200 protein-coding genes, 1 tRNA gene and 2 riboswitches (1 of these 203 cut by a window edge) are annotated in these 230128 nt (G+C 71.9%); of the genes, 128 read left to right on the top strand and 73 right to left on the bottom strand.

Features of this window, described 5'->3' with window-relative positions; translation table 11 throughout:
- The 3 genes from ACIOD1_RS01005 to ACIOD1_RS00995 form a co-directional block, all read right to left on the bottom strand.
- On the bottom strand, positions 1-352 hold the start of the coding sequence (locus ACIOD1_RS01005; RefSeq protein WP_401899437.1) for an ATP-binding protein. Its footprint begins 875 nt before the window's first position; 352 of the gene's 1227 nt are visible here — the first part of the coding sequence; it begins with the start codon at positions 350-352; its stop codon lies beyond the left edge, outside the window.
- Positions 349-1140 carry a hypothetical protein gene (locus ACIOD1_RS01000; protein WP_365618417.1) on the bottom strand — a complete coding sequence of 264 codons (792 nt, stop codon included), beginning with the start codon at positions 1138-1140 and terminating at the stop codon, positions 349-351. Before ACIOD1_RS01000 ends, ACIOD1_RS01005 begins: the two co-directional genes overlap by 4 nt.
- Positions 1141-1305: 165 nt before the next feature.
- Positions 1306-2025 (bottom strand): hypothetical protein, encoded by a 720-nt coding sequence (locus ACIOD1_RS00995; RefSeq protein WP_401899435.1) that lies wholly within the window; start codon positions 2023-2025, stop codon positions 1306-1308.
- A 195-nt stretch (positions 2026-2220) separates the two neighbouring features.
- Here ACIOD1_RS00995 and ACIOD1_RS00990 point away from each other — a divergent pair, with 195 nt between their 5' ends.
- A complete protein-coding gene (locus ACIOD1_RS00990; RefSeq protein WP_401899434.1) occupies positions 2221-3015 on the top strand; it encodes a nuclease-related domain-containing protein in 795 nt (264 codons plus the stop codon).
- 27 nt (positions 3016-3042) lie between these two features.
- Here ACIOD1_RS00990 and ACIOD1_RS00985 read toward each other — a convergent pair whose 3' ends face one another.
- Positions 3043-4239, bottom strand: a complete 1197-nt coding sequence (locus ACIOD1_RS00985) for a Ku protein (protein WP_401899433.1) — start codon at positions 4237-4239, stop codon at positions 3043-3045.
- Positions 4240-4270: 31 nt separating this feature from the next.
- Between ACIOD1_RS00985 and ligD the strand changes: the two genes are divergently transcribed.
- The 3 genes from ligD to ACIOD1_RS00970 are packed head-to-tail and all read left to right on the top strand — an operon-like array spanning position 4271 to position 6545.
- Entirely contained in the window at positions 4271-5155 is an 885-nt protein-coding gene (gene ligD, locus ACIOD1_RS00980) for a non-homologous end-joining DNA ligase (protein ID WP_365618409.1), read from the top strand.
- Positions 5155-6084 carry an ATP-dependent DNA ligase gene (locus ACIOD1_RS00975; RefSeq protein WP_401900410.1) on the top strand — a complete coding sequence of 310 codons (930 nt, stop codon included), beginning with the start codon at positions 5155-5157 and terminating at the stop codon, positions 6082-6084. The genes ligD and ACIOD1_RS00975 overlap by 1 nt, the downstream gene beginning before the upstream one ends.
- Positions 6085-6140: 56 nt before the next feature.
- Positions 6141-6545: a DUF6479 family protein gene (locus ACIOD1_RS00970; protein WP_365618407.1), complete on the top strand. Its 405-nt coding sequence runs from the start codon at positions 6141-6143 to the stop codon at positions 6543-6545.
- A 127-nt stretch (positions 6546-6672) separates the two neighbouring features.
- On the opposite strand, the gene ACIOD1_RS00965 is transcribed toward ACIOD1_RS00970, so the two are convergent.
- Positions 6673-7656: an XdhC family protein gene (locus tag ACIOD1_RS00965; RefSeq protein WP_365618405.1), complete on the bottom strand. Its 984-nt coding sequence runs from the start codon at positions 7654-7656 to the stop codon at positions 6673-6675.
- Positions 7657-7903: 247 nt separating this feature from the next.
- Between ACIOD1_RS00965 and ACIOD1_RS00960 the strand changes: the two genes are divergently transcribed.
- The 3 genes from ACIOD1_RS00960 to ACIOD1_RS00950 all read left to right on the top strand — a co-directional run bounded on the left by ACIOD1_RS00960 (position 7904) and on the right by ACIOD1_RS00950 (position 11676).
- A complete protein-coding gene (locus tag ACIOD1_RS00960) occupies positions 7904-9163 on the top strand; it encodes an MFS transporter (RefSeq protein ID WP_401899431.1) in 1260 nt (419 codons plus the stop codon).
- Between the two features lie 32 nt (positions 9164-9195).
- Positions 9196-10935 carry an HNH endonuclease gene (locus tag ACIOD1_RS00955; protein ID WP_401899429.1) on the top strand — a complete coding sequence of 580 codons (1740 nt, stop codon included), beginning with the start codon at positions 9196-9198 and terminating at the stop codon, positions 10933-10935.
- 162 nt (positions 10936-11097) lie between these two features.
- Complete coding sequence (locus tag ACIOD1_RS00950; RefSeq protein ID WP_365618401.1) at positions 11098-11676, top strand: hypothetical protein; 579 nt, start codon at positions 11098-11100, stop codon at positions 11674-11676.
- Between the two features lie 145 nt (positions 11677-11821).
- On the opposite strand, the gene ACIOD1_RS00945 is transcribed toward ACIOD1_RS00950, so the two are convergent.
- Positions 11822-11893 (bottom strand) — tRNA-Arg (locus tag ACIOD1_RS00945).
- A gap of 83 nt (positions 11894-11976) precedes the next feature.
- On the opposite strand from ACIOD1_RS00945, the gene ACIOD1_RS00940 reads away from it, so the two are divergent.
- From ACIOD1_RS00940 to ACIOD1_RS00820, 25 genes are all read left to right on the top strand, one after another.
- Positions 11977-12468, top strand: coding sequence for a response regulator (locus tag ACIOD1_RS00940; protein ID WP_365618400.1), 492 nt, complete (start codon positions 11977-11979; stop codon positions 12466-12468).
- A gap of 134 nt (positions 12469-12602) precedes the next feature.
- Positions 12603-13637 (top strand): ArgS-related anticodon-binding protein NrtL, encoded by a 1035-nt coding sequence (gene nrtL / locus ACIOD1_RS00935; protein ID WP_365618398.1) that lies wholly within the window; start codon positions 12603-12605, stop codon positions 13635-13637.
- Positions 13638-13655: 18 nt separating this feature from the next.
- Positions 13656-15047, top strand: a complete 1392-nt coding sequence (gene lysA / locus ACIOD1_RS00930; protein ID WP_365618396.1) for a diaminopimelate decarboxylase — start codon at positions 13656-13658, stop codon at positions 15045-15047.
- 157 nt (positions 15048-15204) lie between these two features.
- Positions 15205-16509 (top strand): homoserine dehydrogenase, encoded by a 1305-nt coding sequence (locus ACIOD1_RS00925; RefSeq protein ID WP_365618395.1) that lies wholly within the window; start codon positions 15205-15207, stop codon positions 16507-16509.
- Between the two features lie 6 nt (positions 16510-16515).
- Positions 16516-17586, top strand: coding sequence for a threonine synthase (thrC, locus tag ACIOD1_RS00920; protein ID WP_365618393.1), 1071 nt, complete (start codon positions 16516-16518; stop codon positions 17584-17586).
- 335 nt (positions 17587-17921) lie between these two features.
- On the top strand, positions 17922-18860 hold the full coding sequence (gene thrB / locus ACIOD1_RS00915; protein WP_365618391.1) for a homoserine kinase: 939 nt from the start codon (positions 17922-17924) through the stop codon (positions 18858-18860).
- A 419-nt stretch (positions 18861-19279) separates the two neighbouring features.
- On the top strand, positions 19280-21472 hold the full coding sequence (gene rho / locus ACIOD1_RS00910; RefSeq protein ID WP_401899428.1) for a transcription termination factor Rho: 2193 nt from the start codon (positions 19280-19282) through the stop codon (positions 21470-21472).
- Between the two features lie 415 nt (positions 21473-21887).
- Positions 21888-22988, top strand: coding sequence for an LCP family protein (locus tag ACIOD1_RS00905; protein ID WP_365618387.1), 1101 nt, complete (start codon positions 21888-21890; stop codon positions 22986-22988).
- Between the two features lie 184 nt (positions 22989-23172).
- A complete protein-coding gene (gene rpmE / locus ACIOD1_RS00900; protein WP_365618385.1) occupies positions 23173-23391 on the top strand; it encodes a 50S ribosomal protein L31 in 219 nt (72 codons plus the stop codon).
- Positions 23392-23507: 116 nt separating this feature from the next.
- On the top strand, positions 23508-24587 hold the full coding sequence (gene prfA / locus ACIOD1_RS00895) for a peptide chain release factor 1 (RefSeq protein WP_365618383.1): 1080 nt from the start codon (positions 23508-23510) through the stop codon (positions 24585-24587).
- A gap of 66 nt (positions 24588-24653) precedes the next feature.
- Positions 24654-25499, top strand: coding sequence for a peptide chain release factor N(5)-glutamine methyltransferase (gene prmC, locus ACIOD1_RS00890; protein ID WP_281209067.1), 846 nt, complete (start codon positions 24654-24656; stop codon positions 25497-25499).
- Positions 25500-25551: 52 nt separating this feature from the next.
- Positions 25552-26199 (top strand): L-threonylcarbamoyladenylate synthase, encoded by a 648-nt coding sequence (locus ACIOD1_RS00885; RefSeq protein WP_365618381.1) that lies wholly within the window; start codon positions 25552-25554, stop codon positions 26197-26199.
- Positions 26196-26852, top strand: a complete 657-nt coding sequence (locus tag ACIOD1_RS00880; RefSeq protein WP_401899426.1) for a protein-tyrosine-phosphatase — start codon at positions 26196-26198, stop codon at positions 26850-26852. The genes ACIOD1_RS00885 and ACIOD1_RS00880 overlap by 4 nt, the downstream gene beginning before the upstream one ends.
- 273 nt (positions 26853-27125) lie before the next feature.
- A complete protein-coding gene (glyA, locus tag ACIOD1_RS00875; protein ID WP_401899424.1) occupies positions 27126-28358 on the top strand; it encodes a serine hydroxymethyltransferase in 1233 nt (410 codons plus the stop codon).
- Between the two features lie 127 nt (positions 28359-28485).
- Positions 28486-29814: an MraY family glycosyltransferase gene (locus ACIOD1_RS00870; protein ID WP_401899423.1), complete on the top strand. Its 1329-nt coding sequence runs from the start codon at positions 28486-28488 to the stop codon at positions 29812-29814.
- 275 nt (positions 29815-30089) lie between these two features.
- Positions 30090-30527: a hypothetical protein gene (locus tag ACIOD1_RS00865; RefSeq protein ID WP_401899422.1), complete on the top strand. Its 438-nt coding sequence runs from the start codon at positions 30090-30092 to the stop codon at positions 30525-30527.
- 210 nt (positions 30528-30737) lie between these two features.
- A complete protein-coding gene (gene atpB / locus ACIOD1_RS00860; RefSeq protein WP_365618633.1) occupies positions 30738-31574 on the top strand; it encodes a F0F1 ATP synthase subunit A in 837 nt (278 codons plus the stop codon).
- A gap of 83 nt (positions 31575-31657) precedes the next feature.
- Positions 31658-31885 (top strand): ATP synthase F0 subunit C, encoded by a 228-nt coding sequence (gene atpE, locus ACIOD1_RS00855; protein WP_030386954.1) that lies wholly within the window; start codon positions 31658-31660, stop codon positions 31883-31885.
- 41 nt (positions 31886-31926) lie between these two features.
- Positions 31927-32469 (top strand): F0F1 ATP synthase subunit B, encoded by a 543-nt coding sequence (locus ACIOD1_RS00850; RefSeq protein ID WP_365618373.1) that lies wholly within the window; start codon positions 31927-31929, stop codon positions 32467-32469.
- Positions 32466-33281, top strand: coding sequence for a F0F1 ATP synthase subunit delta (locus ACIOD1_RS00845; RefSeq protein WP_365618371.1), 816 nt, complete (start codon positions 32466-32468; stop codon positions 33279-33281). The genes ACIOD1_RS00850 and ACIOD1_RS00845 overlap by 4 nt, the downstream gene beginning before the upstream one ends.
- A 128-nt stretch (positions 33282-33409) precedes the next feature.
- Positions 33410-35005: a F0F1 ATP synthase subunit alpha gene (gene atpA / locus ACIOD1_RS00840; RefSeq protein ID WP_365618369.1), complete on the top strand. Its 1596-nt coding sequence runs from the start codon at positions 33410-33412 to the stop codon at positions 35003-35005.
- Positions 35006-35025: 20 nt separating this feature from the next.
- Complete coding sequence (locus ACIOD1_RS00835; RefSeq protein ID WP_365618367.1) at positions 35026-35943, top strand: F0F1 ATP synthase subunit gamma; 918 nt, start codon at positions 35026-35028, stop codon at positions 35941-35943.
- On the top strand, positions 35943-37385 hold the full coding sequence (atpD, locus tag ACIOD1_RS00830) for a F0F1 ATP synthase subunit beta (protein WP_365618365.1): 1443 nt from the start codon (positions 35943-35945) through the stop codon (positions 37383-37385). Before ACIOD1_RS00835 ends, atpD begins: the two co-directional genes overlap by 1 nt.
- Before the next feature lie 138 nt (positions 37386-37523).
- Positions 37524-37898, top strand: coding sequence for a F0F1 ATP synthase subunit epsilon (locus ACIOD1_RS00825; protein WP_365618363.1), 375 nt, complete (start codon positions 37524-37526; stop codon positions 37896-37898).
- 165 nt (positions 37899-38063) lie between these two features.
- The gene (locus ACIOD1_RS00820; RefSeq protein ID WP_365618361.1) at positions 38064-38510 is read left to right on the top strand and encodes a DUF2550 domain-containing protein; all 447 of its coding nucleotides are present in this window, start codon (positions 38064-38066) and stop codon (positions 38508-38510) included.
- 201 nt (positions 38511-38711) lie between these two features.
- Here the strand turns inward: ACIOD1_RS00820 and ACIOD1_RS00815 are convergent, their stop codons facing one another.
- The 3 genes from ACIOD1_RS00815 to ACIOD1_RS00805 form a co-directional block, all read right to left on the bottom strand.
- Positions 38712-40628: a glycoside hydrolase family 18 chitinase gene (locus ACIOD1_RS00815; protein WP_365618359.1), complete on the bottom strand. Its 1917-nt coding sequence runs from the start codon at positions 40626-40628 to the stop codon at positions 38712-38714.
- Positions 40629-40765: 137 nt separating this feature from the next.
- A complete protein-coding gene (locus ACIOD1_RS00810; protein WP_365618357.1) occupies positions 40766-41428 on the bottom strand; it encodes a response regulator transcription factor in 663 nt (220 codons plus the stop codon).
- Complete coding sequence (locus ACIOD1_RS00805) at positions 41425-42609, bottom strand: sensor histidine kinase (RefSeq protein ID WP_401899419.1); 1185 nt, start codon at positions 42607-42609, stop codon at positions 41425-41427. The genes ACIOD1_RS00810 and ACIOD1_RS00805 overlap by 4 nt, the downstream gene beginning before the upstream one ends.
- A gap of 173 nt (positions 42610-42782) precedes the next feature.
- On the opposite strand from ACIOD1_RS00805, the gene ACIOD1_RS00800 reads away from it, so the two are divergent.
- Positions 42783-43328 (top strand): hypothetical protein, encoded by a 546-nt coding sequence (locus ACIOD1_RS00800; protein WP_365618353.1) that lies wholly within the window; start codon positions 42783-42785, stop codon positions 43326-43328.
- Here ACIOD1_RS00800 and ACIOD1_RS00795 read toward each other — a convergent pair.
- Positions 43325-43897 (bottom strand): cob(I)yrinic acid a,c-diamide adenosyltransferase, encoded by a 573-nt coding sequence (locus tag ACIOD1_RS00795; RefSeq protein WP_401899418.1) that lies wholly within the window; start codon positions 43895-43897, stop codon positions 43325-43327. The two genes, ACIOD1_RS00800 and ACIOD1_RS00795, sit on opposite strands and share 4 nt — an antisense overlap.
- Before the next feature lie 346 nt (positions 43898-44243).
- On the opposite strand from ACIOD1_RS00795, the gene ACIOD1_RS00790 reads away from it, so the two are divergent.
- The 4 genes from ACIOD1_RS00790 (at position 44244) to ACIOD1_RS00775 (ending at position 49010) form a co-directional block, all read left to right on the top strand.
- Complete coding sequence (locus ACIOD1_RS00790; RefSeq protein WP_365618349.1) at positions 44244-45092, top strand: 3-hydroxyacyl-CoA dehydrogenase family protein; 849 nt, start codon at positions 44244-44246, stop codon at positions 45090-45092.
- Positions 45093-45249: 157 nt separating this feature from the next.
- The gene (locus tag ACIOD1_RS00785) at positions 45250-45573 is read left to right on the top strand and encodes an STAS domain-containing protein (RefSeq protein ID WP_365618347.1); all 324 of its coding nucleotides are present in this window, start codon (positions 45250-45252) and stop codon (positions 45571-45573) included.
- Between the two features lie 78 nt (positions 45574-45651).
- Positions 45652-46296, top strand: a complete 645-nt coding sequence (locus ACIOD1_RS00780) for a LysE family translocator (RefSeq protein WP_401899417.1) — start codon at positions 45652-45654, stop codon at positions 46294-46296.
- A 263-nt stretch (positions 46297-46559) separates the two neighbouring features.
- Positions 46560-49010, top strand: coding sequence for an ATP-binding protein (locus tag ACIOD1_RS00775; protein WP_401899415.1), 2451 nt, complete (start codon positions 46560-46562; stop codon positions 49008-49010).
- Positions 49011-49087: 77 nt separating this feature from the next.
- On the opposite strand, the gene nucS is transcribed toward ACIOD1_RS00775, so the two are convergent.
- Positions 49088-49759, bottom strand: a complete 672-nt coding sequence (gene nucS, locus ACIOD1_RS00770; RefSeq protein WP_365618342.1) for an endonuclease NucS — start codon at positions 49757-49759, stop codon at positions 49088-49090.
- Between the two features lie 220 nt (positions 49760-49979).
- Between nucS and ACIOD1_RS00765 the strand changes: the two genes are divergently transcribed.
- Positions 49980-50372 (top strand): SCO5389 family protein, encoded by a 393-nt coding sequence (locus ACIOD1_RS00765; RefSeq protein WP_351822392.1) that lies wholly within the window; start codon positions 49980-49982, stop codon positions 50370-50372.
- Positions 50373-50445: 73 nt separating this feature from the next.
- Here the strand turns inward: ACIOD1_RS00765 and ACIOD1_RS00760 are convergent, their stop codons facing one another.
- On the bottom strand, positions 50446-51477 hold the full coding sequence (locus tag ACIOD1_RS00760) for an LLM class flavin-dependent oxidoreductase (RefSeq protein WP_401899414.1): 1032 nt from the start codon (positions 51475-51477) through the stop codon (positions 50446-50448).
- A gap of 246 nt (positions 51478-51723) precedes the next feature.
- On the opposite strand from ACIOD1_RS00760, the gene ACIOD1_RS00755 reads away from it, so the two are divergent.
- Positions 51724-52050 carry an ATP/GTP-binding protein gene (locus tag ACIOD1_RS00755; RefSeq protein WP_365618338.1) on the top strand — a complete coding sequence of 109 codons (327 nt, stop codon included), beginning with the start codon at positions 51724-51726 and terminating at the stop codon, positions 52048-52050.
- A gap of 27 nt (positions 52051-52077) precedes the next feature.
- On the opposite strand, the gene ACIOD1_RS00750 is transcribed toward ACIOD1_RS00755, so the two are convergent.
- From ACIOD1_RS00750 to mce, 7 genes are all read right to left on the bottom strand, one after another.
- Complete coding sequence (locus ACIOD1_RS00750) at positions 52078-52911, bottom strand: ABC transporter permease (RefSeq protein ID WP_365618337.1); 834 nt, start codon at positions 52909-52911, stop codon at positions 52078-52080.
- Entirely contained in the window at positions 52908-54059 is a 1152-nt protein-coding gene (locus ACIOD1_RS00745) for an ABC transporter ATP-binding protein (protein ID WP_365618335.1), read from the bottom strand. Before ACIOD1_RS00745 ends, ACIOD1_RS00750 begins: the two co-directional genes overlap by 4 nt.
- Before the next feature lie 179 nt (positions 54060-54238).
- Complete coding sequence (locus ACIOD1_RS00740; protein WP_365618630.1) at positions 54239-55018, bottom strand: ABC transporter permease subunit; 780 nt, start codon at positions 55016-55018, stop codon at positions 54239-54241.
- Between the two features lie 2 nt (positions 55019-55020).
- A complete protein-coding gene (locus tag ACIOD1_RS00735) occupies positions 55021-56034 on the bottom strand; it encodes an ATP-binding cassette domain-containing protein (protein WP_365618333.1) in 1014 nt (337 codons plus the stop codon).
- Positions 56035-56158: 124 nt separating this feature from the next.
- Complete coding sequence (locus ACIOD1_RS00730; RefSeq protein ID WP_365618331.1) at positions 56159-57097, bottom strand: cellulose-binding protein; 939 nt, start codon at positions 57095-57097, stop codon at positions 56159-56161.
- A 194-nt stretch (positions 57098-57291) separates the two neighbouring features.
- Complete coding sequence (gene scy, locus ACIOD1_RS00725; RefSeq protein ID WP_401899411.1) at positions 57292-61947, bottom strand: polarized growth protein Scy; 4656 nt, start codon at positions 61945-61947, stop codon at positions 57292-57294.
- A gap of 179 nt (positions 61948-62126) precedes the next feature.
- A complete protein-coding gene (mce, locus tag ACIOD1_RS00720) occupies positions 62127-62555 on the bottom strand; it encodes a methylmalonyl-CoA epimerase (RefSeq protein WP_365618327.1) in 429 nt (142 codons plus the stop codon).
- Between the two features lie 145 nt (positions 62556-62700).
- Here mce and ACIOD1_RS00715 point away from each other — a divergent pair, with 145 nt between their 5' ends.
- Positions 62701-63903: an acetyl-CoA C-acetyltransferase gene (locus ACIOD1_RS00715; protein ID WP_365618326.1), complete on the top strand. Its 1203-nt coding sequence runs from the start codon at positions 62701-62703 to the stop codon at positions 63901-63903.
- A gap of 8 nt (positions 63904-63911) precedes the next feature.
- The gene (meaB, locus tag ACIOD1_RS00710) at positions 63912-64874 is read left to right on the top strand and encodes a methylmalonyl Co-A mutase-associated GTPase MeaB (protein WP_365618324.1); all 963 of its coding nucleotides are present in this window, start codon (positions 63912-63914) and stop codon (positions 64872-64874) included.
- 65 nt (positions 64875-64939) lie between these two features.
- Here the strand turns inward: meaB and ACIOD1_RS00705 are convergent, their stop codons facing one another.
- The 5 genes from ACIOD1_RS00705 to ACIOD1_RS00685 form a co-directional block, all read right to left on the bottom strand.
- Positions 64940-65527 carry a PepSY domain-containing protein gene (locus tag ACIOD1_RS00705; protein WP_401899409.1) on the bottom strand — a complete coding sequence of 196 codons (588 nt, stop codon included), beginning with the start codon at positions 65525-65527 and terminating at the stop codon, positions 64940-64942.
- Between the two features lie 127 nt (positions 65528-65654).
- Positions 65655-66131 carry a MarR family transcriptional regulator gene (locus tag ACIOD1_RS00700; protein WP_365618627.1) on the bottom strand — a complete coding sequence of 159 codons (477 nt, stop codon included), beginning with the start codon at positions 66129-66131 and terminating at the stop codon, positions 65655-65657.
- Positions 66132-66206: 75 nt separating this feature from the next.
- A complete protein-coding gene (locus ACIOD1_RS00695; RefSeq protein WP_401900407.1) occupies positions 66207-67010 on the bottom strand; it encodes an AIM24 family protein in 804 nt (267 codons plus the stop codon).
- 26 nt (positions 67011-67036) lie between these two features.
- Entirely contained in the window at positions 67037-67687 is a 651-nt protein-coding gene (locus ACIOD1_RS00690) for an AIM24 family protein (RefSeq protein ID WP_365618321.1), read from the bottom strand.
- The gene (locus ACIOD1_RS00685; RefSeq protein WP_365618320.1) at positions 67687-68325 is read right to left on the bottom strand and encodes an AIM24 family protein; all 639 of its coding nucleotides are present in this window, start codon (positions 68323-68325) and stop codon (positions 67687-67689) included. Before ACIOD1_RS00685 ends, ACIOD1_RS00690 begins: the two co-directional genes overlap by 1 nt.
- 231 nt (positions 68326-68556) lie before the next feature.
- Here ACIOD1_RS00685 and ACIOD1_RS00680 point away from each other — a divergent pair, with 231 nt between their 5' ends.
- Together ACIOD1_RS00680 and ACIOD1_RS00675 are read left to right on the top strand one after the other, a co-directional pair.
- Complete coding sequence (locus ACIOD1_RS00680; protein ID WP_365618318.1) at positions 68557-68901, top strand: DUF3817 domain-containing protein; 345 nt, start codon at positions 68557-68559, stop codon at positions 68899-68901.
- Positions 68898-69194 (top strand): MTH1187 family thiamine-binding protein, encoded by a 297-nt coding sequence (locus tag ACIOD1_RS00675; RefSeq protein ID WP_365618316.1) that lies wholly within the window; start codon positions 68898-68900, stop codon positions 69192-69194. The genes ACIOD1_RS00680 and ACIOD1_RS00675 overlap by 4 nt, the downstream gene beginning before the upstream one ends.
- Positions 69195-69292: 98 nt before the next feature.
- On the opposite strand, the gene ACIOD1_RS00670 is transcribed toward ACIOD1_RS00675, so the two are convergent.
- Positions 69293-70306 carry a glycoside hydrolase family 6 protein gene (locus tag ACIOD1_RS00670; RefSeq protein ID WP_401899408.1) on the bottom strand — a complete coding sequence of 338 codons (1014 nt, stop codon included), beginning with the start codon at positions 70304-70306 and terminating at the stop codon, positions 69293-69295.
- Between the two features lie 123 nt (positions 70307-70429).
- Positions 70430-71431: a DUF5937 family protein gene (locus tag ACIOD1_RS00665; protein ID WP_365618312.1), complete on the bottom strand. Its 1002-nt coding sequence runs from the start codon at positions 71429-71431 to the stop codon at positions 70430-70432.
- Between the two features lie 72 nt (positions 71432-71503).
- Between ACIOD1_RS00665 and ACIOD1_RS00660 the strand changes: the two genes are divergently transcribed.
- The 4 genes from ACIOD1_RS00660 (at position 71504) to ACIOD1_RS00645 (ending at position 75619) form a co-directional block, all read left to right on the top strand.
- Complete coding sequence (locus tag ACIOD1_RS00660; protein WP_401899406.1) at positions 71504-72886, top strand: MFS transporter; 1383 nt, start codon at positions 71504-71506, stop codon at positions 72884-72886.
- Positions 72887-72907: 21 nt separating this feature from the next.
- The gene (locus ACIOD1_RS00655; RefSeq protein ID WP_365618308.1) at positions 72908-73417 is read left to right on the top strand and encodes a MarR family transcriptional regulator; all 510 of its coding nucleotides are present in this window, start codon (positions 72908-72910) and stop codon (positions 73415-73417) included.
- Between the two features lie 82 nt (positions 73418-73499).
- Positions 73500-73829 (top strand): DUF3817 domain-containing protein, encoded by a 330-nt coding sequence (locus ACIOD1_RS00650; protein ID WP_365618306.1) that lies wholly within the window; start codon positions 73500-73502, stop codon positions 73827-73829.
- Positions 73830-73918: 89 nt separating this feature from the next.
- Positions 73919-75619 (top strand): methylmalonyl-CoA mutase, encoded by a 1701-nt coding sequence (locus tag ACIOD1_RS00645; protein ID WP_401899405.1) that lies wholly within the window; start codon positions 73919-73921, stop codon positions 75617-75619.
- Between the two features lie 32 nt (positions 75620-75651).
- On the opposite strand, the gene ACIOD1_RS00640 is transcribed toward ACIOD1_RS00645, so the two are convergent.
- Positions 75652-76290, bottom strand: a complete 639-nt coding sequence (locus ACIOD1_RS00640) for a TetR/AcrR family transcriptional regulator (protein ID WP_365618302.1) — start codon at positions 76288-76290, stop codon at positions 75652-75654.
- Between the two features lie 286 nt (positions 76291-76576).
- Here ACIOD1_RS00640 and ACIOD1_RS00635 point away from each other — a divergent pair, with 286 nt between their 5' ends.
- The 4 genes from ACIOD1_RS00635 to ACIOD1_RS00620 all read left to right on the top strand — a co-directional run bounded on the left by ACIOD1_RS00635 (position 76577) and on the right by ACIOD1_RS00620 (position 80770).
- The gene (locus ACIOD1_RS00635) at positions 76577-77569 is read left to right on the top strand and encodes a tetratricopeptide repeat protein (protein ID WP_365618300.1); all 993 of its coding nucleotides are present in this window, start codon (positions 76577-76579) and stop codon (positions 77567-77569) included.
- Between the two features lie 572 nt (positions 77570-78141).
- Positions 78142-78786 carry a DUF6230 family protein gene (locus ACIOD1_RS00630; protein ID WP_365618298.1) on the top strand — a complete coding sequence of 215 codons (645 nt, stop codon included), beginning with the start codon at positions 78142-78144 and terminating at the stop codon, positions 78784-78786.
- 114 nt (positions 78787-78900) lie between these two features.
- Positions 78901-79482 carry a DUF6114 domain-containing protein gene (locus ACIOD1_RS00625; RefSeq protein ID WP_365618296.1) on the top strand — a complete coding sequence of 194 codons (582 nt, stop codon included), beginning with the start codon at positions 78901-78903 and terminating at the stop codon, positions 79480-79482.
- Positions 79472-80770, top strand: coding sequence for a hypothetical protein (locus tag ACIOD1_RS00620; RefSeq protein ID WP_365618621.1), 1299 nt, complete (start codon positions 79472-79474; stop codon positions 80768-80770). The genes ACIOD1_RS00625 and ACIOD1_RS00620 overlap by 11 nt, the downstream gene beginning before the upstream one ends.
- A gap of 373 nt (positions 80771-81143) precedes the next feature.
- On the opposite strand, the gene pyk is transcribed toward ACIOD1_RS00620, so the two are convergent.
- The 3 genes from pyk to pta all read right to left on the bottom strand — a co-directional run bounded on the left by pyk (position 81144) and on the right by pta (position 86064).
- The gene (gene pyk / locus ACIOD1_RS00615) at positions 81144-82574 is read right to left on the bottom strand and encodes a pyruvate kinase (RefSeq protein ID WP_365618293.1); all 1431 of its coding nucleotides are present in this window, start codon (positions 82572-82574) and stop codon (positions 81144-81146) included.
- A gap of 62 nt (positions 82575-82636) precedes the next feature.
- The gene (locus ACIOD1_RS00610) at positions 82637-83851 is read right to left on the bottom strand and encodes an acetate kinase (RefSeq protein ID WP_401899402.1); all 1215 of its coding nucleotides are present in this window, start codon (positions 83849-83851) and stop codon (positions 82637-82639) included.
- Between the two features lie 98 nt (positions 83852-83949).
- Positions 83950-86064 carry a phosphate acetyltransferase gene (gene pta, locus ACIOD1_RS00605; RefSeq protein ID WP_365618290.1) on the bottom strand — a complete coding sequence of 705 codons (2115 nt, stop codon included), beginning with the start codon at positions 86062-86064 and terminating at the stop codon, positions 83950-83952.
- A 326-nt stretch (positions 86065-86390) separates the two neighbouring features.
- On the opposite strand from pta, the gene ACIOD1_RS00600 reads away from it, so the two are divergent.
- Entirely contained in the window at positions 86391-87416 is a 1026-nt protein-coding gene (locus ACIOD1_RS00600) for an ATP-dependent 6-phosphofructokinase (RefSeq protein WP_365618288.1), read from the top strand.
- 115 nt (positions 87417-87531) lie between these two features.
- On the opposite strand, the gene ACIOD1_RS00595 is transcribed toward ACIOD1_RS00600, so the two are convergent.
- Complete coding sequence (locus tag ACIOD1_RS00595; protein WP_365618286.1) at positions 87532-88260, bottom strand: helix-turn-helix domain-containing protein; 729 nt, start codon at positions 88258-88260, stop codon at positions 87532-87534.
- Positions 88261-88504: 244 nt separating this feature from the next.
- Here ACIOD1_RS00595 and ACIOD1_RS00590 point away from each other — a divergent pair, with 244 nt between their 5' ends.
- Together ACIOD1_RS00590 and ACIOD1_RS00585 are read left to right on the top strand one after the other, a co-directional pair.
- Positions 88505-88921 (top strand): MerR family transcriptional regulator, encoded by a 417-nt coding sequence (locus ACIOD1_RS00590; protein WP_401899400.1) that lies wholly within the window; start codon positions 88505-88507, stop codon positions 88919-88921.
- A 115-nt stretch (positions 88922-89036) separates the two neighbouring features.
- The gene (locus ACIOD1_RS00585; RefSeq protein WP_365618282.1) at positions 89037-89402 is read left to right on the top strand and encodes a thioredoxin domain-containing protein; all 366 of its coding nucleotides are present in this window, start codon (positions 89037-89039) and stop codon (positions 89400-89402) included.
- Here the strand turns inward: ACIOD1_RS00585 and glgB are convergent.
- The 4 genes from glgB to ACIOD1_RS00565 form a co-directional block, all read right to left on the bottom strand.
- Positions 89392-91722, bottom strand: coding sequence for a 1,4-alpha-glucan branching enzyme (glgB, locus tag ACIOD1_RS00580; protein ID WP_401899399.1), 2331 nt, complete (start codon positions 91720-91722; stop codon positions 89392-89394). The two genes, ACIOD1_RS00585 and glgB, sit on opposite strands and share 11 nt — an antisense overlap.
- Complete coding sequence (locus tag ACIOD1_RS00575) at positions 91719-93152, bottom strand: maltokinase N-terminal cap-like domain-containing protein (RefSeq protein ID WP_365618278.1); 1434 nt, start codon at positions 93150-93152, stop codon at positions 91719-91721. The genes glgB and ACIOD1_RS00575 overlap by 4 nt, the downstream gene beginning before the upstream one ends.
- 202 nt (positions 93153-93354) lie before the next feature.
- Positions 93355-95049 (bottom strand): maltose alpha-D-glucosyltransferase, encoded by a 1695-nt coding sequence (gene treS, locus ACIOD1_RS00570; RefSeq protein WP_365618276.1) that lies wholly within the window; start codon positions 95047-95049, stop codon positions 93355-93357.
- A complete protein-coding gene (locus tag ACIOD1_RS00565; protein ID WP_365618274.1) occupies positions 95046-97040 on the bottom strand; it encodes an alpha-1,4-glucan--maltose-1-phosphate maltosyltransferase in 1995 nt (664 codons plus the stop codon). The genes treS and ACIOD1_RS00565 overlap by 4 nt, the downstream gene beginning before the upstream one ends.
- A 335-nt stretch (positions 97041-97375) precedes the next feature.
- Between ACIOD1_RS00565 and ACIOD1_RS00560 the strand changes: the two genes are divergently transcribed.
- The 4 genes from ACIOD1_RS00560 (at position 97376) to glgP (ending at position 102150) form a co-directional block, all read left to right on the top strand.
- A complete protein-coding gene (locus ACIOD1_RS00560) occupies positions 97376-97969 on the top strand; it encodes a GNAT family N-acetyltransferase (protein WP_401899397.1) in 594 nt (197 codons plus the stop codon).
- Positions 97966-98481 (top strand): hypothetical protein, encoded by a 516-nt coding sequence (locus ACIOD1_RS00555; RefSeq protein ID WP_401899396.1) that lies wholly within the window; start codon positions 97966-97968, stop codon positions 98479-98481. The genes ACIOD1_RS00560 and ACIOD1_RS00555 overlap by 4 nt, the downstream gene beginning before the upstream one ends.
- 69 nt (positions 98482-98550) lie before the next feature.
- The gene (locus ACIOD1_RS00550) at positions 98551-99384 is read left to right on the top strand and encodes a hypothetical protein (RefSeq protein WP_401899395.1); all 834 of its coding nucleotides are present in this window, start codon (positions 98551-98553) and stop codon (positions 99382-99384) included.
- Positions 99385-99513: 129 nt separating this feature from the next.
- Positions 99514-102150, top strand: coding sequence for an alpha-glucan family phosphorylase (glgP, locus tag ACIOD1_RS00545; RefSeq protein WP_365618268.1), 2637 nt, complete (start codon positions 99514-99516; stop codon positions 102148-102150).
- A 34-nt stretch (positions 102151-102184) separates the two neighbouring features.
- Here the strand turns inward: glgP and ACIOD1_RS00540 are convergent, their stop codons facing one another.
- The gene (locus tag ACIOD1_RS00540; protein ID WP_365618266.1) at positions 102185-103195 is read right to left on the bottom strand and encodes an Lrp/AsnC family transcriptional regulator; all 1011 of its coding nucleotides are present in this window, start codon (positions 103193-103195) and stop codon (positions 102185-102187) included.
- Between the two features lie 133 nt (positions 103196-103328).
- Between ACIOD1_RS00540 and ACIOD1_RS00535 the strand changes: the two genes are divergently transcribed.
- Both ACIOD1_RS00535 and ACIOD1_RS00530 read left to right on the top strand, forming a co-directional pair.
- Entirely contained in the window at positions 103329-104858 is a 1530-nt protein-coding gene (locus ACIOD1_RS00535) for a DHA2 family efflux MFS transporter permease subunit (RefSeq protein ID WP_365618264.1), read from the top strand.
- Between the two features lie 274 nt (positions 104859-105132).
- The gene (locus ACIOD1_RS00530; protein WP_365618263.1) at positions 105133-105666 is read left to right on the top strand and encodes a hypothetical protein; all 534 of its coding nucleotides are present in this window, start codon (positions 105133-105135) and stop codon (positions 105664-105666) included.
- Positions 105667-105746: 80 nt separating this feature from the next.
- On the opposite strand, the gene ACIOD1_RS00525 is transcribed toward ACIOD1_RS00530, so the two are convergent.
- Positions 105747-107207, bottom strand: coding sequence for a nitronate monooxygenase (locus ACIOD1_RS00525; RefSeq protein WP_365618261.1), 1461 nt, complete (start codon positions 107205-107207; stop codon positions 105747-105749).
- 236 nt (positions 107208-107443) lie between these two features.
- Entirely contained in the window at positions 107444-109717 is a 2274-nt protein-coding gene (locus ACIOD1_RS00520) for a M4 family metallopeptidase (RefSeq protein WP_365618259.1), read from the bottom strand.
- Between the two features lie 503 nt (positions 109718-110220).
- On the opposite strand from ACIOD1_RS00520, the gene ACIOD1_RS00515 reads away from it, so the two are divergent.
- Entirely contained in the window at positions 110221-111588 is a 1368-nt protein-coding gene (locus tag ACIOD1_RS00515) for a sugar transferase (RefSeq protein WP_401900404.1), read from the top strand.
- A gap of 14 nt (positions 111589-111602) precedes the next feature.
- Here ACIOD1_RS00515 and ACIOD1_RS00510 read toward each other — a convergent pair whose 3' ends face one another.
- Positions 111603-112565 carry a GDP-L-fucose synthase gene (locus ACIOD1_RS00510; protein WP_365618255.1) on the bottom strand — a complete coding sequence of 321 codons (963 nt, stop codon included), beginning with the start codon at positions 112563-112565 and terminating at the stop codon, positions 111603-111605.
- Positions 112566-112939: 374 nt separating this feature from the next.
- Here ACIOD1_RS00510 and gmd point away from each other — a divergent pair, with 374 nt between their 5' ends.
- The 4 genes from gmd to ACIOD1_RS00490 all read left to right on the top strand — a co-directional run bounded on the left by gmd (position 112940) and on the right by ACIOD1_RS00490 (position 118087).
- The gene (gmd, locus tag ACIOD1_RS00505; RefSeq protein ID WP_365618253.1) at positions 112940-113953 is read left to right on the top strand and encodes a GDP-mannose 4,6-dehydratase; all 1014 of its coding nucleotides are present in this window, start codon (positions 112940-112942) and stop codon (positions 113951-113953) included.
- Positions 113954-114277: 324 nt separating this feature from the next.
- Complete coding sequence (locus ACIOD1_RS00500; RefSeq protein ID WP_401899394.1) at positions 114278-116977, top strand: LamG-like jellyroll fold domain-containing protein; 2700 nt, start codon at positions 114278-114280, stop codon at positions 116975-116977.
- Between the two features lie 78 nt (positions 116978-117055).
- Complete coding sequence (locus ACIOD1_RS00495) at positions 117056-117748, top strand: hypothetical protein (RefSeq protein ID WP_401899393.1); 693 nt, start codon at positions 117056-117058, stop codon at positions 117746-117748.
- A 123-nt stretch (positions 117749-117871) separates the two neighbouring features.
- Positions 117872-118087 carry a hypothetical protein gene (locus ACIOD1_RS00490; protein WP_365618247.1) on the top strand — a complete coding sequence of 72 codons (216 nt, stop codon included), beginning with the start codon at positions 117872-117874 and terminating at the stop codon, positions 118085-118087.
- A gap of 60 nt (positions 118088-118147) precedes the next feature.
- Here the strand turns inward: ACIOD1_RS00490 and ACIOD1_RS00485 are convergent, their stop codons facing one another.
- A complete protein-coding gene (locus tag ACIOD1_RS00485) occupies positions 118148-119260 on the bottom strand; it encodes a glycosyltransferase (protein ID WP_401900401.1) in 1113 nt (370 codons plus the stop codon).
- An 8-nt stretch (positions 119261-119268) separates the two neighbouring features.
- Complete coding sequence (locus ACIOD1_RS00480) at positions 119269-119808, bottom strand: WcaF family extracellular polysaccharide biosynthesis acetyltransferase (RefSeq protein ID WP_365618245.1); 540 nt, start codon at positions 119806-119808, stop codon at positions 119269-119271.
- Positions 119809-119915: 107 nt separating this feature from the next.
- Between ACIOD1_RS00480 and ACIOD1_RS00475 the strand changes: the two genes are divergently transcribed.
- On the top strand, positions 119916-121415 hold the full coding sequence (locus ACIOD1_RS00475; protein WP_365618243.1) for a hypothetical protein: 1500 nt from the start codon (positions 119916-119918) through the stop codon (positions 121413-121415).
- A 33-nt stretch (positions 121416-121448) separates the two neighbouring features.
- On the opposite strand, the gene ACIOD1_RS00470 is transcribed toward ACIOD1_RS00475, so the two are convergent.
- From ACIOD1_RS00470 to ACIOD1_RS00460, 3 genes are read right to left on the bottom strand one after another with little or no spacing between them, the layout of a single operon-like run.
- Entirely contained in the window at positions 121449-122663 is a 1215-nt protein-coding gene (locus ACIOD1_RS00470) for a hypothetical protein (protein ID WP_365618241.1), read from the bottom strand.
- Positions 122660-124426 carry a lipopolysaccharide biosynthesis protein gene (locus ACIOD1_RS00465; protein ID WP_401899392.1) on the bottom strand — a complete coding sequence of 589 codons (1767 nt, stop codon included), beginning with the start codon at positions 124424-124426 and terminating at the stop codon, positions 122660-122662. Before ACIOD1_RS00465 ends, ACIOD1_RS00470 begins: the two co-directional genes overlap by 4 nt.
- Entirely contained in the window at positions 124423-125628 is a 1206-nt protein-coding gene (locus ACIOD1_RS00460; protein WP_401900399.1) for a glycosyltransferase family 4 protein, read from the bottom strand. Before ACIOD1_RS00460 ends, ACIOD1_RS00465 begins: the two co-directional genes overlap by 4 nt.
- A gap of 173 nt (positions 125629-125801) precedes the next feature.
- Here ACIOD1_RS00460 and ACIOD1_RS00455 point away from each other — a divergent pair, with 173 nt between their 5' ends.
- The gene (locus tag ACIOD1_RS00455; RefSeq protein WP_365618237.1) at positions 125802-126290 is read left to right on the top strand and encodes an adenylyltransferase/cytidyltransferase family protein; all 489 of its coding nucleotides are present in this window, start codon (positions 125802-125804) and stop codon (positions 126288-126290) included.
- Here ACIOD1_RS00455 and ACIOD1_RS00450 read toward each other — a convergent pair.
- Positions 126271-126993: a CDP-alcohol phosphatidyltransferase family protein gene (locus ACIOD1_RS00450; RefSeq protein WP_401899390.1), complete on the bottom strand. Its 723-nt coding sequence runs from the start codon at positions 126991-126993 to the stop codon at positions 126271-126273. The two genes, ACIOD1_RS00455 and ACIOD1_RS00450, sit on opposite strands and share 20 nt — an antisense overlap.
- Before the next feature lie 226 nt (positions 126994-127219).
- Positions 127220-129493, bottom strand: coding sequence for a glycogen debranching protein GlgX (glgX, locus tag ACIOD1_RS00445; protein ID WP_401899388.1), 2274 nt, complete (start codon positions 129491-129493; stop codon positions 127220-127222).
- A 163-nt stretch (positions 129494-129656) separates the two neighbouring features.
- Here glgX and ACIOD1_RS00440 point away from each other — a divergent pair, with 163 nt between their 5' ends.
- The 9 genes from ACIOD1_RS00440 to ACIOD1_RS00400 all read left to right on the top strand — a co-directional run bounded on the left by ACIOD1_RS00440 (position 129657) and on the right by ACIOD1_RS00400 (position 139830).
- A complete protein-coding gene (locus tag ACIOD1_RS00440) occupies positions 129657-130901 on the top strand; it encodes an Ig-like domain-containing protein (RefSeq protein ID WP_365618233.1) in 1245 nt (414 codons plus the stop codon).
- A 185-nt stretch (positions 130902-131086) separates the two neighbouring features.
- The gene (locus ACIOD1_RS00435) at positions 131087-133261 is read left to right on the top strand and encodes a choice-of-anchor A family protein (RefSeq protein WP_401899387.1); all 2175 of its coding nucleotides are present in this window, start codon (positions 131087-131089) and stop codon (positions 133259-133261) included.
- Positions 133262-133418: 157 nt separating this feature from the next.
- Positions 133419-134123 carry a L,D-transpeptidase family protein gene (locus ACIOD1_RS00430; RefSeq protein ID WP_401899385.1) on the top strand — a complete coding sequence of 235 codons (705 nt, stop codon included), beginning with the start codon at positions 133419-133421 and terminating at the stop codon, positions 134121-134123.
- An 82-nt stretch (positions 134124-134205) separates the two neighbouring features.
- Positions 134206-135480 (top strand): Ig-like domain-containing protein, encoded by a 1275-nt coding sequence (locus ACIOD1_RS00425; protein ID WP_401899384.1) that lies wholly within the window; start codon positions 134206-134208, stop codon positions 135478-135480.
- A gap of 116 nt (positions 135481-135596) precedes the next feature.
- Positions 135597-136364, top strand: coding sequence for an enoyl-CoA hydratase-related protein (locus tag ACIOD1_RS00420; RefSeq protein WP_365618227.1), 768 nt, complete (start codon positions 135597-135599; stop codon positions 136362-136364).
- A gap of 240 nt (positions 136365-136604) precedes the next feature.
- The gene (locus ACIOD1_RS00415; RefSeq protein ID WP_365618225.1) at positions 136605-137111 is read left to right on the top strand and encodes an ATP-binding protein; all 507 of its coding nucleotides are present in this window, start codon (positions 136605-136607) and stop codon (positions 137109-137111) included.
- A gap of 407 nt (positions 137112-137518) precedes the next feature.
- The gene (locus ACIOD1_RS00410) at positions 137519-138310 is read left to right on the top strand and encodes a polysaccharide deacetylase family protein (RefSeq protein ID WP_365618223.1); all 792 of its coding nucleotides are present in this window, start codon (positions 137519-137521) and stop codon (positions 138308-138310) included.
- Positions 138307-139494 (top strand): YncE family protein, encoded by a 1188-nt coding sequence (locus ACIOD1_RS00405; RefSeq protein ID WP_401899381.1) that lies wholly within the window; start codon positions 138307-138309, stop codon positions 139492-139494. The genes ACIOD1_RS00410 and ACIOD1_RS00405 overlap by 4 nt, the downstream gene beginning before the upstream one ends.
- 123 nt (positions 139495-139617) lie before the next feature.
- Positions 139618-139830: an EF-hand domain-containing protein gene (locus ACIOD1_RS00400; RefSeq protein ID WP_365618219.1), complete on the top strand. Its 213-nt coding sequence runs from the start codon at positions 139618-139620 to the stop codon at positions 139828-139830.
- Between the two features lie 46 nt (positions 139831-139876).
- Here the strand turns inward: ACIOD1_RS00400 and ACIOD1_RS00395 are convergent, their stop codons facing one another.
- From ACIOD1_RS00395 to ACIOD1_RS00375, 5 genes are read right to left on the bottom strand one after another with little or no spacing between them, the layout of a single operon-like run.
- On the bottom strand, positions 139877-140428 hold the full coding sequence (locus tag ACIOD1_RS00395) for a PadR family transcriptional regulator (RefSeq protein WP_401899379.1): 552 nt from the start codon (positions 140426-140428) through the stop codon (positions 139877-139879).
- A 9-nt stretch (positions 140429-140437) separates the two neighbouring features.
- Positions 140438-141286, bottom strand: coding sequence for an ATP-binding cassette domain-containing protein (locus tag ACIOD1_RS00390; RefSeq protein ID WP_365618215.1), 849 nt, complete (start codon positions 141284-141286; stop codon positions 140438-140440).
- Positions 141283-142032 carry a cobalt ECF transporter T component CbiQ gene (gene cbiQ, locus ACIOD1_RS00385; RefSeq protein WP_365618213.1) on the bottom strand — a complete coding sequence of 250 codons (750 nt, stop codon included), beginning with the start codon at positions 142030-142032 and terminating at the stop codon, positions 141283-141285. Before cbiQ ends, ACIOD1_RS00390 begins: the two co-directional genes overlap by 4 nt.
- Before the next feature lie 3 nt (positions 142033-142035).
- Positions 142036-142422 (bottom strand): energy-coupling factor ABC transporter substrate-binding protein, encoded by a 387-nt coding sequence (locus ACIOD1_RS00380; protein ID WP_401899377.1) that lies wholly within the window; start codon positions 142420-142422, stop codon positions 142036-142038.
- Complete coding sequence (locus ACIOD1_RS00375; protein WP_365618209.1) at positions 142422-143120, bottom strand: energy-coupling factor ABC transporter permease; 699 nt, start codon at positions 143118-143120, stop codon at positions 142422-142424. Before ACIOD1_RS00375 ends, ACIOD1_RS00380 begins: the two co-directional genes overlap by 1 nt.
- A gap of 28 nt (positions 143121-143148) precedes the next feature.
- Positions 143149-143344: riboswitch (cobalamin riboswitch) on the bottom strand.
- Positions 143345-143493: 149 nt separating this feature from the next.
- Here ACIOD1_RS00375 and ACIOD1_RS00370 point away from each other — a divergent pair.
- Entirely contained in the window at positions 143494-144243 is a 750-nt protein-coding gene (locus ACIOD1_RS00370) for a flavodoxin family protein (protein WP_365618206.1), read from the top strand.
- A 69-nt stretch (positions 144244-144312) separates the two neighbouring features.
- Here the strand turns inward: ACIOD1_RS00370 and ACIOD1_RS00365 are convergent, their stop codons facing one another.
- From ACIOD1_RS00365 to gcvT, 8 genes are all read right to left on the bottom strand, one after another.
- Complete coding sequence (locus ACIOD1_RS00365) at positions 144313-144870, bottom strand: hypothetical protein (protein ID WP_365618204.1); 558 nt, start codon at positions 144868-144870, stop codon at positions 144313-144315.
- A gap of 116 nt (positions 144871-144986) precedes the next feature.
- Complete coding sequence (locus ACIOD1_RS00360; RefSeq protein ID WP_365618202.1) at positions 144987-145394, bottom strand: SsgA family sporulation/cell division regulator; 408 nt, start codon at positions 145392-145394, stop codon at positions 144987-144989.
- Positions 145395-145607: 213 nt separating this feature from the next.
- The gene (locus ACIOD1_RS00355) at positions 145608-145922 is read right to left on the bottom strand and encodes a hypothetical protein (RefSeq protein ID WP_365618200.1); all 315 of its coding nucleotides are present in this window, start codon (positions 145920-145922) and stop codon (positions 145608-145610) included.
- A 268-nt stretch (positions 145923-146190) separates the two neighbouring features.
- Complete coding sequence (locus tag ACIOD1_RS00350; RefSeq protein WP_365618198.1) at positions 146191-147573, bottom strand: L-serine ammonia-lyase; 1383 nt, start codon at positions 147571-147573, stop codon at positions 146191-146193.
- Between the two features lie 132 nt (positions 147574-147705).
- Positions 147706-149364, bottom strand: coding sequence for an APC family permease (locus tag ACIOD1_RS00345; RefSeq protein ID WP_365618196.1), 1659 nt, complete (start codon positions 149362-149364; stop codon positions 147706-147708).
- 154 nt (positions 149365-149518) lie between these two features.
- Positions 149519-150775, bottom strand: coding sequence for a serine hydroxymethyltransferase (gene glyA / locus ACIOD1_RS00340; RefSeq protein ID WP_365618194.1), 1257 nt, complete (start codon positions 150773-150775; stop codon positions 149519-149521).
- Between the two features lie 17 nt (positions 150776-150792).
- Positions 150793-151176: a glycine cleavage system protein GcvH gene (gene gcvH, locus ACIOD1_RS00335; RefSeq protein ID WP_365618192.1), complete on the bottom strand. Its 384-nt coding sequence runs from the start codon at positions 151174-151176 to the stop codon at positions 150793-150795.
- A 112-nt stretch (positions 151177-151288) separates the two neighbouring features.
- The gene (gene gcvT / locus ACIOD1_RS00330) at positions 151289-152404 is read right to left on the bottom strand and encodes a glycine cleavage system aminomethyltransferase GcvT (protein WP_365618190.1); all 1116 of its coding nucleotides are present in this window, start codon (positions 152402-152404) and stop codon (positions 151289-151291) included.
- Between the two features lie 186 nt (positions 152405-152590).
- Positions 152591-152694, bottom strand: a riboswitch (glycine riboswitch).
- Between the two features lie 237 nt (positions 152695-152931).
- Here gcvT and ACIOD1_RS00325 point away from each other — a divergent pair.
- From ACIOD1_RS00325 to ACIOD1_RS00275, 11 genes are all read left to right on the top strand, one after another.
- Positions 152932-153654 carry an AAA family ATPase gene (locus ACIOD1_RS00325; protein ID WP_401899375.1) on the top strand — a complete coding sequence of 241 codons (723 nt, stop codon included), beginning with the start codon at positions 152932-152934 and terminating at the stop codon, positions 153652-153654.
- A gap of 136 nt (positions 153655-153790) precedes the next feature.
- Entirely contained in the window at positions 153791-154525 is a 735-nt protein-coding gene (locus ACIOD1_RS00320; RefSeq protein WP_365618188.1) for an enhanced serine sensitivity protein SseB, read from the top strand.
- 56 nt (positions 154526-154581) lie between these two features.
- Positions 154582-155322 carry an enhanced serine sensitivity protein SseB C-terminal domain-containing protein gene (locus ACIOD1_RS00315; RefSeq protein WP_401899373.1) on the top strand — a complete coding sequence of 247 codons (741 nt, stop codon included), beginning with the start codon at positions 154582-154584 and terminating at the stop codon, positions 155320-155322.
- A gap of 438 nt (positions 155323-155760) precedes the next feature.
- The gene (locus ACIOD1_RS00310; protein ID WP_365618184.1) at positions 155761-156756 is read left to right on the top strand and encodes an ABC transporter permease; all 996 of its coding nucleotides are present in this window, start codon (positions 155761-155763) and stop codon (positions 156754-156756) included.
- Positions 156757-156831: 75 nt separating this feature from the next.
- Positions 156832-158610 (top strand): ABC transporter substrate-binding protein, encoded by a 1779-nt coding sequence (locus ACIOD1_RS00305; protein WP_365618182.1) that lies wholly within the window; start codon positions 156832-156834, stop codon positions 158608-158610.
- Between the two features lie 145 nt (positions 158611-158755).
- Positions 158756-159754, top strand: a complete 999-nt coding sequence (locus ACIOD1_RS00300) for an ABC transporter permease (RefSeq protein ID WP_365618180.1) — start codon at positions 158756-158758, stop codon at positions 159752-159754.
- A complete protein-coding gene (locus ACIOD1_RS00295) occupies positions 159751-160845 on the top strand; it encodes an ABC transporter ATP-binding protein (protein ID WP_365618178.1) in 1095 nt (364 codons plus the stop codon). The genes ACIOD1_RS00300 and ACIOD1_RS00295 overlap by 4 nt, the downstream gene beginning before the upstream one ends.
- Positions 160842-161945 (top strand): dipeptide ABC transporter ATP-binding protein, encoded by a 1104-nt coding sequence (locus ACIOD1_RS00290; protein WP_365618177.1) that lies wholly within the window; start codon positions 160842-160844, stop codon positions 161943-161945. Before ACIOD1_RS00295 ends, ACIOD1_RS00290 begins: the two co-directional genes overlap by 4 nt.
- Before the next feature lie 175 nt (positions 161946-162120).
- Positions 162121-162777, top strand: a complete 657-nt coding sequence (locus ACIOD1_RS00285) for a trimeric intracellular cation channel family protein (RefSeq protein WP_365618175.1) — start codon at positions 162121-162123, stop codon at positions 162775-162777.
- 69 nt (positions 162778-162846) lie between these two features.
- The gene (locus ACIOD1_RS00280) at positions 162847-163698 is read left to right on the top strand and encodes a thioesterase family protein (protein WP_365618174.1); all 852 of its coding nucleotides are present in this window, start codon (positions 162847-162849) and stop codon (positions 163696-163698) included.
- 103 nt (positions 163699-163801) lie between these two features.
- A complete protein-coding gene (locus tag ACIOD1_RS00275; protein WP_365618172.1) occupies positions 163802-164965 on the top strand; it encodes a cysteine desulfurase family protein in 1164 nt (387 codons plus the stop codon).
- 217 nt (positions 164966-165182) lie between these two features.
- Here the strand turns inward: ACIOD1_RS00275 and ACIOD1_RS00270 are convergent, their stop codons facing one another.
- Positions 165183-165938, bottom strand: a complete 756-nt coding sequence (locus ACIOD1_RS00270) for an N-acetylmuramoyl-L-alanine amidase (RefSeq protein ID WP_401899371.1) — start codon at positions 165936-165938, stop codon at positions 165183-165185.
- Between the two features lie 68 nt (positions 165939-166006).
- Here ACIOD1_RS00270 and mnmA point away from each other — a divergent pair, with 68 nt between their 5' ends.
- Positions 166007-167137, top strand: a complete 1131-nt coding sequence (gene mnmA, locus ACIOD1_RS00265) for a tRNA 2-thiouridine(34) synthase MnmA (RefSeq protein ID WP_401899370.1) — start codon at positions 166007-166009, stop codon at positions 167135-167137.
- 39 nt (positions 167138-167176) lie between these two features.
- Here the strand turns inward: mnmA and ACIOD1_RS00260 are convergent, their stop codons facing one another.
- On the bottom strand, positions 167177-167971 hold the full coding sequence (locus ACIOD1_RS00260) for an MBL fold metallo-hydrolase (RefSeq protein ID WP_401899369.1): 795 nt from the start codon (positions 167969-167971) through the stop codon (positions 167177-167179).
- Between the two features lie 93 nt (positions 167972-168064).
- Here ACIOD1_RS00260 and ACIOD1_RS00255 point away from each other — a divergent pair, with 93 nt between their 5' ends.
- The gene (locus ACIOD1_RS00255) at positions 168065-168685 is read left to right on the top strand and encodes a CGNR zinc finger domain-containing protein (protein WP_401900396.1); all 621 of its coding nucleotides are present in this window, start codon (positions 168065-168067) and stop codon (positions 168683-168685) included.
- 66 nt (positions 168686-168751) lie between these two features.
- Here the strand turns inward: ACIOD1_RS00255 and ACIOD1_RS00250 are convergent, their stop codons facing one another.
- Positions 168752-169675, bottom strand: coding sequence for an NADP-dependent oxidoreductase (locus ACIOD1_RS00250; RefSeq protein WP_365618164.1), 924 nt, complete (start codon positions 169673-169675; stop codon positions 168752-168754).
- Between the two features lie 134 nt (positions 169676-169809).
- Between ACIOD1_RS00250 and ACIOD1_RS00245 the strand changes: the two genes are divergently transcribed.
- The 10 genes from ACIOD1_RS00245 to gatB all read left to right on the top strand — a co-directional run bounded on the left by ACIOD1_RS00245 (position 169810) and on the right by gatB (position 181680).
- Positions 169810-170841, top strand: a complete 1032-nt coding sequence (locus tag ACIOD1_RS00245; protein ID WP_365618162.1) for a helix-turn-helix domain-containing protein — start codon at positions 169810-169812, stop codon at positions 170839-170841.
- A 113-nt stretch (positions 170842-170954) separates the two neighbouring features.
- Positions 170955-171299: a DUF1330 domain-containing protein gene (locus ACIOD1_RS00240; RefSeq protein ID WP_365618160.1), complete on the top strand. Its 345-nt coding sequence runs from the start codon at positions 170955-170957 to the stop codon at positions 171297-171299.
- Positions 171300-171431: 132 nt separating this feature from the next.
- Positions 171432-172121, top strand: a complete 690-nt coding sequence (locus ACIOD1_RS00235; protein WP_365618159.1) for an SDR family oxidoreductase — start codon at positions 171432-171434, stop codon at positions 172119-172121.
- Positions 172118-173101, top strand: coding sequence for a methionine synthase (locus ACIOD1_RS00230; protein WP_401899367.1), 984 nt, complete (start codon positions 172118-172120; stop codon positions 173099-173101). The genes ACIOD1_RS00235 and ACIOD1_RS00230 overlap by 4 nt, the downstream gene beginning before the upstream one ends.
- A 30-nt stretch (positions 173102-173131) precedes the next feature.
- Positions 173132-175384, top strand: coding sequence for an NAD-dependent DNA ligase LigA (gene ligA / locus ACIOD1_RS00225; RefSeq protein WP_401899366.1), 2253 nt, complete (start codon positions 173132-173134; stop codon positions 175382-175384).
- Positions 175385-175769: 385 nt separating this feature from the next.
- Positions 175770-177974 carry a putative bifunctional diguanylate cyclase/phosphodiesterase gene (locus ACIOD1_RS00220; protein ID WP_401899365.1) on the top strand — a complete coding sequence of 735 codons (2205 nt, stop codon included), beginning with the start codon at positions 175770-175772 and terminating at the stop codon, positions 177972-177974.
- A 138-nt stretch (positions 177975-178112) separates the two neighbouring features.
- Positions 178113-178409 (top strand): Asp-tRNA(Asn)/Glu-tRNA(Gln) amidotransferase subunit GatC, encoded by a 297-nt coding sequence (gene gatC / locus ACIOD1_RS00215; protein WP_365618151.1) that lies wholly within the window; start codon positions 178113-178115, stop codon positions 178407-178409.
- Between the two features lie 5 nt (positions 178410-178414).
- Complete coding sequence (gene gatA, locus ACIOD1_RS00210) at positions 178415-179911, top strand: Asp-tRNA(Asn)/Glu-tRNA(Gln) amidotransferase subunit GatA (protein ID WP_401899364.1); 1497 nt, start codon at positions 178415-178417, stop codon at positions 179909-179911.
- Positions 179908-180153: a hypothetical protein gene (locus tag ACIOD1_RS00205; protein WP_365618148.1), complete on the top strand. Its 246-nt coding sequence runs from the start codon at positions 179908-179910 to the stop codon at positions 180151-180153. Before gatA ends, ACIOD1_RS00205 begins: the two co-directional genes overlap by 4 nt.
- A gap of 15 nt (positions 180154-180168) precedes the next feature.
- A complete protein-coding gene (gene gatB, locus ACIOD1_RS00200) occupies positions 180169-181680 on the top strand; it encodes an Asp-tRNA(Asn)/Glu-tRNA(Gln) amidotransferase subunit GatB (RefSeq protein WP_401899363.1) in 1512 nt (503 codons plus the stop codon).
- A gap of 99 nt (positions 181681-181779) precedes the next feature.
- Here gatB and ACIOD1_RS00195 read toward each other — a convergent pair whose 3' ends face one another.
- Positions 181780-182280 (bottom strand): DinB family protein, encoded by a 501-nt coding sequence (locus tag ACIOD1_RS00195; protein WP_365618144.1) that lies wholly within the window; start codon positions 182278-182280, stop codon positions 181780-181782.
- 102 nt (positions 182281-182382) lie between these two features.
- Complete coding sequence (locus tag ACIOD1_RS00190; RefSeq protein ID WP_401900394.1) at positions 182383-183201, bottom strand: GNAT family N-acetyltransferase; 819 nt, start codon at positions 183199-183201, stop codon at positions 182383-182385.
- 60 nt (positions 183202-183261) lie between these two features.
- Between ACIOD1_RS00190 and ACIOD1_RS00185 the strand changes: the two genes are divergently transcribed.
- The 6 genes from ACIOD1_RS00185 (at position 183262) to ACIOD1_RS00160 (ending at position 191020) form a co-directional block, all read left to right on the top strand.
- The gene (locus ACIOD1_RS00185) at positions 183262-183753 is read left to right on the top strand and encodes a signal peptidase I (protein WP_401899362.1); all 492 of its coding nucleotides are present in this window, start codon (positions 183262-183264) and stop codon (positions 183751-183753) included.
- 221 nt (positions 183754-183974) lie between these two features.
- Complete coding sequence (locus tag ACIOD1_RS00180; RefSeq protein ID WP_401899360.1) at positions 183975-186224, top strand: MMPL family transporter; 2250 nt, start codon at positions 183975-183977, stop codon at positions 186222-186224.
- A gap of 39 nt (positions 186225-186263) precedes the next feature.
- Positions 186264-186842: a GNAT family protein gene (locus tag ACIOD1_RS00175; protein WP_365618139.1), complete on the top strand. Its 579-nt coding sequence runs from the start codon at positions 186264-186266 to the stop codon at positions 186840-186842.
- Between the two features lie 91 nt (positions 186843-186933).
- Complete coding sequence (locus ACIOD1_RS00170; RefSeq protein WP_365618137.1) at positions 186934-187536, top strand: hypothetical protein; 603 nt, start codon at positions 186934-186936, stop codon at positions 187534-187536.
- 167 nt (positions 187537-187703) lie between these two features.
- Positions 187704-187880: a hypothetical protein gene (locus ACIOD1_RS00165; protein WP_365618135.1), complete on the top strand. Its 177-nt coding sequence runs from the start codon at positions 187704-187706 to the stop codon at positions 187878-187880.
- A gap of 80 nt (positions 187881-187960) precedes the next feature.
- Complete coding sequence (locus ACIOD1_RS00160) at positions 187961-191020, top strand: AAA family ATPase (RefSeq protein WP_365618591.1); 3060 nt, start codon at positions 187961-187963, stop codon at positions 191018-191020.
- A gap of 28 nt (positions 191021-191048) precedes the next feature.
- On the opposite strand, the gene ACIOD1_RS00155 is transcribed toward ACIOD1_RS00160, so the two are convergent.
- Positions 191049-192287 carry a PQQ-dependent sugar dehydrogenase gene (locus ACIOD1_RS00155; RefSeq protein ID WP_401899359.1) on the bottom strand — a complete coding sequence of 413 codons (1239 nt, stop codon included), beginning with the start codon at positions 192285-192287 and terminating at the stop codon, positions 191049-191051.
- Between the two features lie 266 nt (positions 192288-192553).
- Positions 192554-193561: an aldo/keto reductase gene (locus ACIOD1_RS00150; RefSeq protein WP_365618131.1), complete on the bottom strand. Its 1008-nt coding sequence runs from the start codon at positions 193559-193561 to the stop codon at positions 192554-192556.
- 73 nt (positions 193562-193634) lie between these two features.
- Between ACIOD1_RS00150 and ACIOD1_RS00145 the strand changes: the two genes are divergently transcribed.
- The 6 genes from ACIOD1_RS00145 (at position 193635) to serA (ending at position 203454) form a co-directional block, all read left to right on the top strand.
- A complete protein-coding gene (locus ACIOD1_RS00145) occupies positions 193635-194630 on the top strand; it encodes a 2-hydroxyacid dehydrogenase (RefSeq protein ID WP_401899358.1) in 996 nt (331 codons plus the stop codon).
- A 293-nt stretch (positions 194631-194923) separates the two neighbouring features.
- Complete coding sequence (locus ACIOD1_RS00140; RefSeq protein ID WP_401900391.1) at positions 194924-197791, top strand: putative bifunctional diguanylate cyclase/phosphodiesterase; 2868 nt, start codon at positions 194924-194926, stop codon at positions 197789-197791.
- Between the two features lie 227 nt (positions 197792-198018).
- Positions 198019-199902, top strand: coding sequence for an acetolactate synthase large subunit (locus ACIOD1_RS00135; protein WP_365618125.1), 1884 nt, complete (start codon positions 198019-198021; stop codon positions 199900-199902).
- 31 nt (positions 199903-199933) lie between these two features.
- The gene (gene ilvN / locus ACIOD1_RS00130; protein WP_365618123.1) at positions 199934-200458 is read left to right on the top strand and encodes an acetolactate synthase small subunit; all 525 of its coding nucleotides are present in this window, start codon (positions 199934-199936) and stop codon (positions 200456-200458) included.
- Positions 200459-200577: 119 nt separating this feature from the next.
- Entirely contained in the window at positions 200578-201579 is a 1002-nt protein-coding gene (gene ilvC / locus ACIOD1_RS00125; protein WP_365618121.1) for a ketol-acid reductoisomerase, read from the top strand.
- A gap of 285 nt (positions 201580-201864) precedes the next feature.
- Positions 201865-203454, top strand: a complete 1590-nt coding sequence (serA, locus tag ACIOD1_RS00120) for a phosphoglycerate dehydrogenase (RefSeq protein ID WP_365618119.1) — start codon at positions 201865-201867, stop codon at positions 203452-203454.
- Between the two features lie 102 nt (positions 203455-203556).
- On the opposite strand, the gene ACIOD1_RS00115 is transcribed toward serA, so the two are convergent.
- Positions 203557-205095: an MFS transporter gene (locus tag ACIOD1_RS00115; RefSeq protein WP_401899357.1), complete on the bottom strand. Its 1539-nt coding sequence runs from the start codon at positions 205093-205095 to the stop codon at positions 203557-203559.
- Positions 205096-205184: 89 nt separating this feature from the next.
- Between ACIOD1_RS00115 and ACIOD1_RS00110 the strand changes: the two genes are divergently transcribed.
- On the top strand, positions 205185-205784 hold the full coding sequence (locus ACIOD1_RS00110; RefSeq protein WP_365618115.1) for a TetR/AcrR family transcriptional regulator: 600 nt from the start codon (positions 205185-205187) through the stop codon (positions 205782-205784).
- Here ACIOD1_RS00110 and ACIOD1_RS00105 read toward each other — a convergent pair.
- Complete coding sequence (locus tag ACIOD1_RS00105; protein WP_401899356.1) at positions 205762-207042, bottom strand: PucR family transcriptional regulator; 1281 nt, start codon at positions 207040-207042, stop codon at positions 205762-205764. The two genes, ACIOD1_RS00110 and ACIOD1_RS00105, sit on opposite strands and share 23 nt — an antisense overlap.
- 197 nt (positions 207043-207239) lie before the next feature.
- Between ACIOD1_RS00105 and ACIOD1_RS00100 the strand changes: the two genes are divergently transcribed.
- Positions 207240-208166 (top strand): proline dehydrogenase family protein, encoded by a 927-nt coding sequence (locus tag ACIOD1_RS00100; protein WP_365618111.1) that lies wholly within the window; start codon positions 207240-207242, stop codon positions 208164-208166.
- 52 nt (positions 208167-208218) lie between these two features.
- Positions 208219-209859: an L-glutamate gamma-semialdehyde dehydrogenase gene (gene pruA / locus ACIOD1_RS00095; protein ID WP_401899354.1), complete on the top strand. Its 1641-nt coding sequence runs from the start codon at positions 208219-208221 to the stop codon at positions 209857-209859.
- Between the two features lie 119 nt (positions 209860-209978).
- On the opposite strand, the gene ACIOD1_RS00090 is transcribed toward pruA, so the two are convergent.
- A complete protein-coding gene (locus ACIOD1_RS00090; RefSeq protein WP_401899352.1) occupies positions 209979-210680 on the bottom strand; it encodes a nitroreductase family protein in 702 nt (233 codons plus the stop codon).
- Between the two features lie 485 nt (positions 210681-211165).
- Here ACIOD1_RS00090 and ACIOD1_RS00085 point away from each other — a divergent pair, with 485 nt between their 5' ends.
- Positions 211166-211732 (top strand): SMI1/KNR4 family protein, encoded by a 567-nt coding sequence (locus ACIOD1_RS00085; RefSeq protein ID WP_401899350.1) that lies wholly within the window; start codon positions 211166-211168, stop codon positions 211730-211732.
- The gene (locus ACIOD1_RS00080) at positions 211729-212265 is read left to right on the top strand and encodes a GNAT family N-acetyltransferase (RefSeq protein WP_365618103.1); all 537 of its coding nucleotides are present in this window, start codon (positions 211729-211731) and stop codon (positions 212263-212265) included. The genes ACIOD1_RS00085 and ACIOD1_RS00080 overlap by 4 nt, the downstream gene beginning before the upstream one ends.
- A gap of 33 nt (positions 212266-212298) precedes the next feature.
- On the opposite strand, the gene ACIOD1_RS00075 is transcribed toward ACIOD1_RS00080, so the two are convergent.
- Positions 212299-214329: a phosphocholine-specific phospholipase C gene (locus ACIOD1_RS00075; RefSeq protein ID WP_401899349.1), complete on the bottom strand. Its 2031-nt coding sequence runs from the start codon at positions 214327-214329 to the stop codon at positions 212299-212301.
- A 119-nt stretch (positions 214330-214448) separates the two neighbouring features.
- Positions 214449-215462 (bottom strand): NADP-dependent oxidoreductase, encoded by a 1014-nt coding sequence (locus tag ACIOD1_RS00070; RefSeq protein ID WP_365618099.1) that lies wholly within the window; start codon positions 215460-215462, stop codon positions 214449-214451.
- Between the two features lie 100 nt (positions 215463-215562).
- On the opposite strand from ACIOD1_RS00070, the gene ACIOD1_RS00065 reads away from it, so the two are divergent.
- The 4 genes from ACIOD1_RS00065 to ACIOD1_RS00050 all read left to right on the top strand — a co-directional run bounded on the left by ACIOD1_RS00065 (position 215563) and on the right by ACIOD1_RS00050 (position 219341).
- Positions 215563-216447, top strand: coding sequence for a LysR family transcriptional regulator (locus tag ACIOD1_RS00065; protein WP_365618097.1), 885 nt, complete (start codon positions 215563-215565; stop codon positions 216445-216447).
- A 262-nt stretch (positions 216448-216709) separates the two neighbouring features.
- Entirely contained in the window at positions 216710-216841 is a 132-nt protein-coding gene (locus ACIOD1_RS00060) for a hypothetical protein (protein WP_365618095.1), read from the top strand.
- A 129-nt stretch (positions 216842-216970) separates the two neighbouring features.
- Positions 216971-218011, top strand: a complete 1041-nt coding sequence (locus ACIOD1_RS00055; RefSeq protein WP_330298747.1) for a 3-isopropylmalate dehydrogenase — start codon at positions 216971-216973, stop codon at positions 218009-218011.
- 229 nt (positions 218012-218240) lie between these two features.
- Positions 218241-219341, top strand: coding sequence for a branched-chain amino acid aminotransferase (locus ACIOD1_RS00050; protein WP_365618092.1), 1101 nt, complete (start codon positions 218241-218243; stop codon positions 219339-219341).
- 83 nt (positions 219342-219424) lie between these two features.
- Here ACIOD1_RS00050 and ACIOD1_RS00045 read toward each other — a convergent pair whose 3' ends face one another.
- On the bottom strand, positions 219425-220852 hold the full coding sequence (locus ACIOD1_RS00045) for a cytosine permease (protein WP_401899346.1): 1428 nt from the start codon (positions 220850-220852) through the stop codon (positions 219425-219427).
- Positions 220853-221009: 157 nt separating this feature from the next.
- Here ACIOD1_RS00045 and ureA point away from each other — a divergent pair, with 157 nt between their 5' ends.
- From ureA to ACIOD1_RS00015, 6 genes are all read left to right on the top strand, one after another.
- Complete coding sequence (gene ureA / locus ACIOD1_RS00040; protein WP_401899344.1) at positions 221010-221735, top strand: urease subunit gamma; 726 nt, start codon at positions 221010-221012, stop codon at positions 221733-221735.
- The gene (locus ACIOD1_RS00035; RefSeq protein ID WP_401899342.1) at positions 221732-223465 is read left to right on the top strand and encodes an urease subunit alpha; all 1734 of its coding nucleotides are present in this window, start codon (positions 221732-221734) and stop codon (positions 223463-223465) included. The genes ureA and ACIOD1_RS00035 overlap by 4 nt, the downstream gene beginning before the upstream one ends.
- Before the next feature lie 27 nt (positions 223466-223492).
- Positions 223493-224527, top strand: coding sequence for an agmatine/peptidylarginine deiminase (locus ACIOD1_RS00030; protein ID WP_401899340.1), 1035 nt, complete (start codon positions 223493-223495; stop codon positions 224525-224527).
- Between the two features lie 33 nt (positions 224528-224560).
- On the top strand, positions 224561-225190 hold the full coding sequence (locus ACIOD1_RS00025; protein ID WP_401899338.1) for a TetR family transcriptional regulator C-terminal domain-containing protein: 630 nt from the start codon (positions 224561-224563) through the stop codon (positions 225188-225190).
- 317 nt (positions 225191-225507) lie between these two features.
- Positions 225508-227139 carry a citramalate synthase gene (gene cimA / locus ACIOD1_RS00020; protein ID WP_365618083.1) on the top strand — a complete coding sequence of 544 codons (1632 nt, stop codon included), beginning with the start codon at positions 225508-225510 and terminating at the stop codon, positions 227137-227139.
- A gap of 108 nt (positions 227140-227247) precedes the next feature.
- Positions 227248-228618: a hypothetical protein gene (locus ACIOD1_RS00015; protein ID WP_401899336.1), complete on the top strand. Its 1371-nt coding sequence runs from the start codon at positions 227248-227250 to the stop codon at positions 228616-228618.
- A 31-nt stretch (positions 228619-228649) separates the two neighbouring features.
- On the opposite strand, the gene ACIOD1_RS00010 is transcribed toward ACIOD1_RS00015, so the two are convergent.
- On the bottom strand, positions 228650-229282 hold the full coding sequence (locus ACIOD1_RS00010; RefSeq protein ID WP_401899334.1) for a YceI family protein: 633 nt from the start codon (positions 229280-229282) through the stop codon (positions 228650-228652).
- Between the two features lie 257 nt (positions 229283-229539).
- Between ACIOD1_RS00010 and ACIOD1_RS00005 the strand changes: the two genes are divergently transcribed.
- Positions 229540-230128: carboxyl transferase domain-containing protein (locus ACIOD1_RS00005; RefSeq protein WP_401899332.1), on the top strand; the 589-nt coding region annotated here is incomplete at its 3' end.

Genomic DNA, 230128 nt, shown 5'->3' with positions numbered 1-230128 from the left:
TGGCCAGCGCCCGCCCGTCGGCGGGGGCCGCCGCCCACATCACCGGGTTCCCGTCCCGGTCCGAGACGAGCGTCCCGCGGTGTCCGCTCAGCGCCAGGGCCCGCAGCGGGGCGGGCAGGCCCGCCGGGTCGAGCCCCGACCGCGGGGGCAGCGCCTCGCCCGCCTCGTAGGCGCGCGAGGCGTCGTGGAGTTTCGCCAGCGCCTTGTCGCGCGCCGTTCCGACGGTCTGCCGCATCACCTGTACGTGGACCAGCGCGCCCAGCACCGCCGCCAGCGCGCAGCACATCACCACGATGAAGCAGGTGGACTTCCAGGTCAGGGTGGCCGTCCAGGCCGGCAGCAACCGCTTCACGGCCCGCCCCCGGTGTCCGTCCCCGTCTCCGGGCCCGTCGCCGCCCCCGTGTCCGTCCCCGCCCCCGTCGAGTCCCGCGGCGTGTGGGTGTGCGTCCGTCCGTTCGCCGGGAGCCGGACGATCTGCTCGCGCGTCGGCAGCATCGTCTTCTGCTTCTCGTCCCAGGACCAGGCGGTGATCAGCTCGTAGCCCGGGTTGCCGCTCGGCACGCGCAGGATGACGTCCCGACCGGCCAGTTCGACGCCGATGACGGTCTGGGTGGTGGCCATGATCCGGTTGAGCCGGCCGTCGGCGTCCGCCGTGTAGACCCGTACGGACATCATTTTGTCGGGCATCTCGACGCCGACGACCAGCTCGTCCTTGTCGTTGCCCGTCAGATCCCGGTAGTACGGGGCCAGTACCGGACAAGCCCCGGCCGGCTGCCCCGGCGTCCCGCACGCCCGGATCGCCTCGGCGGTCTCCGGCGGCATCCCGTCCGGCCCGACGGAGATGTCGGGATGGCTCCGCAGCTCCGCCCGCACCAGCGCCACCGGGTCCACGCCGTGGACGTTCTGGTCCACCACCGGTGGCAGACCCTGTACGTACTGGGGCGGCGCGCCCCCCGGATCGGCGGGCGCGACCACGGCCCCCGGGCGCTGCGGCCACAGGTGGACGGGGCCGCTGGCCGTGGGGGTCGGCCCGGCGGAGGCCAGGGAGCCGTCGTTGCCGCACCCCGTCAGCGACGCGAGCAGCAGCGGGAGCAGCAGGGCGCCCGTGGGGACGGCCGCGCGGAAGGAAGGTTTTCGCACGGCGCTGGGCCTCCTCTCCGCGGGCGTGACCGGTGCTGTGCCGACCGGTCGGCTCCGGTGGCACGTTCCCTCACTTTATGCGGAGATAAGCCCCTTTTGCTCCTGCGTCCACCTCCCGGACGGCGGCGGGCCGGGCCTCGCCTCGACCGTTCGGGACGGCGCCGCTCAGGCGTCCGTGCGCCCGCGCCGCAGCATCGCGAACCCCAGCCCCGCCGCGCCGACGGCCGCGATCCCGCCGCCCGCCGCCAGCAGCAGCACCCCGCCGCCGGGCCGGTCGGCCAGCGTGTTCAGGCGCAGCGCCTGCACCGTGCCGGTACCGGCGGTTCCACGCGCACCCGTGCTCGAACCCGCACCCGTGCTCGAACCCGCACCCGCACCCGTGCTCGTGCCCGGGTTCGCGGCGGGGTCGGGCCGGCCCGTCGGGCTCTGCGCCGCCACCGGCACGATCTGCCCGGTGCCACCCGCCCGGACCCCGGTCTTGTGACCGCGACCCGCCACCGCGTGCGAATCCCCCTCGGGGACCGTCTCGTCGACCCAGGAGGACAGTTGCCCGTCGGGCCGCAGCGCCGCGTGCAGCACGCCGGCGCCGCCCACCCCGGTCCGCCCGTCACGGCTGGTCAGCGTCGCCACGGTGACACCGGCGCGCTGGATCTCGGCCTGGTAGGCGTCCTTCGCCAGCCGGTACACCTTGGCCGTCGAGTGCCCGTCGGCCAGGAAGAGGCTCTTGACCAGGGTCCGCTGCGTCCCGGAGGCGGCCGGCGCTCCGTCGGCGAGCGCCGGGGCGACGGACAGGGCCAGCAGCCCGGCGGCGCACGCGGTCACGGCGGCGGTGCCCACGGCGGTGCGGACGGCGGTGCCAACGGTGGCGCGGCGGGCGGTGTTCACGGGCGGTCCCTCGGTCTTGGTCGGTCCCGGCGGCTCCGGGTGTGCGTCCAGGTGTGATCAACGTAGGGGTCCGCCATTGCGGTACAGCGGTGGTCTTGTAACAGGCAGGCGGCAGCAACCCGACGGAGTCGTTACACAACCGAGGGATTGCCGCCGGCGGCCCGGGCTGCTCCCATGGACGGCGGGGGTGAGACCGTGCGCGCACTCAAGGTGCTTCCGAGCGGCCGGCCCGGCCGCGGCCGGCTCTACGTGAACCGGCCCGACGGCCTGGCGGTGGCCTGGTACGACCGGCAGTCCAACCGGGTCAGCGTCCTGTCGGACGCCCTGCGCGAGGAGGTGCTCACCGCCCTGCGCCCGTTCCTGACCGGCACCTGGACGGTCGGCCCGCCCCCCGTCCCCACGGCCGCCGAGCTGCGCGGACTGCTCCTGCCGCCCGACCTGGACCTGGCGCCGAACCGCCCCGGCGAGACCCTCCTGGGCGAGTCGGCGTACGGCGCCCAGGGCGGCCGGGCCCGCCACCGCGTGCGCCCGGAGCTACAGGCCCGGCTGCGGGCCGGAGCGGAGACGGAGCTGCTGGAGGCCGCCGGCTGGCGGGTCCTGCACGACGTCCCGCTCCCCGGCCTCGGTCTGCTCGACCACCTGCTGATCGGCCCGCCCGGAGTGCTCGCCGTGCGTACGGTCGCCGGGCGCCGCCAACGCGCCCACGTCGGGGACCTGTCGCTCACGGTCGGGCGCGCCGAACCCCGCCCGGACCCCGACTGGATCCGCCGGGCCGCCGACCGCGCCGCCCGGGTGCTGCGGACTCCGGTGCGGGCGGCCCTGGTGGTGGCGGACGCCTCCCGGGTGGAGGTGGACCCGAGCCTGCGCGACGTCCTCGTCCTGCAACCGCCGACGGCGGCGGCGGCCCTGAGGGGAGGGGTCGCGGCGCTCAAACCCCCGGACGTGGAGGCCCTGTTCACCCTGGCGCGGGCGCGGCCGACCTGGGACTGAGGGGCCGCCGGGTCCTGGCGCGGACCGTCAGGCCGAACTCCGCTTGCGCGGGGCCGCCTTCTTGGCCGTGGTCGCCGCCGTCTTCTTCGCGGCGGCCGAAGTGGACTTGGAGGTCGCCGACTTGGACGCGCCCGCCTTGGAGGAGGTCGACTTGGCGGCGGTCGCCTTGGACGTCGTCGCCTTGGGTGTCGAGGCCTTGGCCCTGCCGGTCGTCGACTTCGCGGCGCTCTTGCGCCCGGCCGTCGTCGCCGCCGCCGCCTTCTTGGCCGTGGCGGACGTGGACTTCTTCCCGCCCACCGCCTTCGGGGCCGTCGTCGCCGCCGCCGTCTTCCGGGCGGACCGCCGGATCGGCGTCACCTCCGCGTCCGGGCCGTCGTCGGCCTCCCGCCCGGTCTCGGCCCCGGTCCCCGCCCCGGCCCCCGTCCCGGTGTCGCCGTCGGTCCCGGCGCGCGAGGCCTTGGCCGCCCGTACGCTGCTCTCCAGGGCCGCCATCAGGTCGATCACCTGCGCCCCGGCCGGCTCCACCACGGCCTCCGTCGCCTCGAAGCCCTCGCCCGTCTTCGCCGCGAGCATGGACTCCACGGCCTCCCGGTAGTCGTCGTGCAGCGAGTCCATCTCCACGTCGCCGAGCGTGGCCATCAGGGCGTCGGCCAGGTCCAGTTCGGCCTCCCGCACCGATACCGAGCCCTCCGGGGCCACCCCCTCCGGCGCCCGGATCTCGTCCGGCCACAGCAGCCCGTGCATCGCGATGACGTCGTCGACCACCCGCAGCATCCCCAGGCGCTCCCGCCCCCGCAGGGCGTACTTGGCGATGGCGACCTTCCGGCTGCGCTTGAGGGCCTCGCGCAGCAGGGTGTACGGCTTGGCGGCCGTGGCCCCGTTCGCCGCGAGGTAATAGGCGGCGTCCATCTGGAGCGGATCGATCTCGTCGGCCGGTACGAACGACACGATCTCGATCGTCTTCGCGGTCGGGATCGGCAGCCGGGCCAGGTCCTCGTCCGTGATCGGGACGATCGACCCGTCCGCCTCCTCGTACCCCTTGCCGATCTCGGCGCTCTGCACCTCTTCGCCGTCCAGCTCACAGACCTTGCGGTAGCGGACGCGCCCCCCGTCGGTCACATGGATCTGACGGAAGGAGATCGAGTGGCTCTCGGTGGCGTTGACGAGCTTGATCGGGATGCTGACCAAGCCGAAGGAGATCGCCCCGTTCCAAATGGATCGCACGGTTCCTCCTGATTCGTGGCAATCTCATCGTATGACGCCGATCACGATGGTGGAGGGGCGTCGCATCGCGCTCAGCAATCTGGACAAGGTCCTCTATCCCCGGACCGGCTTCACCAAGGGCGAGGTGCTGCACTACTACGCCACCGTCGCGGGCCCCCTGCTCGCACACGTCCACGACCGCCCGGTCTCCTTCCTGCGCTATCCGGACGGACCCGAAGGGCAGCTCTTCTTCACCAAGAACCCGCCGCCCGGTACCCCCACATGGGTGAAGACCACCCGCGTCCCCCGCTCCGAGGACCAACGGGCCGAACAGGTGATGGTCTCCGACCTGGCCACCCTCATGTGGGCCGCCAACCTGGTCGTGGAGTTCCACACCCCCCAGTGGCGGGCCGACAGCCCCGCCGTCGCAGACCGGATCGTCTTCGACCTCGACCCCGGGCCGCCCGCCACGGTCGTCGAGTGCTGCGCCGCCGCCCTGTGGCTGCGCGAGCGCCTCACCGAGGACGGACTGCACGCCTACGCCAAGACCTCCGGCTCCAAGGGGCTCCACCTGGCCGTCCCCGTCGAGCCGACCCCGTCCGCGCGGGTCTCCGCGTACGCGAAGGCCCTCGCCCAGGAAGCCGAACGGGCCCTCCCGGACCTCGTGGTGCACCGGATGGCGAAGGCGCTGCGCCCCGGGAAGGTCTTCGTCGACCACAGCCAGAACGCCGCCGCCAAGACCACCGCCGCCCCCTACACCCTGCGCGCCCGGGAGCTGCCGACGGTGTCCGCGCCCGTCTCCTGGGACGAGGTCGACGGCTGCCGCAGCGCCGGCGACCTCGTGTTCCTCGCCGACGACGTCCCGCCCCGGCTGGCCCGCGCCGGCGACCTCCTGGCCCCCCTGCTCGACCCGGACCGGGCGGGGCGGATCCCGTGATCCGGGTGGCGCTCGCCGTGGCCGTACGGACCCTGCCGCGCGGGGCGGGACTGGCCTACGAGCCGAAGTTCGACGGCCACCGCCTGCTCGTACGGCGGACCTCGCGGGAGGTGGTGCTCCAGGCCCGTTCGGGGCGGATAGTGACCGGCGCCTTCCCCGATCTGGCGGCGGCGGCCCTGTGGTTGCCGGCCGGGACCGTACTGGACGGGGAAGTGGTGGTCTGGCACGCGGGCCGGACCGACTTCGCGCTGGTCCAGCGGCGGGCGGCGGCGGCCACCGCTGCCCGGGCGGCGGCCCTCGCGCGGACCCTGCCGGCCTCGTACGCGGCCTTCGACGTGCTGGAGCTGGCCGGGCTCGACGTGCGGGAGCGCGCGTACGAGCGCCGCCGGGCCCTCCTCGTGGAGCTGCTGACCCCGCTCGGGCCGCCGCTCCAGCCGGTGCCGATGACCACCGACCCCGAGGTGGCCGAGACCTGGTACGAGACCCTGCCGGCCAGCGGGATCGAGGGCCTGGTCGTGAAGCGGCTGGACCAGGCCTACCCCGCCGGGCGGCGGGCCTGGCGCAAGCTCCGGCACACCGACGTGCGGGACGCGGCGGTGGTCGGCTTCACCGGCACCCCGCGCCGCCCGACGGCCCTGGTGCTGGTGCTGCCGGGGGAGGAGGACGAGGCACCGGTGGTGTCGAGCCCGCTCGGCGCGGCCCTGCGCACGGAGCTGTCGGCGGCGCTGGCCCAGGCTCCCACCCAGGCCTCTGCCCGGGGCCCGGGCCCCGGGGCGGGCGCGGCCCCGGCCATGGCCACCGTCACGGCCATCGGGCTCGGCGAGGTGCCGTTCCATCCGCTGGACCCGCCGCTCGCCGCCGAGGTCCGCCGCAGCTCCACCCGCCACCCGCCGCCGGAGGTGCTCCGGCTGCGCACGGACCTCCTGTGAGGCCATCGGCCTACTCGTAGTGCGCATATCGGCACAAAGTGAGCGAAGCTTGGCTCATGAACACGACCCTGACCTACATCGCGGTGGACAGGACCCTGACCAACATCGCGTGGTTCTTCGTCGTCGGAATCGTCGTGGTCGGCGTCCTGCTCGGCGGATTCCTCCTGGGCAAGCGGGTCCGCAACCAAGAACCCGCCCCGCCCACCGCCGAGAGCCAACCGCACCTGCCCGACGGCGGCGCGGTGTACGAGGTCCGCGAGGAGCGGGACCCCGTGGAAATCCCCGAGGGCGGCCTGCGCCCGCACGACATGCAGGGCTACGGGAACTTCGGGTCCACCACGTCCACCCATCCCGACGAGGTCCGGGCCGAGCGGGAGTCCGGGCACAAACTGCCGGAGGGCCCCGGCCCCCACGCCCAGCCCGGTGCCCCGCCGAACGCGGGGCGCGGCAGCCACGACTGACCGCCGGCCCCGCACCCCCAACCCCCCGCGCCCGCCCCGAACCCCCCGCGCCCGACCCGCGCCCGACCCCCGCGGGCCGGGCGCGGGGCACCCGCCGGCCGGGACCTCGTGGCAGGCCGGAGACGGCCTACCGCAGCGGCCCGTCGGAGTCCCGCAGCCCGCTGCCCTCCTTGCCGCCCAGCACCCCGAGGATCTCGGCGCAGATGGCCAGCGCCGTCTCCGGCGGCGTCTTGGCGCCGAGGTCCAGGCCGATCGGCCCGTGCACCCGGGCCAGTTCGGCCTCCTGGACCCCGATCGCGGCCAACCCGTCCCGGCGCCGCGCGGTGGTCCGGCGCGAGCCCAGCGCCCCCACGTACGGGATTCCGAGCGCGAGCGCCGTCCGTAGCGTCGGCACGTCGAAGTCCGGCTCGTGACTGAGCAACACCAGGCAGGCGGCGTCGCGGTGGGCCGTCAGCACCTTCTCGGCCTCGACCGCCGTCCCCACCGTCACGGCCTCCCAGCCCAACAGCGAGGCCTGCGCGGCGATCACGTCCGCCAGCTCGCCGCTGCCGCCGATGACCACGTGCGGAGCGGACGGGTACGCCTCCACGAGCACCAGCCCGGACCCCGCGTACAGGGCGTCCCGCCCCGGCCGCCGCGTCGCCAGCAGCTCGCCGGCCCGCCGCGCGGCGTCGTCCTCGGCCGGCTCCCCGGCGCGTACGACCTCGCTCACGGCCTGGTCGGCCGCCTCGTTGAGCCGGGTCACCAGGGCCACCCCGGCACCCGAGACCAGCAGCTCCCACCACTCGGCCGGCACCCCGGCCAGCGGCTGCAGCAACACCTCGGCCTGCCCGCCGCAGGTCAGCCGGGCCTCCTCGGCCTCGGCGCGCCCCACGGACACCTCGCACACCCGGGCGTCACGCGGACCGCCCCCGATGGCCCCGACCTCGGCGACGAGTTCCGCGTCGAAGACCCCGCGGTACAGGGCCCCCACACACTCGCCCCGGGCATCCACGAGGACGGCCCCGGCGGGATCCCGCGGCCCGAACCCCTCCTCGGTCACCGGCCTCGCCAGGAACGCGACCCGCCCTTCGGCCACCCACTGCCGCGCCGTATCCGCCAGCTCACGCATCCTCGTCGCCCCATCCTGTACGCGCTTTCCCGCAAAGCGCCAGGTCAACGGCACAATGCGGCCTCATTCGCCACCCTACGCACGCTCCCCACCCCCACCCACCCCCCAAACGCACAGACCCCGCCCCACCCCCCTCGTACAGACCACCGGAAGTGTCCCGCGACCCGCCACCACCCAGAATCGAGTGAGCGGCACGACCGTGTTCCCAGGCACGTCGCCGAAGGCCGGAGAGGACGGGACCCGGACCATGGCCCTGCCCCGCACCCTCGCGTCCCTGTCGGTACGCAACTTCCGGCTCTTCGTCCTCGGTCAGCTCCTCTCCGTCACCTGCACCTGGATGATGGTCATCGCGCAGGACTGGCTGGTCCTGGACCTCTCGCGGAACTCGGGCACGGCCCTCGGCGTGGTCACGGCGATGCAGTTCACCCCCGTCCTGCTGTTCACTCTCTACGGGGGCCGGCTGGCCGACCGGCACAGCAAGCGGCGCATCCTGATCCTCGCCAACGCCGCCTCCGGCCTCCTCGCCCTGGCGTTGGGCACGTGGGTACTGGTCGGCGAGGTCCGGCTCTGGCACATCTGGCTCTTCGCACTCGCCCTCGGCACCGTCAACTCCGTCGAGGCGCCGACCCGGATCTCGTTCGTGAGCGAGATGGTGGGCTCCGAACTGCTGCCCAACGCCTCCGCGATGAGCGCCGCGTACTTCAACCTCGCGCGGGTGGTGGGCCCGGCGATCGCCGGATTCCTGATCGCCCGCCTCGACGTCGGCCCCGTCATGCTGCTCAACGCCCTCAGCTACGTGGCGACCGTGGTCGGCCTGTCCATGATCCGCCCGGCCGAGCTGCACCTCCCGGCCGCCCGCCCCACCAAGGCCCGGGTCGTGGACGGCCTGCGCTACGTACGCCGCTGCCCCGACCTGATCCTGCCGCTGGCGCTCGTCGGCGTGGCCGGGCTCATCGGCTTCAACTTCCAGCTGACGCTGCCCCTGCTGGCCAAGACCGAGTTCCACACCGACCCGGCCGCCTTCGGCCTGCTGAGCAGCGCCCTGGCGGCGGGCTCCCTGCTGGCCGCCTTCGCGACGATGGCCCGCCGCGGCCGGCCCACGGCCCTGGTCGTCACCTGCTCGGCCATCGCCTTCGGCGCCGCCGAGGCCGTCACGGGCCTGGCCCCGACCCTCCCCGTCGCCTGCCTCCTGCTCACCCTGACCGGCTTCGCGATGATGTACTTCGCCCAAGCCTCCAACCACCGCGTCCAGCTCGGCTCGGACCCCCTCTACCGGGGCCGGGTGATGTCCCTCTACACCCTGATCTTCCAGGGCACGACCCCCCTGGGCGCCCTCCTGACGGGCTGGCTCGCGGAACACCACGGCGTCCGCCCCACCCTCACCACGGCCGGCCTCCTCACCCTCACCACAGCTACCCTCACCCTCCGCCCAACCCTCCGCCGCCCTCCCCCGCCCCCGTCCCCGGACCACTCCCCGTACGCCCCCGGAGCCTGGCAAGATCGCTGACGGACAACGACGGGGAATCGGGGGGAGCGGCTGTGGGAAGCCAACTGCGCGCGGGTGAGGTGTACCGGTCCGGGAGGAACACGGATCCGGACACGGCGATCATCGACGGACACCCGAACATCCACCACGCCACGGCCTCACGAACGCTCCCCCAGATCCAACTGAGCAAGGGCATCAACCCGCTGGCCAAGGTCAAGGGCCCGGGGGAGCGGCGTCGTCCCGCCGTCCTGATCCGTTCCAGCCCCTGGAAGGCCGGCACGACGGACACCCCCTGGCACGACAGGTTCGACCTGGAGAACGGCCGCGTCGTCTACTTCGGAGACCATCGGGCCACTCACACCGTGCCGCCGGGCAGCACGCAGGGAAACGCGGTGCTGCTGGAAGTCCTGGAGGGCCACCGGGCCACGACAGCACACCTGCGAGCCCGGTCCGTACCGCTGCTGGTGTTCGCCGCGGTGCCCCGCAACAAGACCCCGAAGGGCTACGTCGAGTTCTGCGGGCTGGCCGTCATCGAACACGCCGAACAGATCGAGCAGGAGTCGGACGCCGGCCTGCCCTTCCCGAACTACCGCTACGACCTGTCCCTCCTGGACCTGGGCGCCGAGAGCGGCGAGGTCGACTGGTCGTGGATCGAAGCGCGGGGCAACACGACCCTCTCGACGGACGAGGCACTCGCACGGGCCCCTCGCGCCTGGCGCCGCTGGGTGGAACACGGATCCTCCCCGCGCCCCGCGTCCGGTGACGGGGCATCGGGCCGCATTCCGTCCGCGCGTGTGTCGGATGCGGCGGCGGCCGCGGCACTGGCGAAGCCGAGCAGCTCGGAGCCGAGCAGCTCGGAGACGCTCACGGAGACGCTCACGGAGACGGCGCTGCTCGCAGAGCTCACTCGGCTCAAGGTCCATGGCCGGAAGGCGCGCCCGACCCGGCACGAGCCGCTGGCCCTGCTGTGGGCCATGTCCCGGGCGGCCGCCGGACACCACCGACCGGCGCCCTGGCGGCAGTTCCGTGAGGAGGTCGGCGGCCTGATGAAGGCCTTCGGCCTCCCGGGCTCCGCCGTGACCCCCGAGTACCCCTTCTGGCGCCTGCGGACGAGCCCGCTGTGGAGCATCGACGGCGGTCCGCCCGAGGAGGCCGGCGACCCCACAGTCGCCACGCTGGACCGGCTCAACCCCCGCGCCGGCATCACCGAACAGGCTGCGCGGCTCCTGTCCGACCCCCTCGTCATGCTCCGTGCGGCTTCCACCCTGCACGAGGCCTACCTGCACGATGTCGACCTGCCGACCCTGCTGGAGCGGCTGGGCATGAGCGGCTACCTCACCGCGAGCGGCATCGAGGAACCCGCCGCGGCCCCGGATGGCCCCACGGTTCCCGCCCCACGCAGCGAGAACACCGTGTCCCGCATCATCCGCAACAGCGCGCTGAAGACCAGGCTGAAGAGGCTGCACGGCGACCGCTGCCAGGTGTGCGCCCTCCAACTGCCGACCGGAACCGGCACGTACAGCGAAGGGGCCCACATCCGCGGCCTCGGCCGCCCCCACAACGGCCCCGACGAAATCACCAACCTGCTCGTCCTCTGCCCCAACCACCACGTCCAGTTCGATACGTTGGCGATCTACGTCGACCCCGTCGGCACCGTCCGCACCACCGCGGACGACACCCCCCTGGGCCCACTCCGCCGGCACCTCGATCACCCCATCAGCGAAACGCACCTCCACTACCACCGCACCCTGTGCACCCAAGACACCGCTAACCCGAAGCCGTCACCCACCTGACCCGCCCCTCACCCCCGCCCCCCGACCCGCCTCCCCGGCACGCGGGTCTCGTGCGTGGGCCGCGCCCCTCGTGCGCCCTTGCGCAACCAGCAGGGGACGCGGACCGTTTTGAGGAAGTTGCTGCTCGGCGCCGTGGCGCCACCTGGGGAAGGGCGGTACGCGGTGACGGGGTCAACGCTGTGGGCACGCAAGACGTTCGGAGATCTCGCCGGACCCCTCACCGACGCCATCCCCGCATGCCTCGCCCGTGCCCACGACCGGGCACGGAACGGTCATCAGGGCGTGCACACCCAGACACTCGAAGCCTACGGACACGGACTCCACGCCGTGCAGTACGAGGAGCTGGCCACCGGCCTCGCGCCGCTGCCCGGGGCGACCGCCGTTCGGCTCCAGTCGCGCACCGTGATGATCGTCGGCGGCCACGTGATCTACCCCATCCGGTACGCCAAGCAGGACGTGCCCGTCACCGTCGCGCGCCTCAAGAAGGCCGTCGGCCTGCGCGCCGAACTCATTCGACGGCACGGGCCGGAACCCCGACAGCAAGAGTTCGACCTCGGGATCGAGGAGGAAGAGCCGGAACTCCACCGCGACCTCGGCCAGCTCCCCCCGGACGTCGGCTTGGTCCTCGTCGCCTACGCGTGCGCCATGGACCGCGGCGTCATGAGGCTCGAATGGGGATCCGCCGAGCTGCGCCGCGAGGATCGCCACCTCATCTGGCACCACCACGAACCCTTGCGCTGAGCCCGCGCCCCGACTCCGACAGTTCGCGCGCACGGGCCGCAGGGGCCGCCACACCCCTGTACGGCATGGCAGTTGGCCGGACATACGCGAAGACCCCGTCTCAGCTAACTCGCTGATGGCGGGGTCTTGGGCACTTCTTGCGAAGTGCCCCCGGCAGGATTCGAACCTGCGCACACGCCTCCGGAGGGCGTTGCTCTATCCCCTGAGCTACGGGGGCGCTGTCGCTGGTGTTGCTGCGACGGGTAGAACACTACCAGCTCTCGCCGGGTGATCAGGAACTCGTTTGAGGGGAAGAGAGGAGTGCGTCGCCCGGACGGGGTGGAAGTGGAGAAAAGCCGGACGCGGGGGGTTCGGCGGACCTACTCTCAAGTTGTGCCAGGCGCCTCGGGCCGGGTGCTTGTTGTCGACGACAACAAGGTCATCCGGCAGCTGATCAAGGTCAATCTCGAGCTGGAGGGCTTCGAGGTCGTGACCGCGAGCGATGGTGTCGAGTGTCTGGACATCGTGCATCGCTTCGCTCCCGACGCCATCACCCTCGACGTGGTCATGCCGCGGTTGGACGGGTTCGGGGCCGCCGCGCAGTTGCGGGCCGATCCGCGGACGCGGCACCTGCCCGTCGCCATCGTGAGCGCCTGTACCCAGTACGAGGTCGAGGCCGGCATCGCCGCCGGGGTGGACGCGTTCGTCGCCAAGCCCTTCGAGCCCGCCGAGCTGGTCCGCGTCGTACGGCGGCTCGTCGAGCGCAAGGACCGGCGCGAGCGGAAGGGCGCCTCCGCCGGACGCGGCGTCTGAGGAGAGCGGCCAGGGCCGTGGCGAGGATGGTCCCGGGCCGCGTGGACGGGGTCGGAGGCGGGGCCGCCGGGCGGTGCTGTTCACATGGCGAAACCCGTGGCATGCCCGGAGGGCTTCTCGCCTAGGCTGGGACCGTGATCCCCGCCGACCTCTCTCGTGCCGTCGTACGCGCCGTACGCCGTGCCGTCGAGGACGCGGAACTGACCGGTCCCGTTCCGGATCGCGTCGTCGTCGAGCGGACCCGCCCCGGGGGTGTGGGGGAGTACGCCACCCCCGTCGCCCTCCAGGTGGCCAAGGCCGCCGGACGGCTCCCCGCCGACGTCGCCCGCGTCATCGCCGAGCGGCTCGACGGCGAGCCCGGCATCGCCCGGGTGGAGATCACCGGCCCGGGGTTCCTGAACTTCACGCTCGCCCCCCGCCCCGCCGCCGACCTCGTCGACGAGGTGCTCCGGAAGGGCGCGCGGTACGGGTACGCCGACGACGCCGTCGAGGTCGAGCCGTTCTGCCGGCTCCGCCCGGCCGAGCCCCGGTTCCGGGCCGTCCACGAGGCCGTCGTACGCATCCTGCGGAGTCAGGGGAGAGGGGACGACGGCGCTCCCGCCGACGTCGCTCCCGTCGCCCGCCGGGACGGGGACGTGATCGGGGAGTACGGAGCGGACGCCGCCACCTGGGCCATGCTCGCCGTCCCCGCCCGCGAGACCCCCGCCTTCACCGCCGGCCTCCTCGTCCAGGACGAGTCCAACGAACTGTTCCGGGTGCGGTACGCCCACTCCCGCGCCCGCGCCCTGACCCGCAACGCGCACGGGCTCGGCTTCACCGCCGCCGTGAGCGAGCCCGCGACGAGCGACCCCGTCGTGAGCGACCCCGCCACAGCCGCCGGCGCCACCGCCCCCGCGAGCGACCCGTACGCCTCCGCCCTGCTGCGGCTCCTCGCCGAGTATCCCCTCGTGCTCGAAGCCGCCGCGCACCACGGCGCCCCCGAGCGCCTCCCGCGCCACCTCGTCCCCGTCGCCGACGCCCTCCTCGACTTCCAGCATCAGGTCCTGCCCCGGGGAGACGAGAAACCCTCGGCCGCCCACCGCGCCCGGCTGGCCCTTGCCGAAGCCGCCGGAACGGTGCTGGCCGGCGGCCTCGCCCTGCTCGGCATCGACGCACCCGACTTCCTCTGACCCCGAAGAGAGATTCCGATGAGCCGCTCCGCGCACCCCGCCGGACCCCGCCACGCCGACGTCATGCCCGAGGGTCACTACGCCCCGCCGGCCGCCGACCTCAACGTCCTCGACGAGAAGGTCTGGGCCCGCACCGTCACGCGTGACGAGGACGGCGTCGCGACCGTCGGCGGCATCCAAGTGACCAAGCTCGCCGAAGAGTTCGGGACCCCTGCCTACTTCCTCGACGAGGAGGACTTCCGCGAGCGCTGCCGTGCCTGGGCCGCCGCCTTCGGCAAGGACGCCGACGTCTTCTACGCCGGCAAGGCCTTCCTCTCCAAGGCCGTCGTGAAGTGGCTGCGGGAGGAAGGGCTCAACCTCGACGTCTGCTCCGGCGGTGAGCTGGCCACCGCGCTGGCAGCCGAGATGCCCGCCGAGCGGATCGCCTACCACGGCAACAACAAGTCCGAGGCCGAGATCCGTCGGGCCATCGGCGCCGGCGTCGGACGGATCGTCCTCGACTCCTTGCAGGAGATCGCCCGCGTCGCGCACATCGCCCGCGAGCTCGGCGTGCGCCAGCCCGTGCAGATCCGCGTCACCGTCGGCGTCGAGGCGCACACCCACGAGTTCATCGCGACCGCCCACGAGGACCAGAAGTTCGGCATCGCCGTCGCCGACGGCAGCGCCGCCGAAGCCGTGCGCCGGGCGCTCGGGCACGACAGCCTGGAACTGCTCGGCGTCCACTCCCACATCGGCTCCCAGATCTTCGACATGGCCGGCTTCGAGGTCTCCGCGAAGCGCGTGATCCGACTGCTGGCCGCCGTCCGCGACGAGCACGGCGTGGAACTCCCCGAGATCGACCTCGGCGGCGGCCTCGGCATCGCCTACACCTCCGCCGACGACCCGCGCGAGCCCCACGAGATCGCCAAGGCGCTCACCGAGATCGTCGCCCGCGAGTGCGAGGCCGCCGGCCTCCGGGCGCCCCGGATCTCCGTCGAGCCCGGCCGCGCCATCGTCGGCCCCACCGCCTTCACCCTCTACGAGGTCGGGACCATCAAGCCCCTCGAAGGCCTGCGGACGTACGTCTCCGTCGACGGCGGCATGTCCGACAACATCCGTACGGCCCTGTACGACGCCGAGTACTCCGTCACCCTCGTCTCCCGCGTCTCCGAGGCCGAGCCCATGCTGGTCCGCGTCGTCGGCAAGCACTGCGAGAGCGGCGACATCGTGGTGAAGGACGCCTTCCTCCCGGCCGACCTGGCACCCGGCGACCTCCTCGCCGTACCCGCCACCGGCGCGTACTGCCGCTCCATGGCGAGCAACTACAACCACGCGCTCCGCCCGCCCGTCGTCGCCGTGCGCGACGGAGCGGCCCGGGTCATCGTCCGCCGCGAGACGGAGGAAGATCTCCTGTCGCTCGACCTGGGATGACCCCCATATTTCTGACAGGGGCCATCCGGCCCTCAAAATAGGTGTCTCACTCAATGGACCGAGGATGGAAACTCCTGTCCATTGAGTGAGACTGGTTCATACCTGGCGCGCAAACCGTGCGTCGGGGAGCGAAGAAAGATCGAAAGGCGTAGGTCGAATGATGCGTACGCGTCCGCTGAAGGTGGCGCTGCTGGGCTGTGGAGTGGTCGGCTCAGAGGTGGCCCGCATCATGACGACGCACGCCGACGATCTGACGGCCAGGATCGGCGCGCCCGTCGAGCTCGCCGGCGTGGCCGTACGCCGTCCCTCCAAGGTGCGCGAGGGCATCGACCCGGCGCTGGTCACCACGGACGCCACCGCCCTCCTCAAACGCGGTGACATCGACGTCGCCATCGAGGTCATCGGCGGCATCGAGCCGGCCCGCTCCCTGATCACCACCGCGTTCGAGCACGGCATCTCCGTCGTCTCCGCGAACAAGGCGCTCCTCGCCCAGGACGGCGCCGCCCTGCACGAGGCCGCCCAGGCGGCCGGGTTGGACCTCTACTACGAGGCCGCCGTCGCCGGCGCCATCCCGCTGGTCCGCCCGATGCGCGAGTCCCTCGCGGGCGACAAGATCAACCGCGTGATGGGCATCGTCAACGGCACCACGAACTTCATCCTCGACAAGATGGACTCCACCGGCGCCGGCTACCAGGAGGCGCTCGACGAGGCCACCGCCCTCGGGTACGCCGAAGCCGACCCCACCGCCGACGTCGAGGCCTTCGACGCCGCCGCCAAGGCCGCGATCCTGGCCGGCATCGCCTTCCACACCCGCGTCCGCCTCGACGACGTGTACCGCGAGGGCATGACCGAGGTCAGCGCCGCGGACTTCGCCTCCGCCAAGCGCATGGGGTGCACCATCAAGCTCCTCGCGATCCTGGAGCGCGCCCCCGACGGCCGGTCCGTCACCGCTCGAGTGCACCCGGCCATGATTCCGCTGAGCCACCCGCTCGCCTCCGTCCGCGAGGCGTACAACGCGGTCTTCGTCGAGGCGGAGGCCGCGGGCCGGCTCATGTTCTACGGGCCCGGCGCGGGCGGTGCGCCGACCGCTTCGGCGGTCCTCGGCGACCTGGTCGCGGTGTGTCGCAACAAGCTCGCCCGGGCAACGGGGCCCGGCGAGTCCGCGTACACCCAGCTGCCGGTCAGCACCATGGGGGACGTCGTCACCCGCTACCACATCAGCCTCGACGTGGCGGACAAGCCGGGCGTCCTCGCCCAGGTGGCGACCACCTTCGCGGAGCACGGTGTTTCCATCGATACCGTTCGCCAGCAAGGACGACCGGACGGGGTCGGCAATGAGGCCTCCCTCGTCGTCGTCACCCACCGTGCGCCCGACGCCGCCCTCTCCGGGACCGTCGAGGCGCTGCGGAAGCTGGACACCGTTCGTGGTGTCGCCAGCATCATGCGTGTTGAAGGGGAGTAAGGGCCCATGAGCAGCAATCGCACCCACCAGTGGCGCGGCATCATCGAGGAGTACCGGGACCGCCTGCCGGTGACGGCCAAGACTCCCGTGGTCACGCTCCGTGAGGGCGGTACTCCCCTCGTTCCGGCGCAGGTGCTCTCCGAGCGCACCGGCTGCGAGGTGCACCTCAAGGTTGAGGGAGCGAACCCCACGGGGTCCTTCAAGGACCGCGGGATGACCATGGCCATCACCAAGGCCAAGGAGGACGGCGCCCAGGCCGTCATCTGCGCCTCGACCGGCAACACCTCCGCCTCCGCCGCCGCCTACGCGGTGCGCGCCGGCATGGTGTCCGCCGTCCTCGTGCCCCGCGGCAAGATCGCGCTCGGCAAGATGGGCCAGGCCCTCGTGCACGGCGCGAAGATCCTCCAGGTCGACGGCAACTTCGACGACTGCCTGGCCCTGGCCCGCGCGCTGTCCGACAACTACCCGGTGGCGCTGGTCAATTCCGTCAATCCGGTGCGCATCGAGGGTCAGAAGACGGCCGCGTTCGAGATCGTGGACGCGCTCGGCGACGCCCCCGACATCCACGTGCTGCCCGTCGGCAACGCGGGCAACATCACCGCGTACTGGAAGGGCTTCAAGGAGTACAAGGCCGACGGCCTGGCCTCCCTTACGCCCCGTGTGTGGGGTTTCCAGGCCTCGGGCTCAGCGCCGATCGTGCGCGGAGAGATCGTCAAGGAGCCGCACACCATCGCCACGGCGATCCGCATCGGCAACCCGGCCTCCTGGGACTACGCACTCCAGGCGCGGGACGAGTCGGGCGGCTTCATCGACGAGGTGACGGACCGCCAGATCCTGTCGGCCTACCGCCTGTTGGCCTCCCAGGAGGGTGTCTTCGTCGAGCCCGCCTCCGCCGCTTCCGTGGCCGGTCTGCTCAAGGCGGCCGAGGCCGGACTGGTGGACCCGGGCCAGCGGATCGTGTGCACCGTCACCGGCAACGGCCTCAAGGACCCCGACTGGGCGGTCGCCGGCGCTCCGCAGCCGGTCACCATTCCGGTGGACGCCGAGGCCGCCGCCATCCGGCTCGGCCTGGTCTGACCCGATCCCGCCGGGCCCCGGCCCGGCGGACGGGTCCCCCGCGTGGCCGGATTCCGCAAGTCCCGAGGGCTTCCGGAATCCGGCAACTCGCCCCGTACGGCACCAAAAGCCAACGAGAGAACAGCCGAAGACCGCGACACGCATCGTGCGCCTCCTGTGCGCCCTATGTCGCGGGGGAACCTTCCTTCGATACGCTGTACTTACATCCGCCACCGCGCACCCGTCCGCGGTGCTGCCCCGAGGGCCTTCGGATGTCGTACGTCCTCCAGTACATTCGCAGCGAAGATCCGCAGTTCCACCCGATCTCGCACAGTCACAAGGAGTGTCATCGCCCGATGGCAGGTCCAGCGTTCCGCGCCGCCGCCGTACGAGTGCGCGTCCCCGCCAGCAGTGCCAACCTCGGCCCCGGCTTCGACGCCCTCGGCCTGGCCCTGGGTCTCTACGACGACGTCGTCGTCCGGGTCGCCGACTCCGGTCTGAACATCGACATCGCGGGCGAGGGCGCCGACACCCTCCCGCGGGACGAGAGCCACCTCCTCGTACGCTCCATGCGCACCGCCTTCGACCTGCTGGGCGGCCAACCGCGCGGCCTTGAGGTCGTCTGCGCCAACCGCATCCCGCACGGCCGCGGCCTCGGCTCCTCGTCCGCCGCCATCTGCGCCGGCATCGTCGCCGCCCGCGCCGTGACCATAGGCGGCGAGACCAGGCTCGACGATGCGGCGCTGCTGGAGCTCGCCACCGAGATCGAGGGCCACCCCGACAACGTCGCCGCCTGTCTGCTCGGCGGTTTCACCCTGGCCTGGATGGACGGGGGCAGTGCCAAGGCGATCCGTATGGACCCCGCCGATTCCATCGTTCCGGTGGTCTTCGTGCCTTCCAAGGCGGTCCTGACCGAGACCGCGCGCGGTCTGTTGCCGCGCACCGTCCCGCACGTGGACGCCGCCGTGAACGCGGGCCGGGCGGGCCTGCTCGTGGAAGCCATGACCAGGCGTCCCGAGTTCCTGCTGCCCGCCACCGAGGACCGGCTGCACCAGGACTACCGCTCCCCGGCGATGCCCGAGAGCGTGGCACTGGTGGGCCGACTGCGGGCGGACGGCATCCCCGCGGTCATCTCCGGCGCGGGCCCCACGGTCCTCGCGCTGGTCGACAACGACGCGGCCGACAAGGTCGCGCGGCTCGCGGGCGAGGGGTGGGCGGCCAACCGGCTGGCACTCGACGCCGCGGGTGCGAGCGTACTTCCGCTGGGCACCCAGGGCGGGCAGTCCGTGTCCTAGCGACACGGCCCGCGGGGGGCGGGCGGCCGGGCAGGCCACCCACCCCCGGCGGGGCTACAGCCGGTGATTGAGAGGGGGAATGTCTGTTGGATCCGGTAGTGTTAATCTCAAGTGCGCATCCGAAGCCGCCATGGCTCGGTGCTCAGTGTCCCCATTTGGGACCACCTTTCTTCCGGGAGCCTCCCCGACTGCTTTGATCGCTGCCAGCAGTTTCGGGCACGCTTCGGAATCGGCGTGACATTCCCACGCTTCCAGCTCGGGGGCTTCGCGCCGGAAACACCCACGCACGTTTCTCTCCGCCGTACATCTATCGGCGGGCCACCGCTCCGGCACGGTCCACACACTTGGGACCGTCGTCGGACAGCACAACCGGTCGCCGAGCCAGACAGGCCGACGTCCGCTCCAGGGAAGGACCCTTCGTGAGCGACACCACCGATCTGATGGGCGCTGCCGACACCAACGTCGACACCAGTGCTCCCGCCGCGGGCGCCGCGCCCAAGCGTCGCCGCTCCGGCACCGGCCTTGACGGCATGGTCCTCGCCGAGCTGCAGCAGGTCGCGTCGGGCCTCGGAATCAGGGGCACCGCGCGGATGCGCAAGAGCCAGCTGATCGAGGTCATCAAGGAGGCGCAGGGCGGCAGCGCCCCCAAGGCCGCCGCCGCGGCCCCGACCGCCGACGCCGCCGAGGCCAAGCCGAAGCGCCGCGCCACCAGCAAGGCCCGCACGGGCGAGACCGCCGAGGCGGCCCCCGCCGAGAAGGCCGTCGAGAAGCCCGCCGCGCAGGCCCAGATCGAGATCCCGGGCCAGCCGGCAGGAGGCCCGTCCCGCGCGAGCGACGCCGAGCGCGGGGCAGAGGACGCCCCGGTCGGCGAGCGCCGCCGGCGCCGCGCCACCGCCCCCTCCGGCAGCCCGGAGTCCTCGGCCCCCGCCGCTGTGCAGGTCGAGCAGAAGACCGAGACCGCCCCCGCCGCGCAGACCGAGGCCAAGGCCGAGGCCGCGACCGCCGTCTCCGGCCAGGGCCAGGAGGCCGGCGAGGGCCGGACCCGCCGCGACCGCCGTGACCGCGGCAACGACCGCGGCGACCGTGCCGAGCGGGGCGAGCGTCAGGGCCGCCGCGAGCGCGGTGCCAAGACCGACGAGCAGGGCCAGGCCGGCCAGGCTCCGGCCGCCCAGGGCGGTCAGAGCCAGGGTCAGGGCCAGGGTCAGGGTGGTCAGGGTGGCGGCCGTCAGGACCGCGCCGACCGCCAGGACCGCGGCGACCGTCAGGACCGTCAGCAGCAGGGCGGCCGCGGCCAGGGCCAGGGCCAGCAGAGCCAGCAGGGTCGTCCGGAGCGTCAGGACCGTCAGGACAACGGCCCGCAGGACGAGTTCGACGAGGACGGCCGTCGCGGCCGGCGCGGCCGCTACCGCGACCGTCGTGGCCGTCGCGGTCGCGACGAGTTCGCGCCGAGCGAGCCGCAGGTCGCCGACGACGACGTGCTGATCCCCGTCGCGGGCATCCTCGACATCCTCGACAACTACGCGTTCATCCGGACCTCCGGCTACCTGCCGGGCCCGAACGACGTGTACGTCTCCCTCGCCCAGGTCCGCAAGGCGGGCCTGCGCAAGGGCGACCACACCACCGGTGCGGTCCGTCAGCCCAAGGACGGCGAGCGCCGCGAGAAGTTCAACGCGCTCGTGCGTCTGGACACGGTCAACGGCATGGCGCCCGAATCCGGCCGCGGCCGACCGGAGTTCCAGAAGCTGACCCCGTTGTACCCGCAGGACCGGCTCCGTCTGGAGACCGACCCGGGCGTGCTGACCACCCGCATCATCGACCTCGTGTCGCCGATCGGCAAGGGTCAGCGAGGCCTGATCGTGGCCCCGCCGAAGACCGGCAAGACCATGATCATGCAGGCGATCGCCAACGCGATCACCATCAACAACCCCGAGTGCCACCTGATGGTCGTCCTGGTCGACGAGCGTCCGGAAGAGGTCACCGACATGCAGCGGTCGGTGAAGGGCGAGGTCATCTCCTCGACCTTCGACCGCCCGGCCGAGGACCACACCACCGTCGCCGAGCTGGCCATCGAGCGCGCCAAGCGTCTCGTCGAGCTGGGTCACGACGTGGTCGTCCTGCTGGACTCCATCACCCGTCTGGGCCGCGCGTACAACCTCGCCGCCCCCGCCTCCGGCCGCATCCTGTCCGGTGGTGTCGACTCGACCGCGCTCTACCCGCCGAAGCGCTTCTTCGGTGCCGCGCGCAACATCGAGGACGGCGGCTCGCTGACCATCCTGGCCACCGCGCTGGTCGACACCGGCTCGCGCATGGACGAGGTGATCTTCGAGGAGTTCAAGGGCACCGGCAACATGGAGCTCAAGCTCGACCGCAAGCTCGCCGACAAGCGCATCTTCCCGGCCGTCGACGTCGACCCGTCGGGCACCCGCAAGGAGGAGATCCTCCTCAACGCGGAGGAGCTCGCCATCGTCTGGAAGCTGCGCCGGGTGCTGCACGCGCTCGACTCGCAGCAGGCCATCGAGCTGCTCCTCGACAAGATGAAGCAGACGAAGTCGAACGCCGAGTTCCTGATGCAGATCGCCAAGACGACCCCCGGCGGCAAGAACGACGACTGACCGTCGCCGTGGCGCCCCCGGGCGCCGCATCGAGGAGCGCCCCCACCGCGACAGCGGTGGGGGCGCTCCTCGTTTCCCGGAGGCAGGATCCCGGCTGCAGGACCCCGCCGCCGGCGTCCCGTAGTGCTCCCCGGCCGTTCCGCCTCGGTCCTTCGGCCGACTTTCGTGCGACCTTCACCACAGATCAGGGCCCGAAAGCGGTGCGGAGAGCCCTGCGGCGAGGGCCGGAAACGCCTGGTGGGGGCGGGGTCGCGGGGTGTGCGCCCCGCTCCGGGCGGTCTGCGTGAACCGCGCGGGACGCATCCGGGGGGCCCGGACCTCGGGAACCGTGGAATATGTTCGTCCGTCTGAGTGAGAGGGAAACGGGAAACCGCACGTCTGACACGCGAACCGCCACCAGGGGGCTGAGGAGAGCATGAGCGACGACAGCAGGGGCCGCGGCCGTCGGGCCGCCACCCGGCGCCGACGTAGAGCCCGACCGCGCCGCAAGGGCCTCACCGTCGCCGCGTGGACCGCCGCGGGCGTGGTCCTCCTAGGAGGCGGCGGTCTCGGCGCCTTCTACTTCAAGCTCAACGGCAACCTCAAGACCGTCGACATCGACCAGGCCCTCGGCAAGGACCGCCCGGCCAACGTCGACAACGGCTCCATGGACATCCTCGTCCTCGGCTCCGACTCCCGGGACGGCGCCAACGGCGCCTACGGCCAGGACGACGGCGGCTCGGCCCGCTCGGACACCGCGATGATCGTCCACCTCTACGAGGGCCACAAGCGGGCGAGCGTCGTATCGATACCCCGCGACACCATGCTCCCGCGCCCGGCCTGCGCCACGGACAACGGCAAGACCGATGCCGGCAGCACGAAGGCCCAGTTCAACGAGGCCTTCACCACCGGCGGAGCCGTCTGCGCGGTCAAGACCGTCGAGAAGATGTCCGGGATCCGCATGGACCACTACCTCGAAGTCGACTTCACCGGCTTCAAGAAGATCATCGACAACCTCGGTGGGGTCCAGCTCACGACGACCAAGGCCATCAAGGACGACTACAGCCACCTCGACCTCGCCCCCGGCGACCACAAGCTCAACGGGGAACAGGCCCTGGGCCTCGTCCGCACCCGCAAGAGCGTCGGGGACGGCAGCGACCTGGGCCGAATACAGCTCCAGCAGGCCTTCATCAAGGCACTGATCAAGCAGGTCAAGGGCGTCGGGCTGTTCGACAACCCGAAGAAGCTGTACAACCTCGCCGACTCCGCCACCAAGGCCCTCACCACCGACAAGGCCCTCGGTGACGTGAAGTCCCTCATGGGCTTCGCCCAGGGGCTGGAGGGCATCACCGCCGAGAACATGCAGATGATCACGCTGCCCGTCGCCGGCGACCCCCGGGACGCCAACCGCGTCGTACCGCTCACCAAGGAGTCCGCGATGGTCTGGGAGGCGCTCCGCGCCGACCAGTCGATTCCGGCGCAGGCCACCGAGAATTCCGCAGGGGACAAGGGCAACGCGGGCGGGATCGTCCGCTAAGGGCTGTCCCGAAATCCCTGGTGGGCGCGCGGCGGAATAGATGTCGACGGGTCCCTGTTGAGGGAGGCGTCCTGAGAATTTTGACAGGCGGCCCGGTCCTGGCAGACTGGTCTGTCGGCCCCGGTTCACGCAGTGCGCAATTCGGCTCCTGCGACCCGGCGCCCTCCCGAATCTAGGAGACACCTTGAAGCGCGACACTCACCCCCAGTACGTCGAGACCCAGGTCAGCTGCACCTGTGGCGCGTCGTTCACCACCCGTAGCACCCTGACCGACGGCACCATCCGTGCCGAGGTCTGCTCCGAGTGCCACCCGTTCTACACGGGCAAGCAGAAGATCCTCGACACCGGTGGCCGCGTGGCCCGCTTCGAGGCCCGCTTCGGCAAGGGTGCGGCCACGAAGTAGCGCGACCCAGGCGCCGGTCAGCGGTCGCCCCCTGATGACACGGGGGCGGCCCGACCGGCGCCTTTGTCGTCGTGTCGCCACCCAGCCCTTTTTGACTTTCACCACAGGAGCACCCGATGTTCGAGGCGGTCGAGGAACTGATCGGCGAGCACGCCGATCTTGAGAAGAAGCTCGCCGACCCTTCGGTCCACTCCGATCAGGCCAACGCGCGCAAGCTGAACAAGCGCTACGCGGAGCTGACCCCGATCGTCGCGACCTTCCGTGCCTGGAAGCAGTCGGCCGAGGACATCGAGACGGCCAAGGAGCTGGCGGCCGACGACCCGGACTTCTTCGCCGAGGTCAAGGAAATGAGCGCCCAGCGCGACGAGCTCACCGAGAAGCTCCGCCTGCTGCTCGTTCCGCGCGACCCCAGCGACGACAAGGACGTGCTCCTTGAGGTCAAGGCCGGCGCCGGCGGCGACGAGTCCGCCCTCTTCGCCGGCGACCTGCTGCGCATGTACCTGCGCTACGCCGAGCGCGTGGGCTGGAAGACCGAGATCATCGACGCCACCGAGTCCGAGCTCGGCGGCTACAAGGACGTCCAGGTCTCCGTCCGCACCAAGGGCGGCAACGGCGCCACCGAGCCCGGTCAGGGCGTGTGGGCCCGCCTGAAGTACGAGGGCGGCGTGCACCGCGTCCAGCGCGTTCCGGCCACCGAGTCCCAGGGCCGCATCCACACCTCCGCCGCCGGCGTGCTCGTCACCCCGGAAGCCGAGGAGGTGGAGGTCGAGGTCAACATGAACGACCTCCGCATCGACGTGTACCGCTCCTCGGGCCCCGGCGGCCAGTCTGTCAACACCACCGACTCGGCCGTGCGCATCACGCACCTCCCGACCGGTGTGGTCGCCTCCTGCCAGAACGAGAAGAGCCAGCTCCAGAACAAGGAGCAGGCCATGCGCATCCTGCGTTCGCGCCTGCTGGCCGCCGCGCAGGAAGCCGCCGAGCAGGAGGCCTCCGACGTGCGCCGCAGCCAGGTGCGCAGCGTGGACCGGTCGGAGAAGATCCGTACGTACAACTACCCGGAAAACCGGATCTCGGACCACCGGACCGGTTTCAAGGCGTACAACTTGGACCAGGTGCTCGACGGCGACCTCGACCCGGTCATCCAGGCCTGCGTCGACACGGACTCCGCCGCGAAGCTCGCGGCCGCGCACTGATCCGCGTCTGAAGCCCTGCCCGATCCCCGCACCACCCCCCGTACGACAGCAGCCCGGAGGACCAGCGTGAACTTGCTGCTTGCCGAGGTGGCCCAGGCCACCCAGCGGCTGGCCGCCGCCGGCGTGCCCTCTCCGCGTTTCGACGCGGAAGAGCTCGCGGCCTTCGTGCACGGCGTCAAGCGGGGGGAACTGCACCACGTCAAGGACGCGGACTTCGACGCCCGCTACTGGGAGGCCGTCGCACGCCGCGAGGCGCGCGAGCCGCTCCAGCACATCACCGGCCGCGCCTTCTTCCGCTACCTGGAACTCCAGGTCGGGCCCGGAGTGTTCGTGCCCCGGCCCGAGACCGAGTCGGTCGTGGACTGGGCCATACAGGCGGTCCGGGCGATGGACGTGGTCGAGCCGCTGATCGTGGACCTGTGCACCGGCTCGGGCGCCATCGCGCTCGCCATGGCGCAGGAGGTGCCGCGCTCGCGCGTGCACGCCGTGGAGCTGTCCGAGGACGCCCTGCGGTGGACCCGCAAGAACGCCGAGGGCTCCCGGGTCACCGTCCACCAGGGCGACGCGCTCAGCGCGCTGCCGGAGCTGGACGGACAGGTCGACCTGGTCATCTCCAACCCGCCGTACATCCCGCTCACGGAGTGGGAGTACGTGGCGCCCGAGGCCCGCGACCACGACCCCGAGATGGCGCTGTTCTCCGGCGAGGACGGCCTCGACACCATCCGCGGGATCGAGCGCACCGCGCACCGGCTGCTGCGGCCCGGCGGCATCGTCGTCATCGAGCACGCCGACACCCAGGGCGGCCAGGTCCCGTGGATCTTCGCCGACGAGCGCGGCTGGGCCGACTCCGCAGACCATCCCGACCTCAACAACCGTCCGCGCTTCGCGACCGCCCGCAAGGCCCTGCCGTGACCCGGGCGACCCAGAACACTGCCAGCACCCCGCTGCACGAGGAGGCCCGCTGATGGCCCGGCGATACGACTGCAACGACGCGACGGACCGCAAGACCGGTCTGCGCGAAGCCGCATCCGCCGTGCGCCGCGGCGAGCTCGTCGTGCTGCCCACCGACACCCTGTACGGGATCGGCGCGGACGCCTTCAGCTCCGAGGCCGTCGGTGACCTGCTCGCCGCCAAGGGGCGGGGCCGCAACATGCCCACCCCCGTGCTCATCGGCTCCCCGAACACCCTCCACGGCCTGGTCACGGACTTCTCGGAGCAGGCGTGGGAGCTCGTCGACGCCTTCTGGCCGGGCGGTCTGACCCTCGTCGCCAAGCACCAGCCCTCGCTGGCCTGGGACCTGGGCGAGACCCGCGGGACCGTGGCCGTGCGCATGCCCCTGCACCCCGTCGCGATCGAGCTGCTGACCGAGGTCGGCCCGATGGCCGTCTCCTCGGCGAACCTGACCGGGCACCCGGCGCCCGAGGACTGCGAAGCGGCGCGCGCCATGCTGGGCGACTCCGTGTCCGTGTACCTGGACGGCGGCCCGACGCCGAGCACGCTGCCGTCCTCGATCGTCGACGTCACCGGGAAGGTCCCCGTCCTGCTGCGCGCGGGGGCGCTGACCGCCGAGCAGCTGCGTGAGGTCGTACCCGACCTCGAGGTGGCTCCGTGAGCCCTGAGGGGCGTGGCATAGCAAGCGGGTACCTCTCGGCGGAGGCCGGCGGCGAGGCCTTCCGCATACTCCACGTCAGCACCGGCAACGTCTGCCGCTCGCCCATCACCGAGCGGCTGACCCGGCACGCCCTGGCCCACCGGCTGGGCGGCCTCGTCAGCGGGGACCTCATCGTCGAGAGCGCCGGCACCTGGGGTCACGAAGGCGCCCCGATGGAGGCCAACGCGGCGGCCGTGCTGGCCGACTTCGGCGCGGACGCCTCCGGCTTCACGGGCCGGGAGCTGCTCGACGAGCACGTCATCCGGGCCGACCTGGTGCTGACCGCCACGCGGGACCACCGGGCGCAGGTCATCTCCATGGGCCACTCGGCGGGGCTGCGGACCTTCACGCTCAAGGAGTTCACCCGCCTGGTGCGGGCCATAGACCCGGCCACGCTGCCGCCGCTGGACGACGGCATGGCCGAGCGCGCGCGGGCCCTCGTACGGGCCGCCGCGGCCCTGCGCGGCTGGCTGTTGGCGCCCACCGCCGACGCGGACGAGGTGTACGACCCGTACGGGGCGCCGATCACCTTCTTCCGCTCCATCGGCGACGAGATCAACCAGGCACTTGACCCCGTGGTCACGGCCCTGACGGGCGTCACGGCCCGACGCTGACCCTCCGGCGGCCGGAGGCCGGCGCTGTGCGCCGAAGCCCGGGAGGCCCCGGGGGCCGAGCGGTGCGAGGGGCGCTGTGGAGGAGGGGCTCAACCAGGCACTTGACCCCGTGGTCACGGCTCTGACGGGCGTCACGGCCCGACGCTGACCCTCCGGCGGCCGGACGCCGAGCGCGCAGGGGCGCGTCCCCGGGGGTGGGCGCCGGGCGCGGGGGGAGGAGCGGGCCTACAGTGGGCTTACCCCGGTAGACCGGTCGCTCCCTGGAGTCGAGCCATGAGCGTCATCACCCCGCCCACGGACCTGCTGCGACAGCAGGATCCGCAGATGGCAGACGTACTCGCGGGGGAGGCCCAGCGACAGGCGCAGTCCCTCCAGCTGAGCGCCGCCGAGAACTTCACCTCGCCCGCCGTCCTCGCGGCCCTCGGATCCGCCCTCGCCAACAAGTACGCCGAGGGCTACCCCGGAGCCCGCCACCACGGCGGCTGCGAGTACGCCGACCTGGCCGAGCGGACGGCCGTGGAGCGGGCCACGGCCCTGTTCGGCGTCGAGCACGCCAACGTGCAGCCGCACTCCGGATCCTCCGCCGTCCTCTCCGCGTACGCGGCCCTGCTGCGCCCCGGCGACACCGTCCTGGCGATGGGGCTCCCGTACGGCGGGCACCTCACCCACGGGTCGCCCGCGAACTTCTCGGGCCGCTGGTTCGACTTCGTCGGCTACGGGGTCGACGCGGAGACCGGGCTGATCGACTACGGGCAGGTCCAGGAGCTGGCCCGCGCGCACCGGCCCAGGGCCATCGTGTGCGGTTCGATCTCCTACCCCCGCCACCCCGAGTACTCGGTGTTCCGCGAGATCGCCGACGAGGTCGGCGCCTACCTCATCGCCGACGCCGCGCACCCGATCGGCCTGGTCGCCGGCGGGGCCGCGCCCAGTCCCGTCCCGTACGCCGACCTGGTCTGCGCGACCACGCACAAGGTGCTGCGCGGCCCGCGCGGCGGGATGGTCCTGTGCGGTGCGGAGTTCGCCGAGCGCGTGGACCGCGCGGTGTTCCCCTTCACCCAGGGCGGCGCCCAGATGCACACCATCGCCGCGAAGGCGGTGGCCTTCGGGGAGGCGGCCGGACCGGCCTTCACCCGGTACGCGCACCAGGTCGTGGCCAACGCACGCGCCCTGGCCGCGGCCCTCGCCGACCGGGGCTTCACCCTGACCACCGGCGGCACCGACACCCACCTCATCACCGCCGACCCGGCCCCCCTCGGCGTCGACGGGCCGACCGCGCGCGGCCGGCTGGCCGCCTCGGGGATCGTCCTGGACACCTGCGCCCTGCCGTACGGGGACCAGCGGGGGATCCGCCTGGGCACGGCGGCGGTGACCACCCAGGGGATGGGAGTGGCGGAGATGGAACGGATCGCGGACATGTTCACCGTCGCGCTGCGTGGAGGAGCGGCCACGGGAACGCGTGCGAAGGTCGCCGAACTGACCGGCGAATATCCCCCGTACGGGCTCTAAACGGGCAACTGTTCCCGTGCGTGGCCCGTGCCGCAACCGGAGGGGGTCCTCCCGGCGTCCTCGTCTGCGGTGACATCGGGGCTAATGTGTGGGGCTGAGATGGCCGGCGATACATCTGGGGCAGCCCGTGCGTGAATATCTGCTGACGCTTTGTGTCACGGTCGCGGTGACCTACCTGCTGACCGGACCCGTGCGGAAGTTCGCGATCGCGGCCGGGGCGATGCCGGAGATCCGCGCCCGCGACGTGCACCGCGAGCCCACTCCGCGGCTCGGCGGCATCGCCATGTTCGGCGGTCTGTGCGCGGGGCTGCTGGTCGCCGACCACCTGCGCAACCTCAACGGCGTCTTCGAGCAGTCGAACGAACCCCGTGCCCTGTTGTCGGGGGCGGCGCTGATCTGGCTGGTCGGGGTGCTGGACGACAAGTTCGAGATCGACGCGCTGATCAAGCTGGGCGCGCAGATGATCGCCGCGGGCGTGATGGTCATGCAGGGCCTCACCATCCTGTGGATCCCGGTCCCCGGCGTCGGCACGGTCCCGCTCACCCAGTGGCAGGGCAACCTGCTGACGGTGGCGCTGGTCGTGATCACCATCAACGCGGTGAACTTCGTCGACGGCCTCGACGGCCTGGCGGCCGGCACGGTCTGCATCGCCACCTGCGCGCTCTTCCTCTACGGCTACCGCATCTGGTTCGGCTACGGCATCGAGGCCGCGGCGCCCGCGACCCTCTTCGCCGCGATCCTGATGGGCATGTGCCTGGGCTTCCTGCCGCACAACATGCACCCGGCCAGGATCTTCATGGGCGATTCCGGCTCCATGCTCATCGGCCTGGTCCTGGCCGCGTCGGCGATCTCCATCACCGGGCAGGTGGATCCGGACGCGCTGGCCCTCTTCGCGGGCGGTGAGCGCAACGCGACGCACGCGATGCTTCCGGTCTTCATTCCGCTGCTGCTCCCGCTGACCATCATCGCCATTCCGGTCGCGGACCTGGTCCTGGCCATCGTGCGGCGCACCTGGAATGGCCAGTCCCCGTTCGCGGCGGACCGCGGCCACCTCCACCACCGTCTTCTCGAACTCGGACATTCACACAGCCGCGCGGTTCTCATCATGTATTTCTGGTCGGGACTGATCGCATTCGGCACCGTGGCCTATTCGGTGAATTCCGCCTCCATGTGGATCGTTCTCGCCATCGCGGCACTGAGCGCGCTGGGCCTCGCGCTGCTCCTGCTGCCGCGGTTCACCCCGCGGGCACCGCGTTGGGCGCAGGGGCTGGTTCCGCCCCGCTACCGTCACGCGGAGCGAGCGGCGGAGGCCGCGGCCGAGGCCGCGGTGCGCGAGGACGAGGGCGCGGAGCCGGCCCGGCCGATCGCGGCCGGGGTGTCCGGCGTCAACGGGGCGACCGCCATTGGCCCCCGTTCTCGGCTCCCCGACCGGCGTAAGGCCGGCTCGGCCCGCTGACGTTCCGGTCGCATGTCGGACATGAACCGCCTTTACCAGACAAGCCACTTGCTCGTCGCGCACACACGCGCAGGGTCACTCTCATGTGTGACAGTGAGCACACCGGACAGGTAAAGCTCTCATCAAATAGTTTGTGATACCGTTCACTAAACCCGGCGACAGAGCCGAAGGACCGTAGTGCGACGGTCCATTGGCCCGAGGCTCTCACTCGGACCGGGCTTACGCTCGTCCCGTACGAGTCCCTTGCCCCCCACCACCACGCGGAGCAAACCGCCATGCGGTCAGATGACGTCCGATCCCTCCTGCAAACCGTCGTACCCACCGCTGCCGTCGGCGTAATCGCCGCCGTGATCAGTGCGTTGGTCGTCGGCGGCAAGGGCGCGATCGGGGCTGTTGTCGCGACGCTGGTCGTGATTCTCTTCATGGGCATCGGATTCGTCGTTCTGCAGCGCACGGCGAAATCATTGCCGCACCTGTTCCAGGCCATGGGTCTCCTGCTGTACACGACCCAGATCCTGCTGCTCTTCGTCTTTGTCGCCGTGTTCAAGAACACGACGTTGTTCAACCCCCGGGCATTCGCCATCACGCTCGTCGTCACCACCCTGGTGTGGATCGGCGCGCAGGCGCGTGCTCATATGAAGGCCAAGATCCTCTACGTCGAGCCCGACTCGACAAAGACCGAAAAGCCCGAAAATCCGGGGTCGAAGTCGTGAGGGGTAGGGCCGGGATAAATGCGCGTTCGAGATGCTGCTATCGTCCGGTTCCAACTGTGGCGCTGCGGGCGCGGGCATCTGAGCTGACGCCTGTTCCATCGCGAGGCTCGATGCCTGACCGCCACCCCCACACCCGTTACACCAGTCCAGTGCCGAACAGCGGCTGTCCGCCGCGCCGACACAACGAGGTTGCCGTACCTATGCGCCACGCTGAAGGAGCCCGCGGTGAGTGCTGACCCGACGACGGTGCTCGCCTTCGAGACCGATTGCCACATTTTCGACGGTTGTGGCTTCCCGGCTCCCGGCCTGCACTCGTTCCTGTTCGAGCCGATCTTCGGAGACGGGGACAGCAGCGCCTACTTCAACAAGACGATGCTGCTGGCCCTGCTCGGCACGGTCGTCATCGTCGGCTTCTTCTGGGCCGCCTTCCGCAAGCCGAAGGTCGTCCCGGGCAAGCTCCAGATGGTCGCCGAGGCCGGCTACGACTTCGTGCGCCGCGGCATCGTGTACGAGACGCTGGGCAAGAAGGAGGGCGAGAAGTACGTCCCCCTGATGGTCTCGCTGTTCTTCTTCGTCTGGATGTTGAACCTCTGGTCGATCATCCCGCTGGCCCAGTTCCCGGTGACGTCGATCATCTCGTACCCCGCGGCCCTGGCCGCGATCGTGTACGTGACCTGGATGAGCGTGACCTTCAAGCGTCACGGCTTCGTGGGCGGCTTCAAGAACCTGACGGGCTACGACAAGTCGCTCGGTCCGGTCCTGCCGCTGGTCATGGTCATCGAGTTCTTCTCGAACGTCCTGGTCCGCCCCTTCACCCACGCGGTCCGACTGTTCGCGAACATGTTCGCCGGTCACACCCTGCTGCTGCTCTTCACGATCGCCAGCTGGTACCTGCTGAACGGCATCGGGATCGCCTACGCCGGTGTCTCGTTCGTGATGGTCATCGTGATGACCGCCTTCGAGCTCTTCATCCAGGCTGTCCAGGCGTACGTCTTCGTCCTCCTGGCCTGCAGCTTCCTCCAGGGCGCGCTCGCCGAGCACCACTGAGCCAGGCCCGCCCCGCCCAGCACCACCCGTATTCGTCCGGTGGCCAACCCCCACCGGTCCGTGAAAGAGAAGGAAGAACTGGCATGTCCCAGACCCTTGCCGCCGTCACCGGCTCCCTCAGCTCCGTTGGTTACGGTCTCGCGGCCATCGGCCCCGGCGTCGGCGTCGGCATCATCTTCGGTAACGGCACCCAGGCTCTCGCCCGTCAGCCCGAGGCTGCCGGTCTGATCCGCGCCAACCAGATCCTCGGCTTCGCCTTCTGTGAGGCACTCGCCCTCATCGGTCTGGTCATGCCGTTCGTCTACAGCTGACGAACCGCTACCACTAGTCCGATTCGACGAAAGGCACTGATGTGAACCTCCTGGTTCTCGCGGCTGAGGAAGCAGAAAACCCCCTCGTCCCGCCGATCCCCGAGCTCGTCATCGGTCTGATCGCCTTCGTCATCGTCTTCGGTTTCCTCGCGAAGAAGCTCCTCCCGAACATCAACAAGGTTCTGGACGAGCGCCGCGAGGCCATCGAGGGCGGTATCGAGAAGGCGGAAGCTGCTCAGACCGAGGCCCAGAGCGTGCTGGAGCAGTACAAGGCCCAGCTCGCCGAAGCCCGGCACGAGGCCGCGCGCCTGCGCCAAGACGCGCTGGAGCAGGGCACTGCGCTCAAGGAAGAACTGCGCGCAGAGGGCCAGCGGCAGCGTGAGGAGATCATCGCTGCCGGCCACACCCAGATCGAGGCCGACCGCAAGGCCGCCTCTCAGGCGCTGCGCCAGGACGTGGGCAAGCTCGCCACCGACCTGGCCGGAAAGCTCGTCGGCGAGTCCCTTGAGGACCACGCCCGACAGAGCCGCACCATCGACCGTTTCCTCAGCGAGCTTGAGGAGAAGGCCGAGGCCGCCCGATGAACGGAGCGAGCCGCGAGGCACTGGCCTCCGCGCGCGAGCGTCTCGACGCGCTGACGGACAACACGTCCGTCGACGCGGCGAAGCTTGCCGGTGAGCTGGCTGCCGTCACCGCGCTGCTCGACCGTGAGGTCTCGCTGCGTCGGGTCATCACGGACCCGGCGCAGTCCGGCGAGGCCAAGGCCGAGCTGGTCGGCCGTCTGCTGTCCGGCCAGGTGGGCGGGGAAACCCTCGACCTGGTGTCCGGCATGGCGCGGTCGCGCTGGTCGCAGTCCCGCGACCTGGTGGACGCGCTTGAGGTCTTGGCGGCCACCGCCGACCTCACCGCGGCCCAGCAGAGCGGTGCACTCGACAACGTCGAGGACGAGATCTTCCGCTTCGGCCGGATCGTCGCCTCGAACACCGAGCTGCGCGCTGCGCTGACCGACCGTGCGGCCACCGTCTCGGCCAAGAGCGGGCTGCTGCGCGGCCTTCTCGGAGGCAAGGCGAACGCCGTCACCGAGCGGCTGGTCGTCCGTCTCGTCACGCACCCGCGTGGACGTAGCCTGGAAGCGGGACTCGAATCCCTTTCCAAGCTCGCCGCCGAGCGCCGTGACCGCATGGTCGCCACCGTGACCACCGCGGTTCCGCTCAGCGACGTGCAGAAGCAGCGTCTCGGCGCTGTGCTGGCGAAGCTGTACGGGCGCGAGATGCACCTGAACCTCGACGTGGACCCCGAGGTCCTCGGCGGGATCTCGGTGCGAGTCGGCGACGAGGTCATCGACGGCACCATCGCGGACCGCCTCTCCGAGGCGACCCGCCGCATGGCCGGCTGACCAGCACCAAAAGAACAAAGCATTCCTAGCGGCCCGGTTGGGCCGTGCAGAACTTGCAGAAGATTCCTGGGGGTCGCCCCCAGACCCCTAAGAAGCTTCAGGCCCAACAAGGAGAGCAGGGAACCCAGATGGCGGAGCTCACGATCCGGCCGGAGGAGATCCGGGACGCACTGGAGAACTTTGTCCAGTCGTACCAGCCGGACGCGGCCTCGCGCGAGGAGGTCGGAACGGTCAGCGTTGCCGGCGACGGCATCGCGAAGGTGGAGGGTCTCCCCTCCGCCATGGCGAACGAGCTGCTGAAGTTCGAGGACGGGACCCTCGGTCTCGCCCTCAACCTCGACGAGCGCGAGATCGGCGCGGTCGTCCTCGGCGAGTTCAGCGGTATCGAAGAGGGCCAGCCGGTGCAGCGCACCGGTGAGGTGCTCTCCGTCGGCGTCGGCGAGGGCTACCTCGGCCGCGTCGTCGACCCGCTCGGCAACCCGATCGACGGTCTTGGCGACATCGCGACCGAGGGCCGCCGCGCCCTTGAGCTGCAGGCGCCCGGCGTCATGATCCGCAAGTCGGTCCACGAGCCGATGCAGACCGGCTACAAGGCCATCGACGCCATGGTGCCGGTCGGCCGCGGTCAGCGTCAGCTGATCATCGGTGACCGTCAGACCGGCAAGACCGCGCTGGCCGTCGACACGATCATCAACCAGCGCGACAACTGGCGCTCTGGCGACGTGAACAAGCAGGTTCGCTGCATCTACGTCGCCATCGGCCAGAAGGGCTCGACCATCGCGTCCGTTCGCGGCGCCCTGGAAGACGCCGGCGCGCTGGAGTACACGACGATCGTCGCCGCCCCGGCGTCCGACCCGGCCGGCTTCAAGTACCTGGCGCCGTACACCGGTTCTGCCATCGGGCAGCACTGGATGTACGCCGGCAAGCACGTCCTGATCATCTTCGACGACCTGTCGAAGCAGGCCGACGCCTACCGCGCCGTCTCGCTGCTGCTGCGCCGTCCGCCGGGCCGCGAGGCCTACCCGGGCGACGTCTTCTACTTGCACTCCCGTCTGCTGGAGCGCTGCGCGAAGCTCTCCGACGACATGGGTGCCGGTTCGATGACCGGTCTGCCGATCGTCGAGACCAAGGCGAACGACGTGTCGGCGTTCATCCCGACCAACGTCATCTCCATCACCGACGGCCAGTGCTTCCTGGAGTCCGACCTGTTCAACGCGGGCCAGCGCCCGGCGCTGAACGTCGGCATCTCGGTCTCCCGCGTCGGTGGCTCGGCCCAGCACAAGGCCATGAAGCAGGTTTCCGGCCGTCTGCGCCTGGACCTCGCCCAGTACCGTGAGCTGGAGGCGTTCGCCGCCTTCGGTTCCGACCTGGACGCCGCTTCGAAGGCTTCGCTGGAGCGCGGCAAGCGCCTCGTCGAGCTGCTGAAGCAGGGTCAGTACCAGCCCATGCCCGTCGAGGAGCAGGTCGTCTCCGTCTGGGCCGGCACCACCGGCAAGATGGACGACGTCCCGGTCAACGACATCCGTCGCTTCGAGTCGGAGCTGCTGGAGCACCTGCGCCGTGAGCGCAAGGAGCTCCTCACCTCCATCGCCGACGGCGGCAAGATGTCGGACGACACCCTGACGTCGATCGCCGACGCCATCGCCGCCTTCAAGCAGCAGTTCGAGACCTCGGACGGCAAGCTTCTGGGCGAGGACGCGCCGGCCGTCAACGTCTCCAAGTGACGACGGAAGGGACCTGACTCATGGGAGCGCAGCTCCGGGTCTACAAGCGTCGCATCCGTGCCGTCACGGCGACCAAGAAGATCACCAAGGCGATGGAAATGATCGCCGCCTCGCGCATCGTCAAGGCGCAGCGCAAGGTGGCGGCATCGATGCCGTACGCGACCGAGCTCACCCGTGCGGTGACCGCGGTGGCGACCGGTTCGAACACCAAGCACGCCCTGACCACCGAGGTCGAGGCGCCGGTGCGTGCCGCGGTCCTGCTCGTCACGAGCGACCGCGGTCTGGCCGGCGGCTACTCCTCCAACGCCATCAAGCAGGCGGAGCGGCTCACCGAGCGGCTGCGCGGCGAGGGCAAGGAGGTCGACACGTACATCGTCGGCCGTAAGGGTCTGGCCTACTTCGGCTTCCGTGAGCGCAAGGTCGCGGGGTCGTGGACCGGCTTCACCGACAGCCCGGCCTACGCCGACGCCAAGCGCGTCGCGGAGCCGCTGATCGAGGCCATCCAGACGGAGACGGCCGAGGGCGGCGTCGACGAGCTGCACATCGTCTACACGGAATTCGTGTCGATGATGACGCAGAGCGCGGTCGACGGCCGGATGCTGCCGCTCAGCCTCGACCAGGCTGTGGAGGAGACCGGCGCGAAGGGCGAGATCCTTCCGCTGTTCGACTTCGAGCCGTCGGCGGAGGACGTCCTCGACGCCCTTCTGCCGCGCTACGTCGAGAGCCGCATCTACAACGCACTGCTGCAGTCGGCCGCTTCCGAGCACGCCGCCCGCCGCCGCGCGATGAAGTCGGCTACCGACAACGCCGGGGATCTCATCAAGAGCCTCTCCCGGCTTGCCAACGCGGCCCGCCAGGCCGAAATCACCCAGGAAATCAGCGAGATCGTCGGTGGCGCGAGCGCCATGGCTGACGCGACCGCGGGGAGTGACAAGTAATGACGACCACTGTTGAGACGGCCGCCGCCACGGGCCGCGTCGCCCGGGTCATCGGCCCGGTCGTCGACGTGGAGTTCCCCGTCGACGCCATGCCCGAGATCTACAACGCGCTGAAGGTCCAGGTCGCCGACCCGGCCGAGGACGGCAAGCTCAAGACGCTGACCCTGGAAGTCGCCCAGCACCTGGGTGACGGCGTGGTCCGCACCATCTCGATGCAGCCGACCGACGGTCTGGTCCGCCAGGCCGCGGTGACCAACACGGGCGAGGGCATCACCGTCCCCGTCGGTGACTTCACCAAGGGCAAGGTGTTCAACACCCTGGGCGAGGTGCTGAACTACCCGGAGACCAACTCCGAGGTCACCGAGCGCTGGCCCATCCACCGCAAGGCACCCCGCTTCGACGAGCTTGAGTCGAAGACGGAGATGTTCGAGACCGGCGTCAAGGTCATCGACCTTCTCACCCCGTACGTCAAGGGTGGAAAGATCGGTCTGTTCGGTGGTGCCGGTGTCGGCAAGACCGTTCTGATCCAGGAAATGATCTACCGCGTCGCCAACAACCACGACGGTGTGTCGGTCTTCGCGGGCGTCGGTGAGCGTACCCGTGAGGGCAACGACCTCATCGAGGAAATGGCCGAGTCCGGCGTCATCGACAAGACGGCGCTCGTTTTCGGCCAGATGGACGAGCCCCCGGGCACCCGTCTGCGCGTCGCCCTTGCCGGTCTGACCATGGCGGAGTACTTCCGCGATGTGCAGAAGCAGGACGTGCTGTTCTTCATCGACAACATCTTCCGGTACACCCAGGCGGGTTCCGAGGTGTCGACCCTGCTCGGCCGCATGCCCTCCGCGGTGGGTTACCAGCCGAACCTGGCCGACGAGATGGGTCTCCTCCAGGAGCGCATCACCTCGACCCGTGGTCACTCGATCACCTCGATGCAGGCGATCTACGTCCCCGCGGACGACCTGACCGACCCGGCACCGGCGACCACCTTCGCCCACCTCGACGCGACGACGGTTCTTTCCCGTCCGATCTCCGAGAAGGGCATCTACCCGGCCGTGGACCCGCTGGACTCGACGTCCCGCATCCTCGACCCGCGGTACATCGCGGCGGACCACTACGCCACGGCGATGCGCGTCAAGGGGATCCTCCAGAAGTACAAGGACCTCCAGGACATCATCGCGATCCTCGGTATCGACGAGCTGGGCGAGGAGGACAAGCTCGTTGTCCACCGTGCCCGTCGCGTCGAGCGCTTCCTGTCGCAGAACACCCACGTGGCGAAGCAGTTCACCGGCGTGGACGGTTCGGACGTTCCGCTGGAAGAGTCGATCATCGCGTTCAACGCGATCTGCGACGGCGACTACGACCACTTCCCCGAGCAGGCGTTCTTCCTGTGCGGTGGCATCGAGGACCTGAAGGCGAACGCCAAGGAGCTGGGCGTCTCCTGATCCGACGCGCTCTTCGGAGCGCGCCCGGTTCACAGGTTTCCCAGGGAGAGGGGCGGGTGTCCCGTCCCTCTCCCCACGCCCATTAGAATTTGACCCAACACCCGGCCGAACCGCCGGGTGGTGACCCGAGGAGCCACCTTGGCTGCTGAGCTGCACGTCGAGCTGGTCGCGGCGGACCGCAATGTCTGGTCCGGCGAGGCCACCCTTGTTGTCGCCCGCACCACGTCCGGCGACATCGGCGTCATGCCCGGTCACCAGCCGCTTCTCGGTGTGCTGGAATCGGGCCCGGTGACCATCCGCACCAGCGAGGGCAACACTGTCGTCGCAGCGGTGCACGGCGGATTCATCTCGTTCGCGGACAACAAGCTGTCCCTGCTGGCCGAGATCGCCGAGCTCGCGGACGAGATCGATGTCCAGCGGGCGGAGCGGGCACTGGAAAGCGCGAAGTCGGAGGCCGACCGGGCCGCCGAGCGTCGCGCCGATGTCCGGCTGCGCGCCGTAAAGGGACAGTAGTCCCTACGGAGATTTACCGTCGAGCGGGCCGGGAGGGAGACCTCCTGGCCCGCTCGGCAACCTCAGCCGCGGTCCGTTCCGGAATTATCCGGAGCGGGTCGCGGCTGAGGCGATGCGGGTCCTTTTTCGTGTGCGGTACTCGAATGAGCGAGGAGGTCGGTGAAGATGCTCCTCGCTCTGCTTGTGAGCGGCCTGGTCGTAGCCCTGGTGGTGATCGGGCTGTTTGTGTTCGGGCTGCGCCGCAGACTGATCCAGCGGTCCGGCGGAACCTTCGACTGCAGTCTGCGCTGGGACGTCGCCGAGGAGCCGGACGCCTCGGGCAAGGGGTGGGTGTACGGGGTCGCCCGCTACACCGGTGACCGGATCGAGTGGTTCCGGGTGTTCTCGTACTCCCCGCGCCCGCGCCGGCTGCTGGAGCGCTCCTCCATCGAGGTGCTCGCCCGCCGCGCCCCCGAGGGCGAGGAGGAGCTGGCCCTGCTCTCGGACGCCATCGTGCTCGGCTGTTCCCACCGGGGGACCCGCCTGGAGCTGGCGATGAGCGAGGACGCGCTGACCGGCTTCCTGGCCTGGCTGGAAGCCGCCCCTCCGGGACAACGGGTGAATGTGGCCTGATTCCTTGCCCGTTGGTAGGGGGTCTCCCCGGACGGAGTCTGGGGGAGGGTGAATGTGGCCTGATTCCTTGCCCGTTGGTAGGGGGTCTCCCCGGACGCAGTCTGGGGGAGGGTGAACGTCGCGTGAGAAGTGACGAAGCCGGGGAGACGGGGGCGGACCCGTCTTCCCGGCTTCGTCGTTCAGCGGGGTGGTGCGTGGGGGTTACTGGAGCCCGGTGTGGACGGCGTTCGCCAGTTCACCGTTGGTGGTGTCGCCGCTGAACTCCCAGTAGAAGGCTCCCCTGAGGCCCTGGCTCTTGACCCAGTTCATCTTGCCCGTGATGGTGGCCGGGGTGTCGTAACTCCACCAGTTGGTGCCGCACTTGGCGTAGGCGGTGCCGGCGATGGTGCCGGTGGCCGGGCAGGTGTTCTTGAGGACCTTGTAGTCCTCGTTGCCCGCCTCGTAGGTGCCGGGGGCCGGGCCGGTGGCGGTGCCGCCGGGGGCGTCCTGGGTGACGCCGGTCCAGCCGCGGCCGTAGAAGCCGATGCCGAGGTTGAGCTTGGACCCGGCGATGCCCTTGCCCTTGAGCTTGGTGATGGCGGCCTCCGTGTTGAAGCCGGCGATCGGGATGCCGGCGTAGGAGGTCAGCGGGGAGTGCGGGGCGGTCGGGCCCTTGGCGTCCCACGCGCCGAAGAAGTCGTACGTCATGACGTTGTAGAAGTCGACGGAGGCGGCGGCCCCCGCGTAGTCGGCGAGGTCGAGCTTGCCGCCGTTGGAGCCGTCGGCGGAGATCGCGGCGGTGACCAGGTTCGAGGCGCCGAACTTGGTGCGCAGGGCCGACATCAGGGTCTTGAAGGAGGCGGCGCCGCTGGTGTCGCAGGACAGGCCGCAGGCGTTCGGGTACTCCCAGTCGATGTCGATGCCGTCGAAGACGTCCGCCCAGCGGGGGTCCTCGACCAGGTCGTAGCAGGACTGGGCGAAGGCTGCCGGGTTGGCGGCGGCTTGGCCGAAGCCGCCGGACCAGGTCCAGCCGCCGAAGGAGTAGAGGACCTTGATGTTCGGGTACTTCTTCTTCAGCTGACGGAGCTGGTTGAAGTTGCCCGCGACCGGCTGGTCCCAGGTGTCGGCGACACCGGAGACGCTGGAGGCGGCGTCGTAGGTCTTCTGGTAGTCGGCGTAGGCGTCGCCGATGGTGCACTTGCCGCCCTGGACGTTGCCGAAGGCGTAGTTGATGTGGGTGATCTTCGCGGCGGAGCCCGAGGTCACCAGGTTCTTCACGTGGTAGTTGCGCTGGTAGACGCCCCAGTCGGTGAAGTAGCCCAGCTTGACCTTGGAGCCCGGGGTGCCGGGGTCACCGGGGTCGCCCGGGTCCGTACCGCCGCCGCCGGGGGTGGTGACGGAGAGCGTGCCGGAGGAGGGGCCGGTCTGGTCGGCGGTGTCACGGGCGGTGACCGCGTAGCTGTACGCGGTGCCCTTGGTCAGGCCGGTGTCGTTGTAGGTGGCCCCGGTGACGGTGGCGATCTTGGCGCCGCCCCGGTAAACGTCGTAGTTCTTGACGCCCTTGTCGTCGGTGGCGGCCGGCCAGGACAGGGTCAGCGAGGTCTCGGTGAGGGCGCTGGCGGTGGGGGCGCCGGGGGCCGAGGGCGGGCTGTCCACGGGGGTCGTGCCGCCCTCGCAGGAGCCGCCGTTGATCTTGCAGCCCGAGGGGGCGCCGGAGCCGACGCCGTTGAAGCCGAAGCTGATGGTGGCGCCCGGGGCGAGGGTGCCGTTCCAGCCGACGTTCTTGCCCGTCCAGTGGGTGCCCGAGTTGGTGACGGTGGCGTCCCAGGCGGAGGTGACCGAGGTGCCGGCGGGGTAGTCCCACTCCACGGTCCAACTGCTGAGGGTGGTGGTGCCGGTGTTCTTGACCGTCCACTTGCCCTCGAAGCCGGAGCCCCAGTCGGAGGCCTTGGTGAAGGTCGCGGTCGCCGAGGCGGCGGCCTGCGCGGGGCCGGCGAGGCCGACGAGGCCGGCCACGGGCAGGGCGAGGGCGGCCACCGTGGCGGCCAACCTTCTGAACAGACGGATGCGTCGTGGGGGTGCTGTGCTCAAGGGTGCTCCTCCGTAGGTCCGCACCGGTCGTGGGGCCGACCGGTGCATGGGGGTGGGACCTGCGCCGCCCGTGAACACGCCATGACCTGACTCTTTGTCATGGCACGCTCACCACAGTGTTGCGGTGAGCGTAGAAAGGTCTGGACCAACCGTCAAGAGGTCCAGACCTCAATGCCGGCCTCCCTCTAGATCCCCAACTCCCTTGCGAGTACGGCCGCTTGAGCCCGGCTGCGCAGGTCCAACTTCCCGAGCACCCGGCTGACGTGCGTCTTCACCGTGGCCTCCGCCATGTCCAGCCGTACGGCCGCCTCCGCGTTCGACAGCCCGTCGCGCAGCGCGCCCCACACCTCCCGCTCGCGCGGGGTCAGCGAGGCCGCCGCCCGCGCCGCCGCGACCGTCTCCGGGCGCGCGGGGTCGCGCACCGTCCTGGGCGCCGCGAACTCGGCGATCAGCCGCCGGGTCACCGCAGGGGCGATCATGCCCTCACCGCGCGCGACCGTCCGGACGGCCTCGATCAGCTCGGAGGCCTCCGCGTCCTTGAGCAGGAAGCCCGAGGCGCCCGCCCGCAGCGCCCCGAAGACGTACTCGTCCAGGTCGAACGTGGTCAGCACGAGCACGTCGGCCAGCCCCTCCGCGACCACCTGCCGGGTCGCCGCCACCCCGTCCAGCCGGGGCATCTGCACGTCCATGAGGACGAGATCCGGCCGAAGTTCCCGGGCCAGCCGCACCGCCTCCTCCCCGTCGGCGGCCTCGCCCACCACCTCGATGCCGCCCGCGCTGCGCAGGATCAGCACCAGGCCGGCCCGTACCGCGCTCTGGTCATCCGCCACCACGACCCGGATGGTCATGCCTCCACCGCCTTCTCCCGGGCGGGCAGTGACGCCCGCACCCGCCAGAGCGGGCCGTCGCGGCCCGCCGTGAACTCCCCGCCGAGCAGCTCCGCCCGCTCGCGCATGCCGATCAGGCCCGCCCCGGAACCGGGCGCGCGCGGGCCCGACCGCTCCCCGTACGGCGAGCCGACCTCCACCCCGATCAGGTCGTCCGACCCCCGCACCCGCACGGTGACCGTGCCGGGGGCGGCGTGCTTGAGGGCGTTGGTCAGCGACTCCTGCACGATCCGGTACGCCGCCAGTTCCACCGGGGCCGGCGGGGGCGGTCCCGGTGGGCGCTCGTCGCGCAGTACGAAGTCCAGCCCGCTCGCCGCCCCGTTCGTCCGGGCCTGCTTCAGCAGGGCCTCCAGTCCGTCCAGGGTGGGAACGGCCCCCGGCTCCCGCTCGGCCCCGGCGTCGCGCAGCAGCCCGATCAACCGACGCATTTCGGCCAGCCCCTGGACGCTGTTCTCCCGGATCACCCCGAGGGCGTCGCGGCTGGTGGCGGGGGAGTCGATGGACAGGGCGGCGGTGGAGTGGATGGCGATGACGGAGAGGTGGTTGGCCACCATGTCGTGCAACTCGCGCGCCATCCGGGCCCGCTCGGCCGTCACCGCCTGGGTCCGGTCCATCTCGGCCAGCAGCGCCGTCTGCTCGGCGCGCAGCCGGGCGGCCTCGGCGGCCTCCCGGTGGTTGCGCAGGGTGGCGCCGGTCAGGGCCGGGGCGAAGCTGACCAGTCCGGTGAGCACGCCGATCAACAGGGCCTGCGGGGTGCGCAGCCAGACCAGGGTGGCGATGGTGACGGCCACGGTGATCAGGCCGGTGGTGACCGGCAGCCGCCGGGCGGTGGCGGGCTTCCCGTAGACGACGGCCGCGTACATCAGGTCGGTGAAGATCAGGACCGTGGCGATGCTGCCCACGGTGAACTGGTCGGCGACCACGCCGATCGTGCCCACGGCCAGCGTGACGCGGGGCGCGCTGCGGCGCAGCAGCTCCATGGCCCCGAGCACCACGAGGGGGACCAGTACCGCCCAGTCGGGCAGGAGGTCCCGCGAGGGGGAGCTGGAGGCTCCGACCGCCCACAGCCCGATGCCGAGGAACACGCTGACGACGGCGAGCAGGACGTCGTGGCGGTGGGGTCGGGGCAGGTGGGTGAGCACGTTCCCATCCAACACGCCGCCGTGCGCGGGGGCCTCGGCGCGGGGGTGGAGAGCGGGCTACATCGAAGGGTGCAGTCGGCTTTCGTCACTGGTGAGGACGTGTCGGACGGCCGCGACGACGAACCTGGGAGGAGTCGTCAGGAGAACGCCACCACCGATTGGAGTGAGCCGTCGTGCTCGTCGCCCTGGTCATCGCCTGCGAGGTCGGCTTCTGGGTCCTGCTGGTCGGCGGACTGGCCCTGCGCTACCTCGCCCGGATGCCGCGGCTCGGCGCCGCCGTGCTGTGGTGCGAGCCGCTGCTGGAGCTGGTGCTGCTGGTGGCCACGTTCCTGGACCTGAGGAACGGCGGCGAACCGACCTGGACCCACGGCCTGGCCGCCCTCTACATCGGCTACACCGTCGGCTACGGGCACTACACCGTGAAGTGGCTGGACCGGCACGCCGCGCACCGCTTCGGCGGCGGCCCCAAGCCGCCCGGCGCCGGGTACGGGAAGGCCCGCGCGATCCACGAGTGGAAGCTGTGGGCGCGGAGCCTGGTCGGCGGCGCCGTCGCCCTCGCCCTGCTGGAGATCGGCATCCGGTACGTGGGCGCGGCGGCGGACACCGGAGGCCTGCGCTCCTGGCAGTTCGTGACGCTGAGGATCGTCGGGATCCAGGCCCTGATCGCGGCGAGCTACTCGATCTGGCCCCGCCGGGAGCCGAGGGCCGCGTCCGTCTAGCGTTCGCCGCCCGGTACCCACAGCACGTCCCCGACCTCCTTGTTGGCCACGCGGGCCAGGATGAACAGGAGGTCGGAGAGCCGGTTGAGGTAGGTGGCGGTCAGCGGGTTCATCGCCTCGCCGTGCTCCTCCAGCGCCGCCCAGGTGGAGCGTTCCGCACGCCGGACCACGGTGCACGCCTGGTGCAGCAGGGCCGCGCCCGGGGTGCCGCCGGGGAGGATGAAGCTGCGCAGCTTCTCCACCTCCTCCAGGAAGCGGTCGCAGTCGGCCTCCAGCTTGTCGATGTAGAACTGCTCGACCCGCAGCGGCGGGTACTCCGGGTCCGCCACCACCGGGGTGCACAGGTCGGCGCCGACGTCGAACAGGTCGTTCTGCACCCTGACCAGGACCTTCACCAGTTCCTCGGACAGCGAACCCAGGGCGATCGCCGTGCCCAGCGCGGCGTTGGCCTCGTTGGCGTCCGCGTACGCCGAGATGCGCAGGTCGGTCTTCCGCGTACGGCTCATGTCGCCCAGGGCGGTCGTGCCCTTGTCGCCGGTACGGGTGTAGATGCGCGTCAGGTTCACCATGCGCCCAGCCTAAGGGCTGTCCCGTCATCCCTGGTGGGCGCGCGGCGCCGGCTTACGGCACCTCGCCGCGTTGTCGGAACGCCCGAATGCGTCCAGTATTCGGGCGTCCCTCCGCCTTGCCACGCACCGCATCCGACGCCGCGCGCCGATCCACCAGGGATGACGGGACAGCCCTTGGTCCGGGCCAACTGGGGGTGGCCCGCGCACTGCTGGGCCGTACCGGTGTGATGTCCGTCATCTGAGACGTGACGCGTGTTACTTCGCGGTCACACGGTCCCTCGCGGACGCTAGTCTCCGCCGGAGAGGGCCACGAGGCTGGGCCTGATGTGACAACGAGGGGTGTGCAGTGGCTGGGAAGCTCGCCGTCATCGGTGCCGGACTGATGGGTTCCGGTATTGCTCAGGTTTCCGCCCAGGCGGGTTGGGACGTCGTTCTGCGGGATGTCACCGATGCCGCGCTGACCCGTGGCACGGACGGCATCAAGGCCTCGTACGACAGATTCGTCGCCAAGGGGAAGCTGACGGCCGAGGACGCCGAGGCGGCGCTGGCCCGGATCACGACGACCACCGAACTCGAAGCGGTCGCCGACGTCGACATCGTCGTCGAGGCCGTGTTCGAGAAGATCGAGATCAAGCACGAGATCTTCCGTGCCCTCGACAAGATCGTCCGCGAGGACGCCGTCCTGGCGTCCAACACCTCCGCGATCCCGATCACCAAGATCGCGGCCGCCACCGAGCGTCCGGAGCGGGTCGTCGGCGCGCACTTCTTCTCGCCCGTCCCGATGATGCAGCTCTGCGAGCTGGTGCGCGGCTACAAGACGAGCGACGAAACCCTCGCCACCACGCGGGCGTTCGCCGAGTCCGTCGGCAAGACCTGCATCGTCGTCAACCGCGACGTGGCCGGCTTCGTGACGACCCGTCTGATCTCCGCGCTGGTCGTCGAGGCCGCGAAGCTCTACGAATCGGGCGTGGCCTCCGCCGAGGACATCGACATCGCCTGCAAGCTGGGCTTCGGTCACGCGATGGGCCCGCTGGCCACCGCCGACCTCACGGGCGTCGACATCCTGCTGCACGCCACGAGCAACATCTACACCGAGTCGCAGGACGAGAAGTTCGCGCCGCCGGAGCTGATGCGCCGGATGGTCGACGCGGGGGACATCGGCCGCAAGAGCGGTCGGGGCTTCTACCAGCACTGAGCACGGCCGTTCGAATCTCCGCACCCCTACCGGGTGAATTAGGTATCGGTTCGCTCACGGTCGGCAACTTCCCCGCCCGCGCGGCAGTCAGATGCAGTGAGAGTTGCCGACCACGGATCAGTCGGACCACACGCACGCAGTAAAGCCGGGAGTAGACATGCTTATCAGGGGCGACCACGCCGAACTCGCTGTCGGGGGCCGCCTCGACGTGCGCAGCGCGGCGGACGCCCGTACGGCCCTGCACTCCGCCCTCGACGACGGCCACGGCGACCTCGTGCTCGACCTGACCGGACTCGACTCCTGGGACGCCACCGGACTCGGCGTGATCATGGGAGCCCACCGGCGGGCGGGCCGGACCGGGCGACGCCTGGTGCTGCGCGGGGTCCCCGCGCAGATGCAGCGGCTCCTCGTCGCGACCCGGCTGCACCGCATCCTCGCGATCGAGGGCGGGCTGGAAGCGGAATCCCTGCCCAGGGCCTGAGGGAGCGGGGCGGCCCCGGCGGGGCCGCCGCCGGAAAAGGGGAGGCGGGCGGCGGGGCGGTTCCGCTTTCATGGCCGCATGGTGTCCTCCGACAGACTCTCGGCCTTCGCGGTCGTGTCGCTCCTGCTGATCGTGATCCCCGGCCCCAGCGTGCTGTTCGTCGTCGGCCGGGCCCTCGCCCACGGCCGGCGCGCCGCGCTGACCACGGTGGCCGGCAACACCCTCGGCGCGTACGTCCTCGTCGTGGCCGTGGCCCTCGGGGTCGGGGCCGTCGTGGAGCGCTCGGTCCTCGTCTTCACGGCCCTGAAGCTGATCGGCGCCGCGTACCTCGTATACCTGGGGGTCAAGGCGTTCCGGCAGCGAGGAGCGCTGCACGGCGGCCTCACCACCACCGGCGCCCCCGCCGAACGCGGCCGGCTGCGGACCCTGGGGGAGGGCTTCGTGGTCGGCGTCGCCAACCCCAAGACCACCGTGTTCTTCGCGGCCGTGCTGCCGCAGTTCGTCGAGCCCGAGCGGGGGAGCGTGACGGGCCAGATGCTCGTGCTCGGCCTGGTCTTCACCCTGATCGCCCTGCTCTCCGACAGCCTCTGGGGGCTGGTCGCGGCCACCACCCGCGACTGGTTCGCCGGCTCCCCGCGCCGGCTCTCCCTGGTGGGCGGGGTCGGCGGGCTCACCATGATCGGCCTCGGCGTGAGCGTCGCCGTGACCGGCCGCAAGGACTGAACCGCCCGCCGGCCTATCCGCGCCTCCAGGCGCCGCGGACGCGCCCGGAGCGTCCGGGGCGTCCGTTTCCGGACCACCTGGGAGCGGGCGTACCCGGAGGAATCGGAATGCCGCGGCGGAGAAGGCACCCCCTGTGGTTCCCGCCGGCCCGGCCACGGTCTAGGGTTCGGGCGGAACCGGACCAGTAGCGAGAGCGGCGTGTGCGAAGGCCGGGCGTAACGACGACGGCGGCGGCGCGCGCGACGCGATCGGGAGACTTGGTCATGGACCGTACACAAGGACAGCCGGGCCCGGGCGAAGAACCCGGCGCGCAGCCCTCCGGAGAGCCGTCCGCGGCGCCCACCGGACTGCCCCTCCCGCCCGCGCGGATCGTCGTGCTGACCGCGGGTCGGCACACCCTCACCGTCAATCCCGTCGACGGCAGCGAGATCGAGCCCCTGCGCCCCGGCGCGGAACCCGCCGACGGCCCCGCCCGACGCGACGCCGCCTCCCGCGCCGCCCGTGCCGGGGCCGCGCGGCCCCCCGCGCTGCCCGGCCCGCCCCCGCCCGCCCGGCCGCTCCTGGAGCGCGCCGAGGAGCGGGAACGGCTCGTACGCCTCCTCGGGCGCGGGCGCTCCGTACGGCTGACCGGGCCGGCGGGATCCGGCCGATCCGCCCTGCTGGACGCGGTGGCCGAGGACTGCGCCGCCCTCGCCCCCGACGGGGTCGTCCGGATCAGCGGCCACGGGCAGCACCAGGCCCCCGAACTGCTCCACGCGCTGTACGCCGCCGTGTACGAGGCGCCCGACCACCGCCCCGACCGTACGGAACTCCTCGCGCGGGTCGGCGAGATCGGCGCGATCGTGCTCCTCGACGACCTGGAGCTGGGCGGCGCCGCCCTCGACGAGCTGCTGCGCGCCACCCCCGAATGCGCCTACGTGCTCTCGGCGACCCCCGACACCAAGGCCCCCTCCGACGACTCGCACCTGGAGGAGGTCTTCCTCGGCGGGCTCGGCAAGGCCGACTGCGTGCTGCTGCTGGAGGCGGCCACGGGCAGGGCCCTCACCCCGGAGGAGACCGCCTGGGCGGGCGACCTCAGGTTCGCCTCCGAGGGGCTCCCGCTGCGCTTCGTCCAGGCCGCCGGGCTGCTGCGCCAGCGCGACGAGCTGAACCGGCTCGTCGCCCCGGACGAGGACGACGAACCGGGGGTCTTCGAAGGACGCCCCCGCGACCCCGCCCACGTCCCCCTGCCCACCCTGGCCGAGGCCGCCGCCCCCGCCGAACTGCTGGCCTCCCGGGTCAGCGAGTCGGCCCGGGCCGCCCTCAGGATCGCCTGCGCGCTGGGCGGGGAACTCCCGCACCACGCCCACCTGCCCGCGCTGGTCGGGGACACGCACGCCGACTCCGCCGTCGCCGAGCTCCTGGGATGCGGGCTCGTCACCCGTGTCGGACCGCGCTACCGGCTCGCCGACGGGGTCGCGCGGCAGTTGGAGGAGGCCGGCTACGGGGACACCGCCGCCGAGGAGGCCCGGACCGCCGCCCGGCACTACGCCTGGTGGACCGGCCACTCTTCGGTGACCCCGGAGCGGATAGCCGCCGAGGCCGACGCGGTGCTCGCCGCGCTGGCCGGGGCCGATGTGGTGGCCGCCGTACTCCTGGCCCGTACGGCCGCTCCCGCCTTCGCGGCCTCCCTGCACTGGGAGGCGTGGGAGCGCGTGCTGCGGGCGGGGGCGGAGGCCGCCCGCAAGGCGGGGGAGGTCGCCGAACAGGCCTACTTCCACCACGAACTGGGCGTGCTCGCCCTGTGCGAGGGACGCCTGGAGCGGGCCCGGGCCGAGCTGGAGGCCTCGATCGGCCTGCGCGGAGCGCTCGCCGACAAGCGCGGGACCGTCGCCGGCCGGCGGGCGCTCGCGCTCGTCACCGACCGGGAGGCCCAGGGGGTGGAGATCTCGCCGCCGCTGCGGCTGGAGCCACCCGTCGCCCCGCCCGTCGCGGTGGCGGCCCTCGCCGCCGTCTCCATGGTCAAGCCCGTCGAGGCGCCGCCCGCCCCCCGGGGCGCGGAGGCCGCCACCCAGGTCACCCCGGTGATCACGGCCCCGCACCACACCGGTGCCCCGACCGCCCTGACCCAGGTGTTCGAGGAGGCCTTCCCGAAGGTCGCCCGGCCCGTCCCGGCCCCCGGCGCGTCGCTCCCGGCCCCCGGCCCCGGCCCCGGGTCCGACGCGCGCCGACGCCGTACGGTGCTGCTCTCCGCCGCCGGAGCCCTCACGGTGGTGGCGCTCGGCACGGTCGTGGGCCTGGCGCTGGCCTCGGAGGACTCCGGGACCCCCCGGACGCCCGCCGTGTCGTCGACCCCGTCCCCGCCGGCGGAGCCCGAGGCACCCGGGGCGAGCGGGAACGATCCTGCGCCCTCGGACCCCGCCGCCTCCCCCTCCCCGTCGCCGTCGCCCTCGCCGTCCACCGCCCCCGAGCCGGGCGCCGGCGAGGCCCCGCAGCCGACCCCGCCGGCCCGTACGTCCGGCCCCCAGCGGCCCACGCCGCCGAAGCCGACCCCGCCCAAGCCGACGCCGCCGAAGCCCACCCCGTCGACCCCGACCCCCACGGTGTCGACGGAGCCCCCGCCGGTGACCACCGGCCCGACGCCGCCGGACCCCCCGAACCCGCCGACGACCTCCCAGGCCGCCCCGCAGGTCCCGACGGCCCCCGCGCCCCAGCCGTCCACGCCGACGGCCTGACGGCCCGGCCGGTACGCGTACGGCCCCCCGAGCCGAGCTCGGGGGGCCGTACGCGTCGAAGGGGGTCGGGGGCGGGATCAGAACAGGCGGAGCTTGTCGTCCTCGATGCCGCGCATGGCGTTGTAGTCGAGGACCACGCACGTCATGCCCCGGTCGTTCGCGAGGACGCGCGCCTGCGGCTTGATCTCCTGAGCCGCGAACACGCCCCGGACCGGCGCCAGATGGGGGTCGCGATTGAGCAGCTCCAGGTAGCGGGTCAGCTGCTCGACGCCGTCGATCTCCCCGCGCCGCTTGATCTCCACCGCCACCGTCGCACCGGAGGCGTCCCGGCACAGGATGTCGACCGGGCCGATCGCGGTCATGTATTCGCGCCGGATCAGGGTGTAGCCCTCGCCGAGGGTGTCGATCCGATCGGCCAACAGCTCTTGGAGGTGCGCCTCGACGCCGTCCTTGATGAGGCCGGGGTCGGTGCCCAGCTCGTGCGCGGAGTCGTGGAGGACTTCCTCCATGGTGATGATGAGCTTCTCGCCCGCCTTGTTGACGACGGTCCAGACACCCGCGTCGTCCCCCGTCCCCTCCTTGAGGGTGCAGGGCGGGGACATCCAGTTGAGCGGTTTGTACGCCCGGTCGTCCGCGTGGATCGAGACACTGCCGTCGGCCTTCACGAGGATCAGACGGGGTGCCGAGGGCAGATGGGCGGTGAGCCGGCCCGCGTAGTCGACGGAGCAGCGGGCAATGACGAGACGCATGGTCGGCAACGCTACTCGACCGACGGCCCCGGGCGCGATTCGCCCCTGAAAGCCCCCTTCGCCGATGGCGCGTTGTATGCGCATTCTCCTGGTGCGGTACCCGGTGGGCGCCTACCGTGGTGAGCGGGAGGTTGCCGAGCGTGCACGCTGCGTCGCGGCCTCCTTCCCTGCCCGTAAGACTCCGGCAACCCAATCGGCCGGGGTCACGAGAGGAGAACCCATGTCGCTCGACGTCTCACCGGCCCTACTCGAACAGGCCGAGCGAGGCGAGGTCGACGAAGCCGCATTCGTCGACTGCGTCCGGACCTCCCTGCCCTACGCATGGGAGATGATCAGCTCGTTGGTGGCCCAGCTGGAGGTTGAGGGCGGACAGTTCGCCGACAACCAGACGCCGCCGCCGGACGAGCAGGCCCGTGGGCAGCTGTTGCGCGCGCTCGCGAGTGACGCGATACGCGGTGCCCTGCAGCGTCATTTCGGGGTGCGCCTGGCATTCCAGAACTGTCACCGGCTGGCGGTCTTCCCGCTCGATTCCTCGGTGGACGACCGGTTGGCCAAGTTCACCTCGATCCGTGGCCAGCTGCTCAACCAGTCGCCGGAGCTGCGCGACTGCTAGCGGGACCCGAACTTCGCTGCCGCTCCGTGTCGCGGGAGGTGCGACTGACACCGGAGCGGCAGCCCAGGTCCCCTCACGGAAGGAGCGGCAGCACCTCCGCGCCCAGGCGCCGTACGTTCTCCTCCGTGGCCGCGAGGTCACCGGAGCCCTCCGTCAACAGGGCGAAGCGGGTGATGCCCGTACGCTCCGAGGTCGCCGCGAGCCGGTCCGCCGCCAGCGCGGGACTCCCCACGGGGTGCAGATCGCAGAGCAGCTCCGTGTAGGCCGCCGGATCCCGCATCGAGCGCTGCCGGCCGTCCACCGTCACGTGTGCCCCGAGGCCCTGGCGGAACCAGCCCGGCATGGCCTTCATCAGCGTCTCCCGCGCGTCCGCCGTGCGGTCCGCGAGCTGGCAGACCCCGGCCGACACGTGCCCGGCCGCCCGTACGACCTCGGGGGAGTGGCCCGCCGCGAGCGCGGTCTCCCGCCAGAGCGCGACCTGCGCCGCCTTGTCCTCGTCCCCGCAGTGCATGCCCAGCAGCATCGGCAATCCGCGCCGCGCCGCCATCCGGACGGACTCCGGGGAGGTGCAGGCGACGATCACTTCCGGCCCTGTCCCGTCCCCGTCCAGAGCCTCCGCCGGGCGCGGTACGACGGGCACCTCGCGGAAGTCGTGGCGGCCGCCCGCCGACCCCACGCGGGGCTCGGCCAGCCAGCGCCGCAGCAGGTCGAGATCCTCGGGGAAGCCGCTCTCGTACGCCTCCAGGCCACCACCGAAGACCTCCAGGTCCACCCAGGGCCCACCGCGCCCCACCCCGAGGGTGAACCGCCCGCCGGAGGTGACGTGCAGCAGGGCGGTCTGCTCCCCGAGCGCCACCGGGTGGGTGCTGGGCAACACGCTCACCGCCGTCCCCACCCGCAGCCGCCGGGTCCGGCCCAGCAGCAGGGCCGCCAGGGTGACCGCCGAGGGGCAGACCCCGTACGGCACGAAGTGGTGCTCGGCGAGCCAGACGGAGTCCAGCCCCGCCTCCTCGGCCACCTCGGCCGTCCGCACCGCCCGGTGTAGCGCCTCCCCCTGCCCCTGGCCCGGGAACTGGGCCGCCAGTACAAAAGCTCCTACGCGCATCGCCCTTCGCCTTCCTCGCGGCTGACGCGGCCTCCCCCAGGTGGACCGACTCGCTGATGGCATCAACGTCTGATGGCAACAACGTCTGACACGTGCCAAAGGCACGGCCTGACAGGAAAGTTATTGAGATTGTCGGGCCGGTTCGCCTGCCACCGTCAGCTTCCTCAGGACACCCTGCGGGTACCCGGGCTCGCTGCGCGTAGTCTGGTTGAAAGTCACTGCCCGCCGCCCTTTCGTGAGGTATACGTGTCACCGCGCCACAACCGCCCCAGGGGCGGCGAGACTCCGGACGAACGCCCTTCCACCGGCCTCGACCGCTACGGGCTGGAGCGGACGGAGGAGTACCAGGGCGAGGAGTGGAAGATCCGGCACGTCGCCGGCGCGAGCGCGCAGGGCAAGCGCTACCGCTGCCCCGGCTGCGACCAGGAGATCCCCTCGGGCACCCCGCACCTGGTGGCCTGGCCCGAGTACGGCGGCGTGGACGACCGCCGGCACTGGCACAAGGCCTGCTGGAACGCGAAGGACCGCCGCACCTCCAAGGTGCAGCGGTCCCGCAACGCTCCCAAGTACTAGGGCGTGCCCGCGGGGGACGGCCCCGGCTCACACGTCCCGGCGGCGCACCACCACGTACGAGGCCACGACCGCGGCCGTCGTCACGCCGACCACCAGGGCCAGCTGGGACCAGTTGGGGGGCAGGGACCGGCCGTCGAACTGCGCGCTGTCGCCCTGCGCCCCGAAGAGCTGGATCAGCCCCATCGGCGCGTTGTAGCGCAGCACGGTGAGCCCGATGCCCGTGGTGGCGGGCCAGGCGGTCAGTATCCCGCCGAGCACCGGGGGCATGGTGACCAGGCCGAGCATCACCGCGATCCCGCCCGCCGAGTGCCGTACGAGCGCGCCGACCGCGAGCGCCAGCACGCCCAGCAGGGTCACGTAGAGGCAGCCCGCGAGGGCGCCCGCCCACTCGGAGCGGCTGTGCGTCCCGGACGCGGGCCCGTTGCGCAGCAGCGCGGCCGTGACGCCGACGAAGGCCACCGAGGCCGCCGTGACGGCGAAGGCGACCCCGCCGAAGACCAGGTACTTCGCGGTCAGCACCCGTACCCGGTCGGGGGCTGCGGTGAAGGTGGTGCGGATGAGGCCCGTGCCGTACTCGGAGGAGATCGTCAGCACCCCGAGCACGATCACCGCGAGCTGGCCGATCATCAGGCCGAAGAGGGCCGGTCCGGTGAAGGGCATCGAGGCGTAGTTCTCGGAGCGGGTCTGGAGCACGACGAGCAGGCCGATGCCGGTGACCAGGGCCACGAGGGAGCCGAGCGTCCACAGTGTCGAGCGCACGGAGGTCAGCTTCGTCCACTCCGAGGCCAGGGCGTGCCCCAGGTGCGGCCGGGGCGCGGGCAGCGTCGCGCCGCCGTTCCCGGGAGGCGTGGGGGCGGTCATCGGGTGTCCTCGGCGGTTCTCTCGGCGGGCTCGCGCGGGGTCTTCTCGGAGGTCGTGGCCAGTCCGGCGGGGCTGTCGGGCATCAGGAAGGGGCGCGCGGCGGAGTCGGTTCCCGGCGGCGGGGGCGCGAAGAAGCTCGCGGCGGCCTCGGCGGACACCCCGGGCGCCGGCTCCTCCTCCCACGGGGGGAAGACCTCCGGCTCGGGCTCCCACAGCTCCTCGCGGGGGTCGTCGGTGGAGGTGTACTCCACCGAGGACTGGGTCATCCGCATGTACGCCTCCTCCAACGAGGCCCGGTGCGGGGACAGCTCCCACAGCCGTACGCCGGCCTCGTGCGCGAGGTCGCTGATGGCGGGCAGCTCCAGCCCGGTCACCCGCAGGGCCCCGTCGGGCTCTTGGAGGACCCGGCCGCCGGCCTTCGACAGCGCGCTGCCGAGCACGACCCGCCCGTCGGGGCCGTTGCCGGCGGCGCGCACCCGTGCGAATCCGGCCGAGTTGTGCGTGATGAAGTCCTGGGTGCTCATGTCGGACAACAGCCGGCCCCGACCGATCACGATCAGGTGGTCGGCGGTCAGCGCCATCTCGCTCATCAGGTGCGAGGAGACGAAGACGGTGCGCCCCTCGGCGGCCAGCCGGCGCATGAGGTTGCGGACCCAGAGGATGCCCTCGGGGTCGAGGCCGTTGATCGGCTCGTCGAACAGCAGCACCTTCGGATCGCCCAGGAGGGCGGCCGCGATGCCGAGCCGCTGGCCCATGCCCAGGGAGAAGCCCCGGCTGCGCTGGCGGGCGGCGTCCTGCAGCCCCACCACGCCCAGCACCTCGTCCACCCGCGCCTCGGGGATCCCGGAGAGCTGGGCCAGCGCCAGGAGGTGTTTGCGGGCCCTGCGGCCGCCGTGGACGGCCTTGGCGTCGAGCAGGGCGCCGACGTGCCGCTGGGCGTTCGGCAGCTCCCGGAAGGGGTGGCCGTTGATCGTGACGTGACCGGCCGTGGGCCGGTCCAGGCCGAGGATCATGCGCATGGTGGTGGATTTCCCGGAGCCGTTGGGCCCCAGGAATCCGGTGACATGACCCGGCTTGACCTGGAAGGAAAGCCCGTCGACAGCGGTCTTGGCGCCGAAGCGCTTGGTCAGGCCGACTGCCTCGATCATTGCTGCTGCCCCTTGCCAGGCCCGGACGGATCTCGTCCGCGTACGCCTTAAGAGCTTAGCGAGTCCCCTGTGGTTCCCTTCCGGGCCGGATCCCTGAGCTGTCCCTGAGATCCGACCCGGGGATCACCCGTAGTACGGCAGGCGTCCGTCACAGGGGGGACGCCCGCCGTCGAGGCCCGTCAGGCGTCGCGGTTGCGCAGCACCAGGTAGCCCCCGGCGAGGACCGCCACGGTCCACAGCGCCATGATCCCGAAGCCGCCCCACGGCCCGTAGGGCGGAGCTTCGCTCCCCATCGCCCCGGGGACGACCTGCATGATCGCGGACCCGGCCTGGTCGGGGAGGAACCGGCCCACCTTCCGGGTCGCCGGCACGGCCCCGAGGATGTTGGAGATGATCAGGAAGAACGGGATCAGGATGCACAGCGAGAGCACGGAGCTGCGCAGCATCGCCGCGACGCCCATGGAGAACAGGGCGATCATCGCCATGTAGAGCCCGGCCCCGGTCACCGCGCGCAGCACGTTCGGCGCGTCGAGGCCGATGCTGCGGTCGCCCAGGATGGCCTGTCCCAGGAAGAAGGACAGGAAGCTGGTGATCAGTCCCACCACCAGGGCGAGCCCGGTGGCGACGAGCAGCTTGCCGAGGAGGAAGGCGCCCCGGTTCGGCACGGCGGCCAGCGAGGTGCGGATCATGCCCGAGCTGTACTCGTTGCCCACCACCAGCACACCGAAGACGATCATCGCGAGCTGGCCGAGCGTCATCCCGGCGAAGCTGGTCAGGGTGGGGTCGAAGGTTCCCTGTTCCTGCGGGGACATGTTCTTGAACGTGGCGTTGACCGCCGCGCACAGACCGGCGCTGACGCCGACCGTGACCACGACGGCGACGACCAGGGTCCAGCTGGTGGAGGCGACCGTGCGGATCTTGGTCCACTCGGACCGCAGGACGGCGGGGAAGTCGGCCACGGTCACTCACCGCCCTTGCGCGTGGCGTCGAAGCCGGCGCCCCAGGCGGGGACGTCGGCGGGCCGGGCCGGATTGTCGACGGCCCGGCCCGGGGGCACGGGCGCGCCCGGCGCGTGGGCGTGGTACTCGACGGAGTCCGCCGTCATGCGCATGAACGCTTCTTCCAGTGAAGCCCGTTGCGGGCTGAGTTCGTGCAGCACGATCTGGTGCTGGGCGGCGAGTTCGCCGAGCTGCTCGGAGGTGACGCCGTCGATCTCCAGGACTCCCGTGGCGGGCACGCTGATCGCGTCGATCCCCGCCTCGTGCAGGACGTCCTTGAGCCGCTCCTGCTGCGGCGAGCGCAGCCGTACGTAACTGCGGGAGTTCTGCGCGATGAAATCCGACATCGACAGGTCGGCGAGCAGCCTTCCCTGTCCGATCACCACCAAATGGTCTGCGGTCAGCGCCATTTCACTCATCAGGTGAGAGGAAACGAAGATCGTCCGACCCTCGGACGCCAGCCCCTTCATCAGATTGCGGATCCAGAGAATTCCCTCGGGGTCCAGACCATTGACGGGTTCGTCGAACATCAGGATCTTCGGATCGCCGAGCAGCGCGGAGGCGATTCCGAGCCGCTGTCCCATCCCGAGTGAAAATCCTTTCGACTTCTTCTTCGCGACGGCCGTCAGGCCGACCAGGTCGAGCACCTCGGCCACGCGTGTCCGCGGGATGCGGTTCGACTGGGCCAGACAGAGAAGGTTGTTGTAGGCGCTGCGGCCGCCGTTCATGGACTTCGCGTCCAACAGCGCACCGATGTACTTCAGCGGTTCCGGCAGCTCCCGGTAGCGCTTGCCGTCGATCCGGACCGAGCCACTGGTCGGGTTGTCGAGGTCGAGCATCATGCGCATGGTCGTGGACTTCCCCGCCCCGTTGGGGCCGAGGAAGCCGGTCACCACCCCCGGTCTGACCTGGAAGCTGAGGTTGTCCACGGCGGTCTTGGCGCCGAATCGTTTGGTTAGTCCCTCAAGCTCGATCATGCGGCCACGCTAGAACGCCGAAGGGCCGTACGCCACCTCTAAAGGGTGACGTACGGCCCATGTCGGGACGCTTTGGCTACCGACGGGTGGACGGCGCCGGTCGACGGCGCGTCGGCGGCGGAGCCTAGCGGCTCTGCTGCGCCGGAACCCCGCGGGTGACGGGCTCGTCGTCGATCGGCGAACCGGCGGCGGCGACGGCCGCACCGGTCAGCGTCGCCAGCATCTCGCGGACGTTGGTGAGCTGCGCGTTGATCGAGTCGCGGCGGTTGGTGAGCGCCGCCAGCTCGCGCTCGGACTCGCTGCGGATCCGGTCGGCCTTGGCGTTGGCGTCGGCGACGATGTCCTCGGACTGACGCTGCGCGGTCTCCACGGTCTGACGGGCGCGGCGCTCGGCGTCCGTACGGAGCTTCTCGGCCTCCAGGCGCAGCTGCTCGGCGCGGTGCTCGATCTCCGCCAGGCGCTTCTCGGCCTTCTGCTGACGCGCGGCCAGGTCACGCTCGGACTGCTCGCGGCGCTTGGCCAGGTTGGTCTCGAAGTCCGCGGCGGCCTGGGCGGCCTTGGCGCGGGTCTCCTCGAAGAGCGCGTCGGCTTCCTCGCGCTTGGAGGAGGCGTCCTTCTGGGCCTCGGTCCGCAGCGTGGAGGCGTCGCCCTTCGCCTTCTCGACGATGCGGACGCCCTCGTCCTCCGCCTTCGTCTTGCGGTCGGACGCGAACGACTCCGCGTCGTTGCGCACCTGCTGAGCGGCCGACTCGGCCAGCTCGCGGTGCTGCTCGGCCGCGCGACGGGCCTCCTCGCGCAGGTCCTTCGCCTCCTCCTCGGCCAGCCGCAGGATCTTCTCGACCCGGGCGCCGAGTCCGGCGTACGACGGCTCGGCGTCGCTCACCTGGGCCTGGGCGTTCTGCGTCTCGAGGTGCAACTCCTCGATCCGCTTTTCCAGAGAGTTGATACGTCCCAGTGCGCTGTCGCGGTCGGAGACCAGCTTGGTAATGCGGTCGTCCACCTGACCGCGGTCGTAACCACGCCGCACGAGCTCGAAGCCGAAGGGGGAGGAAGTGTCGCTCATGGGGTTCCTGTCGAATGAGACCGATGAGGTGCTACGTGAGGTGTTAAGGGGAATCCTAGGCGCCCGGACGGCGTGTCATCGAGTCAATCCGGGTTTGCCCTGGACAATGACACCCCTTTTGAGTGGCACGGCGACAGAATGCTTGTCACTCCTTCGCCTGACCTCCCTCGGAAGCACACATCCTTCTGACCTGACTAGCCCTCTGACGTCTTGCCACCCGAACGAGTGGAACCCGCGGTGACTCCGGCCTTCACGCCCCCCGCGCCCTGGCCGCCCGTCGCGGGCTTCGCGCCACCCGAAGGTGCCTCGAAAGACTCCAACGCCTCAAGAACGTCCTGGACACGGGAGATCTCCGCCTGAATGTCCTCGCGCCTGCGCACCAGGACCTCCAACTCGCGTCGACCCTCGTCGACCAGTCGCTCCGCCTCCGCCTTCGCGTCCGAGAGCGCCGCCTCGGCCTGACGCGACAGATCGGCCTTCTTCTGCTCGGCCTCCTTGAGCAGCGCCTCCGCCTTGCGCACCGCGGCGATGCGGACCTTGCTCGCCTCGCTGCTCGCGTCCGACACCAACTCCTTGGCCTTCGCCTCGGCTTCGACGCTCTGCTCGGTCGCCGCCCGGACGAGCTTGTCCACGCGCTCCCCGGCCGACTTCATCTGCTCGGCCGACTCCCGGCGGGCCCGCTCGTGCAGCTCCTCCACCTCGGACTCGACCCGGCCGCGCAGCTCTTCCGCCCGTTCCCTTATGGCGGCGGCGTCCGTGCGCGCCCCGACCAGCAGCTCGTCGGCGTCCGTACGGGCCTTCTCCACCATGGAGTTGCCCTCGACCGTGGACTCCGAGGTGATCCGCGCCGCCTCCTTGCGGGCCGCGTCGACCATCGCGTCGGCCTGCTCCTCGGCCGCCGTGGTGGAGGCCAGGGCCTGCCGGCCGGCGTCGGCGGTGAGCTTGTCGGCTTCCGCCGAGGCCTCCGTGATGAGCCGGTCGACCTGCTCCGCGGCCTCGCTGCGCCGCTTGTTGGCCGCCTCGCGGGCCTCGTCGAGCAGCCGCTCGGTCTCCTCGCGGGCCCGCGTCCGCATGAGTTCGGCCTCGGTCGCGGCCTCCGCCTTGACCCGCTCGGCCTCCGAGCGGGTGCGGGTGGCGTGCTCCTGGGCCGATGCCAGGGCCTCCGCCGCCTCCGCGCGCAGCCGCTCGGCCTCGCCCCGGGCGTCGCCGACCGTACGCTCGTTGTCCTTGCGGGTCTGCTCGGTGAGCTTGTCCGCCTCGGACGCCGCCTTCGCGATGAGCCGGTCCGCCTGCTCGGCGGCCTCCGTACGGAGCCGGCCCGCCTCGGTGCGCGCCTCGTCGAGGGTCTGCTCGGCGTCCCGCTCGGCGCCCGCCAGGGTCTCGTTCGCCGCGGTCGTGACGCGCTCGGCCTCCGCCGTGGCCTCGCCGACGACCCGGCCGCCCTCGGCGCGGGCCTCGTCCAGGGTCCGGGCGGCCTCGGCGGTGAGCTGCTCGGCCAGGGCCGCCGCCTCCCCGACGGTGGCCTCGTTGGCGGCGCGCGTCTCGGAGACCAGCCGGTCGCCCTCGGCGCGGGCGTCGACCAGGACCTTCGCCGAGTCGCGCTCGGCGCCGGCCAGGGTCGCGGCCGCCAGCTCGGTGAGCCGCTCGGCCTCGGCCAACGCCTCGGTGGTGAGCCGGTCCGCCTGCTCGGCGGCCTCGGTACGCAGCCGGCCGGCCTCGGCGCGGGCCTCGTCGAGAGTCTGCTCCGCCTCGTCGGCCAGTCGCTCGGCCTGGGCCGCGGCCTGGCCGAGGGTGGCCTCGTTGGCCGTACGGGTCTCCTCGGTGAGCCGGTCCGCCTCGGACGCGGCCTCGGTGATGAGCCGGTCCGCCTGTTCGGCGGCCTCGGTACGCAGCCGGTTGCCTTCGGCGCGGGCCTCGTCCAGCACCCGGGCGGCCTCGGCGCGGGAGGCGTCCGCGGCGGCCAAGGCCTCGGCGGACAGCCGCTCGGCCTCCGCCGTGGCCTCGCCCACGGTGAGGGCGTTGGCCGCCAGGGTCTCCTGGGTGAGGCGCTCGGCCTGCGCCGTCGCCTCCGCCACGAGCCGGGCGCCCTCGGCGCGCGAGGCCTCCAGGGACTCCGCCGCCTCGCCGCGGATCCGGTTCGCGTCGTCCCGGGCGTCTGCCCGGGTGCGCGTCGCGTCCCGCTCGGACGCCGCGAGGGACTCCGTCGCCTCCGTGCGCACCCGCTGGGCGTACTCGGCGGTGTCCGTGCGCACCTGCTCGGCCTCGGCGATCGCGTCGCCGACCGTGCGTTCCGCCAGCGCCTTCGCCGCGTCCGTCTCGACACGGGCCTCGCTGCGGATCCGCGAGGCGTCCTCCGCGGCGCGCTCGCGCTCCGCGTGGGCGTCGGAGCGGACCCGGTCCGCCTCCTCGACCGCTTCGGTGCGGGTGCGTTCCGCGGCGTGCTCGGCCGCGCTGCGCAGCCCCGCGACCTCCTCGTCGGCCTGCTCGTGCAGACCGGCGACGGCCTCGCGCACCTGCTGGGCGGTGGCCTCGGCCGCCGCGACCACCTCGGACGCGCGCCGCTCGGCCTCCTCGGTGAGCCAGACCGCCTCGGCGGTGGCCTCCTCGGAGCGCTTGCGTGCCTGCGCGAGGAGTTCCTCGCTCTGTTCGCGGGCCTGCGCCCGCTCGTTGCCGGCGTCCGTACGGGCCGCCGACAGGGTCTCCTCGGCTTCCCGGCGTCGCCGGGCGGCCTCCTCCTGGGCGGCGGCCAGGGCTTCGGCGGCCTCCTCGGCGACCCGCTCGGCGGCGGCCTTGGCCTCCGCGCGCAGCCGGTCCGCGGTGTCCTGGGCCTCCGAGCGCAGCCGCTCCGACTCGGCCTCGGCCTCCGCGCGCAGCCGTACGGAGACCTGCTCGGCCTCCGCGCGGACCCGGCCCGCGTCCTCGGCGGCCTCGACGCGCAGCGCGTCGGCCTCCGCCTGGGACTGGGACTGGAGCGTACGGACGCGCTCCGCGGACTCGGCGCGCAGCCGGTCGTTCTCCTCGGTGGTCTCCTTGCGGATGCCCTCCGCCGCCTCGCGGGCGTCGCGCAGGGTCTGCTCCGCCGCCGAGAGACGGGTCTCGGCGTCGGTGTGCAGCCGCGTCAGTTCGGTGTCGGCCTCGGCGCGCTTGGCCGCGAGGGCCTGCTCGGTCTCCTCGCGCCGGGCGCGGGCCGCCGCGTCCGCCTCGGCGGCCAAGGCCTCCGCCTGCTCCTCGGCCTCGGCGCGCAGCCGGTCGGCCTCGGCGCGGGTGCGCTCCAGGGTCTCCTCGGCCTGCCGGCGCAGGGTGGTCGCCCGCTCCACGGCCTCGGCGCGGACCCGCTCGCTCTCGGCGGTGGCCCCGCCGCGCAGGCCGTCGGCGTCCGACTTGGCCTTGCCGAGCAGTTCCTCGGCGGTGCTGGCCGCCTCCTCGATCTGCTGGACCGCCTCGCGGCGGGCCTCCCCGCGGATCCGCTCGCCCTCGGCGACGGCCTCCGCGCGCAGCTGCTCGGCCTCTCCGCGCAGCCGCCGGGCCTCCTCCTGGAGTTCGACGGTGCGGGCGCGGTACTCCTCGGTGTCGTCCTTCGCGGCGCCCTTGAGCTCGTCGGCGGTGGTGGCCGCCTGCAGGCGCAACCGGTCGGCCTCGGACTCCGCCTCGCGACGGATCCGCTCGGCCTCCTCGGAGGCGGCGCGGGTGGTGGCCCGGGCGTCCTCGGAGGCCTTGTTCAGCACGTCCTCCGCGGAGCGGGCCGCCTTCGCCAGCTGGGCGGCGGAGTCCTCGGCGGCGGCGGTACGGGCCTGGTCGCCGGCCTCGGTGCGCAGCCGCTCGGCCTCGGCGCGGGCGTCGGCCAGGGACTGCTCGGCCTCGGCCTTGAGGACCTCGGCCTCCTTGGTGGCCTCGCCGACGAGGCGGGCGACCTGTTCCTTCGCGGTACGGGTGCGCTGCTCGTTGACGGACTCCGCCGAGGCGAGTTGGCGGGCCGCGCTCTCCTTGGCGTCCGCGAGCAGGGTCTCGGCCTCGGTGCGGGCGGAGCGCAGGGCGGTGTCGGCCTCCTGCACGCGGGACTCGGCGACGCGGCCGAGGTCCATGGTCTGCCGGCGCGTCTGCTCCGCCTCGGCGGTGCTGCTGGAGCGCAGCCGCTCGGCGTGCTCGGTGGCCTCCTGGGCCTGCGTGGAGGCGGCGGCCAGCAGCCGCTCGGCCTCCTTGCGGGCGCGCAGCAGCGTGGTCTCGGCCTCGCCGCGGGCGGTCTCCGCGTCGGCGGCGAGCCGGCGGCGGGCCTCCTCGACGGCGCGGGCGGCCTCGGCGCGGGCGGCGTTCAGTGCCTGGTCGGCCTCGGCGCGGGACTCGTCCATGAGCCGGCGGGCCTGGGACTCCGTACGGGAGCGCAGCTGCTCGGCCCAGGCGACGTTCTCGTTGACGTGCGCCTCGACGGTCTGGCGGCGCTCGTTCAGCTCCTGGTCCAGGCGCTGGCGGCGGTTGACGGCCTCGGCGTGCAGCTCGGCCTGCAGGCGCGCCTGGTGCTCGGCGTGCTCCTGGAGGATGCGCTGGGTCTGCGCCCGGGCGTCGCGCAGTTCGCGCTCGGCGTCGGAGCGCATCTGGTCGGCCTGGACCTGGGCGTTGCGGAGCAGCTGCTCGGCCTGGTAGCCCATGTCCGCGCCGTCGTAGGCGGGCCGGGACGCGAGATTGCGGCGCACCTCGTGGAGCTTGGCCCGCAACACCTCGACCTGGTAACCCAGGTCCTCGGCGTGCTGGACGGCCTTCCCGCGCTCCTTCGTGAGCCGCTCCATCTCGGCTTCGAAGCGCGAGAGATGGTCGGCTTCAGCCTGATGGCTCTCTTGGCTTTCGTAGCCCCGCACAGCGCGGTCCCATCCGTCCCCTGGTCGCAAGCTCATCACCAAATGAGCATCGCTCGCCCGCTGAACGACGCCCCCGGGGGATGGTGTCAGAAACCGGGTCGGGGGATACAGGCCCCGACCCCGTCCGCACCTAACCCCGGCCGAGCCAGTGCCACTCTACCGGCCGGGGAATGGGGGCATCAGTGCTCGGGGTTGCTCGTGACCAGTTCGGTGAGGACGCCGTGGCAGTCCTTGGGGTGCAGGAAGGTGATCCTGGAGCCCATCGAGCCGATCCGCGGCTGGTCGTAGAGGACCCGAACGCCCTTGTCGCGGATGGCCTCGGCGTCCCCGTCGACGTCGGCGGTGCCGAAGGCGATGTGGTGGACGCCCTCGCCGTTCTTGGCCAGCCACTTGCCGACCGCGGAGTCCTCGCGGGTGGGCTCCAGGAGCTGCAGGTAGGAGGCACCCCCGTCCGAGGTCTCGTTGATCTTGAGCATGGCCTCGCGGACACCCTGTTCCTCGTTGACCTCGGTGTGGAACACCTCGAATCCGTACGTGGCACGGTAGAACTCGACGGTCTTGTCCAGGTCGAGGCAGGCGATCCCGATGTGGTCGATTCTTGTCAGCATGGGACCAGTGCACCGCTTGGCGGGTGGTCACGCAACGTGCCAGCGATCACACCGACTGGCCGATGACGCCGGGGGTACTGCTCAGTACATTCGGGTAAACCCTCGTTCACTCCTCAGCATCCCTTGTTGAAAGGGGATCCGCCTCATGTCCGGATCGAACAACACCACTTCAGTGATCGTCGCCGGGGCCCGCACGCCCATGGGACGACTGCTCGGCTCGCTGAAGTCCTTCTCGGGCGCCGATCTGGGTGGCTTCGCCATCAAGTCGGCGCTGGACCGGGCCGGCATCTCCGGCGACCAGGTCCAGTACGTGATCATGGGCCAGGTGCTCCAGGCCGGCGCGGGCCAGATCCCCGCCCGCCAGGCCGCCGTCAAGGCCGGCATCCCCATGAACGTGCCCGCGCTCACCATCAACAAGGTGTGCCTGTCGGGCCTGGACGCCATCGCGCTGGCCGACCAGCTCATCCGCGCCGGGGAGTTCGACATCGTGGTCGCGGGCGGCCAGGAGTCGATGACCAACGCCCCGCACCTGCTGCCGAAGTCCCGCGAGGGCTTCAAGTACGGCGCCATCGAGATGCTCGACGCCATGGCCCACGACGGCCTCACCGACGCCTTCGAGAACATCGCGATGGGCGAGTCCACCGAGAAGCACAACACCCGCCTCGGCATCGAGCGCGCCCCGCAGGACGCGTTCGCCGCCACCTCCCACCAGCGGGCGGCCGCGGCGCAGAAGAACGGCGTCTTCGAGGCCGAGATCACCCCGGTGGAGATCCCGCAGCGCAAGGGCGAGCCGGTGCTGTTCTCCGAGGACGAGGGCATCCGCCCCGAGACCACGGTCGAGTCCCTGGGCAGGCTGCGCCCGGCCTTCGCCAAGGACGGGACGATCACGGCGGGCACCTCCTCGCAGATCTCCGACGGCGCCGCCGCGGTGGTCGTGATGAGCAAGGCCAAGGCGCAGGAGCTGGGCCTGGAGTGGCTGGCGGAGATCGGCGCCCACGGCAATGTGGCGGGACCCGACAACTCGCTCCAGTCGCAGCCGTCGAACGCGATCCTGCACGCGCTGGCCAAGGACGGCCTGGAGGTTTCCGACCTGGACCTCATCGAGATCAACGAGGCCTTCGCGGCGGTCGCGGTCCAGTCGATGAAGGACCTGGGGGTGACCCCGGAAAAGGTGAACGTCAACGGCGGCGCCATCGCGCTCGGACACCCCATCGGCATGTCCGGCGCCCGGGTGGTGCTGCACCTGGCGATGGAGCTCAAGCGCCGCGGCGGTGGGACCGGCGCGGCCGCGCTGTGCGGTGGCGGCGGCCAGGGCGACGCCCTCGTGATCCGCGTCCCGAAGGCGTAGGCGGCGGCATGACGACGGTGGACGTCCCCACGCTGGTGGCACAGGCCCGTGAGGGCCGGCCGCGGGCGGTGGCCCGGCTGATCTCACTGGTCGAGGGGGCGTCCCCGCACCTGCGTGAGGTGATGGCCGCCCTGGCACCGCTGACGGGCGGCGCGTACGTGGTCGGCCTGACCGGATCTCCGGGGGTCGGCAAGTCGACCTCGACCTCGGCTCTGGTGTCGGCCTACCGCGCCGCCGGCAAACGGGTCGGGGTGCTCGCGGTGGACCCCTCCTCGCCCTTCTCGGGCGGGGCGCTGCTCGGCGACCGGGTCCGGATGTCGGACCACGCCTCGGACCCGGGGGTCTACATCCGCTCCATGGCCACCCGGGGGCACCTGGGCGGGCTGGCCTGGGCCGCCCCGCAGGCGATCCGGGTGCTGGACGCGGCCGGCTGCGAGGTGATCCTCGTAGAGACGGTCGGCGTCGGGCAGTCGGAGGTGGAGATCGCCTCGCAGGCCGACACCTCGGTGGTGCTGCTGGCGCCCGGGATGGGCGACGGGATCCAGGCGGCGAAGGCCGGGATCCTGGAGATCGGCGACGTGTACGTGGTGAACAAGGCCGATCGGGACGGGGCCGACGCCACCGCCCGGGAGCTGAACCACATGCTGGGCCTGGGCGAGGCCCGGGGCCGGGACGACTGGCGGCCGCCGATCGTGAAGACGGTCGCGGCCCGCGGCCGGGGCATCGACGAACTGGTCGAGGCGCTGGAGAAGCACCGGGCGTGGATGGACGAGCGCGGGGTGCTGGCCGAGCGGCGTGCGGTCCGGGCGGCGCGCGAGGTCGAGACCATCGCGATCACCGCCCTGCGGGGGCGGCTGGCAGACCTGCGCGGCGACGCGCGCCTGGAGGCCCTCGCCGGACGGGTCGCGCGCGGCGAGCTGGACCCGTACGCGGCGGCGGACGCGCTGCTGGAGAGCCTCACCGAAGGCTGAGCGGGGCCGGGGCCGGGGAGGTGCGATCCCCGGCCCCGGCCCGACGGCCGCGGTGCCGCGCCGCTTCAGTTGTTGTCGTTGTCGTTGTCGTTGTCACCGTCGTTGTCGGAGTCCGCCGGGACGATCTTGCCGGTCTTGGCGTCGACGCCGACGTTCTTGGTGCTGCCGTCGGACGACTTGATCTCGACCGACCAGTAGTCGGCGACCCCGTTGTCGTTGTCGTTGTCCCAGTCGAGGGACCACACCTTGCCGGGGGTGGCGGCCAGCGCGGCCTTCATGGCCTTCGCGGCGTCGACCTTCGCGGCGAGCAGGGTCTTGTACTCGTTGCCGTCCTGCTCGGTGTCCGAGTCGCTCCGGGTGACGGCGCCGGCGGCGCTCACCTCCACCTCGGAGTGGGCCTTGCCGTTCTTGCCGATCACGTCCACGTGCCAGACGGACCCGTCCTTGTCGAGGGACTCGACGAAGCCCGGGTACTTCTTCAGGGCCGCGGCCGCGGCCCCCGCGGCGTCGACGTCGGCGCGGGCCGCCGCGGCGGACGCCGGGCGGGTCCCGACGGCGGTCGCGGACGCCGCTGTCGCGGACGCCACGGGGCCCGCAGTCAGCAGGACGGCGGCCGCGGCCGCCGGGACGTAGAGGGAGCGGGTGCGCTTCATCACTGGACCTCCTCGGGCCGGCCGGTGGGCGGCCGACGGTGAGCGGTATCGCCCATTGTCGGCCCGCCCGCCCGAAGTGGCGCGCGGTGAGGGGTCCGTCGCAGGTCAGAGGCGCTTGTGGGGCCTCTTAGACGCGGCCGCGGTTCTCCCGAAGGTGCTCCGCGACGGGCCGCAGCGACTCGCGCAGGGCCGTCAGCGCGGCCGGCGGGAGCAGGTCGATGAAGTGCTCCCGTACGGACGCCACGTGATGCGGGGCGACCTTGCGCATGGTCTCCATGCCCTCGTCCGTGAGGACCGCGTACAGGCCGCGGCGGTCGGACTCGCAGTTGACCCGGCGCACCAGGCCCGAGGCTTCCATGCGGGTGATCTGGTGCGAGAGCCGGCTCTTGGACTGGAGGGTGGCGGTGGCCAGATCGCTCATGCGCAGCCGGTGGCCGTCCGACTCCGAGAGGTTCACGAGGATCTCGTAGTCGTTGTTGGTGAGTCCGAAGGGCTGGAGATCCTTTTCCAGCTGGTGCATCAGCAGTCTGCTGACGTCCAGGTGGGTGCGCCAGGCGCACTGCTCGGCGTCGCTCAGCCAGCGAGTGGCGGTCTCGGTCTCGATGGTCTCCATGAATGAACTCTACCTAAGAAGTTGAATTACGTACAAAAATAGGAACATCCGCTTCTGCGGAACACGTCACAGGCCGAAGCGCCGTTGCAGATCACCCAGCTGCCCGGGCATCCGCGGGACGCCCAACTGTCCGAGCGGACCCTGCCCGGCCCCCGGGACGCCCTGGGCGTTGCCCGCGGCCGCGCCGGCGCCCACCTGGCCGACCGCCTGCTCGGCCATCAGCATCTCCGAGGACTGCAGCAGCACGGTCCCCGCGCCGACGAACTCGAACTGGTGCTCCTCGCCGGAGGCTCCGCCGATGCCCGTGAGCGCGCGCAGCCCGCCCATCACGCCCGACATGTAGCCGTGGTCGTAGTGGTGGCACGGCGAGGGGCAGTCCGCCCAGCCCACCAGCGCCTGGGGGTCCACACGCATCGGGGGCTCCATGAACACCACCGGACCGTTGGACGCCGCCACGAACTTGCCGGTTCCGATCAAGGTCAGGAACCCCGGGACGATCGACTGCTTCAGGGCCAGCGTGGGCTGGTAGGCCAGCAGGTTCCCCGACCGGATCGTCAGGTTGCCGTTCTCCAGGTCGTACGAGTTCACGTCGAAGGCCCGGTCGGCCAGCAGCATCTTGCCCTGGCCCTCGGCCACCACCCAGTCGCTCGCGTGCAGGGGCGAGTGGAAGCTGGTGCGCAGCAGGCGGTCGAAGCGGCCGTTGCCGATGCCGTTGAACTCGATGCGCCCGTAGTACGAGATCATCTTGCCCTTCTGCAGGAACCACTGGCTCCCCTTGAGCTCCACGCAGAAGGTGTACGCGTTCACGTTGTCGTCGGAGGGCAGGGTGTACGGGTCGAAGACCGTCGGGCCGCCGGGGGCGCCCGTCACGGGGCCGACCGGACCTGAGGGGTACGTCACAGCTTCTCCTCCGAGGCCTGCACGAAGACCGCGCCCTGTCCCGACAGCTCCAACTGGAACGCCTCGCCGGAACCGCGACCGACCATGTCCCGCCAACCCAGCGCGGCGGAGAGCTTGTTCCGGACCTCCCCGTGGTGGGCCACGTACGCCTGCGGGTCGACGTGGACCGGCCGGTTCGGGGTGATGGGCAGCTCGATGACCCCGCCGTGGGCCATCACGGCCACCGAGCCGTGGCCCTTGAGGGTGGTGGTGAAGAGGCCCTGCCCGGTCACCTGGCCGCGCACCATGCCCATGACCCCGCCCTGCGAGCCCATGAACATCGTGCCCTGCTGGAGGGTGCCGTCGAAGGCGAGCAGTCGGTCCGCCTCGACGTAGAGGGTCTCGCCCGTGAGGCTGATGACCTGGATGTGGTGGCCGCCGTGGCCGAACATCACCGTCCCGCTGCCCTCGACCGTCATCAGCGGGGTCTGCTCGTTCGCCACCCGGCGCCCGATCATGCCCATGACGCCGCCCTGGCCGCCCGTCAGGCTCGGGGTGAAGGAGACCTCGCCGCGGTAGGCCAGCATCGCGCCGCGCTGGCTGTACATCTTCTGGCCCGGGACCACCTGGGCCTCGACCATCTTCGAGTTGATCTCGCGGAACGGCATCAGACGTCGCCCCCGACGGTGTTGCGCTCGCTGGGCTGCACGTAGACCAGGCCCTCGCCCTCGAAGCGGATCTGGAAGGCCTCGCCGGACCCCTCGCCGATCAGGGTGCGGAAGTTCACCCCGGACTGGAAGGACTGCTGGAGGTTGCCCGTGTGCGCGACGTACGCGCCCGGGTCCACCGACAGCGGGTACTGGGCGCTGACGCGCAGCACCACCGCCGGGCCGTCCGACATGATCGCCGCCTGCCCGGAGCCCTCGACGGTCGTCGTGAAGAGCCCGTTGCCCGTGGTCGCGCCGCGCAGCCCCGTGAAGGTGGTGCCCGTGCGCAGCCCGGCGTCGGTGCACAGCAGGTTGCTGGACTCCACGTAGAGCTTCTCGCCGCGCAGATTGACCAGATTGATCTCACTCGCGCGGTCGGCGAAGTAGCAGGTGCCGTGACCCTGTACCTCCATCACGGTCATCTGTTCGCCGGTCAGTCGGCGCGTCACCATCCCGCGGAGGCCTTCGCCGCCGCCCGTCATCTTCTTGAAGGCCATCTGGCCGTCGTACGCGACCATGGCGCCGTTCTTCGCTTTCACGGCGTCCCCGGTCAGGTCGACGGCGAGCACCTTGCTGCCTTGGAGTCGGAACTGAGCCACGGGACGAAGGTATCGGCAGCGGGCGGGGCCGAACAGGGCCCAGCGGCCGATATGCGCCACACTCTCGCCACAGTTCCGTCACACGACCGTCCCACGCGGGGGCGCGTCCGCTCCCCGCGCGGGCGCGCGCCCGCGCTCCGCGCCCCCGGGCTCGCGGGGGACCCGGGGCAAGATCGGCGGGAACGGCTGAGACACTGGAACGCCCCCCGGCCTCGATCCCGAAGGTTCCACGTGGACATCAAGACCGCCTCCGCCCTGCACCGGCTGCGCCTCATCTCCGTACCGGAGGCGCTGTCGTTCCCGGCCCTGCTGATCTTCGGTTCGCTGCTCAAGCGGACGACGGACATCGACTACCTGATGATGCCGCTCGGCATCCTGCACGGGATCCTGTTCGTCATCTACGCGATCTTCCTGCTCGACGTGTGGAACCGGGCGAAGTGGCCGTTCAAGAAGGCGCTGCTGTTCTTCGTGCTCGCCCTCGTCCCCTTCGGCGGCCTCTACGGGGACAAGCTGCTCAAGCGCGAAGAGGCCGACAGCGTCCTGGGCGCCCGGGTCCGCGCGGAGGCCGGCGCATGATCATCGCGTTCTCCGTGACCCCGCTCGGGGTCGGCGAAGAGGTCGGGGAGTACGTCGCGGACGCGGTCCGCGTGGTCCGCGAGTCCGGGCTGCCCAACCGCACCGACGCCATGTTCACCACGGTCGAGGGCGAGTGGGACGAGGTGATGGACGTGGTGAAGCGCGCGGTGGCCGCCGTGGAGGCGCGGGCGCCGCGGGTCTCCTTCATCCTCAAGGCCGACATCCGTCCCGGGGTCTCGGACGGCATGACCTCCAAGATCGAGACGGTGGAGCGGCACCTCGCCGAGGGCTGAGCCCCGCCGCTCCTCCTGTTCTTCCCGCTCCCTCCGTACGTCTCGCGGCGCCCCCGACCGACCGGCCGGGGGCGCCGTCGCGTTCCGGCGCCCCCGGCTCAGTCGCGGGCGCGGCGGGCCAGGCCCAGGGCGTGGTCCGGCCACCAGCCGCCGGCTTCCGGGCCGCCGCGACAGGGGCCGTCGGACTCGCCCGGCCGCTTGATCCACAGGTACGCGTCCACGAGCGGGTCCCCCGTAACGTCGGTGGGCGGGACGCCGAGCGAGCGGCCGGGCGGGTTGCACCAGGCCCGGGTCGGGTCGCCGGTCGGGGGGCCGGCGCCGTTGCGGCCGGTGTCGAGGACGAAGTGCGCGCCTCCCGTGCCCCGGGAGATCTCGGCGCCGTAGGAGCGGCTCGCCGCGTCGGGCTGGAACTGGGAGACGTTGAGGGAGAAGCCGTCCGCGCGGGCGAGACCGGCCTTGCGGAGGGGCCCGACCAGGTCCGCCGGGTCCCGGATCCAGGCCGGGTGACCGGCGTCCAGGTAGACCCTGGTGTTCCTGTTCCGCTTGAGCCGGTCCACGGCCTGCGACAGCAGTCCGTAGCGCTCCTCGCGCAGTGCGGCCGGGGTGCAGCCGTCCACGACGTGCGGGACGGCGCCCGGTTCCAGGACGACCACCGCGCGGGTGTCGGCGAGGGTGTCGGCGAGCGCTCCGACCCAGGCGCGGTAGGCGGCGGCGTCCTTCGCCCCGCCCGCCGAGTGCGGGCCGCAGTCGCGGTGGGGGATGTTGTGCGCGACGAGGAGCAGGACCTGCCCCGAGGCCTTGGCGGCCGCGCGGGCCCGGCGCAGCGCCGGGGCGGGATCGCCGCCCGACATCCACAGGGCCATCGGCCGCTCCGAGATCCGGCGCAGCAACTGGGCGTCGCTGTTGCGGCCCTGCGCCTCCCAGGCGAGCACCTGTCGGGCGGCGTCGCTCCGCGGATCGACCCAGTACGGGGACCCGGCGGCTTCGGCCTGGGCGCCGGCGGCGGCCGGTCCCGGAGCGGGCTCCTCGGAGCAGCCGGCGGCGAGGAGGATCAGCAGGCCGAGGGCGGCGGCGGCCGTACGGCGCATGAGTCGGGGGGCGACGGAGGGCATCCGGCTACCTCGCGGCGTAGGGGCGGACGGCGGACCGGGACATCGTGACATAAGGGGCATTTGGTGCTTGGCGCGACACCGTCGTCCCTCGTCCGTTGTCCGTCGTCCGTCGTCCGTCGTCCGTCAGGGAGCGGCGCCGGTCGCGAGGGCGATGCCGAGCGGGGTGCGTTCGTAGAGGACCTGGTGGCCGTGGCGGGCCGGGGTCAACAGCCCCGCCGCCCGCAGCGCCTTGAGGTGCGCCGACACGGTGGAGGGTGCCAGGCCCAGCCGGAGCGCGAGGGCCGTGGTGGACGCCGGCTCGTGCAGGGCGCAGAGCACCTCGGCCCGGCCCCGGCCCAGCAGTCCGGACAGGGCCTCGGGGGCCGGTCCGGGCGCCGCCGTCCACAGGGCGCCGATGCCCCGGGCCGGATAGACCAGGGTCGGCTGCCAGGGCGGGTCGTAGCCCCCGACCACCTCCGGCCAGACGAACGCGCTCGGCATCAGGAGCAGGCCCTGTCCGCCCAGTTCGCGGTGGTGCCGGCTGCCCCGGCGGTCGTTGCTCAGGGTGTGCGCCTCCTCGTCCCACCGCAGGTCGGGGTGGAGCCCGTCGAACAGGGCCCCGAGTCCGCCCGCCGCCAGCCGCCGGGAGTGGAACAGCACGTCGGCCTCCAACAGCGCCCGCAGCCGGGGCCAGTGCGGGGCGATCAGCGCCCGCCACACCGCCTCCGTCAGATCGGCCAGCTCCAGGACGGCCCGCGCGGGATCCGCCAGCATCCGCCGCCCCGCCTCGCTCTCCACCGCGCCCGGCGTGCACACCAGGGAGCGGCGCAGGTCCTCGTGGGCGGCGGCCGGATCGGCGGCGGCCTCGCGGACCCGGGCCAACTCCTCCTCGAAGGTGACGGCGGGACCGAGCGGGGGCGGGCTCAGCAGGTCGGGGTGGTGCCCCTTGCGCGGCATCAGGAGCCACAGCGGTCGCAGGTCCAGCCCGGCCGCGTCGGCCCGGACCCGGCTCAGCCAGGGCAGGTGGTAGGTCTGGCGGTCCGGACGCAGCAGGACCCGTACGGCCTCCTGGGTCTCCCAGCGGGGGGAGATCGCGAAGCGGCAGCGCAGCAGGTCGGCCGGGCCGAAGCGGTAGTGGTCCCCCACGGCGGCCCTCCTTCGATTCGCCCCGGGCCGAATGTCTACGGTCCAGGTTAGACGCCGCCGAGGCTGTCGGACATGCCCTCCCCGACCGATTCCGCCCCGCCCGACACCCCGCCGCACGCCCCGCCTGTCACCGTTCCCGTTCCCGTTCCCGTTCCCGTTCCCGTTCCCGACCCCGTGCCCGCGCCGGAAGCGGCCACCGCCGACGCGGCGGACCCGGCGCGGCACCAGGGGTACCGGGACGTCTTCCGGGTGCGGGAGTTCAGGACCGTCTTCGCCGCGCACCTGATGTCCCTGCTCGGCGTCGTCGTCGCCGAGATCGCCCTCACCGTCCTGGTCTACCGCGCCACCGGCTCCCCCCTGATGAGCGCGCTCACCTTCGCCCTCGGCTTCCTCCCCTACGCCCTCGGCGGCACCCTCCTCGCCCCGCTCGCCGACCGCTTCCCCGCCCGGCGGGTGCTCGTCGCGTGCGACCTGCTCTGCGCGGGCTGCGCGGCGGCCATGGTGTGGCCCGCGACGCCCATCGGGGCGATCCTCGTGCTGCGTTGCGCGATGGCCTTCGTCGCGCCCCTGTTCAGCGGGGTCCGCAGCGCCTCCCTCGCCGACATCCTCGGCTCCGGGGAGCGCTTCGTCCTCGGCCGCTCCCTGCTCCGGATGGTCTCCCAGAGCGCCCAGCTCGCCGGCTTCGGCCTCGGCGGTCTGCTGCTGACCGTCCTGGCCCCGCGCGGGGCCATCGCGCTCACCGCCACCGGGTTCGTCGCCTCCGCCCTGCTCCTGCGCCTCGGCACCCGGGCCCGCCCGGCCCGCGCCCGGGCGGCCGGCGCGGGCTCCCGCACCTCCCCCCTCGGCGGGCTGCGCGCCCTCCTCGGCGAGCCCCGGCTGCGCGCCCTCACCCTCCTGTGCTGGCTGCCGCCCACCTTCGTCGTCGTACCGGAGGCCCTCCTCACCCCCTACGCGACCGACCTCGGCGCCGGGACCGCGACGCTCGGGCTCCTCATGTGCGCCCTGCCCGTCGGCGCCATCTCGGGGGAGCTGTGGGCCGGCTCGGCGCTCACCGCCCGCACGCGGGCGCGCGTCACGGCCCCGCTCGCCGTGCTCGCCCCGCTCCCGCTCCTCTTGTACGCCTTCCACCCCGGAGCCCCCGTGGTCATGGCCGCGCTGCTCCTGACCGGACTGGCCCACGCCTACACGCTGGGCCTGGACCGGATGTTCGTGGACGCCGTCCCCGAGGGGCTGCGCGGCTCGGCGATGACCCTGCTCACCACCGGGATGATGACCCTTCAGGGCGTCGGCATGGCGGCGGCCGGCCTCGCCGCCGAATTCCTCCCGGCGCACGTCGTGGTCACCGGGGCCGCCGTGCTGGGATCGGCGACCGTCGCGTTCCTCCTCGTACGCCTGCGCGCCGCGGAGCGCTCCGCCCGGAGGTCGAGGGATGAGACGGGGCTGACCGCCAAATGACCGCCCGGTAGGGTCTGGCGGGTGCCCAAGCCGCTCAGTCTCGCCTTCGACCCCATCGCCCGCGCCGACGAACTGTGGCGCCGACGCTGGGGTCCGGTGCCCTCGATGGCCGCCATCACCTCGATCATGCGCGCCCACCAGATCCTCCTCGGCGAGGTGGACGCGGTCGTCAAGCCCTACGGCCTCACCTTCGCGCGCTACGAGGCACTGGTGCTCCTCACCTTCTCCCAGGCCGGCGAACTGCCGATGTCGAAGATCGGCGAGCGCCTGATGGTCCACCCCACCTCGGTGACCAACACCGTGGACCGGCTGGTCATCTCCGGCCTGGTGGCCAAGCGCCCCAACCCGCAGGACGGCCGCGGCACGCTCGCCTCCATCACCGACAAGGGCCGCGAGGTCGTCGAGGCGGCGACCAAGGACCTGATGGAGATCGACTTCGGGCTCGGGGCCTACGACGCCGAGGAGTGCGGGGAGATCTTCGCGCTGCTGCGCCCGCTGCGCGTGGCCGCCGCGGACTTCGAGGAGAAGTAGCCGAGCGGTGGCCGAGCGCGCGCGGGCTCCGTGGAAGGGGCCGCGTCAAGATCGAACAAAACGGACGGTTAGGCTCGACGGCATGAAACGAAGCGTGCTGACCCGCTACCGCGTCATGGCCTACGTGACCGCGGTCATGCTCCTGATCCTCTGTGCCTGCATGGTGGCGAAGTACGGCTTCGACACCGGCGCCGACCTGACCTTCGCGGTCTCGCAGGCCCACGGTGTGCTGTTCATGATCTACCTGGTCTTCGCCTTCGACCTGGGCTCCAAGGCCAAGTGGCCCTTCGGCAAGCTGCTGTGGGTGCTGGCCTCCGGGACCATTCCGCTGGCCGCCTTCTTCGTCGAGCGCAAGGTCCGCGCCGAGGTCGAGCCGCTGGTCGCGGACCGTCTCGCCCCCGCCAAGGCCTAGACAGCGAAAACGCCCCCGGGGAGGTCGGTGACGACTCTCCGGGGGTTTGCCATCGACATTTACTAGGACGTCCTAGTAAATTCATGGGTATGGACGCTGACGCCATCGAGGAGGGCCGCCGTCGCTGGCAGGCCCGGTACGACAAGGCCCGCAAGCGCGAGGCCGATTTCACGACGCTCTCCGGAGATGACGTCGATCCCGTCTACGGGCCCCGGCCCGGTGACTCGTACGAGGGATTCGAGCGCATCGGATGGCCGGGGGAGTACCCCTACACCCGAGGACTCCACGCCACCGGCTACCGGGGGCGCACCTGGACCATCCGCCAGTTCGCGGGCTTCGGCAACGCCGAGCAGACCAACGAGCGCTACAAGATGATCCTCGCCGCCGGCGGCGGCGGGCTCTCCGTCGCCTTCGACATGCCCACCCTCATGGGCCGGGACTCCGACGACCCCCGGGCGCTGGGCGAGGTGGGCCACTGCGGGGTCGCCATCGACTCCGCCGCCGACATGGAGGTCCTCTTCAAGGACATCCCCCTCGGCGACGTCACCACCTCCATGACCATCTCCGGACCCGCCGTCCCCGCCTTCTGCATGTACCTGGTCGCCGCCGAGCGGCAGGGAGTGGACCCCGCCGTCCTCAACGGCACGCTCCAGACCGACATCTTCAAGGAGTACATCGCCCAGAAGGAGTGGCTCTTCGAACCCGAGCCGCACCTGCGCCTCATCGGCGACCTCATGGAGTACTGCGCGAACGGCATCCCCGCCTACAAGCCGCTCTCCGTCTCCGGCTACCACATCCGCGAGGCCGGGGCCACGGCCGCGCAGGAGCTCGCCTACACCCTCGCCGACGGCTTCGGCTACGTGGAACTCGGCCTCTCCCGGGGCCTGGACGTCGACCACTTCGCCTCCGGGCTCTCCTTCTTCTTCGACGCCCACCTCGACTTCTTCGAGGAGATCGCCAAGTTCCGCGCGGCCCGCCGCATCTGGGCCCGCTGGATGAAGGAGGTCTACGGGGCGCAGTCCGACAAGACCATGTGGCTGCGCTTCCACACCCAGACCGCCGGGGTCTCGCTCACCGCACAGCAGCCGTACAACAACGTCGTGCGGACCGCCGTGGAAGCCCTCGCGGCCGTCCTCGGCGGCACCAACTCCCTGCACACCAACGCCCTCGACGAGACGCTCGCGCTGCCCAGCGAGCAGGCCGCCGAGATCGCCCTGCGCACCCAGCAGGTGTTGATGGAGGAGACCGGCGTCGCCAACGTGGCCGACCCGCTGGGCGGTTCCTGGTACGTGGAGCAGCTCACCGACCGCATCGAGGCCGAGGCCGAGAAGATCTTCGACCAGATCCGGGAGCGCGGGCTGCGCGCCCACCCCGACGGCCGGCACCCGATCGGGCCGATCACCTCGGGCATCCTGCGCGGCATCGAGGACGGCTGGTTCACCGGCGAGATCGCCGAATCGGCCTTCCAGTACCAGCGTTCCCTGGAGAAGGGCGACAAGCGCGTCGTCGGCGTCAACGTCCACCACGGCTCCGTCACCGGCGACCTGGAGATCCTCCGCGTCAGCCACGAGGTGGAGAGCGACCAGGTCCGCGTCCTGGCCGACCGCAAGGAGCGCCGCGACGACGCCAGGGTGAAGGCCGAACTGGACCGGATGCTCGCCGCCGCGCGCGACGGCTCCAACATGATCCCGGCCATGCTCGACGCCGTCCGCGCCGAGGCCACGCTCGGCGAGATCTGCAACGTCCTGCGCGACGAGTGGGGCACCTACACGGAGCCGCCCGGCTTCTGACCGCCCGTCGGGCCCGACCCACGCCCGCCCGCTCAGGCGCGGGTCGGGCCCGACAGGCCGTTCATCAACAGGGTGGTGAAGGCCGCCACCCAGAGTTCGTCCACCGGCTCCGAACTCACCAGGGCCCGGTGCACCACCGTGCCGGCGATCACGTCGAAGATCAGGTCCGTGGCGAGACCGGCGAGGGTGTCGTCCTCCTCGTACGGAAGTTCGCCGCGGGCCTGCGCGCGTTCGCGACCCAGTACGACGAGACGTTTCTGCCGGTCCACGATCGCCGACCGGATCCGGTCGCGCAGCGCCTCGTCCCGGGTGGATTCCGAGACCACCGCCATCAGCGCCGTACGGGCCTCCGGGCGCCGCAGCAGCTCCGCGAACCGGAGCACCACGTACTCGATGTCCGCCTCCAGCGAGCCCCGGTCCGGCAGCTCCAACGCGTCGAACAGCTCCGCGACGGCGTCCACGACCAGCTCGCTCTTGCCCGCCCAACGGCGGTACAGGGTGGTCTTCGCGACCCCGGCGCGGGCCGAGACGTCCCCCATCGTCAGCTTCGACCAGCCGAGCTCCACGAGCGCGTCCCGGGTCGCCGCGAGGATCGCGGCGTCCGCCGCGGCGCTGCGGGGGCGACCGGTGCGGCCGTGCGAGGGGCTGGTGCCGGTGCTGGGGTTGCGCATGGCCGAGACCATACCCGCCGGTAGGGGAACCGTCGGGGGGCCTCGTGCTGTGGTTCAGATCACGGGGCGCGGGGGCGTCCGGGGAGTTACGCTACGGCTCGTAGCGTAAGAGCGACAACCACGCGAAGGCTACTGGCGCCAGGTGGGGACCCGGCGCCGTCCAGCAGTGACACAGGCAGTGGCACGAGCAGTGGCACGAGCACTGAGACAGGATCCGATCGGGGTTTCGCACACGATCTTCCGGGATCCTTTTCGCCGGCGCGCGCACACGGGGGAGGATGTACGCATGCAGCCCAGAAACATGTCCATGAGCGGCGTCGTCGACCTCGCCGCGGTGAAGGCGGCCGGCGAAGCCAAGAGCAAGGCCGAGCAGGCGCGCGCCGACGCGGCCCGACAGGGCGGCGACGCGGGGAGCGCCCCCGGTGGCGCCGTACCGCCGTCCGCGCTCGTCTTCGACGTCAACGAGGCCGAGTTCGAAAGCGTCGTCCTCCAGCTCTCCAACGAGGTCCCGGTCGTCCTCGACTTCTGGGCCGAGTGGTGTGAGCCGTGCAAGCAGCTCAGCCCGCTCCTGGAGCGGCTGACCCTCCAGGCCAACGGCCGTCTCGTGCTGGCGAAGATCGACGTCGACGCCAACCAGATGCTGATGCAGCAGTTCGGCATCCAGGGCATCCCGGCCGTCTTCGCCGTGGTCGCCGGCCAGGTGCTGCCGCTGTTCCAGGGCGTGGAGCCCGAGCAGCAGATCCGCGAGACCCTCGGCCAGCTGGTCCAGGTCGCCGAGGAGCGCTTCGGTCTCCTCGGTCTCCAGGTCGACCCCGACGCCGAGGGCGCCCCGGACCAGGGCCCCGCCCCCGTCCCGGTCGGCCCGTACGACGCGCTGCTGGAAGCGGCCGTCGTGGCGCTGGACGCGGGCGACCTCGCCGGCGCGGTGCAGGCGTACCGCAACGTCCTGGCGGACGACCCGGCGAACACCGAGGCGAAGCTGGGCCTGGCCCAGGCCGAACTGCTCTCCCGGGTGCAGCACATGGACCCCCAGGCGGTTCGGGCCGAGGCGGCCGCGAACCCGAAGGACCCGGCGGCGCAGATGGCGGCGGCCGACCTGGAGCTGGCCGGCGGTCATGTGGCGGACGCCTTCGGGCGCCTGGTGGACACCGTACGGGTGGTCTTCGGCGACGAGCGGGACTCCGTGCGCGTGCGTCTGCTGGAGCTGTTCGAGGTCATCGGAGCCGACGATCCCCGGGTCTCGGCGGCCCGTACTGCGCTGGCCCGGGTCCTGTTCTAGGAACCGCTCCGGACCCCGGCGATTTATTGACACGTAGATAAACAGCGGCCGCACTTTACCAAATCTTGGTAATGGCGGCCGCTGTTACTCGCAGTAAGCCGAACCCTGTGTTCTGTCCGGTTGGTTCACTCTTCTCCCCTTCTGTCGTGGCCCTGGGTTACACCCTGTGTGGCCGCCCGACAGCGCTGGGCCTCACCCCGGTTATCCACCCGTTACCCGCCAGTAACGAACCCCCTTGTGCCTCGGCCGGGAATGGACCACGATCGGCGACGCTCGGTCCTTCCCGCAGAGCCGCTCATCCGGAGCCGCGGTGGAGGGTCCCCACCGAGCCGGTCGGTGGCAGTGGCACCGTCCGTGGACAGGGGGGTCCCTGCCGTACGACAGGGCCTGTCCTCCAGGTTGCGCGAACGCGTGGCCCAGTGGTTGTCGCTCGGGGGTGATCGCCGGTGTACGGGACGTGGCACAGCCATACCCGCCCGCCTGCGCTCCTTCCCGAGGACGTAGCACTTCTCCCATCCCAGGACGGGTACGGCCCGGACCGGAGATGTACGTCCGAGAAGGAGGAACGAAGTATGAGTTCTCAGGTTCGTGGTGGGACCAGATGGAAGCGCTTCGCGCTCGTCATGGTGCCGAGCATCGCGGCCACGGCCGCGGTCGGTGTCGGTCTGGCGCAGGGAGCCCTCGCGGCGTCCTTCAGCGTCTCCGGCCAGGACTTCAAGGTGTCGGCCGACGAGCTCGTCGGTCAGGACCTGATCCAGTACGGCAGCGTCGCAGAAGGCGCCACGCTGGGTTCGAAGGAGAAGTCCAAGCACCCGGTAACGATCTCCGGGTTCAGCTCGGCCAAGATCACCAACATGTGTCAGTCGCTGGTCACCCCGATCCCGGGCATCGGCAACATCACCCTGCAGCTGCGCACGGGTAACAAGGGCCGTCCGGCCGTCGCGGAGAACATCTACCTCGACGTCGCCGAGCTGGACGCGGACGCCAAGTTCGAGCAGCTCGACATCGGTGTCGCGGTCGGCGACGGCAGTCACACCACCAAGCCGGCCCCCGGCACGGTGGCTGACGGCGGACTGTTCTCCCAGCGGGCCAAGACGGCCACGCTGACGAAGGTGCGTCAGAAGGCGTGGGCGACGACGGCGGGTACCTTCACCCTGCCCGACCTCAAGCTGCGCCTGCTCAGCGGTGACCAGCCGTGCTACGTGGACGAGAAGTAGCCGATCCGTCCAGGTCGTGACTGACCGGACGGGCGGGCGGCGGCAGCCGTCGTCGTGCGCCCGTCCGGGCTCCACCGAGTTCTCCGTACCACCGTTTCCAGGGAGCTGTTGTCCATGAACCCCGAGGCCCCGGTTCGCCCGGTAGACGACCATTGGCTCACCGTAGGACGCCAAGTCTTCCGCGGATGGAGAGGTCGACGCCCCTTCTGGGCCGGTCTGTTCACCCTGTTCGGCGGCATCCCGATCATGTACTTCCCTTACGCGGACCTCCGGCTGGGCAACATCAGCCTCGCCATGGCCACGACCACGGGTTCCACCTCGCTGATCATCGGCGTCCTGCTGATCACCCTGGGGCTGGCCCTCTGGTTCCAGCAGAACATCCGCGTCTTCGCCGGTGTGGCCGCGATCCTGTTGGCCCTGCTCTCCCTGCCGGTGGCCAACCTCGGCGGCTTCTTCATCGGCTTCCTCTTCGCCCTGATCGGCGGCGCCATGGCGCTGTCCTGGGCTCCGGGCGAACCGGTGGACGAAGAGGCGAGGGCCTCGGCCGAGGCCGAGGAGATCGCGGCGGAGGAACAGCGGCGGCAGCAGGCGATGGCGGGCGGCCACGAGGGCGTTCCGGCACCCCGCGACACGGAGACGGCGTACCTGACCGACAAGACTTTCCACGCCGATGGCGGGAGGAACAGTGCGGGGTGACGAGACGCACCGGGGCGTGGCCCCCGGCGCAGAGTCCCGTGAGAGAAAGGGCCCGCGGCACGCGGCGCCCAGGAAATCGCTGCTGAACAAGATCCAGATACCCGTCGGCAAGACGATGGCCCTGGCCGCGATGCCGACGGCGGTGTTCGTCGGGATGGGCATGGCCCCCAAGATGGCCCTGGCCGACGACAAGGACATCCCCTTCGCTCCCGGCCCGTGCGTGACGCGGTCCGACGAGCCCTCCGAATCGGCCTCGCCGAGTCCCTCCAAGACGCCCTCCCCGAGCACGTCGCCCACCGCGACCCCCTCGCCGGGCGCGAGCCTTACCCCGAAGCCGGTCACCAGCCCGTCGGCCTCGCCGTCGACCTCGACCAAGACGGACAAGAAGACGTCCCCGGCGGCCACGCCGTCCGCGAGCGCCTCGCCCTCCCCGTCCGCTTCCAAGACCCCCAACCCGCTCGACCCGCTCGGTGTCGGTGACGCCCTCAAGGGACTCGTCGACGCACTCGGCAGGCCGATCAAGGACGCGCAGAAGCCGGCGACCCCGACGCCCGCGCCCACCCCGAGCGGTGCGAAAAGCTCCGACCCGGCCGCGGACGCCATCCGCGAGGCGGCGAAGAAGGCGGGCGTCGACGTCGCGGAACTGCCCCAGGACGTCAAGGACACCGCCAAGACGCCCAAGGACGAGACGGGCAAGGCCAAGGACGCCAAGAAGGCCGACGACGAAGCCGACCCCAAGGCCTCGACCTCGCCCTCCCCGTCGACCTCGGCGAGCACGGACCCCGACGGCAAGCAGCCGTTCCCGTGCCCGACCCTCGACGCCAAGGCCCTGGCCGACGCGAAGCTGGAGCCGGGCATCCCGCTCCTGCCGGACGAGCCCTGGTACCTCGACAGTTCGATGCTGACCCTCTACGGGCTGGACTACGCGGGCATCGTCGAGGTGAAGACGGCGGGCGGCAAGGTCAAGAAGGTCCTGAAGTTCACGGCGGACTCCCTGGACATCAAGGACCTGTACCAAACGGTCGGGACGGGCAACAACATCGCCCACCTGAAGTCCCGTCCGGGCTCCACGTCGACCATCCGTGACGGTCAGGTCACGATGTACACGGAGAGCCTCAAGGGAAACCTCTTCGGGCTCATCCCGATCGAGTTCACCCCGAACAGCCCGCCGCCCCTGAACGTCCCCTTCGCGTTCTTCACGAAGGTCAAGGTCGTCCAGGCCGGCCAGTTCGGCGGCAACCTCACGGTCCCGGGCCTCAAGAACTACATCGGCCCGGCCGAGAAGTAGTCCCGCACGCGCACGAGCCGGTGGCCCGCACCCCGTTGAGGGGCGCGGGCCACTCGTGTGCGCGCCGGGTTCAGGAAGCTGTCCCGGACCCCGGCGGGTCCAGGAGGTCGGCCTTCGCCTGGAGATCCTCGGCGATGTGGTCCTAGTCGGGGCCGAAGGCGAGGAGGTCGTACGCGGCCTCCCGCAGCAGCGCCGCGTCGTCGGGGCCTTGAAGGGCGGTGAGCGGACGTCCTTGCCGAGCCGGTGGCCCGGGTCTCGCCGGGCGGCGCGGCAAAACACCGAGGGCGGCACCCCGGTTGGTCGGGGTGTCGCCCTCGGTCTCTGTGCGGCAGAGTCCTCGGCCTCGGTGGCGAGGAGTGTGGGGAGTGTGGGGTCAGGCGGAGGTGGCCGTGCCCACGTGGTGGACGCGGACCATGTTGGTCGTGCCCGGGACGCCGGGGGGAGAGCCGGCCGTGATGATCACGGTGTCGCCCTCGTTGTGGCGGCCCAGCTTGGTCAGCTCGCCGTCCACGAGGTCGACCATCGCGTCCGTGTTGTCCACGTGCGGGACGAGGGAGGACTCGACGCCCCAGCTCAGGGTGAGCTGGTTGCGGGTGCCGGCGTCCGTGGTGAAGGCCAGGATCGGCTGGCAGGCGCGGTAGCGCGACAGGCGGCGGGCCGTGTCACCGGACTGGGTGAAGGCGACCAGCGACTTGGCGTCCAGGAAGTCCGCGATCTCGCAGGCCGCACGGGCGACGGCGCCGCCCTGGGTACGGGGCTTCTTGCCCGGGACCAGCGGCTGGAGGCCCTTGGAGAGGAGCTCCTCCTCGGCCGCCGTGACGATCTTCGACATCGTCTTGACGGTCTCGATCGGATAGGCGCCCACCGAGGACTCGGCGGACAGCATGACCGCGTCGGCCCCGTCCAGGATCGCGTTGGCCACGTCGGAGGCCTCGGCGCGGGTCGGACGGGAGTTGGTGATCATCGACTCCATCATCTGGGTCGCGACGATCACCGGCTTGGCGTTGCGGCGGCACATCTCGATGAGCCGCTTCTGGACCATCGGGACCTTTTCGAGCGGGTACTCGACGGCCAGGTCGCCACGGGCCACCATGACCGCGTCGAAGGCGTCGACGACGGCCTCCATGTTGGCGACGGCCTGCGGCTTCTCCACCTTGGCGATGACGGGGACCCGGCGGCCCTCCTCGTCCATGACCTTGTGGACGTCCTTGACGTCGTTGGCGTCGCGGACGAAGGACAGGGCGACCATGTCGCAGCCCATCCGCAGGGCGAAGCGGAGGTCGTCGATGTCCTTCTCGGACAGGGCGGGGACGTTCACGGCGGCACCCGGCAGGTTGATGCCCTTGTGGTCCGAGATGACACCGCCCTCGATGACGATGGTCTTGACCCGGGGGCCCTCGACCCCCGTCACGCGGAGCTCGACGTTGCCGTCGTTGATCAGGACCTGGTCGCCCTTGGAGACGTCACCCGGCAGGCCCTTGTAGGTGGTGCCGCAGATGGACTTGTCACCGGGGACGTCCTCGGTGGTGATGGTGAACTCGTCACCACGCACCAGTTCGACGGGACCCTCGGCAAAGGTTTCCAGACGGATCTTCGGACCCTGGAGGTCGGCGAGAACGCCGATGGCACGCCCGGTGTCCTCGGAGACCTGCCGGACGCGGTCGTACCGCTCCTGGTGTTCTGCCTGGGATCCGTGGCTGAAGTTGAATCGGGCCACGTTCATACCTGCCTCGATGAGCGCTTTCAGCTGCTCATACGAGTCGACGGCGGGGCCCAGCGTGCAGACGATTTTGGAACGGCGCATGGAGCGGATCCTATCGGTTTGTTTCGTAGCGGAATATTCCGTCTGGTGGAAAGTCCAAGTGACTAACCGGTAACCAGCGCGTACGCCTGGGTGGCGATCTCCAGTTCCTCATCGGTGGGGACCACTGCCACGGCTACCCTCGCGTACTCGGCCGACACGATCCGGGGCCGCGAGGACCGCTCGGCATTGGCCTTGAGGTCCAGTGCGAGACCCAGTTCGGCCAGCCCGGACACCGCAGCCTCCCGGATCGCGGAGGCGTTCTCGCCGACGCCCGCCGTGAAGGCCACCGCGTCCACCCGCCCGAGTACCGCCGTATAGGCGCCGATGTACTTCTTCAGCCGGTGGACGTACGAGGCCAGCGCGAGCCGGGCCGTCGCGTCGCCCTCGTCCGCCCGCCGCTGCACCTCGCGCATGTCGTTGTCGCCGCACAGACCCAGCAGACCGCTCTTCTTGTTGAGCAGCGAGTCGATCTCGTCGATCGTCAGGCCCCCCACCCGCGCCAGGTGGAAGACGACCGCCGGGTCCAGGTCGCCCGAGCGGGTGCCCATGACCAGGCCCTCCAGCGGGGTCAGTCCCATGGAGGTCTCCACGCACACCCCGCCCTGGACGGCCGAGGCGGAGGCGCCGTTGCCCAGGTGGAGCACGATCACGTTCACGTCCTCCACCGGCTTGCCCAGCAGCGCCGCCGTCGCCCGGGAGACGTACGCGTGGGAGGTGCCGTGGAAGCCGTACCGCCGGATGGCGTACTTGTCGGCCGTCGCCGCGTCGATCGCGTACCGGGCCACGTGCTCCGGCATCGTCGAGTGGAAGGCCGTGTCGAAGACGGCGATCTGAGGGACGTCAGGGCGCAGCGAACGGGCGACCTCGATGCCCGTCACGTTCGCCGGGTTGTGCAGCGGGGCCAGCGGGATGAGGCTGCGGATCTCCGCCAGCACCGCGTCGTCGATCACCGTCGGCAGAGTGAACTTCGTGCCGCCGTGCACCACCCGGTGGCCCACGGCCGCCAGCTCGGGGGAGTCCAGGCCCATCCCGTCGGCGGCCAGTTCCTCGGCCACCGCCCGCAGGGCGGCGCGGTGGTCGGCGATCGGGCCGGTCCGCTCGCGCTTGCCGCCCGTGGCGCCCGGCCCCGTCAGGGGCTCGTGCGAGAGCCGGGAGGTCTCCTCGCCGATCCGCTCCACCAGGCCCGCGGCCAGGCGGGAGTGGTCCGCCATGTCGAGGAGCTGGTACTTGACGGACGAGGAGCCGGAGTTGAGGACGAGTACGCGCGATGCGGTCACGGGTGCGGAGCCTTCTCGGGAGGGGACGGTTCTACGGGCGGGTGGTGCGCGCCACGGTGGTGCGCGGTGCGCGGTGCGCGGGCGGGCCGGGAAGCGGCTCAGGCGCCGGGGGTCGCCCCCCGGGCCTGCTCGGGCCGCGGCGCCTGCTGGGTCTGCGCCTGGATCGCGGTGATGGCCACGGTGGTGACGATGTCCTGCACCAGGGCGCCCCGCGAGAGGTCGTTCACCGGCTTGCGCAGGCCCTGGAGCACCGGGCCGACCGCGACGGCGCCCGCCGAACGCTGCACGGCCTTGTACGTGTTGTTGCCGGTGTTCAGGTCCGGGAAGATCAGCACGCTCGCCCGCCCGGCCACCTCCGACCCGGGCAGCTTGGTCGCCGCGACGGAGGGCTCCACGGCCGCGTCGTACTGGATCGGACCCTCGATCAGCAGTTCGGGGTGCTGCTCGCGGACGATCTCGGTGGCCTTGCGGACCTTGTCCACGTCCGCGCCGGAACCGGAGGTGCCGGTGGAGTACGAGAGCATCGCGATCCGGGGCTCCACGCCGAAGGCGGCGGCGGTGGCGGCCGACTGGACGGCGATGTCCGCGAGCTGCTCGGCGTTGGGGTCCGGGTTGACCGCGCAGTCCCCGTAGACGAGGACCTTGTCGGCCAGGCACATGAAGAAGACCGAGGAGACGATGGAGGCGTCGGGCTTCGTCTTGATGATCTCGAAGGCGGGCCGGATGGTCGCGGCGGTGGAGTGCACCGCGCCGGAGACCATGCCGTCGGCCAGACCCTCCTGGACCATCAGGGTGCCGAAGTAGTTGACGTCGGTGACCACGTCGCCGGCCAGCTCGACGGTCATGCCCTTGTGTGCGCGGGCCTTGGCGTAGTAGGCGGCGAACCGTTCCCGCAGCGGGGAGGTGGCCGGGTCGATCAGCTGGGCGCCGGAGATGTCGATGCCCAGGTCGGCGGCCTTCTTCAGGATCGCCTGCTCCTCGCCCAGCAGGGTCAGGTCGCAGACCCCCCGGCGCAGCACCACGTCGGCGGCGCGCAGCACGCGCTCCTCGGTGCCCTCGGGCAGCACCACCCGGCGCCGCTCGGAGCGGGCCCGTTCCAGCAGCTCGTGCTCGAACATCATCGGGGTGACCCGCTCCGAGCGGGCCACCGACAGCAGGCCGCGCAGCTCGGCGGTGTCCACGTGCCGCTCGAAGAGGCCGAGCGCGGTCTCCAGCTTGCGCGGGGTGGCGGAGTTCAATCTGCTCTGGAGCGTGAAGAGTTCGCCGGCCGTCGGGAAGCTGTTGCCGGCCACCGAGATCACCGGGGTGCCCGGCGCCAGCTTCGAGGCCAGCGCGAGCACGTCCTTGCCCGGGCGCTCGTTGAGGGTCAGCAGCACGCCCGCGATGGGCGGGGTGCCGGAGCTGTGCGCGGCCAGCGCGCCGACGACCAGGTCGGAGCGGTCCCCGGGGGTGACGACCAGGCAGCCGGGGGTCAGGGCGTTCAGGAAGTTCGGCAGCATCGCCCCGCCGAAGACGAAGTCCACGGCGTCACGGGCGAGCCCGGCCTCGTCGCCGAGCAGCACCTCGCCGCCGAGCGCCCGGGTGATCTCGGCGACCGTCGGGGCGGACAGGGACTTGTCGTCGGGCAGCACGTAGCAGGGCACGGGGAGACGGGCGGCCAGCCGTTCGGCGATGAGGTCGCGGTCCTCGGCGGCCACCCGGTTGACCACCATCGCCACCACGTGACAGCCCAGGCTCTCGTAGGCGCGGTAGGCGTTGCGGGTCTCGGCGCGGACGGCCTCGGCGGGGTGCTTGGTACCGCCCACGACGGGGACCACGACCGCGCCCAGCTCGTTGGCGAGCCGGGCGTTCAGGGCCAGCTCGTCGGGGAGGTTGGTCTCGGCGTAGTCGGTGCCGAGGACCAGCATGACCTCGTAGTCGCGCGCCACCCGGTGATAGGCGTCGACCAGCCGGGACACCAGCTCGTCGGTGCCCTTCTCGGCCAGGACCGCCGAGGCCTCCCCGTACTCCATGCCGTAGGCCGTCGCGGCGTCCTGTTCGATCCGGTACCGGGCCTTCAGGAGGTCGAAGAGCCGGTCCGGTCCGTCGTGCAGGAGGGGGCGGTACACGCCCACGCGTCCTGTCTGCCGGGTCAGGAGCTCCATGATCCCCAGCTCGACGACCTGTCGGCCGTCCCCCCGCTCGATGCCGGTCACGTACACGCTGCGCGTCACGCGTGCTCTCCGTCCCACGATGTGTGTGTCGATCCGTGTGTCGATCCGGCCGTCCCACTGCGTGGCCTGCAGGTATTCGACCCGGTTGCCCCGATTGGTACGGGCTTGGCCTCTTGACGATACCCCTGCGCACGGAGGGGATGCCCGCCGGCAAAAGGGCCTGGCGGGGAGGGCCGAAAGGCCCTGTGCCGGGAGTGGCGCGAAGAGCGCGGCACCCCCGGCGCGTGGAACAATCGGACAGGCTTCATCAATACGCCCTTCATATGTACGGCTGTCCGCCCGCACGCGTACGGCCAGGTACGACCAGGAGCAGGAGACACAGCACGATGCGTATCGGAGTTCTCACCGCAGGCGGCGACTGCCCGGGCCTCAACGCTGTCATCCGGTCGGTCGTACACCGGGCCGTGGTCGGCCACGGGGACGAGGTCATCGGTTTCGAGGACGGTTTCAAGGGCCTCCTCGACGGCCACTACCGCCCCCTCGACATCAACGCCGTCAGCGGCATTCTCGCCCGGGGCGGCACCATCCTCGGCTCGGCGCGCATGGAGCGGGCCCGCCTGCACGAAGCCGCCGAGAACGCGGCGGAGTTGGCGCGGCGCTATGAGATCGACGCGCTGATCCCGATCGGCGGCGAGGGCACCCTGACGGCCGCCCGGATGCTGTCGGACGCAGGGATGCCGGTGGTCGGCGTGCCCAAGACCATCGACAACGACATCTCCTCCACCGACCGCACCTTCGGCTTCGACACCGCCGTCATGGTCGCCACCGAAGCCATCGACCGCCTCAAGACCACCGCCGAATCGCACCAGCGCGTCATGGTCGTCGAGGTCATGGGCCGCCACGCGGGCTGGATCGCCCTGGAGTCCGGCATGGCCGGCGGCGCCCACGGGATCTGCCTGCCCGAGCGCCCCTTCGAGGTGGACGCCCTGGTCAAGATGGTGGAGGAACGCTTCGCCCGCGGCAAGAAGTTCGCCGTGGTCTGCGTCGCCGAGGGCGCGCACCCGGCCGAGGGCTCCATGCCGTACGAGAAGGGCGCCATCGACCAGTACGGTCACGAGCGCTTCGCCGGCATCGGCAACCGCCTGGCCGTCGAGCTGGAGCGGCGCCTGGGCAAGGAGGCCCGTCCGGTCATCCTGGGCCACGTTCAGCGCGGCGGCGTCCCCACCGCCTACGACCGCGTCCTCGCCACCCGCTTCGGCTGGCACGCGGTGGAGGCCGTGCACCGCGGGGAATTCGGCAACATGACCGCCCTGCGCGGCACCGACATCGTGATGGCCCCGCTGGCCCACGCCATCACCGAGCTGAAGACGGTCCCCGAGGACCGGATGTACGAGGCCGAGTCCGTCTTCTGACCGGCCCCCGGCCCGGGACACGCGGGACCAACGACCCCGATCCCGTCGCCGAAAGGCCCCGGTCCCTCCCCCTCGCGGGGAGCCCGGGGCCTTTTCGTTTCCGTCGGGGTGTGTCCTACGCCGCACCGCCGGCCAGCGCCCAGAAGCGGTCCACGATCTCCCCGAGGAACTCCCGGCCCGCGTCACCGGTGCCGGCCGCGCCCCCGCCGCCGCCCCAGCTCAGGGTGGCGACCATCCGGGACTGGTACTCCCCGTGGAGTCGTTCCAGCACCCGTTCCAGGTGGGCCTTGGGTATCGGCAGCAGTTTGCCGACCGGCTTCACGTAGGCCTGCCAGCGGGTGGTGACCGCGCTGCGCAGCATCCCCGCCAGCTCTTCCTGCTTGCCGGTCGCCGTCACGAACTGCGCCAGGGTCAGCCCGAGCGTCGAGGCGAGGGCGGCCGACTGCCGCTCGTTGCCCCGCCAGCGCCCGCTCTCCTCCATCTTCTGGTACGAGGAGGCGTCCAGTCCGACCCGGCGGGCCAGGTCCTCGGGGTCCAGGCCCCGGGCCAGGCGGTGCTCCCGCAGGGTGACCGGCTCGGCGAGCAGCTCCCCGGGCGAACACCACAGCACGCCGGCGAGGGCCGTGAGCTCGGCGGAGGTGGGGGACTGTTCTCCCCGCTCCCAGGCCATCACGGTTTCGGGTGCGACGAGCAGTCCGTACTGGGCCCGCAGGCCGTAGGCGACATGACCGGGAGCCATGCCCAGGGCAGCGCGGAGACGACGCGCTGCGGGGGCATTGAAAGGTGGGCTGGAGTGCACAGGGCACACGGTAGAAGTCGACGAGGGGTGGCGACTACGGACCATTCAAACAAGCCCATAACTCGTAGGAAAGTCCTATGGAGTTCGGCACTTTGGCCGGGTTTCCCTGAGACTGTCCGGTAATCGGATCGGGTGAAGATCCATTTACAGCGTACGGATCCAGCCACTCCATTTCAGGCGTCCGGGCAAACCGGCGAAGTGACCTGCGTCACATGATCGGAAGGGTCCGCTCCGGCCCCGCGCGCGCCTCCCTTGCCTTGACGCCGACGTCAAGGAATACGGTCGGACCATGCGAATCGGCGAACTGGCCCGCAAGGCCGGGACCAGCACACGGACGCTGCGCTACTACGAGAGCCGCGGCCTCCTGACCGCGCGGCGGGCCGACAACGGCTACCGCGAGTACGGAGAGGAGGACCTCCTCCTGCTCCGCCAGATCCGGACCCTCCAGGACTTCGGGTTCGACCTGGAGGAGACCCGACCCTTCGTGGAGTGCCTGCGCGCCGGCCACCCGGCCGGCGACTCCTGCCCGGCTTCGCTCGCCGTCTACCGCCGCAAGCTCGACGAGCTGGACGGCCTGATCGAACGGCTGGCCGGGGTCCGCGCCCAGGTGGCCCGCCAGCTGGCGGTCGCCGAGGAGGTCAGGGCCCCGTACGCGGCCGGCGTCGACGAGGCTCCGGACCCGCCGCGCTGCGAGATGACGGGCTGACCGCGCGGGTCCACGGACCGCGCGGCGATCCACGGACCGCGCGCCGATCCACGGACCGCGCGGCGATCCACCGACCGCGCACACGTACCACCACGCCACACGAGAGGGGAACGACATGATCCACGCCCACGGCGTGCCCGAGGTGACCGACCGGGACTTCGAGACGGAGGTGCTCGCCGAACGGGGCCGGGCGGTCCTGGTCGAGTTCGCCGCCGACTGGTGCGGCCCCTGCCGCCAGCTCGCCCCGGTGCTCGCCGCCGTGGCCGCCGAGGAGGGCGCCCGGCTCAAGGTCCTCCGGCTCGACATCGACCACAATCCGGTCACCGCCGCCGCTCACGCCGTCCTCGCCGCGCCCACCCTGATCGTCTTCCGCGACGGCGAACCGGTCCACCGCCTGGTCGGCGCCCTCCCCAAGCGGCGGCTGCTCCAGGAGCTCGAAGCGCACCTGGAGCAGCCGTCGCGCGAGGGTGCTACGGCCTGAGCCAGACCGTCGCCATCGGCGGGAGCGTCATCCGCAGGCTCGCCGCCCGCCCCTGCGCGGGCACCGGCTCGGGCTTGAGCGGCCGGCCGTGGTGGACGCCGCTCCCGCCGTACACCTCCAGGTCGGTGTTCATGACCTCCCGCCACAACGGGACGTCCTGCGGCACCCCGATCCGGTACCCGTGCCGGACCACCGGCGAGAAGTTCGACACGCACAGCAGCTGCGAGCCGTCCTGGGCGTAGCGCAGGAAGGCGAACACGTTGTCCTCGGCGGCGTCCGCCTCCACCCACGCGAAGCCCTCCGGGACGCTGTCGCGCTCCCACAGCGCCGGCGCCGCCGTGTACGTCCGGTTCAGGTCGCGCACCAGGTCGCGCACGCCCCGGTGCTCGCCGGCCGCCGGGTAGGAGGAGTCCAGCAGCCACCAGTCCGGACCGTAGCTCTCCGACCACTCCGAGCCCTGCGCGAACTCCTGCCCCATGAAGAGCAGTTGCTTGCCCGGGTGGGCCCACATGTAGCCCAGGTACGCCCGGTGCGTGGCCCGCTGCTGCCACCAGTCACCGGGCATCTTCGACACCAGCGAGCGCTTTCCGTGCACCACCTCGTCGTGCGAGATCGGCAGCACGTAGTTCTCGCTGAACGCGTACACCATCCCGAAGGTCATGTCGTTGTGGTGGTACTTGCGGTGCACCGGCTCCTTCGAGGCGTACCGCAGGGTGTCGTGCATCCAGCCCATGTTCCACTTCAGGCCGAAGCCGAGCCCGCCCGAGTCGGTGGGCCGCGTCACCCCGTCCCAGGCGGTGGACTCCTCGGCGATCGTCACCACTCCGGGGCAGCGCCGGTAGACCGTCGCGTTCATCTCCTGGAGCAGCGCCATCGCGTCCAGGTTCTCCCGGCCGCCGTGCTCGTTCGGCGCCCACTCGCCCTCGCCGCGCGAGTAGTCCAGGTACAGCATCGAGGCCACCGCGTCGACGCGCAGGCCGTCGACGTGGAACTCCTGGCACCAGTAGACGGCGTTGGCCACCAGGAAGTTGCGGACCTCCTTGCGGCCGTAGTCGAACTCCAGCGTCCCCCAGTCCGGGTGCGCGGCCCGGCGCGGGTCGTGGTGCTCGTACAGGGGCCGCCCGTCGAACTCGGCCAGGGCCCAGTCGTCGCGCGGGAAGTGCGCCGGCACCCAGTCGACGATCACGCCGATGCCGGCCCGGTGCAGGGAGTCCACCAGGAGGCGGAAGTCGTCCGGCGTGCCCATCCGGGAGGTCGGCGCGTAGAAGCCGGTGACCTGGTAGCCCCAGGAACCGCCGAAGGGGTGCTCGGCGACCGGCATCAGCTCGACGTGGGTGAAGCCCAGTTCCTTCACGTACGCGGGCAACTGCTCGGCGAGCTGTCGGTAGCTCAGCCCCGGCCGCCAGGAGGCCAGGTGCAGCTCGTACACCGACAGGGGGGCCTGGTGCGCCGGGCGGCTCCCGCGCGTGGCCATCCAATCGGAGTCCTGCCACTCGTACCGGGAGGTGGTGACCACCGAGGCGTTGGCCGGCGGGACCTCCGCGTATCGGGCCATGGGGTCGGCGCGCACGGTGTGGCTGCCGTCGGGGCGGGTGATGTCGTACTTGTACAGGGAGCCCTCGCCCACTCCCGGCAGGAACAGCTCCCACACCCCGGTGGAGCCCAGCGAGCGCATCGGGTACGCGACGGAGTCCCAGTACGAGAAGTCGCCGGTGACCCGCACGCCCAGGGCGTTGGGCGCCCACACCGTGAACCGGGTGCCGCCGACCCCCTGGTGCTCCATCGGCTCCGAACCGAGCGCCGTCCACAGCTCCTCGTGCCGGCCCTCGCCGATCAGGTGCAGGTCCAGATCGCCGAGGGTCGGCAGGAAGCGGTAGGGGTCGTGGACCTCGATCTCGTCGCTCTCGTAGGTCACCAGCAGACGGTAGTCGGGCACCGCCGTCAGCGGCAGCAGCCCGGAGAACAGCCCGTCCCCCTCGTCGAACAGCTCGGCGCGCAGGCCCTTCGCCAGGATCGTGACGGCCTTCGCGTACGGGCGCAGTGCCCGGAAGGACACCCCGCCGCGCTGGGCACGGGCCCCCAGCACGCCGTGCGGATCGTGGTGACGGCCCTCCAGCAGCCGGGTCCGCTCCTCAAGGCCCAGCGGTGGCGCCGGACGGACCCCGTGCGGCGGGGCGGCCTTGCGGGCCCGGGGCGCACGGGGCTTGCGCGCGGCTCCGTCGGCCGGGGCGGTCGGGACGGTCGGGGTCGCGGCCGGGGCGGCGGCGCGGGCGGCGGCTTCCTCGCGGACGGTCGGTGACGGCTGTCGTGCGGCGCTCACGCGAGCGGCCTCCTCGGGGGCTTCGGATGGGGGGTCGTGCCGGGGTGGGGCGGGGGCATGCGGTGGGCCGGGCGCTGGGGTTCCGACAGCCGGCGGATCGCGGCCATCGGGACGTGCAGCCAGTCGGGGCGGTGACGGGACTCGTAGCGGGCCTCGTACACCGCCTTGTCGGTCTCGTAGGCGCGCAGCAGCACCGGGTCCTCGCGGGGGTCGCGGCCGGTGGTGCGGGCGTAGCCCTCGCAGAAGGCGGCCCGGCACGCGTCCGCCCAGGCGGGGGCGAAGGGGCGGTGCGAGCGGGCGGCGTAGTCGAAGGAGCGCAGTATCCCGGCGATGTCGCGGACGGCGGGTTCGGGGCGGCGCCGGTCGGCCAGCGGGCGGGCCGGCTCCCCCTCGAAGTCGATCAGGGCCCAACTGCCGTCGACGGTGCGCAGGGTCTGCCCCAGGTGCAGGTCCCCGTGGATGCGCTGGGCGTGCACCCCGCTGCCCCGGGAGGCGGCCAGCGCGTCGAAGGCGCCGCGCAGCCCGGCCTCGTACGGCTGGAGGGCGGGCACCTCGCGGGCGGTGGCGGCCAGCCGGGCGGTCATCCCGGCGGCGAGCCGGGCCGTCTGCTCGGGGCCGAGCGCGAGGGTGGGCAGGGCGGAGGCCAGGGCGCTGTGCACCTCGGCGGTGGCCCGGCCGAGCGCGTGCGCCTCGGCGGTGAAGTCGGCCCCGGCGCCGAGCCGGCGCAGGGCCAGCTGCCAGCCGTCGTCGGAGCCGCGCAGGTAGGGCTGGAGCACGCCCAGGGTCAACGGTTCTCCACCGGGCAGCGCCGCCTCGTACCAGGCGACGGGCGCCGGCACCCGGGCGCAGCCGGCGGCGGCCAGTGCCCTGGGCAGTTCCAGGTCCGGGTTGATCCCGGGGCCGACACGGCGGAAGACCTTCAGGATGTACGCGTCCCCGTAGATCAGGGAGGAGTTGGTCTGCTCCCCGGACAGCGGTCGGGGCGCGAGCCCCGCCGGCACGGGCGCGTCCGGGTCCCGGTCGAAGCGCAGCGGGCCGAGCGTGCCGGGGGAGCGCAGCCGCTCCAGCAGCATCGCGGCGAGCCGCGGATCGCCGAGGGCCTCGTACACGGCCCGGCCCGCGTGGGGCCCGTCCTGGGCGTGCCCGATCAGCGCGGGCGCGAGCGCGGGGGGCAGTGGGGCGGGGCGGATGCCGAGCAGCAGCTGGTAGCAGTCCCCGTCCACGTCGAGGAGCAGGTGCAGCAGTCCCGGGGTGGATCCGGGTGGCAGCAGCTCCGCGGCCGAGACGGTCCGGAGCCGGTCGATGACGCGGCCCTTTCCGGCGAACCAGCGTTGTGCGGGCAGCCAGGCCCGCAGCATCGCCTCCAGCGGGCCGATACCGGTGGCCCGGTCGGCCGTGAGCCGGCTCCGGGCGGATGCAGCCTCCGACATGGCGTCGAGTCCTTTCCCCGGGCCGTCACAGAATGCGCAGAGTGTCCCGGATGTGCGGCAGTTGCTTCTCCGGCATGTGCGAGTGTCGGGTCAGGATGATCCGTACAGGGGTGGACGACTGACCCGTTCGAGTGAGCGCCCCTGTGGGTGCCGGCCTTGGCCGGGCGAAGACCGAGGACTCCGCCCGGACAGAGCGGTGCGGCTATTCGCTCCGCAGGCGGAACCAGTAGAAGCCGTGGCCCGCCAGGGTCAGCAGGTACGGCCACTCGCCGATCGGCGGGAAGCGCACGTCACCCGTGAGCTCCACCGGGACCCGCCCGTTGAACGACCTCAGGTCCAGCTCGGTGGGCTGCGCGAAGCGCGAGAAGTTGTGCACGCACAGCACCAGGTCGTCCCCGAACTCGCGGAGGAACGCGAGGACGGCCGGGTTGGACGAGGGCAGTTCGGTGTACGAACCGAGGCCGAAGGCCGGGTTGGCCTTGCGGATCTCGATCAGCCGCCGGGTCCAGTGCAAGAGCGAGGAGGGCGACGCCATGGCCGCCTCGACGTTGGTGACCTGGTACCCGTGGACGGGGTCCATGATGACCGGCAGGTTCAGCCTGCCCGGATCGCACGAGGAGAAACCGGCGTTGCGGTCGGGGGTCCACTGCATCGGGGTCCGCACCCCGTCGCGGTCGCCGAGCCAGATGTTGTCGCCCATGCCGATCTCGTCGCCGTAGTAGAGCACCGGCGAGCCGGGCAGCGACAGCAGCAGGGCGGTGAACAGCTCCATCTGGTTGCGGTCGTTGTCCAGGAGCGGGGCGAGCCGGCGCCGGATGCCGATGTTGGCCCGCATGCGCGGATCCTTGGCGTACTCGGCGTACATGTAGTCGCGCTCTTCGTCCGTGACCATTTCGAGGGTGAGCTCGTCGTGGTTGCGCAGGAAGATGCCCCACTGGCAGCGGTCCGGGATCGCCGGGGTCTTGGCCAGGATCTCGGAGACCGGGTAGCGGGACTCTCTTCGCACGGCCATGAAGATGCGTGGCATGACGGGGAAGTGGAACGCCATGTGGCACTCGTCCCCGCCCTTGGTGAAGTCGCCGAAGTAGTCGACGACGTCCTCGGGCCACTGGTTGGCCTCGGCGAGCAGCACGGTGTCCGGGTAGTGCGCGTCGATCTCGGCCCTGACCCGCTTGAGGAGCGTGTGGGTGCGGGGGAGGTTCTCGCAGTTGGTGCCCTCCTCCGCGTACAGGTAGGGCACGGCGTCGAGGCGGAACCCGTCGATGCCGAGGTCCAGCCAGAACCGCAGGGCGGAGACGATCTCCTCCACCACGGCCGGGTTCTCGTAGTTGAGGTCCGGCTGGTGGGAGAAGAAGCGGTGCCAGTAGTACTGCTTGCGTACCGGGTCGTACGTCCAGTTGGAGGACTCGGTGTCGACGAAGATGATGCGGGCGTCCTGGTACTGCTTGTCGTTGTCGGCCCACATGTAGTAGTCGCCGTACGGTCCGTCCGGGTCCTTGCGCGACTGCTGGAACCACTCGTGCTGGTCGCTCGTGTGGTTCATGACGAAGTCGATGATGACCCGCATGCCGCGGGTGTGTGCCGCGTCGACGAACTCCACGAAGTCGGCGAGGTCGCCGAACTCGGGGAGCACGGACGTGTAGTCGGAGACGTCGTAGCCCCCGTCGCGCAGGGGCGAGGCGAAGAACGGCGGCAGCCAGAGGCAGTCGACGCCGAGCCACTGGAGGTAGTCCAGCTTGGCGGTGAGCCCCTTGAGGTCACCCACGCCGTCGCCGTTGCTGTCGTGGAAGGAGCGGACGAGGACCTCGTAGAAGACCGCCCGCTTGAACCAGTCGGGATCGCGGTCCTTGGCGGGGGTGTCCTCGAAGGTGTCGTGGACGGGATCGTTGATCATCATGTGGTGGGTGACCCTCCGGTGGGCGGGGACGGTCGCAGAGCGGCCAGCACGTGCGCGGGCGTACGGCCCGGCTCTAGGCGCACGTAGTTCGCCCTGCCCCAGTGATAGGTCTCGCCGGTGAGCTCGTCGCGCACCGCGAGGGACCCGTGCCAGTCGAGGCCGAGTACCGGCATGTCCAACGAGACCGTCGCCTCCTGGGTGTGGTGCGGATCGAGGTTGACGACCACCAGTACGGAATTGGCCCCCGAGTGCTTCGAATAGGCGATCACCTGTTCGTTGTCGGTCGAGTGGAAGTGGAGGTCCCGCAACTGCTGGAGGGCCGGGTTGCGGCGGCGCATCCGGTTCAGCGCCGTGATCAGCGGGGCGATGGTGCGGCCCTCGCGTTCGGCGGCCTCCCAGTCGCGTGGCCGGAACTCGTACTTCTCGGAATTCAGGTACTCCTCGCTGCCCGCCCGGACCGACTCGTTCTCGCACAGCTCGTAGCCGGCGTAGACGCCCCAGGTGGGGGAGAGGGTGGCGGCGAGGACCGCGCGGATCTCGAAGGCGGGTCGACCGCCGTGCTGAAGGTACTCGTGGAGGATGTCGGGGGTGTTCACGAAGAAATTCGGCCGCATGACGGAGGCCGAACGGGTGGCGGTCAGCTCGGTCAGGTACTCGGTCAGCTCCGCCTTGGTGTTGCGCCAGGTGAAGTACGTGTACGACTGCTGGAAGCCGTTCGCGGCGAGCGCCCGCATCATCGCCGGGCGGGTGAAGGCCTCCGCCAGGAAGATCACATCGGGGTCGGACTTGTTGATGTCCGCGATCACCTTCTGCCAGAAGACGACAGGCTTGGTGTGCGGATTGTCCACGCGGAAGATCCGGACCCCGTGGTCCATCCAGTGCCGCAGGATCCGGCACGTCTCCTCGACGATGCCGGCCATGTCGGTGTCGAAGTGGATCGGGTAGATGTCCTGGTACTTCTTCGGCGGGTTCTCGGCGTACGCGATCGTCCCGTCCGCGCGGTGGCGGAACCACTGCGGGTTCTTCTCCACCCACGGGTGGTCCGGGGAGCACTGGAGGGCGAAGTCCAGGGCGATCTCCATCCCGAGCTCGCGGGCGCGGTCCACGAAGGCGTCGAAGTCCTCGATGGTGCCCAGCTCCGGGTGGACGGCGTCGTGGCCGCCCTCCGTGGAACCGATGGCCCAGGGCACGCCCGGGTCCCAACTCCCTGCGGACAGAGTGTTGTTGGGCCCCTTGCGGTAAGTGGAGCCGATGGGGTGGATCGGCGGCAGGTACACGACGTCGAAGCCCATGGCCGCGATGGCGGGCAGGCGTTCGGCCGCCGTGGCGAAGGTGCCGCCGACCGGTTGCCCGTCGGGGTCCAGGACGGCCCCCTCGGAGCGGGGGAACATCTCGTACCAGGAGCCGAAGAGGGCCCTCTTGCGTTCGACGATCAGGGGCAGGGCCTTGGCGGCGGTGACCAGCTCCCGGTACGGGCGCCGGGCGAGGGCCGCCGACACGGTCGGGGCCAGGGCGGCCGCGTACCGCTCGGCGGCGGGCCGGTCCTCGTCCCGCATGGTCTCGGCCGCCGACAGCACGGCCGCGCGACCGTCCTTCTTGGGAATCCTGGCGGCGGCGCGCTCGTAGAGCTCGGCGCCTTCGAGGAGCACGAGGCCGGTGTCGAGGTTCGCCGGGATCTTGATCGCGGCGTGGGAGCGCCAGGTCGCGAGCGGATCGCTCCACGCCTCGACGGTGTAGGTCCACCTCCCCTCGACCTCGGCGGACACCCGGGCCCCCCACCGGTCGGTGCCGGGGGCCAGCTCGCGCAGGGGGACGGGCGGCCGTAGCCGTCCGTTCGGATCTCGCAGGACTACGTGCGCGGCCACGGCGTCGTGGCCCTCACGGAACACGGTGGCCGAGATCTCGAAGACCTCGTCCACGACCGCCTTGGCGGGTCTGGCGCCGCAGTCGACGGCGGGGCGGACGTCCAGCACGGGAATGCGACCGATCATGATGGGATCACCTGGGGGCAGTTCGCAGGGCTCGGTGACAACAGGCCAGCCTGAATCACGGCTGGTAGTGCACGCTCTGTTCGCTCTGTTTCTAGCCGCTCGGAAGACGGCTGGGCTGCGGGCATGGCCGCTCCTGTCCGCGTTCACTCGGGTGGCGGGGAAAGGTTGGTGGCGGGTGCGCCGTGCGTGTACCGCGCGTACCCGCAGAGCCCTGCCCCACTCTCCCCCCGCCCAATCCGCGCTGTTGGTTAACTACTCGTACGTAGTGACACGCACTTCGGCCGGGGTCGGATCGACATCCGCCGAGGCTCCGTCAAGTCGGCGAGGAACAACCGATGTCCAGCGAAATACCCTCCGTCCCACCCGTCACCCGAGCCCCACTGCCGGTGTTGCCCCTGAGCGGGGGAGCACGCCTGAGGCCCTGGCGGGAGGAGGACGCGGCGGTGCTCGTGGAGGTCGGTGAGGACCCCGGGATCCGGCACTGGAACCGGATCGGCCCCGAGTCCCCGCGGTCCGCCGTCGACCGGATCCGGCGGTGGGACGCGCGGTGGCGGGAGGGCGGGGCGGCGATCTGGGCCGTGGCCGACGCGGCGGACGGAGCCGTGGGCCTCGTCGGCCTCGGCGACATCGATCTGTCCGGCGCCGACGCGGAGTTCCTCTACTGGCTGCTGCCCCGGGGACGCGGGCGGGGCCTCATGGGACAGGCCGTGACGGCCGTGACCCGCTGGGGTTTCGACTCCCTCGGCCTGCACCGGCTGCGGATCTGCCACTCGGTCGCCAACCCCGCCTCCTGCGCCGTCGCCACCCGCGCCGGTTTCACCCTGGAGGGGACGATGCGTGGAGCCCTCCTTCACGCCGACGGGTGGCACGACGAACACCTCCACGCCCGCCTGGCCACCGACCCGCCCCCGGGCGAGGACCCCGCGTGAGCGCGCGCGACGAGCCGCCGCCCCTGTTCTCCTACGTGGGCCCGCCCGGCCCCGCCGCCCTGGTGCGGGCCGGGGTGCGCGGGCACCCCGTCCGGGGCCGCCGGGACCTGGACCCCCTCCCCGTGGACCCGGCGGAGCCGGCCACGTACGTGGTGGACCGGGCCGGCGTGCTGCGGCTCGCCCCCCGGCGCAGCGAGCACGTGGTCTGCGCGGGCGGCGAACCGGTCCGGGCGGCGGGGGAGATGACCTTCGAGCGCGACGGCGCCGGGCGATGGGAGGTCCGCGAGGTCGCCAACCTCTCCACCGGTTACTGCCCGGACCTGACGTCCTGGGCCGCCGTGGCCGAGGCACTGGAGGGCGCCGGCATCGGCCACCCCGGGGGGTTCACCCACGCCGTCGTGTTCCGGCGGTGTGAGGAGTGTCGGGAGTGCAACGTGGTGCGGGAGGGGTGGTTCGTGTGTGTGTTTTGTGAGGCCGAGCTGCCGGGTCGGTGGAACGTGGGCCCGGGGTAGGGCGTCGAGCCGGGCGGCGCCGGGTTCGGGCGGGGCCAGCGGTCGGGGGCATGCGCGAGAATGCCCCGCATGGGCCTGACGGAGCAGCTCGGACACCCCGACCCCCGGGAGCGGGAGGCCGCCGCCCGCGCGGTGGCGACCGCGGTGTGGGACCCCGAGGCGGAGGGGGCGCTGGCCGCCGCGCTCACCGCCGTCGCCTGTGGGGAGGAGGACCCCGCCGCGCTGGAGGCCCAACTGCACGCCCTGCCGACCGTCGAGGCGGGGCTGTCCGACGCCGACCTCGTCCGGCTCGGCCTGATCCGCTCCGCCGCCCCCGTCCTGGGCCGACTCCTCTCCCGCGCCGGCCGGCTCCAGATCGCCGGGCCCGTCGAGCCGAGCGGCCCCGCCGCCCGCGCCGTGGTCCGCTGCCTGCGCGGAGCCCCGGCCGTCGGGGCGCAGCTGCGCACCCCGGAAGGGGCCTGGGCGGTGCTGGAGCGCATCGAGCTGTACGGCCGCGCCGTCGACCGCCTCGACACCGGCCTGACGGCGCGGGTCCTGCTGACCGGGAGCGGGGCGCGGGGCCTCGGGGAGTGGGAGCGCCTCGACGTCGACCCCCGCGCACGGGAAGACGTACGGCTGCTGCGCGCGCCGGACCCCGAGTCACGGCGCCTCGGCGCCCAAGGGGCCTCGGACTGGCCCCGCTCCTGGGGCCCGGAGGACGGCCGCCTCCTCTGCGGGGCCCTGGTCCGGGCCGCCCTCGCCGAGACCGACGAGGTGACCCTGGAGGCCGAACTGCACGCCCTCATCGCGCTGGGGGCCTTCATGGACCCGGACGGCCCGGCCCTGACCCTGCTGCGCACGATGGACCGCGCCGCCCTGCCCGAAGTGATCCGGGGCTACCTGGACGACCTCCTCGAACCGTAGCCCGCGGCCCCTGGCCAAGGGGTGGGATGGTCCGGTTCCGGCTTCGACGCTAGCCTTCCGGGGGCGTTGCGCGGGTGCACAGCGTGGTGCGGCCGCTCCGATCCGTCATCCCCTGCGAAGGTGGAACACGTGAAGGCTATCCGTCGATTCACCGTGCGCCCCGTCCTCCCGGAACCCCTGATGCCGCTCGCCGACCTCGCGCGCAACCTGCGCTGGTCGTGGCATACGGAGACCCGCGAACTCTTCCAATCCGTCGACCCCGAAGGCTGGCAGGCCGCCGGCGGCGACCCCGTCCGGCTGCTCGGCGCCGTGCCGGCCGCCCGGCTCGCGGAACTCGCCGCCGACCGGCGCTTCATGCGACGCCTCGCCGTCGCCGTCGCCGACCTCGACGACTACGTCCACGGCGGGAGGTGGTACCAGAGCCACGACCGGGCCGCGGACCTCCCCGCCGCCATCGCCTACTTCTCCCCCGAGTTCGGGATCACCGCCGCCCTGCCCCAGTACTCCGGCGGCCTCGGCATCCTCGCCGGGGACCACCTCAAGGCCGCCAGCGACCTCGGCGTCCCGATCATCGGCGTCGGACTCCTCTACCGTCACGGCTACTTCCGCCAGTCGCTCTCCCGCGACGGCTGGCAGCAGGAGCACTACCCCGTCCTCGATCCGCACGAACTGCCCCTGTCCCTGCTCCGCCAGGAGGACGGGGCCCCGGCCCGGGTCTCCCTGACCCTCCCCGGCGGACGCACCCTGCACGCCCAGATCTGGCAGGCCCACGTCGGCCGGGTCCCGCTGCTGCTCCTCGACTCCGACGTCGAGGACAACGACGCCGGCGCCCGCGAGGTGACCGACCGGCTCTACGGCGGCGGCAGCGACCACCGCCTCCTCCAGGAGATGCTGCTCGGCATCGGCGGGGTGCGCGCGGTACGGGCGTACTGCCGCATCACCGGACACCCGAGCCCCGAGGTCTTCCACACCAACGAGGGCCACGCCGGCTTCCTCGGCCTCGAACGCATAAGGGAACTGGAGGGAGAGCAGGGCCTCGGCTTCGACGCCGCCGTCGAAGCCGTCCGCGCCGGGACCGTGTTCACCACGCACACCCCCGTCCCGGCGGGCATCGACCGCTTCGAGCGCAGCCTGGTCGCCCGGCACTTCGGCGAGGGCGCCGAGCTGGCCGGCGTCCCCCTCGACCGGATCCTGGAACTGGGCGCCGAGAGCTACCCGGGCGGCGACCCCGGGGTGTTCAACATGGCCGTCATGGGGCTGCGCCTGGCCCAGCGCGCCAACGGGGTCTCCACCCTCCACGGGGCCGTCAGCCGGGGCATGTTCGCCGGCCTCTGGCCGGGCTTCGACCCCGCCGACGTCCCCATCGCCTCCGTCACCAACGGGGTCCACGCCCCGACGTGGGTGGCCCCCGAGGTCATCCGGCTCGGCGCCCGCCAGATCGGCGCGGGCCGGGCCGAGGACGCCCTCGCCGTCGGCGGGTCCGGCCGTTGGGACGCCCTCGCGCAGGTCCCGGACCAGGACGTGTGGGACGTACGCCGGGTCCTGCGCGAGCAGCTCGTCCAAGAGGTGCGCGACCGGCTGCGCGCCTCCTGGAAGGAGCGCGGCGCCGCCGACGCCGAACTGGGCTGGGTGGACTCCGTGCTCGACCCGGACGTGCTGACCATCGGCTTCGCCCGCCGCGTGCCCTCCTACAAGCGGCTCACGCTGATGCTCCGCGACCCCGAGCGGCTGCGGCGCCTGCTCCTGGACCCGGACCGGCCCGTCCAGATCGTCGTCGCCGGCAAGGCCCACCCGGCCGACGACGGCGGCAAGCGGCTCGTCCAGGAACTGGTGCGCTTCTCCGACGACCCGCGCGTGCGCCACCGGATCGTCTTCCTCCCGGACTACGGCATGGCCATGGCGAAGAAGCTCTATCCGGGCTGCGACGTCTGGCTGAACAACCCGCTGCGCCCGCTGGAGGCCTGCGGGACCAGCGGGATGAAGGCCGCGCTCAACGGCTGCCTCAACCTGTCGGTGCTGGACGGCTGGTGGGACGAGTGGTTCGAGCCGGACTTCGGCTGGGCCATCCCCACCGCCGACGGCCTCGGCGGCGACGAGGAACGCCGTGACGACCTGGAGGCGGGCGCCCTCTACGAGCTGATCGAGAACAGGGTCGCGCCCCGCTTCTACGACCGGGCCGGGCGGAGCGGACTGCCCGCGCGGTGGATCGAGATGGTCCGCCGGACCCTGGTGTCCCTGGGTCCCAAGGTCCTCGCGGGGCGGATGGTCCGGGAGTACGTGGAGCGGCTCTACAGCCCCGCCGCGCTCGCCCACCGGGCCCTGGACCCCGACGCCGCACGGGACCTGGCCTGGTGGAAGGGCCGGGTCCGGGCCGCCTGGCCACAGGTCGCCGTCGAGCACGTGGAGGCGGTCGCCGCCGCGCCCGTGGGCGGCACCGCGGAGCTGGGCGCCACCTTGACCCTGCGGGTGCGGGTGGCGCTGGACTCGCTCGCACCCGAGGACGTGGAGGTGCAGGCCGTCGCGGGCCGGGTCGACGCGCAGGACGTGATCCGGGACGGACGGAGCTTCCCGCTCAAGCCGGCCGCCGGACCCGACCTGGAGGGCCGCTGGGTCTACGAGGGCCCCCTCGCCCTCGACCGTACGGGGCCCTTCGGCTACACGGTGCGGATCTTGCCGGCGCACCCGCTGCTGGCGAGCCCGGCCGAGCTGGGCCTGGTCGCGGGGCCGCTGGACACCGACGCGCGGGGCGGCGTACTGCTGCGCTGAACCCGAGCCCGTCCCCCTGACCGGACCGGTCCGGTCAGGGGAGCGGCGGCGGATCCACCAGCCGCCCGTCCTCGACCAGCATCCCGGCCCGCTTGACCGTGCGCAGGGTCGGGATCAGCTCCACCTGCTGGATGCCGGGCACCGCGCCGATCCGTTCCGTCAGGTACGTGTACAGCGCGTCGGTGTCCCGGCACACCACCACCGCCAACAGGCTCGCCGCCCCCGTCAGGGCGGCGGCGAAGGGCACCTCGGGATGCGCCCCGATCGCCGCCCCGGCCTCCGCGAGACGGGCCGGCGGCACCGACAGCAGCAGGGTCGCCTCCGCCTCGAAGCCGAGCCGCTCGGGGACGATCTCCACGTCGAAGAAGACGGCCCCCAGCTCCCGCAGCCGCTCCAGGCGCCGGCGCGCGGTGGACTCCGACAGGCCCGAGGCGCGCGCCAGGTCCGGGTACCCGGCGCGGCCGTCCTGCCCCAGCACCGACAGCATCGCCAGCTCGGCCTCGTCCAGCGCGTACCGCTCGCCCATCGGCCCGTGGTCCACCGGCGGCCGGGTCAGCGCCGCCACCTGGTCCGGGCGCAACACGTCCAGCCCCGCCCAGGCCTCCGGCCCGCCGAAGAACTTCCGCAGGACCGTGTGGGCGCTGATCCCCGTCACCCGGCGGGTCCGGGGCAGCTTCTCCAGCAACAGGGAGTCGCGGTCCTTGCGGGTCCGGGCCCGCGTCATGCAGTGGATCTCCGTACCCCCCGAGTTCAGGGTCACCCAGGCGATGTCGGGCCGCCGGGCCAGGGCCGAGGCCACCGGCAGCGCCGCGTCCGGCGCGCACTGCACGCGCAGCCAGGACTCGAAGAGGCCGACCCGGCGGCCGATCGGCAGCCCCACCACCCGGATCAGCCCCGTGCCCCGCAGCCGCCGGTAGCGCCGTACGACGGTCTGGTCGGAGACCTCCAACACCTCGGCGAGCCGGCTGAAGGAGGCCCGGCCGTCGAGGGTCAGGGCTTGGGCGATGGCCTGGTCGAGCAGGTCCAGCTCCTCGTTCTGCTGCATGGTTTCCATCATCCCCGACCGATGAGTGGGTGAAATCCGGCAGCAGGGTCGTGCTGGGTGCCCGATCAAAGGCGTCCACTGCCAATTTGGACACACCGCGACCCACCGTTCGTCCTCCGAGGAGATCCTCCCCATGCGCAAATGGCTGCCCCTGACGGCAGTGTCCCTCGGGGCCTTCATGCTCTTGGTCGACGTCACGATCGTGACCGTCGCCCTGCCGGACATGGCCTCCGACATGCACACCGGCTTCGCCGACCTCCAGTGGGTCATGGACGTCTACGCCCTCGCCCTGGCCGCCCTGCTGCTCGGCGCGGGCTCCCTCGCCGACCGGATAGGGCGGCGCCGCGTCTACCTCGGCGGGCTCGGCGTCTTCGCCGCCGCCTCCCTCGCCTGCGGCCTCGCCACCGGCCCCACCGCGCTGATCGCCTTCCGCGCCGTCCAGGGCATCGGCGGCGCCGCCATGTTCGCCACCACCATGGCCCTGCTCAGCGGCGCCTACCAGGGACGCGACCGCGGCATCGCCTTCGGCGTCTGGGGCGCGGTCAACGGAGCCGCCGCCGCGGCCGGACCGATCATCGGCGGGCTGCTGACCGAGAGCTTCGGCTGGCGCTGGATCTTCTTCATCAACCTGCCCGTCTGCGCCCTGGCCGTCTACGTCACCCTCAAGGCGGTCGCCGAGTCCCGCAATCCGCACGCCACCGGCCTGGACCTGCCCGGCATGGCCGCCTTCACCGCCGGCGCCGCCTCCCTCACCTACGCGCTGATCCGCGTCGGCGAGAACGGCTGGACCTCCGCCGCCACCCTCGGCCTGCTCGGCGTCAGCGCCGCCGCCTTCGTCGCGTTCGTCGTCATCGAGCTGCGCAGCTCCCGCCCGATGCTGGACCTCTCGCTCTTCCGCAGCCGGGACTTCGTCGCCGTGATGGTGGGCGGACTGCTGCTCTCCGGGGCGGCCTTCTCCTACCTGATGTACGTCTCCCTGTGGCTCCAGTCCGCCGAGGGGATGGGGCCGGTCGCGGCCGGCCTGGTGCTGGTCCCGCTCAGCCTGGCCGCCTTCGCCGTCTCGGCGGTGGCCGGGCGCTTCCTGCACGGCGCCCCGGCCCGGCTCACCATCGGCGGCGGGCTGCTGCTGATCGGCGTGGGCGCCCTGCTCCAGGCCTGGATGCTGGACGACGGCGACGGCTGGACCGCCCTGGTGCCGGGGCTGGTGCTGACCGGCGTCGGCGTCGGCATGGCCACCCCGCAGCTGGCCTCCGTCGCGATGGCCGCCGTGGCCCCGGCCCGCGCCGGGATGGCGGGCGGCGCCCTGAACACCGCCCGGCAGCTCGGCAACGCCCTCGGCATCGCGGTCCTGGGCGCGCTGTTCCACACCGGACTCACCGACGCGCTGTCCGGGCAGCCGCACGGCACCGCCGACGTCCTGGCCTCCGGCGGGGCGGGCCGACTGCTGGCCGCGGCCCCGGCCGCGCGGGACTGGGTGGAGGCGGCCTTCGCGAGCGGGCTGCGGGACACCTTCGTCGCCTCGGGGGCGATGGGCCTGGCGGGCGCGCTCGCGGTGGCCCTCCTGATCCGCCGTCCGGCCGCGAAGGACCCGGCCGCCGGCGGGGCTCCGGGCGGGGCCTCCGTCCCGGCGCAGGGAACGGCCGGCGAACGCACCTCGGCCTGACCGGGCCCGAGGGGCTCCGACCGGGGCCCGACCGCACCCGACCGCCCCGGCGGCGCCCCCGGGCGTCCGTCGGGGCGGTCTGCCGTGCGGGCCGGTCACGGGAGGGCCGCCCCGCGGGCTCGGGCGGCGGCGGATGGCCCCGGCGGGCTCCCGTGAGGGTGAACCCTCGAACACATTGCGCATGCCGAACCGTTCCTGCCGGTGGGTCCGCTCCTACGCTGCCCGCGGGCATCCGGTCCCGGATGTCCGCGGATCCCGAGAAACGGACTGCCACATGCGTCATCGCACCACCGCCGCAGCGCTCCTCGCCTCCCTCGCGCTGGTCCTGCCCACCGCGGGCCTGTCTTCGGCCTCCGACCACGACCGTGACCACGACAGCCTGGGCGAGCTGCACTACCGGTACACCGACGGGGACGGAGAATCGCGCCACGGGACCATCGAGCCCGGTGACAACGACACCTGCTACCAACTGACCGGGACCCGGCGGCACCCGGCGTACGCCGTGGAGAACGAGACGGACTCCCTCGCCCTGCTCTTCGAGGGCGGCAGCTGCGGCGGCCAGCCCGAGGAGGTCCTGAACCCGGGCGAGCGGGCCCGGAACCTCAACGTGCGCTCGGTCTACTTCAAGCCGTCCGACGGGCACCACGGCCACCACGACGGCCGCGGCGACGAGGACGGCCGCCACGACGGCCGTGGTGACGACGAGGGCCGCCACGACCGCGGCGACGACGACCGCCGAGCCGCCCCGCGCACCGCGCAGGGTCCGGCCCGGGGCCTCTTCGACGGGATCTTCCACCCCGCCGGCTGACCCGTACCCCTGACCGACCCGCTACGACGACGGGCCCGGCACCCCCCACGGGGGTGCCGGGCCCGTCCCGTTCGGGACGCCTACGCGGACCGGACCCCCGCCGCCAGCCACCGGACCACGTCGCCCGCCGTGTAGGGGGACGCGTCGGGGGAGAGCCGCGGCAGGAAGGAGAGGTCCTTGCCGATGGTCACGATGGGGGGCTCGACCCGGCCGCCCGGCCGCCGCTGCGCCAGTCCGATGGTGGCGAGCAGGCCGTTGCACAGGCACTGCTTGCCCTCGGCGTCCGCCGCCTTCCCGCCCTTGCGGACGTACGCGGCCACCGGCTCCGACGCGCACCGGTAGGTCAGCCCGCGCGGCCCCCGTACCGGAGTGCGCAGGAAGCCCAGGTCACAGACCCGGCGCCGGGCCGCGGCCACTTCCGGTTCGGAGACGGTGCCGGGCAGCTCCGCCACCTTGAAGGGGAAGGAGGTCGGGGAGGCCCCCGGGTCGTTGCGGACCGTCAGGGTGCCCCGGTGCGCCCGGTCGCGGAGTTCCTCGCGCAGGTGCCGGGCCATGCCCGACTCCTCGCACAGTGCGAAGGCACTGCCGACCTGCACCCCGGCGGCCCCCTCGGCGCGGGCCGCGGCCACGGCCTCCGGAGCGGCCTGTCCGCCGGCGAGCCAGAACGGCAGCCCGAGCGCGGCCATCTTGGCCAGATCGGGGTGGTCGCGGGGGCCGTAGACGGGCTCGCCGTTCTCGTCGAGCCGCATCGGGCCGCGCGGCGGCGCGCTGTGGCCGCCGGCCCCGCTGGTCTCGATGACGAACCCGTCGGGGCGGGTGGCCTCGTCCCGGGCGAGGTAGGTGGCGAGCACCGGCAGGGAGACGATGGCCAGCACCTCGGGGCGGCGCAGCGGGCCGGGCAGCTGCCCGGCGAGCAGCTCCAGCGGATCGAAGAGGTGGTCCAGCGGCTCGGCCCCGGGGGCCTCGTCCTCTACCGCGATCCGGGTGACGCAGCGTTCGTAGCGCGCCAGTCGGGTGGCGAGGGCCGGGATCTGACCGGGGACTCCCGCGCCCACGAGCACGTGGTCGACGCCTGCCAGGATCGCGCCGAACATCGCGGGGGCCGTTGCCAGCTGGATCTTCTCCAGGTAGTTGATGCCGACGACACCGTCGTGTCCCTCCTTGGCCAGCCAGACCTCGACGAAGTTGCCGAGGACGGTGAGGATCTCCGCCTGCGCGCCGCCCGTCGCGCGCAGCCGGGGCGTGGTCCGCATCGGGGCGGCCCCGTCGAGGCCGCCCTCGCGGAAGTAGCAGTCCAGTGCGGCCTGGGCCGGCTCCGGCAGCGGGAAGGCGGCCAGGGCCCGGCGGGCGTGACCGCCCGGGTCGCCGCTCTGGAGCACGCGGGCCAGTACGACGTCCAGCGCCGTCCCGGACACCACGCCGAGCTGCCCGGTCACCGACACGGCCCGGGCCAGGCGCCAGCCGGAGACTCCGACGCCCATGCCGCCCTGGATGAGCCAGGGGCGCCGGGGGGCGGAAGGGTTCTCGGGGAGCTGGGGCATGGCGCACGTCCGTCGTTCGGTGGGGTGGGCTACCCGAACCTACGGTTGCGTAGGTTCGCTGGGTTCCACTATCTCCCCGTGCCCGCCCGCCGCAGGGCGCCGAAGGTCCCGTGCTCGCGGGGAGCAGGTCCCGTGCGGGCGGGCCCATGGAACAGGGCCGCCCGGGGAGGTCTTCTCCCGGGCGGCCCCGTGATCTAGCGGTTCTGCCGTGGCGTCACCTCGTCACCCCGAAGGGGTCAGAAGGTGAGCTTCCAGCTGTCGATCTTGCCGGTGTCGGCGGAGGCGAGGTCCGCGACACGGAGCTTCCAGACACCGCTGGCGACCTCGGAGGAGGCGTTCACGGTGAACTGCTGGACGATGTTGTCCGCGCTGCCGCCGGTGCGGTTGCGCAGGTTGTAGACGGTGCCGTCGGGGGCGACGAGGTCGACCTTCAGGTCACCGACGTACGTGTGGAGGATGTTGACGTCCACCTTGAGGGCGCTCGGCGCGTTGCCGGAGCGGGACACGGTGATCGGCGACTCGACCGTGGCGTTGTCGTTGATCGCGAAGTCCGTGGTGTTCTCGAAGACGTTCTGCTGGGCGGTGCCGACCGTCCAGGTGAACGACGTCGTTCCGGTCTTGCTCGCCGAGTCGGTCACCGTGACGGTCACGTTGGACGTGGCCGCGGTGGTGGCCGTGCCCGAGATCAGGCCGGTGGAGGAGTTGATCGACAGACCGGCCGGCAGGCCGGTCGCCGCGTAGCTCAGCGCACCCGGGTTGGTGCTGGTCGCCTGGACCTGAAGGCTCACAGCGGTGTTGATCTGGGTGGTCTGGTTGGCGATCGGGGTCACCGAGACGCCGGCGGCCGGGGGCCGGGTGCCGACGGCGATGCCGGCCCAGGCGTTGGCCACGTTGTTGTACGTCACCGAGTTGGCGCCGTACAGGTCGGCGGCGGCCTGGAGGGTCGCCGTACGGGCGGCCGCGTAGTTGGTGTTGGACTTGAAGTAGCCCACCGTCAGCGCGCGGAACCAGATCTTCGCGGCGGCGTCCCGACCGATCGCGGTGACCGGGAGGTTGTCGGAGGTCGGCGAGTTGTAGCTGACCCCGTTGATGACCTTGGCGCCGGAGCCCTCGGACATCAGGTAGAAGACGTGGTTGGCCGGGCCCGAGGAGTAGTGGACGTCGATGGAGCCGATGCCCGAGTACCACGAGTCCTTGGACGAGCCGTCCTTGCTCGGCTTGTCCTGGTAACGCAGCGGGGTGCCGTCGCCGTTGATGTCGATCTTCTCGCCGACGAGGTAGTCACCGACGTCGGTCGGGTTGTTGGCGTTGAACTCGACGGCCGCCGCCATGATGTCGGAGGTCGCCTCGTTCAGACCGCCGGGCTCGCCCGAGTAGGTCATGTTGCCGGTGACCGAGGTGAGGCCGTGGGTCATCTCGTGCGCGGCCACGTCGATGGAGGTCAACGGGTGGTTGTTGCCCGTGCCGTCGCCGTAGGTCATGCAGAAGCAGGAGTCGTCCCAGAACGCGTTGACGTACGCGTTGCCGTAGTGGACCCGGCTGTACGGGGCCACGCCGTCGTTGCGCAGGCCGTTGCGGCCGTGCACGTTCTTGTAGTAGTCCCACGTCAGCTGCGCGCCGTAGGCGGCGTCGGCGCCGGCGGTCTCCCGGTTGGAGGGGAGGCCGTTGCCCCAGGTGTCGTCCGGACCGCTGAAGAGCGTGCCGGTCCCGGAGGAGCCGCCGTTGAGGTCGTAGGTCTTGTGGTTGCCCCGGCCGGCGTCGGTCAGCGTGTAGTTGCTGCCCGACTGCGAGGTGCCCAGGGTGACCTGGCCGCTGTACTCGGTGTTGCCGACGCCCTTCTCGATCGCCTGCCACTCGGTGATCTTCGCGCCGGTCTTGGCGTTGGTGACCACGTGCAGCTTGCTGGGCGTGGCGCCGTCGCTCTGGAGGCCGCCGACGACGGTCTCGTAGGCGAGGACGGGGGCGCCTTCGGCGGCCCAGATCACCTTGCGGGCGCCCTGGTCGGCCTTGGCGTCCTTGCCGCCGCTCGCGGACAGCGCGGCGAACGCGGTTCCCTCGGCGGCCGACGGGGTCACGGTGGCGGAGGTGTCCGCGACCTTGATCTCGTGGTTGGTCGCCTTGGTCACGCTCTTGGTGACACCGCCCTTGGCGTGGACCGTGAGGTCACCGCCGAGCACGGGCAGACCGTCGTAGGTCCGCTCGTAGGTGGTGTGCGTGGTGCCGTCCGCGTCCTTGACCACATCGCGGACGACGAGCTTCTCACCGCTGCCGAGGCCGAGGGCCTTGGCGGCCTGCACGGTGGTCGAGTTGGCATCGGCCAGGAGCGTCGCACGCTCCGAAGCGCTGAGTGCGCGGGCGGCCGAGCCGGGGTTGGACTGGACGGCCTTGGTGCCTTGCGACGCGGTGGCGTCGGCTGAGGCGGATCCGGCCTGTATGCCTACGGCGAGCAGGGCTGCCGCGGCCACGAGAGCTCCGGCCGCTGTGGCACGCCTCTGGGGGGTGGGACTCAACGCAGACTCCTCCTGCAAGGGGGGTTCCGGATGGCTGGGTGGGCCTCCGGGCAGATCAGGGCTGGTGCGATGAACGGAACGAAGAGTGCCACCCACGGCGTGCAATGTCAGGGCCGCGTCAAAAGGTTGGCCGGAAACGGTTCGTTGTCCGAAGATACGTATCCGGTATTCGAACCATTCACCTTCGCGTGCGAAGGAAGGGTCCGAGATTCGGAACGGCTGATACCGGTTGCTAACGCTTGGGCAACGAGATGCCCCGTTAACCCAAACGGCATTTACCGTACGGGTGTTTGTCGTACTGTTTCCCGGTGCGACAGATGTCCGGCGCTTGGGGAAGCCAAGGACACGCGTCACCGTCATAGACCACGTGCCAGGGGGGCCCCGTGAGGCATGTCCATTTTCCTGCGCAAAGAGTGGCCACAGCAGTCGTCGGTGGGGAAGGGGCGGTAACCGTCCCGGCTCGACGGCTGGGTGACAAGGCCCGCTGGTACCTGCCCGCGGCCATGGCCGTCGATGTCCTCGGCGCCGGCCTGCCCGTCGGCCTCGTCTTTCACGCCGCTCAGCAGAATCGTCCCTTCTACTGCGCCCTCGCGGCGGCCGTGGCGTGGACCGGAGTGCAGGGGCTGCGGCGCCGTTACACCGCCCGGGCGCTGGGAGAATCGCGCGGAGTCCTGCCCGTCCTCCACGACTGGCTGATTCTCATCGGAGTCCTGGCCGTCGCGCGGATCCTCACCGGGGAGAGCACCCCCCGGCTGGCCGCCATCGGAGCGCTCCTGCCGGCCCTCCTCGTCACCGTGGCCCGCCACAAACTGACCTTCCGCCACCTGTCCGCGGCCCGCCGCGAGGCGCACGCCGTCAGCCGGGTGCTGGTGATAGGGGAGCCGGACGCCGCCGAGCACGTCATCGCGCACCTCGCCGCGCGCACCGACCACCCCTACGTGGTCGTCGGCGTGGTCCCGGTCGGCGCGGGCTCCCTCTCCAGCGGGGTCCCGGTCGCCGCCCGGTTGGCGGGCGGGATGGCCGGGGCCCCCAACGGGGACGCCGCCGCCGTGCTGGGCGCGGTGCACAGCCACAACGCCGACCTGGTGCTCGTCGCGCCCGGAGCGCGGATCGCGGGGGAGCGGCTGCGCCGCGTCGCCTGGGCCCTGCACGACGAGGGGCTCGAACTGGCGGTCTTCCCCGGCCTGGTGGAGATCTCCGTCAAGCGCCTGGAGACCCTGTCGGCCGGCGGGCTCGCCGTGCTGCGGATCGCCCCGCCCGTGGGGCGCGGGGTGCAGACCCTGCTGAAGTCGGTCCTCGACCGGGCCGGCGCCGCCGTCGGACTGCTCCTGCTGTCCCCGCTGTTCCTCGGAGTCGTGCTGGCGATACGTTTCGGCTCGCGCGGCCCCGCCTTCTACAGCCAGCGCCGCATCGGGCGCGACGGGGAACCGTTCGTCATGTGGAAGTTCCGCACGATGGTGCTCGACGCCGACCGGCTCAAGGCCGATCTGGCGGGGGCCAACGAGAACGACGGCCTCATGTTCAAGATGCGCCGCGACCCCCGCGTCACCCGGGTGGGCCGACTGCTGCGCCGCGCCTCGCTGGACGAACTGCCCCAGCTGCTCAACGTGCTCACCGGCAGCATGTCCCTGGTCGGCCCGCGCCCGCCGCTGCCCGAGGAGGTGGCGCGCTACGACGAGGTCGAGCTGCGCCGGCTCTCCGTACGGCCCGGCATGACCGGCCTGTGGCAGATCAGCGGGCGGTCGGACCTGTCATGGGACGAAACGATTCAGCTTGATCTGCAGTACGTGGACAACTGGTCCTTCACGAGCGATGTCGACGTGATGGGCCGTACCCTCCGCGCCGTGGTCGACGGACGCGGAGCGTACTGAGTCCCGTGCCCGAGTCAGTCGAGCCCGCCCGGTCGGCTCTGGTCGAGCCACCAGCGGTAGGTGGCGGAGATCCCGTCGCGCAGCGCGATCCCCGGCTTCCAGCCCAGCGAGGTCAGTCGGGACACGTCGAGCAGCTTGCGCGGGGTCCCGTCCGGCTTGGAGGTGTCCCAGGCCAGCCGGCCCCGGAAGCCGGTCACGTCGGCGACCGTCTCGGCCAGCGCCTTGATCGTGAGGTCCTCGCCGCAGCCGATGTTGACGGGCTCGTCGCCGTCGTAGGTCTCCAGCAGCACCGCGCAGGCGGCCGCGAGGTCGTCCACGTGCAGGAACTCCCGGCGCGGGGTGCCCGATCCCCACAGCGTGACCTCGTCGCGGCCCTCCGCGGCGGCCTCGTGGAAACGGCGGATCAGCGCGGGCAGGACGTGCGAGGACTCCAGGTCGAAGTTGTCGCCCGGCCCGTAGAGATTGGTGGGCATGGCCGAGATGTAGGAGGCGCCGTACTGCTTGCGGTACGACTGGACCTGCACGATGCCGGCGATCTTCGCGAGGGCGTAGGCCTCGTTGGTGGGCTCCAGCGGGCCGGTCAGCAGGGCGTCCTCGCTGATGGGCTGCGGGGCCAGCTTGGGGTAGATGCAGGAGGACCCGAGGAACAGCAGCCGGCCGACGCCGGCGGCGTGGGACCCGGCGATCACGCTGAGCTGGATCTTGAGGTTGTCCTCCAGGAACTGCACCGGGTACGTGCTGTTGGCCATGATGCCGCCGACCTTGGCGGCGGCCAGCACGACCGCGTCGGGGCGGACCTCGCGCAGGTACGCCTCGGTCGCCGGGGCGTCGCGCAGGTCGAGGTCGGCGCGTCCCCGGGTGAGCACCTCGTGCCCGTCGGCGGTCAGGCGGCGGGCGACCGCGGACCCCACGAGGCCGCGGTGTCCGGCGACGAAGACGCGGGCGTGCGGGGGCAGGAGCGGCAGCGAACTTGTCATACCGCCGATGATGCCAGTTTGGCGGCGGGCCTTTCCCGGCAGTCCGGATCCCGGTCCCGCCGGCACCCGGTGACGACCGGTCCGTCCGACCGGTGCCCCGGCGTCGCACCGGCGCCCCGGCCCGCCCCGGGGGCGGCGTCCAGGGGGCGGATCCGACGCAAAGGCGCCCGGACCGGACGTGTACGGTACGCATCCAGCCCCCGGGCGGCCCCCTGCCGGGTCCCGCCGGAACCTCCGGCGGGGCGCGTGCGCGCCCGACCCGCCGGGACACCGGGCCACCGGGCCGTGAGGCCCTCGGCAGCCACTCCGGGGACCGATCCCGGCCGGTGGAGGCCTTCACCAGACCGAACCACGAATCCCCAGGGGGACCCCACATGGGCAAGACCGCACTGATCACCGGCGTCACCGGGCAGGACGGCTCGTACCTCGCCGAGCTCCTGCTCTCCAAGGGCTACACGGTGCACGGGCTCGTGCGGCGCTCCTCCAGCTTCAACACGGAGCGGATCGACCACATCTACCAGGACCCGCAGACCGCCAACCGGTCCTTCGTCCTGCACCACGCGGACCTCTCCGACGGCGTGGCCCTGGTGAACCTGCTGCGCGACATACGCCCCGACGAGGTCTACAACCTGGGCGCCCAGTCCCATGTCCGGGTCTCCTTCGACGCCCCGCTCTACACCGGCGACGTGACCGGCCTCGGCGCGCTGCGCCTGCTGGAGGCCATCCGCGCCAGCGGCGTCGACACCCGGATCTACCAGGCCTCGTCCTCCGAGATGTACGGGGCGACCCCGCCGCCGCAGAACGAGGGCACCCCGTTCCACCCGCGCAGCCCGTACGGCGCCGCGAAGGTGTTCGCGTACTGGACCACCGTGAACTACCGCGAGGCGTACGACATGTTCGCCGTCAACGGGATCCTCTTCAACCACGAGTCCCCGCGCCGCGGCGAGACCTTCGTGACCCGCAAGATCACCCGCGCCGTGGCCCGGATCAAGGCCGGCCTCCAGGACCACCTGTACCTGGGCAACCTCGACGCCGTCCGCGACTGGGGCTACGCCCCCGAGTACGTGGACGCCATGTGGCGGATGCTCCAGCAGGACGAGCCGACCGACTACGTGGTCGCCACCGGTGTCGCCGCGACCGTCCGCGAGTTCGTCGAGTCCTCCTTCACGCACGCCGGTCTCGACTGGAACGAGCACGTGCGCTACGACTCCAAGTACGAGCGCCCCAGCGAGGTCGACGCGCTCATCGGCGACGCGTCCAAGGCGCAGGAGCTGCTTGGCTGGAAGCCGACGGTCCTGGTGCCCGAACTGGCCCGCATCATGGTCGACTCCGACGTCCGTCAGGTGGAGGACCAGCTGGCGGGCGTGAGCGTCCGCATCGACCGCTGAGGCCTTCGCACTCCCCTACGCTGTGCCCTGTCCCGGCCGTCTCCGCAGCATTTCGCGACCCTGGCCGGGGCAAACCTGCCGTATGTCCGAAGTGCGCACCTCGTGTTGAACCTGGTTGATTCCAATTTGGTATGCAAGGGGTCAAGTGAGGTGACCGGGCCCTCAGATGAGCCCTAGTCTGCGCCAGTACATAGGGCTGTTCGGATAGTTCCAGCCATCAAACCGGGCAATTGCCCTGGGGGGCTCATGCGTAGATCCAGAGGGCTGACTGCTGCCCTCGTTCTGTCACTGGCCGGTGCCGGCACCGGTATAGGCCTGGTGCTGATGCCCGAGGCGTCCGCCATCACGCCGCCAGTGGCCTTCACCGCCGACGAGCTGCCGACCTGGCAGCCGAACGGCATCGTCTTCGCCATGGAGCAGGCGAACGGCACCGTCTTCGCCGGTGGCACCTTCTCGGCGGTCCGCCCGCCCGACGGCGCCGGCAGCGGCACCGAGCAGGAAGCCGTGAACTTCGTGGCGCTCGACGCCGCCACGGGCAACCCCACCTCCTGCAAGCTGGCCTTCACCGTCGGCGACGGCACCGCGACCGTCCGGACGCTGGCCGTCTCCAAGGACAAGAAGACCCTGTACGCGGGCGGCTACTTCGGCGCCGTCAACGGCACCCCGGTGTCCAGCCTCGCGGCGATCGACATCGAGACCTGCGCCCCGAAGGCCTCGTTCCACCCGAGCTTCCCCGCCACCGTGCGCGCGCTCGCCGTCACCGACGACACCCTCTACGTGGCAGGCGACTTCGGCACCGTCGAGGGCTCGACCCGCGAGCGGTTCGCCGCGGTCGACGCCGCCTCCGGTGCGCTCAAGCCCTTCACCGCCAACGCGGACGAGCCCGGCCGGGCCATCGCGGTGAGCAACGACGGCAACAACGTCCTGCTCGGCGGCGACTTCTTCAGCGTCAACGGCTCCAACACGCACGCGCTGGCCGTCGTGAACGCCACCACGGGCGCGGTCGCCAAGACGTACAGCAACATCCCCTCCAACTCGGTGGTCAAGCACATCGCGGCCGACGCGACGGGCTACTACACCGGCAACGAGGGCTCGGGCGGCGGTGTCTTCGACGGCCGCATCGGCCTCGACACCTCCTTCAACGAGAAGTGGCGCGACCGCTGCCTGGGCGCCACCCAGTACGTGCTGCCGTACGACGGGGTGCTCTACAGCTCCTCGCACGCGCACGACTGCTCGCTGGAGAACCAGTTCCCCGACGGCAAGCGCAACTTCCTGCTGGCCCAGCAGACCGACTACAAGGGCGCCGCCCCCGCGCCCGTGGACGGTTTCGTGCCGAGCCCGCCGAAGCTCGGCTGGCACCCCACCGCGAACGACGGCATCGGCGAGGGCATCGGCCCGCGCGTCATGTCGATCGCGGAGAAGAACGACGTCAAGTACATGTGGGTCGGCGGTGAGTTCACCCTCATCAACGGCGAGCCGCAGCAGGCGCTGACCCGCTTCGCCTCCACCGGCGACGTCGGCGCGCCGACCACCCCGGTCGCCAGTGCCGGGAGCGTCAAGCCCGGTGAGGCCCAGGTCCGCTGGCGCACCAGCTACGACCAGGACGACAGCAAGCTGACGTACCGGATCTACCGCAACGGCTCGGCCACCGCGATCGCCACGGTCGCGGCCGACTCCCTGGAGTGGGAGCGCCCCCAGGCCTCCTGGACCGACACCACGGTCAAGGCCGGTCAGGCCTACACCTACCGGGTCACCGCCACCGACGGCGCCGGCAACACCAGCGCCCTGTCGGCCAACGTCTCCGTGACGGTCCCGAGCTCGGTCCAGGCCTACCCGGACAAGGTCCGCGCGGACGGCGCCAACCTGTACTGGCGCTACGACGACACCGTCAGCCCGTACGTGGCCGACTCCTCCGTCTCCGGCAACACCAGCGGCGTCCAGGTCAACGCCCCGACGCTGCGCCAGAGCCCCGGAGCCGTCACCGGCACCAGCACGTCGATGGGCTTCAACGGCACCAGCCAGCAGGTCTACAGCGACCACCGCCAGAACGTCGGCACCTCGTACTCCGTGGAGACCTGGTTCAAGACGAACACCACCCGCGGCGGCAAGCTGATCGGCTTCGGCAACAACACGGTCAACAGCAGCGGCTCGTACGACAAGCAGCTGTACATGACCAACACCGGACGCCTGATCTTCGGCGTCTACAACGGCTCCACCCGCACCATCTCCACCGGCCTGTTCGAGACGTACAACGACAACAAGTGGCACCACGTCGTCGGTACGCAGGGCCCCGGCGGCATGACCCTGTACGTGGACGGCCAGAACAAGGGCACGAACAGTGCCACGAACTTCCAGCCGTACGCCGGTTACTGGCACGTCGGCGGTGACAACCTCAACAGCTGGCCGACCCGTCCGACGAGCAACTTCTTCGCCGGATCGATCGACGAGACCGCCGTCTACCCGACGGCGCTGACCCAGGCCCAGGTCAAGTCCCACTTCGACCTGGCCAAGGCGCCCACCGACACGGTCTCCAAGGTCGTCGCGTCCGAGGACACCTACATCAACCAGGGCGCCCCGAGCACCGCGTACGGCACCTCCACGCAGCTCGCGGTCCGCGGTACCTCGGCGTACGAGTCCTACCTGCGCTTCACCCTCCCGGCCGCCCCCAACGGGCAGGTCCTGAAGGCCGCCTCGCTCCAGGTCAAGACCTCGACCCAGGCCAACGCCGGCTCCGCCGACACGGTCTCGGTGGTCCCGGTCACCGGCACCTGGAGCGGCACGGGCACGACGTTCAACACCAAGCCCACCCTCGGGACCACCCCGCTCGGCTCCGTCGCGGGCATCCCGGACGGCTCGGCGATCCAGAACGTCGAGCTGGACACCACCGCCGTCTCCGCCGTGCTGGGCACCAGCTACAGCCTCGGCCTGACGAGCTCGGGCACCGACCCGCTGTGGCTGTGGTCCTCGGAGTCGACGGCCGCGGACGCCGCTCCGCAGCTGATCCTCACCTTCGGCCCGAAGTAACCGCCTGACGACGTACGGGGCCCGGCCGACTCGCGCCGGGCCCCGTACGCCTATCCGACCCCGTACGGGAGCCACCTGATGTACCGACGCTCCGCCGCGGCCGCCGTCTTCCTGGCCGCCGCCCTGACCCTGACCGCCTGTTCCTCGGGCGACGGCAAGGCCTCCGCCGGCGCGGAGGTCACGCCGAAGCCGCCGGCCTCCTCCTCGGTCCCCGACCCGGCGGACGCCTCGCCGGCGCCCTCCGGCTCCGGCGCCGTGTCGCCCGACGCCAAGCCGACCGGACCGGTGCTGCCGGACGCGAAGCTCACCCCGAAGACGGGCAGCTTCAAGGAGAACGAGAAGAAGTACCTCAGCGGTCGGGTCCCCGCCAAGACGGACCCGGCGGCCGTCCTCCAGACGGGCCAGGAGGCCTGCCAGCGGGTGGAGCGGACCGCGAAGCGGGACAAGGACGCCGCGGTCGGGGCCGTCATCTCCGGCGAGATCACCGGGGCGAGGGACGCGATCAACCTGCTCTGCCCCGAGCAGAAGCCGGTGCTCGCCGCGGCCGAGAAGGGCTTCGGGGACGCCCCCCGCACCGCCCCGGCTCCCGGCACCTACCGGGCGCTGACCCAGGGCGCCTCCTGCACCTGGGAGGCGAAGGGCAAGGACGGCTCCGTCCTGGCCTCCGGCCCGCAGGCCCCCGCCAAGGCCGGGGAGAAGATCACCGCCACCGTCCCGGCGGGAACAGCCGAGTTCCGCTCGACGGGCTGCTACGCCTGGGTCCCCGCGTAACCCTCCGCACCGCGCGAACCTCGCCGCCGCCTCACCGAACTCCGGTGCGGCGGCGGCGTTTTCAGCTCCCGGCACCGGGTAGCCGCGTGCTCACGAGAGACACGAGCCTGGAGGCGAATCGGTATGCGCGGCATCGGCGGTTGTATCGGCCTGATCGTGGTGGGCGCCATCCTCACCTTCGCGAGCGACTGGCAGATGGAGAGCGTCAACCTCGACCTGGTGGGCGTGATCATGATGGTGGTGGGCGCGGTGGGCCTCGGGGTCTACGCGAGCGTCCTCAAGCGCCGGCGCGCCCTGGGCGCCGTCCCGGTCGTCCAGGAACGGCGCGACATCCTCTGATCGTCACGGGCCGGACGGAGTCACCGCGCCCGGCCCGTGCGGTCGGCGGGACGCGCACGGTCAGCGCGTGATGCCGCCGTAGACGGCCAACAGGGTGTCGAGGACCGCGTCCATCGAGAAGGCGGACGCCGCCAGTTCGCGGGCCGCCTTCGAGGCCGTCGCGTTCACGGCCGGGTCCAGCAGGTCGAGGACCGCCCCGGCGACGCCCGCCGGCCCGGGCTCCACCGCGCGCCCCGCGCCCGCCGCCGCGATGTCGCGGGCCAGGCCGTTGGAGTGGGTCACCACCGGGGGCACCCCCACCGCGAGGGCCTCCAGGACCGACATCGGGAACGGCTCCTCCACCGAGGGCAGTACGTACACGTGCGCCCGCCGCAGCTCCGCCAGGACCTCCGCGCCGGAGAGGGCGCCCGGCACCGTGAACCGGTCCGACAGCCCCAGCGCGCCGATCCGCTCCCGGACCGCCGCCAGCTCCCCCTCGTCGGGACCCGCCACCACGAAGTGCGCCTCCGGGTGGACGGCGAGCACCGCCGGGGCCGCGTCCACGAAGTCCACCGGCCGCTTGCGGGCCTGCAACCGCGCCGAGTACAGGATCCGCGGCGCCCCGCTCGGGGCGGGCCGCTCCTCCTGCGCCGGGGTGCCGTTGACCAGCCGGACGGCCCGCTCCAGCGGGGAGCCCACCACCGCGTCCAGCCCCTGCCGTTCGTGCGGGGTCAGGTAGAGCACCGCGTCGGCCCCGCGCAGCAGCCGGCGTACCGCCACCGCGTCCAGCACCTTGGCCAGCGCCTTGCCGCTGGGGTCGACCATGCCGTGGGTCTGGAGCACCAGGGGCTTGCGGGCCCGCAGCGCGGCCAGCGCCACGGGCAGGGTCACCAGGTCCCGCGCCAGGTGGACGTGGACCAGATCGGCGTCCCGCACCAGACGGGAGGCCGAGGCCAACAGGGCGGGCGAGGTCATCCCGCTGAAGCCGAGCGGAAGGATCCGCCGCGCGGGGAACAGCTTCGCGGGCACGCCCTCCACGGAGGTCGGCCACGGGTCGAAGCCCTCGCCCAGCGCCAACAGTCGGGCCTCGTGCCCGCGCGCCCGCAGCCCCTTGGCCAGGTTCAGCGCGACCCGGACGGGACCGCCGAAAGCGTGCGAGGGGGAGTGCAGGGTGACGGCGTGCAGCACGCGCATCGGATCGCTCACTTCGGTTCCTCCACCGGGCGGCGCCGCCCGTCCTGGGTCTGCAGGGTCAGCTCCGGCAGGTCCTTGTGCACCACGGACCCGGCGCCCGCCACCGCGCACCGACCGACCGTCACGCCGGCCAGCACGGTGGCCCGTACGGCCACCCACGCGCCGTCCTCGACCACGATCGGGGCGTTGCGGTAGCGGAAGTCGGCGGCCCGGTGGTCGTGGGAGCCGGTGCACAGCATCGACTCCTGCGACAGGCACACGTTCGCGCCTATGGTCACGGGCTCCAGATTGAGCAGCCAGGCGCCCTCGCCGATCCAGGTGTGGTCCCCGACCGTCAACTTCCACGGCCACAGCACGCGCACCCGGTGCCGGATCAGCACCCCCTCGCCGATCTTCGCGCCGAAGGCCCGCAGCAGGGCCACGCGCAGCCGCGCCGGACAGAACCAGGTCGCGAAGACGGTGTTCATCACGGCGAACCACAGGGCCTGCGTCAGCAGCCCGCGCCCCTTGTCGTACCCGGCCAGCGTGAAGGCAGGAAGATCACGCAACAGTCGCCCCTCATCGTCCACCCCTGGGCGCCTCCCCGGGCGCGGCCCGCTCAGACTAGACTGCGCCCGGATCACGCACAGGGGTGGGGGCAACAGTGGCTACGGACATGCGCAAGCCCGCGGTCACACCGGTCGGACCACCCGGCGAGGACGAGTCCAAGTGGGGCCGTGTCACCACCCCGCGCACCCTGCTCTCCCGCGCCCTCTCGGTGCCCCTGGCCCTCGGGTTCACCGTCTTCCTCCCCTTCTTCGTCGCCGTGCAGGACGGCGACGGACAGCGCGACGCCGCCTTCTGGCTCCAGCTCACCCTCACCATGTACTCGGGCGCCCGCCTCTCGGCGATGGTGTTGACCAGCCGCCGCAAACTGCTCCAGGGCTCCTTCTGGTTGTTCGTCTACATGGCCATGGGCGTGGCCCCCCTCGCCCAGGCCGTCCTCGGCCGGGTCCCGACGCCGGTGGTCGGTCCCCGCTCCGACCTCACGGTGGCGATCGGTCTGGTGCTCTTCGGTTGCATCATCTTCGACGTGGGCGTCCTGTTGGCCCGCCACCGGCCCGCCGGCCGGGCGGGCGGCTCCCAGAAGGAGGTCAAGCCGGTCATGGCGCACCGGCGGCGCCTCCAACTGCTCACCGTCCTCGCGTTCCTGGGCAGCGCCGCCTTCATCGTCAAGCTGGGCGGCCCGGCGGTCTTCTTCTCCAGCCGCCAGGAGATCATCGCGGGCATCGAGGAGGCGGGCGTCTCCAACGGCGACGGCCAGGCCGGCCAGGCCCTGCTGCGCGGCTTCGGCACCGTCCCGGCGCTGCTCGCGCTGCTCCTCTACACCCGCTGGCTGATCACCTCGAAGTTCGCCCGCCGCAAGGTGTCGATCATCGTGACCTGGTCGGCCCTGGCCGTGCTCAACCTGATCGTCAACAACCCGATCTCCAACCCGCGCTACTGGTTCCTCACCGTCATGTTCGCGCTGCTCTTCACCGTCTTCCCGGTGAGCGCCGCGATGTACCGGGTGGCGCTGTCCATGGCCGTGGTGATCGCCCTGCTCGTCTTCCCGTTCGCGGACCGCTTCCGCTACGACGAGAAGAACTACAAGCCCGTCGAGACGACCTCGTTCCTGGAGCCGATGGCGCTCAAGGACTACGACCAGATCGGCATGTTCGCCAACACCATCACCTACGTGAACTCGGGCGCGGGCCACACCTACGGACGCCAGCTCGCCGGATCCGTGTTCTTCGCGGTACCCCGCTCGGTGTGGCCGGCCAAGGCCCGCGACACGGGCGTGATGGTCGGCCAGTGGATGGGCACGATCAACACCAACCTCTCCTCCCCGATCTGGGCGGAGCTGTGGATCGACTTCGGCCCGCTCGGCATGGGCGCCGGGCTGCTCGCCATGGGGTACGCGTCCGCCCGCGTGGACCGCCGCTACGCCAAGCGCGCCACGCGCCGCTCGCCCCCGGGCAGCCTGATCTCGGTGGTGGTCCCGCTGGTCGCCGGGTACTCCTTCATCCTGCTGCGCGGCCCGCTGCTCCAGGCCTCGGGCCGGGTCGCCATCGCCGGGCTGTGCCTCGCGCTGGTGGCCACGTACCGCACGGACAAGGCGACCACCCTGCGCTGAACGCCCCGCCGGGCAGTGCTACGTAGAAGAGGGCTACGCGGCGGTGGTGACGGCGGGAGTCGGCGTTTCGAGGCGGCTCACCCGCAGCCAGCCGGCCGCGGCCTTGGCCGCCGAGCCCAGGGCCAGGCCCCAGGCGGCGCCGGGCACGCCCCACAGGAGGTAGCCGCCCAGCAGCAGGGCCACCGACAGCAGGGAGAAGACCACCTGGAGCGAGAGGGTGGCCTTCGGGTTCAGCACGCGCAGGGTCAACAGGGCGCAGGTGCCCAGGCCCATCACGGCGTACTGGGCGCCCGTCGCGGGCAGCAGCGCGGAGGCCGCCGCCCAGGTGTCGCCGAGCAGCTGACGGCCCAACCGGTCGGGCAGGGCGTACAGCACCGCCGCCCAGCCCGCCCCGAGGACGGCGAGGGCGGATCCCATCAGCAGGGTCAGCCGGACCACGCCCCGCTTGCCGGAGGCCCGGCCGACCACGGGCGGACCGAAGGCGTTGGCGGAGTTGAACAGCACGTTCAGCGGGCCGAAGAGGGTGGTGGCGCCGCGCAGCGCGCCCACGGCCAGCGGGGTCGCGAACAGCCCGAGTCCGAGCACCGCGAGCTGGCTGGAGCCGTTGCCGACGGCGAACTCCACCACGAAGCGCTGCCCGAGGTGTCCGCGCCGAAGGTAGGGCCGCAGCTCGGCGCGCGCGCCCGCGACGTACGGCCGCAGCAGCCACAGCCCGAGCCCCAGGGCGGGCAGCGCGGAGAGCCCCCACACCGCCACGAGCCGTCCCGCCGAGGCGCCCTCGGGCTGCGCGGCGAGCGCCGCGACCACGCACACCAGGCGCAGTGTGTCGGCGGCCAGGGCCCGTTCGGGCACCCGCAGGGCGGAGAAGCAGTAGCGCAGTCCGTCCTGCACCAGGACCAGGGGCAGGACGAGGCCCAGCGCGAGGAAGGCGTTGCCGCGGGCCCCCGGCAGGGCGAGGCCCACCGCGGCCGGCACCAGTCCGGCCGCCGTCGAGGCGAGGGCCGTGAACAGGACGGAGGAGCGGCAGACGGCGCCGAGCCGCTCGCCCTTCTCCAGCACGACGCTCTGGCCGACGTAGGCCATGTTCAGCCCGAGGAGCACGGTGAAGGCCACGTACACCATCGAGAAGTCGGCGAAGCCGGACGCCGAGGAGAGTCGGGCGGCCAGCACCAGCACCAGGATGTTGGTGGCGCTGGAGGCGGCCTGGTCCAGGACCGAGGAGACGGCGGCGAGGCCCCGCCGACTCACCGCCGGCCCTGGCGGACCGTGCGCAGGGCCACGGTGTCGGTCCCGTCGCCGGGGATGTGCTGCTCGGGCTCCTCGGCGCTCTCCCGGGTCAGCGGCTGGGGCTCGGTCCGCGCGGCGGCCTCCGCCGCGGGGGCCGGGGCGGGGCCACCGGTCGGGGCCCCCTTGGCGGGGGCGCCGCCCTTGCCGCGACCGCGCTTGGCGTCCGGGAGCGGGGTGTGCAGCACGGCGCCCAGTACGGTCCCGCCCGCGCCGCTGATCAGCTCGCGGATCCGGGACAGGTCGCTGCGGTGCACCGCGCGCGGGTCGCAGACCACGAGCACCCCGTCCACACGGTCGACCAGCGCCAGCGCGTCCGCGTACGAGAGCACGGGCGGGGCGAGCACGACGACCGTGGAGTTCGGGGAGTCGGCCTCGGAGATCAGCCGGGTGGCGCGCGGGGAGGTCAGGGCGCGGGCGACGTTGCGCACCCGCTCGCCCGGGATCAGGTCGAAGGCGCCCGACTCCCCGGCGTCCACGACGAGCTGGCGCCCGTCGGGCCAGTCGGACTCGCCGTTCTGGGCGGCGCTCGGGCCGCCCGACATCTGGCTCCAGCGCGGCCGGCCGCCGGCGTCGGTGGGCAGTTGGCTGGCCAGCACCGGGGTGCGCAGGTCGGCCTCGATGAGCAGGACGTCCTTGCCGGTCTCGGCGAAGGAGGCGGCGAGGTTCACCGAGACGGCGGCGGCGGTCTCGCTGCTGCCGCGCGGGGCGACCACGAGGAGGCGGCGCCGGTCGGCGAAGCGGGAGTCGTAGGCCAACCGGAAGGCCACCGAGCGGTACTCCTCGGCGAGGCGCGGATCGGCCTCGCCGGCCGCGAGCAGCGGCCCGCCGCCGGTCTTGTCCCGGGGCAGGAAGCCCAGTACGGGCGCCCGCAGGGCGCGGGCCACGTCGCCCTCGGAGCGCGGAGCCGGGTCGAAGACGAGCCGGACCCAGGCGGCGAGCAGACCGAGGGCCAGGCCCACGGCCGCGCCCAGCGCGAGCGACATCGGCAGTCCGGGCCCGTCGGGGGCGGTGGGCACGGTGGCCGCGCTGGTGACCCGGCCGGGCGTCATGTCCAGCGCCGCCAGCTTGGCCATGTTGGCGTTGAGGGTGTTGACCTTGCTCTGGAGGTCGGTCTTCGAGGCGTACGCCCCGTCCCGGGCCGAGCCGGCGGGCAGCTGGTTGACCTGCCGGGCCACCTCGTCGAGCTGCTTGGCGACCGGGTCGCGCTGGTCCTGGTAGCCCTTGACCATCTTGTCGCGGGTGACGTCGAGCGCCTCCTGCCGCTTGAGCAGGTACGCCGCGGTCATCGCGTTGGCGCGCTTGGCGGCCTCCCTGGGGGAGGCGGCGGTGTAGGTGAAGCGCAGCACCATCGTCTGGGGCGGGTTGGTCACCTGCAGGCCGCTGCGCAGCGACGCGAGGTCCTTGTCGGCGACGCCCAGCTTCTTGGCGGCCTGCTCGGCTATGGAGCTGGACAGCGCGACCTGTCGCTCCGAGCCGATGTTGATCGCCTTGTCGGGCGCCAGGCTCGGGTTGAAGGGGTCGTCGGTGGGGGCGCGAAGGACGACGTCGGCGGTGGCCACGTAGGTGTCCGCCGTGGAGACGCCGAGGTAGACGCCGCCCAGCAGGCCGATGCCCACGCCGGCGATGAGGAGCCGGCGATAGCGCAGGAGCTGCTTGAACTGGTCCCTGAGGAGATCGGGTTCGTCCTCGGCCGGGGCCGCTGCCGGGCGGTTCGTCTCGATCACGGCTGAGTGCCCCCAAGTGCTTCGTCGATCAGTGCGTCGATACGGGCCAGTCCCGCCTCGCGGCTCAGGTGGGCCGCCACGTGGGCGGGCCCGGCTGCGCCGAGCGCGTCGGCGCCCGCAGGGTCCTCGGCCAGGGCCCGTACGGCCTTCAGCAGGGCTTCGGGGTCCTCCGGTGCCACGAGCACCCCCGCGCCCGAACGTTCCACCTCTTGGGCGGTGCCGCCCTCGGCCGCGACGGACGCCACGACCGGCCGGCCCGCCCGGAAGTAGGAGGTCAGCTTCGACGGGACGCTCATGTCCAGCACGGCGGCGTGCTGGGTGACCGCGAGGACGTCCGCCGCCGCGAGGATATCGGTGAACTCTCCGTCGGCGGCAGGGGGGATGATGTCAAGGTTCGGTACGTCGGAGGCGAGGGCGGCGAGGGCCGCACGCTGGCTGCCGTCGCCCATCAGGACGAAACGGACGTCCGGATCGAGGCGGGCGGCGCCGACGAGCACTTCGAGCCCCTGCTTGAGGCCCATGTTCCCGGAGTGCAGGACCACGGTCTGGCCGGGGGCCCAGCCCAGGTGTCGGCGGGTCTCCCCGCGCGGCCTGGTCGGCTGCTGCACGTGCGACCAGTTGGGGACCAGACGGATCCGCTTCGGGTCCACGCCCATCCCGACGACCCGGTCCACGAAGGTCTCGTGGATCACGCCGACCAGGGTGGCGCGCTTGAGGGCGTACGCCTCCGCCCGCCCGGCGATCGCGGCGGCCTTGTCCCCGCCGCTGATGCCGCTCTGCGCGGCGGCGGCGCCCATCAGGTCCTGGACGACCGGGACATAGGGGACCTTCCACTTCGCCGCGAGCCGGGCCGCGAGCACCCCGCCCGCCAGGCTCGGCATCTGGGCCATGATCGCGTCCGGCCTCGGCATCCGGGGCGGGGCCACGGCGCCGTGCAGCAGAATCGATCCTTCGAACAGGGCCCGCTTGACGGCGGTCTGGCGGGCCGGCACGGTGTGCGCGCGCCGGTGCACGGTGACCCCCGCGCGCTGTTCCGTGCGCCTGAGCGCCCCCTTGTACTCCGGTTCGAGCGACCAGGCCGGATAGTGCGGCATGCCCGCCAGCACGTGTGCCTCGTGGCCGGAATCCGCCCAGTGCTCGGCGATCTGCGTGGCGTACGGGCCTATGCCCGCGTGCTCGGGGGCGTAGTTGGTGGAGACCAGCAGCAGGCGCCGGTGACCGGTTGTGGACACTGAAGGTCCCCTTCTCCCCTGGATGATGCGCACGTCACCCTATTCGTTCACCGACAGGGTGGGGAACGTGCACGCTATTGTCTGCTGATCCGCCACACCGGGGGGTGTGGCCGCTGGGGGGTAACCGAATGACGGAGCACGACATGTCCGAGCCTGTGTCGGCCGCGCGCAGACCGTACCGGGTCGGGTACGCGCCCGGGGCCTACGACCTCTTCCACATAGGCCACCTCAACATCCTTCGGCACGCCCGCAGCCAGTGCGACTACCTGGTGGCCGGTGTGGTCTCCGACGAGATGGCCGAGCTGGCCAAGGGCCGCAGGCCGATGATCCCGCTCGTGGAGCGCCTGGAGATCGTGCGCAGCGTCAAGTACGTCGACGCCGCGTTCGTCGAGACCGTTCCGGACAAGGTGGAGACCTGGAAGCAGGTCCGCTTCGACGTGATCTTCAAGGGCGACGACTGGCGGGGCACGCCCAAGGGACGCCGGCTGGAGGAGGACTTCGCCGTCCACGGGGTCGACGTCGTCTACTTCCCCTACACCGTGCACACGTCCAGCACCCAGCTGCGCCGGGCCCTGGACGTGCTCGCCGAACCCCTCGCGGGACCCGAGGGCCTCATCGCCGAACGGCGCTGAGTTCCCGGAACCACTTGGTGAGGAAGGCCGCCAGGAACAGGGCGGCGACGGCGCCCAGCCCCGCGTACGCCCACGCGAACGTCTTCCCGCCGCCGAGCAGCAGGAACACCAGGCAGAACACCCCGTAGTCCACGGGCAGCAACGCCACCGCGCGCAGGGTCGACGGCGCGGCGGCGGGGCTTCCGGGCGCCGGCTTCGGCTTGAGCTTCTCGGTCAGCAGCCCGCCGAAGAAGGTCACCACCGAGGCGAACTGGAAGCCGAGCGGCACCAGCAGCCAGCCGTCACCGTCGATCCCGTACGCCTCGGGGAAGCGGTGGAAGGCGATCAGCACGCAGGTGTGCAGGGCGGTCAGCTTGGCGCAGTCCACCACGTGGTCCAGCCACTCGCCCGCCGCGCTCCCGCCCCCGCGCAGCCGGGCCAACTGGCCGTCGGCGGAGTCGAAGGCGAAGCCGACGGCGAGCGCCGCCCAGACGGCGACCCCCAACCCCCAGGACGGCGCCACCAGCGCGACCGCCGCCACGGCGGCGAAGCTGAAGGCGGCGCTGACCAGGGTCACCTGGTTCGGGGTGAGCCCCAGCACGTAGGACCCGGCGGCCAGGTAGCGGCCGGCGGGCCGGTTGACGAACCGCGAGTAGAGCGACACCCCCTTCGCCGACTTCTGCGCCCCGCGCAGCTCCCGCAGCGCGGTCCCGACACTTGCCATGCGTACCCCTGGGCCCCTCGATGGCACACGTGTGCTCGTGCACGCGCGTTCGTACGAAGGCCACATCATCGCAGGGCGGACGCAGCCCTCCGCTCCGGATCCGCCGTCACGTCCGGAACCGGTGGACGGACCGGCCGGCGGACCGGCGGGGGGACCGGTGGACGGACCGGCGGGCGGGGCCGGCCGGCGGTCCCTACCCGGCCCGCGCCCCCGGCACCTCCCGCCCCTACGACACCACCCGCAACAGCAGGACCGAGCGGGCCGGGACCGTCACGGACTCCCCGCCCCGGTGACGGGTCGACGGGGCGACGTCCTGGGTCTCCCGCGCGGTGTCCAGCACCAACTCGTACGACTCCGCCCACGGCGCCCCCGGCAGCACCCAGCGCACCGGCCGGTCCCCGGAGTGCAGCAGGGCCAGGAAGCTGTCGTCCGTCACCTGCCGGCCCCGCTCGTCCCGACCCGGGATGTCCCGCCCCGACAGGTACAGCCCCACCGCCGAGGCCGGCGCGTACCAGTCCCGCTCGGTCATCTCCGCCCCCGCCGGGGTGAACCAGGCCAGGTCCCGCAGCCCGTCCGCCCCCTGCGCCCGCCCGGAGAAGAACGCCCGGCGCCGTAGCACCGGATGGGCCTGGCGCAGCGCGATCAGCCTGCGGGTCAGCGCGAACAGGTCCCGCCAGGCCGGATCCTCCAGCAGGGACCAGTCCACCCAGCCCGTCTCGTTGTCCTGGCAGTACGCGTTGTTGTTGCCGCCCTGGGTGCGCCCGAACTCGTCCCCCGCCACCAGCATCGGCACGCCCGTCGACAGCAACAGGGTCGTCAGCAGGTTCCGCAGCTGCCGCCGCCGCAGCGCCCCGACCCGGGGGTCCAGGCCCTCCGGGGGCTCGCCCTCCACCCCGCAGTTCCACGACCGGTTGTCGTCGGTCCCGTCCCGGCCCGCCTCCCCGTTCGCGTCGTTGTGCTTGCGCTCGTAGGACACCAGGTCCCGCAGGGTGAACCCGTCGTGCGCGGTCACGAAGTTCACCGAGGCGTACGGCCGCCGCCCGCCCCACGCGTACAGGTCGCTGGAGCCCGACAGCCGGTAGCCGAGGTCCCGCACGTCGGGCAGCGCGCCCCGCCAGAAATCCCGCACGGCGTCCCGGTAGCGGTCGTTCCACTCCGTCCACAGCGGCGGGAACGCGCCCACCTGGTAGCCGCCCGAACCCACGTCCCACGGCTCCGCGATCAGCTTGACCCGGCGCAGCACCGGGTCCTGGGCGATCACCGCGAGGAACGGGGACAACATGTCCACGTCGTGCATCGAGCGGGCCAGCGCCGCCGCCAGGTCGAAGCGGAAACCGTCCACCCCCATCTCGGTGACCCAGTAGCGCAGGGAGTCGGTGATCAGGCGCAGTACGTGCGGGCGCCCCGGGTGCAGGGTGTTCCCGCAGCCCGTGTAGTCGGAGTAGCGCCGCTGGTCGGACTGGAGCCGGTAGTAGCTCCGGTTGTCGATCCCGCGCAGCGACAGCGTCGGGCCCAGCTCCCCGGCCTCCGCCGTGTGGTTGTAGACCACGTCGAGGATGACCTCGATCCCCGCCGCGTGCAGGGCCCGCACCATGCGCTTGAACTCCCCGACCTGCTGCCCGGTCGTCCCGGACGCCGAGTAGCCCGCGTGCGGGGCGAAGTAGCCGATCGAGTTGTAGCCCCAGTAGTTGCGCATGCCCCGCCGCAACAGGTGGTCCTCGTGGGCGAACTGGTGCACCGGCAGCAGCTCCACCGCCGTCACCCCGAGGTCGACCAGGTGCCCGACCGCCGCCGGGTGCGCGAGGCCCGCGTACGTGCCGCGCAGTTCCTCGGGAACACCCGGATGGCGCATCGTGAAGCCGCGCACGTGCAGTTCGTAGATCACCGAATCGGCCCAGGGGGTCTTGGGGCGGACGTCGTCCGCCCAGTCGTCGTCGTCGTGGACGACCACCCCCTTCGGGACGAACGGCGCCGAGTCCCGGTCGTCGCGCACGGTGTCCGCGATGTACTGCTGCGGCCAGTCCCGCACGTGCCCGTACACCTCCGGCGGCAGGGTGAAGTCCCCGTCGACGGCGCGCGCGTACGGGTCCAGGAGCAGCTTGGCCGGGTTGTACCGGGCCCCCGTCCAGGGGTCCCAGCGCCCGTGCACCCGGAAGCCGTACCGCTGCCCGGGCAGCACGCCCGGCACGAAGCCGTGCCAGATCTCGTGCGTCAGCTCGGTCAGCGGGCAGCGCGTCTCCCCGCCCCCCGCGTCGAACAGGCACAGCTCCACGGCCTCCGCACCCTGCGCCCACAGCGCGAAGTTCGTCCCCGCGACCCCTCCCGGCCCCACGTGGTGGCGGGCTCCCAGCGGATGCGAGGACCCCGGCCACACGGGCGGTGCCGGGTGCGCGGCCGCCCGTAGGACCTGGGCCTGCACCCGCTCCCGTACGACGTCCATCCCGGCAACGGCATTCCCGACGGCGGCTTCCACCGCCTCTTGCTCGGCTGCGCTCGACACTGCCCGCCTCCACGGCTCCTGGGTACCTGCGGGGGAGCGGGGCCCGGCGTCCCGGCCAGGCCCGCCCCCGTCCGGTCCTTCCCACTGTTCTGCCCGGACAGTTCTGCCCGGAACGTGCCCGGCCCTCACGTTTCCCCCGGAGGTCCCCCGTCGTTGGACGGGCGTGACACATCTGACGAGGCGGGCAGGGGCGGGCTTGGCCGCCGTTGCGGCATGGGCGGGCCTGCTGGGCGGGCTTTCCGGCTGCACCAAGGACGGCGGATCCCCGGTCGAGATCGCGCTGCCCGGCAAACCCCGGTCGCCGGACGAGGCCATCCGGATCACCCCCGACGACAACGCCAAGGGGGTCTCGGCCGAGGGGCCACTGCGGGTGAACGTCCCCGAGGGGCGGTTGGAACGGGTGGTGGTGACCAAGGTGGAGGACGCCCAGGAGGAACGGGTGCCCGGGGCCATCGCCGCCGACGGGCTGAGCTGGAGCCCCGATCCGGACTCCGGCCGGCTCTCGCTCGCCGCGAAGTACACCGTGGATGCCGTCGCCCTCGACGGCCACAACCGCCGCCAGGCCCGGCACACCACCTTCACCACCTACGTTCCCGAGGAGCGCTTCATCGGCTACTTCAAGCCCGAGAACCGGTCCACCGTGGGCACCGGCATGATCGTGTCCTTCAACTTCAGCCGCTCCATCAAACAGCGGGCGGCCGTCCAGCGGGCCATCAGCGTCACCTCGGACCCGGCGGTGGAGGTCGTCGGCCACTGGTTCGGCAACGAACGCCTCGACTTCCGGCCCAAGACGTACTGGAAGCCCGGCACCGAGGTCACCGTGAAGATGGACCTCCGCGACATCGAGGGCGCGCCCGGCTCGTACGGCATCCAGGAGAAGACCGTCCGCTTCACCGTCGGCCGCTCCCAGATCTCCACCGTGGACGCGGCGGCGCACACCCTGGAGGTCCGCCGGGAGGGCCGGCTCCTGTCGACGATCCCGATCACCGCCGGCGCCCCGAAGAACACCACCTACAACGGCAAGATGGTGGTGATGGAGCTGTTCGACGTGACCCGGATGAACGGCGCCACCGTCGGCTTCACCAGCGACGACGGCAAGGGCGAGTACGACATCCCCGACGTCCCGCACGCCATGCGGCTCACCGCCTCCGGGACCTTCCTGCACGGGAACTACTGGGCGAGCCCCGACACCTTCGGCTCCACCAACACCAGCCACGGCTGCGTGGGCCTGCGCGACGACAAGGGCGGCGGTTCGGACACCCCGGCCGGCTGGTTCTTCGACCGGACGCTGGTCGGGGACGTCGTGGAGGTCGTGAACTCCCAGGACCGGGTGGTGGCCGCGAACAATGGCCTGGGTGGATGGAACATGTCCTGGGCCGACTGGGTCGCGGGGTCCTCCATCGGCTGAGCCGTCCCCGGGGGCCCCTCCCCGGGGCCCGGCCCTCGCGGACCGTCGCCCGTGCACCGGCCGGGCAATCGAGTGATTGTCGGACCGGAATGCCGTAGCGGCCGAGTGTCTTCCGTCCGCCGCGCCGGAACCCGCCCGCAGCCTGTCAGGGCCATCAGGGCCTGAGCGGGAACGGACGGAGCGTCATGTCAGCAAGGAAATGGACCCTAGGGTTCGCGATCGGGGCCGTGCTGGCCACCGGAGCCGCGGTTCCCACCGCCTCCGCGGCCGGCCCCGGCGGGGACCGCCCGGCGGGGACCCTGCGGGCTCCGCTGCCGGGCGGGCTCGGTCCGTGCGTCCCGGGCGACTGCCCGAGCCCCTTCCCGCCGATCGGCAGCGACGGGAGCATCAAGGGCCGTGACAACGCCGTCAACATCTTCGCCGGCGGGGACTTCCGGGTCCGGGGATCGGCCTCCGAGGCGGAGGGACGGCTCGTCGTCCTCGGCAGCTTCGACCAGGACAAGGCCGCCGGCGGCGACAGCCGCTACAACGTCGGCATCGTCGGCGCCGGCTCGCTGGTCCCGCCCCCCGACGGGGCGGACTTCCTCACCACCGGCGCCAACGTCACCGTCGCCACCGGCGAGACGCTGATCGCGGACCGGGGCGTCGTCCGCTACGGGGGCACGCTCACCGGCACCGTGACCGGCACCCTGCGGCCGGACGCCGCCGCGGTCGCCCCGTACGCCGGCCTGCGCGACCGCCTCACTGCCGCCAGCAAGTGCTACGCCCGGGTCGACGGCCGTGCCCGCCCGGCCACCGGTACGGCGGTCAACAGCGGCTCCGAGACCCTGTTCACCGGGGACGGCACCTCCCGGCTCCAGGTCTTCAACGTCGACGCCGACCTCGCCGGAGCCCGGGGCGCCCAGCAGGGCGTGCGGTTCACCGGCATCCCGGCCGGCGCGACCGTCCTGGTCAACATGCTCGGCACGACCCGCACCATCAACACCTACAGCGGCGGGATCGCGGACACCGACCCGCTCAACGCCTACCGCGAGCGGCTGCTGTGGAACTTCCCGGACGCCACTACGGTGAACCTGATCGGCACCGGCCAGTTCCAGGGCAGCTTCCTGATGGGGGAGCAGGCCTCCGAGACCACCGTCAGCCTCCCCGGCATCAACGGCCGCTTCTTCACCACCGGCTCCGTCACCCACACCAGTGCGGCGAGCGGAGGCGGCGGCCAGGAGTTCCACGCCTACCCCTTCACCGGTGACCTCCCCGCCTGCGACGAGACCCCGCCCCTGGTGACGGGCAGCGTCTCGGTGCTCAAGCGGGACGAGGCCGGCGAGCCGCTCGCCGGCGCCGTCTTCGAGCTGTGGCAGGAGACCAACAACTCCCCGGGCCTCCAGACCGCCGGCCCGGGCGCCGACACGAAGGTCTCCGACTGCACCACTCCGGCCAACGGCGTGTGCGAGCGGCCGGACTCGGCCCTCGGCACGTACTACTGGCGCGAGACCGCCGCGCCGGCCGGCTACGACCTCCCCGACAACCCGGTCTTCCCGCTGACCCTGACCGCCGAGAACGCCTCGGGCGGCGTCCGGTACCAGGTGGACAACGTCAAGACCCCGGTGCCGCCCGCCCACGCCAAGGTCGTGCTCTGGAAGTCCGACCGGGACACCGGGGACATGCTGGCCGGCGCCCGCTTCGAGCTGTGGCGCGAGACCAACGGCGTGCCCGGCCTGCAGACCGGAGGCGCCGCTCCCGACACCAGGCTCGACCCGGTCTGCGTGACGGACGCCCAGGGCACCTGCACCGTCGAGCTGCCGATCGACGAGACCTACTACTGGCGCGAGACCGTCGCCCCCAGCGGCTACCCGCTGCCCGCGGACCCGGTCACGGAGTTCGACCTCGACGAGGGTGACGTCTTCACCGGCATCGTCCTCAACGTGCCGAACCAGAAGCGGCCCGAGGACCCCGACGGCTCCCTCCACGTGGTCAAGCGGGACGCCAAGACCGAGCGCCCCCTGCGCGGAGCGGTGTTCGAGGTCTGGAAGGAGACCAACCGGACCCCGGGCCTCCAGCGGCGGGGCATCAACGCCGACACCCTGGCCAAGCCCGGCTGCGCGACCGACCGGGCCGGAGTCTGTGACTTCGACGAACTCTCCTACGCTTCCTACTACCTGGTCGAGACGGACGTCCCGGAGGGCTACGTCCTGCCCCGCGACCCGGTGACCGGCCCGATCGTCATCGACGGCACGCTCCCGGACGGCCGGATCGTGATCACCCTCGACAACCGGCGCGACGAGCACGGCAAGGGTGACCACGGCAAGGGCGACCACGGAAAGGGTGACCACGGCAAGCACGACGGCGGACGTCGCCCGTAGCCCCTTCCTCCCGTAGCCCCGCCCACCCCCTCGTTCCGCCCTCCGGTGCGCCGGTGGAGTGACCCGCTCACCCCACCGGCGCACGCGCGCGGGCGCCACCGCGCCCGGCCGGGTTGGCTGGGCCCGGGGGCCCGGCCGGCGGGCCCGAGGAGGCCCCATGACGACACGTCGGGCAACAGCGGCCCTGTCCGGGGCGGCCGTCCTGGCCGCCGTACTCGCTCTCGCGGGTCCGGCGTCCGCCGCCCCCGCCCCCGCCCCGGCGGAGCCGGCCTGCACCGCGGGGACCGGCCCCTACCAGCGGGAGCTGGAGGCCCAGCTGGGGCGTCCGGTCGACGGGGTGCAGTCCCCGGCCGACTGCGCGGCCGTCCGCACCTTCCAGGGCGCCCACGCGGTCACCCCCGCCGACGGCTACGCGAGCCTGGCGACCTACCGCACGATGACCGCCGTCGTCGCCCGTCCGAACCCCAACGCCGCCGGGCACTGCCCCGTCCGCGACCACCGGGTGACCTGCGTGGACCTGGAACGCCAACTGCTGTGGGTGCAGCAGGGCCGCCGGGTGGTGTTCGCGCCCGTGCCCATCCGCACGGGCCGCGACGAGCAGGAGACCCGCCCCGGTTGGCACGAGATCTACTGGCGCAGCAAGGACCACCGCTCCACGTTGTACGACGACGCCCCCATGCCGTACGCCCAGTTCTTCGACGGCGGCCAGGCCCTGCACGGCCGGCCGGGGAAGCTCTTCGAGCACGGCGGGTCCGCCGGCTGCGTCAACCTCACCGTGGCGGACGCCGAACGGCTGTGGGAGTTGTTGACAGAGGGGGACGCGGTGTACGTGTGGGGTGTCAAACCCGGTACCGAGGACTGAGGTACCGACACCCTGTCACTTGGGACGGAACGGTGACATGACCGTGCCTTTTCGTGTTCTTCACCTGTGATTTCCTGTCGACATGCGCGCGACTGTCCGCGCGCGGGGGACATGGGGGAGAACACGAGTGAACCTGCAGCCGATACGCGGTCGCGTCCGCACCGGCCTGCCGGCCCTTCTGTTGGGGGCGGCCCTGTTGCTCACCAGCGCGTGCAGCGGCGGCGGCAACAGTGCGGGCGGTGGCGGCGACAAGGGAGCCACCGGGGGCGGCGGTGCCAAGACGGGCACCGAGGCGTCCAAGGCCGTGGTCGGCGTCAAGCCGGACGACGGGGCCAAGGAGGTCGCCACGAGCGGCGTCCTGAAGATCACGACCACCGGCGGCAAGCTGACCACGGTGACGGTCGCCGACACCAAGGGCAACGCCGTCGAGGGCAAGGTCGCCGCCGACGGGGCGAGCTGGGAGCCGGCCCGTCACCTGGCCTCGGCCACCGAGTACAAGGTGCACGCCGTCGCCAAGGACGAGGCCGGCCGGGAGTCCGCCAAGGACACCACCTTCACCACCCTGACCCCGCAGAACACCTTCGTCGGCCACTACACGCCCGAGGACGGCTCGACCGTCGGCGTGGGCATGCCGGTGTCCGTCAACTTCACCCGGGGGATCACCAACCCCGAGGCCGTCGAGAAGGCCATCACGGTCACCGCCGAGCCGTCCGTGCCGGTCGAGGGCCACTGGTTCGGCAACGACCGCCTTGACTTCCGCCCCGAGAAGTACTGGGCCGCGGGCACGAAGGTCACCGTGAAGCTGGCCCTGGACGGGGTCGAGGGCCGCCCGGGCGTCTACGGCAAGCAGACCCGTACGGTCACCTTCACCGTCGGCCGCTCGCAGGTCACCACCGTGGACGCGACGTCCAAGCAGATGGAGGTCGTCCGCGACGGCCAGGTGCTGAAGAACATCCCGATCACGGCCGGCGCGCCGTCGACCACCACGTACAACGGGCAGATGGTCATCAGCGAGAAGTACAAGGTGACCCGGATGAACGGCGCCACCGTCGGCTTCGGCGGGGAGTACGACATCTCCGACGTCCCGCACGCGATGCGGCTGTCGAACTCCGGCACCTTCGTCCACGGCAACTACTGGGCCTCCTCCTCCACCTTCGGCTCGGAGAACGTCAGCCACGGCTGCGTGGGCCTGGAGGACGAGCGCGGCGCCGGTGACGACAGCACCCCCGCCGCCTGGTTCTTCAACGAGTCCCTGATCGGCGACGTGGTCGTCGTGAAGAACTCCAAGGACAAGCAGATCGCCCCCGACAACGGCCTCAACGGCTGGAACATGGACTGGGCGGAGTGGATCAAGTAGACGATCCCGGCGCGTGATTCCCGGTGGCCCGGTGCTGTGACCCACAGCACCGGGCCACCGTCGTTCCCGTCCCTTTTCGGGGCGACCGCCGCACGTCGGGGCCCTAACCTGGCCGCATGACCATCTCTCTCGAAGTCTCCGAAGGCGTCGGCACGATCCTGCTGGACCGCCCTCCCATGAACGCCCTCGACATCGCCACCCAGGACCGGTTGCGCGAGCTGGCGGTGGAGGCCGGCGAGCGCGCCGACGTGCGCGCGGTGATCCTCTACGGCGGTGAGAAGGTGTTCGCGGCCGGCGCGGACATCAAGGAGATGCAGGCCATGGACCACGCGGCGATGGTCGCCCGCTCCCGCGGGTTGCAGGAGGCCTTCACCGCCGTCGCCCGGATCCCCAAGCCCGTGGTCGCGGCCGTCACCGGCTACGCGCTGGGCGGCGGGTGCGAGCTGGCGCTCTGCGCCGACTACCGGATCGCCGCCGACAACGCCAAGTTCGGCCAGCCCGAGATCCTGCTCGGCCTGATCCCCGGCGCCGGCGGCACCCAGCGACTGTCCCGGCTGATCGGCCCCTCCAAGGCCAAGGACCTGATCTTCACCGGACGGATGGTCAAGGCCGAAGAGGCCCTCTCGCTGGGGCTGGTGGACCGCGTCGTGCCCGCGGCCGAGGTGTACGAGCAGGCGCGGGCCTGGGCCGCCAAGCTCGCGCAAGGCCCGGCCCTCGCGCTGCGCGCCGCCAAGGAGTGCGTGGACTCCGGGCTGGAGGCCGACATCGACACCGGGCTGGCGATCGAACGCACCTGGTTCGCGGGGCTGTTCGCCACCGAGGACCGGGAGCGCGGGATGCGCAGCTTCGTCGAAGAGGGCCCGGGCAAGGCCAAGTTCCTCTGATCGCGGGCCGCTCCTCCCTGTGGGTGGATTAGCCAGGCCTTAAGGGAGCCTTAAGGGGATTCGGTGATCCACTGACGGTGATCATCGAGAAGCGGAGCGTCATCGCAGGTCACCGGTGGTCCCACGGGCTTCCGGTTGCCCTGTGCATATGCCAGGACCGCCCCTCGGAATAGACCATTCCGGGGGGTGTTTTCCTGCGGAACGGCCCGGACGGGCGGGTCGGCCGTCCATGATGGGTGCATGGCGGGCCTGGAGGGTGTGGAACAGCCGCGGCAGCGCGGCGGCGGCGCTTCTGCCGTGCGCCTCACGGCGGCGGTCGAAGACGAACAGGGCCTCAGGGCGCTGGAGTTGTACGGCAATCCGGCCGAGGCGGAGGTGACGCTTCCGTCGATGCCGGAATCGGCCGGCACGGCGCGACGGTTGACCCAGAGCGTGGTGATCCGGCTCTGGGGGCTCTCGCCGCAGACCGCGGAGCACACCGTCCTGTTGGTGTCCGAACTCGTCGGCAACGCGGTGCGCCACACCGGGGCCCGGTCCTTCGGTCTGCGGATGCTGCGGCGGCGCGGCTGGATCCGGGTCGAGGTCCGCGACCCCTCGCGCGGGCTGCCCTGTCTGATGCCGGTCCACGAGATGGACACCACGGGCCGGGGGTTGTTCCTCGTCGACAAGCTGTCCGACCGTTGGGGCGCCGACCTGTTGCCGCGCGGGAAGATCACCTGGTTCGAGATGCGGGTCGCCGACCGCTGAGGCGTGTGTCCCGCGCGTGCGCGCAACGCTGTGAACGCCTGAAGCCCCCGGTCGCCGTAGTGGGGCGTCTTGGGGGCTTCATGGGTGTGCCGAGGATCAAAGGGGGTGTGTGATCCTCGGCGGTGCGACTTCGCTCGGGTCAATGGGAAGCCGTGATTCCGACTATGGCAGACGAGGGCCCAAATGCCAAAAGTCCCAAGTCGGGCATAAGTGTGCATATCCTAAGAGTTTCCACCTAAATCCTTGGTGAGGTGGACCACTCACCTCGTAATCTATGAATAAATATCGACCGCTCCGCGTGAATCGTTGACCGCATAGCGGTGACCTGGGCGGTCGGGGGCTCGCGCCCAAGGTCCCGAATTGGGTCAATCGTTATCTTTTGCCCCGTCCCCCTCTTAAATGGGCGGGTGTTCTCCCAACCAGGCCGCCGCGCGGCCCTGTGCGCGGGCGCGGCCGCCGCCCTAGGCCTCGTCGGATCCTGCGCGCCGAGCCGGAGCGCGGGCTCCGCCGGCCCCACCGCCCCGCCGGCCGCCACCCCCGCCAAGCGGGCCGCCCCCGCGGCCCCCGTCGCCCCCGCCCCGCGCCGGTTCGCCGGACAGCCCGTGGAGATCGGCCACGGTTCCCGCGACCGGCCGGCCGTCGCCCTCACCTTCCACGGCAACGGCGACCCCGCCATCGCCCGGGCCGTGCTCGCCGAAGTCGAGAAGGCGGGCGCGCGGGTCACCGTACTGGCGATCGGCGCCTGGCTCGACGAGCACCCCGAGATGGCCCGCCGCGTGCTGGACGGAGGCCACGAACTCGGCAACCACACCCAGCGCCACCTGGCGATCAACGACATGCCCGAGGAGGAGGCGTACGCCGAGATCGACGGCTGCGCCCAGCGCCTCAAGCGCCTCACCGGCTCGATCGGCACCTGGTTCCGTCCCTCGCAGACCCAGTTCGCCGGCCCGCTCGTGCGCAAGCTCGCCCAGCGGGCGGGCTACCCCCACGTCCTCTCCTACGACGTGGACTCCCTCGACTTCACCTCCCCCGGCGCGGCGGCCGTCGTCGGCAACGTCACCGGGACGATCCGGCGCGGATCGGTGGTGAGCCTGCACTTCGGCTACGCGGACACGGTCGCCGCGATGCCACCCCTCCTCGAAGAACTCGCGCGCCGCGAACTGCGCGCGGTGACCACCACGGAGCTGCTGACCTCATGACCACGAACCGCCTTCCACGGAAGGCCACCGCGCTGCTCGCCGGACTGGTCCTCGCCGCCCTGGCGGGCTGCGGATCCGACGGCAAGGGCAGCCCGGAGGCGCTCGGCTCCAAGGGCCCCGCCCGCCCGGTCAAGGCCGTTCCGGCCGCGCCGCCCGGGCTGGCGGGCATGCCGCCCGTACTCGACCCGAAGGACGTGTACGCGGCCGACCGCCCCAACCAGCTCTCGCCGGTGGTCAAGGACTTCCCGTCCCGGGTGTACGTGCCGAACACCAGCTCCAACACGGTGTCCGTCATCGACCCGGCCACCTACAAGGTCATCGACACCATCCCCGTCGGGGCCCAGCCCCAACACGTGGTGCCCTCCTGGGACATGAAGACCCTCTGGGTCAACAACAACCGGGGCCACACCCTCACCCCCATCAACCCGGCCACGGGAGTGGCGGGGGACCCGGTCGAGGTGCACGACCCGTACAACCTGTACTTCACGCCCAACGGCAAGTACGCCATCGTGATGGCCTCCATGGACCGCGAACTGGTCTTCCGCGATCCGCACACCATGGACCGGGTGAAGACCGTCCCGGTCACCTGCTTCGGCGTCAACCACGCCGACTTCTCCGCCGACGGCCGCTACTTCATCGTGAGCTGCGAGTTCTCCGGCGAACTGCTCAAGGTCGACACCGAGAAGATGGAGGTCGTCGGCCAGCAGAAGCTCCCCTTCGAAGGGGCGATGCCGCAGGACGTGAAGATCTCCCCCGACGGCAAGACCTTCTACGTCGCGGACATGATGGCCCACGGCATGTGGGTGCTCAGCGGCGACAAGTTCGACGTCCCCAAGCTGCTGCCCACCGGCAAGGGCTGCCACGGCCTCTACGTCGGCCGCGACTCCCGCGAGATGTACGTCTCCAACCGCGGCGAGGGCACCGTCTCCGTCTTCGACTTCAAGCAGAACAAGCTGACCAAGAAGTGGGAGCTGCCCGACGGCGGCAGCCCCGACATGGGCGGCGTCTCCGCCGACGGCAAGGTGCTCTGGCTGTCGGGACGCTACGACTCCGAGGTCTACGCGATCGACACCACCAGCGGCAAGGAGCTCGCCAGGATCCCCGTCGGCTCGGGCCCCCACGGCCTCGCCGTGTACCCGCAACCCGGCCGCTACTCGCTGGGCCACACCGGGATCTTCCGCTAGGGCGTGTCCGCGGCGCGCCGTCGACGTGGTCGAAGGAAGTCCCCGCGAGGACCCCCGGGAGGGGGGCTCCGCGGGGGCGGCTACCCTGAGCCGGTCAACAAGCACCGAGAAGGGGTGGGCACCATGGCCGACATCGACAGCGCACGCGCCACGTTCGACAGGTTCGACGTGAACAACGACGGCTTCATCACCGCCGACGAATACAGCGCGGCCATGAAGGCCATGGGCGACGCGTTCGTCACCCCGTCCGTCGCGGACGCCATCGTCGCCGCCAAGGACGCCAACAGCGACGGCCTGCTCAGCTTCGACGAGTTCTGGGCCGACCTGAACAAGTAGTACCCGCCGCGCCCCCGCCCCGCCCCACCCGCCGGGCGGGGGCGCGTCAGTCCCGGCCCGGACCCATCTCCTCGACCTCGGTGACCGCCTCCGCGAGCCAGGCGAGCCAGAAGGTCTCCAGCGCGATCCCCCCGCGCAGGACGAGTCGGCGCAGCCGGTCCTCGGCCGCCGAGTCCCGCCCCGGCGGGAAGTCCTTGGCCTCGATGGCCTCGTACGTCGCCAGCTGCCCCCGGTGCAGCTCCAGATGCCGGCGCAGCTCGGCGCCCAGCCCCTGCGGCCCGACCACGGCCGCCGCCCGGATCCGCAGCAGCAGCGCGTCCCGCTGGGGCTTGGGGTCCTGCCGCTCGTCCACCCAGCGGGCCAGCTCCGCGCTGCCGGCCGGCAGCACCTCGTACTCCTTGCGCCGGCCCCGTACTGGCACCTCGCCGGGCAGGGCGCGGATCAGCCCGGCCTCCTCCAGCCGCCCCAGCTCGCGGTAGATCTGCTGGTGCGTCGCGGACCAGAAGTACCCGATCGACCGGTCGAACCGCCGGGTCAGCTCCAGCCCCGACGAGGGCCTTTCGAGCAGGGCGGTGAGGATGGCGTGCGGGAGCGACATGCGGACATCCTAGGTTTGCGCGCCGCCCGGCCGCTGCCCGCTCCACTCGGCCAGCGCCTGCGGAGTACGGGGTCCCGGGGCGTCGGCCGCCAGCAGGCCGTGCGCGCGCAGCACGGCCGTCACCGCCGGGGACCAGGCCTGGCGCAGTCCCGCGGAGGCCAGCAACCCCGGGTCCGACAACAGGGTCCGCGCGGCCCCGGTGCGGACCCCGTCCGGGGTCAGGACGGCGGCGTCGTCGGCCCAGCGGACCGCGAGGTCCACATCGTGCGTGGCCATCACCACGGTGGTGCCGGCGGCCCGCAGGCCCGCGAGGACGTCCAGGAGGCGCTCCTGCCCGTCCGGGTCCAGCCCGGCCGTCGGCTCGTCCAGGATCAGCACGCGCGGCGCCATCGCCACCGCCCCCGCGATGGCCGCGCGCTTGCGCTGCCCGTACGACAGGAGGTGCGTCGGGCGGTCGCGCAGCCCCGTGATGTCCAGCGCCGCCAAGGCCGCGTCGACCCGGGCGCGGACCTCGGGCGCGGGCAGCCCCAGGTTCATCGGGCCGAAGGACACGTCCTGTTCGACGGAGGCGGCGAAGAGCTGGTCGTCCGGGTCCTGGACCACCAGCTGCACCGAGGTCCGCAGCCGGGTCAGCCCCGCCCTGTCGTACGCCACCCGCTCCCCGTCCAGGCGCAGCGCGCCCGTGCCGGGCCGCAGGCCCCCGCTCAGCAGCCGCATCAGGGTGGTCTTCCCGCTGCCGTTGCGGCCCAGCAGGACCAGGGCCCGGCCGGGCGCGATGGCGAAGTCCACGTCGCGGAGCACGGCCGGGCCGTCCTCGTAGGCGTAGCCCGCTCCGGTCAGCTCCACCAAGGGGGTCACAGGTACAGCTCCTTCAGTACGAGGGTCCCCGCGACCAGACCGGCCAGCAGGGCGGCGGAGGCCGCCAGGAACGGCCGCGACAGCCTGGCCTCCGGGACCAGCACCCGCAGCGCGCCGTCGTAGCCGCGCCCGGCGAGGCCCTCCTGGAGCCGGGCGGCGCGGTCGAAGGCCCGTACGAAGGAGGTCGCCGCGAGCCCGGCCAGGGAACGCCACACCGCCGCCCGGCTCGTCCGGCCCAGGCGCGCGGCCTGGGCCCGGCGGACCTGGGCCATCGAGTCGAGCAGCAGGAAGCCGATCCGGTACATGACCAGGGCCACGTCCACCACCGGCGCCGGCACCCCGGCCCGCACCAGACGCGGCAGCACGTCCGAGACCGGTGTGGTGAAGGCGAACAGCAGCACCCCGAGCGAGGCCGCCGAGGTCCGCAGCAGCAGCTCGGCGGCGTGCCGGGGCCCGTCGGGGGCCAGGGAGAGGAAACCGGCCGGGCCGCCGACCGACACCAGCAGCGGCAGCGCCCCGGTCACGCAGAAGCCCAGCGGGACCCGGAAGGCCCGCCACAGCTGCCGACCGGCGACCCCGGCCGGCCCGAGCAGCACGGTCAGGGTCGCGGCCGCCACCAGCGGACCGCCGGGCCAGGGCGGCAGGCACACGGCGCTGACCGTGAGCCCGAGCCCGAGCAGTGCCTTCTCCAGGGGGTGGCGGCCCCGCCAGCGGCTGGAGTGGGCCGCCACGTCGATGGGCAGCACCGGCTAGGCCTCCGGCGCGGCCGGGGCGGGGGCGCCGGCGACGGCCGTCCGGGCGGCGCCCGTGTCGGATGCGGCGTCGGCGGCCGCAGCGGCGGCGGCCCCTTGGCGGCGTCCCTTGCGCACGCCGAAGTAGTAGGCGAGCACGCCCGCGCCCAAGGCCGCCTGGAGGGCGAACAGCGCCGACTCGATCTCCCCGGAGGGGGGTTCGTACAGCGGGGAGAACCAGGGCTCGTAGTCGGGCTTCAGCTCGGTGATGGCCGTCTCCGCCTGCGCGTCCGCGCCGGCGAACGGCTCCTCCTTGCCGTCGCCCATGCCCAGCGCGAGCGGGAGCACGGCCAGCGCCGCGACCAGGAGCAGCAACAGGGTGTTGATCTTCGCGTTCCTCGACATCAGAGCGCCGCCTCCGTCTTCTCCTGCTTGCCGCCGGTGAGCCGGGCGACCCCGAGCCGGACCAGGTCGGACTTGCTGGACTGCATCAGCAGCCGCATCACGAGGACGGTCAGCAGCCCCTCGCTCACCGCGAGCGGGATCTGGGTGAGGGCGAAGATGCCCGCGAACTTCTCCAGCGAGCCGACGAAGCCGCTGCTCGCGTCGGGGAAGGCCAGCGCCAGCTGGACGGAGGTCACGCAGTAGGTGACCAGGTCGGCGAAGAAGGCGCCGAAGAAGACGGTCACCATCAGCGGCGCCCCGGACTTCCGCAGCAGCCGGTAGACGGCGTAGCCGGCCCAAGGCCCGGCGATGGCCATCGAGAAGACGTTCGCGCCGAGGGTGGTGAGCCCGCCGTGCGCCAGCAGCAGGGCCTGGAACAGCAGGGTGATCGTGCCGAGCACCGCCATGATGGGCGGCCGGAACAGGATGGCGCCGAGCCCCGTCCCCGTGGGGTGCGAGCAGCTGCCCGTCACCGAGGGGATCTTGAGCGCGGACAGGACGAAGGTGAACGCTCCGGACGCCCCGAGCAACAGGGTGCTCTCCGGGTGGGCCTTCACCTCGCGGGTGAGGGCGCGTACGCCGTGGACGACGAACGGGGCGGAAGCGGCGCCCCAGGCGACCGCGTGCAAGGGGGGCAGGAACCCCTCGGCTATATGCATGAGTAGAGAGACCTCTCCAGCACCTCGTGGATGGACGACGCGCCTCGGCCGGTCTCCTGGCTGACGGGTACTGATGCCCTGGCTCCGCCTTCCCGGGTCCGTGCGGTCTCCCGCGCGGGCCCAGTGGCTTCCCGCAGGAGTGGAGCCGGACTTCCCGATCACAGTGGCGAGGGCCGCGCCGGTTTTCCACCGGCTTCCCGAACACCAAGGCCCGTTGACCCTAGTCGGCCGCGCGTACGGGCACCAACCCGGCCCTCCCGGGGCGTCCGTGGCGGCAGGCCCCCCGTGGCTGCCGGCGCCCGTGACGGCCGGCCCTCGCCCGTGCGGGTGCGGTGCGGTGGCGGGGGCGGGCGGCGGTGGGCAGGGTGGGAGCGTGCCAGCAGACTCCCCGGACCCCCGGGCCTCGCAGGAGCCCTCGGGCCCCGACTACTCCGACCTCTCCGCCGTCTTCGTGAACTGCACGCTCAAACGGTCGCCCGAGACCAGCAACACCGAGGGGCTGATCGCCAAGAGCCGCGCCGTCATGGAGGCCGCGGGCGCCCGGACGGAGCTGATCCGGGCCGTCGACCACGACATCGCCACCGGTGTCTGGCCGGACATGACCGAGCACGGGTGGGAGAGCGACCAGTGGCCGGTCCTCTACAGCCGGATCATGGACGCCGACATCCTCGTGCTCTGCGGGCCCATCTGGCTGGGCGACAACAGCTCCGTCATGAAGCAGGTGATCGAGCGGCTCTACGCCTGCTCCTCGATCCTGAACGAGCAGGGCCAGTACGCCTACTACGGTCGGGTCGGCGGGGCGCTGATCACCGGGAACGAGGACGGCGTCAAGCACTGCGCCATGAACGTCCTCTACAGCCTCCAGCACCTCGGCTACGCGATCCCGCCGCAGGCCGACGCGGGCTGGATCGGGGAGGCCGGCCCCGGGCCCTCCTACCTGGACGCCGGCTCCGGCGGTCCCGAGAACGACTTCACCAACCGCAACACGGCCTTCATGTCCTGGAACCTGATGCACCTCGCCGCCCTGCTCAAGCGGGCCGGCGGCATGCCCGCCCACGGAAACCAGCGCTCCCTGTGGGACGCGGGCTGCCGCTTCGACTTCCCGAACCCCGAACACCGCTGAACCGGCCGGGTACGGGACGGGCCCGGGGCGGCAGACGCCCCGGGCCCGTCCCGTACCCGCCGACGACCGTCAGCAGGTGTTCGGGTGCGCGACGTCCAGCACGAAGCGCTCCGGCGAGTGCAGGACGCTCGTGGTGTAGGTCGGCTTGGTGTCGAAGGCGGCGCCGAAGGTCACGTACCCCTCGAAGTCGCCCGTCATGGCGAGGCCCTTGAGCTTGCTGAGGTAGATCTTCTGGAGCTTGGGGCCCTGGTAGACGCTGTGCCCGGCGTCGTCGTGGGCGTCCGCGGGGTGGAGGCGGACCTCAAGGAAGTACGTCCCGGCCAGCGGGACGGGCTTGCCCGATCCGTCGTAGACCAGCTCGGAGACGGGGGTGACGGTGACCGAGGGCAGGGAGCCCTCGACGTCGATCACGATCCGGTCGAAGGTGCAGTGGCCGCCCCAGCGGGCGTTGACGACGTACGGGTTGTGGGCCGCCGCGGCCTTCGTGGCCTTGGCGGCGCCGGCGGAGGAGGCCGCGGACGCCGGCGCGGCGAGGCCTATGCCGACGGTGAGCAGCGCGCCCGTGGCCAGGGCCACGATCCGGCGGCTGCGCGGGGAGTGGGTGCGGTGCGGGCGGTGGTGACGCATGACGTCCCCCCGGATTCTCTGAGACGGGGACTTGCTGCCACTGCCTGAGACACCGCCGCGCCGCCGCCGGTTCCCGACGGCGCCGAACCGTTACCGGGCGCTGTCGCCGGCCCCGGTCAGTGCGCCAGGAGGGTGCTCAGCTGTGCGTCCAGGTCGTAGTGGCGGCGCTCCTGTCCGCGCGGGACCAGCTCGGTCATCCGCCGGCACAGCGCGTGCACGTCCTTGGCGCGGGCGGAGATCACGCAGCTGCGGGGGCCGTTCGTGAAGGCGAGGAGGACCCGGGGTTCGGAGCCCTGGCGCTGGGGCCAGACCTGTATGTCGCCCTCGCCGGTGGCGAGGCTCTGCCCGTCGATCAGCAGGTCGCGGGAGAAGACCCAGCGGGCGAGGTGCGTTCCGGCGCCCCGCAGGTCGACGGCCAGCTCGTACGGCCGGTCGGTGCGGTAGACGAAGACCCCCTGGAGCGGGACGGTCAGGGGTGCGACTTCGAGCCGCAGGGGCAGGACGCGGTGCTCGGTGCTCGCCATGGAGGCTGCCTCTCTTCGCGCGGGGGCGATTTTCGGCCCCCCGAGGCACGCTAGTCCACGCCACGAGCCGGGCCCGGGGCCGAAGGTCCCGACCCGGACGGGCCGCTCGGCCCCACTTCCCGGACCGCCGCCGGCGGGCCCGCGCACGCGACGAGCCCGCCCTCCGAGAGGAGGACGGGCTCGTCGGGCCTGCGGCGGCAGGCGGGGCGACCGCTACGGAAGCGGGTTGTAGATCAGCGCCTCGTGGGAGTTGGACTGCCCGATGGCGGTGAAGCCGGAGCCGTTGGCCTGGGCGCCGTTGTTCTGGTTGGACGCCCCGAGGCCGGACGCGACCTGCTGCGCGGTGGAGGAGTTGCCGAGGTTGCTGCCGCCGACTCCGCTGCCGAGGATCCCGGCGAGGGCCGCGTTCGAGGCGGTGCCCGCGGCGCCGGCCCCGTTGTCGGCCTGCGCGACGCCCGAGAGGGCGGCGACGGCGAGGGGGAGCGATGCGAGCGCCGCCATCACGCGGATGGTGCGGGTGCTTGCCATGGTGAAGCCTCCAGTACGCAAAACAGCAAGGGTCCGAGGCGGTTGGCCGACCGCCGGGGGGTGACGCGACGTCGTGGGATCACCCTTGCCCACTTGATCACCAAGAAACCAGCCCAGACCGGACCGTTCCCTCGCAAGCGTGATCAACTCGTTCCAAACCTGGGATTGTTGGCCACCCGGTGCGGTGGGATGGCCTGATTTCACACCCTGTGGGACGAGTAGGGGCCCGGCGCGCACGCGCCGGGCCCCTACCGCTTCGAGTCGCCGGTCAGCACTCGATGACGTTGACCGCGAGACCGCCGCGCGCGGTCTCCTTGTACTTGACCTTCATGTCGGCACCGGTCTCCTTCATGGTCTTGATGACCTTGTCCAGGGAGACCTTGTGGGTGCCGTCGCCGCGCATCGCCATCTTCGCGGCGGTGACGGCCTTGACGGCCGCCATGCCGTTGCGCTCGATGCACGGGATCTGGACCAGCCCGCCGACCGGGTCGCAGGTCAGGCCCAGGTTGTGCTCCATGCCGATCTCGGCCGCGTTCTCGACCTGCTCCGGGGTGCCGCCCAGGACCTCCGCGAGGGCGCCGGCCGCCATCGAGCAGGCCGAGCCGACCTCGCCCTGGCAGCCGACCTCGGCGCCCGAGATCGAGGCGTTCTCCTTGAAGAGCATGCCGATGGCGCCCGCCGAGAGGAGGAAGCGGACCACCCCGTCCTCGTCCGCGCCCGGCACGAAGTTCGTGTAGTAGTGCAGGACCGCCGGGATGATGCCCGCGGCGCCGTTGGTGGGGGCGGTGACGACCCGGCCGCCCGCCGCGTTCTCCTCGTTCACGGCCATCGCGTACAGCGTCGCCCACTCCATGGCGTGCGCCTGCGGGTCGCCCTCGGCGCGCAGCTGGCGGGCGGTGCCCGCGGCCCGGCGCTTGACCCGCAGCCCGCCCGGGAGGATGCCCTCGCGGGACATGCCGCGCGCCACACAGGCCTGCATGACCCGCCAGATCTCCAGGAGGCCCTCGCGGATCTCCTCCTCGGTGCGCCAGGCCTTCTCGTTCTCCAGCATCAGGGAGGAGATCGACAGCCCGGTCTCGTTGGCGAGGCGGAGCATCTCGTCGCCGGAGCGGAAGGGGTACTTCAGCTCGGTGTCGTCGAGCTTGATCCGGTCCTCGCCGACCGCGTCCTCGTCGACGACGAAGCCGCCGCCGACGGAGTAGTAGGTCTTCTCCAGCAGGGGGGCGCCGGACTCGTCGTAGGCGAAGAGGGTCATGCCGTTCGCGTGGTACGGCAGCGAGCGGCGGCGGTGCAGGATCAGCTGGTTCGGCTCGTCGAAGGCGATCTCGTGGACGTCGCCTATCTCGGCGCCCAGCAGCCGCAGCCGCCCGCTCTTGCGGATGCGTTCCACCTCGGCGTCGGCGGTCTCGACGTTCACCGAGCGGGGGGAGTGCCCCTCCAGCCCGAGCAGGACCGCCTTGGGGGTGCCGTGCCCGTGTCCGGTCGCGCCGAGGGAGCCGAAGAGCTCCGCGCGCACCGAGGTGGTCTGGGCGAGGAGACCGTCCTTCTTCAGCCGGGCCACGAACATGCGTGCCGCCCGCATCGGGCCGACCGTGTGGGAGGAGGACGGGCCGATGCCGATGGAGAAGAGGTCGAAGACGGAGATGGCCACTGGCGGACTCCCTTGTCTGCTCGTGGGTGGTGAGGGGCAGGGGTGGTGGTGCGGTGGGGGCGTTCTGCGGATTTTGTCCGGCAGCCGAGCCTAACGCCTGGAGGTGAACGTTTCGGCGGCCGGACGTGGAGCTCAGGCGTGGGTCAGCTCGCGCTCCACCACGTCGTCGGTGTCGTCGTGCGCCCCGTCGGAGCCGTCCAGTACGGGGTCCGGGCCCGGCAGGCCCGCGTGGTGGGCCTTGACGCCGGCGTTCACGGCCCAGAAGTACGTGACGAGCGCCATGGCAGCCACCAGGGCGATGTCCACGCCGCCGGGGACGATCCCGTGGCCGCCGAAGTCGCTGGAGCCGAGCCAGGACAGCAGGGACAGGGCCCCGAGGAAGAAGACGATCCACCAGGCGGGGGCGAACTGCCGCTTGAGGTCCTTCTCGCCCTTGCGGGACAGGACCAGCGCGGCGACGGGGGCGGCCAGCAGGGTCAGGGCGGTGACGATGCCCGTGTTGGGCCACTTCGACCAGTACAGCGCGCAGGCGGCGAAGACGAAGGTCAGCGGGCAGAGGATCTTCGCGGCGGGGAGCCGGAAGGGGCGGGGCAGGTCGGGCTTGGTGCGGCGGAAGACGCCCACCGCGATCGGGCCGATCAGGTACGAGATGACCATCGCGGCGGAGATGATCGGCGCGAGGGTCTTCCAGCTGTGGCCGACGGTCACCAGCAGCACCACGGAGAAGCCGAGGTTCAGCCACATCGCCGGGCGGGCGGTGCCGTAGACCGGGTGGGTCCGCTTGAGCCGCTCGGGGAAGAAGCCGGTCTCGGAGAGGTTCTGCACCATGTAGGCGGCGGACGCCACGTTGGCGATGTTGGAGCCGGCCGGGGAGATGAAGGCGCCGAACTGGAGCATCACCACGACCCAGTGGATCACCAGCAGCTTGGCCAGCTCGGCGAAGGGGCTGTTGAAGTTCACGCCCGACCAGCCGCCGGCCTGCGCCAGGTGCTCGGGCGGTACGGAGCCGATGAAGGCCGTCTGGAGGGCCAGGTAGATGACCAGGCCCAGGGAGAGCGCGCCGACCAGGGCGATCGGGATGGCCCGGCCCGGGTTCTTGGCGGCGCCGCCGAGGTTCACGACGGCCTGGAAGCCGTTGAAGGCGAAGACCACGCCGGAGGTGGTGACGGCGGTCAGGACGGCGGTCCAGCCGTTGGGGGCGAAGCCGCCGTGGGACGTGAAGTTCTCGGTGTGGAAGCCGGAGGCGATCAGCGCGACCACGGCGAGGACCGGGATGGCGAACTTGACCAGGGTCAGGGCCGCGTTGATCTTCGCGAGCAGTTGGATCGACCAGTAGCAGGACAGCCACAGCAGGAAGGTCAGCCCGAGCGCGACGAACATCCCGAAGGTGGTGAGCTGGTGGGACTGGGCGTCCACCAGGTCCTTGGCCCAGGCGAAGCTCCAGGAGGACATGTACTGGGTCGCGGCGATGGACTCGATCGGGATCAGCGAGGCGACCGCGATCCACACCGCCCAGCCGGTGATGAAGCCGAGCACCGGGCCGTGCGAGATGGCGCCGTAGCGGGCCATGCCGCCGGGGATCGGGTACGCGGAGCCCACCTCGGCGTAGGACATGGCGATCATGCCGATGAACACGGCGCCGATGACCCAGGCGACGAGCGCCGCGGGGCCGGCGACCTGGGCGGCGGTGCCCGCGCCGAAGAGCCAGCCCGATCCGAAGATCGAACCGATTCCGATCATGATCAGCGCGAAGAGACTGAGTCCCTTCCTGTTCGCCGCACTCATGTCCATGGGGGTGTCCGTCCTGAAGAGGATGCCTTTACGTCAAGCCTATTTGCCGATTTTTGGTGGATTCAGGGGCGATGGGGGGCATCCGCCAGGGACATAGGTCATGAAAAGGGCCCGGCCCTGTGGAAAACACGGCCGGGCCCTCCCGTCGGTGGGGTTACAGCGACGGGTACAGCGGGAACTTCGCGGCCAGGGCGGAGACCCGGGCCTTGAGGTCGTCGGCGTCGAAGGACGGCTTCAGCGCGGCGGCGATGATCTCCGCCACCTCCGTGAACTCCTCGGCGCCGAAACCGCGGGTGGCGAGCGCCGGCGTACCGATGCGCAGGCCCGAGGTGACCATCGGCGGGCGGGGGTCGTTCGGGATGGCGTTGCGGTTGACCGTGATTCCGATCCCGTGGAGCCGGTCCTCGGCCTGCTGACCGTCCAGCTCGGAGTTGCGCAGGTCGACCAGGACCAGGTGCACGTCGGTGCCGCCGGACAGGACGGAGACGCCCACCTCGGTGACGTCCGGCTGGACCAGGCGCTCGGCGAGGAGCTTCGCGCCCTCCAGGGTGCGCTCCTGGCGCTCCTTGAACTCGGGCGAGGCCGCGACCTTGAAGGAGACGGCCTTGGCCGCGATCACGTGCTCCAGCGGGCCGCCCTGCTGACCGGGGAAGACCGCGGAGTTGATCTTCTTGGCCAGCTCCTGCGTGGACAGGATGACGCCGCCGCGCGGACCGCCGAGGGTCTTGTGCGTGGTGGTGGTGACCACGTGGGCGTGGGGCACCGGGTTCGGGTGCAGACCCGCGGCCACCAGACCGGCGAAGTGCGCCATGTCGACCATCAGGTACGCGCCGACCTCGTCCGCGATGCGGCGGAAGGCGGCGAAGTCCAGCTGGCGCGGGTAGGCGGACCAGCCCGCGACGATCAGCTGCGGCTTGGACTCCTTGGCGAGGCGCTCGACCTCGGCCATGTCCACCTGGCCGCTCTCGTCGACGTGGTACGGAACCACGTTGTAGAGCTTGCCGGAGAAGTTGATCTTCATGCCGTGGGTCAGGTGACCGCCGTGGGCCAGGCTCAGACCCATGATCGTGTCGCCCGGCTTGAGCAGCGCGAACATCGCGGCGGCGTTGGCCTGCGCACCGGAGTGCGGCTGGACGTTCGCGGCCTCGGCGCCGAACAGCGCCTTGACGCGGTCGATCGCGATCTGCTCGACCACGTCGACGTGCTCGCAACCGCCGTAGTAGCGGCGGCCGGGGTAGCCCTCGGCGTACTTGTTGGTCAGGACCGAACCCTGGGCCTCCATGACGGCGACCGGAGCGAAGTTCTCCGACGCGATCATTTCCAGGGTGGACTGCTGGCGCACGAGCTCGGCGTCGACGGCGGCCGCGACGTCGGGGTCGAGCTCGTGGAGAGGCGTGTTCAGTGCGGACATCGGGTTCCCCTGGGGTGTCAGTTGTCGGAGTGGGTGAGCGCGGCGTACTCCTCGGCGGAGAGCACGTCCTTCGGCTCGTCCGAGATGCGCACCTTGAACAGCCAGCCGCCCTCGAAGGGCGCCGAGTTCACCAGGGACGGGTCCTCCACGACGTCCTGGTTGGCCGCGACGACCTCGCCGGAGACGGGGGAGTACAGGTCGCTGACCGACTTGGTCGACTCCAGCTCACCACAGGTCTCGCCCTCGGTGACGGTGTCGCCGACATCGGGGAGCTGGGCGTAGACGACGTCACCGAGCGCGTTGGCCGCGAACTCCGTGATGCCGATCGTCGCGACGCCGTCCTCGACGTCCGACAGCCACTCGTGCTCCTTGGTGTAACGCAGCTGCTGGGGGTTGCTCATGGCCTGATTCTCCTGGATGCGGGGGAGTGGATACGAACAGTGGTCTCGCGTACTGAGACGGGCGCGGGCGCCCGGGGGCACGGCCGCACCGGGGTGTGGTCGTGCGGCGGAACTACTTCTGCCGCTTGTAGAACGGCAGGGCCACGACCTCGTACGGCTCATGCGTACCGCGAATGTCGACGCCGACGCCGGAGGTGCCGGGCGCGGCGTGCTCCGCGTCGACGTACGCCATGGCGATCGGCTTGCCCAGCGTCGGGGAGGGGGCCCCGGAGGTGACCTCGCCGACGACCTGTCCGTCGACCACCACGGGGAAGCCGGCGCGCGGGACGCGGCGGCCCTCGGCGATCAGACCGACCAGCTTGCGCGGGGCCTTCGAGGCGGCCTTCTCGGCGGCGGCCTCCAGGGCGGCGCGGCCGACGAAGTCGCCCTCCTTCTCGAACTTCACGACCCGGCCCAGGCCGGCGTCGAAGGGGGTCAGTCCGAGGCTCAGCTCGTGCCCGTACAGCGGCATGCCCGCCTCCAGGCGCAGGGTGTCGCGGCAGGACAGGCCCGCCGGCACCAGGCCCACGCCCTCGCCCGCCTTCATCAGGGCCTGCCACAGCTCCACGGCGTGCTCGGGGGCGACGAACAGCTCGAAGCCGTCCTCGCCCGTGTACCCGGTCCGGGCGATCAGCGCGGGCACGCCCGCGACGGTGCCCGGCAGGCCCGCGTAGTACTTGAGGCCGTCCAGGTCGGCGTCGGTGAGGGAGGCCAGGATGCCGGGGGACTCCGGGCCCTGGACGGCGAGGAGGGCGTAGGCGTCGCGGTCGTCGCGGACCACGGTGTCGAAGCCGGCGGCGCGCTCGGTCAGGGCGTCCAGCACCACCTGGGCGTTGGAGGCGTTCGCGACGACCATGAACTCGGTCTCGCCGAGGCGGTAGACGATCAGGTCGTCCAGGATCCCGCCGTCCTCCACGCAGATGTGCGTGTAGCGGGCGCGGCCCACGCCGACGGTCGAGATGTTGCCGACCAGCGCGTGGTCCAGGGCCTTGACGGCCTCGGGGCCGGTCAGGGTGATCTCGCCCATGTGGGACAGGTCGAAGAGACCGGCCCGGGTGCGAACGGCGTTGTGCTCGTCGCGCTCACTGGCGTAGCGCAGCGGCATGTCCCAGCCCGCGAAGTCGGTCATGGTCGCACCGAGCGAGCGGTGCAGCGCGTCGAGCGCGGTCAGACGGGGGGCAGTGCTCATGGGTGTGGCTCCCGGGTCCCAGGGCATGACATGACGAGGAAGGTCCTCCCCATCTGTCATCGGAACCTGAGAGGTTCGCCGAGAGTTCCCGTATCGAGGACGGGAGACCCTGACTTGCACCTTGGGTGGAGCGCGCGGCGGCGACCGTCGGGGACGGACGCGTCACGGCTCGCTTTTCAGATCTGCCTCATCCACGCGGTACGGGGCCTGAGAGATTCAAGGGAGGTACTTGCTCCTTCGGCGCCCGGGCACGGCCTCGCGGCCTGCCGGGACTCTCCCGCGCGGATTCAAGCGGCCGGTATGCAGTTGGTGTCCAGATGGCGCACATCATTGCACGGGTCGCGCGGGAGCGGGCGGCCGGCCTCGGAAGAACGGGCGGGGGCAAGGGGCGCGGCAGGAGCGGGGGAGGAGCGGGAGGGACCGCGGGAGGCGTCCGGCGAAAAGGACCGACCGGAACCGCGGCCGCCGGATTACCGTCTCTTTACATTCAGCGGGCACGGGGCCCTCGCGGCCCGATTCGGGGGGAGATGAACACGGTGCGGAGATTCGGAGTACTGGCCACCACGGGTACCGACACCGGCGCGGGGAGCGGGGCCGGGGGCGCGGCGGAACCCGTCACGGGGGTGCCGAACCAACGCGGTCGGGGCGCCGACCACCCGGCGGCGGCCCGCGCGGCCGGCGTCGTGCGCGACCTGCGCGGCGCGGCCGGCCGGGAGCCGCGCGGCCTCGGCTTCACGGCCGGGGACATCGTGGTCGTCTCCGGCCTGCCCGGCGGCGGCAAGAGCACCCTCATCAAGCGGGCCGCCGAGGACGGCGGCATCGACTCCCAGGACACCCGCGAGCGCTGGGAGCGCCGGATGCCCCGCCTCCTGCCCTACGCCGTGTACCGGCCGCTGGTCCGCGCCGCCCACTACCGGGGCCTGTGGAACAGGCTCCGCTCCGGCTCGTCCCTGGTGGTCCACGACTGCGGCACCCAGGTCTGGGTGCGCTCCCTGCTCGCCGCCGTCGCGCGCCGCCGGGGGGCCTCCCTGCACCTGCTGTTGCTCGACACCACCCCCGAGGAGGCGTTGGCCGGGCAGGCGGCGCGGGGCCGGCGGGTGTCGGCGTACGCCTTCGGCCGCCACCGGAGCGCGGTCCGGCGCCTCCTGGGCGAGGCCGAGGAGGGCAGGCCCCCGGCCGGCTGCGCCTCGGTGGTGCTCCTGGACCGGGCCTCGGCCGCGGGCGTGAGCGCCATCACCTTCCACCCCTGACCGGAACGGGCGCGACGGGCCGATAACCTCGGCAGCGACGTCCCGGTGGGGGAGCCACCCGGCGGGGCCCCGAACGGGGGCGCGCCACGGACACACCGGACACACCACGGGCACACAGGCGCAGGGGGCAGGGCACATGCAGGGCAACGGCTGGCCGGAGAACGAGTTGGAGCAGGTGCTCGGGGCGGCCCTCGGGCAGCCGGACGCCGGCCCCCGGATCCTGGAGGCCCTCGGCCGCGGCCGGCTCTGGATACCGCTGCCCCAGGGCGGCGGCCCGGACCGGGCGAGCCTGGACCTGCCCACGATGCTGATCGGCGGGGCGGCCTACGTCCCGGTCTACAGCTCCGAGGCCCAGCTGCGCTTCTGCGCGGGCCCCGCCATGGACTTCGCCGTCGCCCCCGCCGTCGAGTTCGCCCGGGGCCTGCCCCCGCAGCTCGGCATCGCGGTGAACCCGGAGGGGGCCGTCGGGGTCCCGCTGCCGCCCGAGGCCGTCGCGGAGCTGTGCCGCGCCGGACGCAGCCCGCTCGACGGGCCGACCACCGGTGGGCGCGTGCGGCTCTACGAGCCCGACTGGCAGGACGACCCCGTCGACTTCCTGGCCGCCGCCGCCGAGGAGTTCCGCGCCCTCGGGGTGGTCGCCGCCGCGCACCGCTGCCTCGCCAGCGTCGAGGGCGGGGAGCCCCAGCTGTACGTCGGTGTCCGACTGGTGGGATGGGACCCCGAGACGCGGGCCGCCCCGCTGGAGGGCCTCGGGCGCGCCCTGGCGCGCGTACCGGCGCCCTGGCCCGTGCAGTTGATCCTCCTGGACGCGGCCGAGGACCCGGTCACGGACTGGATTCGTGAGCGCGTACGCCCCTTCTACCTTCCGTAGGGCCGCTTAAGCTGGTTGGTACGTGTGGACGACGGGCGGACGAAGAGGGGTACCGGGTGAGTGCGTCAGGCACGGCTGCGGCCGGGCAGGTCGAGCACATGCTGCGCCAGGTGACTCCCGGGCGCTATGAGGGCTACGAGTCATTCCTGCGCGCGCTGGCCGAGGGCCGGCTGTGGATGCTGCTCTGGCAGGGGCAGGCGGGCTCCGCGGACGCCCGGTACGGCGGCATGGAGGTCGAGGGCCTCGGTTACGCGCCCTGCGTGACCTCCCCGCAGGAGCTGGGCGCCAGCGGCTGGAACCGGGGCTACGAGGTGGTCACCGGGCGGGACATCGCCCGCGCCCTCTACCCCGACCGCTGGGGCCTGTGGGTCAACCCCCACGGCCGGGGCGGCGGCCTCGGCGTGCCCTGGGCCGACCTGCGCCGGATCGCGACCGGCCTGGACCGGATGCCGGCCGGGCCGCTGCGGCTGTCCGAGCCCGCCCTGGAGCTCCCGCAGTTCTACGGACTGCTGACCCAGCACGCCCACCGCACCCCCGCGGTGCGCTCGTTGCGCCGCGCCTGGGTGCAGCCCGCGCTCGGCTCGGCGTACCTAGCCGTCGGGCTCGACCTCTACGACGCCTCCGCGCCCGCGCTGGAGTCCGTACGGGAGATGATGCGCCAGTCCGTCGGAGCGGTGCCCGAGGGGGTTCCGGTGTGCACGGTCGCGCTGGCGGACGAGCACGACCCGGTGGCGATGTGGCTGCGCGCGCGGACCCGCCCCTTCTACGACCGCGAGGGCCAGGCCGCGGCCTACTGACGGGTACCGAGCACCCGTCCCCGCATCCGCATATTGAGACATCCTTCTCGAAGGCCGCACCGAACCCATCGGTGCGGCCTTCGGCATTTCCGCCGAATCCACCCAAGAAGCCAGCCCGAAGCGGCACTTGGGCGTGATGTCCGTTCCGCACGGAAGGGTCGGTCTTTCACCGCTGAACAGAACGTCCGGTTCGCATAGCGGAAGGTGTCGCCGCAGATCACGGTTGCGCATCACATCGCCGGCAGGTCTGGCGGGCGATCGAGAGGCCGTTGAAGACTCCCCCCACCGAAGGCCGGTCAATCCCGCTATCACCGGCTCTTCACATGCACTTCAGCCGCATTTCGCGCCAATCGCACCATCAGCGACGCCGATTGAACCAAGCCGCCACAGCGGCGGGCATGGGCCGGCCACCGTCGGCCGAGAGGGGTCCCCACCACGATGACGGCACCACTGCACGACACCGGCGCGGCCGAGCCCGCGGCCGTGGCCGCCCCCGGAACTCCGCTGAAGGCGATCGAGGGCCGCTCGCCCTGGAAGATCGCCTGGACGCGCCTCAAGCGCGACAAGGTCGCCCTGGCCGGCGGTGTCATCGTGCTCCTGCTGATCCTGGTCGCGCTCTTCGCGCCGTTGATCGTCAAGGCCTTCGGACACCCGCCGGAGGAGCTGCACGAGGACCTGCTCGACCCGCTGCTCGGCCTCCCGGCCGGCAACTGGGGCGGCATGAGCGGCGACTTCCTGTTGGGCGTCGAGCCGGTCAACGGCCGCGACGTCTTCAGTCGCATCGTCTACGGGGCCCGCATCTCCCTGCTGGTGGCCTTCCTCTCCGCCTTCGTCGCGGTCTCGATGGGCACCTTCTTCGGCATCGTCGCCGGCTACTTCGGAGGCTGGGTCGACGCGGCCATCAGCCGCGTCATGGACCTGCTCCTGGCCTTCCCCCAGCTGCTGTTCATCATCGCGTTGATCTCCGTCGTCCCCGGCAAGCTGTGGGGCTTCGAGGGATCGGGCCTGCGCATCGCCGTACTGGTGCTCGTCATCGGCTTCTTCGGCTGGCCGTACATCGGCCGCATCGTGCGGGGACAGACCCTGTCGCTGCGCGAGCGCGAGTACGTGGAGGCCGCGCGGAGCCTCGGCGCCGGCCGCATGTACATCCTCTTCCGCGAACTGCTCCCGAACCTGGTGGCGCCCATCACCGTCTACTCGACGCTGATGATCCCCACCAACGTGCTGACCGAGGCCGCCCTCAGCTTCCTCGGAGTCGGCGTCAAGCCGCCCACGCCGTCCTGGGGAGAGACCCTCTCCACGGCCGTGCGGACCTACGAGGACGATCCGCTCTTCATGATCTTCCCCGGCGTAGCGATCTTCATCACCGTGCTGGCCTTCAACCTCTTCGGCGACGGCGTCCGTGACGCCCTCGACCCGAAGGGCTCGCGCTAGCAACCGCAGGGCAAACCAGGAACCGGCTTTCAGCCGCATGTGACACCGGAACTACAACGGAGGGTTGCGAGCATCGTGACTACCCATCGCACGTCGAAGCGCAGGCTTGCCGCCGGCACGGCCGTCGTGCTCGCGTTCATGTTGACCGCGACCGCCTGTGGCGGAAGCGACGACACGAAGGACGGGAAGGACGCGGCGGCCGCCGGCTTCAACGCCGGCATAGGCAAGATCGCCAACGCGTCCGACAAGAAGGGCGGCGAACTCAAGTTCGTCGGTACCCAGGAAGCCGACTCGTGGGACCCGCAGCGCGGCTACTACGGCTTCATGTGGGACTTCTCCCGCTACTACGCCCGCCAGCTGGTCAGCTTCAAGGCGGCCCCCGGTGAGCAGAGCACCGAGCTCGTCCCCGACCTCGCGACCGCCAAGGCCGAGATCAGCGACGGTGGCACGACGTACAAGTACACCCTCAAGGACAACGTGACCTGGGAGGACGGCACCCCCGTCACCGCCCAGGACGTGAAGTACGGCATCGAGCGCACCTGGGCCCAGGACGTCATCTCCGGCGGCCCGGTCTACCTGATGCAGGTCCTCGACCCGAAGACCGAGTACCCGGGTCCGTACAAGGACACCGCCCCGGACAAGCTCGGCCTCAAGGCGATCGAGACCCCGGACGCGAAGACCGTCATCTTCAAGCTGCCCAAGCCCAACGGCGACTTCGAGCAGATGCTCGCCATGCCGGCCGCCAGCCCGGTCAAGCAGGAGAAGGACACGGCGGCCAAGTACGGCCTGAAGCCCTTCTCCAACGGCCCGTACAAGATCGACTCGTACGAGCCCAACAAGAGCATGAAGCTCTCGCGCAACACGAACTACAAGCCCGAGTCGGACACCATCCGCAAGGCGCTCCCGGACTCCATCTCGGTCACGTTCATGGCGAACGCGGACGACATGGACAAGCGCCTGATGAACGGCGAGTTCGACATCGACATCAACGCGACGGGCATCGGCCAGGCGGCCCGCGCCACCGCGTTGAAGGAGCACAAGGACAACCTGGACAACGGCCAGACCGGCTTCATCCGGTACGCCGTCTTCCCGCAGACCGTCGCTCCGTTCGACAACATCGAGTGCCGCAAGGCCGTCATCTACGCGGCCGACCACAAGTCCCTGCAGACCGCCCGCGGCGGCCCGCAGGCCGGTGGCGACATCGCCCCCAACATGCTCCCGCTGGGCATCAAGGGCTCCGACGCCAAGTACGACCCGTACGGCCTGCTGACCAACGACGGCAAGCCGAACGTCGAGAAGGCCAAGGCCGCCCTCAAGGCCTGCGGCAAGGAGAGTGGCTTCAAGACCACGATCGCCGTCCGCAACAACAAGCCGGTCGAGGTCGCCACGGCCGTCTCCCTGCAGAACGCCCTGAAGCAGGTCGGCATCGAGGCCGACGTCGACCAGTTCGACGGCGCCCAGACCTCCGGCATCATCGGTTCGCCGAAGGTCGTCAAGGAGAAGGGCTACGGCATCATCATCATGGGCTGGGGCGCCGACTTCCCGACCGGCCAGGGCTTCTCGCAGCCGCTGACCGACGGTCGCTTCATCCTGCAGAGCGGCAACAACAACTTCTCCGAGCTGAACGACCCGGCGATCAACACCCTGTTCGACCAGGCCATCGCGGAGACGGACCCGGCCAAGGCCGGCGACATCTACAAGCAGATGAACCAGAAGGTCTCCGAGGCCGCCGTCTACCTGCCCTTCGTCTACGACAAGACGATCACCTGGCGCAGCAGCCGGCTGACGAACGCGTACACCTCCGACGCCTACAACGGCCGGTACGACTACGCGTCCCTCGGTGTCACCAAGTAGCAGTAAGTCACAACCGGTTCAGTTCCACTTTCCAGTGTTCCAGTGCCACACCCGCTAGGCACGAAGGGCAGGTGATGGCCGCGGTTGCGGCTTGGGGGCGCTCTCCAGAAGGGGGCGCCCCCGGGCCGCAGTCAGGCCGAGCGCAGTGCTTGCATATCTCATCCGACGGTTCTTCGCCGTCATCGTCATGCTGTTGGTCATCACGCTGGTGACCTTCGGAATCTTCTTCCTCTTCCCGAAGTTGATCGGGACGGATCCGGCCCTGTACTTCGTCGGCAAGCAGTCCGACCCCGCCGCGATCGAGGGCATCCGGCAGAAGATGGGTCTCGACGACCCGATCCTCGTCCAGTTCGGCAAGTTCGTCGTCGGGCTGGTGGCGGGTCGCACGTACGCCAACGGCTCCGACGTCACGCAATGCGCCGCGCCCTGCTTCGGCTACTCCTTCAAGACCGAGCAGGAGGTCTGGCCGCTGCTCGTCGACTGGCTGCCGGTCACCCTGTCGCTCGCGGCCGGTGCCGTGGTGCTCTGGGTCATCGGAGGCGTCGCCACCGGTGTCATATCCGCCCTCAAGCGCGGTACCCCGCTGGACCGTTCGGTCATGGGCGTGGCCCTCGCCGGCGTCTCGCTGCCCATCTACTTCACGGGCATGCTCTTCATCGCCTTCTTCTCCGACCAGCTCGGCTGGTTCGGGCGACCAGAGGCCACCTTCGCCGACGACCCCGGCAAGTGGTTCAACGGAATGATCCTGCCCTGGGTCTCGCTCGCCTTCCTCTACGCGGCGATGTACGCGCGACTCACCCGCGCGACGATGCTGGAGGTCCTCAACGAGGACTACATCCGCACCGCCCGCGCCAAGGGCCTCACCGAATCCGTGGTCATCGGCAAGCACGCCATGCGCTCCACGCTGACACCGATCCTGACCGTCCTCGGCCTCGACCTCGGTGCCCTCATGGGCGGCGCGGTGCTCACCGAGTCCACCTTCTCGTTGCACGGCCTGGGCTACAGCGCCGTCCGGGCCATCAGCGACCACGACCTGCCGGTCATCTTGGGCATCACCCTGATCTCCGCCTTCTTCGTCGTCGCGGCGAACCTCATCGTTGACCTCATGTACGCGGTGATCGACCCCCGAGTGAGGCTGTCATGACCCATTCGACCGGGACCGGAGCCCTCAACGAACCCGTCGAGGCGACCGTCCCTCCCACGGCGTTCCTGGAGGTCCGCGACCTCAAGGTGCACTTCCCGACCGAGGACGGACTGGTCAAGTCGGTCGACGGGCTGACCTTCACGCTGGAGAAGGGCAAGACCCTCGGCATCGTCGGCGAGTCCGGCTCCGGCAAGTCGGTCACCTCCCTCGGCATCATGGGACTGCACCGCGTCGGCCAGTACGGTCGCCGGCGGGCGCAGATCTCCGGCGAGATCTGGCTGAACGGCACCGAGCTGCTCTCCGCGAGCGAGGACGAGGTGCGCAGGCTCCGCGGCCGGGAGATCGCGATGATCTTCCAGGACCCGCTGTCCGCGATGCACCCCTACTTCACCGTGGGCCAACAGATCGCCGAGGCCTACCGGGTCCACAACAAGGCCGACAAGAAGGCCGCCCGCAAGCGCGCCGTCGAGCTCCTGGACCGCGTGGGCATCCCCGAGCCGCACAAGCGCTTCGACAGCTACCCGCACGAGTTCTCGGGCGGCATGCGCCAGCGCGCCATGATCGCGATGGCCCTGGTCAACAACCCCGAGCTGCTCATCGCCGACGAGCCGACGACGGCCCTGGACGTCACCGTCCAGGCCCAGATCCTCGACCTGATCCGCGACCTCCAGCAGGAGTTCGGCTCCGCCGTCATCATGATCACGCACGACCTCGGCGTGGTCGCGGAGATGGCCGACGACCTGCTCGTGATGTACGGCGGCCGCTGCGTCGAGCGCGGCACCGCCGAGAAGGTCTTCTACGAACCCCGCCACCCCTACACCTGGGGCCTGCTGGGCTCGATGCCCCGCATCGACCGCGACCAGACCGAGCGCCTCATCCCGGTCAAGGGATCGCCGCCGAGCCTGATCAACATCCCCGACGGGTGCGCCTTCAACCCCCGCTGCCCGTACGCCGACGTCCCCAAGGACAACGTGACCCGTACGGTGCGACCGGAACTCACGGAGGACGAAAGCCGTCACTGGTCCGCCTGTCACATGTCACAGGAGGAGCGGACCCGGATCTGGACCGAAGAGATTGCGCCGAGGCTGTGACCGACATCAAGAAGACCGAGACGGTCACCCTTCCCCGGCAGGCCTCGGACTCTCCCGAGCCCCTGCTCAAGGTCACCGGCCTGACCAAGCACTTCCCGATCACCAAGGGGCTGCTGCGCCGCCAGGCGGGCGCCGTCAAGGCCGTCGACGGCATCGACTTCGAGGTGTACCCGGGCGAGACGCTCGGCATCGTCGGCGAGTCCGGCTGCGGGAAGTCCACCATGGGCCGGCTGATCACGCGGCTGCTCGAACCGACCGGCGGAACAGTCGAGTTCGAGGGCAAGGACATCACGCACCTGAGCGTCGCCGGGATGCGGCCGCTGCGCCGTGACATCCAGATGATCTTCCAGGACCCGTACGGCTCGCTGAACCCGAGGCACACGGTCGGCACGATCGTCGGCGCGCCCTTCAAGCTCCAGAAGGTCGAACCGGCGGGCGGGATCAAGGCGGAGGTCCAGCGGCTGCTGTCGCTGGTCGGTCTGAGCCCGGAGCACTACAACCGCTACCCGCACGAGTTCTCCGGCGGCCAGCGCCAGCGCATCGGCATCGCCCGCGCCCTCGCGCTGAACCCCAAGCTCGTCGTCGCCGACGAGCCGGTCTCGGCGCTGGACGTGTCGATCCAGGCGCAGGTGGTGAACCTGCTGGACGACCTCCAGGAGGAGCTGGGCCTGACGTACGTGATCATCGCGCACGACCTCTCCGTCATCCGGCACGTCTCGGACCGGATCGCGGTGATGTACCTCGGCAAGATCGTGGAGCTGGCCGACCGCAAGTCGCTCTACGAGGCCCCGATGCACCCGTACACGACGGCTCTCATGTCGGCCGTGCCGGTGCCGGACCCCCGTCGGCGCGGGGCCAAGAGCGGGCGCATCCTGCTCAAGGGCGACGTTCCCTCGCCGATCTCCCCGCCGAGCGGCTGCCGGTTCCACACCCGGTGCTGGAAGGCCACGGAGATGTGCAAGAAGGTCGACCCGCCGCTGGTCGCCCTCAAGACGGGCCACCAGGTGGCCTGCCACCACCCGGAGAACGCCCCCGACCAGGCCCCGGGCGACCCGGCCCTGCCGGGCGCGGCCGACGCGGTGGAGGCGCTGCCGGAGTAGACCGGTCTCCGCGGGGCGACCCGCGGACACGTTGTGGCGGCGGGGTCCCGGAGTAGCGGACGGGCCCCCGCCGCCGCCTTGTCCGGGCGCGTGCGGCGGTGCGGTGCGGGCCGCGTGCGGCGGGTGCGGTGCGGGCGGGTGCGGTGCGGGCGGGGCGCCAGGTGACAATGGCGTGGTGCCCCACGATCTCTTCCCGCCTGGTGTCCAGCACGCCCTGGACCTCGCGGGCATCTTCGTCTTCGCCACCGCGGGCGCCCTGCTCGCGGTCCGCAAGAACTTCGACGTCTTCGGCATCGCCGTGCTCGCCCTCGTCACCGCCCTCGGCGGCGGGCTGCTGCGCGACCTGTGCATCGGAGCCGTCCCGCCGGCCGCCTTCGGCGAGCTGAGCTTCTTCGTCACCCCGCTGGTCGCCTCGCTCCTGGTCTTCTTCCTGCACCCCGAGGTCCAGCGCATCAACCGGGCCATCAACGTCTTCGACGCCGCCGGCCTCGCGCTGTTCTGCGTGACGGGCACGACCAAGGCGTACGAGTACGGCCTCGGGCTGACCGCCTCCGCCGCCCTGGGCGTGGCGACCGCCGTCGGCGGCGGCGTCCTGCGCGACATGCTCGTCAACGAGGTGCCGTCGCTGCTGCGCGACCGTGAGATGTACGCCGTGCCGGCCCTCGTCGGGGCGACGATGGTGGCGGTCTCCATCGGGTTGGAGCAGCTCAACGCCGTCACGACGGGCCTCGCCATCGTCACGACCTTCGTGCTGCGGCTGCTCGCGATGCGCTACCACTGGCGGGCCCCGCTGGCCTGGAACCGGCGCTCCTCGGTGTCCGAAGAGCCGTAACGGAGTGTTCCCACAGCCGTCACAAAAGAAAGCTACCGCTTAGTAGCAAGCCGGTGTACCGTCGTTTTCATGTCACACGCAGCTGCCCAGACGTCGATCGGCGACAGCGAGTTCGACCGCGACACCGCCGTCACGCCCCGCGCGGGCGAGCCGGGGGTCTACGACGCCGAACTCTCCGCCGGCTGGACGATCATCACCGCCGTGAACGGCGGCTACCTGCTGGCCCTCGTCGGTCGGGCCCTGTCGGCGGCCCTGCCGCACCCGGACCCCTTCACCGTCTCCGCGCACTACCTCACCTCCTCGGTGCCCGGACCCGCCGTGATCCGCACCCAGATCGTCCGGGTCGGCCGCACCCTCTCCACGGGCCAGGCCTCGCTGTTCCAGTTCGACGAGAACGGCGCCGAGATCGAGCGCATCCGCGTCCTCGCCTCCTACGGGGAACTCGCCTCGCTCCCCGACACCGTCCACACCGTCGCCCTCCCGCCCGTCATGCCCGCGTACGAGGACTGCCTCGGCGCCGAGGCCGGCCCGGCCCCCATCCCCGGCAGCTCCGCCATCGTCGACCGGCTGCGCCTGCGGCTGGACCCGGCGACGGCCGGCTGGGCGGTGGGCGCGCCCTCCGGGAAGGGCGAGATGCGGGCCTGGTTCGAACTGGCCGACGGCCGCGACGCCGACCCCTTCTCCCTGCTGCTCGCGGTGGACGCGCTCCCGCCGACCGCCTTCGACCTCGGCCTGGTGGGCTGGGCCCCGACCGTGGAACTCACCGCCCACATCCGCTGCCGGCCCGCCCCGGGACCGCTGCGCGTCGCCATCGTCACCCGCAACATGGCCGGGGGGCTCCTGGAGGAGGACGCCGAGGTCTGGGACTCCGCGGACCGCCTGGTGGCCCAGTCCCGCCAGCTGGCCAGGGCGCCCCGCTAGGTCGTGTCCGGCGGGTGCCGGCCCCGCCGTGGGCCGGCCCCGCGGGGGTTTTCGCGGTGGGGTGGGATCCCCGGGCGCGGGGGGCTCGTAGAATCGGGGGATCATGGCCTACCTCGACCACGCCGCGACCACGCCGATGCTCCCGGAAGCCGCTGCGGCGATGACCGCGCAGTTCGCCGCCACGGGTAACGCGTCCTCCCTGCACGCCGCCGGACGGCGGGCCCGCCGCACCGTCGAGGAGGCCCGCGAATCCCTCGCCGATGCGCTCGGCGCCCGCCCGAGCGAGGTGGTCTTCACCGCCGGCGGCACCGAGGCGGACAACCTCGCCGTCAAGGGCCTCTACTGGGCCCGCCACGACGCGGATCCCGCCCGGACCCGGATCCTCACCAGTCCCGTCGAGCACCACGCCGTCCTCGACGCCGTGCACTGGCTCGGGGACCACGAGGGCGCCACCGTCGAGTACCTCCCCGTCGACCGCTACGGCCGCGTCCACCCCGAGGCCTTCCGCACGGCCGTCGAACGCGACCCGGGCAATGTGGCCCTGGCCACGGTGATGTGGGCCAACAACGAGATCGGCACCGTGCTGCCCGTCCGTGAACTCGCCGCCGTCGCGCGGGAGTTCGGGATCCCGATGCACTCCGACGCCGTCCAGGCCTTCGGGCAGCTCGACGTCCGCTTCGGCGACAGCGGGCTCTCCGCCATGACCGTCAGCGGGCACAAGGTCGGCGGACCGTACGGCATCGGCGCGTTGCTGCTGGGCCGCGACCAGAGCCCCGTACCGGTCCTGCACGGCGGGGGCCAGGAGCGGCACGTCCGCTCCGGCACCCTCGACGTCCCGGCCATCGCCGCCTTCGCGGTGGCGGCCGTACTCGCCGCCGAGCGGCGCGAGAAGTTCGCCGCGGAGGTCGGCGCCCTGCGCGACGAGCTGATCGGGGCCGTCCTGGCGGCCGTCCCGGACGCCGTCCTCGGCGGCGACCCCGACGACCGGCTCCCGGCCAACGCGCACTTCGCCTTCCCCGGCTGCGAGGGCGACTCCCTGCTGCTGCTCCTGGACGCGCAGGGCATCGAGTGCTCCACCGGCTCCGCGTGCACGGCGGGCGTGGCCCAGCCCAGCCACGTCCTCCTGGCCACCGGCACCGACCCCCAGCTGGCCCGCGGCACCCTGCGCTTCTCCCTGGGCCACACCTCGACCACGTCCGACGTGGCCGCGGTCGCGGCGGCCATCGGCCCGGCGGTCTCCCGCGCCCGCACGGCCGGCCTCAGCTGAGGCCGCCTCTTCCGGATCTTGGCGGGCCCGGATCGCCCGGCACGGCACCTCGCGGCGTTGTCGGGCCTTGCGCGTACAACCAGTACGCGCAAGGCCCTCCGCCTTGCGAGCTACCGCACCGGACGACCCGGGCTCACCCGCCAAGATCCGAAAGAGGCGACCCAGGGCCGCCTCTTCCGGATCTTGGCGGGCCCGGGTCGTCCGGCGGCCCGGGGCGCTACCCGCCGGCCAGGGCCTGCTTCACGAGGCCGAGGTAGCGGTTCCAGTCCCAGTGCCGGCCCGGGTCCGTGTGGTCGGCGCCCGGCACCTCGGAGTGGCCCAGGAAGTGGGTGCGGTCCGCCGGTATCCCGTACCTCCGGCAGACATCGGCGGCCAACCGGGCCGAAGCCGCGTACATGGCGTCCGTGAAGTCCTGCGGCCGGTCGACGAAGCCCACGTGCTCGATGCCTATGCTGCGCTCGTTCATCGAGCGGTTCCCGGCGTGGAAGGCCACGTCCAGCTCCCGCACCATCTGCTCCACGTGACCGTCCTGACCGACGATGTAGTGCGCCGACGCCTTGTGCCACGGGTTCTTGAAGGCGTCCACCGAGGACTCGAAGCTGCCCTGGGTGACATGGACGACGATCCGGTCCACCCGGTAGTCGTCCGGCCGGTCCGCGAGCCGCCAGTTCGCCGGGGACGCCGCCGTCCAGCTCGCGCCCGCGTGGTCCAGCTCACCCTCCTTGCGCGGCTTGGCGACCCCGGGCAGCAGCCACCAGGCCCGCCGGATCTCCTCCCGCCCGAGCACCGCCGTCACTCCCAGCGCGCCCAACCCGAGGCCGAGCCCGCCGAAGAGCACGGCCCGGCGGGTCCCGCGGGCCCCGCCGGCGCTTTCGGCCGCACCCCGTGTCGCGGCCCCCGGCGCCGTCCCGGGCGCCCCCGCCGACGCCGGCTCCGGGAACGGCCCGCGCCCCTCGTTCCCCTGCTCCACCATGTGATCCACCCCCCACAGCCGATAACGCGCCGTGGCCCCGCGCGGTTCCCCGTACCCTGGACGGTGCTATGACTGAGAACCTGCCGCGCACCGCCCGCCCCCTCCGCGTCCTGGCCGCCATGTCCGGCGGCGTGGACTCCGCCGTCGCCGCCGCCCGCGCGGTCGAAGCCGGGCACGACGTGACCGGCGTCCACCTCGCGCTCTCCGCGAACCCACAGTCCTTCCGGACCGGGGCCCGCGGCTGCTGCACCATCGAGGACTCCCGAGACGCCCGCCGCGCCGCCGACGTCATCGGCATCCCCTTCTACGTGTGGGACCTCGCCGAGCGCTTCCGCGAGGACGTCGTCGAGGACTTCATCTCCGAGTACGAGGCCGGGCGCACCCCGAACCCCTGCCTGCGGTGCAACGAGAAGATCAAGTTCGCGGCGCTGCTCGACAAGGCCCTCGCCCTCGGCTTCGACGCCGTCTGCACCGGCCACTACGCCACCGTCGTCCTGAACGACGACGGCGCCCGCGAGCTGCACCGCGCCTCCGACATGGCCAAGGACCAGTCCTACGTCCTCGGCGTCCTCGACGAGAAGCAGCTCGCCCACGCCCTCTTCCCGCTCGGTGACACCCTCACCACCAAGGAGGAGATCCGCGCGGAGGCGGAGGAGCGCGGCCTGGCCGTGGCCAAGAAGCCCGACAGCCACGACATCTGCTTCATCGCCGACGGCGACACCCAGGGCTTCCTGGCGAACCGCCTCGGCAAGGCCGACGGCGACATCGTCGACGAGAGCGGCGAGAAGATCGGCACCCACGAGGGCGCCTTCGGCTTCACCATCGGGCAGCGCAAGGGACTGCGCATCGGCCACCCCGCCGCCGACGGCAAGCCCCGCTACGTCCTGGACATCTCCCCGGTGAACAACACCGTCACCGTCGGCCCCGTCGAGGCCCTCGACGTCAACGCCCTCACCGCGATCCGCCCCCGCTGGTGCGGCTCGACGGCCGCCGCTCCCGGCACCTACACCGCGCAGCTGCGCGCCCACGGCGGCGAGACCGAGGTCTTCGCCGAGATGGTGGACGGCGAACTGCGGGTCTCCTTCGCCGAGCCGGTCCGCAGCGTGGCCCCCGGCCAGGCGATCGTGCTCTACGACGGCACCCGCGTGGTCGGCTCCGCCACCATCGCCACCACCACCCGGGCCGCGGCCGCCGTCTGACCGCGAGGTCCACCTCGCCGCGGACGGCCGGCAGACCGATCAGGCCTGCCGGTCCCAGTCCGGGTCCAGGCGGTCGGCCAGGCCGGCCGCGCCGAACGCGGCCCTCAGGTCGTCGTGGCCCTCGGTGAAGTGGGCCCAGCTGTCGCAGTGGACGGGAACGACGCGGCCGGCATCGAGGATCCGCGCGGCTTCCGCGGCCTGGGCGCTGTCCAGGACGATCACCGCGCCGTCGAAGAGGACGGGGAAGCGGGGAGCGCCGGCGAAGAGGATCGCGGTGTCCACCGGGGCGAAGCGCCCCGCGACCTCCTTGACCGCGTCGAGCGAGGCGTTGTCGCCGCTGACGTAGACGGTGGGCAGCCCCTCGCCGGTCAGCACGAAGCCGACGACCTGGCCGAGGACCGGCTCGACCTCCTCGCGCCGTCCCGGTCCGTGCACGGCGGGTACGCCGGTCACCGTCACCGTGCCGCCACCGGGGCGGTCCAGTTCCACGGACTCCCAGTCGGCCAGGCCCTTGGCCCCGTCGCCGAGGCGCCGGCTGCCGGCGGGGGTGGTGAGCGTCAGCGGGACGTCGGCGAGCAGGGCCCGGCCGGAGCGGTCGAGGTTGTCGGGGTGCTCGTCGTGCGAGAGCAGGACCACGTCGATCGGGCCCAGGTCGTCGGGGGTGGCGCCGGCGGGCGCGGTCTTGGTGAGGGTGGTGCCGGGCGCCGGGTAGTCGCCGGGGCCGTCGAAGGTCGGGTCGGTCAGGAAGCGCAGGCCGCCGTACTCGAAGAGGGCGGTCGGGCCGCCGAGAACGCGGACGGGGAACCGATCGGTCGATGCGGGCACAGAAGACACAGGAGAAACACCTCACGGATGGTGTCGGGTGAACCGTGAGATGACCGTAGCCGTTTCTCACGGATGGCCGCAAGCCTTACCATGAGAGGCGTGATGGAGCCTGTGAGGGAGCCCGTGGTGGAGCCCGTGACGGAAGAGCCCGCCCCGCCGCCTGCCCAGGGCGAGGAGGAGCACCTCTCCCTCGCCCTCGCCAACAGCGCCGTCGCGCGGCCCGGCGGGCACACCTTCGACTTCCTGGGGACCCCCGCGCAGGCGAACCAATGGCTGGCGCGACACGGCCTCGCCCCGGTCGACCTGGGCATGCGGGAGATGTGCGCGGCGCAACTGCGCTCGCTGCGCGAACAGATCCGGTCCCTGTTCGCAGCCCGCGCCGAGGGGCTTCCCGCCCTTCCCGCCGCCGTCGGGGCCGTCAACGACGCCATGACCCGCGTCCCCACCGCGCCGCTGCTGAGGTGGGACGACGAGAGGGGCCCCTACCGCGCCACCGCCCACCCCACCACCGCGATGCTCGATCACGCCCTGGCCGCCCTCGCCGCCGACGCCGCCGACCTCCTCACCTCCCCGGACGCCGAACGCCTCACCGCGTGCGGCTCCGCCCCCTGCAACCGGTACCTGCTGCGCCAGGGCCGCCGTCACTGGTGCTCCACCCGCTGTGGGGACCGCGCCCGCGCCGCTCGTGCCTACGCCCGCCGCACCCAGGCCGGTACGCGGTGACGAACGGGCCCGGGACCCCGCAGGGTTCGGCGCCCGCGCGCCGTCCCGGCGAGGCCTCGTCCCGGGTCAGACGACCGTCAGGACGATCTTGCCGGTGGTGCGGCCCAGTTCGCCGATCTCATGGGCCTTCGCGGCCCGGGCCAGCGGCAGCACCGTCTCGACGACGGGCTTGAGCGCGCCGCGCTCCACCAGCTCGGTGATCTTCCGCAGTCCCAGGTGGTCCGGCTCCACCAGCATCCATTGCGCCCGGACCGTGCCGGGGTCGGCCGGCAGGCCGTCGGGGCCCGGCAGGGTGATCAGCCGGCCGCCGGGGCGCAGCACCTTCAGGGAGCGCTCGGCGGTGTCGCCGCCCACCCCGTCCAGGACCACGTCCACCTCGGAGACGGCCTCCTCGAAGGGCGCCGCCCGGTAGTCGACGACCTCGTCCGCGCCCAGCGAGCGCACCAGCTCGTGCTTGCCCGCGCCGGCGGTCCCGATCACGTACGCCCCCAGGGCCTTGGCGATCTGCACCGCGAGGTGTCCGACCCCGCCGGCCGCCGCGTGGACCAGCACCCGCTCGCCCGGTCGGACGTCGGCGGTGTCCACGAGGGCCTGCCAGGCGGTGAGCGCGGCCAGCGGCAGCGCCGCCGCCTCCACGTGGCTCAGGGAGGCCGGCTTGGGGGCCAGGTGGCGGGTGGGGGAGACCACGTACTCGGCGTAGCCGCCGGCCTGGCGGGGGAAGAGCGGCATCCCGTACACCTCGTCGCCCGGCCGGAAGGCGCTCACGCCGGGGCCGACGGCCTCGACCGTGCCCGAGACGTCCCAGCCGACGGCCGGCAGCTCGCCCCAGGTGATCAGGCCGCCGCTCTCGCGGGTCTTCCAGTCCACCGGGTTCACCCCGGCCGCGTGCACCCGTACCAGGACCTCGCCCAGGCCGGGCTCCGGCCGCTCCAGCTCGCGCTCGACCAGCTTCTCCGGTCCGCCCCAGCCGTTCACGATCATCGCGCGCATGTCCGTCCGCCTCTTTCCGTTCGGTGTGTTCGTCCGTCTCGTGCGGCGGGTCGTCCCGGCCGCACACCTCACGTTCGGACAATCCGGCGCCCGACGGTGTTGGCCTGTTGGCCACCCTGTGACAGGATCTGGCCATGACCAGGGAGCGCGTGACGACAGCGGACACCGACGGACGGGCACTCCACCGGATCGCAGTCCTGGCCCTCCCCGGCGTGCCTCCCTTCGAGCTGGGCATCCCCTCCCGGGTCTTCGGCAGCGCGGTGGACGAGGACGGGGCGGCCCTCTACGAGGTCACCGTCTGCACCGCCGACGGCGCCCCGGTGCTCAGCGACGCCGGCTTCACCGTCCTGCCGGCCGCGGGCCCCGAAGCCCTCGCCGCCGCCGACACCGTGATCATCCCGCCCACCCACGCCATGCCCGAGCTGGCCCGGGGCGGACCGCTGCCCCCCGAGGTCACCGCGGCCGTCGCGGGCATCCGCCCCGGCACCCGCCTGGTCTCCATCTGCACCGGCTCGTACGTGCTCGCCGCAGCCGGCCTCCTCGACGGCCGACCCGCGACCACCCACTGGAACCTCGCCCCCGAGTTCCGCCGCGCCTACCCCCGCGTCGCCGTCGACGAGGACGTCCTCTTCGTCGACGACGGCGACGTCCTCACCTCCGCCGGCGTCGCGGCCGGGGTGGACCTGTGCCTGCACATGATCCGCAAGGACCACGGCAGCGCCGTCGCCAACCGCGCCGCCCGGATGTGCGTCGTGCCGCCCTGGCGCGACGGCGGCCAGGCCCAGTACATCGACCGGCCCGTCCCCGCCCCCACGGTCGCCACCACCACCGCCACCCGCGCCTGGGCCCTGGAACGCCTCGGTGAGCCGATCACCCTCGCCGAACTGGCCGCGCACGCCCGGATGAGCCTGCGCACCTTCACCCGGCGCTTCCGCGACGAGGTCGGCATGACCCCCGTGCAGTGGCTCACCGGGCAACGCCTCGACATAGCGCGCCAGTTGCTGGAGTCCAGCGACCTCCCCGTCGACCTGGTGGCGCACCGCGCGGGCTTCGGCTCCGCCAACTCCCTGCGCCAGCACATGCGCACCGCCTTCGGCGTCTCCCCGATCACCTACCGGCGCACCTTCCACGGGCCGGCCGTCGAGGAGTTCCCGCAGCCCGCGTGACCCCGCCGGGCACGGCTCCGCCGGGCATGACCCGGAAGGTAATGGACCGGGCGCGGCCCCTGCGGCAAGATCGGAGCAACAGCCCGATCCGCCCCGTCACCAGGGAGAAGACCATGACCGCGTACGCCATAGCCCACCTGCGCCCCGCGACGATGAACGAGGACATCCTGCGGTACATCGAGCAGATCCAGTCGACGCTCGACCCCTTCGGCGGCTCCTTCCTCGTCCACGGCCAGGAGGTCGAGGTCCTGGAGGGTCCCTTCCCCGGCACGGTCGTCGTGATCTCCTTCCCCGACATCGAGCGGGCCCGCGCCTGGTACGCCTCGCCCGCCTACCAGGCCCTCCTCCCCCTGCGGACCCGCCACATGGCGGGCGAGGCCATCCTCGTCGAGGGCGTCCCCGCCGACTACGACGCCTCGAAGACGGCCGCCCACCTGCGCGCCGGGGCGGGACTCTGACCCGGCCCACCGGGCCGCCCGCGTGATCGACCGCCCCGGCCGCCCGGCCGGTCCGGCGGCGGGGGAGCGCCGGGCTCGCGCCCTGCGCTGAGCCGGCCGCGCGGGACCCGCCCCGGATGCGAGCATGACCGTATGCCTACTCACCTGATCACCGGCGCCGGATCCGGCATCGGCGCGGCCGTCGCCAACCGCCTGCACGCCCGCGGGGACGACCTCGTCCTGCTGGCCCGCGACGCCGGCCGCGCCCGCCAACTCGTCGAGCGCTACCCCGGCGCGCAGAGCCTCGTCGGCGACCTCGCGGACCCCGACCGGCTCTCGTGGGCCTTCTCCAAGCAGCCCGTCCCCGAGCGGATCGACTCCCTGCTGCACATCGCCGGGATCGTCGACCTCGGACCCGTCGGCGAGCTGCGCCCCAAGACCTGGCACCAGCAGCTCAACGTCAACCTGATCGCCCCGGCCGAGGTCACCCGGCTGTTGCTGCCCACCCTGCGCGCGTCCAAGGCCACCGTCGTCTTCGTGAACTCCGGCGCCGGCCTCGCCGCACACGCCGACTGGAGCGCCTACGCCGCCTCCAAGCACGGCCTCAAGGCCCTCGCCGACTCCCTGCGCGCCGAGGAGAAGCCGAACGGGATGCGCGTCACCTCCGTCTACCCGGGCCGCACCGCGAGCCCCATGCAGGCCAAGGTGCACTCGCAGGAGGGCAAGGAGTACGACGCCTCCGCATGGATCGACCCCGAGTCGGTGGCCACCACCATCGTCATGGCCGTCGACCTGCCCCGCGACGCCGAGGTCAACGACCTGACCGTCAGGCCCGGCCGATGACCGCGAGCGCCACCGGCGTCGGCTCGCTGCCCGGCGGCGACGCCCGCGAGGCCGCCAAGGCGGCCACCGGGTCCTTCGAGGAGTTCCCCTACCTCGCCGAACTGCCCGCGCGCGGACCCGGTGCCGACATGATCGGCCGCTCGCTGGGGCTGCTCGTCGACATGTACGCGCGCGTGGAGCCCAGCGGCTGGCGCATCGGCGACCGCCCCGGCCGCGACACCCGCCGGGCCCGCTCCTGGCTCGGAGAGGACCTCGACGCCCTGGAGGAGTTCACCCAGGGCTACACGGGGAAGCTCAAGATCCAGGCCGTCGGGCCGTGGACGCTGGCCGCCGCCCTGGAACTGCACGGCGGCGAGGCCGTCCTCCAGGACCCGGGCGCCTGCCGTGACCTGGCCGGATCCCTGGCCGAGGGGCTGCGCGAGCACCTGGCCGACGTCCGCAAGCGGATCCCCGGCGCCGAGATCGTCCTCCAGTTCGACGAACCGTCGCTCACCTCGGTGCTGCTGGGGCGCGTGCGGTCCGCGAGCAAGTACCGGACCTACCGGGCCGTCGACCGACAGGTCGTCGAGGGCACCCTGCGCGACCTGTTCTCCGTCCACGACGGCGAGGTGATCGTGCACTCCTGCGCCCCCGAGGTCCCCTTCGCGCTGTTGCGACGGGCCGGGGTCAAGGGCGTGTCGTTCGATTTCTCCTTGCTCACCGAGCGCGAGGATGACGCCATCGGGGAGACCGTCGAGGGCGGCGTGAAACTCTACGCGGGAGTCGTGCCCGGCACCGACGGTCCGTTGTCGGACCCGGGCGGTAGCGTCATGGGTGTCAGGACGCTCTGGCGCAGGCTGGGGCTGACACCGGGGACTCTCGCCGAGTCCGTCGTGGTCACCCCCTCGTGCGGTCTGGCGGGTGCTTCGCCCGCCTACGCCCGTGCGGCGCAGGCACATTGCGTCAGGGCGGCGAGGTCGCTCGCCGACAACCCTGAGTGACGGTCGGGACGGGCCACGGGAGGACACGGCATGGCAGCCGAACAGCAGGACACGGCAGTACCGGCGCGGATGCGTGAGCAGCACGCGCTGCTCGCGGAGCAGATCGAGGAGCACCGCTTCCGGTACTACGTGAACGACCAGCCGGTCGTGAGCGACGCCGAGTTCGACCAGCTGCTGCGCTCGCTGGAGGCGCTGGAGGAGCAGTACCCGGAGCTGCGCACGCCCGACTCTCCCACCCAGAAGGTGGCCGGGGCGTACGAGACGGACTTCGCCTCCGTGCGCCACCGCGAGCGGATGCTCTCCCTCGACAACGCCTTCGACGACGAGGAACTGTCGGCCTGGGCCGACCGGGTCGCCCGGGACGTGAACACCACGGACTACCACTACCTGTGCGAGCTGAAGGTGGACGGCCTCGCCGTCAACCTGACGTACGAGAACGGCCGCCTGACCCGCGCCGCCACCCGCGGCGACGGCCGCACCGGCGAGGACATCACGCCCAACGTCCGCACCATCGCCGAGATCCCGGACCGCCTGGCCGGCGACCGGATCCCGGCCTTGGTCGAGGTCCGCGGCGAGGTGTACTTCCCGATGGAGGCCTTCGAGGAGCTGAACGCCCGGCTCGTCGAGGCCGAGGGCAAGCCCTTCGCCAACCCCCGCAACGCGGCGGCCGGTTCACTACGCCAGAAGGACCCGAAGGTCACCGCGAGCCGGCCGCTGCACATGGTCGTGCACGGCATCGGCGCCCGTGAGGGCCTCGACATCGAGCGCCAGTCGCAGGCGTACGAGCTGTTGCACGAGTGGGGTCTGCCCACCGGCGGGCACAACAGGGTGGTCTCCACGCTCGCCGAGGTCCGCGCGTTCATCGCCCACTTCGGCGAGAACCGGCACTCGGTGGAGCACGAGATCGACGGGGTCGTCGTCAAGCTCGACGAGATCGCCCTTCAGGGCCGGCTCGGCTCCACCGCCCGCGCCCCGCGCTGGGCCATCGCCTGGAAGTACGCCCCCGAAGAGGTCAACACCAAGCTGATCGACATCAAGGTCGGCGTCGGTCGCACCGGGCGCGTGACCCCGTACGCGCAGGTGGAGCCGGTGACGGTGGCCGGGTCCGAGGTGGAGTTCGCGACCCTGCACAACCAGGAGGTCGTCAAGGCCAAGGGCGTGCTCATCGGGGACACCGTGGTGCTGCGCAAGGCAGGCGACGTCATCCCCGAGATCCTCGGACCGGTGGTGGACCTCCGGGACGGCGGCGAGCGGGAGTTCGTGATGCCCGGCGAGTGCCCCGAGTGCGGGACGGCCCTGCGGCCCATGAAGGAGGGGGACATCGACGTCCGGTGCCCCAACGGGCAGACGTGTCCCGCCCAGTTGCGCGAGCGGCTCTTCTACCTCGGGGGCCGACAGAGCCTCGACATCGAGAACTTCGGCATGGTCGCCGCGGCCGCGCTGACCGGACCGCTGGAGCCGGCCGAGCCGCCGCTGCTGGACGAGGGCGACCTCTTCGGCCTCACCATCGAGCAGCTCCTGCCCATCAAGGCGTACGTCCTGGACCAGGACAGCGGCCTGCCCAAGCGGGACCCCAAGACGGGCGAGGAGAAGATCGTCACGGTCTTCGCCAACCAGAAGGGCGAGCCGAAGAAGAACGCCCTGGCCATGCTGGAGAACATCGCGGCGGCCAAGGAGAGCCCGCTGGCCCGGATCATCAACGGCCTCTCGATCCGCCACGTCGGCCCGGTCGCCGCCGAGGCCCTCGCCCGCGAGTTCCGTTCGATCGAGCGCATCGAGCAGGCCACCGAGGAGGAGCTGACGGCCACCGACGGGGTCGGGGCCATCATCGCGGCCTCCCTCAAGGAGTGGTTCGCCGTCGACTGGCACCAGGAGATCCTGCGCAAGTGGCGGGCGGCCGGTGTCCGGATGGAGGAGGAGGGTTCCGGCGAGGAGGAGGGGCCGCGTCCGCTGGAGGGGCTGACCGTGGTCGTCACCGGGACCCTGCAGAACCACACCCGCGACGGCGCCAAGGAGGCCCTGCAGAGCCGGGGCGCGAAGGTCACCGGATCCGTGTCCAAGAAGACCTCCTTCGTCGTGGTCGGCGACAACCCGGGCTCCAAGTACGACAAGGCCGTGCAGCTCAAGCTCGCCGTCCTCGACGACGCCGGTTTCGAGGTGCTGCTCGCGCAGGGCCCCGACGCGGCCCGCGAGGCGGCGCTCCCGCTCGAAGGCGCGGGCGCGGGCGAGAGCACGGGGACGGGCGCGGGCGACGCCGAGGGCGCGGAGCCGGCGGAGGGGTAACCCACACGGAGGTGGCCTCAAGGCTCGGTGGAGGCGAACGGATGCGTGGCGTGCGGCCGTAACGGGCGGGCGCACGCCCGGCGCGGTGTCCGGCGGTAAACGGCCGGTACAGGGCTGGCGTTGGGGCGGTGAGCTGTCGGATCATCGGATGGGTGACCGGGGGGTCCTGGTCCAAACTCACCCGTTCGGCGGATACCGTACTGATGAGGATGGCTGGGCCGTAATCGGGCAACCACCGCCGACCGCTGCCCCTGGGAGCCTCCCGCGGCCTACTGTTGTGGGGTGCGCCTGTCGTGCGCGGCTGCCTGGTGTGCTTCCAGCCGTGATGGCATGACACCGGGGCCATCGCGTGACATCGGCATCGCCGGCTGTGAGAGGTACGGGCATGAAACCCAACGAGAGCGCCGACCCGTCACCTGAATTCGGCGGGGACATCCCGTCCATGCGGGCGGGACGGCTCGGTGTCCTGGGTCCCAGGACACCGGACACCCGCCCCCTCGACACCGGCTCGGGCGTCGGGTCGGGTCGGGAGCGGCGCACCGTGCTGCCCCTCGCCGTCGTCGGCCTGTCGGCGCTGGTGCTCGTGGGCGGCGTGGTCTCCGCCCTGACGCGACGTCACGCCCTGTTCCCCGGGGGCTCGGTGGGCTGGGCGCTCGCCCTGCTCACCGGCATCATCGTCGGCCACCTGGTGGCCCTGGGCCGGGACCGGTGGTGGGGCGGGACCGGATCCGGCGCCGCGCTCACCCTCGGCGTGCTCGTCCTCTACGGCTGGATCCCCGCCGGGTTGGTCTCGCTCGCCGTGGTCTCCCTGGTCGGCGCCGCCCGCCGGCACCGCTGGCGCCAAGGGCTGCTGCACGGCGCCGTCGACATCCTCGGCATCGGCGCGGGTGCCCTCGTCCTGCTCCTCTTCGACCGGGTGCCGACCGTCGAGGAACCCTGGCTGCCCGACACCTGGGGCCTGGCGACCGTCCCCGAGATCGTCCTCGCGGCCTTCGCCTACCTGTCGGTGACCCGGCTCCTGCTCTGGTTCTCGCTCGCCCCGCGCGGCGGCGGACTGCCCACCGTGGCCCGCGGCGCCCTGATCCGGCAGGCCCTGGTCGCCGCCGCCCTGCTCGGCATCGCCCCGCTGATCTGCGTGGTCGCCGGCAGTCGGCCGGTACTGCTGCCGCTGTTCGCCGTCCCGCTCATCGCCCTCGACTCCACCCTGTGGATCGCCCGCGCCCGGGCCGAGGAGCAACTGCGCGATCCGCTCACCGGGCTGCCGAACCGGCAGTGGCTGCTGGAGCGCGCCTGGTCGGCGCTGGACGAGGCCGAACGCTCGGGCACCCGGGCGGCGCTCGTGCTGATCGACCTCGACCGCTTCCGCGCCGTCAACGACACCCTCGGCCACCTGGCGGGTGACCGGCTGCTGCTCCAGATCGCCGACCGGCTGCGCCAGGCCCTGCCCCCCGATGCCGAGGCCGCCCGGCTGGGCGGCGACGAGTTCGCCGTCCTGCTGCCCGTCGCGGACTCCACCACCAGCGCCCAGCGGGTCGCCCGCAACCTGGTCGCCGAGCTCAGCTCCCCCCTCGACCTGGACGGCCTCACCCTCGTCCTGGAGGCCAGCGCGGGCCTCGCCGTCTTCCCCGATCACGCCCTCGACGCGGAGGGACTGCTCAGACGCGCCGACGTCGCCATGTACCAGGCGAAGCGGGACCGCACCGGCGTCGAGGTCTACGAGTCCAAGCGCGACAGCAACACTCCCGACCGGCTCGGCCTCCTCGGCGACCTGCGGCGCGCCCTGGACGCGGGCGAGGTCGAACTCCACTACCAGCCGAAGGTCCGCTTCGACGGACAGGTCGCCGGTCTGGAGGCGCTCGTACGCTGGGTGCACCCCGAGCGGGGGCGGGTCTCGCCGGACGAGTTCATCGCCATCGCGGAGACCTCCGGGTTGATGCCGCACCTGACCGAGTACGTCCTGGAGACCGCCCTCGCGCAGGTCGCCCGGTGGCGGGCGCAGGGCCTCAAGGTGCCCGTGGCCGTCAACGTCTCGCCGCGCGACGTCCACACCCCCGGCTTCGCCGGCGCCGTCGCGGCCCGCCTGGCCCGGCACGGGGTCCCGGCGAGCGGGCTCCAGCTGGAGATAACGGAACACGTCCTGCTGGAGGACCCCCAGCGGGCGGCCGACACCATGGCCGGTCTGACCGGGCACGGCGTCAAGATGTCCCTGGACGACTTCGGCACCGGGTACTCCTCCCTGGTCCACCTGCGCCGGCTGCCGGTCAGCGAGCTGAAGATCGACCGGTCCTTCGTGGCGCGGCTCGCGGTGGACGCGCAGGACGCGGAGATCGTGCGGTGCACCGTCGATCTGGCCCACTCCCTGGGCCTGCTCGTCGTCGCCGAGGGCGTGGAGGACGACGAGACCTGGGAACGGCTGCGCGACCTCGGTTGCGACGCGGTCCAGGGCTGGCTCGTCGCCGCCGCCATGCCGCCGCAGGAGGCCACCGCCTGGCTGCTGGCGCGCGGCGAGCGCGGCTGGCGCCGCCCGGCCGACATCACCGCCGAGCTGGCGGCGGCCGCCGCCTCCTCCGCGGAACCCCCGCAGCAGTAGTACGGGTCCGGGCGGCCGGCCGGGGCCGTCCGGGCCACCGTGCGGGCGCCGGGTGGACAACCGTTTAACGGCTCGGGGGGTGGGCCCCATAGGATTGGGACCGAAACCACACACTCACCACCCCCAGAGGATCGCCGCATGCCTGGCATCACGCGCGAGGAGGTCGCCCACCTCGCTCGGCTGGCACGTCTGGAGCTGAAGAGCGAAGAGCTCGACCACTTCGCAGGACAGCTCGACGACATCATCGGCGCGGTCGCCCGCGTTTCCGAGGTCGCCGACCAAGACGTCCCGCCGACCTCCCACCCGCTGCCGCTGACGAACGTCATGCGCGCGGACGAGGTCCGTCCGTCGCTCACCTCGGAGGAGGCGCTCTCCGGCGCCCCCGCCCAGGAGCAGCAGCGCTTCAAGGTGCCCCAGATCCTGGGGGAGGACTAATCACCATGGCAGACCACATCATCAAGCTCACGGCAGCCCAGACCGCCGAGAAGATCGCCTCCGGCGAGCTCACGGCCGTCGAGGTCACCGAGGCCCACCTGGCCCGCATCGAGGCGACGGACGAGAAGGTCCACGCCTTCCTGCACGTCGACCGCGAGGGCGCCCTCGCCCAGGCGGCGGCCGTCGACGCCAAGCGCGCCGCCGGCGAGAAGCTCGGCCCGCTGGCCGGCGTCCCCCTCGCCCTCAAGGACATCTTCACCACCGTCGGCATGCCGACCACCGTGGGCTCGAAGATCCTCGAAGGCTGGATCCCGCCCTACGACGCCACCCTGACGCGCAAGCTGAAGGAAGCCGACGTCGTCATTCTCGGCAAGACCAACATGGACGAGTTCGCCATGGGGTCCTCCACCGAGAACAGCGCCTACGGCCCCACCGGCAACCCCTGGGACCTCACCCGGATCCCCGGCGGCTCCGGCGGCGGCTCCGCCGCGGCCCTCGCCGCGTACCAGGCGCCCCTGGCCATCGGCACGGACACCGGCGGCTCCATCCGCCAGCCCGCCGCCGTCACCGGCACCGTCGGCGTGAAGCCCACGTACGGCGGCGTCTCCCGCTACGGCATGGTGGCCTTCTCCTCCTCCCTGGACCAGGGCGGGCCCTGTGCCCGTACGGTCCTGGACGCGGCCCTCCTCCACGAGGTCATCGCCGGCCACGACCCGCTCGACTCCACCTCCATCGACGCCCCGGTCCCGCCGGTCGTCGAGGCCGCCCGCAACGGCTCCGTCGCCGGCATGCGCGTCGGTGTGGTCAAGCAGTTCGCCGGCGAGGGCTACCAGGCCGGCGTCGTCCAGCGCTTCAACGAGGCCGTCGCGCTCCTCAAGGAGCTGGGCGCCGAGATCGTCGAGCTGGACTGCCCCTCCTTCGACCTCGCGATGGCCGCGTACTACCTGATCGCGCCGTCCGAGTGCTCCTCGAACCTGGCCCGGTTCGACGCCATGCGCTACGGCCTGCGCGTCGGCGACGACGGCACCCGCTCCGCCGAGGACGTCACCGCCCTCACCCGCGAAGCCGGCTTCGGCGACGAGGTCAAGCGCCGGATCATCCTCGGCACGTACGCGCTCAGCTCCGGCTACTACGACGCGTACTACGGCTCCGCCCAGAAGGTCCGCACGCTCATCACCCAGGACTTCGAGAAGTCCTTCGAGCAGGTCGACGTCATCGTCTCCCCGACGACCCCGACGACCGCCTTCCCCATCGGCGAGCGCAGCGACGACCCGCTCGCGATGTACCTCGCCGACCTGTGCACCATCCCGACCAACCTGGCCGGCAACTCCGCCATGTCGCTGCCCTGCGGCCTGGCTCCGGAGGACGGTCTCCCGGTCGGACTGCAGATCATCGCCCCGGCGATGAAGGACGACCGGCTGTACAAGGTCGGTGCCGCCGTAGAGGCCGCCTTCGTCGAGCGCTGGGGTCACCCGCTGCTTGAGGAGGCACCGTCCCTGTGAGCACCAGTGCACTGTCCAAGGCCAAGGGCTTCAAGAAGTCCAAGTCCGGGACCTACCTGTCGATCGGCACCACCGCGTTCGGCGCCCTCGGCGTGATCAAGCAGGCCCGCAAGGCCCGCACCGACCACGACACGCTGAAGCTGCTCGACGCCGTCGTGTCCGCCGCCGCCATCGTCACCGGCCTCGCGATCCTGTACCGCGAGCTCAAGCGTCTGGGCGACGACGACGTCCTGCTGGGCTGAGAGGGAAGTTTCACCGTGACCACCTTCACCGAACTGCTGTCGTACGAGGACGCTCTCGCCTCGTTCGACCCCGTCATGGGCCTGGAGGTCCATGTCGAGCTCGGCACCAGGACCAAGATGTTCTGCGGCTGCTCGACCGAGCTGGGCGCCGAGCCCAACTCGCAGACCTGCCCGGTCTGCCTGGGCCTGCCCGGCGCGCTCCCGGTCGTCAACGAGATCGGCATCGAGTCGGCCATCAAGATCGGCCTCGCGCTGAACTGCGAGATCGCCGAGTGGTGCCGCTTCGCCCGGAAGAACTACTTCTATCCGGACATGCCGAAGAACTTCCAGACCTCCCAGTACGACGAGCCGATCGCCTTCAACGGCTTCCTCGACGTGCAGCTGGAGGACGGCGAGATCTTCCGCGTGGAGATCGAGCGCGCCCACATGGAGGAGGACACCGGCAAGTCGCTGCACGTCGGCGGCGCCACCGGTCGCATCCACGGCGCGTCCCACTCGCTGCTGGACTACAACCGCGCCGGCATCCCGCTCATCGAGATCGTCACCAAGCCCATCGAGGGCGCCGGCGAGCGCGCCCCCGAGGTGGCCAAGGCGTACGTGGCCGAGCTGCGCGAGGTCATCAAGGCCCTCGGCGTCTCCGAGGCCCGCATGGACAAGGGCCAGATGCGCTGCGACGTCAACCTGTCGCTGCGCCCCACCCCCGAGTCCGAGTTCGGCACCCGCAGCGAGACGAAGAACGTCAACTCGCTGCGCTCCGTCGAGCGCGCGGCCCGCTACGAGATCCAGCGCCACGCCGCGGTGCTCACCTCGGGCGGCTCGATCGTGCAGGAGACCCGGCACTTCCACGAGGAGGACGGCTCCACCACGGCCGGCCGCATCAAGGACAACGCCGAGGACTACCGCTACTTCCCGGAGCCCGACCTGGTTCCCATCGCCCCGGCCCGTGCCTGGGTCGAGGAGCTGCGCGCCGGTCTGCCCGAGATGCCGCGCGTGCGCCGCAACCGCCTCCTGCAGGACTGGGGCGTCACCGAGCACGACATGCAGTCGATCCTCAACGCGGGCGCGGTGGACTCCATCGTCGCCACCATCGAGGCCGGCGCCGACTCCACGGCCGCCCGCAAGTGGTGGATGGGCGAGCTGGCCCGCAACGCCAACGAGCAGGGCGTCGTCGTCGACGAGCTGCCCATCACCCCCGTCCAGGTCGCGCGCGTCGCCGCCCTGGTGGCGGGCGGCGAGCTCAACGACAAGCTGGCCCGCCAGGTCCTCGAAGGCGTCCTCGCCGGCGAGGGCACCCCGGACGAGGTCGTCGAGAAGCGCGGCCTGAAGGTCGTCTCGGACGAGGGCGCGCTCGGCGCGGCCGTGGACGAGGCCATCGCGGGCAACGCGGCCATCGCGGACAAGATCCGCGGCGGCAAGGTCGCCGCCGTCGGCGCCCTGGTCGGAGCGGTCATGAAGACCACCCGCGGCCAGGCCGACGCCGCGCGCGTCAAGGAGCTCATCCTGGAGCGCCTGGGCGTCTCCGAGTAGTTCCCCGTTCCGCGCGACGGCCCCGCACCGGATCTCCGGTGCGGGGCCGTCGTTGTTGTCGTCGTCGGGGGTTCGGCGCGTGCCCCGACGGGGGCGGGGTCACACCCCGACGACGCCGTCGATCGCCTCGCGCAGGAAGTCGGCGTGGCCGTTGTGGCGGGCGTACTCGTGGATCATGTGGAGCATCACCAGGCGCAGCGACGCGTCCTCCTTCCACCTGGCGACGTACACCGTCACCTCCAGGGAATCCGCGCCGGCCTCGACCGCCCGGGAGTGCTCCACCTCCGCCTCCCAGGCGGCGAAGGCCTCGGCGCGGGTCGCGCCCGTGGCGTCGTAGGCGGCCTGGAAGTCCTGGTCGTCGGACCACAGGTGGGGCGCTTGCGCCCCGCCGATGGTGCGCCGGAACCACTGGCGCTCCACCTCGGCCATGTGCCGGACGAGGCCCAGCAGGGAGAGGGTGGACGGTGGGGAGGACTGTCGGCGCAGCTGTTCGTCGGTGAGGCCCTCGCACTTCCGGGCGAGGGTGGCCCGGTGGAAGTCGAGGAAAGCGCGCAGGGTTTCGCGCTCGGGGCCGGTCAGCGGTGGTCCGGTGCGTTCCATGGGACGATCCTGCCCCGTCGGCCCCGGGCGGGGGAAGCCGTTTCCGGTCAGGGCCCGCGCGGAGGACCGCCTCGCGCCCCGCCGACCGCGCCCGTCGGGACCTCAGCCGGCGTTGCCCTGCCACAGGTACGGGATCGTCGTCCCCAGCACCCCGAAGCCCAGGCGCTCCAGGATCGGGCGGCTGTCGTCGGAGGCGTCGACCTGGAGGTACGGGATGCCGCGCTGCGCCGCGATCCGGGCGCGGTGCGCCACCAGCAGGCGGTAGACGCCTCGACCGCGCCAGGCCGGGTCCGTGCCGCCGCCCCACAGGCCCGCGAAGGAACTGCCGGGCCGCATCTCCATCCGGGCCCCGCTCACCGGGACCTCCCCGGCCATCGCCAGCACCGCCTCGATGGTGTCCGGTTCCTCGCGCAGCAGGTTCAGCACCTGCTCCCGGATCCGGGGACGGTCGGTGCCGAAGGCCCGCCCGTGGACCGCCATCATCAGGTCCACCCCCGCATCGTCCCGCACCACCCGCAGCGAGATCCCCTCCGGCGGTTCCACCGGCAGGGCGGCGAGATCGGCGGTGCGCGCCACCAGCAGGGTCTCGGGCGCCTCCGGGACGAAGCCGGCCGCGCGCAGCCGGTCCCCGAGGTCGGCCGGCCGGTCGTGGGCGTACAGCTTCCACTCGAACTCGGCCGCCTCCGCGCCCTCCCGCTCCCGACGCGCCTCGAACCAGGCCACCTGCGCCGCGATCTCGGCGTCCGCGTTCCCCTCGTCGAGGTCCGACCACAGCACGCCGTTCCAGCCCAGCCCGGGCGCGCTCTGGCGGACGACCGGGCCCACCCGCTCCACGCGCGCCTGTGCGGCGTCGGGCACCGCGTCCCTGCGCACCTCCGCGTCGTAGCGGTCGCGCACCCGGCGCAGTTCATCGGTAGTCATCGTCATCGGGCCAGCTCACCAGTGCTCCGGCCCGCCGCACAACTGCATTAGCCTCGCCCCGTGAACGCCGAATCCGCCGCCGCCTCCGCCCAATCCGCCGCCGCCCCGGGCACCGGCCCGGCGCCCGCGTCGGACTCCACCCCGGACTCCGCCCCTGCCCCCGCCTCCGACTTCGTCGTCCGCACCGGCAAGGCCGGCCCGGACGCCGCCGCCGACCGTGGCTGGCTCCTGGGACACTTCAAGCCCCCGGGCGATCCCCGCCACAGCGAGGACGTCGAGATCAAGTGGGGGGTCCACCCCAAGGGCGACGAACGCGGCCGGTGGGTGACCGGCGAGCGCCGCACCGCCCTCCAGGTGCTCATCAGCGGCCGCTTCCGGCTGGAGTTCCCCGGCCGCACGGTCGTCCTCGCCGAGCAGGGCGACTACGTGGTGTGGGGGCGCGGGGTCGACCACTCCTGGTACGCGGAGGAGGACTCCGTCGTGCTCACCGTCCGCTGGCCCTCCCTGCCCGGGTACCGCGCGGACGGGCCTTCCGTCCCGCTCGCCGACTGACCTAAGTCCCGCCCGCCGCACCGTTCTTCCCGCCCGACCTGTGACGATCCCCACGAAAGGGGCCAAGGATCACGAATCGCTGAGATCGTTGGAGGAGGTGTAGACCACCCCGGCCGCGGCGAGGCGACCCCTCGGCCGGCCGCCGGGCCATCACGACTCCTCGCGTTCTCGCGTCGGGTCGTTCCCCGGTGAGGATCCGAACCACCAGGGAGCGCAGTCCGTTGGCAGCAATCGCGCGGTGGTGCATGCGCCACCGTCTCGTCACCGTTCTGCTCTGGCTGCTCGCCCTCGGCGGCACGGCCGCGGGCGCCCAGGCCGCCGGGACCGCCTTCTCCAACGACTACGAGGTCCCCGGCACTGAGTCCGCCAAGGCCCACGCGCTGCTCCGCGAGGGTTTCCACGGGCAGGGCGGGGACACCGACACCGTTGTCTGGCGGGCCCCGGACCACCAGAGCGTGCGGACCCCGGACGTCGAACGGCGCATGGCGCGGGCGTTGGACGAGATCGCCGGCCTCCCCGGCGTCGGATCGGTCGTCGGCCCCTACGGGCCGGGCCCCGAGAACGCCGCCCGGATCAGTCCCGACGGGCGCACCGCCTACGCGGTGGTCACCTTCGACCTGCCGGCCGACTCCGTGCCCAAGGCCCGGGCCGAGGCCGTGGTCCACGCCGCCAAGAACCCCACCATCCGGGCGGACGGGCTCCAGGTCGAACTCGGCGGCCGCGCCATCGGCCTGACGGAGGCGCCCGGCGCCCACCTCGCCGAGGCCATCGGCGTCGCCATCGCCGCCGTGGTGCTCTTCCTCGCCTTCGGCTCCCTCGCCGCGAGCCTGCTGCCCATCGCGACCGCCCTGGTCAGTGTCGGCAGCGCCTACTTCGGGATCACCCTCCTCGGGCACGCCATGCCCGTCGCCGACTTCGCCCCCATGCTCGGCACCCTCGTCGGTCTCGGCGTGGGCATCGACTACGCCCTCTTCATCGTCACCCGGCACCGCAAGGAACTGGCCCGCGGCCTGGACGTCGAGGAGGCCGCCGAAAGCGCCGTGGCCACCACCGGCCGGGCCGTCGTGTTCGCCGGAGCCACCGTCTGCATCGCCCTGCTCGGGATGCTCGTCCTGCGACTGAACTTCCTCAACGGGGTCGCGATCGCCGCCTCCCTCACCGTGGTCCTGACGGTGGCGGCCTCGGTCACCCTGCTGCCGGCCCTGCTCTCCTTCATAGGCGTGCGGGCCCTCTCGCGCCGCGAACGCCGCCGGCTCGCCGCCGAAGGGCCCCGGGCCGAATCGCCCACCGGGTTCGCGGCCCGCTGGTCCGCGTTCGTCGAACGCCGCCCCCAACTGCTCGGCCTGCTCGCCACCCTGGTCATGGTCGGGCTGGCACTGCCCACGCTCTTCCTCCACCTCGGCACCTCCGACCAGGGCAACAACCCGGCCGGCTCCACCACCCGCAAGGCCTACGACCTCCTCGCCGAGGGGTTCGGCCCGGGTTCGAACGGCCCGCTCACCGTCGTCGCCCGGCTCGACGGCGCGGCGGACCGGGTGGCCGTCGAGCGGCTGACCGAGGCCCTGCGCGCCACCGAGGGGGTCGCCTCCGCCGGACCGGCCGTCCTCAACCGGGCCGGGGACACCGCCGTGGTGACCGTCGTACCGGACTTCGCCCCGCAGTCCCGGGCCACGAGCGAGCTGGTCGACACCCTGCGCCACGAGGTCATCCCCGCCGCCGTGCCGGACGGCTCGCCGCGGGTCCACGTGGGCGGGGTGACGGCGGGCTACGACGACTTCGCCGAGGTGATCGTCGGGAAGCTGCCGCTCTTCGTCGGCGTCGTCGTCGCCCTCGGCTGCGTGCTCCTGCTGCTGGCCTTCCGTTCCATCGGCATCCCCGTGAAGGCCGCCGCCATGAACGTGGCGGCCGTCGCCTCCTCCTTCGGGGTCGTCGTGGTGGTCTTCCAATGGGGCTGGGGCAGCGAACTCCTCGGGCTGGGCAGCGCCGGGCCCATCGAGCCGTTCCTGCCGGTGATCATGGTGTCGGTGCTCTTCGGCCTCTCCATGGACTACCAGGTCTTCCTGGTCAGCCGGATGTACGAGGAGTGGCTGGCCACCGGCGACAACCGGCGGGCCGTCCGCGTCGGCCTCGCCGAGACCAGCCGGGTGATCAACTCGGCGGCGGTCATCATGATCTCCGTCTTCCTGGCGTTCGTGCTCAGCGGGGACCGGCTCATCGCGATGTTCGGCATCGCGCTGGCCGTGGCCGTCGCCCTCGACGCCTTCGTTCTGCGCACCCTGCTCGTCCCGGCGCTGATGCACATGCTCGGTGGCGCGAACTGGTGGCTCCCCGCCTGGCTCGACCGCGCACTGCCCCGCATCAGCATCGAACCCGCCGAGCGTCGCCCCCGTGCGACACTTCCGGCGCAGCGGCCCGGCGCCGACCACGCCCCGCGCCAGGACGAGGCCGAACCCGCCGGCAGCGCCCGCTGACCCGACCGTTCCGAGTACGCCACCCAAGGAAGAGCCCGCATGTTCTCGATCGACCTCGCCGACGACGCCCGGCTGTTCCCCCTGGAGGTCTGGCACGCCGAGGAGTTCCTCGCGCACATGGACCGCGGCCGTGAGTACATCGGCGAGCACATCGCACTGCCCGACTTCGTCACCGACACGGCGTCCTCCCGGGCCTTCCTCGCCTCCTACGCGCAGAAGACCGCCGGCGACGGCGGACGGCTCTACGGTATCCGGGTCGGCGGGACCCTCGTCGGCGGGGTCCTCTTCAGGATCTTCGAACCGGACACCGGCAACTGCGAGGCGGGGTGCTGGCTGGAGCCCGCCGCGGCGGGCCGGGGCCTGGTCACCGCGGCCTGCCGGATCCTGATCGACTGGGCGGTCCGGGAACGCGGCATGCACCGCGTGGAGTGGCGGGCCTCCTCCGCCAACACCAAGAGCCTCGCCGTCGCCGAGCGCCTCGGCATGACCCGCGAGGGCGTCATGCGGCAGAGCTACCTCCACCGGGGCGCCCGTCAGGACACCGAGGTCTGGGCCGTCCTCGCCCACGAATGGAACGCCGCGGGGGGCGCCTCCCCGGCGGCTCCCGCCACCGGCTGACGGACGGCTTCCGGGCCCGACGGCGGCCCGGAATCGTTTCCTCCGGATCTCTCTCAGAAACCTCTCAGAAACGGCGCCTACGGTGCCCCGCATGGACATCACGAAGACCCCCGCCCCCACCGCCCCCGAGGACAAGACGGCGGCGAACACCCCGGCCGAGGCCACCGGGACCGGGGAGGAGGCCTCGCCCGCGACGGACGCCGCGGACGCCGGGACCGTCGACCCCGCCGCCCCGGCCGACTCCGTCGAGGAGTTCGAGGACGACGACGCGATCGACGCGGACGACGCCCCCGTCGAGAGCAGTGGCGTCGCCGCCGCGGCCACCTCCCTCGTCGCCGCCGGCCTCGCCCTCGTCGCCCTCAGCGGTACCTGGGTGTCCCGCGTGGTCGCCGAGCGCCAGACGCTGATCGGCCAGATCGAGTCGGTCAACGCGGCCAGCGCCAAGGAGAAGATCGCCGCCCTGTACGGCGACGCCTGGCACATGACCGCCCTCGTCAACGGTGTCGTCTCCACCCTGGCCCTCCTCCTCGCCGTCTTCGTCCTGGCCCGCCCCGCCTTCGGCGCCCCCGGCCGCGTCCTGCCCGTCTGGGTCCGCTCCGTCTCCTGGGCCACCGTCGCGCTCGCCCTGGTCGGCGTGCTGCTCTTCGGCTTCATGTACTTCGACCTGCTCTCGCTCCCGACCGCCGCTGAATAGGCACCCCCCTTAGGCCGTACCGGGCCGTCCGGGGAACCCGAGGCCGGCGCCTAAGGCCCCCGGACCACAGAGATGCGGCATGCGCCCCATGCGGCGGACCCCTCTGGGAAGCGAATCTTGGATCACACCGAACGAGGTGCCCGAGAAACCCGACCAGGGAGTACGAGATGTTCGAGTACGAGATCGCCACCGCCCGCCACGAGGAGCTCATCCACGAGGCCGAGCGGTACCGCATGGCCCGCGAGGCCCGCTCCGCCCGCAAGGCGGACCGCTCCTCCTCCCGGAGCCAAGAGGCCGAAGGGTCGGTGAGAGGCCACCGCGGCCTCTTCACCCGGGCCGCGTAACCCGCGGCGCGGACCGCGTGGATCGACACGTGAGGCAGAGCGCAGCGATATCGAGTGCCGCCGGCCCGCACCTCTGTGCGATGCTCGGCGACGTGGAGACCAGATCTGTCAGCCCGGTGTTCGTCGGCCGCGCCGGCGAACTGGCCGTACTCGTCGACGCCCTGACGCGCGCCGCGGACCAGGAGCCGCAGGCCCTGCTCATCGGTGGAGAGGCCGGAGTCGGCAAGACCCGACTGACCGAGGAGTTCCTCGGCGAGGCCGTCCGGCGCGGAGCGGTCGTCGCCGTCGGAGGATGTGTGGAGATCGGGGCGGAGGGGCTTCCCTTCGCCCCTTTCTCGACGGCCCTGCGCGTCCTGCTGCGCCAACTCCCCGAGGAACTCGCCGCAGCCGCCGCCGGCCAGGAGGACGAACTCGCCCGGATCCTCCCCGAACTCGGCGAGACCCCCCGCGGCCCGCACGACGAGGAGAGCACCGCCCGACTCTTCGAGCTGACGGCCCGGATGCTGGAACGCCTCGCCGCCGACCGCACCGTCGTCCTCGTCCTGGAAGACCTCCACTGGGCGGACACCTCCACCCGCCACCTCCTCTCCTACCTCGTCCGCAGCCTCGGCCGCGGCCGCCTCGTCCTGGTCGCCACCTACCGCGCCGACGACATCCACCGCCGCCACCCGCTGCGCCCGCTCCTCGCCGAACTCGACCGGCTGCGCACCGTCCAGCGGATCGAGCTGCCCCGCTTCAACCGGGCCGAGGTCCGCCGCCAGCTCGCCGGGATCCTCGACACCCGGCCCCAGCCCGCCTTCGTGGACTCCGTCTTCGACCGGTCCGACGGCAACGCCTTCTTCGTCGAGGAACTCGTCGCCTCCCACGAGAGCGGCTGTCGCACCGGACTGACCGAATCCCTGCGCGACCTGCTCCTCGTCCGCGTGGAAGTGCTTCCCGAGGCCTCCCAGCGCGTGGTGCGCATCGTCGCCGAGGGCGGCTCCACCATCGAGTACGCCCTGCTGCGCGCCGTGTCGCAACTGGGCGAGGACGAACTGATCGACGCCCTGCGCGCCGCCGTCGGAGCCAACATCCTGCTCGCCACCAGCGACGGCGACGGATACCGCTTCCGCCACTCGCTCGTCCGCGAGGCCGTCAGCGACGACCTCCTCCCCGGCGAACGCGCCCGCGTCAACCGCCGCTACGCCGAGGCCGTCGAAGCCGACGGGACCCTCGTGCGCGCCGAGGAGCGGGTCATCCGGCTCGCCAACTACTGGTACGCCGCGAACAACCCGACCAAGGCCCTGCCCGCCGTCCTCGCCGCCTCCGTGACCGCGCGCAGGCGCCACGCCTACTCCGAGCAGCTGAGCCTGCTGGAGCGGGCCATGGACCTGTGGGAGTCCGTCCCGGAGGAGATCCGCGCGGAGCTGCGCCCGGCCGACTACACCGACGTGTACCCGCCCTGCGGCTGCGACCCGGCCACCACCCCGCTGCAACGCCTCGACCTGCTGGCGGAGGCCACGGTCGCCGCCCGGTTCGGCGGCGAACGCGAACGCGCGCTGAAGCTCGTCAAGCTGGCCCTGCGGATCCTCGACGAGGACGGCTCCGACCCGCTGCGCGCCGCCTGGTTCTGGACCGAACGCTCCCGGCTGACCGTGGCCATGGCCCGGGGCGACGGCTGGGAGGAGATCGCCAGGGCGCAGGAACTGGTCAAGGGGCTGCCCCCGTCGCAGGTGCACGCCGAGGTCCTCGTCCACGCCGCCGGCTGGGGGATGCTCCACAATCCCGGCCCCGCCAACCTGGTCGCCGCCGAACGGGCCGTGGAGTACGCGCGGATGGTCGGCGCCGAGGAAACCGAGCTCAACGCGCGGATCACCCGGGGCTCCCTGCTCGCCGACTCCGGCGACGCCGAGAACGGTCTCGCCGAGATCCGCGAGGTCCTGCACCGGGCCACCGAACTCGGCTTCACCCTGCTCGCCGGACGTGCGCACATCAACCTCAGCTCTCAACTCGAAGGACTCGGCCGCTCCGCCGAAGCGGTGGAACTGGCCGGACAGGGGATCAAGCTCGTCGCCAAGTCCCGGCTGCTGGACACCGAGGCCTGGATCCGGGGCAACCTGGCGGAGAGCCTCTACAGCCTCGGCCGCTGGGACGAGGCCGCGGAGGAGGCCCGGCTGACCCTGCGCGGCGGCCAGGGCGCGCTCCCGCGCGGGACCGCCGCCGCCCGCCTGTCCTACCTGGCCCTGGCCCAAGGCGACGTCACCGAAGCCGCCCGGCAACTCGGCGCCGCCTACGAACACTTCGGCACCCACGACACCCAGCCCCAGCACCGCATCCCGCTCTACCGGCTGGCCATCGGCGTGGCCGAGGCGGAGGGCCGGATCGCCGACGTCCGCGCCGAGACCGCCGACGCCGTCGCCTACGGCTTCTCGCTGGGCCAGCACCGCTACGCGTGGCCCCTCCTGCTGGCCGCCGCCTCCGCCGAAGCCGACGCCCGGGGTCTGCCCGCCGTCGACGCGGGCCGGGACGCCGCCGTCGGGCTGCTGGGCGCCGCCGCCCGGCGCCTGGCCACCCCGACCCCGATCTGGGTGGCCCACGCCGAGTACCTCAGGGCCGAGCTGCTGCGGGCCGAGGCCCGGGACACCGTCGCCGACTGGACCGCGGTCGAGGAGGCCGTGCGCCCGCTGGAGCGCCCCTACCTGCTGGCCCGCGCCCGTCGCCGGCTCGCCGAGGCCCTGCTGGCCTCGGGCGAGGACCGGGAACGCGCCGCCGACCTGCTCCGCGAGGCCCACGCCTGCGCCGACCGGCTCGACTGCCGCCGGCTGCGCGAGGACCTGGCCCTCCTCGCCCGCCGCGCCCGCGTCCCCCTGACCCCCGAGGACCCCTGCCCGAGCCCGGACGCCCCGGACCTCGACCCCGTCGAGGCCCTGGGCCTGACCAGCCGCGAACGGGACGTCCTGCGCCTGGTCGCCGTCGGCAGCACCAACCGCCGCATCGCCGAGGAACTCTTCATCTCCCCGAAGACGGCCAGCGTGCACGTGTCGAACATCCTGGCCAAGCTCGGCGTCTCCGGCCGGGGCGAGGCCGCCGCCCTCGCGCACCGCCTGCGCCTCTTCACCCCACTCGTCCCCGAGCCCTCGACCCCCGCGGGCCGTCGTTAGGGCGCCGCGCATCCCGGGGGCCGGCCCGTCAGCGCACCGTCAGGGTCAGGATCCTGTCATCGCCCGCCTGTGGCGACCCGCGGCCGTCCGTCTCGCTCGTGACCAGCAGCAATCTGTCCCCGTCGAGCGGTATGACCGTCCGCAACCGCCCGTAGGTCCCCGTCAGGAAGGCCTCCGGGTCCGCGACCGCCGTTTCCCCCTTGAGCGGGATCCGCCAGAGCCGCTCGCCCTTGAGCCCGGCCATCCAGATCGACCCCTGGGCCCAGGCGATCCCGCTCGGGGAGGCCTCGTCCGGCTTCCACACCGCCACCGGATCGACGAACCCCGGCCGTCCGGCCTTCCCCTCCACCTCGGGCCAGCCGTAGTCGCCGCCCGGCCGGATCAGGTTCAGCTCGTCCCAGGTGTTCTGGCCGAACTCGGCGGCCCACAGCCGCTTGTCCTTGTCCCAGGCGAGGCCCTGCACGTTGCGGTGGCCGTAGGAGTAGACGACCGAGTCGGCCTCCGGATTGCCGTGGACCGGCTGCCCGTCCGGGGTCATCCGAAGGATCTTGCCGCCGAGCGACTTCCGGTCCTGCGCCAGACCCTTGTCACCGCTCTCGCCGGTACCGGCGTAGAGCATCCTGTCGGGGCCGAAGGCGATCCGGCCGCCGTTGTGGATCACGCCCTTGGGAATGCCCCGGAGCACCGTGTCCGGAGCCCCCAACTGCTGCCCCGGTCCCCGCTGCTCGTCGTAGCGCATCCGGGCGATGCGGTTGTCGGACTCGGTCGTGAAGTACGCGTACACCAGCCGGTCCGTGGCGAAGGAAGGCGACAGCGCGAGCCCCAACAGCCCGCCCTCACCGCCCGGGGCCACCCCCGGGACCTTCCCGATCTGCGTCACCGCTCCCGAGCCCGTCGCGACCCTGCTGATGGTGCCCTTGTCCCGGGAGGCGACGAGGAGGTCCCCGCCGGGCAGCGGGGCCACCCCCCAGGGGGATTCCAGGCCCTTCGCGACCTCCCCCGCCACCGTCACGGACCCCTTGGCCGGCGCTGCCGGCGCTCCCGAGGCCTCGGGCGGGCCCGCGGTCCCCGAGCGGCCCGCCAAAGGCGACCCCGCCGGTGGCGACGTGCCCGGGCCGGCCCACGGCTGCGCGTCCGGGCCGCCGCAGCCCGCCGTCAGCAGCGCCCCGCACCCGACCAACGCGAGCGCGGCCGACGCGCCCCGGCGCCGTGCGCGGCCGCCCCCGTACCGTCCCGCCGACGGCTCCCGCGTCCGTTCGTCCCGCATGGTCCCGCTCCCCTCACCCCGCGAGGCTCCCGAGCGCCCGCCCCGGGCCCTCGCCTCCTCGACTCCCACGGTCCTGCCTTCCACCTGTTCCAACAGCGCCGCACCCTCCCCGAGTTCCGCCACTCGTACACTCGATCGAGTGGTCGTGACGAGGGTCGAGGCGGATCCGAGCCGATCCAAGGCCGATCCGCCGCCGCCCGATCCGCGGCCCGATCCGCAGTCCGACCCGCCGCCCGTCCGACGCCGCACCGCAGGACGCGGAGCCCTCAGTCCCAGGCTCCCACCGCCGCCGGCAGCGCCGCGATCTCGGCCAGCTCCCCGGCCGACAGCCGCACCCGGTCCGCCCGCGCGTTCTCCGCCGCCCAGTGCGCCCGAGCCGCCCCCGGAACCGGCACCACGTGCGGCCCCTGGGCCAGCACCCACGCCAGCGCCACCTGCGCCGCCGTCACCTCGGGCCCGTGCCGCCGGGCCACCCGCCGCAGCCCCGCCGGCAGCACCTGGTTCGAGGCCATCGCGTGCGCCGTGAACCGGGGGTGCCGGGCCCGCACGTCCGCGTCCTCGAAGCCCTCTCCCGGAGTCAGCGTCCCGGTCAGAAACCCGCTGCCCAGCGGCATCGCGGCCAGCACCCCCACGCCCCGCGCGGCACACCACGGCAGCAGCTGCCACGCCGCCTGCGGGGACCACACCGACAGCTCCGCCTGCACCGCCGTCACCGGGAACACCTGCTGGACCCGCTCCAGGTGCCGCAACGTCGAGGCGTACGCGCGGTCCCCGCGCCGGCCCGCCCCCGGACCGGCCCCGGCGCCCAGCGCGCAGAAGCCGAGCGCCCGCACCTTGCCCGCGGCCACCAGCTCCGCCATGGCGCCCCAGGTCTCCTCCACCGGCACGTCCGGATCGACCCGGTGCAACTGGTACAGGTCTATGACGTCGGTCCGCAGCCGCCGCAGCGAGGCGTCGCAGGCCCGCCGCACGTACCCCGGCCGCCCGTCGGCCACCACGTGCTGCTCACCCGCCCGCAGCCCCACCTTGGCCGATACGAAGGCCTCCGCGCGCCGCTCCCGCAGGACCCGCCCGACCACCAGTTCGTTGGTGAACGGGCCGTACACATCGGCCGTGTCCAGCAGGTTCGCCCCGAGGTCCAGCGCCGTGTGCAGGGTCCGCAGGGATTCCTCGCCCCGGTGGGGCGAAGGTGCGTAGGCCCAGCTCATCGGCATGCAGCCGAGCCCGATGGCTCCCACCGTCAGCGGTCCCGCTCCGATCGACCTGCGCTCCACCCCTGCGTCCCCCTCCGGCTCCGGCCCTCAAACTAACGGCTCGATCCGGATCGGTTCGCATAGCCTCCTGATCATGACTGCAGCCATTCCCGCCCCGACCCCCGAGCCCCCCGCCAAGACCGCGCCCGCGCCGGCCGGGGACGTCTGGCTCCCCTTCCCCCCGGAGGAGGTGGCGGGCCTGCCCGAAGCCTTCCGGTACCGACGCTGGGACGGCGAGGACGAGTTCCCCGGGGACCCGGCCGACTGCGTCTTCTACGTCACGCCCTACATGAAGTCCCAGGCGGTGACCCTGCGCCCGCTGCCCCGCATGCCCGCCCTGCGCGTGGTTCAGACCCTCACCGCCGGCATCGACAACATCACCGCCGGCCTGTCCGACCTGCCCGCCGGAGTCCGCCTCTGCAACGCCCGGGGGGTCCACGAGGCGAGCACCGCGGAACTGGCCCTCACCCTGATCCTCGCCTCCCTGCGCGGGATCCCCGGCATGGTCCGCGGCCAGGACCGCGAGGAGTGGCGCGGTGGCTTCTACGAGGCCCTCGCCGACCGCTCCGTCCTGATCGTCGGCCACGGATCCATCGGCGCGGCCGTCGAGGACCGGCTGCGCCCCTTCGAGTGCGGGCGCATCGAACGCGTCGCCCGCTCGGCCCGCACCGCGGCGCACGGCCGTGTCCACGCCCTCGCCGACCTCCCCGGCCTGCTCCCCGAGGCCGACGTGGTGATCCTCTGCACCCCGCTCACCGAGGACACCCGGGGCCTGGTCGACGCCGCCTTCCTCGCCCGCATGAAGGACGGCGCCCTGCTCGTGAACGTCGCCCGCGGCCCCGTCGTGGACACCGGCGCCCTGTTGGTGGAGCTGGAATCAGGCCGGCTGCACGCCGCGCTGGACGTCACCGACCCGGAACCGCTGCCGGCCGGCCACCCCCTCTGGCATGCTCCGAATGTCCTGATCACCCCTCATGTCGGCGGGAGCAGCTCGGCGTTCGAGCCCCGGGCCAAGCGTCTCGTCGCCCGCCAGCTCACCCGGTTCGCCGCCGGGGAGCCCGTCGACAACACCGTGTTGATCACCGACTGACGCCCCACGGGGGCGCGTTGCCCACGCTTAGCGACCACGCGTGCGCGGGCCGTGGCCACAACTCCCCTTGTGGTGACGGAGAGTAGAGAAGCTATGTCGCTGAGTAACGAAAGTGGTGTATCGTCCGGAAGAAGGGGCTGCGCCACGTACGTCTGGCGCTGGGGAGTGATCGGACACTTTGGGGGGCGACGGGCGATGCACGGCCAATGGACGAAGGACCCGACGCGGCGCAGCCGCCGGAGGCGACGCTGTCGAGACTGGGCTGCACCGAAACCAGCCGGCGAGGGGGAGCGGTGAGCGCCCCGGGGGCCGCGCTCCTGACCCGCCCGCCCGTCGGCGGCGGCAAGGGTCTGGCGGCGCAGCTCCTCCTCGCGGTGGTCAGCGGCGGGTACGCCGTCGGGGCCGCCCTCGGCTGGGGTTCCGACGAGCTCGCCAACTTCATGGGCGACTTCGGTCTCAGCACCGCCGGATTACTCGCCGCGGTCTCCTGCTACCACTACGCGCGTACGGTCGACCGGCGTGAGCGTCCCGCCTGGTTGATGTTCGCCTTCTCCTCGTTCATGGGCGCCCTCGGGAACGCCGTCTGGGGCTGGTACGAGGTGATCCTCGGACGAGCGGTGCCCGCGCCCTCCCTCGCCGACTTCGCCTTCCTCTGCTTCGCGCCGCCCGCCATCGTGGGCCTGCTCGTCCTCGCGAAGCGACCGGTCACCCGGGCCGGCTGGGTCTGCCTCGGACTCGACTCCTGGCTCATCGGCGGCTCGCTGCTGACCCTGTCCTGGAGCCTGGCCCTCGCCAACGCCGCCCGCACCGCCCAGTCGGGAGCGCCCGGCAGCGTCCCGCGCGCGGCGCTGTCGCTCGCCTACCCGCTCCTCGACATCGCCCTGGTCTCGATGGTGCTGGTCCTGCACTTCCGCCGCTCGGCGAACAACCGTTCCGCGGTCAACACCGCCATCGCGGCCCTCGCCCTGACCGTCCTGAGCGACGCCCTGTTCACCTCGCCGCTGCTGAACACCACCTACCGCTCCGGCGAGATCCTCGACGCCGGCTGGTTCGCCGGCTCGCTGCTGCTCGCGTACGCCCCCTGGGGGGCACACCGGCCCGAGCCGGTCGAGCGGAGCGGTTCGGCGCGAGGCGAGCGCCCGCACAGCCGGCCCATCACCGGCTCGCTGCCCGCGCTGACCCCGTACCTGGCGGCCGCGGTCTGCACCCTCGGGATCCTCTACAACGTCGTGGACGGCAGGAAGGTCGACCGGATGGTCGTCTTCACCGGCTGCACCGTCGTCCTGGCCCTCGTGATCCGCCAGGGCATCATGCTCCTCGACAACATCGCGCTCACCCAGGAACTGGCCCAGAAGGAGAACCACTTCCGCTCCCTGGTCCAGGGCTCCAGCGACGTCATCATGATCGCCGCACCCACGGGGACCCTGCGCTACGTCAGCCCCGCCGCCGCCGGGGTCTACGGCCGCGAGGCCGAGGAGCTGGTCGGCAGCGAGCTGGCCGCCCTCATCCACCCCGACGACCTCGGCAGAGTGGTCCACGAGGTCCGCCGCTTCCTGGCCGCGCCGCCCGCCGAGGAACCCACCACCCGCATCGAGTGCCGGTTCAGATCGGGCGACGGCGAGTGGCTCAACGTGGAGTCCACCGTCAACCGGCACCAGGGCGGGCTGATCCTCAACAGCCGGGACGTCACCGAACGGGTCCGGCTCCAGGCCCAGCTCCAGCACAGCGCCGAGCACGACCCGCTCACCGACCTGCCCAACCGGGCCCTCTTCACCCGCCGGGTCCGCCAAGCCCTCACCGGGCGCCGCGCCGGGGACCACAGCAGCGCGGTGCTCTTCATCGACCTCGACGGTTTCAAGGCCGTCAACGACACCATCGGCCACCAGGCGGGCGACGAGCTGCTCGTCGAGGCCGCCCACCGGCTCCAGGACGCCGTCCGGGCCGGGGACACCGCCGCCCGCCTCGGCGGGGACGAGTTCGCCGCCCTCATCCTGGGCGACGGCAGCCGTGATCGCAGCGCCCGCGAGTACCAGGTCCACGAGATCGCCGACCGGCTGCGCACCACCCTCTCCCAGCCCTACCGGATCGCCGGGAGCGAGGTCCGGGTCGCCGCCAGCATCGGCGTGGCCTTCGCCGACCCCGGCATCACCCCTTCGGACCTGATGCGCAACGCGGATCTCGCCATGTACCGGGCCAAGGCCGCGGGCAAGAACCGCGTCGAGCTGTACGCCCCCCAGATGCAGGCCGAGGTGGTGCGCAAGGCCGAGCTGGCCGGGCGGCTGCGCACCGCGCTGCACGAGGGGGAGTTCGTCCTGCTGCACCAGCCCGTGGTCTCACTGGCCTCCGGGGAGGTCACGGCCATCGCCGCCCAGGCCCGCTGGCGGTCCGCCCAGGGGATCCTCTTCACCCCGGCCGAATTCCTGCGGGTGGCCGAACGCGGCGAGGGCGCGGCGGCCGGACAGGACGCCTCGCGCACGGCGGAACTGGGCCGTTGGCTGCTGGAGGAGGCCGTCGAGCAGGCCGCCGAGCGCCGGCGGGCCGGGCACGACGCACCGGTGGTCGTCCGGATGACCGCCCAGCGGCTGCTCGACCGCTCGCTGCCCCGGGGCTCCGTCGAGGCGCTGCTGAACCGGCACGGACTGCCCTCGGGCGCCCTGGTCCTGGAACTGGCCGCCTCCGACCCCAGAGTCCCCTTCGACGAGCTGGAACGCCGCCTGACGGCCTTGCACCGTCTCGGCGTACGGATCGCCCTGGACGGCTTCGGCAGCGGCTACGCGGCCATCAGTGCCCTCCGTCGACTGCCCGTGGACCTGCTCAAGCTGGACCGGGGGCTGGTGGAAGGGGTCGTGGAGTCCGCCAGACTGCACAAGATCACCGCAGGATTGTTGCGTATTGCAAATGACCTGGGCATGCAATCCGTGGCCGAGGGGGTGGACCTGCCGGAGCAGGTGCTGGCCCTGCGCGCGATGGGCTGTACCCACGGCCAGGGGATGGCCTTCTCCGGGCCGCTCGACGAATACAGGCTGCGGCGCGCGCTGGTGAGGGGTACGTTCCCAGTACCGGGCGGTTCCGCCCTGCCGGCCTTGGCCGGAGGGGCGTCCGGAGGTTCGATGGTCATCCGTAGAGGCTCAAATAATGAGACGCCCGTCCCACCCGCTTGACATCCACCTCCCGCCGGAGGGAGGGTCAGTGCCATGCGCACCCGAATTCTCGTACTTGGAAAGCGCGTCGGCTGAAGCTGGGACCACCATGTCCCCGCTCAACGCTTCCGACGCGCTCCCCTCGCTTGCCACCAGGCACGAGGGGTTTTTTGTTGCACTGGCACACGCCCCCGGACCTGGCCCGGGGCACACCCGCTCCTCGTAAAACCCTCAGCTTCGAGAAGAGAATGCCGATGACCGAGCAGGCCTCCGGGGCCCACCATCCGCAGCCGCGGCCCCGTACGGGTGGGCACCAGCCCACCGCAGTTGAGCACGTCACGGGTGCGCAGTCCCTCATCCGCTCTCTCGAAGAGGTGGGGTGCGACACCGTCTTCGGTATCCCGGGCGGCTGCATCCTCCCGGCCTACGACCCGATGATGGACAGCAAGAAGGTCCGTCACATCCTGGTCCGCCACGAGCAGGGGGCCGGCCACGCCGCCACCGGCTACGCGCAGGCCACGGGCAAGGTCGGCGTCTGCATGGCCACCTCCGGCCCCGGCGCCACCAACCTGGTGACCCCGATCGCCGACGCGCACATGGACTCCGTCCCGCTCGTCGCGATCACCGGCCAGGTCTCCTCGAAGGCGATCGGCACGGACGCCTTCCAGGAAGCGGACATCGTCGGCATCACCATGCCGATCACCAAGCACAACTTCCTGGTCACCAAGGCCGAGGACATCGCGCGGACCATCGCCGAGGCCTTCCACATCGCGGCGAGCGGCCGTCCGGGCCCGGTCCTGGTCGACATCGCCAAGGACGCCCTCCAGGCGAAGACCACCTTCTCCTGGCCGCCGTCCATGGACCTGCCGGGCTACCGGCCGGTCACCAAGCCGCACGCCAAGCAGATCCGCGAGGCCGCCAAGCTCATCTGCGCCGCCAAGCGCCCGGTCCTCTACATCGGCGGCGGCATCATGAAGTCCGGCGCCACGGCCGAGCTGAAGGTGCTCGCCGAGCTGACCGGTGTCCCGGTCTGCACCACCCTGATGGCGCTGGGCTCCTTCCCCGACAGCCACCCGCTGCACGTCGGCATGCCGGGCATGCACGGCAGCGTCACCGGCGTCACCGCGCTCCAGAAGTCGGACCTGCTGATCGCGCTGGGCACCCGCTTCGACGACCGCGTCACCGGCAAGCTCGACAGCTTCGCCCCGTTTGCCAAGATCATCCACGCGGACATCGACCCCGCCGAGATCGGCAAGAACCGCGAGGTCGACGTCCCGATCGTCGGTGACGCCCGTGAGGTCATCGCCGATCTGATCCAGGCGGTCCAAGCGGAGCACACCGACGGCAACGCCGGTGACTACAGCGCCTGGTGGAACGACCTCAACCGCTGGCGCGACACCTACCCGCTGGGCTACGACCTGCCCGAGGACGGCAGCCTCTCGCCCCAGCAGGTCATCGAGCGGATCGGCGCGCTGGCGCCGAAGGGCACGATCTTCACGGCGGGCGTCGGCCAGCACCAGATGTGGGCCTCCCACTTCGTCAAGTACGAGGAGCCCCGCACCTGGCTGAACTCCGGCGGCGCCGGAACCATGGGTTACGCGGTGCCCGCCGCGATGGGCGCCAAGGTCGGCAAGCCGGAGCAGGCGGTCTGGGCGATCGACGGCGACGGCTGTTTCCAGATGACCAATCAGGAACTGGCCACCTGCGCCCTGAACAACATCCCGATCAAGGTCGCCATCATCAACAACGGCGCCCTGGGCATGGTCCGCCAGTGGCAGACCCTGTTCTACAACCAGCGCTACTCCAACACGGTGCTGCACGCCGACGAGACCGGCCACGACGTGGGCTCCCAGCTCGGTGAGTCCAGCGCCCCCCGCAAGGGCACCCGCGTCCCGGACTTCGTCAAGCTGTCCGAGGCCATGGGTTGTGTCGCGCTGCGCTGCGAGGACCCGGCGGACCTGGACCGGATCATCGCCGAGGCCAACGCGATCAACGACCGTCCGGTCGTGGTCGACTTCATCGTCCACGAGGACGCCATGGTGTGGCCGATGGTCGCCGCCGGCACCTCCAACGACGAGGTCATGGCAGCGCGGGGCGTCCGCCCCGACTTCGGCGACAACGAAGACGACTGAGCCGAGAGAGCCGAGAGAGAGAAAGACTCACATGTCCAAGCACACGCTCTCCGTCCTGGTCGAGAACACGCCCGGCATCCTCGCCCGGATCGCCGCCCTGTTCTCCCGCCGCGGGTTCAACATCGACTCCCTCGCGGTCGGCGTCACCGAGCACCCCGACATCTCCCGCATCACCATCGTGGTGAACGTGGAGGACCTCCCGCTGGAGCAGGTGACCAAGCAGCTCAACAAGCTGGTCAACGTGCTCAAGATCGTCGAGCTGGAGCAGCACAACGCGATCGAGCGCGAACTCGTCCTCGTGAAGGTCCGCGCCGACAACGAGACGCGCTCGCAGATCGTCGAGATCGTCCAGCTTTTCCGTGCCAAGACCGTCGACGTCTCCCCGGACGCCGTCACCATCGAGGCCACCGGCGGCACCGACAAGCTGGGCGCCATGCTCAAGATGCTGGAGCCCTTCGGCATCAAGGAACTCGTCCAGTCCGGAACGATCGCCATAGGGCGCGGCGGCCGGTCCATCACGGACCGCAGCCTGCGCGCGCTCGACCGCAGCGCCTGAGCGGCGCCTCGGCGGCGCCGATCCGACACGCCGCAGTTCGCATGGCGAGACCCAGAAACCAAGATTCCGTTCCCCGCCGTACGGTGGGAGCAACACCAGCGCACCAAGGAGATATCCCAGTGGCCGAGCTGTTCTACGAGAACGACGCCGACCTGTCCATCATCCAGGGCCGCAAGGTCGCGGTCATCGGTTACGGCAGCCAGGGCCACGCCCACGCGCTGTCGCTCCGTGACTCCGGCGTCGACGTCGTCGTCGGTCTGAAGGAGGGCTCGAAGTCCAAGGCCAAGGCCGAGGAGCAGGGTCTGAAGGTCGTCTCCGTGTCGGAGGCCGCCGCGTGGGCGAACGTCATCATGATCCTGACCCCGGACCCGCTCCAGGCCGAGATCTACGAGGAGTCCATCAAGGAGCACCTCGAGGAGGGCGACGCGCTCTTCTTCGGCCACGGCTTCAACGTCCGCTACGGCTTCATCAAGCCCCCGGCCAACGTGGACGTCGCCCTGGTCGCCCCGAAGGGCCCGGGTCACCTGGTCCGCCGCCAGTACGAGGAGGGTCGCGGCGTTCCCTGCATCGCGGCCGTCGAGCAGGACTTCACGAAGAAGGCCTTCGACCTGGCGCTGTCGTACGCGGCCGGTATCGGTGGCACGCGCGCCGGTGTCATCAAGACGACCTTCACCGAGGAGACCGAGACCGACCTGTTCGGTGAGCAGGCCGTCCTCTGCGGTGGCGCCTCCGCCCTGGTCAAGGCCGGTTTCGAGACCCTGACCGAGGCCGGTTACCAGCCGGAGATCGCGTACTTCGAGTGCCTCCACGAGCTGAAGCTCATCGTGGACCTCATGTACGAGGGTGGCCTGGAGAAGATGCGCTGGTCGGTCTCCGAGACCGCCGAGTGGGGCGACTACATCACCGGTCCCCGCATCATCACGGACGCCACCAAGGCCGAGATGAAGAAGGTCCTCGCGGAGATCCAGGACGGCGAGTTCGCCAACACCTGGATGGCCGAGTACAAGGCCGGTCTGCCGAAGTACAACGAGTACAAGAAGGCCGACGAGGCCCACCTGCTGGAGACCACCGGCAAGAAGCTCCGCAAGCTGATGAGCTGGGTCGACAACGACGAGAGCTGATCTCTTGCGCGGCGGGGCCGGGACCGTGCGTCCCGGCCCCGCCGCGCCCCACCCGTACGGGGCGCGATGGCCTGAATCGAGGCCTCCCGCACAGCGGATTGTCCACCTCGGCCAATCACGGACGGGTGATCCTTACGTACAGGCGGAGTTCTGCTCGGGATCCGCCACTACACTGCTCAACACAACGCGTCAGGCCCACAGTGTCGTGCGTCTTCCACGCGGCTACCCCCTCCACCGCCTGCGGCCGTCGGGACGGCCGTCCGCACTGGACTTGTGAGGACCCACGTGAGCTCGAAACCTGTCGTACTCATCGCCGAAGAGCTGTCGCCCGCAACGGTGGACGCGCTCGGTCCGGACTTCGAGATCCGGCACGTCAACGGTGCCGATCGCGCGGAGCTGCTGCCCGCGATCGTCGACGTGGACGCGATCCTGGTCCGCTCCGCCACCAAGGTGGACGCCGAGGCCATCGCCGCCGCCAAGAAGCTCAGGGTGGTCGCCCGAGCGGGTGTCGGCCTGGACAACGTCGACGTCTCCTCCGCCACCAAGGCGGGCGTGATGGTCGTGAACGCGCCGACCTCCAACATCGTCACCGCCGCCGAGCTGGCCTGTGGCCTGCTCGTCGCGACGGCCCGCAACATTCCGCAGGCCAACACCGCCCTGAAGAACGGCGAGTGGAAGCGGAACAAGTACACGGGCGTCGAGCTCAGCGAGAAGACCCTCGGTGTCGTCGGCCTCGGCCGCATCGGCGTGCTGGTCGCCCAGCGCATGTCGGCCTTCGGCATGAAGATCGTCGCGTACGACCCCTACGTACAGCCCGCGCGCGCCGCCCAGATGGGCGTCAAGATGCTGACGCTGGACGAGCTCCTCGAAGTCGCCGACTTCATCACCGTGCACCTCCCCAAGACCCCCGAGACCCTCGGTCTCATCGGGGACGAGGCGCTGCACAAGGTGAAGCCCTCGGTCCGCATCGTCAACGCCGCCCGCGGCGGGATCGTGGACGAGGCCGCGCTGTACTCGGCCATCAAGGAGGGCCGGGTCGCCGGCGCCGGTCTCGACGTGTACGCGAAGGAGCCCTGCACGGACTCCCCGCTGTTCGAGCTGGACCAGGTCGTCTGCACCCCGCACCTCGGCGCGTCCACGGACGAGGCCCAGGAGAAGGCCGGCATCTCGGTCGCCAAGTCGGTGCGCCTCGCGCTCGCCGGTGAACTGGTGCCGGACGCGGTCAACGTCCAGGGCGGCGTGATCGCCGAGGACGTCCGTCCGGGCCTGCCCCTCGCCGAGAAGCTCGGCCGCATCTTCACCGCCCTCGCGGGCGAGGTCGCGGTCCGCCTCGACGTGGAGGTCTGCGGCGAGATCACCCAGCACGACGTCAAGGTGCTGGAACTCTCGGCCCTCAAGGGTGTGTTCGAGGACGTCGTCGACGAGACGGTCTCCTACGTCAACGCCCCGCTGTTCGCGCAGGAGCGCGGTGTCGAGGTCCGCCTCACCACCAGCTCGGAGTCCCCGGACCACCGCAACGTGGTGACCGTCCGCGGCACCCTCTCGGACGGTCAGGAGGTGTCGGTCTCCGGCACCCTGGCGGGCCCGAAGCACCTTCAGAAGATCGTGGGCGTCGGCGAGTACGACGTGGACCTGGCCTTGGCCGACCACATGATCGTGCTCCGCTACACCGACCGCCCCGGCGTGGTCGGCAAGGTCGGGCAGCTGCTCGGCGAGGCCGGTCTGAACATCGCGGGCATGCAGGTCGCCCGGGCCGAGGAGGGCGGCGAGGCCCTCGTCGTCCTCACCGTCGACGCCGAGGTCCCAGTGGAGGTCCTCGCGACCATCTCCGCCGAGATCGGCGCGGCCTCGGCCCGTACGGTCAACCTGGGCTGAGTCCCGGACCCGCGCGAACGGAAGGGCCCGAGGTGGGAACCTCGGGCCCTTCCGCGTGTCCGGCGCCGTGCTCCGCCGGCGCCTCCCGCCGTCCTACGGGGCTCAGCCCACCGGCGTCCGCTCGCGGTCGGCCGATTCGGCCGCGGCGCTGGGGGAGCCGACCCCCCGCAGCAGGACCAGGGCGGCGCCGGCGGCCACGAGCAGCAGCGCGGCGCCGCCCCAGGCCGCGTACCGCATGCCGTGCACGAATGCCTCGCGGGCCAGGGCCAGCAGGGCCCCGCCCGCCTCGCCGCCGAGCTGCCCGGCGGTGGCCACGGCGCCGCCGAGGGTCTCCCGGGCGGCGGGCTCCGCACCGGCGAGGTCGTCCCGGTAGACGGCGGTGCCGAGGCTGCCCAGGAGCGCCATGCCGAGGGCGCCCCCGAACTCCTGGCCGGTCTCCAGCAGGGAGGCGGCGGAGCCGGCCTTCTCGGCGGGGGCCGCGGCCAGGGCCATGTCCGAGACCAGGGACATCACGGTGACGATGCCGCAGCCCAGCACCCCGGCGCCGGTCAGGGCGAGCCACAGCGAGTCGGTGCCCACGAGGGAGACCACCCCGAAGCCGGCGGCGGCCAGGACGAAGCCGCCCGCGATGACGTGGGCGCGGTCGGTGGTCCGGGCCAGGGTCGCCGAGATCGGGGCGGCGGCGCCGATGGGGATCGAGGGGGCGAGGCTCCACAGGGCGGCCTCCAGGGTGCCCATCCCCAGCACGGACTGGAGGTACTGGGTGGTGAAGTAGGCCGAGCCCATGATGGCGAAGGCGGCGACGGTGTTGAGGCCGATGCCCGTCCCGAAGGCGCGACCCCGGAAGAGGGCCCGGGGCACCATGGCGTCCTCGCGGATGCGCTGGCGGCGCACGAAGAGGTACCCGAAGGCCAGGCCGACGGCGATGCAGGCGCCGTGGAGCGGCTCGAAGCCCTCGGCGGCGATCTCCTTGAGCCCGTAGACGACCGGCAGGACGGCAGCGACCGACAGCGGGACGCTCACCAGGTCGAAGCGGCCGGGTGCCGGGTCCTTGAACTCCGGCACCAGCAGCGGGACGAGGGCCAGCAGGAGCAGCATCGCGGGCACGTTGATCAGGAAGACCGAGCCCCACCAGAAGTGGTTCAGCATCACCCCGCTCATCACGGAGCCGAGGGCGATGCCCGCGGTCATGGCCCCGGACCAGAGGGCGATGGCCCGGCCGCGCTGCCCGTCGTCCTGGAAGAGGTTGCGCACGAGGGCCAGCGTGGACGGCATCAGGGTCGCGCCGCCGACCCCGAGCAGGACGCGGGCGGCGATCAGCATCTCGGCGCTGCCGGCGTACCCGGCCGCCACGGAGGCGAGGCCGAAGGCGGCGGCGCCGATCAGGAGGAGCTTGCGGCGGCCGATGCGGTCACCGAGGGAGCCCATGGTGATGAGCAGCCCGGAGAGGGCGAAGGCGTAGCTGTCGAAGATCCAGAGCTGCTGGGAGGCACTCGGGTCGAGTTCGCGGGTGATGGCCGGAATGGCGAAGTAGAGGACGGAGACGTCCATCGAGACGAGGAGCAGCGGCAGTACGAGGACCGTGAAGGCGATCCATTCACGGCGCCCGGCGAGCCGGGCGGGAGCGGCGGGGTGCGTCATGGGAAGGAATGTACAGACGTATTAAACGTCTGTCTATGACGCTCGTATGGAACTTCTGTCTAGGACGGCTGTCTTGCTACCGTGATGGCATGGGACATCGTGAAGATCTGCTCGAAGGCGCCAAGAAGTGCCTGGCCGAGAAGGGGTTCGTGCGGACGACGGCGCGCGACATCGTCAGTGCCTCCGGCACCAACCTGGCGTCCATCGGCTATCACTACGGATCCAAGGACGCCCTGCTCACCCAGGCCTTCATCGCCCTGATGGCGGAGTGGGGGGACGACTTCCAGACCTCCATGAAGGGCGTGCCCGGCTCCCTGGAGCGCTTCCGCTCGGTCTTCGAGGGAATCCTCGCCCAGCAGCAGCACTCGGGCGCCGTCTGGACGGCCAGTTTGGAGGTCGCGCTCGGCGGGGACCAACGCCCCGAGCTGCGGGCGATGTTGGCCGCCTCGCAGGTCGAGGGACGGCGAGGTCTGATCTCGATGCTGACCGGCACTCCGGAGGACGAGCTGACCGACCGCGACGAGCGCACCCTCGGCGCCGTCTACCAGGCGCTGCTCAACGGGCTCATGATCCAGTGGCTGTTCGACCCCCCGAGCGCCGCCACCGCCGAGGAGTTCGCCGAGGGGGTGCGCCGGATCGCCGAGGGGCTGTCGCGGCCCGGCGAGGTCACAGGAGGCGGGACGCCTTGAGGGCCATGTGGAGCAACAGGCGGTCCTCGCCCGTGTCCAGGTCGAGTCCGGTGAGCTGCTCCACCCTGCCCAGCCGGTAGTAGAGGGTCTGGCGGTGGATGCCCAACTCCGCCGCCGCCCGTCCGGCCTGCCCCGCGCAGTCGAGGAACACCTCGGCGGTGCGGGCCAGTTCGCGGTGGGTCGGGCCGAGCAGGGTCCGGGTGGCCGGGTCGTCCACCGGGGACGCCGCCAGCGCGGCCAGCATCCGGTAGGGGCCGATGGCCGACCACTGGGCCACCGGGCCGAGCCGTGGCTGGGCGGCGGCCGCCCGGGCCGCCGCGTCGGCCTGCTCCCAGGCGGCCGGCAGCTCCGTGAGGGCCCGGAAGGGGTCGGAGAGCCCGGCCGTGATCCGGCCGCCGGGAGCCCCGCCCGGGACGGTGGTCCCCCTGCCCGCGCCCTTGCCGCCGCCGGTCGTGCCCGGGCCCGCGCCGCTCCCGCCGCCCGTTCCGGCCGCCGGACCCGGCTCCGCCCTCGGTAGCAGCCGGGCCACCGCCGTCAGGGCCGGAGCCACCGCGTCCGCCGACCGGAGCCGGAGCAGCACCGCGAGCCGGGCGGCGCCCGCCCCCGCCCGGGTGCCCGCCCCGGGGCCCGCGTCGCCCGTCGCGCCCGGGACCACGCACACCGCCGCGGCCCCCGGTACCGAAGGCGGCGCCTCCCCGGGCCACGGGCCCACGCACACCGCCGTGTGCAGGCCCTCCGCGCCCGGCCCCAGGGCCACCCGCAGCGCGGTCACGGCCATGTCCTGCTGCCAGCCCCGCCCGGCCGTGAGCACCGCGAGGAACTCCCGCGACAGGTCGGCGCCGGCCTTGGCCTCCTCCGCGAGCAGGATCCCGATCCGCTGGGCCACCTCCATCGCGGCCGCCAGGGCCCCCGGCTCGGGGCCCGGGTCCTGGTCCAGGAGCCACACGTAGCCCTGCACGATGCCCCGGTAGCGGACCGGCAGGCAGATGCGCCCCCGCAGCACCCCCGCGTCCGGGGCGGCCGGGATCCGTACCGGGGCGGTCGCGCGGGCGATCCCGTAGGCCTCGAACCAGCTGCGCACCGCCGCCGTGGACTGTCGGGTCAGGATCGAGCGGGTGCGCACGGGGTCCATCGCGAGGTCGTCCTCGCTGTCGTGCGCCCCGAAGGCGATCAGGCGGAAGTCCCGGTTCTCCAGCGTCGCCGGAGCGCCGAGCAGCGCCGAGATCTCGTCCACCAGGTCCTGGTAATCGCCTTTCACGCGCACATTCTCCCACCTCGGAACCGGGTGTTCAGACATCTGTATGAGATCTGGACCACGGATGCGTGACAGCTGTCGATGGCAGAGGATCGTGGAGATCCTTAGGTTTCACGGTGGTTTTACTTGCGTTTTCCCCACGGTCGCGACCCACCCCCGTCGCTGCCGCGTCTCGCTTCTGCCACCCGTTGGAGGTGCCCGTGCTGGGTCCCGTGATCCTCGCCGCTTCGCGCAGCGACAAGATGCGCCGCATCGTCTCCGCCGCCCCGGTGACCAAGCCGGTGGTGAACCGGTTCATCCCGGGCGAGACCGTCGACCAGGTCATCCCGATCGTCGAGGACCTCACGAAGCGCGGGCTGGAGGTCACCCTCGACGTGGTGGGCGAGGACATCACCGCCGTGGAGCAGTCCCACGCCGCGCGCGACGCCTACCTGGAGCTCGTCGGCCGCCTCGCGGACCTCGGACTCGGCGAGGCCGTCGAGATGTCCGTCAAGCTGTCCATGTTCGGCCAGGCCCTCGAAGGCGGCCACGAGCTGGCCCTCGCCAACGTCCGCCCGGTCGTCGAGGCCGCCGCGGCCATCGGCACCACCGTGACCCTCGACGCCGAGGACCACACCACCCTCGACTCGATGTTCGCCATCCACGAAGAACTGCGCCGGGACTTCCCGCAGACCGGATGCGTCATCCAGGCCTACCTCTTCCGCACCGAGGCCGACGCCCGCCGGCTGGCCGCCGCCGGCAGCCGCGTCCGCATCGTGAAGGGCGCCTACAAGGAGCCCGCCGAGGTCGCGTACCAGGACAAGGCCGAGATCGACAGGGCGTACGTCCGGATCATGAAGATCCTGATGGAGGGCGACGGCTACCCGATGATCGGGTCTCACGACCCCCGCCTGATCGCCATCGGCCAGGAGCTGGCCCGCCAGGCCGGGCGCAAGCCCGACGAGTACGAGTTCCAGATGCTCTACGGCATCCGCAGCGAGGAGCACCTGCGCCTGGCCGCCGAGGGACATCGCATGCGCGTCTACACGGCGTACGGAACAGACTGGTACGGGTACTTCATGCGCCGCCTCGCGGAGAAGCCGGCCAACCTGCTCTTCTTCCTCCGCTCGATGATCACCAAGAACTAGGCACCCCACCAGATCAACGCCCACCCCCCCTAGCTCAAGGAGTTCCAGCCCCATGGATGCTGTGACCCAGGTCCCCGCGCCGGTCAACGAGCCGGTCCACTCGTACGCCCCCGGCAGCCCGGAGCGCACGCGCCTCGAACTCCAGCTCAAGCAGCTCTCCGAGAACCCGATCGACCTCGTGATGACGATCGGCGGCGTCAAGCGGATGGGTGGCGGCGAGCGCTTCGAGGTCGTGCAGCCGCACGACCACAAGTCCGTCATCGGCACCTACGCCAACGCCACCGAGGCCGATGCCCAGGAGGCCGTCGACGCCGCCCTGGCCGCCGCCCCGGCCTGGCGCGCGATGTCCTTCGACGACCGCGCCGCGATCATCCTGCGCGCCGCCGAGCTGCTGGCCGGTCCGTGGCGCGAGAAGCTCGCCGCCTCCACCATGCTGGGCCAGTCCAAGACGGCGCAGCAGGCCGAGATCGACACCCCGTGCGAGCTCGTCGACTTCTGGCGCTTCAACGTCCACTTCGCCCGGCAGATCCTCGCCGAGCAGCCCGCCGCGAACTCCGCGGGCGTGTGGAACCGCAGCGACCACCGCCCGCTGGAGGGCTTCGTCTACGCGATCACGCCGTTCAACTTCACGGCCATCGCCGGCAACCTGCCGACCGCCCCCGCCCTGATGGGCAACGTGGTCGTGTGGAAGCCGTCCCCGACGCAGACGCACTCCGCGGTCCTGCTGATGGAGGTCCTGGAGGCGGCCGGTCTGCCCAAGGGCGTCATCAACCTGGTGACCGGCGACGGCATCGCCGTCTCCGAGGTGGCCCTGAACCACCCCGAGCTGGCGGGCATCCACTTCACGGGCTCGACCAAGACCTTCCAGTACCTGTGGAAGACGGTCGGCAACAACATCGAGAAGTACAAGTCCTACCCGCGTCTGGTCGGCGAGACCGGCGGCAAGGACTTCGTCGTCGCGCACCCGTCCGCGGACCGCGGCATCCTGAAGACCGCCCTGACCCGCGGTTCCTTCGAGTACCAGGGCCAGAAGTGCTCGGCCTCCTCCCGCGCCTACGTTCCGGCCTCGATCTGGAACGACGGCTTCAAGGAGGAGTTCGCGGCCGAGGTCGACGGCATCGCCATGGGTGACGTCCGCGACCTGACCAACTTCATCGGCGCGGTCATCGACGAGCGCTCCTTCGCGAAGAACAAGGCCGCGATCGACCGTGCGAAAGCCGACCCGACCTGCACGATCGTTGCGGGCGGCACCTACGACGACTCCGAGGGCTACTTCGTGCGCCCGACCGTCATCGCGTGCACCGACCCGGAGAACGAGGTCTTCACGACCGAGTACTTCGGCCCGATCCTCGCGATCCACGTGTACGACGACGCGGCCGTCGGCGGGTACGACGCGATGCTCGCCCAGATGGAGAACGTCTCGGCGTACGCCCTGACCGGCGCCGTCATCGCGCAGGACCGCTACGCGGCCGCCGACACGATGGAGAAGCTCCGCTTCGCGGCGGGCAACTTCTACATCAACGACAAGTCGACCGGCGCCGTCGTCGGCCAGCAGCCCTTCGGCGGCGGCCGTGCCTCGGGCACGAACGACAAGGCGGGCGCGGCCTCGAACCTGCTGCGCTGGACCTCGACCCGCTCCATCAAGGAGACCCTGGTCCCGCCGACCGAGTACGGCTACCCGCACATGGGCTGATCCCGGCCCCGCAGGACCCCGCCCCCGCTCCGGTACCCCCAAGTCCGGAGCGGGGGCGGTTCCACGTCCCGATCGGGTCCGTCGCCCGGGCGCACCCGCCACGATCCGAAAGGGCCGGCCTAGACCTCCACGAGGACCTGGTCCAGGGACTTGCGGAGCAGGTCGGGGACCTCGCAGTCGTCGGAGGGGTAGCCCACCGGGATCACCGCGAAGGCCTTCTCGTTCTCCGGGCGGCGCAGGACGTGGCTCAGGAAGCGCATCGGGCTCGGGGTGTGGACGAGCGCCGCCAGGCCGCTGAGGTGGAGGGCGGACAGCAGCATGCCGACCGCGATGCCGACCGACTCGTCGACGTAGTAGTGCTTGCGCTTCGTGCCGTCCGGGCCGAGCCAGTACCGCTGCTGGAAGACCACGATCAGAGCGGGGGCGTCCGTGAGGTGGGTCTTCACGGCGTCCGTGCCGATCGGGCGCAGGGCCGCGAGCCATTCGTCGCCCAGCCTGCCGTCGTAGGAGATCGCCTCCTCCTGCTCGGCCGCCGCGCGGATCTGGCCGCGCACCTCGGGGTCCTTGACCAGGACGAACGTCCACGGCTGCTGGTGCGCGCCCGACGGGGCGGTGGCCGCGCAGGCGATGGCGTCGCGGACGACCTGGTCGGGGACGGGGTCGGGGGAGAAGTGTCGTACGGTGCGCCGTTCGTCCATCCGCGTCCGCAACTCGGCGGCGCGCGCGAGGGATTCCTGACGCGGCATGCGGGCGGGCCGGTAGGGGGCGGGCCGGTAGGGCAGGCCATGGGTGGGGGTCCACTGCTGGGTATCAGACGACATGGACAGATCTTCACGCGGCGCGCGCGTCCCGGGCCAGGGTCACGTCACGACCGACTGCCCGTTGTGTACGGACAGGGGGGCTATGACCACGGCGAACGTCGGACGATTCGGGGGCCGGGAGGGTCGCTCCCGCGCCCACGGCCCCGACGGGCCCGGCGCCCTCGTACCCCGGCCCCCCGACCCGCGCCACCCGCCCCGACGGGCCCACCGACCGGGCCTGGACCACACCGACCGCTCCCGGCGTACGGACCGCCCTCGACCTGCGCGTCGAGGGCGGGCCCGGAGTGGACCACGCCCGCGCCCGGCCGGGCCGACCACCCCGCCGAGCACCCTCGACGGCATCGGGCACCCGGGCCTCGGGCACGACCGGCGGGGGACTCCGGGTTTCGGAACCCCCGCGCGTTTCCGGCCTTTCCCGGAGCGGAACCCACGCGACCGGGGGAGCGGCTCCAAGGACCTCGGCCGGGCGTTGGTACCGTCCCGCAATGGACACCTGGGACGAGCGGGCCGTACGGACCCGCCTGCGCGCGAAGCTCGCGGCAGATCCCGGGCACGCCCGCTCCGGCGCCGGAACGCACCGGTACGCCCTGGCGGGGCCCCGCCCGGAGGCGGAGGTCCGCGGCTTCGAGGCGCGGCACGGGATCCGGCTGCCCGCCGCGTACCGCTCCTTCGTGACGGCCGTCGGTGACGGTCCGGCCGGCCCCGCCCACGGGCTGCTGCCGCTGACCCGGCCGCGAGCCGAGGCCGCCGACCCGGACGGGGACGGGGGCTGGGCCGTGGACGGCGAGTGGGCGGACGACCGCCGCCCGGGCCGGCTCGCCGCGCCCTTCGCCCCGGCCGGCCCGCTCCCCGGAGTGCCCAGGGGACCGGTCGAGGAGCTGACCGGGGGCTCGCTCACCCTCGCGGAGGAGGGCTGCGGCATGTTCCTGCGCCTCGTCCTGAACGGCCCGTACGCCGGGCAGGTGTGGCGGCTCGACCCGGACTGGGGCGGCTTCGTCCCCGCCCGCCCCGACTTCCGCACTTGGTACACCGACTGGCTGGAGGAGCAGTGACCGTCACCCTGGCCCACACCTGCGAGCTGGGCCCCGCCGCACTGCGCGAGCTGCGCGCCTTCCTCGACGGGGCCTTCGAGGGCGACTTCGCCGACGAGGACTTCGAGCACGCCCTCGGCGGGATGCACGTCCTGCTGCGCGAGGACGGGGAACTCCTCGCGCACGGCAGCGTCGTGCAGCGGCGGGTGCTCCACGGCGGTCGGGCCCTGCGGACCGGATACGTCGAGGCCGTCGCCGTACGCGCCGACCGGCGCCGGCGCGGGCTCGGCGGGGCCGTCATGGACCGGCTGGAGCAGGTCGTGGCCCGGGCCTACGTGCTGGGCGCGCTCTCGGCGTCCGAGGCCGGAGCGACCCTCTACACCGGCCGGGGCTGGCGGCCCCACCCCGGACGGATCGGGGTGCTGGGGCCCGCCGGCCCCGAACGGCTGGCCGAGGAGGAGGGCTCCACCTACGTGTGGACGCCGCCCGGCGGGGTCCGACCGGATCCCGCCGGGCGGCTCGACTTCGACTGGCGGGACGGGGACGTGCTCTGAGGGCCCCCGCCGACCGCCGCCGACCGCCGGACGCTACGAGCCCGAGACGCTCGCCGCTCCGGACTCGATGTGGCCCGTGTAGCGGCGCGACCAGGTGCCGTCGGAGTCGGCCAGGACCGTGAAGTCGTACCAACCGTTCTGGTACGCCACTGCGTTGAAGTAGTCCTCGCGGGAGGAGTTCGCCGGGACCGTGTACGTCCACGGGCCGTCGGTGCGGTAGGCGTTGGGGCGGATGGTGAAGGTGACCGGCGAGGCCGAGGCGTTGGTCATCTTGAACCAGAGCGCCGTCTTGCCGGTGCCCGGCTCGACCGCGAAGCGGGACGCGACCTCCAGGGACTTGCCGGGTTTGGTGGCGTCCCCGATGAAGCGGCGAAGGAAGCGGTTCGGGCCGTACATCGACAGGTCGTACTTGCCCGATCCGCTGCCGGCGCCGATGTTGAAGTAGTCCGTCGAGACGGTGCCCGGATCCACCGTGTACTGCCAGGCGACCGTGTCGCGGTACTGGTGCGGGTGGATCGAGAAGTGCGCGGGCCGCTTGGCCTCCGTGCCCTGGTTCGTCATCGAGAACCAGGCGAGGATCTTCCCGGAGGACCCGAACTCCAACCGGTCCAGGTTCCCGTTGACCTGGTACGGGAGGGCGCGCGCGGGGCGCGTACCGGCTTCCTGCACCGGGAGGGCGTTGTCCTGCGGCGCCGGGTTGGGCAGCGGGCCGCAGGTGGACTGGCCGATGACCTTGGCCGTGGAGGGCAGGCCGGCGGGGACCCCGTAGACCGGGCGCGCGAAGTCGAAGACGCCCGTCAGGTCGCCGACGACCTTGCGGCGCCAGGCGGTGATGTTGGGACAGGTCGCCGGGGTGCCCAGGGCCGCCGTCCAGGTCTCCATGAACCGCAGGACCGAGGTGTGGTCGAAGACCTCGGAGCTGACCCAGCCGCCACGGGTCCACGGCGACATCACGATCATCGGGACGCGGAAGCCCAGGCCGATCGGGAGGCCGTCGAGGTACTCGCCGGCGGTGCCGGGCGGGGCGATCGGCGGCGGCACGTGGTCGAAGAAGCCGTCGTTCTCGTCGTAGTTGAGGAACAGGACGGTGGAGTCGAAGACCTCCGGGTTCGCGGAGAGCGCCCGGTAGACGAGGTCCACGAAGTGCGCGCCGTCGGCCGGCGGGGCGTAGGGGTGCTCGGAGAAGGCCTCGTTCGCCACGACCCAGGACACCTGGGGCAGGGTGCCGGCGACCACGTCGGCGCGGATCGCGGCCGCGATGTCGTCGGGGGTGGAGCCGGTGACCTTGGGCACGGAGCCCATGCCCCGGTCCCACAGGGGGTTGCCGGGCGCGGCGTCCGTGAACTTCTTGAAGTACGCCAGACCGTTGTCCCCGTAGTTGTCCTGGGCGTTCTGGTAGACCTTCCAGCTCATCCCGGCACGCTGGAGGGCCTCCGCGTACGTCTCCCAGGTCAGCCCGGACTCGTCGCCGCCGTCCTTGCTGGACCCGTCGACCTTGCCGCTCCACAGGAAGGTGCGGTTCGGGCCGGTGGCGCTCAGGGTGGAGCAGAAGTAGGCGTCGCAGATCGTGTAGTTGTCGGCGAGCCCGTAGTGGAAGGGTATGTCGCCCCGGTCCAGGTAGCCGAGGGAGCGGGTGTTGCCGACGCCGGTGACCCAGTTGTCCATCCGGCCCTTGTTCCAGGCCGCGTGCTGCGAGCTCCAGCTGTGCGGGAGGTCGCCGTTGCACTGGGCCAGGGTCTCGCTGTCCACCCCGCCCGCCGGCGGGGTGGCGGACAGCTTCCACGGGTACTGGCGACCGCCCCAGTTCGGCTGGTTGAACGTGCCCCAGCCGCCCGGGATGTTGCCCGCGGCGCGGTCGCCGAAGCCGCGGACGCCCTTCAGCCTGCCGAAGTAGTGGTCGAAGCTGCGGTTCTCCTGCATCAGGATCACCACGTGCTTCACGTCGGTGATCGTGCCGGACGCGGCGGCCGCCGCCGCCGAGGACGACGCGACGGCGGGCAGTGCCGCGCCCGCCACGAGCCCTGCCCCGATACCCACGAATCCCCTGCGGCTGATCGGTGTCACTGGGTGCTCGCCTCCAACTCAAGTGCCCCGCTGGCACATTGACGGCAAGAGTGGCGGCAGCGGCCCCAAAGGTCTACATCCGTGCGGTAAGAAGTCGGTGAACATCAGGGTGGCTTGAATCAATCGGCGATCCGCACCAGCATCTTGCCCAGATTGTCCCCCCGGAGCATGCCCAGGAACGCCTCCACCGTGTGATCGAACCCCTGGACAACGGTGGTGTCGGCACCCACCCGGCCACTGCGCAGGTGGGGTACGAGGAAGTCCTCCAACTCCGTCTGGAGATTGGTGTGATGACGAACCAATACCCCTTCCAGCCGGAGCGACTTGTGTACGATCTCGAAGAGATTGCGCGGGGCCGCGGGGGAGCGGTCGCCGTTGTACATCGAGATCGCGCCGACCCAGGCGATCCGCCCGAACTCCCGGAGCGAGTCGATCGCCCCCTCCAGGTGCTCCCCGCCCACGTTGTCCACGTAGACGTCGATGCCGTCCGGCGCGGCCTTCGCGAGCTGCTCGCCGACCGGGCCGTCGTGGTAGTCGAAGGCCGCGTCGAAGCCCAGGACGTCGGTGAGGTGGCGGACCTTCGCCGCCGAGCCCGCGCTGCCGACGATCCTGCGGGCGCCGAGCAGCCGGGCGATGTGCGCGGTGGCCGTGCCGACCCCGCCCGCCGCGGCGGAGACGAAGAGGTCCTCGCCCTCGCGCAGCGCCGCCGTCCGGGTGAGGGCGGCGTAGGCCGTCAGACCGGTGCCGCCCAGGACGGAGAGGTACGCCTCCAACGGGACCCCCTCGTGGACGCGGACCTTGCGGGCGCCGTCCACGCCCGGGGTGACCAGGGCGTGCGTGCGCCATCCGGCCCGGTGGAAGACGAGGTCGCCCTCGACGAGCCCCGGGTCGCGGGAGGCGAGGACCCGGCCCACGGAGCGGCCTTCGAGGGGGGCGTTCAGCGCGAAGCCGCCCTCTCCGCCGTCCATCAGGCCCCGGTGGTACGGGTCCACCGACAGCAGCAGGTTCTCCACCAGGGCGGTGCCGGGGGAGGGCTCGGGGACCGGGAAGGAGACGTGGGTGAAGTCGGAGGCCGCGGGGGCGCCTTCGGGGCGGGCGATCTGGTGGACGGCATGAGCGGTGTCGGTGGTCATGGGCACGACCGTAGGAAGGAATCCCGTCGCCGGGCAGGCGGTAGCGTTCATACAAGCCGCCGATCCATGAAAGCGGCTCATACGCCGAGGTGGGGACCCCGTGGCCGAGTTGGCTCCGCAAGAGATCCGGGTGTTGGTCGCCGTCGCCGAGACCGGCGGGTTCTCCGCCGCCGCGGCCCGGCTCGGCATCGGCCAGTCGGCCGTCTCCCACTCCGTGCGCGGCAGTGAGGCCAAGGTCGGCGCGGTGCTCTTCGAGCGCGGACGCTCCGGAGCCTCGCCCACCCCCGCCGGCGAGCGGGCCGTGGCCCTCGGTCGGAGGATCCTGCGGCTGTACGAGGTCCTGGGCGCGGAGGCCCGCGCGGCCGGGCACGACGCCGCCGGGCGGGAGCGGCCGGCCGGGACCCTGCGCGTGGCGGCCTTCCGCAGCGCGGCCCTGCACCTGCTGCCGCCCGCGTTGGAACGGCTCGCCGTCCTGCACCCCGGGATCCGCCCCGAGGTGAGGGTGGTCCGCGAGATCGGCGCCGGAGCCGCCGGGGAGGTCGCGGCCGGGCGGGCGGACCTGGGCATCGCGACGCTGGGCGCGCGGGAGGACGTACCGCCCGGGCTGCTGACCGGGGAACTGGTCTCGGAGGCGTACCGCCTGGTGCACCCCGCCGGACACCCGGAGCCGAAGGCGCTGCCCCTGCTGGACTGGGACGAGAACTGCGGCTCCTACACCCGGGAGTGGTGGCGGGCGCAGGACTGGATCCCCCGGGCGACGGTCAAGGCGGAGGACGACGCGATGGTGTTGACCATGGTCGGCCGGGGCCTGGGCATGGCGATCATGCCGGAGCTCTCGCTGCGCGAGGCCACGGACACCGTGGAGATCGCCGCGTTGGGGCCCCAGGGGCCGGTGAGGAGGGTGGGATACGTCACCACACCGGAATCGGCCGCCACGCTTGGCGTAAGGGCTCTGATCAGGGAACTCCGCACCGAACGAGGGTGAGAACGGAGGCCCTGGAGGGGGCCTTCCGGGCGGTCGGGCGTCTCAGATACTAGGAAGTCCGAGTAATTGCGGAGACATACAGCCCGACCTGGCCTAGCTTTGTAGAAGCCGAACGTCTCGCCGATCAGGCGAATGGCGGTCGAGAGCGCGCGCCCCATGGCAGGCAATCCCTGCCGCGCCCCGCTCCCCGCCTCTTCCGGCGCCTTGAAGGAACCCCTCATCCGTGGCCCCGCCACGCCGTGATCTCAAGGAGTCGATCACCATGACCCCCACCACCGCTGCCTCCCGCCGCGTCCGCCACACCTCCCCGGCCGACGAGGACCGCAAGAACGCCGCCGCCGCCCTCCAGCGGTCCCTGGACCGCCGCGACAACGGCGGCTCGACCGGTCACTGACACGCCGCCGTCCGGCCATCGGCCGGGCGCCGTCCGGCAACAGCCCCGCACGGAAAGCCCGCGGGCATATCGCGTCCATATGGTGGACGCGATATGCCCGAGGGCTGATACACGGAGTACGGTTCCGTCATGTCGACCAGCATCAATCTCGCAGTGATCCCCGGTGATGGCATCGGCCAGGAAGTCGTGGCTCAGGGACTCAAGGTCCTTACCGCGGTCCTGCCCCAGGATGTGAAGCTGGAGACCAAGGAATACGACCTCGGCGCCCAGCGCTGGCACCGCACCGGTGAGACCCTCCCGGAGGCGGAGCTCGAAGCCCTCAAGCACCACGACGCGATCCTCCTCGGCGCCATCGGCGACCCGTCGGTCCCGTCCGGTGTCCTGGAGCGCGGCCTGCTGCTGAAGCTCCGCTTCGCCTTCGACCACTTCATCAACCTGCGCCCCTCGAAGCTCTTCCCGAACACCGCCACCCCGCTGGCCGGCCGTCCGGAGATCGACTTCGTGGTGGTCCGCGAGGGCACCGAGGGTCCGTACACCGGCAACGGCGGCAGCCTGCGCACCGGCACCCCCGCCGAGGTGGCCACCGAGGTCAGCATCAACACCGCCTACGGTGTGGAGCGCGTGGTCCGGGACGCCTACGAGCGGGCCAACGACCGCCCCCGCAAGAAGCTGACGCTGGTCCACAAGAACAACGTCCTCGTGTACGCGGGCCACATGTGGAAGAACATCTTCGACAAGGTCGGCCAGGAGTACCCCGAGGTCACCACCGACTACCTGCACGTCGACGCCGCGACGATCTTCTTCGTCACCCAGCCCGAGCGCTTCGACGTCATCGTCACGGACAACCTCTTCGGTGACATCCTCACCGACCTGGCCGCCGCCGTGACCGGGGGGATCGGCCTGGCCGCCTCCGGGAACATCAACCCGACCGGCGCCTTCCCGTCCATGTTCGAGCCCGTCCACGGCTCGGCCCCGGACATCGCCGGCACCGGCAAGGCGGACCCGACCGCGACGATCCTCTCGGTCGCCCTCCTGCTGCGTCACCTCGGCTACGAGGCCCAGGCCGTTCGCATCGAGGACGCCGTCTCGGCCGACCTCGCCGAGCGCGACGGCACCTTCCGCTCCACCGACGCCATCGGCGACGCCCTCGCCGCGCGCGTAGCCGGCTGACCCGGCAGCTCCACCTCAGGAAGCCGCCGGGCCGCACCACCGACCCGGCGGCTTCTCCTGTGCGGCCCCGGGTGCCACCATCTCCCCTGGGCCGCTAAAGACCCCGTTTCACCGCAGCCTCCTCCCGGGCGATAATCGAACGCGAGGCCGCGGAATACGGGGAAGCTCGGACGTCCTAGTACGCCGTGAGCGCGGTCCGCCCTACCCAAACGGTGAAGGACAAGCACTCATGACGACGCCCACGATCGAGCTGAAGCCCTCCTCGAACCCCCTGTCCGACGCGGAGCGCGAAGCGATCCTGGCCAGCCCCGGCTTCGGCCGCCACTTCACCGATCACATGGTGACGATCAAGTGGACCGAGGGGCGCGGCTGGCACGACGCCGAGCTGGTCCCGTACGCGCCGCTGTCGATGGACCCGGCGAACATGACCCTGCACTACGCGCAGACGATCTTCGAGGGCCTCAAGGCGTACAAGCAGCCCGACGGCTCGGTCGCCACCTTCCGCCCGCTGGCCAACGCCGAGCGCTTCCAGGCCTCCGCCCGCCGCATGGCGATGCCCGAGCTGCCGAGCGACCTGTTCATCGCGGCCTGCGACGCGCTCATCCAGCAGGACCGGGCCTGGGTTCCGGACTCCGGCGAGGCCTCGCTGTACCTGCGCCCCTTCATGTTCGCCTCCGAGGTCGGCCTGGGCGTCCGCCCGGCGAACGAGTTCCTCTTCATGGTCATCGCCTCGCCCGCCGGCGCCTACTTCCCCGGTGGCGTCAAGCCGGTCTCCGTCTGGCTCTCCGAGGAGTACGTCCGCGCCGTCAAGGGCGGCACCGGCGCCGCCAAGACCGGTGGCAACTACGCCGCCTCCCTCGTGGCCCAGGCCCAGGCCGCCTCGCACGGCTGCGACCAGGTCGTGTGGCTCGACGCGGTCGAGCACCGCTGGATCGAGGAGATGGGCGGCATGAACCTGTACTTCGTGTACGCGCAGGAGGACGGCACGCGGCGCATCGTCACCCCGGAGCTGACCGGCTCGCTGCTGCCCGGCATCACCCGCGACTCCCTCCTCACGATCGCCCGCGACCTCGGCTACACCGCCGAGGAGGGCCGGATCACCACCGAGGACTGGCAGCGCGACAATGCGAACGGCACCCTCACCGAGGTGTTCGCGTGCGGCACCGCCGCCGTCATCACCCCGGTCGGCTCGGTCAAGTCCGAGCGCTCCAACTGGATCCAGGGCGACGGCGAGCCCGGCGAGGTCACCATGAAGCTCCGCAAGGCGCTCCTGGACCTCCAGACGGGCGTCGCCGCCGACACCCACGGCTGGATGCACCCGCTCGGCTAGGCACACGACGACGAGAAGGCCCCCACGCACGGTGCGTGGGGGCCTTCTCGCGTACGGCCGTACGGGCCGAGGCCCCGCGGTGGTTACTCCGCCGCCACCAGGACGGTGCCGGCGGCTTCGGGCTCGCCGACCCCGCCCGCACGCGCGGTCAGCGCCGTGTAGGCGAGGCCGCCGGCCAGGCCGGAGAGGACGAAGGAGCAGTCGACGCCGCCGGTCAGGGCGAGCAACGGGCCCTCGTAGAAGGGGGTGGTCACCGCGAGCAGGCCGATCCCGGCGCCGATGGCCCAGGACACGGTGGCGGCCGGGTTCCAACCGCCGCGGTACCAGTAGATCCCGCCCACCGACCGGCGGTTGAAGACCTGGAGGGCGTCGGCGTCGTAGCGCCCGCGGCAGCGCACGTGACCGATCAGGGTGATCACGGCCCAGGGGGTGCCGAGCGCCGTCAGCAGCAGCACGAAGGAGGTCATCGCGGACTGGACGTCCCACTCGAAGGAGCCGAAGAAGACGAAGGCGGTGGCGACGACGGCGGCGATGACGGTGGCCGTGGTCCGGGTGGCCCTGGGCACGATCGCGTCGAGGTCGAGGCCCATGGAGTAGAGCATCAGCCCGGCGTTGCCCACGGAACCGGCCGCGGCGAGGGCGAGCAGCGGGACCAGGTACCAGAAGGGCGAGGCGGCCACGAGCGGCCCGGCGTACTCGGCGCCGGCCCGGGCGGCGAGCGCGGTGAAGGTACCGAACAGCTGCGGTATCAGCAGGCCGATCAGCAGGCCGAGCCCGGTGGCCCGCAGGACCTTGGGGGCGCTGTAACGGGTGGGGGAGATGTAGCGGGTGTAGTCACCGAGCAGGGTGATGAAGGCGACGGGCCCGCTGAGCCCGGCGGCGACGGCGGCCAGCAGCCAGGTCGGCCAGAAGGAGCCGAGCAGGTACGCGGTGTCCGGCGGGGCGGCGCTGGTGAAGTCCGGGGCGTAGGCGATGACGCCCACGGCCAGCAGGACCACCATGCCGACGGACAGGATCTTGCTCATCCGCAGCAGCAGCCGGTAGCCGAAGACGGCCGCGACGACGGTACACGCGGCCAGCACGCCGTACATGGCGGCCCGCGAGACCCCGGTGTCGGGCAGGCCGGTCAGCCGGGACAGCGCCCCGACCATCACGTCGCCGCCGATCCACAGGGTCAGCGCGGTGTAGCCGAGGGACAGCAGCAGGCCGACCACCGAGCCGACCAGCCGGCCCCGTACGCCGAACTGGGCGCCGCTGGAGGTGGAGAGGTTGGTCGCGGTGCGCAGCGAAACGAGCGCGAGCGGCGCGGTGAAGGCGATGCCGACGACGGTGCCGGTCACGATCGCGGTGAGGGAGGGCCACAAGCCCAGTCCGAAGGAGGGGGGCAGCCAGCCGAAGACGATCACACCGAGGCAGAGGTTGGAGCCGAGGAGGATCGAGATCAGGTCACGGGGACCGCTCGTCCGCTCCTCCTCCGGAATGGTGTCGACGCCGCGCTGTTCGATGGGCATGGGGGGACTCCCTTGGCAGGGCGGGGGGTGGTTGCGCTTGAGTTTGAGCGACACTCAATGTGACCTGATGCCTGGTCCCAGGTCAATGATTCCTTGCAGGCAAATGAAGAGTTAGAGTGATGCTCTAACCCATCGACTCAAGAGGTGGTGGATCGGCGTGCGGCTGACCCCTACGGAGCGCGACCGGCTGTTGCTGCGCAGCGCGGCGGAACTGGCCAGGGCCCGGCGGGCCCGGGGCCTCCAGCTGAATGTCCCCGAGGCCACCGCGTTGATCGCGGACACGGTCTGCGAGGCCGCACGGGACGGCAAGCGGTTGGCCGAGGCCATCGAGGAGGCCCGCTCGGTCCTCGGACCGGACGACGTGCTCCCCGGGGTCTCCGACGTGGTCACCGAGGTGCACGTCGAGGCCGTCTTCGACGACGGATCGCGGCTCGCCGTGGTCTCCGCGCCGATCCGCGGCGCGCTCTCGCTCGGCGGCGACGCCCCCGGCGCGGTCGTGCCCGGCCCCGGCGCCCCCCAGCCCGAGCCGGTGCTCCACCTGCACGTGCGCAACACCGCCTCCGTGCCGGTGAGCGTGACCTCGCACTTCCATTTCTTCGAGGCGAACCCGCGGTTGGATTTCGATCGGGCGGCGGCGTACGGGATGCGGTTGTGTGTGCCGGCGGGGTCTTCGGTGCGGTTCGATCCGCACGGTGAGGGCGAGGTGGGTCTGGTTCCGATCGGTGGTGGGCGGATCGCGATCGGTTTCGCGGGGCTGGTCGACGGCCCCCTCGACGCCCCCGGCGCCAAGGCCGAGGCCCTGCGCCGCGCCGCCGCCTGCGGCTACCTCGGCGTGGACGCCGACGCACCTGACGACGACCACCCGGAAGGGGCCCCCGCATGAGCCGCCAGACTCCGCACAGCGATCACTGCGCGCCGGGCAGCCGGCACATCGACCCGCACGAGTACGCGTCGGTCTTCGGCCCCCGGGCCGGCGACCGGGTGCGGCTGGGGGACTCGGGGCTGACGGTCCGGGTCGAGTCCGATTCGCAGAAGCCGGGGGACGAGTTCCTGGCGGGTTTCGGCAAGACGGCGCGTGACGGTCTGCACCTGAAGGCCGCGGCGGTCCGTGACACCTGTGACGTCGTGATCAGCAATGTGTTGGTCATCGATGCCGTCCTCGGTATCCGCAAGGTGTCCATCGGCATCCGCGAGGGCCGGATCCACGCGATCGGCCGGGCCGGCAACCCCGACACCCTCGACGGGGTCGACGTGGTCGTCGGCACCGGTACCTCGATCGTCTCCGGCGAGGGCCTGATCGCCACCGCCGGCGCCGTCGACACCCACGTGCACCTGCTCTCCCCCCGGATCATGGAGGCCTCGCTCGCCGCGGGCGTCACCACGATCATCGGCCAGGAGTTCGGCCCCGTCTGGGGCGTCGGCGTCAACTCGCCGTGGGCCCTGAAGCACGCCTTCAACGCCTTCGACGCCTGGCCGGTCAACATCGGCTTCCTCGCCCGGGGTTCGTCCTCGGACGCCGCCCCGCTGATCGAGGCCCTCGCCGAGGGCGGCGCGTCCGGCTTCAAGGTCCACGAGGACATGGGCGCCCACACCCGGGCGCTGGACACGGCCCTGCGGGTGGCGGAGGAGTACGACGTTCAGGTCGCCCTGCACAGTGACGGCCTCAACGAGTGCCTCTCCGTCGAGGACACCCTGCGGGTGTTGGACGGCCGCACCATCCACGCCTTCCACATCGAGGGCTGCGGTGGCGGGCACGTGCCCAACGTGCTGAAGATGGCGGGCGTGCCGAACGTCATCGGCTCTTCCACGAATCCGACGTTGCCGTTCGGTCGGGACGCGGTGGCCGAGCACTACGGGATGATCGTGTCGGTCCACGACCTCAAGCCCGATCTGCCCGGTGACGCGGCGATGGCGCGGGATCGGATCCGGGCGGGGACGATGGGCGCCGAGGACGTCCTGCACGATCTCGGTGCGATCGGCATCACCTCCTCCGACGCCCAGGGCATGGGTCGTGCGGGAGAGACGATCCGGCGGACCTTCGCGATGGCCGCGAAGATGAAGGGCGAGCTGGGCCCGCTGTCCGGCGACGGGGAGGGCGACGACAACGCCCGTGTCCTGCGCTACATGGCCAAGCTGACGATCAACCCGGCCATCGCCCACGGTCTCGCGCACGAGATCGGCTCCATCGAGGTCGGCAAGCTCGCCGACATCGTCCTGTGGCGCCCCCCGTTCTTCGGCGCCAAGCCCCAACTCGTCCTCAAGTCCGGCTTCCCCGCCTACGGAGTCACCGGCGACCCCAACGCCGCCACCGACACCTGCGAACCGCTCGTGCTCGGACCGCAGTTCGGCTCCTACGGGGCCACCGCCGCGGACATCTCGGTCGCCTTCGTCTCCGCCGCTGCCGCCGTGCTCGGTTCCGACGAGATGCCCACCCGACGCCGCCGCGTCGCCGTCCGCGGCACCCGGGGCATCGGCCCCAAGGACCTCCTCCTCAACTCACGGGTGGGCGCGGTCGATGTGGACGCGCGCAGCGGACTCGTCTCCCTCGACGGGGAACCGCTGCGCTCCGAAGCCGCCGAGTCGGTCTCCCTCAACCGCCTGTACTTCTTGTAAGTCAGCACAGCCTGTAAGGACCCTGCCATGACGAAGCCTGTGAACGACGGATTCCGGATGCCCGCCGAGTGGATGCCCCACGAGCGCACCTGGATGGCGTGGCCCAGCCCCAACCCCACCTTCACCAACGCCGAGGAGCTGGCCGAGGCCCGCGAGGCCTGGGGCTCCGTCGCCCGCGCGGTCCGCGCGTACGAGCCCGTGACGCTCGTCGTCTCCCCGGGCGACGCCGACAGCGCCCGCGCGATCGTCGGCGACGATGTCCAGCTGGTCGAGCGCGAACTCGACGACGCCTGGATGCGCGACATCGGCCCCACCTTCGTCACCAACGACGCGGGCGAACTCGCCGCCGTCGACTGGACCTTCAACGGGTGGGGCGCCCAGGAATGGGCCCGCTGGGAGCACGACTCCAAGGTCGCCCGCCACGTCTCCGACCTCGCCGGCACCCGCACGTACAGCACCACCCTGGTCAACGAGGGCGGCGCCATCCACGTGGACGGCGAGGGCACGGTGCTCCTCACCGACACGGTGCAGCTGGGCGAGGGCCGCAACCCCGGCTGGACGCGTCGGCAGGTCGAGGACGAGATCCACGCCCACCTCGGCACGACCAAGGCCATCTGGCTCCCGTACGGCCTGGCCGGCGACTACGGCACCTACGGCACCCAGGGCCACGTCGACATCGTCGCCGCCTTCGCCCGTCCCGGGGTGGTCATGGTCCACACCCAGCCCGACCCGGCCCACCCGGACCACGAGCGCTGCAAGACCATCGCCGCCATCCTGCGGGCCGCCACCGACGCCCGCGGGCGCCTGCTGGAGGTCGTGGAGATCCCGGCGCCGACCGCGCTCGAAGAGGACGGCGAGTGGGTGGACTACTCGTACATCAACCACTACCTCTGCAACGGCGGCGTGGTGCTCTGCGCCTTCGACGACCCGCGCGACGAGGAGGCGGCCGAGATCTTCCGCGGCCTGTTCCCCGAGCGGACCGTGACCCTCGTCGACGCACGTACGATTTTCGCCGGGGGTGGCGGTATCCACTGCATCACCCAGCAGCAGCCGAAGGTCTGACCCCGGGGGGCGGACCGATGTGAGGAGTGGTCCATGGCGGCGGGCGCAGTACCGGTCCGGGCGGCGCGCAAGAACGCGCCCCCGCGCGAGGACGTACTCGTCGCCGCCATGGCCACGATCGCCCAGCGCGGCCTGGAGGGCCTGACCATGGCCGGCCTCGGCCGGCAGGTCGGCATGAGCAGCGGCCACCTCCTCTACTACTTCGGCAGCAAGGACGAGCTCCTGCTGCAGACCCTGGAGTGGAGCGAGGCCGCCCTCGGAGTCGAGCGCCGCGCCCTGCTGTCCCGGCCGGGCACCGTCCGCGAACGCCTGCGGGCGTACGTGGACCTCTACGTGCCCGAAGCCGCCAGGGACCCGCACTGGACCCTGTGGCTGGAGGTCTGGAACCGCTCCCAGAACGCCGGACCGCAGGAACGCGAACGCCAGGGCGCCATCGAAGGGGCCTGGCACCGCGACCTGGTGGCCCTGATCGCCGAGGGCATCTCGCGCGGCGAGTTCCGCCCGCTGGACCCCGACCGCTTCGGGGCGAGGCTGCGCGCCCTGCTCGACGGGTTCAGCATCCAGGTCGCCGTCGGGCTGCCGGGGATAGGACGCCAGGACATCCTCGACCACGTCGCCGAGTTCCTGACCGACGCCCTCGTCGTCGACACCACGACGGCCTAGCCGAAAGGCCGGTGGACGCCCGGTGCCCGCATCGTGAGATCGGCGTCCATCGGCGGCGGGCCGTGTGACACACTGCGAGCGTGTCTGCTCGGCTCATGATTATGGACAGCAGCGCGCCGGTCCTCAGTGACCGCTGAACCGTGGAAAACCTTCGCGGAAGCGGCCACCGTGCCCCAGACCCGCGCGCAGACCTCTCGCACCCGCGAGGGGTTTTTTCGTTTCCCGGCCCGAATCATGCCGGGACCGGCAGCGCGCGATGATGGGGGCAGTGGATCCCCGGTCTCCGGAACCACTCATCCGACAGGAGTCAGATCAGCATGACGACGACAGAGGCGAAGGAGCCCACCGCGCCGCGAACGGGCCCTGGCGACGACTTCCACGTCTTCGACACCACCCTGCGCGACGGCGCCCAGCGCGAGGGCATCAACCTCACGGTCGCCGACAAGCTGACCATCGCCCGGCACCTGGACGACTTCGGAGTCGGCTTCATCGAGGGCGGCTGGCCCGGCGCCAACCCCCGCGACACCGAGTTCTTCTCCCGCGCCCGCGCCGAGATCGACTTCAAGAACGCCCAGCTGGTCGCCTTCGGCGCCACCCGCCGGGCCGGTGGCGCCGCCGCCGAGGACCCGCAGGTCCGCGCCCTCCTGGAGTCCGGCGCGCCGGTGATCACCCTGGTCGCCAAGTCCCACGACCGCCACGTCGAGCTGGCCCTGCGCACCACCCTCGACGAGAACCTCGCCATGGTCAGCGACACCGTCTCGCACCTGGTCGCCCAGGGCCGCCGGGTCTTCGTGGACTGCGAGCACTTCTTCGACGGCTACCGGGCCAACCCCGAGTACGCCAAGGCCGTGGTCCGCGCCGCCCACGAGGCCGGCGCCGAGGTGGTCATCCTCTGTGACACCAACGGCGGCATGCTCCCCGCCCAGATCACCGCCACCGTGGCGACCGTCCTCGCCGACACCGGCGCCCGCCTGGGCATCCACGCCCAGGACGACACCGGCTGCGCCGTCGCCAACACCCTCGCCGCCGTCGACGCGGGCGCCACGCACGTCCAGTGCACCGCCAACGGCTACGGCGAGCGCGTCGGCAACGCCAACCTCTTCCCGGTGGTCGCCGCGCTGGAGATCAAGTACGGGCGCCAGGTCCTCCCCGAGGGCGCGCTCGCCGAGATGACCCGCATCTCGCACGCCATCGCCGAGGTCGTCAACCTCACCCCCTCCACGCACCAGCCCTACGTCGGCGTCTCCGCCTTCGCGCACAAGGCGGGCCTGCACGCCTCCGCGATCAAGGTCGACCCGGACCTCTACCAGCACATCGACCCCGAGCGCGTCGGCAACACCATGCGCATGCTGGTGTCCGACATGGCCGGCCGGGCCTCCATCGAGCTGAAGGGCAAGGAGCTCGGCGTCGAGCTCGGCGGCGACCGCCAACTGATCTCGCGGGTGGTCGAGCGGGTCAAGGAGCGGGAGCTGCTCGGCTACACGTACGAGGCCGCCGACGCCTCCTTCGAGCTGCTGCTGCGCGCCGAGGTCGACGGCCGGGCCCGCAAGTACTTCCGTACGGAGTCCTGGCGCGCCATCGTCGAGGACCGCCCCGACGGCACCCACGCCAACGAGGCCACCGTCAAGCTGTGGGCCAAGGGCGAGCGCATCGTCGCCACCGCCGAGGGCAACGGCCCGGTCAACGCGCTGGACCGGGCGCTGCGGGTGGCGCTGGAGCGGTTCTACCCGCAGCTGGCGAAGTTCGAGCTGATCGACTACAAGGTCCGCATCCTGGAGGGCAAGCACGGCACGGAGTCCACGACCCGGGTCCTCATCGCCACCACGGACGGCACCCGCGAGTGGTCCACCGTCGGCGTCGCCCAGAACGTGATCGCCGCGTCCTGGCAGGCCTTGGAGGACGCCTTCACCTTCGGCCTCCTCCACGCGGGCGTCGAACCCCCGGAGTAGCGGGCACCGAGCGCGTGCGGTGCCCGGCCCGGAGCAAGATCGGTCGGGCCCGCACGCCCTTATGTTCCGCTCACACGGTAATCACCCGATTCCGGTAGCGTCGTGACCATGAGGACCAGGCTGATACCCGTACGATCCGGTCGGCTGCTGGGGGCCCTGCTGCTGGCCATGACGGCGAGCGCCCTCGTGGTCGCCCCGCAGGCGTCCGCCGCCACCGGCGTCTCCGCCGTCGGCGAGGCCCTCAAGAAGGGGCCGGTCTACGTCGATCCCGGCGCCCGGGCCCAGCTGTCCCAGGCCCAGGCCGACGCGCTGGCCAAGAAGATCGAGGACGCGGGCAAGCCGGTCTTCGTCGCCGTCCTGCCGAACACGGCGGACTTCCCGCAGGACAAGGTGCTCGCCGCCGTCCGCGCCGAGACGGGCATCACCGGGCTGTACGCGATCAGGCAGGGCGACGGCTTCAACGCGGGCGCCGACCGGAGCGTCATGCCGCGGAACGCCGTCCGCAACCTCACCGAGGCCGTCAAGACCGGCGCGCCCGTGGACGCGAACACCCAGCTCGGCAACTTCGTCGACCAGGCCCTCACCCAGGCCAAGGGCAAGGCCCCCGCCTCCTGGGGCACCTCCGCCACGAACGACGCCTTCCCCACCGGCGCCCTCATCGGCCTCGGCGCGGTGGCCGTGATCGGCGGCGGCGGCGGTTACCTGCTGGTCAAGCGGAACCGCAAGCAGAAGGAAGAGGCCCGCCGCGAGGCCATCGCCCGACTGGGCGTGGTCGTCGACGAGGACATCACCGCATTCGGCGAGGAACTGGAGCGCCTCGACTTCCACCCCGGCGAGCCCGGCGCAGACGACGCCATGCGCAAGGACTACGAGCAGGGCCTCGACTCGTACGAGAAGGCCAAGCAGATCATGGCCTCGGTCCAGCGCCCCGAAGAGGTGCAGGGCGTCACCCAGGCCCTGGAGGACGGCCGGTACGCCCTGGCCTCCCTCGACGCCCGCCGGCAGGGGCGCCCCGTGCCCGAGCGCCGCGCCCCCTGCTTCTTCGACCCGCGCCACGGACCGAGCACCGAGGACGCCACCTGGGCCCCGCCCGCGGGAGCGCCCCGTACCGTCCCGGTCTGCGCGGCGGACTCCGTACGACTGCGCGACGGCCAGGACCCGGCCGTCCGCACGGTCGACACCGCGCACGGGCCGCGCCCCTACTACGACGCCGGCCCGGCGTACGGGCCCTGGGCCGGCGGCTACTTCGGCGGCGGCATGCTGCCCGGTCTGCTGATGGGCACCATGCTCGGTTCGATGATGTCGAGCCCCGCCTACGCCTCGGACTTCGGCGGAGCCGGGGCGGACGGGTCGGGCTTCGACGGGGGCGACGTCTCCGGCGCCGACTTCAACCCGTCCGACTTCGGCGGCGGGGACTTCGGCGGCGGTGGAGGCTTCGACGGGGGTGGCGGCGGGTTCGACGGCGGGGGCGGCTGGTAGCCACCCCCGAACCCGGGACCCGCGCCCCGGGTCAGGCCTGCGGGGCCTGCTTGATCGCCGAGATGTCGAAGGTCAGCTTCACCTTGTCGCTGACCATCACGCCGCCAGCCTCCAGCGCCGCGTTCCAGGTCAGGCCCCAGTCGGAGCGCAGGATCTCGGCGGAACCCTCGAAGCCGACGCGCTCGTTGCCGTAGACGTCGGTGGCGGATCCGGCGAACTCCAGGTCGATGGAGAGGGGTCGCGTGACGTCCTTGATCGTCAGGTCGCCGACGATCCGGTAGGTGTCCGCGCCGATCCGCGCCGCCGACGTGGAGCGGAAGGTCATCAGCGGGTACAGCTCCGCGTCGAAGAAGTCGCCGCCGCGCAGGTGCCCGTCGCGGTCGGCGATCCCGGTGCCCACCGAGGCGATCGTGACGTCGATGGCGGCGGTGGAGCGCGACGGGTCGGCGCCGTCGAGGTGGAGGGTCCCCTCGTGCTCGGCGAAGCTGCCCCGGACGTTGGTCACCATCGCGTGGCGGACGGTGAAGCCGATGCTGCTGTGAGCGGGGTCGATGACGTAGTCGCCGGTGAGGGCGGCGAGCGCCGGGTCCACGTCGAGCGTGGCGACGGCGGCGTCGGCCGGCGTGTTCGGGGCGGTCTGGCTGCGGCGGGTGAAGAGACCCATGGCTTCCTCCTCGGGAGATCCTGCTGGCGGGGTGGTTCAACGTTCAACTAGAGACACGCTAGAGCCATCCGGTTTAAATTTCAACTTCTTTCATCCGTGTGGCACTGATTTTGTGGAACCCCGACAAAGGTCGAAGGTCCCGACTGGGGGAGTCCCTACATCCCGCACGCGCACTGTCCGGCCCACACAGCGGATGGGGCCCGAGACTGTGTGGATTCAACGGACGGATTTCCGGCCGCGTTTCGTAAGGTCGGTACATGACCGTTGTGGACCAGACTTCGAGCGAGCCGACGGACGCCCGCGGGCGCGTGGCCGAGCTGCACGCCCTCCGTGAGGAGGCCCGTCGTGGCCCGAGTGACCGGGCGACCGAGGCGCAGCGCGCCAAGGGCAAGCTGACCGCGCGTGAGCGCATCGCGCTGTTGCTCGATGAGGGTTCTTTCAGGGAGGTCGAGCAGCTTCGTCGGCACCGCGCGGTGGGGTTCGGGCTGGAGGCGAAGAGGCCTTACACGGATGGTGTGATCACCGGCTGGGGGACGGTCGAGGGCCGCACGGTCTTCGTGTACGCGCATGACTTCCGTATTTTCGGTGGTGCGCTGGGTGAGGCCCATGCCACGAAGATCCACAAGATCATGGACATGGCGATCGCGGCCGGTGCCCCTCTGGTCTCCCTCAACGACGGCGCCGGCGCCCGCATCCAGGAGGGTGTGTCGGCCCTCGCCGGGTACGGCGGGATCTTCCAGCGCAACACCAGGGCCTCGGGTGTGATCCCGCAGATCTCGGTGATGCTCGGCCCGTGCGCGGGTGGCGCGGCCTACTCGCCGGCCCTGACGGACTTCGTGTTCATGG

The organism is Streptomyces sp. NPDC088097, from assembly GCF_044741845.1.
Classification (GTDB): Bacteria; Actinomycetota; Actinomycetes; order Streptomycetales; family Streptomycetaceae; genus Streptomyces.
This window is presented reverse-complemented; position numbering and strand designations above follow the sequence as displayed.

Excerpts from the sequence above, each read along its gene's own strand:
- ligD (WP_365618409.1), top strand. The coding sequence starts at position 4,271 with ATGACGCCGATCACGATGGTGGAGGGGCGTCGCATCGCGCTCAGCAAT.
- ACIOD1_RS00970 (WP_365618407.1), top strand. The coding sequence starts at position 6,141 with ATGAACACGACCCTGACCTACATCGCGGTGGACAGGACCCTGACCAAC.
- ACIOD1_RS00965 (WP_365618405.1), bottom strand. The coding sequence starts at position 7,656 with ATGCGTGAGCTGGCGGATACGGCGCGGCAGTGGGTGGCCGAAGGGCGG.
- ACIOD1_RS00960 (WP_401899431.1), top strand. The coding sequence starts at position 7,904 with ATGGCCCTGCCCCGCACCCTCGCGTCCCTGTCGGTACGCAACTTCCGG.
- lysA (WP_365618396.1), top strand. The coding sequence starts at position 13,656 with ATGAGCCGCTCCGCGCACCCCGCCGGACCCCGCCACGCCGACGTCATG.
- ACIOD1_RS00925 (WP_365618395.1), top strand. The coding sequence starts at position 15,205 with ATGATGCGTACGCGTCCGCTGAAGGTGGCGCTGCTGGGCTGTGGAGTG.
- thrC (WP_365618393.1), top strand. The coding sequence starts at position 16,516 with ATGAGCAGCAATCGCACCCACCAGTGGCGCGGCATCATCGAGGAGTAC.
- thrB (WP_365618391.1), top strand. The coding sequence starts at position 17,922 with ATGGCAGGTCCAGCGTTCCGCGCCGCCGCCGTACGAGTGCGCGTCCCC.
- ACIOD1_RS00905 (WP_365618387.1), top strand. The coding sequence starts at position 21,888 with ATGAGCGACGACAGCAGGGGCCGCGGCCGTCGGGCCGCCACCCGGCGC.
- prfA (WP_365618383.1), top strand. The coding sequence starts at position 23,508 with ATGTTCGAGGCGGTCGAGGAACTGATCGGCGAGCACGCCGATCTTGAG.
- ACIOD1_RS00885 (WP_365618381.1), top strand. The coding sequence starts at position 25,552 with ATGGCCCGGCGATACGACTGCAACGACGCGACGGACCGCAAGACCGGT.
- glyA (WP_401899424.1), top strand. The coding sequence starts at position 27,126 with ATGAGCGTCATCACCCCGCCCACGGACCTGCTGCGACAGCAGGATCCG.
- ACIOD1_RS00865 (WP_401899422.1), top strand. The coding sequence starts at position 30,090 with ATGCGGTCAGATGACGTCCGATCCCTCCTGCAAACCGTCGTACCCACC.
- atpE (WP_030386954.1), top strand. The coding sequence starts at position 31,658 with ATGTCCCAGACCCTTGCCGCCGTCACCGGCTCCCTCAGCTCCGTTGGT.
- ACIOD1_RS00845 (WP_365618371.1), top strand. The coding sequence starts at position 32,466 with ATGAACGGAGCGAGCCGCGAGGCACTGGCCTCCGCGCGCGAGCGTCTC.
- atpA (WP_365618369.1), top strand. The coding sequence starts at position 33,410 with ATGGCGGAGCTCACGATCCGGCCGGAGGAGATCCGGGACGCACTGGAG.
- ACIOD1_RS00835 (WP_365618367.1), top strand. The coding sequence starts at position 35,026 with ATGGGAGCGCAGCTCCGGGTCTACAAGCGTCGCATCCGTGCCGTCACG.
- atpD (WP_365618365.1), top strand. The coding sequence starts at position 35,943 with ATGACGACCACTGTTGAGACGGCCGCCGCCACGGGCCGCGTCGCCCGG.
- ACIOD1_RS00820 (WP_365618361.1), top strand. The coding sequence starts at position 38,064 with ATGCTCCTCGCTCTGCTTGTGAGCGGCCTGGTCGTAGCCCTGGTGGTG.
- ACIOD1_RS00815 (WP_365618359.1), bottom strand. The coding sequence starts at position 40,628 with ATGCACCGGTCGGCCCCACGACCGGTGCGGACCTACGGAGGAGCACCC.
- ACIOD1_RS00810 (WP_365618357.1), bottom strand. The coding sequence starts at position 41,428 with ATGACCATCCGGGTCGTGGTGGCGGATGACCAGAGCGCGGTACGGGCC.
- ACIOD1_RS00795 (WP_401899418.1), bottom strand. The coding sequence starts at position 43,897 with ATGGTGAACCTGACGCGCATCTACACCCGTACCGGCGACAAGGGCACG.
- ACIOD1_RS00785 (WP_365618347.1), top strand. The coding sequence starts at position 45,250 with ATGCTTATCAGGGGCGACCACGCCGAACTCGCTGTCGGGGGCCGCCTC.
- ACIOD1_RS00780 (WP_401899417.1), top strand. The coding sequence starts at position 45,652 with ATGGTGTCCTCCGACAGACTCTCGGCCTTCGCGGTCGTGTCGCTCCTG.
- ACIOD1_RS00775 (WP_401899415.1), top strand. The coding sequence starts at position 46,560 with ATGGACCGTACACAAGGACAGCCGGGCCCGGGCGAAGAACCCGGCGCG.
- nucS (WP_365618342.1), bottom strand. The coding sequence starts at position 49,759 with ATGCGTCTCGTCATTGCCCGCTGCTCCGTCGACTACGCGGGCCGGCTC.
- ACIOD1_RS00765 (WP_351822392.1), top strand. The coding sequence starts at position 49,980 with ATGTCGCTCGACGTCTCACCGGCCCTACTCGAACAGGCCGAGCGAGGC.
- ACIOD1_RS00760 (WP_401899414.1), bottom strand. The coding sequence starts at position 51,477 with ATGCGCGTAGGAGCTTTTGTACTGGCGGCCCAGTTCCCGGGCCAGGGG.
- ACIOD1_RS00750 (WP_365618337.1), bottom strand. The coding sequence starts at position 52,911 with ATGACCGCCCCCACGCCTCCCGGGAACGGCGGCGCGACGCTGCCCGCG.
- ACIOD1_RS00745 (WP_365618335.1), bottom strand. The coding sequence starts at position 54,059 with ATGATCGAGGCAGTCGGCCTGACCAAGCGCTTCGGCGCCAAGACCGCT.
- ACIOD1_RS00735 (WP_365618333.1), bottom strand. The coding sequence starts at position 56,034 with ATGATCGAGCTTGAGGGACTAACCAAACGATTCGGCGCCAAGACCGCC.
- ACIOD1_RS00730 (WP_365618331.1), bottom strand. The coding sequence starts at position 57,097 with ATGAGCGACACTTCCTCCCCCTTCGGCTTCGAGCTCGTGCGGCGTGGT.
- mce (WP_365618327.1), bottom strand. The coding sequence starts at position 62,555 with ATGCTGACAAGAATCGACCACATCGGGATCGCCTGCCTCGACCTGGAC.
- ACIOD1_RS00715 (WP_365618326.1), top strand. The coding sequence starts at position 62,701 with ATGTCCGGATCGAACAACACCACTTCAGTGATCGTCGCCGGGGCCCGC.
- meaB (WP_365618324.1), top strand. The coding sequence starts at position 63,912 with ATGACGACGGTGGACGTCCCCACGCTGGTGGCACAGGCCCGTGAGGGC.
- ACIOD1_RS00705 (WP_401899409.1), bottom strand. The coding sequence starts at position 65,527 with ATGAAGCGCACCCGCTCCCTCTACGTCCCGGCGGCCGCGGCCGCCGTC.
- ACIOD1_RS00690 (WP_365618321.1), bottom strand. The coding sequence starts at position 67,687 with ATGCCGTTCCGCGAGATCAACTCGAAGATGGTCGAGGCCCAGGTGGTC.
- ACIOD1_RS00675 (WP_365618316.1), top strand. The coding sequence starts at position 68,898 with ATGATCATCGCGTTCTCCGTGACCCCGCTCGGGGTCGGCGAAGAGGTC.
- ACIOD1_RS00670 (WP_401899408.1), bottom strand. The coding sequence starts at position 70,306 with ATGCCCTCCGTCGCCCCCCGACTCATGCGCCGTACGGCCGCCGCCGCC.
- ACIOD1_RS00660 (WP_401899406.1), top strand. The coding sequence starts at position 71,504 with ATGCCCTCCCCGACCGATTCCGCCCCGCCCGACACCCCGCCGCACGCC.
- ACIOD1_RS00650 (WP_365618306.1), top strand. The coding sequence starts at position 73,500 with ATGAAACGAAGCGTGCTGACCCGCTACCGCGTCATGGCCTACGTGACC.
- ACIOD1_RS00645 (WP_401899405.1), top strand. The coding sequence starts at position 73,919 with ATGGACGCTGACGCCATCGAGGAGGGCCGCCGTCGCTGGCAGGCCCGG.
- ACIOD1_RS00640 (WP_365618302.1), bottom strand. The coding sequence starts at position 76,290 with ATGCGCAACCCCAGCACCGGCACCAGCCCCTCGCACGGCCGCACCGGT.
- ACIOD1_RS00635 (WP_365618300.1), top strand. The coding sequence starts at position 76,577 with ATGCAGCCCAGAAACATGTCCATGAGCGGCGTCGTCGACCTCGCCGCG.
- ACIOD1_RS00630 (WP_365618298.1), top strand. The coding sequence starts at position 78,142 with ATGAGTTCTCAGGTTCGTGGTGGGACCAGATGGAAGCGCTTCGCGCTC.
- ACIOD1_RS00625 (WP_365618296.1), top strand. The coding sequence starts at position 78,901 with ATGAACCCCGAGGCCCCGGTTCGCCCGGTAGACGACCATTGGCTCACC.
- pyk (WP_365618293.1), bottom strand. The coding sequence starts at position 82,574 with ATGCGCCGTTCCAAAATCGTCTGCACGCTGGGCCCCGCCGTCGACTCG.
- ACIOD1_RS00600 (WP_365618288.1), top strand. The coding sequence starts at position 86,391 with ATGCGTATCGGAGTTCTCACCGCAGGCGGCGACTGCCCGGGCCTCAAC.
- ACIOD1_RS00595 (WP_365618286.1), bottom strand. The coding sequence starts at position 88,260 with ATGGTCCGTAGTCGCCACCCCTCGTCGACTTCTACCGTGTGCCCTGTG.
- ACIOD1_RS00590 (WP_401899400.1), top strand. The coding sequence starts at position 88,505 with ATGCGAATCGGCGAACTGGCCCGCAAGGCCGGGACCAGCACACGGACG.
- ACIOD1_RS00585 (WP_365618282.1), top strand. The coding sequence starts at position 89,037 with ATGATCCACGCCCACGGCGTGCCCGAGGTGACCGACCGGGACTTCGAG.
- ACIOD1_RS00575 (WP_365618278.1), bottom strand. The coding sequence starts at position 93,152 with ATGTCGGAGGCTGCATCCGCCCGGAGCCGGCTCACGGCCGACCGGGCC.
- treS (WP_365618276.1), bottom strand. The coding sequence starts at position 95,049 with ATGATGATCAACGATCCCGTCCACGACACCTTCGAGGACACCCCCGCC.
- ACIOD1_RS00565 (WP_365618274.1), bottom strand. The coding sequence starts at position 97,040 with ATGATCGGTCGCATTCCCGTGCTGGACGTCCGCCCCGCCGTCGACTGC.
- ACIOD1_RS00560 (WP_401899397.1), top strand. The coding sequence starts at position 97,376 with ATGTCCAGCGAAATACCCTCCGTCCCACCCGTCACCCGAGCCCCACTG.
- ACIOD1_RS00550 (WP_401899395.1), top strand. The coding sequence starts at position 98,551 with ATGGGCCTGACGGAGCAGCTCGGACACCCCGACCCCCGGGAGCGGGAG.
- ACIOD1_RS00540 (WP_365618266.1), bottom strand. The coding sequence starts at position 103,195 with ATGCAGCAGAACGAGGAGCTGGACCTGCTCGACCAGGCCATCGCCCAA.
- ACIOD1_RS00535 (WP_365618264.1), top strand. The coding sequence starts at position 103,329 with ATGCGCAAATGGCTGCCCCTGACGGCAGTGTCCCTCGGGGCCTTCATG.
- ACIOD1_RS00530 (WP_365618263.1), top strand. The coding sequence starts at position 105,133 with ATGCGTCATCGCACCACCGCCGCAGCGCTCCTCGCCTCCCTCGCGCTG.
- ACIOD1_RS00525 (WP_365618261.1), bottom strand. The coding sequence starts at position 107,207 with ATGCCCCAGCTCCCCGAGAACCCTTCCGCCCCCCGGCGCCCCTGGCTC.
- ACIOD1_RS00515 (WP_401900404.1), top strand. The coding sequence starts at position 110,221 with ATGGCCGTCGATGTCCTCGGCGCCGGCCTGCCCGTCGGCCTCGTCTTT.
- ACIOD1_RS00510 (WP_365618255.1), bottom strand. The coding sequence starts at position 112,565 with ATGACAAGTTCGCTGCCGCTCCTGCCCCCGCACGCCCGCGTCTTCGTC.
- gmd (WP_365618253.1), top strand. The coding sequence starts at position 112,940 with ATGGGCAAGACCGCACTGATCACCGGCGTCACCGGGCAGGACGGCTCG.
- ACIOD1_RS00500 (WP_401899394.1), top strand. The coding sequence starts at position 114,278 with ATGCCCGAGGCGTCCGCCATCACGCCGCCAGTGGCCTTCACCGCCGAC.
- ACIOD1_RS00495 (WP_401899393.1), top strand. The coding sequence starts at position 117,056 with ATGTACCGACGCTCCGCCGCGGCCGCCGTCTTCCTGGCCGCCGCCCTG.
- ACIOD1_RS00490 (WP_365618247.1), top strand. The coding sequence starts at position 117,872 with ATGCGCGGCATCGGCGGTTGTATCGGCCTGATCGTGGTGGGCGCCATC.
- ACIOD1_RS00485 (WP_401900401.1), bottom strand. The coding sequence starts at position 119,260 with ATGCGCGTGCTGCACGCCGTCACCCTGCACTCCCCCTCGCACGCTTTC.
- ACIOD1_RS00475 (WP_365618243.1), top strand. The coding sequence starts at position 119,916 with ATGCGCAAGCCCGCGGTCACACCGGTCGGACCACCCGGCGAGGACGAG.
- ACIOD1_RS00455 (WP_365618237.1), top strand. The coding sequence starts at position 125,802 with ATGTCCGAGCCTGTGTCGGCCGCGCGCAGACCGTACCGGGTCGGGTAC.
- ACIOD1_RS00450 (WP_401899390.1), bottom strand. The coding sequence starts at position 126,993 with ATGGCAAGTGTCGGGACCGCGCTGCGGGAGCTGCGCGGGGCGCAGAAG.
- ACIOD1_RS00435 (WP_401899387.1), top strand. The coding sequence starts at position 131,087 with ATGTCAGCAAGGAAATGGACCCTAGGGTTCGCGATCGGGGCCGTGCTG.
- ACIOD1_RS00430 (WP_401899385.1), top strand. The coding sequence starts at position 133,419 with ATGACGACACGTCGGGCAACAGCGGCCCTGTCCGGGGCGGCCGTCCTG.
- ACIOD1_RS00425 (WP_401899384.1), top strand. The coding sequence starts at position 134,206 with ATGCGCGCGACTGTCCGCGCGCGGGGGACATGGGGGAGAACACGAGTG.
- ACIOD1_RS00420 (WP_365618227.1), top strand. The coding sequence starts at position 135,597 with ATGACCATCTCTCTCGAAGTCTCCGAAGGCGTCGGCACGATCCTGCTG.
- ACIOD1_RS00415 (WP_365618225.1), top strand. The coding sequence starts at position 136,605 with ATGGCGGGCCTGGAGGGTGTGGAACAGCCGCGGCAGCGCGGCGGCGGC.
- ACIOD1_RS00405 (WP_401899381.1), top strand. The coding sequence starts at position 138,307 with ATGACCACGAACCGCCTTCCACGGAAGGCCACCGCGCTGCTCGCCGGA.
- ACIOD1_RS00400 (WP_365618219.1), top strand. The coding sequence starts at position 139,618 with ATGGCCGACATCGACAGCGCACGCGCCACGTTCGACAGGTTCGACGTG.
- ACIOD1_RS00395 (WP_401899379.1), bottom strand. The coding sequence starts at position 140,428 with ATGTCGCTCCCGCACGCCATCCTCACCGCCCTGCTCGAAAGGCCCTCG.
- ACIOD1_RS00380 (WP_401899377.1), bottom strand. The coding sequence starts at position 142,422 with ATGTCGAGGAACGCGAAGATCAACACCCTGTTGCTGCTCCTGGTCGCG.
- ACIOD1_RS00375 (WP_365618209.1), bottom strand. The coding sequence starts at position 143,120 with ATGCATATAGCCGAGGGGTTCCTGCCCCCCTTGCACGCGGTCGCCTGG.
- ACIOD1_RS00365 (WP_365618204.1), bottom strand. The coding sequence starts at position 144,870 with ATGCGTCACCACCGCCCGCACCGCACCCACTCCCCGCGCAGCCGCCGG.
- ACIOD1_RS00360 (WP_365618202.1), bottom strand. The coding sequence starts at position 145,394 with ATGGCGAGCACCGAGCACCGCGTCCTGCCCCTGCGGCTCGAAGTCGCA.
- ACIOD1_RS00355 (WP_365618200.1), bottom strand. The coding sequence starts at position 145,922 with ATGGCAAGCACCCGCACCATCCGCGTGATGGCGGCGCTCGCATCGCTC.
- ACIOD1_RS00345 (WP_365618196.1), bottom strand. The coding sequence starts at position 149,364 with ATGGACATGAGTGCGGCGAACAGGAAGGGACTCAGTCTCTTCGCGCTG.
- glyA (WP_365618194.1), bottom strand. The coding sequence starts at position 150,775 with ATGTCCGCACTGAACACGCCTCTCCACGAGCTCGACCCCGACGTCGCG.
- gcvH (WP_365618192.1), bottom strand. The coding sequence starts at position 151,176 with ATGAGCAACCCCCAGCAGCTGCGTTACACCAAGGAGCACGAGTGGCTG.
- gcvT (WP_365618190.1), bottom strand. The coding sequence starts at position 152,404 with ATGAGCACTGCCCCCCGTCTGACCGCGCTCGACGCGCTGCACCGCTCG.
- ACIOD1_RS00325 (WP_401899375.1), top strand. The coding sequence starts at position 152,932 with ATGAACACGGTGCGGAGATTCGGAGTACTGGCCACCACGGGTACCGAC.
- ACIOD1_RS00320 (WP_365618188.1), top strand. The coding sequence starts at position 153,791 with ATGCAGGGCAACGGCTGGCCGGAGAACGAGTTGGAGCAGGTGCTCGGG.
- ACIOD1_RS00310 (WP_365618184.1), top strand. The coding sequence starts at position 155,761 with ATGACGGCACCACTGCACGACACCGGCGCGGCCGAGCCCGCGGCCGTG.
- ACIOD1_RS00295 (WP_365618178.1), top strand. The coding sequence starts at position 159,751 with ATGACCCATTCGACCGGGACCGGAGCCCTCAACGAACCCGTCGAGGCG.
- ACIOD1_RS00280 (WP_365618174.1), top strand. The coding sequence starts at position 162,847 with ATGTCACACGCAGCTGCCCAGACGTCGATCGGCGACAGCGAGTTCGAC.
- ACIOD1_RS00275 (WP_365618172.1), top strand. The coding sequence starts at position 163,802 with ATGGCCTACCTCGACCACGCCGCGACCACGCCGATGCTCCCGGAAGCC.
- ACIOD1_RS00270 (WP_401899371.1), bottom strand. The coding sequence starts at position 165,938 with ATGGTGGAGCAGGGGAACGAGGGGCGCGGGCCGTTCCCGGAGCCGGCG.
- mnmA (WP_401899370.1), top strand. The coding sequence starts at position 166,007 with ATGACTGAGAACCTGCCGCGCACCGCCCGCCCCCTCCGCGTCCTGGCC.
- ACIOD1_RS00255 (WP_401900396.1), top strand. The coding sequence starts at position 168,065 with ATGGAGCCTGTGAGGGAGCCCGTGGTGGAGCCCGTGACGGAAGAGCCC.
- ACIOD1_RS00250 (WP_365618164.1), bottom strand. The coding sequence starts at position 169,675 with ATGCGCGCGATGATCGTGAACGGCTGGGGCGGACCGGAGAAGCTGGTC.
- ACIOD1_RS00245 (WP_365618162.1), top strand. The coding sequence starts at position 169,810 with ATGACCAGGGAGCGCGTGACGACAGCGGACACCGACGGACGGGCACTC.
- ACIOD1_RS00240 (WP_365618160.1), top strand. The coding sequence starts at position 170,955 with ATGACCGCGTACGCCATAGCCCACCTGCGCCCCGCGACGATGAACGAG.
- ACIOD1_RS00235 (WP_365618159.1), top strand. The coding sequence starts at position 171,432 with ATGCCTACTCACCTGATCACCGGCGCCGGATCCGGCATCGGCGCGGCC.
- ACIOD1_RS00230 (WP_401899367.1), top strand. The coding sequence starts at position 172,118 with ATGACCGCGAGCGCCACCGGCGTCGGCTCGCTGCCCGGCGGCGACGCC.
- ligA (WP_401899366.1), top strand. The coding sequence starts at position 173,132 with ATGGCAGCCGAACAGCAGGACACGGCAGTACCGGCGCGGATGCGTGAG.
- ACIOD1_RS00220 (WP_401899365.1), top strand. The coding sequence starts at position 175,770 with ATGAAACCCAACGAGAGCGCCGACCCGTCACCTGAATTCGGCGGGGAC.
- gatC (WP_365618151.1), top strand. The coding sequence starts at position 178,113 with ATGCCTGGCATCACGCGCGAGGAGGTCGCCCACCTCGCTCGGCTGGCA.
- gatA (WP_401899364.1), top strand. The coding sequence starts at position 178,415 with ATGGCAGACCACATCATCAAGCTCACGGCAGCCCAGACCGCCGAGAAG.
- ACIOD1_RS00195 (WP_365618144.1), bottom strand. The coding sequence starts at position 182,280 with ATGGAACGCACCGGACCACCGCTGACCGGCCCCGAGCGCGAAACCCTG.
- ACIOD1_RS00190 (WP_401900394.1), bottom strand. The coding sequence starts at position 183,201 with ATGACTACCGATGAACTGCGCCGGGTGCGCGACCGCTACGACGCGGAG.
- ACIOD1_RS00175 (WP_365618139.1), top strand. The coding sequence starts at position 186,264 with ATGTTCTCGATCGACCTCGCCGACGACGCCCGGCTGTTCCCCCTGGAG.
- ACIOD1_RS00170 (WP_365618137.1), top strand. The coding sequence starts at position 186,934 with ATGGACATCACGAAGACCCCCGCCCCCACCGCCCCCGAGGACAAGACG.
- ACIOD1_RS00165 (WP_365618135.1), top strand. The coding sequence starts at position 187,704 with ATGTTCGAGTACGAGATCGCCACCGCCCGCCACGAGGAGCTCATCCAC.
- ACIOD1_RS00160 (WP_365618591.1), top strand. The coding sequence starts at position 187,961 with ATGCTCGGCGACGTGGAGACCAGATCTGTCAGCCCGGTGTTCGTCGGC.
- ACIOD1_RS00155 (WP_401899359.1), bottom strand. The coding sequence starts at position 192,287 with ATGCGGGACGAACGGACGCGGGAGCCGTCGGCGGGACGGTACGGGGGC.
- ACIOD1_RS00145 (WP_401899358.1), top strand. The coding sequence starts at position 193,635 with ATGACTGCAGCCATTCCCGCCCCGACCCCCGAGCCCCCCGCCAAGACC.
- ACIOD1_RS00135 (WP_365618125.1), top strand. The coding sequence starts at position 198,019 with ATGCCGATGACCGAGCAGGCCTCCGGGGCCCACCATCCGCAGCCGCGG.
- ilvN (WP_365618123.1), top strand. The coding sequence starts at position 199,934 with ATGTCCAAGCACACGCTCTCCGTCCTGGTCGAGAACACGCCCGGCATC.
- ACIOD1_RS00115 (WP_401899357.1), bottom strand. The coding sequence starts at position 205,095 with ATGACGCACCCCGCCGCTCCCGCCCGGCTCGCCGGGCGCCGTGAATGG.
- ACIOD1_RS00110 (WP_365618115.1), top strand. The coding sequence starts at position 205,185 with ATGGGACATCGTGAAGATCTGCTCGAAGGCGCCAAGAAGTGCCTGGCC.
- pruA (WP_401899354.1), top strand. The coding sequence starts at position 208,219 with ATGGATGCTGTGACCCAGGTCCCCGCGCCGGTCAACGAGCCGGTCCAC.
- ACIOD1_RS00090 (WP_401899352.1), bottom strand. The coding sequence starts at position 210,680 with ATGTCGTCTGATACCCAGCAGTGGACCCCCACCCATGGCCTGCCCTAC.
- ACIOD1_RS00085 (WP_401899350.1), top strand. The coding sequence starts at position 211,166 with ATGGACACCTGGGACGAGCGGGCCGTACGGACCCGCCTGCGCGCGAAG.
- ACIOD1_RS00070 (WP_365618099.1), bottom strand. The coding sequence starts at position 215,462 with ATGACCACCGACACCGCTCATGCCGTCCACCAGATCGCCCGCCCCGAA.
- ACIOD1_RS00060 (WP_365618095.1), top strand. The coding sequence starts at position 216,710 with ATGACCCCCACCACCGCTGCCTCCCGCCGCGTCCGCCACACCTCCCCG.
- ACIOD1_RS00055 (WP_330298747.1), top strand. The coding sequence starts at position 216,971 with ATGTCGACCAGCATCAATCTCGCAGTGATCCCCGGTGATGGCATCGGC.
- ACIOD1_RS00050 (WP_365618092.1), top strand. The coding sequence starts at position 218,241 with ATGACGACGCCCACGATCGAGCTGAAGCCCTCCTCGAACCCCCTGTCC.
- ACIOD1_RS00045 (WP_401899346.1), bottom strand. The coding sequence starts at position 220,852 with ATGCCCATCGAACAGCGCGGCGTCGACACCATTCCGGAGGAGGAGCGG.
- ACIOD1_RS00035 (WP_401899342.1), top strand. The coding sequence starts at position 221,732 with ATGAGCCGCCAGACTCCGCACAGCGATCACTGCGCGCCGGGCAGCCGG.
- ACIOD1_RS00030 (WP_401899340.1), top strand. The coding sequence starts at position 223,493 with ATGACGAAGCCTGTGAACGACGGATTCCGGATGCCCGCCGAGTGGATG.
- ACIOD1_RS00025 (WP_401899338.1), top strand. The coding sequence starts at position 224,561 with ATGGCGGCGGGCGCAGTACCGGTCCGGGCGGCGCGCAAGAACGCGCCC.
- cimA (WP_365618083.1), top strand. The coding sequence starts at position 225,508 with ATGACGACGACAGAGGCGAAGGAGCCCACCGCGCCGCGAACGGGCCCT.
- ACIOD1_RS00015 (WP_401899336.1), top strand. The coding sequence starts at position 227,248 with ATGAGGACCAGGCTGATACCCGTACGATCCGGTCGGCTGCTGGGGGCC.
- ACIOD1_RS00010 (WP_401899334.1), bottom strand. The coding sequence starts at position 229,282 with ATGGGTCTCTTCACCCGCCGCAGCCAGACCGCCCCGAACACGCCGGCC.